A 221,500-nucleotide genomic window follows, 5' to 3' on the forward strand; every position below is an offset into this window, starting at 1 on the left:
GTGGCTCAACCTGGCCAGCGGCGAATTCCGCGTGACCGAGTGCGCCCCCGCGCAACTGGAATCCGAGCTGCATCGCATCGCCCCGGCCGAACTGATATGCGCCGAAAGCGCCGACCTGGCGCTGGCATATGAAGGTGCGCGCTCCCGCGTACCCGACTGGCATTTTGAAAGCGACGGCGCGCGTGCCCACCTGCTGGCGCACTTCAAGACCGACACGCTGGCCGGTTTCGACGTCGAAGACATGCCCGCAGCGATCTGCGCCGCCGGCGCGCTGTTGCGCTACGCGGCGCGCACACAGTCGCGCGCGCTCGCACATGTACAAAGTATCGCGGTAGACCGGCCCGGCCAGTATGTACTGATGGACCCGGTGACACGGCGCAACCTGGAACTGACGCAGACACTCAGCGGCGAAGACTCGCCCACCGTCTTCTCGCTGCTCGATGGCTGCCGCACGCCCATGGGCAGCCGCCTGCTGCGCAGGTGGCTGCACCATCCCCTGCGCGAGAACGCACCCGCGCTGGCGCGCCAGCAGGCCATTTCAGCCCTGCTGGCCGGAAGGCTCGATTCCGGCGAGCCCTTCGCTTGCGCGGATCTGCTCGACACCCTGCGCTCGGCGCTGGATGCCTTTCCCGACGTCGAGCGGATATCGTCGCGGCTGGCGCTGCGCTCGGCGCGCCCCCGCGAACTCGCCAGCCTGCGCGACGCCCTGGGCGCGCTACCCGCCTTGCGGGCCCTGGTCGAGCCGCTGCATAGCTCGTCGCGGCTGGCCGCGCTGGCGGCCCACCTTACACCCGATCCCGCCGCGGCTGCCTTGCTGCAGCGGGCCATCGCGCAGGAACCCGCCGTGGCAGTACGCGACGGCGGCGTCATCGCAGCGGGCTTTGACGCCGAACTGGACGAACTGCGCGGCCTGGCGGCCGATGGCGGTGATTACCTGCTGCAGCTCGAAACGCGCGAACGCGAACGCACGGGCATCGCCAATCTGCGCGTCGAGTTCAATCGCGTGCACGGCTTCTATATTGAAGTCACCCGAGGCCAGGCAGACAAAGTCCCCGACGACTACCGCCGCCGCCAGACGCTCAAGAATGCCGAACGCTACATCACACCCGAACTCAAGGCGTGGGAAGACAAGGTGCTGTCGGCCCAGGATCGCTCGCTCGCGCGTGAGAAGTGGCTCTACGAGCAAGTGCTGGATGCATTGGCCGAACACGTCAGCGCCCTGTCCGAATGCGCGGGCGCCCTGGCCGAGCTCGACACCCTGGCCGCGCTAGCCGAGCATGCCCGGCGACATGCCTGGGTGGCCCCCGAACTCACCGAGCAGGCCGAAATCGACATCGACGCCGGCCGCCATCCGGTCGTGGAACGCTCCATCGAACGCTTCACGCCCAACAGTTGCCGGCTCGATCCCATGCGCCGCATGCTGCTGATCACCGGCCCCAACATGGGCGGCAAGTCCACCTATATGCGCCAGGTGGCCCTGATCGCGCTGTTGGCGCGCACCGGCAGCTTCGTGCCGGCGCAGCGGGCCGCAATAGGCAGGCTCGACCGCATCTTCACGCGCATCGGCGCGGCCGACGATCTGGCGGGAGGGCGTTCCACATTCATGATGGAAATGACCGAGGCGGCGGCCATTCTTGCCGCCAGCACGCCGAACAGTCTGGTGCTGATGGACGAGATCGGCCGGGGTACTTCTACCTATGATGGGCTGGCGCTTGCCTGGGCAATCGCCTTGCGGCTGGTTACCCACAACCGCGCCCTGACGCTGTTCGCCACGCATTATTTCGAGCTCACGCGCCTGCCGGCCGAACAGCCCACCGCGGCCAACGTGCACCTGGCGGCCGCCGAATCGGCGGGCGGCATCGTGTTTCTGCATGAAGTGCGCGACGGCCCTGCCAGCCGCAGCTACGGCATCCAGGTCGCGCAGCGCGCCGGCGTGCCGGCTGCCGTCATCCGGCACGCCACGCGTGAGCTCGAACGCCTTGAAGCGCAGGGCGCGCCCACGCCGCAGCTGGGCCTGTTTGCCGCTGCCATCGAAGCGGACGCGCAAGCCGGCGCCGCGAGCGACCAATCCGACGAGTCGCTTGCCCTGCTAGCGCTGCGCGACGAACTCGCGCAGATCGACCCCGACAGCCTGACGCCGCGCGAAGCGCTGGACGCGCTGTACCGACTGAAGGCCTGCCTGCCATGAACACCCAACTACCGCTGACCCTGCTGGGCGGCCTGAGCCCCGACGATTTCATGCGCCGCTATTGGCAGCGCAAGCCATTCCTGATCCGCCAGGCGATCCCCGGCTTCAAGCCGCCGGTAAGCATCGCCGCGCTGAAAAAGCTGGCGCGCAGAGACGATGTGGAATCGCGCCTGATCTGGCGCGAGGCAGGTCAATGGCAAATGGAAGAAGGCCCGTTCGCCCGCCTGCCCCGCAAAGACGAGCCCGACTGGACGCTTCTGGTGCAAAGCGTAGACCTGCACAGCGACGCCGCCTCGTCTCTGCTGCAGCAGTTCCGCTTCATTCCCGACGCCAGGCTCGACGACATCATGATCAGCGTCGCGTCCGACGGTGGCGGCGTCGGCCCGCATTTCGACAGCTACGACGTTTTTCTGCTGCAGGCCAGCGGGCGCCGCCGCTGGCGCTACGGCCGCCAGAAAGACCTGTCGCTGCAGCCCGGCCTGCCGCTGAAGATACTGCAGCAGTTCACGCCCGAGCACGACGTCGTGCTCGAGCCCGGCGACATGCTGTACTTGCCGCCCCAGGCGGCGCACGACGGCATCGCACTGGGTGACGATTGCATGACCATCTCTGTCGGCTTTCGCGCCCCCACGCAGGCGGCGCTGGCGCGCGGACTTCTCGAGGCGGCGGCCGACCAGGCCATGGCGCGTATCGGGCTCCTGGGCGGGCCCTATGGCGAACCACCGTTGCCCGGGCCTCGCCTGGACGCTCTGTACCGCGATCCCGGCCAGCCAGCCGTGCAGACCCCTGCCGCACTGCCGGATTCCCTGGTGCAGGCCACGCTCGACACCCTGACGAAAATCCGCTTCGACGATGCGCTGGCGTCGCGCTTTCTGGGCTGCTGGCTGACCGAACCCAGCAATCTGGCCGTATTCGAGCCCGAGCCGCCACCCGGCGTGGACCTGGCCAGCCAATGGCCCGAAAGCGGCACATTGCGGCTGGACCGCCGCACCCGCATGCTATACCGAGGCCGCCAGTTGTTCATCAACGGCGAAACCGCTCCCGTACCGGCCGATGGCGCGTTGCGCATACTGGCCGACGAACGTCGGCTGGACTGTGCCAGCCCGAAATGCGCGCGCCTTACGGACGCGGCTCGCGAATGCCTGGCCGACTGGCTCGATGCAGGCTGGTTGCACTACCAACCGTAGCGCGTGGCCGCGATAGTTGTGGCATGGCCGCGACAGCGGCTGTTGCCATAAAGCCTCGCCCGGGGCGTGCGCCGTACCATCCGGAAACCATGCAGTTTCCAGCCGGTACAGAACGCTAAGGAGTGCACGTCGTTTGAAACATCGCGACAGGTCACACACTTATAAGTAAGGATTGTTACCTTCCGGATGCCACCGCTTTAATTTCCACACGCAAGCATGTAGCCGATTCCTGTAGCCTGAGTACTGGTTTCCCCTAATGGGATACTGGTTTCCCCCAATATGGGCCGCATGACTGTCAACTAACAGGAGTCCAACATGCTCAGCAAAACCCTCATCCTTGCTTCGGTCGTCGCCGTAGCGCTGACCGCTTGCGACAATAAGGAAGAAGCCGCGAGTCCAGCCGGCTCCGAACCGTCGACCACGATGCCGGCGCCGTCCAGCCCCGCGCCGGCCACGCCTGCGCCCACTACGCCGGCGCCCGGCAGTTCGACCACGCCTGCCCCGGGCGGCACGGGTGGCACGGGTGGCAGCACCACGCCGGCCTCGTGATAGACCCATACAGCCCATGGGCTGCATAAAAAAGGCCGCGACACTGTCGCGGCCTTTTTTTGCGCACCGGCGGTCCGTCAGATCATTTTGTCTTTCAGGACGCTGAGCAGGCGTTGCGCAGTGGGGCTGTTGTCGCGCTGGCCGGAGCTGTCGAGCACCGTGACGTTCGTCTGCGCGCCATCTTGCGACAGGTGGATGCGATATTGCGCGGCCTGGGTTTGCTTGTCGCCCGAGAACAGGCGGCTGAAGAGGCCCGGCTGATCTTGCTGCGCACCCGTGTCGGTGTCGACATAACGCACGAAATAGTCGCCCGCCGAGCGGTCACGGTCGTCAACGGCGAAGCCCCCCGAATCGAGCGCCACACCCACGCGCCGCCAGGCGCGATCGAACGATTCGTCGACCACCAGCATGGCGCCGCTGGCCCGGACATCCTGCACCTTGGGCGCCTGGGGCGAAGCCTCGGCCTGCGCCACGAGCTTGCGGGCATTGTCGACATCGGTGCCCAGGTACACCATCAGGCGGGCCAGCATGGCCGCGTTCAGGCCGGGATCTTCGCTGCCGTGTTCCCACGCTACCTGCATTTCGTCGGGGCCCACGCGTTTTTCGATCATTTGCTGATGCGAAATATAGATCTCGGTATGGCCGCTGACGCGTTCGACGCGGGTACGGAATTTTTCGCGCTCGCCGCTATCCCAGGCGGTGTCGAGCACCGCCCCCAGCACCTGGCGCAGCCAGCTTTCGGGGATCTTGGCGCGGTTTTCCGCCCAATTGGTTTCCACCAGCCCCGACTTCGGATCGTTCACCGCAACGGTAAACCCGGTGTCGGTCCAGAAGTCGACCACTTTGGGAAACACTTCTTCGGGCGGACGTTCCACTACCAGCCAGCGCAGGTCGCCGTCGCGCTCGACGCGCATGTCGGGCCGTTGCGGCAGGACATTGGTGTTTTGCGACACAGAGGCCACCTGCTGCCCCTGTTGCTGGTATTCGGAGAACGTCGTGCTGCCCGAAGTCGGCGCCCGGTAGCGCGGATCGGCGGAAGCCTGGGTCAGGTCGGGCGGAATACTGAGCGGTTCGCCGCGACGCGTGCTTTGGTAGTCGATCGATTCATCATTACCCAGCAATTGGTTGACTTCGCTGCAACCCGCCAACAACGCCAGGGCCATCAATGCCGACGCAGCGGCATGACGTTGGTTCATACGCATCCTCACTATTAGAGCAGACCCGTTTCCTGGAGCGCGCCGCGAACCAGGTCGTGGTGCTGGGCGCCCAGCTCGACCATGGGCAGGCGGTAGCCCAGCGCGGTGCGGCCCATCTGGGCAAGCGCCCATTTGACAGGAATGGGATTGGCCTCGATGAACAAGACCTTGTTAAGACGCGCCAGGCGCGCATTTAGTTCGCGCGCCTTGGGAACGTCGCCCGCCAGGGCGGCGGCACAGAGTTCACGCATCAGCCGCGGCGCCACGTTGGCCGTGACCGAGATATTGCCGCGCCCACCCAGCAGGATGAGCGCCGTGGCGGTGGGATCGTCGCCGCTGAACACCTGGAAGCCGGCCGGCGCTTCGCGCATCAACAGCGCGCCGCGGCCGATATCGCCGGTGGCATCCTTGATGCCGATGATGCCCGGCACCTGCGCCAGGCGCAGGACGGTTTCATTGGACATGTCGGCCACGGTTCGGCCCGGCACGTTATACAGTACCGTGGGCAGGTCGACCGCTTCGGCGATTGCCCGGAAATGCCGGTAAAGCCCTTCTTGCGAAGGCTTGTTGTAGTACGGAACTACCGACAAGCCCGCGTCCGCGCCGACGGCCTTGGCATGGCGCGCCAGGTGGATGGCTTCATCGGTAGAGTTGGCGCCCACCCCGGCAATGACGGGTATGCGCCCTGCGGCATGTTCAACCGCCACGCGGATGAGTTCGGCATGCTCGTCCATGGACACCGTGGGCGATTCGCCCGTGGTGCCCACCACGACCAGGCCGTCGGTGCCTTCGGCGATATGCCAATCGATCAAACTGCGATAGGCAGCGTAGTCCAGGCTGCCATCGGGCTGCATGGGGGTGACGAGCGCCACCAGGCTGCCCTGGAAAGTAACGGTTTCGGCGGGGGATGCCATGAAAAATGGGCTCCGGGCCCCGGAACGGGAGCTCCGGGCAGTGAACTGAGTCAGTCGAATCGCCGAGTTTAACGGATATTGGAATTTACAAGAACCAGGTGACGATAGCCGCCCCCAGTTGCAGGACGGGCTGCATCAGCACCCACAGCACATCGGTTACCAAAAGCAGCAACACAATGACCAGGCCGTAGGGTTCGATGCGCGAATATTGCCAGGCCATCCGGTTGGGCAACAGGCTGAACACGATGCGCCCGCCGTCCAGGGGCGGGATGGGCAGCAGGTTCAGGGCCATCAGCACCAGGTTGATATTGATGCCTGCGATGGCCATCTGGTACCAGTAGCCCTCCTGCACGCCGCCGGCCATATACAGGCGCATGGAAATCACCCACAGGATCGCCATGAACAGGTTCGCCGCAGGGCCGGCAAGCGCCACCCAGAGCATGTCTTTCTTGGGTCGGCGCAACCGGCCGAAATCCACTGGCACGGGCTTGGCCCAGCCGAACAGCAGCGCCGATCCGCCCATCAGCTTGGACATCAGCAGGATGCCCGCGGGCACCAGCAATGTGCCGACGGGATCAATGTGGCGCAGGGGGTTCAGGGTGATGCGACCGGCCTGCTCGGCGGTGGGATCGCCCAGCATGCGCGCCACATAGCCGTGCGCGGCCTCGTGCAGGGTGATGGCGAAAATGACTGGAATCGCGTAAACCGCGATGGTCTGGATGAGGTCGGACATGGCCAGCGGGATTGTACCTTCGCGCAATTGCGGCGAAAACCTGGGTCGCGCTGCGCGCGGCCGCGGCGGGGATCAGAGGCCGAGCGTCGCCGGGTCTCCGCGCCCCAGCCGCACCACGACAGGTTCCGGGCCGGTAAGGTCGACAACAGTGGTGGGCGACTGGGGGCAGGCGCCCGCATCCACCACCGCCGCCAGATCGTGGGAATAGCGCTGCAGGATGTCGTCGGCGTCATTCAGCGCGTCTTCTTCGCCCTTGGGAATAAGCGTGGTAGACAGCAGCGGCGCCCCGACCTGCTCGAGCAGCGCCAGCGTGACGGGGTGCTGCGGCACCCGGATGCCGATTGTCTTGCGCGAGGGGTGCGACACGCGGCGCGGCACTTCGCGGGTGGCCTCAAGGATGAAAGTCCATGGCCCGGGCGTGGCGGCCTTCAGCAGCCGGTACTGGCGATTGTCCACCCGCGCGAAATGGCCGATTTCGGCGAGATCGCGGCAAAGCAGCGTCAAATGATGACGTTCGTCCAGGCCACGCAGCCGCCGCAGGGCGTCGGCCGCCGCCTTGTCATCAAGATGGGCCACCACGGCATAGCTGGAATCGGTGGGCACGGCCACCAGGCCGCCGTCGCTGAGCCAATGGGCCGCCTGCTTCAGCAAGCGCGCCTGCGGGTTATCTGGATGAATAGAGAAATGGATCGCCATGGGTTTATCCTAGCATTGTTGGCGCCACCAAGGAGAAACAACATGCGCATGGGCAATTCCCGGGAAAGCCGGAACATCGAAGACCGCCGTTCCGGCGGCCCGCGGCTGGGCGGCCGCGGTTCGATCGGGATAGGCACCATCGTGCTGGCCCTGGTGGCCATCTATTTCGGCGTGGACCCGGCGGTAGTGCTGCAAATGGCCGAAGGCCCCGCCCCCATGCAACAGCAGGCGCCGTCGCAGCCGCCCGCCAACGATCCGCAAACACGCTTCGTCGCCCAGGTGCTGGGCGAAACCGAAGACACCTGGGCCGCCATCTTCGAGCAGAACCTGAACCGCCCGTACCAGCCGCCTCGCCTGGTGCTGTTCCGGGGCGCCACGCCCACCGCGTGCGGCACCGGCCAGGCGGCCATGGGCCCGTTCTACTGCCCCGCCGACAGCAAGGTGTATATCGATCTGAGCTTTTTCGACGAGATGCAACGCCGCCTGAACGCGCCGGGCGATTTCGCGCAGGCCTACGTCATCGCCCATGAAGTGGGCCACCACGTGCAACACCTGCTGGGCATCGCCGGGCAGGTCGACCGCCTGCGCCAGCGCAATCCGGGCCAGGCCAATGCGCTGTCGGTGCGCATGGAACTGCAAGCCGACTGTTTCGCCGGCCTGTGGGCCCGCCGCGCAGACCAGGCGCGCAATATCCTCGAGCCTGGCGACATCGAAGAAGGCCTGGCCGCGGCCAGCGCCATCGGAGACGACACGCTGCAAAAGCAAAGCCAGGGGTACGTGGTGCCCGATGCCTTCACCCACGGCTCGTCGGCGCAACGCGTGCGCTGGTTCAAGCGCGGCCTGGACAGCGGCGACCTGCGGCAATGCGACACCTTCTCCACCGACACGCTTTGAAACCGCAAGGGCGGCGGCAGGCCGCCGGGTTCTTGTAAGATTACGGCCCTTTGCGACGCCTGCGCTTTTTATGCAAGCCCCATTGATCAGCCCGTCCGAAGTCCGCGACATTCTGGCCGCGCCCAAGGAAACCGTAAAACCCGTCGCCTGGACGGCGCGCCCGGCGGCCGGCCAGGCGCAATGGATGGAATATGCCTCGGCGTGCCGCCTGCGCGGCGAAGCGCGCGACGACATCATTTTCCGTGCGGTGTACCGGCCGGCGGGCACGGCCGTGCACGGGCTGGCCGTCATCGCGCTGCCCGAAACCTGCTCGGCCAGCCTGTTCGTGGGCCCGCACCGTGTATTGGGCGTCGACACCACAGATACCTTCCACACCAGCCTGGTCGGCGCCGGCCGCCCGCATCATGGCGTGGTGCTGCAAGGCCGCACTCATTTGCACACCTGGCATGACGATGGCGAAGGCTACGCAGAACCTGTAGACCCGCCGCTGAACGACCTGGCGGCCGTCGTTTCTTACTTCCTGCAGCAGGCCAACCTGGCCCTGGCCGGCGGTTTCGCCCACCCGCTTAAGGGCCGACAGATCGAATTGTTGGTATGACTTCGTTTTTGCAAGCCGCCGGCTGGACCGTGCTGCCCGCCGGCGATCATGCGGTGCGCGCCATCACACCCGTCGCGATGGGCCTGGACGGACAGCACGCGGCGTTTTATGTCGCAAAGCCGGACGACCAGACGTTCTACCTCACCGACGCCGGCGAGGCCGCCATGCACGCGGCCACCTACGGTATAGATATCACCGCCAAGCGGCTTGAACAGCTCAATTCAGCGCCCGGCCTGAGCATGGCCCGCTTTGACAAGACCGGCGCCATCATCGCCAGCGGCCCTGCTGCGCGCCTGCAGGAAGCCCTGTGGGAAGCCACGCGGCTCGTATCGATACTGAGCTTTCAATGCTCACAGTGGATGCCCAAGTTCAACCGCCTTCGCTTTCGCGCCGAGGTCGGCCGCACCCTGGCCGAAGCCGTGGGCGACCGGCTGGTGCAAGGCGCGCGGGCGCGAGCCAGCAGCGGGCACATGGCCGACTTCGCATACGCCGTGCGCAGCGCCGCCGGTTGCACGCTTACCTATATCGAGCCCATCGCACTCAAGACCGGCAAGAAGATGGACTGGACACAGGTCTACCAGACCAACGGCAAAATGGCCGACGTCAAGATGGCCGATGCCGCCAATGGCCGCCTGGTGATCCTGGAAGACGGCGCGTCGCCCGAGGAATTCAACAAGGCCGTGTCGATCCTGGAGCAGTCCGCCACCGTGCGACCGCTCGGAAAGGCGCGCAGCTGGGCCGAGATTTTCTCGGGTTAACGCAACACAACGCCTGTGCGATGCCCGCATCGCGTCGCGCAGCGCGACGGGCGCAGCCGACCATGCGGGGTCCAGCCTTTCAACTGACGACGCCGGTCAGCGCGTCGACAATGGCGCAGCCATGGCTGATCGCTTCGTGTACGGCTTCGCGGGGGCTGTATACAAAATTGCCCTCGGCGAAACCGGGCACCACATATTCGTCACCGTCTTCCTGGATGGCGTCGGCCTGTACGACGAATACGGATGCAGTAAAGACGGGGGAGCCGCTAGCGCTTGCCGTGCCGGGGGTGCCTCGCGTGACTTTGGCAGTCAGGCGGTACCCCTTGTAAACGAAATTATTCTGATGCACTGATGAGCCCTCTCTGGGGCCAGCATACCGCGCATTTCGTCACCGTCGTGATACATGTTGTAACGAGCGCGCGGTTATCCCGGCAAGCGGCCGTACGTTTGGCGCTTATCGCACCGGGCGCCGACCGCCCAGTGGCCCGTGTGAACGTATGCCGGCCGCGGCCATCAAGTCGGGCCACGTCCAGCCCCGCCCCAACAACACCATACGGGTATGCAGGTCCTGCAGCACGGAATCCGCAACGTCTTCCCCCAGATCGGTAAGCTCCTTGCGGGACAGATTCACGTAGCGGAATTCATATTGTCGGGCCAGCGACCGCCACAACCCGTGTGCGGCCTCCGACTGTCGCGCCCCGGTGATCAGGCACTGCCCGGCGTCGAGCGCCCAGCGGTACACCGCCGTGGCGAGCCCCTGCCGCTGATACGCGGGGTCATACTTGGAATGGGGGGCCCTGAACAACGGATCGGCGCGCCTGCCGAGTTCGACCAGGCGGTTGAAAACGGTATAGCCCGCCAGCCTGCCGCGCATCCGGTCTTCCAGGTAGACATAGAATTCCCCGTCCGCTTCGCGGTAGCGCAGCACCAGCCCGGGGATGTCGGTGCCGGACTGCGCCATGGCATGCAGGCGGTCACCCGGGCGGGTAATGCGGCTGTACAGGTTATCCAGTTCGTTATCCAGTTTCCACGAACCGGGGTCAACGTCGATGCGCAATTCCATGATGCGGGCAAGCCAGCCAGGAAATGCGCCCAGCGCCAACGTAGGCACGGCAATCTCCTTTAAGTCAGACAGGGTCGGTCAAGGGTCTTCGTAAATCGCCCCGGGGTTGAGTCGGGAGGCACAAAGAAAAGTCGTCACGCGCATGAGAAGTCTCCGGGCGTAAAAAATCGAGGGCGCGAAGGCGCCGCAAAAATGCCGACGGCCCCTCGATCGAGGAGCCGCCAAATTTGTATGTGGGGTGCAGGCACGCCGGTGCGCGCCGCAAAAATGGCAATGAGCCGGCGCGCGCGAGCGTCGGCTCATCCTATGGGCGGGGATCGTACCATAGAAAAACTTGTTTGTTTTCAACGGCCTGGATCGGGCTCCGGGCCGCAACGGGCGTCAACCCAGCCGCTTCACCACACGGGCGAGCCTGGCGACGCCTCCTGTGCCGCTCGCTGCCCGGCCGATCAGCGCCGTACCCACGGCGGTCAATACCGCGCGCCGCACGACCCCGCCGCCGCGGATACCCGCCAGCATCAGCAGGGCCCCCACGCCAAACACGATGAGATGTTCGCCCGGAAAGTCGGGACGGGTTTCATCGTAGCGCTTGAGCTGCGCCAGCACGGATCGGGGCCGATGCTTGTCCGGGCCAAGGTCATCGGCGTGCGCAGGCGGCAAACTGGCGCCCGCAGCGGGCTGGGAGGGAAAATCGTTCGGCATGGCGGGCCTCCGTCGGTGTCTGTCCGCCTGCAAGCAAGCCGCATGCCGCACCTGTCCGGACGCTTATTTCGGAATCAACGGGCCTATATCCGGCAGCTGCCCGTCGTACACAACGATGCGCTTGATGAACGGAACCATGTGGTTCTTCATGGCCACGTGCGCGGCGCTGACCTGGTAGGCGTCGTGGCTGGCGGCATCGGAAAACAGCGAACTGGTCGCATGTGTATAGCCTTGCGACCGGTCGGCCACGTTCTCGCCGAAATGATAGAGCACCAGGCCGGCGCATTCCTGGCGCACTCGCTCTGCCAGCGCTTCGACCTTACCGAAAAAATTGGCGTCGACACGTTCGTCGAACTCCATCATCACCACGTGCAGGAACATTCCGCTTCTACCCTTGAATCAATTCACATGTGGGCGAGCAGGCCGCCGTCGATGGCCAGCACATGCCCATTTACAAAACGGCCGGCTTGCGATGCCAGATAGATAACCGCCGGCGCGATCTCATCGGCTTCGGCCCAGCGCCCAAGGGGCACCTGGGCGCGCAGAAACGTGTTGAACTCGTCACGTTCCTGCAAAGCAACTGTAAAGCCTGTACGCACGAAGCCGGGCGCCAGCGCATTGCAGGTTACGCCCTTGCCGCCGTACTCAACCGCCAGCGCCCGCGTAAAGGCTGCCAATGCGCCCTTGGCAGTTGCGTAAGCCGCGATTCCGGGCATGCAAGCCATGGCCGCGACGGACGAGGTGATGATGATGCGGCCATAGCCATTGGCCACCATGCCGGGCAGTACGGCTCGCGCGCAGTTGAACGCGCCATTGACATGGACGTTGAGGATCGACTGCCACACTGAAGGGTCTTGCTCGACGACCGGCGCGCGGTTCTGGTTCCCGGCATTGCTGACCAGTACGTCGGGTGCCCAGCCGGCTTCGGACAGGCCGTCTGCGCCATCCTGCACAGCGCCCGGGTCGGATACGTCGAACACGACGCCGCGGGCATCGATGCCCTGGGACTGCAACGCGGCGACGGCTTCCTTGCAGGGTTCGGGCCGCACGTCGTTGACGATGATGCGAGCGCCGGCTCTGCCTGCCTGCGTTGCCATACAAAGGCCAAGCCCGGAAGCGCCGCCCGTAATAAGCACTGTCCGGCCTTCCAGGCCGAACGTAGAAGCCAAGAATTGCTGGTCCATGACCGTCTCCTTTGATTCTGGCTATTCAACGCAAGGTCTGCACGCCTGCGCAGATATTCATGTTTTGCCCGGTGATACTGCGGCCGGGGCTCGACGCCAGGAAAAGCGCAGTGCTGGCGATGTCGGCCATGGGCACTGTCCGGTGCAAAGCCACGTGCTGCAATACTTCGGCGCGCATATCCGCGTCAGGGATCCCGCGCAACCTGGCCTTGGCCCCGACCACTTGGTTCACTCTTTCGCTTTCGACGATGCCCGGCAATATCGCGTTGACCGTGATGTCATGCTCGCCCAGTTCGATAGCAAGGCTTTGGGTCAGCCCGATGACCGCCCACTTCGACGCCGCATAGGGCGTGCGCATGGGATAGCCCAAGCGTCCCGCGACCGAGCTGATATTGATGATGGTCGCTCGGCTGGACTGTCGCAAAGGCTCGACAGCGCGGCGTACGCACAAAAACTGGCTGCGTACATTGACCGCCATGGTGCGATCCCATTCGGCCACGTCCAGGTCCTGCAGCGCAGACGTAGGCCCGGCGATGCCGGCATTGTTGACCAGCACATCCAGGCCACCGAGCTGCGCCAGCGCGTGCGCAAACCAGGCTTCTACATCCGCCTCCGAAGCCGCATCTGCGCGAAACAAGCCTGCGCCGGGCAACTCGGACCGGGCCGCTTCCAGAGCCTCGGAGGAGATATCGCAAACCTGGACGCTCGCGCCCTGCTGATGAAACGCGCGGGCGATCGCCAGGCCTATACCCGAGGCGCCGGCCGAGATCATGACGCGGCAGCCAGTCAGGTGGTCACTCAACTGCATGTTCAATGCTCCTGTGAGGTGAAAGAACCGGATGGCATCAGTCCATAATCCAGCGGTAAGGCGTCAGCACCAACTGTGGAAAAAGGATCAGCAGCAGCAAAGTCACACATTGCGCCAACAGGAATGGCCAGACGCCCTTGATGAGGTCCATCATGCGCGCGCCGGTCACTCCGGCCACTACGTTGAGTACAGCGCCAACCGGCGGAGTCACCAGGCCGATGGCGCAACTCAGCATGAAGACGACGCCGAAATACACTGGATCGATTCCGGCCGCCGTCACGGCTGGCATCAGTACAGGGACGAGAATCAGCACAATTGGAATCATGTCCATGGCCATGCCTATCACCAGAACCAGACCCATGATTACCAGCATCAGCACGGTGGGGCTGTCATTGAAGGGGCTAACCAGCTGCATAACTTGCTGTGGCAGCCCTGCAATCGTGATCATCCAGCCCGAGACCAGAGCCCCTGCGACCAGGAACATCACCATGGCGGTCATTTTGGCCGACTGCAGAAACGCTGTGTAAAGCTGCTTGAGCGAAAGTTCGCGGTATACGCAGGTCGCCACAAAAATGGCGTAAACGGCAGCGACAACCCCCGCTTCCGTGGGCGTGAACACGCCAAACCGCAAGCCCACGATAATGATGACGGGCAACAACAGCGCCCAGAAGCTGCGCACAAGCGTGGTCAACACGATCTTCCGCTCGACCTTGGGCATCGGCTCCACTGCCTCTTTGCGCGACAACAGCCACCATGCCGCGCACAAGGATAGCCCCATCATGATCCCTGGAGCGATCCCGGCCATGAACAACCCCGTAATGCTGACATTGCCCGTGACGCCTATTAGCACGAGGCCGATAGAGGGAGGAATGACCAGGGCGATGATCCCGGACGAAGCCACCAGGCCGCCCGAACGGGCGCGGCTGTGCCCGGCCTTCATCATCATGGGCACCAGCAGCGCCGACAGAGCCGCAGCGTCAGCAGCTGCAGAGCCGGACAAGCTGGCCAATATGCACGCCGCCAGGATCGTCACATAGCCCAGGCCTCCCTTGATATGCCCTACCAGCGTCAATGCCAGGTCTACGATGCGAGCCGACAGGCCGCCCGCGTTCATGACGGAACCGGCCAGCATGAAGAACGGTACCGCCATCAGCGGAAAGCTGTCGGCGCCGTTCAGGAGGTTCTGCGCTACGATCTGCGCGTCATAGAAGTCTAGGTGGTACATCAACGCCACGCCCGTAAGAATAAGCGCGTACGCGACGGGCAGGCCGATGGCCAGCCCGACCAATAACACAGACACGAATATTGCCAGCGTCATTATTCAGCCCCCGCGTCATGAGCATTGATAAAGCGGTCGATCTGCGCAGCTGGCAGCGTAAGCAGTTGGTACAGCTGATAAATCAAGATCAGCCCGGTCGTGGCGGCAAACACCACGCCAACGCCGAAGAACCAGGCCTGCGACAAGCCGCTGGCGGGCGCGCTGGCGCCGACATTCAACATGGTCTGTTCGATACTGCCCTGAAGAATCAACCAGGTTGCATACATCATTAATAAGTTAGAAACCACCAGGCAGGACCTGCGTGCCCGCGGCCCAAGCGCCTGCAGCACCACGTCCACGCCCAGGTGCGAGCGTTCATTCAACACCAGGATGGCGCCCAGGAAAGTGAGCCACACAAAGCACCACCGGGACAGTTCTTCAGAAACAGGAATCCCTGTGTTGAACATGAAGCGCATCACCACATTTGAGAAAACCATCACCACCATGGCCGCCAGGCACATGACGATTATGGATTTCAGCAACGTGAAATAGGCGTGTACGATCTTTGACATCGCCGTCGTTCCTAGAAGGTTGCAGTGGCGGCCGCAGACTGGCCGCCACTTGCTTGTGGGGCGTCCTCTTACTGGCGAACTTGCTTGATCGACTCGATAGCGCTGTCGACCAGGTCATTGCCAAGCTCGGCTCTATATTTTTCTGTGACCGCAGCGGTCGCCTGCACCATGCGCGATTTTTCGGCGGGGTCGACCTTGTTGATAGCCATCCCAGCGGCGTTAAGGTCAGTAACTACCTTCTGCTCCTGTTCCCGACTGACCTGGCGGAAATACACGACCGACTCGTCGCACGCCTGCTGGATCAACGACTGCTCATCTTTGCTCAGCCGATCCCAGAAGCGCTTGCTCGCCATGACCACCGCCGGCAGGAACACGTGGTTGGTTTCGGTCATGTACTTCTGGATTTCCTGATAGCCACTGCTCTTGGTTACCAGGAAGCTGCTCTCCTGCCCGTCGATCGCCTTGCTTTCCAGGGCGGGATAGGTTTCGGGGTACGGCAGAGGCAAGGGGTTTGCGCCCAGGGCCTTGAAGGTGTCGATATAGATGCGATTCTGCAGCACACGCAGCTTCAGGCCGTGGAAATCTTCGAGCTTGGCGATCGGATGCTTGCTGTTGGACACCTGGCGGAAGCCGAAATCCCAGTAGCACAGGCCCACGAGGTTCTTATCGGAAAACTTCTTCAGCAAGCTCTTGCCCACCGGACCATCCACGACCGCATCGGCTTCCTCGACCGACTGGAACATGAACGGCAGGTCAAAGATGCCCAACTCCTTCACGTTATTGGCCGCGCCTGCCGTGGATACCACTGTCAGCTCGATGATGCCCCCCTGGGCCGACGACATGGCCTGCAATTCGTTGCCCAGCTGCGCGTCCGGATAGCCGGTGACCTTGATCTTGCCGTTGGACTTCTGATCAACCAGTTCAATGAACTTGTCTGTCGCCATGCCAACCGGATTGGTCTTGCTGACCGGGTGCGCGAATTTGACGCGGCGCTCCTGTATCTCCGCCGCGCCGGCCGGCGCAGTCAACCCGGCAACAATAGTCGCGGCCAGAACACCTGGAAGCAAACCGTACTGGAACTTTTTCAACCCCTGGAATCTCATGTGTGTCTCCCGTGTTGTGCTGAGAAAATGTAGTTTGTTACTTAAGCTCTTTGCCGGCCAGATCGCCTTCCAAGAACTTGTTCGGCTTCAAGAAAAACGAAAGCACCAGGGCCCCGTTCGGCGAACGCGCAATGTGCCGGTTGCCCTTGGGACGCCACACATAATTGCCCTCGCGGACTTCGCCTTCGTCATCCACAATGCTGCCGCTGAGCACGTACGTCTGTTCAATTTCGACATGCTCGTGCAACGGCAGCGACGTTCCCGGCGCCCAGCGGAACAGTGCGGTCAGCAGGCCCGTTTCAGGCACGTCCAGCAGGATCTTCATATCGATGCCCGGTGTCGGGGTTGGCTTCCAGGGCAACTCGTCTACATTCACATAGCGCGACGCAAGCTCGCCGCTGGCGTAGGGTTTCAAGGCATCAGGCATAGTCATGGTGAGTCTCCTCCAAGCGGGGCGCGGCCGGACCGCAGCCCAGAATCAATCGACAATATGATTGGTCAATGTGCCAATGTGCTCGACAGTGGCCGATACAACGTCACCTACTTGCAGGCACCGCGGCGGATTCAACGCAAACCCGACGCCCTTGGGCGTGCCGGTTGCAATGACGTCGCCAGGCTGCAACGTAAGCCCCGCCGACAACTGTTCAATAACAGCGGCCACATCGAAGATCATGTCGCGGGTGTTATCCTGCTGTCGCAGCTCGCCATTGACGGTCAGCGATATCGCAAGATTATTGGCATCGGCAATCGCCGAGCGATGCACCACGACGGGGCCCATCGGGCATGTCGTGTCCAGACTCTTGCCCTTGAACCACTGCCCGTGGCGCGCCTGCAGGTTGCGGGCGGTAATATCGTTGACGATGGTGTACCCAAACACGTGCTCCAACGCCTGTTCACGGGGGATATTGACGCCTGCCCGCCCTATCACGATGGCCAGCTCAACCTCATAGTCCAGGCTGTCGGTCAGGTGCGCGTGGCGCTGCACCGCCGCGCCATGCCCCACCACCGTCGTAGGGGCCTTCGTGAAGAACTCGATCGCTTCAGGGAAAGCATTCGCGGGCCGGCCGCGCGCCAGGTTGCCTTCGATGATGTGTTCGCGGTAATTGCGCCCGACGCAGAAGACATTCCGCTTCATTTCTACAGGCGGCAGCACATGCAAGGTATCCAGCGCCGGCAACGCTGCGACATCGACACCTTTCAGCAGGACGGGGTCGCTTGCCAGCCGAATGCCTTCGTCCCCCAAGGCGATAAGGTCGCTTACCGTGCACGTCGGGCCTGCCACCCCGTGGTCGGCCAGCGCGCGGGTCAAATCCAGGACGCGGTTCTCACCGCACAGCATGCCGAGCCGAGGCTGGCCCTGCTCAGAAAACGTCAGAAACTTCATATCGGGCTCAAGTGGACAGGGAAGCAAAGTCGTGATTGCGCAGGCTCATGCGGTGCTGCCGGATCGCAGCGCCTTGATGAATGCGTCGTATAGCGTGCGCACGTGCTGCCGGGCCAGCTTCTCGGCCAGTTCGGCGTCACGCCGCTCGATCGCATCGATGATTGCCAAGTGCTCCCGCAAAGATGTGCCGAACCTATGCAATCGCTTGATCGTCTGGCGGCGGTAAGTGGTTTGCCGGTGACCGAAAGCAGCCCATACACGTTCCAGCAAGCGGTTGTTCGCCAGCGCAATGATTTCTTTGTGAAACGCCACGTTCGCCTGGCCGTAGGGAATCGGCGCGAAAGCGTCCTCGTCCAGCCCGATAAACGGGGCAAACAGCGCGCGCAAGCGCTCCACGTCCCGTTGCGAGGCATTGAGCGCGGCTTCGCGAGTGGCAAACCCCTCAAGCTGCTCTCGCAGCTGCAACCATTCGATGTATTCCTCGTCGGTGACGGGACTAAGCAATGCTCCCCGGCCCGGACGCAGTCTTACCAGCCCCGTGCTTTCCAGGCGGATCAGCGCTTCGCGCACGGGCGTGCGGCTTACGCCCAATTGATTCGCCAGATCCTCTTCGCGGACCCGGACCGGCTCGGTAATGTCCGCCACCATGTCCCGCAGAAGGGCGCTGACGTCGTCGTACACGGACTGCGCCGAGGTCTTTTTCTGTATTCCAGACATGTTTTTGTATACAAGACTTGATCTAGTACGCAATTTATATGCGTCGTGCACAACTTTATATTGGGGTATACGCGTATATGTCCGGCCCTCCCGGTGCCGCCATGCAGTCCAACTGCTGCAACAATCTGGCCGCGCAGCCATCGCGTCGGCGTAGGTGCGGTCACAAAAGAAAAACGCCGCTCAGAAGCGGCGTGATCATTTGTCTTTAAACAGCTAAAGGCGTACTGGCGGGAGACCCATCAGCCCCGACGCGTGCACCCATGCGCGCTGAAACGCCCGTGCGACGAGCTAGCGCTCAGTCCGTGCGGTGCTCGCGAAAGCGAGATTTCGCAGACCTGCGCCAATATCTTGCGGTAATGCGCGGAAAGTGGAGTTGCGAATGCGTCGAGCCAGCCGGGCAGGCTCGCGACACGCCGCGGCCTGGTCGAAAGGAAACCGGGGGCGGGGAGCAGATCGGGATGGTGCCGAGGTATGTGCGTCTGGCGCCAACTATTTGGCGGCGCACGCCGAGACGGTCAATTTTTGGCCAATCTCGAACAGCAAGAAAAAACGCCGCGGGTGAGCGCGGCGTAAATTCTTGATTTGCAAGCAGTTTAGTGGGGTGGCTGATGGGACTCGAACCCACGACAACCGGAATCACAATCCCACGGCCACGAAATAGAAGAAAGGGAAAGCGCAGTTGAATCAATGACTTGCAGCGATAGCCTACCCTCAATCGGCTGCGCTTTCACCCCTTTTTTCAGCGTTTTTCAAGCATTGTGGTCACGTTCTGGTCAAGCTGGCCAACGCCAAAATGTACGGGCATGGATCGATGCCGGGCATATCTACTTGAATAACTGAGCTATCCGAGCTTTGACCACCGATTCATCAAAAGTCCGCTGGACTAACTCCCGGTTAAGCACCTTCTGTCGCGCGTCGTCCGGAAGCTCGTCCCACAAGCTGAGAACGGACGCACCCAAGAACGCAAGAATGCGCCGATCCGCCTCCTCCAGCTTCTCCATCGCGAGAGACCTCTCAAGCTCAGCGAGTTGCGATCCACCTTCCTCATCCCACCGTTCATTGTCGGATTGTTGTGTCGAGTTGATCATGATGTTCTCCGGAGATCTGCCCTCAGTGTATAGCCCATCCCATTTTTAACTGTTTCAATTCATCGCTAGGGGATTCTGCAGCAATGGCGCACCGTGAAGAAGTGGCATCCAGCCACAACAACATAAGAGGTACCATCATGACATTCCCTACCCGCTTCGCTGCTTCTGCCACTCCGAATGAGCCCGGCCAAAAGCAACCCCCAAGCAAATCTGAAGAAAACCAAACGCAGCAGCAAAAAGAGGATGCTGCGCGCAAGCAAGCACAAGACGATCCGAATAAACAACGTACCCCCCAGTAATTCCGCGACCGAACGCGGCGATTCACTGCGAGGCTGCATACAACAATCTCAGGCCATAACGGCGTTGTGATCTAAGAATTCGGTTCGGACGTGACATGCACGACAACGCAGTGGCTGGCTCATCGAACAAACTCGGTGGCCAGCAACCGAGCGTGCACCCAACACTTGACATGCCCAGTCTGAAGCCATTAGGCGGCCTGCAGATCCAACACAGACATTCACGCTCTTTCAAGGAGCGCTCAATGAATAACGCAAACGACATAGGTTCCAGGCTAAAGCCGGGGATCGACGAAGCTCACTCCACCGATAAACCGGCCGTCCTTTCGCCAGACAACGGGACGCTAATCAACGGCGGCGATGGTTGGCTTTCCTCAGTACGCGACGCGACCAAACATAATCTGGAATCTGCCGCGGAATCATCCACAGATTTCGCCCGCAACAACCCCTGGAAAATGATGGGCATCTGCCTTGCCGCGGGCGTGACACTTGGCATCCTGATCGGCCTACGGTAACGCACCCTTCAGCGGTTGCATGGGTCTCCGCACCGAACGAAGTACAAAACCCTAGCAAGGCAGCGTTGGCCAGCTATGACAGCTGCACCAGATGCGCTGCCTGCTGGACGACGAACCCGCGGTGGTGGATTGGCAGGCTAAGGCTCGGCGCGGATCGCCCTGATATACCCCTGCAGGCCATTCACCTTGTCAGCCAGCCTTCCAGCTTCTGCGCCCATTCGCTCATATTCCGCGACACACTGGCCGAATATTCCGATCCAGTCTTCTCCGGGCTCATCAGGTCGGCTGCCGGCTCGGGCAACTTGGGGACGACGGCGTAGTTGGTCGAGCAGCCCGTCAATGCGCTTGCGCTGGTCAGCAACAAGACGATCAGCAGCCTGGCGGGCCAGGACGGCCCCACGGTATTCAGCATCTGCACGGTCTTTCTCCGCTTGCAAACCGCGTTCGATGGCGGCGTTAAGTGCTTGGGCCTCGGCTTGGGCGGCGGCATAGCCCGCGTCATGCCCCGACGACCAGCGCCAGTGCCACGCCCCGACCATGGCGGCGATCAGGGCGGCACCCGCCGCCGCTGCCGCCGCGTAAGCCTTCCAGCCCGACAAAGCGCCAAACATTTTGCCGATCATGGGCCGTCCAGCCATTGAGGGGCATCTTTAGGCGGCTGAGGCTCAAGCGCCGCGCCAAGGTCATCGGCGGCTGCCCTGGCTGTGGTTGCCGCAGCCTTCGCGGTGGTGGCCGCAGTGCGCGCAGTTCGACCCGCCGACCCGGCCTTAATCGCCGCTTCGTTCGCCGTATCCGCCGCCGCTTTGGCGACCTCCGCAGCACCGCTTGCCGTCTCCGCAATCGCTGGCAAGCGTTGCTCGATGAGAGGAACCTGAACGCACTTTCGAGGAAGGGGCGGTCCGGTTCCTGCAGGAAAGCTATGGCCAGCGCGACTATGAAACCAAAGTTCGGCATGTCGCATGGTGGCGCGAGCAGTTTGCCGGCCGGGCATTACGCTCTTTAACCGCAGATGAGATCGTCGCGGCGCTGCCCACGCACCGCCGGCACAAGTACGGCAAGCCGACGCTCCTGGCCCCAGCGACGAAGAATCGCTACTTGGCGACCATCCGCACGCTGCTGAATAGCTGCCTGGACAAGCCCCCGAAGCTTACGCAGTACGCAGAGCCGAGGGTGCGCATACGATGGGAGCCGCCCCAAGTAATTGCCGCCGTCATCCAGGGCATCACTCTGCCATGGCTGCGCGACGCGGCAGTGGTAGCCGTAGCCACCGGCATGCGGGAATCAGAACTGTTTGGACTGACGCCATCCAGCGTGAACCTTGCGGGCCGCAGTGCCTGGGTGTCTCATGATGAGGCCAAGTCTGCCAGGGCCCGTGCCGTCCCGCTCAACGATGACGCCATGGCCGTGATCCAGCGGCGCTTGGCGACAGCCTCCCGGTATGTGTTCACCCGGGACGATGGGGACGGCAGGCGGGTGGGCAAACACGACCGACGGGCGTTCCAGCGTGCATGCGCGGGGGCCGGGGTAGCCCACTTCAAGTGGCACGACCTGCGGCACACTTGGGCCAGCTGGCATGTTCAGCGCGGCACGCCCCTGCTTGTACTGAAGGAACTGGGCGGCTGGGAGCGGATCGAGATGGTGCAGAAGTATGCCCACCTGGCGCCCAGCCATCTGGCGGCCCACGCCGAGACGGTCAATTTTTGGTCAATCTCGAACGGGCAAGAAAAAACGCCGCTGGTCAGAGCGGCGTAAGTTCTTGATTTCTAAGCAGTTTAGTGGGGTGGCTGATGGGACTCGAACCCACGACAACCGGAATCACAATCCGGGCAGCTTTCTAGGATTTATGCGGCTCTCCGCCGAATTTCTTCTAATATCGAGACGAATTGAGCCACGCAAATATGCGGCTCTGCGCCAAGATATTAGAAAGGAATTCGCCTATGTGTTCCCACTACCAGGGCATCAAAAAGCGCGAGCAGCTGGAGAAATACTTTCGCAGTCGGGGCATTCCACTGCCGCCGAACTGGGACATGTGGCCGCGCCGCCTTGGGGAGTTCGTCAGAAGACCGCCTGAGTGGGATTCAGGGGATGAGGCCGTCCCTGAGCGGGAGGTTGAGATTGGGCGATGGGGGCTGATCTCTGCCATGACCCGGGCCGATGGCCTGGCAAAGGCGGAGAAGTTGTCGACGTTCAATGCCCGGTCGGAAACCGCGCACAAGTCCTTCACCTTCGGCAATGCATGGCGCAAGGGGCAGCGGTGCATCGTGCCCGCCGAGGCAGTCTACGAACCTGACTGGCGATCAGGGAAGGCCTTGGCCACCCGCTTTACCCGCGCTGATGGCGCCCCGCTAGGCATCGCAGGCCTGTGGGATCAGTACAAGGACGCCGACGGCAACTGGCGGCTGTCGTACACCATGCTGACGATCAACGCCGACCACCACCCGCTGTTTCGTGAGTACCACCGGCCCGACGACGAGAAGCGCATGGTCGTGATCCTGCCGGATGGCGCCTACGATGACTGGCTGACGGGCGCGGGCGACACGCGCGACTTCCTGCAGCCCTTCCCTGCCGACGCCCTGGTGGCCACACCGGAGCCGAAATAGGGGACGCTATTGGCCGGGCTGGCTTGGATATACTGTACAACCATACAGTAGATTGCCATGCCAAACTGCACCATTAAACGCACACATCGCCTGGGCCGCCCGTTGGAAGACCGAGATTGGGAGGCTGTGCCCGGCCCCGTCATGATGTACTCCATCTTCCGCGAGGACATGAAGCGCTACGTCCAATGCTTCAAGGTCATGCGGCGGGATGCCGGGGCGACTTTGCCCTCTCCTATTCCCGACTTGATGGACGTGGAGCTCCTAACCTTTTCAACTGATCGGGCCATGATGGCACGCGGGTTCGAGGAGGTGCGCGGCACCCGGTATTACCAGGGCTGGTATATCGAGTGGATCAGGTGATGGGCGAAGACAACGGAATCCTGGCCCACGTGGGCGGCGGTTACCACGCGGCTGCCATTCAGAAGCTACCGCCGGCCGCCGAGGCCGAGGAACGGTCCTACGATGTCGTCATCGAAGCCGGTCACGCGGGCTGGGTCAGGATCTACTTTCAGCGCATGCGTGCGCGCCACCACAAACACAGCCATTGGTTCTGGCAGGCTTACCGCGCCGAACCGGTCAACCCGCCCGACGACGAACTCGCCCCTCAGTAACTACGTATAGACCATGCGAAAGGTCGTGGGCACACTCAAGCCCATGACCGAATTGGAACACTGGGAAGCGCGGGCGACTGAGTTCGGCCTGCTGTTGCATGAGCGTCAGGCCGTGCTGGCTGCGGCTGGCATGCTGTCGGGCGCTGTGGCCTGCTGCATTGACGTGCTGGAGCGGCCCACAGAGACGGCAGTGTTGGCCGTATTTGCGGAGGCGTGTCGGCGGGCGAATGCGCCTGGCGAGATGCCTGTTAGGGGTTAGCCTGCTGTACCGCCCTGATGTACCCCTGCAGGCCGTTCACCTGATCCGCCCAGCGGGCAGCGTCTATGGCCAGCTCCCCATACTCCGCGTAGCACGCTGCAAAACCTCCGATCCAGTCGGGGCCGGAATCATCAGGTCTGCTGCCGGCTCGGGCAGCCGAGGGGTCACGGCCATTGGCGAGCAGCAGCCGGTCAAGACGAGTACGGGCAGCAGCCAGGTCACGCTGCGCAGCTTCGCGCGCCAGAACGGCGCCGCGGTGGATTGCATCTGCACGGTCTTTCTCCGCTTGAATGCCGCGCTCGATAGCGGCGGTAAGGGCTTGGGCCTCAGTCTTGGCTGCCGCCTCCCCTGCCAGGTAGCCAGATGACCAGCGCCATTCCCACGCGAGAGCAGCCCCAATTACCAGCGCCACCACCGCGAGCGGCTTCCAATACTTCACAAGCCAGATAGGCATATCTGCCGCTCCGCTTCCCGCCTGCGCTCCAATCCCCGCAATTTCTTGCCTCCGGCATATACCCAGCGCGGCAACTGGTTGCACGCGCCCCGTACATCGCCCGCCCTCAGCATCCGCAACAGGGTCGAGCCGCCATAGGCGCCGGGCCCGACGTTGTAGACGAAGCTGGTAAGCGCGACCCTCACCCCATCAGGCAAAGGCCGGCTTACCGACTTGTCCACCACCGCCAGGGCTTTCACGACTTCCTGCCGGGTCAGATCGTCGCACTGCTCAGGCGTAGCCACATCACCCATCTTCACGCCGTGCGTGTACCCCTCGCAGATCGTGGGAATGGATACCGGGTCAAGATAGGCCACCAGCGAACGACCCTCATATGCCGCCACCAGCGATACGGCTGCGGTGATTACGCCGCCTGCGATCTTGCTTGCTGCCTTCACTTCCCCATCCCCTTCCAGGCCGAGTAGGCGGTAATGACCGCGGTGACCAAGCCAACGATGTAGGCCAGCGGCTTCGCCAGCCTACCGAGCCCCTGCAATACCTTGAACCCCCCGGCGAGCGCCTGGAATGTTTCGACGATGTCCCGCGTGTTCTTCTCTACCCGGTCGATGGATTCCGTGTTGCGCTGTGTGGCCTGTTTGAATTCGGCCAGATCGCTACGGCACTCCGCCAGGTCATCTTTCATTTGGACGACCTGGCCATGAAGCGACTTGATGAATGCCTCGGAGTAGTACTGATCGGGCGGAGGGTTGTCGATCTTCATATCAGCCGTAAACTTTGATGTAGTGCAGGGATGCGCCGGTAAACAAACGCTCCGCGTCCTGCTGCTGACCGCATCGGAGCTTGCTGTACGTCGAGGTTCCATATGCGGATTCAATGCTGCTTCCGCCGTTCAATGATGCATAGCCAGTGAACGACTTGCACCACATGTAGATGCGGGCTTCCGTTTCGGAATTGCGCCAAACGACCAGCTCGGTGTTCCCGAGCGGGTACCGGCCAGCGTCGGTGACATCTGTACGGCGCGGGTACAGAATCTCGTTGAAGCAAGCCTTGTCGGCAGTCGCGTTGTACAACTGTGACAGCTCCATCCCGAGATAGACCGTGCGGCTGCGCATCGTCCCCTGGATGTCGCAGATGAATTCCGCCGACCCGTCACCGAAGCGATAGTCGCTGTAAGTCGTCAACTTTCCAGATATCTGTGTACTTTGCTTAAGGAGAATCCCCCGCTTGCACGCAACGGGGACGCCCTTGGGAAACAATTCCACAGCTTGGCCATCGATTACCCACTTTGGTGGAATCAGAGCTTCCTCACGACCGTGGTAAGAGCCGGTGAACGACGGCGGCTCGGCGTCGTTGTCATAGATGGCGTATTCATGGGCGCCCGCGTTGGTCACGTAATGGCGGTACGAAGGGAGCTGGAAAGTGGCGTAGTTGTCATACGCAACCTCCCGGCGCAGCTCGTCGGGCCTGTCAGCATTGACCGCCACCAACACCATATAGCGCGAAGATGTGCCCGAATCCTTCTGCGTAACCGTAATCGGGATCGCTGCCAGGGATCGTGTTTGTAGTATCACCGTGTGCAGGGAGGGCCCCGAGGCAGAGGCGTCCTCCAAGGAAATCGTCTCGGTCACAGCTCCCCCCACGCCGAGGTAGCTGATTTCAACCGAGCGAGACATGGACGCGCTCTTCAGAAAGGTGAGCTTTATCTGCCCGTTCTTGTCCGGCTTGACCGAGAAGCTGACGCTATCGTCGACGGTGGCGGTACGCCGACAAGCAATGGCTGTGCTCGGTGTGCCCGCCGTGCTGCCAGACTCCATACCGATAACCGCTGGAGTTACCGAGTAATTGGCCCATCCGGAGCCGGAGTAAACCGCGCCTAAGGGGGCCGCTTCGGCCACAGACTGATAGGCCAACGCCTCACCCAGCGCAAACACGGATTGGATCCGCTGCAACTCCCAAGGGCCTGTATCGGCTGCTGCTGACGCACGGACCCGAATTGAGACGTACTCTTCACGGTGAGCGTTCTTCGTCACCACATAAAAGCCGTCGTCGCCCTCATCTTCTGCCGATCGGTACCGCACCACGAACCCGCCTGAGAACTTCAGCTGTGGCATCGTCTCCCGCACGGACTCTGCGCTGACGGCGCCCCCGACGATCACCCCGCCTCCGATTCGCCCCACATTGATCGGCGTACCACTCAAGGTAGCGGTACCTTCACACCACACATCAACACTGTTGAAGTCGACCGAATCGAAGGCGTAGGTCTTCCCCGGCAACAGGCGGATGCTGTTTGCTCCAGACGACGCGGCCCGAGCGAGTGCGGGTCCGTCGTCGTCATCATCCACATGCGCAAAATCTTCTGGCGTTACCCACTCTCTACTCTTCTCCAGCATCCGCCGAGACGCTGCCAGAGTTCCGTTCTGCTTGAACGCCACCATCCCAGCGCCGCTGTTTTCGGTCGACGCATCCGCCAAATCGGCACGGATCGAGTTAACCCCGTTCCCTGCCAGCTCCGCATAGGACTCAGCAGAAAGCGCAGCCGACTCAGCCGCTTCTTTGGCTGCCAGGGCTTCCGGGGTTACGTCCCCCCTATCCCCCTTCGGGCCCTTAGCCTGAATCTCCACGACGGTAACCCCGCCGCTATCGACTTCCTGAACAATCATCGCGTCACCTCACGACTGATGAACCAGCGGCCCTGGAGCAGGCGCACAATGTCCCCGCCCTGATAGACGATCTCCAAGTCGTAGGCGCCAGTCAGTTGCGTCAGCGGAGCGGTGCGCTCCGGTTCAAGTTTCAGCTCGACCGTTCCAGCTGTCCCACCGAGAACAATGTCCCCGTCCCCTGTGGACAGCGACAGAACCAGGTCGTCCGGATGGATGTATCTCATCTGCATGCGTGCTTCGCATCCGCTGAGATCTACCGGCTCCCCTTCGCTGTCTTTCCAAGTGAACAGAAGCCTAAAAGTGGCGCCCTGATCTATGTGAAGGTCGTAATACCCGGCGTTCATGGCTACCCCACTAACGCAAAAAAACCCGCGGCTCGGCGGGCTTTGTGCTTGTTGAATTTTCGGCTACGCCTCGATCAACGCAGCCGCCTCAAATAGGTCGTCCATCTGCTCGCTACTGATCCCTGCCTTGTCAGCCAGGTAGGCCAGCGCGGGACTCGTTCGACTCCAAGCGGTTGCCCGCTCCCATGCCCAGCGGACTTCAGCGGGCGTTTCAGGATCGTCTACTGCAGCCTGTACGGCGGGCATGAGGCCGGCGTTGATGAGGGCGATTCCGCCCTGTGCTGCGGTGACCTCTTGCGGAGCAGGAGGGGCCGGCTCTACCCAGCTGCCGTCCGCCGCCGCCACGTAATGGTCGTATGGGCGCTGGGCCTGCATGACGATCGAGCCAGCCGGTTGGTCGCCGCCAACGTACTGAAAGTTTTCGCCAACAAACGCATACACCGGGTCCATTAGATCGCTCCTTTGACTTTCCAAACCTTGACGCGGCACGGCGCTGGCCCACTTATGGCGCTGGCATTCCCATGCGCTCCGCCGCCCTCCACGGAGGGCCCCATCAAGAACTGTGACCCGGTTTGAACGGCGATACTCCCGTCGTTGTATTGGTGGGCCGAAACGCCACGACTAGTGGCCGCGTAATACCAACCGGTGGCCCCCCAAGCACCACCAGATTGAATTTCAGCCAAACAGAAGACCCGGTAACCGGGAAATGGGTTTGTGACCATATACCGTGTATTGGTGGAAACATTCGCAGGCGATGACTCGCTCCCACCGTTTGGATACACGATCGCAAAGTCCACCGAGTCATCGAGGGCCGTAAGTCTGGTGTCCAGTTCGCCGCGTACCGCATATGCACTAAGCCCAGCATCCCACTCCATAGCGCCCACGCCTATGACATAGATGGGTCCTTCGTCCGTGCTGGGAATATCGGCTTCTTCGACGTACCTCACCACGTCAGGCGCACCTGCTATGGGAACGTATTCTTCGCTGTCGACATCCCACTCCATCGGCCCAATGCCAACCGCATATATCGGGCCAACGTTCGAAGTCGGGATGCTCTGGTAGACAGGCAACCCGGCGTTGGTCTGCGCCTGCTCCGCGTAGTGCTTGGCGGAGAACTCGCCGCCAGCGACAGGGCCATCGGTCTTGGTTGCCCAGGCCTCGGCGAGCGCTGCGCTATCGGAGGCGTCCGATGCCGCGCTGCTTGCAGTCGAGGCAGAGGACGAAGCCGCACTGGCCGCGGACGTCGCGGTATTGCTGGCCTCGATGACCGCCTGCACGTCCTCATCGGTCAGAGGCTGCGGGTCGGAATAAACCCAAGCACCGTCCACCAGGTCGTAAAAGCCGCGAAGCTCTTCATCCGGGTCAGCGTAGACCTGCGCCAGAGTGCCCTCCGGCTGGGGTAGCGCGGCGGCCATATCGGCGTAGGTCTCGTACCTTTGGACTGCGCCGTATAGTTGCCCGACCAGGACATCGCGCCAGTCGATAGCGGGCTCCAGAGACTGAATCCGGTACAGGCCGTCGGTGGCGTAGAAATACGCGTACCCGTTCTCATCTGCCACCACCGTGCCGCTGGGGTACGGATCTGTACCGTCCCTGTCACGGTAAACCGGCGCGAGTGCTTGGTTGGACTCACGACGAATGTACAGCACCGCTCCCGGCGCGATGTCTCCGTGCTGGTCAACGATCGTGGATTGCCAACGAATCAGCATTGATTCACCCAATAAGAAAAGCCCGCCGAAGCGGGCTGTGCGCAAAAAGAAACCCGCGCTAGGCGGGTTCGTAGGGCTGGATGTTTCCGGCTGCGAGGATCTGGTCGTAGAGCTGGCGCCCGTATTCCTCCGGGTCATCCGGGGAAGCCGTAAAGGGCAACCACCCGAACTGAGGGTGATTGATCTCGCAGTCGATTGAGCCCAAGGCGTTGAACTTCGGATTCCTGTATTCCATGCTATGCCACCCTTTTCCAGACTGCCGGGACGCCCGTCTGCGCTCCGCATAGCATCCAAGTGCCAGAAGGCCCACCGTTCTCGGTGCTATTGTTGTCGGTATAGCGCAGGTCTCCACCCGACCTGGTAGCCCCAGGGCCACCGGCCCCACCTGACACGGCCTTCAGCATCGCGTAAGTGCCGTTAGCGCCAACACTGAGAGCGGCCGTCCTGGCGCCTACCCAGTTGCTTTCAGCCGACCCATTAGCCAACTTGGCCGCCGTCACGTTGCTATTGACAATCTTGTCCGTCGACACCGAGTTAGAAGCCAGTGCGGCCTGCTCAATCCTCGGCGCTCCCGCCGCCCCTTCGGCCATTGCGATGGGGTTGTCCCGCAATGCAATGCCGTCTACGGAGCGTATGGGTTTGCCAGGCTCCAGTACCGCGTCTGAAATATCAGTCCAGTTCGCCATATCTACGTCCAGTTATATCCAGGGTTACCATCGACTTGCCCATCGTTTTCAGCCCACCAAGCGCCTGTGGCGCGTTCTACTTCGGTTGCTTCCGCGAAGTCCGGTGCGTCGTCGTCCATCCACAAGCCAATCCGGAAGCTGATCGAGTACTCGTAAACCTCAAGTCTGTATTCGACCGAGTGGCCAGGCGCAGTTTCCTCTGCGCTCAGTATCTGGTACCGAGTCTCCAAAGGCGCGCCGGTTTCGTCTACAACGCCGCGATGCAACATATCCACCACGTCGCCGGTCCACATTTCCCGGTCCTTGGCGTCCACACTGATCGTGGCGTACCGAGGATTGTTCCGGTAGCGGCTCAGAAGTCGAGCCGTCACGTTTACCGCCTGGGCATCGCTTTGCAGCCATCGCGAGTAAATCTTCCGGATGCGCTGCTCACCGTATTGCTGGCTGCCCTCGGCCTCTAGATCTGCCCGGATGCGCACCTTCCGGTAATTCGCTTCCTTATCCAGATTCTCGGTCGGGTCGCGCTGCCCCCAGAACACCCATACCTGCGATACTCGGGCCTTCGGGTCCTGGGACAACTCCGCGCTGTCAGCAATAATGTTCGCGTAGTCGTTGATCTTGGGCACCGCCTGAAAGATCGGCGGCTTGATCGCCTGCAGTTTGACCTTCTGCTCCCGCTCATCCCACCAGATGAAAAACAAACACTGCTCGGTGATCTCCGAAAGCAGATCGGTGACCCCGGTCGGTTCGGTAATCAAACCGGTGAGTTCGAACTGCTGGAGCCACAGGGACGTTTCCTCCTGCCATTCTGGAAAGTCGATCCACGCCGCGGGAACCTCGCCGTACTCGGTGAGCCATTCATAAGCCAGGTCATCGACCCGCTTGTTGGTGTAACGCAGGCAAATCTGCACCCGGTCGCCGGCCTCATGACTATCCCGCTTGCTGCCATCGGTAGCCCGCGTGATGCCCGTCAGCCGGATCTCGGTGTCGCTGATGGTCGACACGCCCGTGTAGCGCATGAGCTCGTCGTTGACCCGGACCGTCCCGGGCGCAGGGTACTCGGACGCCAATGCCCGCGTCACCCTCAGGAACGAGATCGAATCGTCCTCCCCGTAGTCGATCAAAAGCTCACCAGCGCTGGGCCGCGGCGCCTGCGCCTTGTCGTTGTCCGCCAGCTTCAGTACGTCCTTGGCGGTGATCTGTACCTTGCCTCGCGAATCCGGGCCGTCGATCTTGTCGATCAGGTAGGTCCGCGTCACCATGTCCTCGAGCGCCTGGCCAACATAGCCCTCACGCACTCGCAATACCCGGTTGTTGTAGTACGGATTGCGAGCCAGCCATTTGGACCAGAACGTGCCCCGCTCCGTCGGGTCGTAGTCGCGCTCTGAAACATAGGGGTCGACAACGTTGTCCGAGTGGGGGTGATCCTTGAACGACACGCGAATCGAGGCGCGCTTGCCCAGCGGGCCGCTGTTCTTGTTGCCGCCACCCGGGTTAATTTCGGTCGGCGCCGTCGACACCGACTGGACGCTCGGGATGCAGTACACATCCGGCAGGCGCTCCCCAGGTTTACAGAAGTGCAACACCAGTGGCTGCGGCGAGTAGTTCTCCGGATCCTGGCAGGTCGCCAGCGTGTTGAAGCACTTGCGCTGCCCCGTCACCCCGATGGCCGCTGCGCAAGGCGCCACGCCATACCGGTGCTGGCAGAAATCCTGCTCGACCTCGACGACCGTCTGAAGCTCACGCCCTACGGTTTCCTCGTTCATGCTATGGCCTCGACCGAGAAACCGACTGACATCAGGTCGCGCACGCCCTGATTCCGCGGGCGGATGTCGTCATTGCACCAGGCGTACAACACCTCCGATGGGTACTTCAGCGGGTACCATGCGATGAAGAACGGGTACTTACGGGCCGACTCCACAAACGGATCGAACCACTGGCGATACCAGCCAGCGGTCAGGTTGTCCCACTCGTAAGAAGTGGCATACCCTTCGCGGATGATCGATCGTCCCAGGAACTGCCCGCCGTCGCTCTTGTTCGGCATGATCTCAGTTTGGCGCGCCAGGTTCCCGGGAGTGTGCCCCCCGTACAACCCTCGCTGCATTTCCAGCACCCGACCGATATAGACAACGCCAACGGAGGCCACCGCCTCAGTCACAGACAAGCGCCAGTAGCGCGCCGTGATAGGTTCGAACAGCAGCATGATCGCCAGGTCATCAGCGGCCTCTGCCGTCTCCACGGTCGTCCAGTCTGTGCCGTTGACGCTGTACTCCAGAGCGAAAGTCGCGCCAGCCGTCCCGAGGTTGTGACTGGCAATGCCCAAGTAGTCAACCTCGACCGCCTCCCCAGCGTCATATGCCACCCACGCCGGGACAGCCGCGGGCCTCCACCGTTCATACGTCATCGGGTTGGCCGTGGCGGACGCCGGGAAGGCCGGCGCTTCGCTGCTGGCAGTCACGACGGCATTTCGGGTCAAGGTTTGATACCCAATCCGCGCATGGTTCAGCGGATAGCCGCGCCCGTCGGCATGATCGCCCTGCTCCACCAGGCTCGGGCTAACTACGATTACGCTCATGCGACCCTCAAACGGGCGCCATCGCCCACCGCTTCGTTAATCTGATCTATGAGGTCACGAACCGATTTCTGGTCGAACCTGTCGCCCTGCAAGTTGATGGTCACTGCCGCCGGGGATGGCGATCCAGCCCCCGCCGAGGACGAGGGGGCCGACGAATTGCCACCAATCGACCCGCTCGCTCCGCCCTTCATATTTCCGCCACCGCCGCCGCCCAGAGCACCCGCCGCTTGCGCGAGCCCGGTGGCTGCGATTAGCCCGACTTTCGCAGCGCCCAATGCCTCGATTGAGGCTGCCACCGGAGGCCCAGCGATAGGCCCAAGCTCGGCCAATGCGCGCATTGCGGCCGCCTGAGTCCAGATGATCGTCTCAGCAATCGCCAGACCCTTGCTAAGAGCAATCGCCGCGATCGCAGCTGCCTTGGACTTTCCCGCGAACTGATCCAGCAGCGCAATCCCCTGCCTAACGACATCGCCGCGCATCTGTAGCTCGGTTTGAGCCCACTTTTGGATGTTGCGGTTCCGCTCCTCTTCGCCCTTCGCTGCGATGGCGGTCAAATCCTCCTGGTGCTTCTGCTCGAGTTCCAGTGCAAGCGCCTTGCGTTCCTCTTCTGTAACTAGACCTTCCTCGTAGATCTCGCGCAGCTGCTCTTGGCGATCGAGGTAGCCTTTGATTTCCAATTCAGTTTCAGATGCAACGTGCTCGCGCAATAGCTCAAGTCGGTCTTGAAGCTGCTGCAGGTATCGCTCCCGCTCCTTCTCCGCCTCATCATCGCCACGCTCACCTAGACCGCCGCCCGAGCTTCGGCCAAATACGGTCGTTGGCGGCAGATCTACAGGGCTGTTGAACGCGTTCTGCCAAGCTTCCTCAAAGCGATTGCCTTTGTAGTTCCACAGGTCAGCCCACTTTGCATTGGCTTCCTCGAGGGTCTTGTTGCGCTCATTCAGGACAGATTCGAGTTCCTTCCGGCGCTTCTCCGCCTCTTCTGGGTTGATCCAGTCGGATATTCCGGATTTGTCTTCGGCAAAACTTCCCAACAGCGACTGGATGTCGGCGGCAACGACCTTGAAGCTGCTGTGGACCGCCCCGATTGTCTTGCCTATCCCAACAAGCGCATCAGCGAGGCGGGCAATTCCAACTCCAACCGTGTACACCCAATCCTGAAGCTCAGTGCTCGTGCCCAGATCGATAGCCGCACCTGACACATCATCGATCGCGCTTTCGCCCTTACGCACCTCGATGACGAAGTTCAGGAAGCGGCCGGCGACTTGGGTAAGCGCTGGTGCCAGCGACCCCGCCAACTGGTTCTTTAGCCCGTCTATGGTTCCGCCAATGGCTGACATGGCCTGGTCAAACTGCAACAAATTCTGGCGCTGGACGTCGTCCATCACGACACCCAGCGCTTCAGCCTGCTCCGCCAGTCGCCGAAAGCCTTCCCCTCCATTCTCAAGCAAAGGAATCAGAGCGGTCGCATCCGACGCCATCGCCTCCATGTAGAAGGTGAGATCGTCCTGCGCTGCCCCTGCCTTCACAAGCGAATCGTAGTAAAGCTGCAAAGCCTGCGGGCCGGACAGATTCCTGAATGCTTCTGCAGTAATCCCGACCTTTGGCGCGATCTGCTCGAAAAAATCGAGCATCGGCCCGCCGCCAGTCGAGCGGAAATCGCCAATGCGATCATTGACATCTTTCAGAATGTCGGCGAACTTTTCTTGCTCGATGCCTACAGACTTGGCGGCGAACGCCAGACCCTGAAAGTCTTTTGCCGAAGTATTGGCGACCTGCGCTAGGGAGGTTATCTCCCTGGCGCTTTTTGCCGCCGACGACACCATGGCCGTCATGGCCACCCCCGCCGCCGCAGCGCCCGCCGCAAAACCAGCCATCGCGGTGACGGCTGCGCGTGCCGCGGGCGCTATTCCGGACAACGAGCCTTTGGCGCGAGCGATTCCCTGCTCGAGCCCGGTGGTATCCGCACCTATGCGGACGTACAACGAGCTAAGCTGGCTTCCTGTTGCCATTGTTCATCATCCGTTCTAGTCGCTCAACGTCGGCCTGTTTAAGGCTTCCCGCGTAATCCATATTCGGGTCCTTTGGCCGCTTCAGGTGATATATCCGCCACCACTCCTGCGGGGTCATCTGCCAGAAGTCCCCCAGCGATATGCCCCAGGACACCGCGAAGTCGAAGAAGAGGCCCCAGTCTAAGTTCGGCGCTTCCGTGCCGATTTCGGGGCCGGGTCGTTTCCCCCGGCCTGCACCTTCTGGGCGGGGAAGGCAGCCAGAACAATCGCAGAAGCGATTGCTTGGGTCTGTTCTTGACCCCCGTGCATGATCTCTTGATAGACCTCTTCTTCGGTCACCGCCACCCCTGCGTGCTGCAGGAACAGCGCCACAGCCGTAGCTAGGTGCGTAAGGCGCGGGTGGCCAGTGGCGAGGCTATGAGCGAGCGCCGACAGGGACACCCGCTGTTCCACCGTGTTCAGCAGGCGCATCGTCGGGGTGATCCGGTACTCACGGCCACCCCACCCCAGCACGACATCCTGAAAGATCGCGCTCATTAGATCGAAGCCTCCGGCGTGAACGTCCAGGCGCCGCTCGACTGCACGGTCGCGGTAAACGTGACCGACTCGTTGTAGGGCGCACCCAGTTCGAAGCTGCCGATAAAGAAGTCGCCAGTGATCGCACCAACGCCCGGGATGACCAGGGTGTACTGCTCCAGGAAGTTGGTCGTGCTGGGGTCCAGAGCCAGCAGCAGCCAGTCGTCCTGGCGAATGATGCCCTCGACGGACATGTCCATGGAGCGGCTGGCGGGGACGCTCAGCAGCGTGCGGAAGGCCCCGTCGCAGTCCTGCGTGACATCGATAGACTCGCCGCCGATAGTGATGGTTTTGGTCCGGGCGCAGATCCGGGGGCCGGAGTCATCCGCGCCCACGTAAAAGGCAACGTCGCGCCCGGCGATAGCTTGCAAATCAGCCATGGTGAAAAACTCCGTTAAGAGTGAGTAGTAAGAAGACGGAACCTGATCACGCCGTGGCGAGTTAGCCCGTCAGGGTCAAGTAAAGTGTTCTGGTATTCAGCGTCCAGCAGGACCGTGTGCGCTCCCGTCACCGCCAGGGGGTAACGGCTCAAAGCGTCATAGATCAGCTGCAAGATCTCCTTGGCTTCCTTCCGACCTTCGTGGCGGGACCACACATGCAGCGTCAGATCGGTGTCCGCTCCCAGGTTCACGTCGTCGTCGTAGGCGGTGCTGTCATCCTCGCCAATCACGACATAAGGGAACTCAGTGTTCTGCGGCACGGCGTCATAGATACGGCCGCCAACGCGCCCAGCCAGAGGCGTGTAACCGCTCAGCCGGGCGAAAATCGCCTCTTGGATGCTCCATTGGTTCATTTCCGCGCCCTCTTGCCCTTACGGCCTATCTTCACGCCAGCTTCTTTGGCAATTTCTTTCAGTCGCTTGAACCAAACGAACCGGCGCCGCTTTAGGGCAGGAGCGAGAAACGGACGGGCTGGCATGTTTTGCGTACCGAATTCCAGCCAGGGCGCGTAGAACAGATCAGTCCCCACATCCGCATAGAACCCGTTGTTGACGACCATCAAGCTTTTCAGCAGATCGCCGCTGTCTGTGTTCGGGGCGTCCCCAGGTTTGGACACATAGCGCTTGCCCACTTTCTCACCGCGAGACTTGCGGTTGATCGAGCGCTGCGCCAGCTCCAGGACCTCCCCTGCCGTTTTGTCCACCGCCCATTTGAGCTGGTCGTCCATGTCCTTGCCGTACTGGTTTAAGGCGTCGAGGGTGGCTTGCATGCCCACGAGACCCGCCTGTCGAGCGCCGCGTCGCGTTGCCATCAGGTGGCCACCCCTTCCTCGACCTGGAGCTCCATCTTGTCGTTGAGCTCGTTGACGTTAACAACCGCTCGGATCTGATAGGCCTTGCCCTTGTACAGAATCCGATGCTTGGGCGTGATGTCGTCCCGGCACCGGACTTCCAACCTGTGGACCACCCCGGATTGCAGCTGCATGGCCTGCAGGCGTTCGTACATGCTCTGGTGCTTCCAGTGCGCCCAAATAGAGAAAACTGTCTGCCAGGTCTTGACGAATCCGCCTCCGCCGTCAGGCGTCGTGATTTCCTCCTGAATCGCAATTCGGGAGTTCATGGGGCCCGCTCGCATCACACACCCATCTTCACGCGGTGGGGCATCAGCAGGTACTCGGCGCCAACCGGAATCTTGGCAAACGACACGCCGGCTGCCACGTCCTCACGGTTGGCGTACAGGTGCCCAACAGTCAGTAGGATTGCGGCGCGGATCAGGTCATTGACCACCATCGGATCGTCGCCAGCCGTACCTGCATTCACTGCGGCATCGAGTTCGGCCTGATCGGTGTACACATTCCGACCGAGGAAAGACTGCGCCGACAGCTCCGCGGCGTTGATCCAGAGCGCAATGAGGCTGTCTTCCTCAGTCTCATCCACGCGCAGATGCAACCGCGCCTGCTCCAATGTCACCAGCGCCATTACCGCCTCCGGAAGGCGTAAGAGCCTATGCCCTCACGCCCAATCTCTGTTTCAACCGTATTGCTTTCGATGCAGTCGAACCCCTGGGCTGCCATCCATCGGATGATGCCGTCATGGGTCCAGTACCAAATGTGTTCGTTCTTACGAAAGTGCTTGCTCCGCAGGCAGTGATCCGCACCATCAAATATCGGGAGGGATACAAACACCCATTCCCGCGCCTGCCGTACTGCCGCGCCCGGGTCCTGGATGTGTTCCAGGCTGTCCCAAAAGGACAGTGCGGCACATGTCCCGGCATACAGATCCTGGTACCAGCCTCGATCACGCAGCCACGCCACCCCGGCGGGGTTCACGTCGTACCCGAAGGTTTGGGGCCGCGCCTCCACAAACTGCCCACAACCGATTCCGACATCGAGCAAGAAGCCCGTGTAGTGCCTGGCCACCAGATCCATCCGAGCCTGAGTCAGCGCGCGCCCTATCCCGGTGTCAGCGTTCTCCCGGTACTTAGCGAAGTACTCCGCGTCGTAGGGCATGTCCTCCGGCCTCACCGGGTAGTAGCCCATCCCGTACTCGGGGAGCCACACCAGCCCGATGCTTGCCTGTTCCGAAAAGGCCTTGTCCATCCAGCCAGGCGCGGAAACCTTCGTCAAATCCATGAATTTCCTTGTTGCAGCGGTGGAGCATGTTGGTGCACATGCACATCTTCATTGGCTCCGCCCAGCCCACCTTCGATAGATCCATCCACGGAGCCGTCAGCTTGGATCGATGGTTGTGCCCACCTTGCCCACCGTGGATAACATAGAGAGGCGTTCCCGCCGCGATACATGCAGGTACGATCCAGCCAACCCCTCCAACAACCACGTCTGCCGCTTGAATCGCGCCCAGCAGTTGAGTCACATCCCACTGCCCTCTGTGCAGCACCAGGTCCGCCTTCGGCTCCGGCCCTACCAGCCATTCCTTCCCCGGCTCTAGGTCAGCCACAGACACGATGTAGTACCCGCGCCGCCTCAACTCAGCTATGGCCGCGTGCACATACTTCGGATCTGGACTCCGCGCCTTGTTATGCCATTCGGCCCGCTCGGTCACCGGCCTAACGATTGCCGTCGGCTTTCCCGGCCGCAACGGTGACCCGAATCGCGGCAAATCCATCACCCCCGGCTTCACCCCAGACTGCCGTCGCATCGCGTCTAAGATCGATCCAATCGCCAGTTCGCGCGGCCCATATGCGACCCGAACTCTCCTGGCCCCTGCGGGAGGGTTCACCCAGCGGGCCCGCGAGCGCTCAGCGTTCTTGGCTTGCGTCCTTAGCTTCGTATTCGGCTTGACCATCTGAAGGTCGAGATCCGAGTACAGTTCCGGCCAGGGAGTGACCACATAGGCACCGGGCATATTCTTCAGAAAAGCCCGTTGGTAGATCGAATCCCCCAATCCCTGCATTCCGTCGACGACGACATCGCCTTTCGACGAGCGAGGGCGAACCCCGCCCCGCCGTGCGCCAAGCGCTTCCTTCAATGGGATCCGCTCAAAGCAAGTCAGAGCGGTGTCCCGCGTGCAATTCACAATCGCCACATCTCTAAGACGCGAGGCGAGCTGCGTGAACTGCGCGGGCCAGTCTTTCACCCCCCCGGCATTTCCGAGCCCTTTGGGGTGGTCTTCATGCCAGTGCGCCCGACCACCTGTCAGTTGGCAGTCGTACCCGAGAAGAATGATCTTCCTGGCGCCCCAATGCGCGGCCAGCGATATCGCCCCAACCCCGGAGTTCTTCCCCCGGTTAAATATCTCTCGCCGAACGCCTGGATAGCGCAGCGGCGACCACCTCTCTCCAGTAAACGTCTTTTCGGCCTCTTCGCCGTACTGATCCCACCATACCTTGTCCATGGCGTACAAGACGTCCGCCCATGGCACCATCCGGAACGTGGTGTTCGTTACGATTACTCCGCGGCCTTTTTCCGCCTTCCGCCACGCTTTGACGGCTGCGCAATCGTCTGCGGTAAGACTTGGGCCGCTGGCGATGCAGACAACGGTGTGCCAGCGGCCTGCAGAGGGACATCGCCTTCCGTAAGCATGGCGAGCCCGCGCCGCACAAGCTCTTTTGCCTGAATCTCGCTGACTTCGAACTCGTCTCCTGAACGCCTTACTCCGCCATGCATGAACGACGATCGAGCAGTGACCATCACCATTGAGGTTCTCCGATAAAGGCGGGGCCGAAGCCCCGCCCACGCCTTAGGCCGAAACCGGCAAACCGTCGAAGTCGCCCTTGACGAACGACTCAGGACGGTACACCGACAAGCCCACGCGCTCTTCGCACAGGATGGTGACCATGTTCTTGACGAAGTTGTCACGGTCTTCGGTCGAAACCGTCACCGAAACGTCTTCGCGGTCCCAGCCCTGCGCGCCCTGCTGGAACGCACCGACCAGGAAGTCGCCGGCATCCATCGCCTTGGTCGGAACGACCGGGCGGCCCCACAAGCCAGGGGTAGCCAGGCCGGTAGGAGTGGCGAACAGGTAGGCGTTGTCCGTGGTCTTGGTCAGCTCGATAGCCGCCCAATCGATCGGGCTGAGCACGATGCCGTCGGCGTCGAATTCGGCCAGAGTCACCTGCAGCAGAGCCAGGCGGAGACGGTCAATCGCGGTTTCGGCTTGAACCGTCACGCCCGGGTTGACGTAAGTCGTCGCCTGCGTATAGATGCCGTTCAGGTTCAGGCCAACGCCCGAGCCCTTCAGAAGCTGCGCTTCCTCCTTCAGCTTCAGGCCATAGCGCAGGCGCCCGTCGATGTAGCTGGCAAGCATGGCAGCATCCGACAGGACTTGACGCGAGGCGCGCACCCAGTGGGCGATCGTGGCAACCGGATCGGTGTCCAGTTCAAACGTCAGGTCCGATTCCGGCTTCGGGTTGGCCGGGTTTTCCGAAACGACGTCGGCGTTGTTGGTGAAGCCGGACTCTCGAACGTACTCAATGCTGTTGGAAGTCGTGCGACCCCACGACAGCAAGTCACGGATGAACAGACGCTGCTGAACCGGCTGGATAAGGCCAACTCGGGTAGGCTGAATCAGTTCACCTGCCGAGGTGTCCAGGCTGGTGACCGCCGCCTTCACCGGGACAGAGAAGCTGCCCTTAGCGCCACCGGCAGCCTTGGCCGCGAACGCATCGAAGCCGTCAGCTGCGATGAACTCTTCGCCCATCGACTTGGGCCGACCGGCTCCGCCGCCGCCCTCCATCTTGACGATCAGCTGCTCCGCAGCTTGCAGGCGAGCTTGCAGTTCGCCTTGCTGCACCAGCAGTTTGTCGACAGAGGCCTTGGTTTCTTCGGAGAGCTTGGCGTGGGCCTTGATCTCCTGCTGCGACTGCTCGGCGTAACGCTTCAGGTCGTCGCCAACCTGCTTGAGATCTGCTTGGACCTGCTTGTATTCCTGTTCAATTGCGCTCATCGCAATTACTCCTATATCCGTGGAACTTCGAACTTTGTTCGGGGCATGGGCCCCACCGATGCAACTACGGCTGAATCGCTCAGGCCGTGTTCGGTGGAATCGCGCCCACCGCTGCCAGCCGAATCCCTCAGGCTGGACTTAAATTCGTAGATCAGGCGCTGCGCCTCGCTACGGGGCATGCCCGAGCTGCGTAGGGCCGCCTCCAGCCTGCGCACGGCTGCAGCGCTCGCTTTGGCTTCGCCTTGGGATACTTGATCGGACGGCAGAAGCTCGTCAGCGAACCCGCCGTCAATTGCTGCGCTGCCGCCTATCCAGGACTCGGCGTCCATCAGCTTCTGCATCTCAACCACCGGTCGCCCGGTCCGCGCGGCATAGATGTCCGCCATCGCCGCGTCAAACGGCGCCAACGTGTCAGCGGTGGCCTGCAGGTCGTGGCGATTCCCAACAGCCATAACCCAGCAGTTGTGGATCATCAGGAACCCGGCGCGTGCAATCTGCACTGTGTCCCCCGCCATAGCGATGACAGACGCAGCCGAGGCCGCAAGGCCAAGTACCTTCACCGTCACCTCGCCGTCGTGTTCGCGAAGCAGGTTGTAGATGGCCATGCCCTCGAACATGTCGCCGCCCGGCGAATTGATGTTCACCGTCACCGGGCCCGCGCCAATGCTGCGCAATGCCCCGGCAACCCGCTTGGCCGTCACTCCTTCGCCGGTCCACCAGTCTGTGCCGATGACGTCAAAAACGCTGATGCTGCGATCGTCGCCGTCCGCTGCCGCTTGGATGCCGGTGTTCCAGCGGTCCAACGCCCGGGGCAGCAGCTGGCCCGCCACGCCCGCGCAGGGGCTTCCCGACGGAGCAGTCGGCAAAGTTTTCAAAGACATATGCTTACCCTTCCTGGGATTGGTTCACGCCCAGTTGATTGATGGGCACGAGTGCCGTCTGAACGGTCAGGACATCAGCGTTGCCACCCATCGGCGGCAGGTTTTCGAGACGACGCACTTCATCGCGCGTCATGATCCCGTTGTTGACCATCGTGGATTCGTACTGAGCCCGAGCCGCACTATCCGCGCGCAGAAGACCCTCAACACTGAATTCAGCGTAGTAACGGGTCTGGTCGTATGGGGCGAGCAGATCCTTGTTGATGGCCTGCTCTATGCGAGTCAGCCAGGGGCGCAGCGTGAACGTCAGAAAGCCGATCATCTGCTGCTCAATGCCAGTTCCCCAGCTGGTCGAGTTGCTCGTGTGCCCGACCATGTGAGGCGGAACCCTGAACCAACGGCAGAGTTCCTCCACGCCAAACTGCCGGGACTCGATCAGCTGGGCATCCTTCGGATTGATGCCAATCGTCTTGGCGTCAATTCCGCCCTCAAGAACCGGCGACTTGCCTGCATTGATCGCCCCGCTGATGAGCTCGATCGATTTCCGGAAGTCGTCCCGTTGCTCCGGCTTGAGCACCCGGTCGACGGTGAACGCCACGGTCGGCGCCAGGCCCTTTTCGAAGGTGCTATTCGCAGCCGACGAAGCAGCCAGGGCCGAGCCGAAAACGCTCGATCCGTACTCGATGACGCTCACCCCCCAGTCCCCGTCTAGGGTGAAGCCTGGGATCCGAAAGATCCTGCTTTCTGGAATCTCCCTTTGCTCGCCGTCGCGCTCCGTATAACGGAACCGCCTGTTTCCCTTGATGTCGCGAGAAATGGCCAGCCGACCGGGCACTAGGAACTCCAGCGCCACCAGCCGAGTGCCGATGTACTTCTTCTCTGCGAAGCCATTGCCGCGCAGCAGCATCGAGGCGATCACCGCCTCCCAGAACACAGCCGCGGTCGAATCCGTGTTTGGACGGGAATGGATAATCGTGTAGATCGGGTGCCCTTCCGCGCTCACGCGCCCGCCCCCCGACCGCAAGTACAACCCCAACGGCAACGTTGAAATCGTTTCAGATATCAAGCGCGTGCAGGCCCAGACGGTAGACAGCTGCAGGGCGGTCTTCTCGTTGACCTGCTGCCCGGCAGCGGAGACCCCGAATTGCGACCAGAAGTCAGCGTCAGTCAGGCCTATGGGCACCCCAAGCCAGTCCAACAGCGCGGCCCTGATGCGACCGGGCTTTGTCTTGGTTTTCATACGATGATGGGATCCCTGAGAAAGTCGGTGAAGTCGTCCTCGGCCTCAACGTCGACTGGCATGGCGCCCACCGCCATGGCGAGCGCCACCATGCCGTCAATGCGGCCTGACACCTTCGATTTCGTGAATTTCCTGTTGCCGGCTGGGTCCGACACCGCCACCGCATTGGCCGCGCACATCGTCAGTACCGGGTGATTGCCGTGGCGCAGCTTCTTCGCCAGCAGCTTGCTTTCCAGCTCGCGCAGCGCTGGGCTCATGGACACAAAGCCCTGGCCGAACTCCACGAACCGCTCCAGCTCTTCTTCGTCAAACCCGACGCGCTCGAGCCAGGGCCTGAGAAACCGCATGTTGTAGCGGTCAAACGCAAGCGCCCGAACTTCGTAGGTATCGAACACCTCGCGTAGGTGATGGGCAATGAACTCGTACTCGATTGCCCGACCGGGCGTCGTAAGCAGCAGACCGTCACCAGCCCACACGTCATACGGCACCCGGTCATTCCGGGACTTCTCTTCCAGTCCTTCCTCCGGCAACCAGAAGGTCGGGTAGACGTCACCCGCTTCCGATACCAAAACCAGCGCCGTCAGGTCAGACACGCTCGACAAGTCCAGCCCGCCGTAAACCGTCTGTCCCCGGCAAGGCTCGGGCTGCGCCCCGTTCTCCAGCCAGATCGCCCTGGCGATGAACGGATTGCTTGCCTCTACCCGCTGATTCAGGATCAGGTTCCGGTACGACGCCTCCCGGCTCGGAAGGCGCTTGGCATCGGCTGCCTGGCGCCTGACCTCCTCCTTATTCATGAAGTCGTCGTAGTGCGGGTTAGCCGCCCGGATCGCTCCTTCCGAGAAGGGATCCAGATCGAGCGGCGCCGAGTGCAGCACCACCTTCTGCCTCGGGTCAGCGCCGGTCAATGCATCGTCGATCAGCAGGCTCAGCAGGTCCGCATCGGTCGGCGCCTGCGTGCTGATCACGATCGACAACGGCGACTCCTGAGCCGCACTTGCTGTTTCCAGCGCCTCGTACAGTTCGAACCTGGGCCCGCGTACCTGGCCCAGCTCATCGTGGATCGTCAGTACCGGGCTCAGGCCGTAGGCGGTACTTGCCTCCGCCGACAGCGCCCTGTACAGGGTTCCCATTTCAGGACAGAACAGCTGCTTGGCCGTGTCTCTGATCACCACGTACTGCGACAGATCCGGCGACATCCGCACGATCTTCGCCGCCAGAGCGAACAGAATTGCTGCTTGCTCGCGCGACTGCGCTGCGCTGTAAAGCTGGCTGTTCGGCTTCGCCTCCGGCCCGCACAGGTGCAGCAATAGCAGGAAGGCCGACAGCGCCGTCTTGGCGTTCTTCCGAGCCATGCTCAAGATGAACAGCCGCGTCGGCGTGTCGTATATCTGCTTGATCCACTTCCGCTGATGCTTCGTCAGCTTGACCGGCTTGCCTACCAGCTTTCCTTCCGGGATCCGGCAGTACTGCTCGATCCACTGGATGTTGCGGTCGCCACGCGTCAAACGTCGATCGGCGCTTCCCACGGCTTCCTTGCCCGCGCCTGACGAGCGTTTGCCCGTCCCGCGGTAATCGGGTGATCCACCGCCTGCCGGGTGATGCGCAGCCTGGTAGCTAGCGACGACGCCGCTCGCCCTTCCCGCTCTTGCATTGCCAGCAGTCGGTCATACCGCTTCAGGCCGTCGTCATCCGCCAGCCAGGCGCGGTCAAAGTTCATGATCTCTTCGGCCAGGATCCGGGACTGCACGATATGACGGCAGTACTGCTCCAGAAGTGGGCCATGTGTCGGAGTGAAGGCTGAGGCCGGCTGATCGTTGACGACCTCCAGCCATACCGCGCGCTCCGCATCCGTCAGGTGCACCGGCGCCGGCAGACGGTCGGAGCTGGCAACAGGCGCAACTTGGGCAACGACAGTCATTTCCGCTGTCGATTTACGGCCCCGAGTGCCCATTCCCTGTGTCCTTCGCTAACTTTTCGCTGAATCGTTTTCAGCTTTTTTCTTCACGTTTATGAAGAAAGTGTCCCCCGCGCGGTTTCCGGCCCCCCAACGCTCAACTTTTGACCCACCCCTCCCCCGATTTCTTTCTCGGGTCGGCCGGCCATCCATCGAGCCCGATGCGGGATCGATACCGCCTACCCAGGTCATCTGCCGTCTTGGCCTCATGGCATTCGTGGCACAGCACCTGAAGGTTCTCGTCCTCATTGCTCCCGCCCTTGTGGACTGGGGCAATGTGATCCAGTTCGAACCCGCTTGGGTAATCAGTCAGCGTCCTGCACCTGGCGCAGCGTGGGTCGTGTGCCCATATCCTCAGCCTGGTCTGCTGGAGCTTCCTGCCCCTTAGCCGATCCTCGCTTGGTTCGCTCACGCCTTTCTCTTTCCTTGCGCTGGAGCTTGCGCCATTGGGCTACTAGCCACTCCCTGCGCTTCTGGCATCCAGTGCATTGCATGTCTCTGTGCCCTGCCGCAATTAGGATGCGGGCCACATACCTGGAGATAAGGGACTAAGCCCACCGATTGCGGCTGCGGCCTTAACCCTCGACCATCTTGCTCGATACCCGAACGCGGCCTACTTCGCCGTGCTGCTTCGAGTACGTGATTACCTGGGCGTCCCTTCCGCTCATCCAGCCCAACCGGCTGGAATAGGCGTCCTGGGCTGCCAATGTCCTGTGCTGCTCCACGACCATCAGGTTGGTTTCCTTGATGTCAATGTGGTGCAGGTGGCCCATGTGGGCGTATGCGTGTTTGGTGCGCCCGAAGACCTCGCGAAACTTGGCAGCAAACACCGTATCCACATCAGCCGGCTTGCGCTTGTGGCCGTGGTGGAAGAACAGTGCGGTCTTGCCATGCTCAACGCAGTAGTACGGGTCCGGCGACACCTCTACCGTTACCCGTGGCTCGTCCTCGTACAGCGCCGCCAGGAACTCACGCAGCCAGACCGAGCTAGCCAGGTCGTGATTCCCTTCAGCCATCAGCACATGCACCCGGTCATGCTTAGCAAGCAGCATGGCGATGATGCGCCGGATCGCCCGGATCACCACCCTGACCAGCTTCTGAAACCGCGAGTCAGCGTCCAACAGGTGCCCGGACGTGGGCGTTACCGCCTCCATTCCGTCCCGGTGCAGGAAGTCGCCCAACTGGGCGAATATCCCCAACTCGGCATCAGGCGCCTGGGCAATCGCCGCAGCGAACCAGTTGACCAGCGTGTCCTCGGCAATCTGCAGATCCCACGCTGCCCCCGTTTCCTCCGGCCAGCTCAGCTGCCCGAAGTGGTAGTCAGTGACTACGTAGCAATTAGCCAGGTCGGCAATCGTGGCCTTGGGCGGCTTGGCGGGCTTCTCACGGGGGATGGCCTCGCACATTGCCGCCAGTGCAGCCCGTTGCTTCTCCAACTCAGCCTCAGCGTCTGCCGAAGCCTTCACCCATTGCATTACCGCCTCGCCCGTCCGCAAATCGGTCAGGGTCGACGTGGCTCGAACAACCATGCCCTCGTCCGCCTTGGCCAGGGCAAAATGCTCTCTCGCTTGCGCCAGCCGACGGCGAAACGTCGTGTCGGGAATGCCTAATGCGGCGGAAGCCTTGCGGATGGACCCGTACTGCCTGACTGCCTTTTCGTAGTCAATCATTCAGGTTGGGGCTCCATTCGCCGCACCACTCGTCCGGCTTGATCGCTGGGAACACAAATACAACATCACCCTCGTCCATGATGGCGACGGGAGGGTATCTGCGGCACTCGTCCCATGTAGCCGTCTCATTGAAATGCCGGCAGTCCTTGCACGACCTTTCGATGGGTGGCTTGGACTGTTTCATGGGACGGGAATGCAAAAAGCCCGCGAACCTTTCGGCTAGCGGGCTGATTTTGGACGCAACTTGGCGCACTTCAATTTTGCGCCCCCTCGCCGTCGCGGTCAATACGACGCCGTAATGACGTCGCGCTTTCGCAACATTGGAAGCAAAGTAGCTTTTGCTGCCTGGTAGGCAACGTGATGCTGCTCGGCAGTCATGCGCGGGTTGCGGAACACGGCATTGCCGACGTACTTGTTCCGAGCGTGGACGTCTACCGCAATGCGCTGCTCGGATGGCAACGTACTGAGGCAGACGTCTACTTGTTCAGCGATGTAGTGGTTGATGCGCTCATCCGCAGCCTCTGCTGCGTCCTGCTCGTCAAAATACACATCCGTCGATGTGCAGTGCTTAAACCCGGGAGATACTGGGCTATGCCCCAAGTTCTCCTTCTCCGCCTTGGAGATCCTGTACCAGATCAGCAGAACATCCTCAAACTGCGCGCTTTCGTCCTTCGTCACTGTGGCCTCACTGAAAAGGTCATTGATTGTCATGGCCGGGGCCTGCTGCCTCCGGGCTTGGTTGTTCCGCCACGCCTCTTGCTGCTCGCAGACGATGGCGGGGTCTTGGTACATGAACCAGGGCAACGCGCGGGTCACGGCGAAGGCCTCATGTCGCCGAGCCCACACATGGACATCATCGGCGGCTGGCAGGCTCTGGCGCGCTCGGCGATTTGTTGGAACGCTCTGGTAAAGCGCAGCGGCTTGACCGGGGCGGAAACACCGGGCGTAGTCGGCTGCAGTCCCAAATAAGCACGTAGGATCGACATCGGGTTTGTCGTCCGCCCAAACTTCGGCTCAATCGAACGAATAGCATCCGCTATGCCCTGGGGGTTCTGGCGGAACTTGTGGACCACCACCCCTGCTTCGCGCAGCCTTTCTACACACGCACGGCGGATCAGCTTTTCGGAATCTTCAATGTTTCGTGGATGTACCATGTCGTTCACCTTAAATTGCCTCGCCGCCCAATCGCTTTTCCACCAGGGCTGAATAGCCGGCGATATCTCGCCAAGAGTCGTCGTAGTTCGGGTCCCCGTTAAGAATCCGGCCGATCTTGTGTGCGACCATTTCCAACGCCTCCATCTGGTCTACCTCCAGTCGATCCCAGCCCGGGTGATCACGCATAACTTTCTTCAAGTCCTGGGTGATTTGCGCGTGGTCAAGGAACTTTCCGTACCGGGCGCCACGTTCCTGCAATGTCGAATCAATGCTCATGAACAACCTCCGATGAGTAAATTGCCACGGCCAACGCGGACATCGCGTGGCTTGAAACCCCGTACAACGGCCCGGGTTGCTTCTTCGTCCCAACTTGTGGGGTCTTGCCGCCGCCCGTCGAGCTGAACCTATCCAGCACGGCTTGGCGCACGTGTGAGTCCCTCGCCTTTAGACTTCGGCAAAGGTGCAGCTTTACGTCCTGGCGGTAGACCAGCCGGACGGCATCCGGGTCATACCAAGCCTGCTGGAACCGCCCAATCCAGCGCACGGTCTCGAAGACTTCCCGACCCACAGGCATTCCGTAGCTGGCCACCATCTCGATGGACAGTGCATATCCGTTCACCTGCCAGTGATCGCGCTGCAGGTAGCTCAATACGTCCGTATTTCTTCGGATGCCGGCTATGTCCACCGCACCGCCCATCAACACGCAGTACCCGGACTCGGTAGTGCCTGGGTCAATCGCAAGGATCGGAAATCGGCCGCGGCTCATGCCGTTACCGCCCGTCGATAGCTAGGCCAGTCGAAGATGACCATCCGGCCGCCGCCCTCTCGCATACGGTCGACTACGCGCTCCCCCAGGTATTCGGTCAACGGCTGTTTGGCCAGGTTGCTAATCAGGATCGTCGGGCGCAGATTCTCGTAGCGCCCGTTGATGATCTCGAACAGGATCATCTTTTCAGTCTCGCTACCAAACTGGATGCCAACCTCATCCAACACCAGAAGATGTGGCTCGATCAGGGCGTCTATGGCCTGCTGCTCGGTCCGCTCCGCGCCCTTGCTGTAGGTTTCCTTCACCGACCGAATGGCGCCCAATACCGTCGTGAAGACCGCCACCCGATTTTGAGCAATCACTTCGTGGCAAATCCCCACGGCCAAGTGCGTTTTCCCCGCCCCTACGCCGCCGCAGAAAATGAGGCTCCGGCCCGACTTCAGGGCATCATCGAACTCGCGAGCGAAATCTTTGGCGATCTGCAAGGCTCCCGCGGGGCCGCCAGAATGAGCAACATAATTGGACAAGCGTCGGTCGGCAAACCTGGGGGGAATGGCGGCACGGCCAAGAAGGTACTCGGCACGACGAGCGCGATACTCAGCCTCGGCAGCAGCTGCCTCCTGTGCGCGACGTGCGGCGATGTTTTCCTCGGCGCATGTTGGGCAGAACGGCGCGCGGCCGCCAAACACGATGCTTTCGAACTCGCCGTGCTTGTCGCAGTGGCCGGCCGCCTTGTTCAGGCTAGAAGCTGCCATCCGCCTCAACCCCGGCTCGGTAGTCCTGTTCTGCAAAGTTTCCATGTCGTGTCGCTCCTGTCGTTGCCCCGTTAGCCTTTACCCAATCCGCCTCAAACCCTTGCCACCCTCGCTCGATGCACTTTCGCAACGTCTGGTCGAGCGTCCAGCCCGCTTTCTCGGCCTCCCGTCGGACGCCTGCAAGGGCCACCTCCGTGAGTGGGGCGCGCTTTCTGGCTCGCAGGGCCAAGAACTCAGTCGCCACGTCGGCAGGAACTCCCAGGGATTCCAGGTCGGCAGCCGTGACGGCAGGCGCAGAATTCGACCTCCCCCGCTTGCGGGGGGTAGGGGGGTGTTCTTTATTTGTTTCTTGGTTATTGGTTATTGGTTCTTGGTTAGCATTGCCTTCGCTATGCGTTCGCATTGCGTTCGCACTACCATCGCACTCCGTTGGCTTTGCCTTGGCATTTCCAGCCCAGCGCTTCGCTGCAGAATCTGCCGCCTTGGCGCTTTTCGCCTGGTATGCGGCAATCTCTTCGTCGGCCCGTTTGTTGTGCCAGAACCCGTCCTTCAGCACGAAGAACTCCGCCAGCACCACGGGCACCGCCTCCCTTTCCTCCTGAGTCCTGGCGCCGACCCAACGACACACTTGCTGGATGTCGTCAACGATGGGTTGCTCTTCCGAGTAGTACCGGCGCAGCAGTCGGCTGTAGATTGCGTCCTCGATCAGGCTCAAGTGCATCGTGGCCTGGGCGTAGTCGCCTATGTTGTGGCTGTAGTAGTTCATGCCGGCACCTTCAGCCCTGCGGCTTGCATAGCGCCTTCAGGTACCTCGAAATCGTGGGCGAGCAACCATTCGATGCAGGCAACCAGCAATGTGCGCTGGCGGCCGTATTCGGCTTCGAATCGGGCTTTGTAGGGATGAACGGCGATCATCCACTTGCCGCCCGTGCCATCTTGGTGGTGACCGGCGCAGAGCGGCAGGACGAGCCAATGTGCTTCCGGCTTGGTGCGGCCGTCGATGTGGTGGATCGAAGTCCAGGTGTTGTAGAGCCCCTCTTTGCGGCAAGCGATGCAGCCCACGTGCTGACAGAGCATGTCGTGGAAACGCTTCTGTTCGCGGGAGACGGTGCGGCCCTTAATCATTGCTTCACCCACCCCGGCACATCGACCGGATCAGAGAAGACGACGCCGTTTTCGGCGCCCCAGGCATAGATTGATTCGATCAGGCTGGCCATGCCGCGCACGCCCATGGAGCGAGTCTGTGCGCCCAGGGTGACGACGCCCTGCCCATCCAGGGAGGGAACGACTCGGGCAGCGTGGCCGCCTTCCTGGCGCGCCCAGGCATCCACTAGCAAGCGTTTCCAGTCATCGATGCTCAGTTGCTGGCCCATCCACTTCTGCTGACGGGATATGTCGCCCAGCATCGCGTGGAGCTTGGCGTTCTGTTCCACGTTGCGCGTCGGTTCCTTTGGGGGCTGGAAGACGTAGCCATCCGGGGCGTCGATCACGGCCTGAATCGCCATGCGCCGGGTATGGGGGGTCAGGCGGAGCTGCTTCATTCCGACATCCCCTGCATGCGCTGCGACACCCCCTCAGCTGCCGTCTGCAGGACACGCTTGGCCTGGTTGATCGCTTCAATTTCCTGGGGGTCAACTTTCCCGTCAGCGAGAGCCGCGTGGATAGTCTGCATGAACTGGCCTTGGGCGACGCTGGTTTCGACCACGGCCTCCAGCACCGACATATCGCTATCGGAGCGATCGCCCTCGGGCGCCTTGATAAGTAGAAGCCCGCGCGAGTGCGCCCAGGCACGCAGCATCCGCTCGTCGTCGGTCATGGCTACCAAGCGCTGAGCCTCGGCAAACGATAGATGGTGCGTGTCATTATTCGGGTTCACCTTGTTGCGCAGCACCGCCGGGGATATCCCGACGCGGGGCCCCAGAGATTCGCTGCCGCCCGGGTAGTCATGGACCGTGTGGTATGCCGCGTCTGTGGTGTTCATGTCTCGTATCTCCGAACGTATTAATTGCTGTGGTGGTGGTGCAAACTGCTGGTCATGGAAAACAACGAAGAGCCAAAACCTACAAAGGGAATCCGCCTTACTGCTCGTATTGGCACCACCCCCTATTCGCCTGCTCCAAAGCCTGATCAAGATGTTGTTGGTGAACTACAGGTGGATGTGCGGGAGGATCCTAGACAGGACCGGGATGCGCATTAGCCTGTTTTTCTCCAGCCAGTTCCGGCCAAATCCGCTCCCAGTCGTCCGGGCACAGATCACGGCGCGTGACCGCACCGTTGGTGGCACGCTCGATGTCGGCGCAGCGTTCAAGGGGCACTGGTCTACGGCCGGACGCCCAATCGCTCATATTCGAAATCGGCGCGCCGATAGCGCGTGCCAGTGCCGACAAGCGGCCCCGCTCTTGAGTCAGGTAATCGGACAGTTTCATGCGCCTAATTTAGCGAAACGCGAAACGTTAGTCAATAGCGTTACGCGCATATCGGTCTTTCGCGTTTTGCTATCAAATTCGGCGCATGAGAGACATTGACGAGATAAGGCGAGCCAACCTGCGCCGCCTCGAAGCCGAATTCATGGGGCCTGCCGCCACCGCGAAAGCGCTTGGCATGTCGCCTGCCCAATTCACAAATCTTCGTGATGGAGCAAAAGACTCCAAGACCGGCAAGCCCAGAGGCATGCGCAAGGAAACCGCATGGCGAATCGAGGACGCTGCCGGAAAGCCGCGGGGCTGGTTAGACACTGTTCACTCTGACGAGGAGGCCGCTAACCCCACCGGGATAACCCTACTTCCCACGTCTGCGACACGATCCGTTACCATCAGTCAATATGACACGGGGGGCAGGATGGGAGCGGCTGGGGTGGAACTGAAGGATCAGCCGGGCGTAATCGAGAGCTGGAGAGTCAGCCGCGAATGGCTGGAGAAGAACGTGCGCGGCTACTCCCAGGTAAACAGCCTTTGCATAGTGACCGGGTTCGGCGATTCCATGCGCCCAATGTTTAACCCCGGCGATCCGCTGATCATCGATTCCAGCGTACGGTCGGTCGAGTTCGACGCCGTGTACTTTTTCAGGGTCGGCAACGAGGGTTTCATCAAGCGCCTTCAACGGGTGCCTGGCAAGGGTTTACTGGCGATCTCAGAAAACCCGGCGTATCGGGATTGGGTGATAGACCCAACCATGGACCTGGAAGTGTTCGGCCGTGTGCTCAAGGTTTGGCGCAGCGAGGACTTTTAATTGTGTCTACTCCCCTCTCCCAGGCTTCTATCGTAGCCCCGCTTCTCGTGATGGCGCTTTCAGGGTGCATGGCACCCTACGAGTCCATGAAGAATAACCAGTACAGCCAGGTCGAACCGCAGGCTACTCCAGACGAATTGGCGGGGACCTGGACGGGCACTAGCGGCCCATACCTTATGACGATCAAGCTTGGCGCAGAAGGGCGGGGCATGTCCTGCGCCAGCTGGCAGGCTAACGAGTCCGTCAACAATGTGAAGTATTCCGGTGGCCGCCTCTATTTCCCCGATGGGATGCAGATGACGGTGGGCGCAGAAGGTGGGCAGTTAGTGGCCGTCTACGACCAGAAAGGCATGGAGCCGATCAGGCTCAACCCCGACACCGAGCTAGTCGAAGCGTCACCGTACTGTAGGGACAAGTTGCGCTAGCCCCAACGAAGAAGCCGCCCGAGGGCGGCTAGGGGAGACGGCACTCCATCGCGGGGACGGCCCGCGCTCCTTAACTCGGCCTGCGTAGAACCAATCGACCTGCACATCTATCGTCGACCTGCTCAAAACCAGTCAACCTGCATTTTTTTTGACGACCTGCAGTTTTTCGAGTAACCTGCACCTTCCTAAACTCACCGGGTGAACAGATGACTACGGGCCTTGCACGAATTATTGCCAATCATGACCGCTCGCTTGAAGAATCGCCTGAAGGTCCGATCCAGCTGCGCAGGCGGTCCTACGCGGTTACGAATTTGCGAGGCGGCATAGGAAAATCCACGTTGTCTTTCAATCTGGCGTGGATGTTCACGCGCCACCACTCGACGTTAATCGCGGATTTATGCCCACAACGGAATCTGACCGAATCGATCATGCGCGGGCAGAAGCCAGAGGTAACTATCAGCCACGCACTCAACCCAAAAGTCTTGGGACCAGCTTTTGGCGAAGTGCCGCAAGATATTTCCTATCGCGCCAGCTCTTTGAACGATCACTTCAAAGGTGGCAAATCGGGGTTTCTGGTGCCTGGCGACGGATCGCTATTTGCTTTTCCCTCGGCGCTGTATCAACAACTGCAGCAAGCTATGGCGGCCGGAAACAAAAAAGCCGTTTCCAACATCCTATTCAGCCTGCGAGATGTCCTGTCGGAAGAGGCCTTGGAAAAGAAATGTTCGCGAATCTTGATGGACTGCAGCCCGTTTTATGGCGGGGGAACTCATCTATCTTGGTGCGCATCGGACGCCCTCATCATTCCAGTCCGTGTAGACGAACATTCAATTGAATCGCTTGACATCACGCTTGGAATGCTCGCCAACCCTGACAGCGACTTCAACGTATGGGGCGCTCGCGCGGGTGGTCTCAAGCCTCCAAAGGTTGCAGCTATTGTCATGACGATGGTGGGCGCGCGCAGCCCCAAAAAGGGCGTTAAGGACCGAGCTTCGCAAATGTACGTTGAGCGTGCATACGCGACCGCCGCCAAATACCCGGAATTGTTCGACGTAGATGACCCGGCGGATGCATTCGCAATAACGGATGACTTCATGTCGGCCGGCAGAATTAGCGGCGCGGAAGGCATCCCTATACCCAAGCTGAAGGTAGGGCAATTCCACACGGTGAATGGCAGCAGGCTGCAGGTCAATCAATCTCAAACCAAGTACCGAAAGGAACTGGAATACCTGCTAAGCATTCTCTGATATTGGTGCTCCCCCCGGCCTCCCCCGGGAAGCTCACAAGGCTGGTAATTTGTAACAACCGCCCTCCCCGGGCGGTTTTCTTTTGGGCTAACGGGACAGGCAGGTGTTGATGGACTCAGCCAGGCGCTCAAGCTCCTGGACCACCTCCAGGCCGTCAGATCCAGACCAGGCGCCAATGGGGATGAATCCCATCTGAGCCGACCCTTCCAGTCGCTGATCAAGCTTGTCGAAGACATAGGCGCGCTCGCCATCCGCTATCGACGCGTCTAGCGTATATCTCACGGTTGTCGTCTGCGGCGTCATCAACGTCACTTGTGTGAACCGTGTGGCCCCTTCGGCCACTGCGCGCCGCCTGTCTTCAGCCATGAATCGAACCACGTCGACCCCTACCGGCAGGGCGTCCACGTTCTTGGCAATACACAGCGGGAGCGCGTCACGGCTCTTCGGCGGCTTGCCTGGAAACTGAAACCTGGCGCTAGTGATGTACTCCTGGCCATACGAGTTCTTCGCGAAACTCAACCCGTCGTACCGCGACAACGCGGGATCCTTACCTACGGCGCACCCGCTCAATACCAGAACCCCCATCGCGGCAACGGCTTTCTTCATTTCCTTCCCCTGGTAACGGCCTGAGTCTGAATCGTACAGCAGCCTGCCGACCCCAACATATTTTGCGTTTCGCTATTGACAAGTCATTTCGCGTTTCGCTAATATTCACCCAACGCAGCAAAGAACGGTTCACCGCCAAGCGGGGCCAAGTAGGGCTGCAAGCAGTACCCGCTCTTTAACACGACGAAGCACAAACGTTCCGCGCCCGCAGTGATGCGACGCGACAGGGGAGATATCGGACGCCCTGGACAGAAAGATGCCGAAAAACGCCCGCGCAAGGTGGCTGGACTGACTAAGGCTGGCCAGGTGCAGAGCCTGGCGGCGTGGGCGCGATCCAGTAGGACGCCAAGAATCGATCGATGGCGAGTAATCGATCGATGACCACCGGGAGCAGTCCGGGAACCACTGACCATTGCGAGCCGGGATAACCGGGAGTTGCGCAACTGGCAGTGACGGGCGGGGCGGCGCTGAGGCTATGTCTCGCGCTGCCCTGCCCCGGAATCATCCGCCTGCCCTGTGACAGAGGGCATACGGATGGGAAACGCGAGCCTGACCGCGCACAGGCCCATGGGGGACATGGTTAAAGCCCCAATCCGAAGCGCCATTCGATGAGTGCTGCGCTCTGTATGGACAAGGAGACAGACATGGAATTGCCGATCAAGCGTAAGCCTGGGCGTCCGCGAAAACCGGGCGGACCATTTAAGCGGCTCTCGATCAGCATGCCTACTGATGTGAAAGGGGGGCTTGATTATGCCGCGGCCCTAACTGGGATGGGCACAAGTGACCTCGTGACCGCCTGCGTGCGCATAGGACTTCGCCAAGCCATTCTCGACGCAATGCAAACGAAGATCGAAAGCCTTGGCGCGAGAGGCTCCCCTCTGACCGCAGCCGACATCCTTCGGGTTTATGGCTTGCCGGAAGATCTATTTGGATGATTCGCGCCCTACAGCGTAATGGAGAGAGATATGGAAACGCCTCCCAAACGAAAGTTAGGGCGCCCGAGAAAACCGGGCGGTCCCGATCAGCAGTTCTCAATTCGAATGCCTGAGCATGAGCGGCTGAAATTGTTATGCGCCTCTAAGGCAACCGGAAAAAGCAAGAGTCAACTGATCGCCCGGTGCGTCAACCTATCGCTTAATCAGGTTTGCATCGAGGTTCTTGACGAGCAAGCGCGACGGCTGAGGGAGTTGATCAACCCCACTCCCCTCCCTGACGAAGCAATGGCAGGTGAGCAGGAAATCGACTAGGAGAAAGAAATGTTTGAAATCGAGAAAAACGTCCCGATGTCGCATGGAAACGCCATATACCCGTTTGAAAAGATGGATGTAGGCGATTCGTTTGTGGTGCCCGCCAGTTTTGTCGCCAAGGTACGAGCCGCAGCCAGTTTTCATGGCAAGCGTCACGGTCGGAAGTTCTCGGTTCGCCACGTCGGTGACGACCAATGCCGCTGTTGGCGGGTTGAATAATGGGGAAGCCATGCCGATAGCGGTATGCCTTGTAACCCTTGTTGTGCTGGTAGTGGTTGCCGCTTTCGTTGCTACAGCAGACGCCATCCGCCGCCAGGATGAGGACGAACATTACTAGGAGGTCGCCATGACCAGATATGCCGCAACCCTATACACCGCGCTCGGGCTGGCAGTAGGAACGCTAGGCGGCGGTACGGTGATGCACTACCAGAAGCCCGACAAAGTAACGCTGTACATGCCTGACTGGACTTGTACGGTGAACGTCGCTACCGACCGGCTGCAGTGTGAGCGTAAGACGGCTGGGACGTTGTAAGCGTTTTGCTGGCCGTGCCGCGAGTATGCCGGGATTGCCTCACCCGGAAGTGACTGGGACCACCACACCCAGCCGCTAGACACCCCGGAAAGACGGGGGCCTTCCGTGCTGAGCCCTGTTCTAACCCCGCATGGCAAGTCCGTTACCCTGGCCTCAACCCAGGGGCAGGGTTCAGCACGGAGGGCAATCCTCCCAGAGTCTCCTCAGGTGCTGGATAGTCCCCCAGCCGGCTGGCCCACGAAACGGGCCGTCCTCAAGAGTGGCGGCTGAGCGTCGATCAAGCAAGCCGAGTGCCCCGTCGATACTAGGGGCTACCTGCAGGGCTCGGGACTGCTCGGGCAGCCGCCACCCTTGAGGACTCCATCACTTTCAACTTTCCAACCGTGCAGGGTTGGCGGAGTTCCTCACCCTTCAATGGGGGAAAGCAGATGCCGATGCCCGCCGTTACTAGGGCCGATCAATCGGTGCAGCGAGTACCCCTCCCCCTTAAGGCGCCACCCCACGACCCGCCAATACTGCCGAGTGCGCACGACGCATGAGGGCGGTTAGTGCAGGAGCGCCGCCCTTTTCACTGGAGCCAATCATGAACCTCATGGCATGGCCTGAACCCGACCTGAACCCGCCCGAGCCGCCGCCGCTGACCGCATCGCCCCATTCCGTGCTGGAAGTGCTGCAGAACCCGACGGCATGGGATGTGGACGGTCACGATGCGATCTGGTGGACGGAGCGCCTGGAAGAACGGGGACTTTTCGAGAACCTGACCCGCGGCGACAGGGCTGTGATGCTTATGGCCGTGTTGTCGACCACCAACACTTGGGCGAACCGCCTGAAGGTGGAGATCCTGAGCGCAGTCAAAGTCGAACTATCGGAGTGAGCCATGAGCGAGGAACTTCAGGACATTCTGGAGCAGTACCGGGCGATGAGGGTGGCGCTCGAAAAGCTGCTTGAGCTCCCTTATGCCAAGGAACAACTGCGATTTCTCGACGGGGGAATCGGCACGAAGACACGCAACGCAGTATGGCTGGAAGCCCGCCACGCTCTCGCCACGCCCAAGGGAGAACCGCCATGCACCGCCTGATCAACTTCCTTCGCCGCATCGACATGCACCAATGGGTAGCCATCTACGCCGTGATCTGCGCCATCGTAGGCGTCTACGGGTCGGTGCAGCAGATGGATGAGGAAGCGCGGCTTGTTGAGATTGCGAACCGGCAATGAAACCCGAAGACCATTACCTACCCGGCGTCGCAGATGAGTTCCTGCGCGCCCAACGCGGCCGCATCGTAGCCGCCATCAATCAGCCCGAGTCGCACGAATTACAGGAGTTAAGCCATGTCCATCGCCGTAATGATTCTGGGCCCGTCTGGGTCCGGGAAGTCGTTCAGCCTTGCCAACCTGAATCCCGATGAAGTCACCCTGATTCAGCCGATCAAGAAGCCTCTCCCATTCAAGTCGGGCGAGTGGAAGCTCCGCACACCAGAGGACAAGTCCGGGGCCATCTATCGCACAGACGACGCTGCCAAGATCGAAACTGCGATACGGCGAACTGACCGAGACATCATCATCGTTGATGACTACCAAGCAGTACTGACCAACGAACTGATGCGGCGCAGCACCGAGAATGGCTTCCAGAAATTCGCGGACATTGGCCGGGGTGCTTGGAACATCTTTACGGCGGCCGGCGACCTGGAAGAACACAAGCGCGTCTACATCCTAGCCCATACCCAAACCGATGACTTCGGGAACATCCGAATGAAGACGGTTGGCAAGATGGTGGACGAGAAGGTTGTCCCTGAAGGTTACTTCACTATCGTCCTGCGGGCCGAAATGATCAACGGCCAACACGTTTTCGCCACGCAAAGCAACGGCCAGGACTGCTGCAAATCCCCCCCCGGCATGTTTGACGGCATGCACATCCCTAACGACCTCGCGGCCGTCGATGCTGCCATCTGCGAGTTCTATGGACTTACTCAACCCGCCTGAGAAATGACAATGCGAAACTACGAGTTCAATGAAGAATCCGCCCGCCAAGCCGGCGCGAGCAATTACATCGACGCCTCCGGGAAGTACAAGGGCGCCTTCACCCTCGCCAAGCAAGTAATCAGCCGCAAGGGAACCGAGGGCATCGAATTCAGCTTCGAGGCAGACGACGGTCGGACCGCGAACTTTCTCCAGCTGTGGACGTTCGACGCTGACGGGAAGCCCCTGTACGGCAAAAAGGTTCTGGATGCCCTGCTCTGCTGCGCCCGCCTCAAAACGCTGACGGCCAAAGAAGAAACGATTCAGGGAAAGAACGGGCCCGAAAAGGCCATCGTTTTCCCAGGTCTGGTCGGACGCAAGATTGGCCTGCTCCTTCAGAAGGAGGGCTATATCAAGAGCAACGGCGACCCTGGCTACAAGTTCAACATCTATGCCTCCTTTCATGCCGACACGGAGTTGATGGCCGTTGAGCTGCTGGACGGCAAGACGGCTCCCGAAATGCTCCCCAAAGTCCTGGAAGGCATGGCCGACAAGCCGGCGCCCACTGCTCGGCAAACCACATCCCAAACTACGGCCATGAGCGAGAATCCGGCCGACGACTGGTAAGGAACCGCCATGAGCAACGTCACCCTCTACAGCCTCGCGGCTGAATACCGTGCGGACCTCGAGAAGCTGGCCGATTTGGATCTTCCGGATGACGCCATGCAGGACACTCTCGAAAGCCTGGGCGGCGAACTGGAAGTCAAGGCGCAAAACGTCGTGGCCTTTTCCCGCCACCTTGAGAAGCTGGCAGAGAACATGAAGGATGCCGAGGCTGAAATGGCGAAGCGGCGCAAGGCCGTCGAAGCGAAGTCCGCTCGACTGAAGGCCTACGTTCTGGACTGCATGCAGCAGAACGGCATCCAGAAGATCGACTGCCCCTGGTTCTCACTGAGCATTGCCAAGAACCCGCCAGCGGTGGAAATCGAGGACGAACGGCAGATTCCGCAGGACTACTTCACCAGCCCCCCGCCGCCACCGCCTCAGATCGACAAGACCCTGATCAAGAAGGCGCTGCAAGACGGCTTCGATGTTCCCGGTGCCCGCCTGCGTCAAGGTTTCCGGCTCGCCATCCGGTAACTCCCCGGCAGCTCACCTTAACCAAATGGAGGCCCACTTCGGTGGGCTGCTTTCTTATTGCCTGGAGAAATGGCATGACCCCCGCACCGAACCCGCAGGACGATGGCGGCCCGGCTTTCCCAATCCCCATCGCCGGGTGCACCGACGGAGGCGTATACAACGCCCTTGAGCAGAGCGCTGGCCAACTTGGCGGCATGTCCCTGCGCGACTACTTCGCTGCCAAGGCGATGCAGGGGATGATCAACAGCCAATCCTACGAGGATGGCGACTGGGAGCAGAGCGAAATCGCCAAGCAAGCGTATGACATGGCCAGCGCCATGCTCCGCGCCCGCCAGGAGTCCAGCCATGGCAGTTAACGCGCAAGAGCTGTGGGATTTGCTCAATGACTTCGGCAATGCAGCTCAGGGGCGAGACTGGGAGACAGACGCGCAAGCCGCGGCCCAAAATTACTCCAACAAAGCGGCGAACCTGTGGCGAGGAATTATCGCCCTTCTCGACGAGAACGAGGCGCTGAGCAAGCAGGTGGAAGAGTTGCGCGAGGAGGGGGCCGCAGCCGTCCGTTGGGCGCCTAGTTCAGCGCATTGGTCTTGCGAGCTGAAGCGGCTGTTTGGCGACGACGCACGGCAAGGGATTGATGCCCTGGAGAAGCGACTGCGGTATGCCCAAGCCGAGAACCACGCCCTGCGCGGAGAACGCGATGTGCTGGCCGACATCCTGCGCGATGCACTTGGCCCTCTGCAAGTCGACCTGTTGAATGCCGAGGCTGACGGCGATTGCGAGGACAGCCGAGATTTGCGAGCCATCATCGACCGAGCCGAAGCCGCATTGAATCCGCCCGCCCCGCCCCAAGGAGATGGAGCATGACCAGCAGGTCGCCGTATTTCATCGAGGGGCCCGCGGTTATCCAGTTCAGTGGCGGCCGAACCAGCGGGTTCATGCTACGCCAGATTCTGGATGCGCACGGCGGAACGCTACCGGCCGACGTTCAAGTTTCGTTCCAGAACACAGGCAAGGAACGCGAGGAAACGCTGGCGTTTATCGAGGAGTGCAGCCAGCGCTGGGCGGTGCCGATCACGTGGCTGGAATGGGACGGGTTCGAAAACGGAAGCCGTTCGCGGTGCCTATACCGTGTTGTGGACTTCCATTCAGCCAGCCGGAAGGGCGAGCCTTTCGCGGCCATGATCGACGCGCTGGGGCTGCTGCCGAACCCTGTGGCCCGAACCTGCACGGCGAATCTGAAGATTAAGACCAGTCGCGCATGGATGTTGGCCCATGGCTACAGCGAGTGGGATTCCGTCATGGGTATCCGCGCCGATGAGCCGCGACGGGTTGCCCGATTGAACGCTCCTGGCCGGGATAACAGCGCGGGAACGCCCTATCTGCCCCTCGCCAGAGCCGGCGTGCGCAAAGCCGACGTTCTGGCCTTCTGGCGCGCACAGCCTTTTGACCTTCGTCTCGATCCGCGCGGCGATCTTGGGAACTGCGATCTATGTTTTCTTAAATCCCGGCTCAAGCTCGTGAGTGCCATTCGCCGCGAACCGGCGAGACACATCTGGTGGGCTCGGCAAGAAGATCGCCCCATTGGTGCGACATTTCGGTCGGACCGGCCTCGGTACACCGAGCTTGCTCGGGAGGCCGAATTCCACGCCCGACAGGGCACCCTGCCCAACGTGGAGACCGAGGATGACGCCTTGGTCGATTGCATGTGCGGAGATTGACATGAACCAGCCTGTCACAGCACCCGAAGCCCCGCAAGAAGACCCGGACGTGATGACCCCGACCGAGGAAGACGAATGGAAGATTCTGGATCAACAGCGAGCCTCACGCCAGTCGCAGTGATTGAGTACTGGGCGGACATGCTCGAGCGCACCGCAAAGCACACAATGGCCGTCTACATCCTGCGCGAGTACGCCAGGGTTAGGAAGGCTTGGGACGAAAGGAAAGGGAATGACTAATACAGCGCATGAAGATCAGTTCTTGCCGCATCCGGATGATGTGGCCCAGGCCAGCGCCGAGGCGATGAATGGCGCGGCGCGGCAGATCGCCGCCCTGGCCGCGCAGCCTGCCGCGAGCGCGCACCCTATACCGCAGCCGCTGCGCGACACATTCAGCGCCATCGAGGATTCTGCGCCGTCCGCCAACGGCATGCAGGTTTTTACCCAGATGCGGACTGCCGTGCAGTCATTTTTCCAAGCCCAACCTGCCGCGAGCGCGGAGCCGGGCGACGAGGAAGCCGTGAAGGCGCACATGGCCCTGGTAAGTGACTACGGCAGCGCAAAGAATCTGCAAGGCGAATATTTGGAATCCGGCGACCACGATTCTTTCGTGAGGATTACAGAGGATGCTGTCGCCCGGTATTGCGCTATCCAATCCAGCGCCCGCGCCCTTCTATCCCGCTACGGCAGGCCCGCAGGGGATGCGCAGCACTATGAAGCTGCCCTGCGCCAGATCGGCGATTACGCCCACGACCACAGCACAGGGCCGGCTGTTCCCGATGCGCTGTGGGCCGTCCGAAGCCTGGCGTATGACGCACTTAGCGACGCACCAGTGGCCGCGCAGAAGGCGGACGATGGGGAGGCGTGATGGCTGAGCTACCGAAGTTACAGGTGTCATTCTCGGGTGGCCGATCCTCTGCGCTGATGGCATACCTTGTGAAGAAGCACTGGTCGAACTTGTATGAACTGCGCTTTGTCTTCTGCAACACATCATTCGAGGATCCGCGCACGCTTGATTTCGTTGACGCCGTTGACCGCGAATTCGGGCTGAACTTGGTATGGCTGGAAGCAGTGGCCAACCACGACGAGCGAAAGTCGAGTGGTCACCGCGTGGTGACCTACCAAACGGCGGCTCGCAACGGCGAGGTATTCCGCGATATCGTAGCCAAGTACGGCCTGCCCAATCGCACCTTCAAGCTATGCAACCGTGAGCTGAAGCTGAACGCGATGAAGTCGTACATGCGCTCGATAGGCTGGACCGGCTACTACAGCGCTGTGGGCATACGAGCCGACGAGCCGCGCCGCGTGTCGCCCTCAGCCGATTCCGCACGAATCCTTTATCCGCTGGTTCATACGTGGCCTGTCGATAAACAGGACGTTCTGGAATTCTTCGAGCAGTTCGATTGGGATCTGGCGATTCCGGAACATCTCGGCAACTGTCGGGCATGCTTCCAAAAGTCCGATAGGAAGCTGGCAGCCGTCTACCGTGACGATCCGGCCGCCTTCGATTTCGTCGGCCAGCTTGAGCGCGACTTTGAGCATGTCGGGCCCAACAATCGACCAGGGCCAAGGCGCTGGTTTCGGCTGGAAAGGACGAGTGCCGACATGCGCAGTTCGTTCGACCTGGCAGACGGGAACATCCTGCCATACGACGACACTTCCGGCTCATGCAGCGAATCCTGCGAAGCCTTCCAGACCGAATTGGCGCTGGAGTTCATATGAAGCGCCGCTATAGCATCACCGTCCACCCGCGCTTCGACGTGTCCTTCACCGATACGCCGGAGCGCGTCGAGCTTATGCGAAAGGCGGGTTTGGAAATCGACGAGCTCTGCAACACCGTGCCCTCCTGGCTCCCGCACTGGCTGGTACGCATCTGGTGCCGGGTGCAGGATGGGTGGCAGTGGCTGAAACTGTTTTGAGGAAATCACATGGACAAATCTAACTTGGGCGTCATCGCCCTCATCGCCTGGGTGGCGCTCTCCTGGCTGACCCATGTGGTCGTCTGCCTGAAAACCGCGTCCTGGGGCTTTCTGGTCGCAGGTTCGATCTTCTTCCCGGTGGCCGTGATCCACGGTACCGGGCTTTGGTTTGGGATGTTCTAGGCGTGACAGACGCTATCGAGCGGGTCATTGCGACCACGCGCACGAACTGGATGCCCGACTAGTGCGGGCTTTGTTTTGGAGGCGATATGGAAACGTTTCTATCCCCCGAGGAACTTACCCGCCTGACGGGTTATAAGTCCTCCGCTTGGCAGCGCCGCTGGCTGAAATCCAACCGGTGGCGATTTGACCAGGATCGGCTCGGAAGACCTATCGTCGCCCGGGCCTATTACCTCAAGCACCTCGGCATCACGGCCCCCGATGCGAGCAGTGCAGAACCAAATTGGGAGGCAGTAGGGGTTGCCTGATGGGCAGGAAGCGACTTACGAATACCCACCTAAGCCTGCGGGTGTATGTCAAGCATGGCCGTTACCGGGACACTTACTACACGATCATCGCCGGGAAGTACCATGGCCTTGGCAATGACCGGGCCCACGCAGAGCGCAAGGCCCGCGAGCTTCACGGCGGCGCATACGTCCGGGGAACCATCGCCGACATGTGCCTGAGCTTCATAGCATTCCAGCGGGACTTGATCGCCTCTGGGGACCCATCCGCCCTGGCTCCCCGGACGGTCGACGACTACGAGTCGGCCTTCATGGTGCACATCATCCCGAAGTTCGGCCACATGAAGCCGTCAGAATTCCGGCCATCGCACAAGGGCAAGTACCTGGATCTGATGCGGGCAAAGGGCCGGGGCGTTAGGGCCAACCGGGAAATGGCCGCACTCGGGTCGGCGTTCAACTACGGGATTCGGCGTGGCATGGCCGAGGTCAACCCCTGCCACGGCGTCAGCCGAAACCCCGAGCGGCCCAGGTCGCGGCGCCCGGAGAAGGTCGAGGTCAACGCATTCCTGCAGATCGCACAGAAGCGCGGTGAGGGCAGCTACATGACGGCCCTGATCGGCCTGATGGTCGGCATAACCGGGCGGCGGCGGGCGGAAGTCCTGGAGTTGCAGAAGTCAGCCATCACCGAGGGCCATGTGCGCGTGGTAGCCGCCAAGCGCAAGGCCGGGGAAGCTGAGCGGGTCTATGAGATTCAGTGGACGCCGCTGCTGCGCCAACTGCTGGGCGAGGCCCTGCGGATGTCGCAAAAGCACGACAACGACTATGTGTTTACGTCGAGATCGGGAGCGCCCTACACCGACTCAGGTTTCAAGGCCAACTGGTCAAAGATCATGCATGCCTACGTGCTGGCTGGCGGCGAGCGCTTCACGGCGCACGACCTGCGGGCCATGTACGTCACGGAAATGATCGAGCAGGGGAGGAACCCAGAGACGCACAAAAACCCTGCCACGACGCGCCGTGTTTACGACCGTCGCCGCAAGGTCAAAGTGCAGCCCTTGGCGTGAAATATTAGAAAGCGCCCGAACAATTAGAAAATGTTAGTGGGCGCTATCGCCAGGAGGCTTTAATTTGGGGTGGCTGATGGGACTCGAACCCACGACAACCGGAATCACAATCCGGGACTCTACCAACTGAGCTACAGCCACCATTGCTACTGCAAAGAGGCCGCATTCTAGCATATATTTCCGGCGTGCACCGTGGCGGCCAATCCCGCGGGGGGATTGTTCTTGCTATTCTGTGGCGCTTGGCCGGAACGGACATCCGGCGCACTGGCGCGACTTCCTTTTCAGGCTACTTATGGATCGCTTCGACGAGCTGTTACGCGAATATTGGCCGCATCTGGTGTTTGCAGTCAGCGTGCTGGCTGGCACCGGGGCCGCGGTGCATGCTGCGATGACCAAGCAGGACGTGCGCGCCGCCATCGGCTGGGTGGGCGTTACGCTGTTCTCGCCGTTGTTCGGGGCGCTGTTTTATTTTGTGGCGGGCGTCAATCGCATTCACCATACGCGGGTTTCGCAGCAGCGCGACGAAGCCATGCTGGCCTACGCCGGGCATGCGCAATCGCCCGTGAGCGACGTCGTGCCATTTTCCGCGCCGCAGTTTGCATCGCTGAAGATCCTGGGCGACAAGGTCAGCCACTTTTCGCTGCTGGGCGGCAATTCCGTGCGCCCGCTGGGCGGCGGCGACGAAGCCTATCCGGCCATGATGCAGGCCATACGCAAGGCCGAGCATTGCATCGCCTTGCAAAGCTATATCTTCGACAGCGACGCCATAGGCATAGAAATGGCCCAGGCGCTGATCGAGGCTCACGAACGCGGCGTGCAGGTGCGCGTGCTGATCGATGCGATCGGCAGCCGGTATTCGCACCCGCCCATCGTGCGCCGCCTGCAGCGCGGCGGCGTGCGCACGGCGCGTTTCATGACCAACCCGCTGGGCGTGCTGCGCATGCCTTATGCCAACCTGCGCAGCCACCGCAAGATCCTGGTGGTGGATGGCCGCATCGGCTTTACCGGCGGTATGAACGTGCGGGCGGCATTCGTGCGGGCGATCGCGGGCGACGCCACCAATGAAGACGTGCATTTCGAACTCAACGGCCCCATTGTTGCGCAGCTGATGTCGGTGTTCGCGCACGACTGGAACTTCACCACGCACGAAACCCTGGACAGCGCACCGTGGTTCCCGCCGCCCAGCGGCCCGCTGCCCGGCACGGTGCCCATGCGCTGCGTACCTTCGGGGCCCGACCGAGCGGTGGTCAGCACCCGCAACATGTTGCTGGGGGCCCTGGCGGTGGCGCAGAAGCACATCCGCATACAGTCGCCCTATTTCCTGCCGGACCAGCCGCTCATCGGCGCGCTGGCGACCGCGGCGCGGCGCGGCATCACGGTCGATATCGTGATTCCCGGCCGCAACAACCTGCGCCTGGTCAATTACGCCATGACCGCGCAACTGGACCAGATCGTTCGCACCGGCTGCCGGGTCTGGCGCTCGTCCGGCCCGTTCGATCATTCCAAACTGATGACGGTGGATGGCGCGTGGTCGTATATCGGGTCGTCCAACCTGGACCCGCGCAGCCTGCGCCTGAATTTCGAGCTGGACACCGAGATCTACGACCGCGACCTGGCGTCGTGGATCGCCGCGCGTATCGACAGCCGCATCGCCAATGCGCGCCAGGTGACGCTGGAAAGCCTGTATGGCGAGCCGTTCTTGAAGCGGTTGCGCAACAAGGTGATCTGGCTGGCGTCGCCGTATCTGTAGGCTAGCCACCAGTCGCGGCCAGGGGGCGGCGGCCGCGTTTGCAATCGCCCGGCACGGGCACGGATGCGTCGCGGACAGGAATCGAACCCGTAACCTGCGGCTTAGAAGGCCGCTGCTCTATCCAATTGAGCTACCGCGACATGGAGATGAACAGCTTGGGCTGTTCGGCAGCGCGGCAATTGTACCGTGTTGCACGCGGCGTCAGCCATCGCCGCCGTCGGGCTCGCCGCCGGTGGATATCCACAGCACCATGGCGTCTTCGGGGCTCAGGCTGATCACGCGGTGGCCCATCCGGCTGTCGATGTAAAAGCTGTCGCCGGCGGCCAGCCGGGCCGGCTGGTAGAACTCGGTGTGCAGCTCGATTTCGCCGCTGAGCACGTATACGAACTCTTCGCCGCTGTGCCGGCTCCAGTCGCTGAATTCGCCGAACGAGCGCGCTTTCACCCGGGTATGGAACGGCATCATGCGCTTGTGCGACAGGGCGGTGCACAACAGCCGGTGATCGTAGTATGGCGTTTCGTATGAACGGCCCTCGCCCCGCTGGCTGATTGTGCTGCGGCCCGTGCCCATGTGCTCTTGAGGCGGCGTGAACAGTTCGGCCACGTCCAGCTGCAGGCCCGCCGCAATCTTCAGCAAGTTGTCATACGTGGGCGAAAGCAGCCCGTTTTCTATTTTGGACAGCGTGGACGCCGATACCCCGGTGGCCTGGGCGGCCTGTTTCAGGGTCCAGTCGCGCGCGCGGCGCAAATCGCGCAGCCGTTGGGCCAGGGCATTCTGCTTGGAGCCGGGCATGATGCATACCTTCAGGATCGCGAACGGCGCTCGCGCAGACGGTCACGCAATTGATACGACCAGTATGTCAATTGCACGGCTGCCTTGCCGAACGGGCCGCCGTTCCATTCCAGGCCGAAAGGCTCGAACTCGCGATAGCGTTCGCTGTCGCCGCATATGCCCTCCGCCACCACCCTGCCCCCGATGGACGTGGTGTTCATGCCGTGCCCCCCGAACGATGTGCAGTACCAGACGCCCGGCTGAAGGCGCCCGATCTGCGGCATCAGGTGGCGCGCATAAGCCATGCTGCCCGACCACGCCACTTCGACCCGCACGTCGGCCAATTGCGGATAGACCGACAGCAGCTCGGCGCGCAGCGATGCGGCCAGGTCGGGCGGGTCGCTGACGCGAGTGGTGATATGGCTGCCCCAGCTGATGCGCCCCCCTTCGACCACGCGGTAGTAATTGCCCGCGCGGCGCGTATCGCCAATGGCCGCGTCAGTGCGTATGGCCTCGCGCACCCGTTCGCCCAGAGGTTCGGTCAACATGATGTACGTGGCAATGGGCAGCATCGCGCGGCGCAGCGCCGGCACCAGGCCGTCGGTATAGCCGCCGGTGGCAAACACCACGGTCTGGGCGTCAAGCTTGCCGCCGGGCGTCGCCAGGCGCTTGACAGGCCCCGCAAGGTCGGCCGAATGCACCGGCGAGTCTTCGTGGATCTGAACGCCAAGCCGCGCGCATTCTTGGGCGAGCGCGCGCGCATAGTTCAGCGGATGAAAATGGAACGAATCGGGGTCGTAGATGCCCTGAAAGTAAACATCGCTGCGCAGCAGTTCGCGCACTTCGTCGGTCTGCAGCAGACGCACCTGCCGGCCATGGCGGCTCTGCTCTTCGCAATAGGCCCGCATCGCCGCCACGTCGTCGTGGCGCAGCACGCGCAGGCGGCCATCCACCTTGCGGGCATCGGCGATGGCCAGGTCACGTATGTTGTTGCGGATAATGTCCACGCCCTCGATGGACAGGCGATACAACCTGTCGTAGGCCGGCTGGCCCACGCGATGCCGGATCAGGTCTGCGCCGGCCGAATATGCCGGCGACACGGACCCGCCGTTGCGGCCCGATGCGCCCCACGCTACCCGGCGTGCTTCCAGCAGCGTGACCTGCCGTCCGCGGCGCGCCAGTTCAAGCGCCGTGGTCAAGCCGGCCAGCCCGCCTCCGATGATGCAGATATCGGTGCTGGCCGCTCCGGCCAGCGCGCTGTACCGAGTGTGCGCATCGCCCAGGGTGCGCCGGTAGAAAGTGTCGATGTACTCAGAGGCCATGATGGCTATATGGTCGAGGGATACGCTACGCCAGCGATGTGGGCCCCAGGGCGCCTACCGCGCGTTTTTCGATCCAGTTGGCCATCCGCAGCAAGGGGTAGCAATACAGGAAATAGATCAGTGCGATCAGCGCGTAGATGAAGAGCGACTTGCTGGGATAGGTGATCATGAACACTTCTCCCTGACGCGTCAGTTCGGTGATGCCCACGACCGACAGGATGGCCGTGCTCTTGATCAGCATGACATATACGCCGCTCATCGGCTGCACGATCAGCCGCATTGCCTGCGGCAGCACCACCAGCCGCAGTATCTGCAGGGGCCGCAACCCCAGGGTCATGGCGCCTTCGGTCTGGCCGCGCGGCACCGCCTGGATGGCGCCCATGACGATCTCGGCCACGTAGCTCGACGTATACAGCGACAGCGACATGAAGGCGGCCATGCCGGAATCCCACTCCAGCCACCAGATGCCGGTGCTGGGCAGCACGAAGTAGCAGATATACAACTGCACCAGGAAAGGCGTGCCGCGCAAAAGGTGGATATACAGCCCGAGCAGCTGATGCAGGCCGCGCAGCCGGTAGCTGCGCACCACGCCGATGACAAAACCCAGTGTGGACCCCGCGATAATCGCCAGGAAAGAGATCTTGAGCGTTTCCAGGAAGCCCTTCAGCAGAAAGGGCATCACCGTCACCATGGTGGACCAATATTCTTGCAGCATGGCTACCTCGCATTCCAGGCGGGCCCGGCCAGCCACAGGCTGACCAGCCGCGACAGACCCAGCATGCAGGCGTAAATAAGCAGATAGCCCGCGGCGATGGTCAGGAAGCTTTCGTTGGGCACGATGCGCTCGCTGTTCATGAGCACGCCGGCGGCCACCAGTTCGAACACTGCTATCAACGACAACAGCGATGTGTCTTTGATGAGCACCGCGGTCTGGCCCAGTATGGGCGGCAGGATATTGGCGAATGCCTGGGGCAGCACCACGTATCGCAGCCGCTGGCGGAAGTCCATGCCCACGGCCAGGGCGCCTTCGACCTGGCCGCGCGGCACCGACTGTATGCCCACTCGCACGATCTCGCTCATGTAGGCGGCATGGTGCAAGGTGAGCGCCACGATGCCCAGGATCAGTTCGCTCCAGGCCTTGGCCGCGGGTACGAAGAACGGCAATGCGTAGTACACCAGGTAGATCTGGACCAGCAGCGGCGTGGCCCGGATGAACTGGATGTACGCAGCGGCCGGGCGCCATATCGTGCCGCGGCCGGCCATGCGCGCCAGCGCCAGCAGTACGCCCAGTATGACGGAGCACACCAGGCTTACCCCGGCGGCGATCAGCGTATTGGCCAGGCCGTCGCCGAACTGGTCCAGGTACTGGCCGACGATACGCCAGTTGTAGTAGTCGATCAGCCAGTTCATGGAATCAGGCCATTATCAATGGTCTTTTTTCCAGTCGGTGGAATACCAATACTTCACGGCTTCCGGCAGCGAACCGTCGGCCGTACGCAGCTCGCGCCAGTTGTCCAGCCAGAACTTCAGGCGGACCGAATCGGGCGCCACGGCAAACGACAGGGGTTCGCGCACCATGACGCCATCGAGCACTCGCAAGGTGCCGAAGTCGGCCACGAACTGGTTGGCCGTACTCAGCGCCATGATGCCGGCATCCAGGCGGCCGCTGGACAGGGCCTGCCCCACCGGCGCGCTGCCGCCGGAGAACTCTTTCAGGTTGGCCTCAGGCAGCAGTTTGCGCGCGACCTCGGCGTACGTGCTGGCGCCCAGCGCCCCCACGGTCACGTCGGCCTTGTTGAGATCGGTATAGCTTTTATAGGGCGAATCCTTGGGCACTACCGCAACGGTCTCGGCGTAGAACATCGGCATCGAGAACAGTATTTGCGCAGCGCGCTGCGGCGTGGGCGTCATGTCCGCGGCGATCATGTCGGCCTTGCCCGAAAGCAGCGCGGGAATCAGGCCCTTCCATTCGTAATCCTGCAACACCAGCTTCACGCCCAGGTCGTCGGCCATGCGGCGCGCCAATTCAACCGCCAGCCCGGTGCGCTTGCCCGACTTGTCCATGAAGCTCATGAGCGGGCCCGAGGTTTGTACGGCAACGCGGAATTCGCCGCGCTTGAGTATGTCGGCCAGGGCGTCCGCGCGGGCGGCCGATGTGACGCAGGCAGCCGTCACGGCCAGTGTGGCAATGCCCAGCCATTGTTTGATTTTCTGCATGTCGAGTACCCTCTTAACGATGTGAAGCCATCCAGGCCGAGCGGCGCCGGACGGTACTACCCGTACCACTACAACAACTGCAGGCCGCGCAACACAGCGGTGCGCGGCATTACAAAATCTTGTCCAGGAACGCCTGTGTGCGCGCGTGGCTGGGATTCCGGAACAGAACGTCGGGGCTGCCTTCTTCGATGATGCGTCCGCCATCCATGAACAGGGCTCGATCGGCAACGTCTCGTGCAAACCCCATTTCGTGGGTCACCACTGCCATGGTCATGCCATCATGGGCAAGCTGGCGCATCAGATCCAGAATGCCGCCCACGGTTTCGGGGTCGAGCGCCGACGTGGCTTCGTCAAACAACATCAGCTTCGGATCCATGGCCAAGGCGCGCGCGATGGCCACGCGCTGCTGCTGGCCGCCCGAAAGCTGGCTGGGATAGCGCTGCGCGAAATCTTCCATGCCCACCCGCTGCAACAGCTCGCGCGCATAGCGCACGGCCTCGGCCCGGCTGCGCTTGCGCACGACACATTGCGGCAACGCGACGTTGTCCAGGGCCGTACGATGCTGGAACAGGTTGAAGTGCTGGAACACCATGCCCACTTCGGTGCGCCACCGGTTCAGGTTGGTGCCGGGCGCACGAATGGAAACGCCATCGATGCGGATATCGCCCGTGTCAATGGCTTCCAGACCATTCAACGTGCGCAGCAGCGTGCTCTTGCCCGAGCCGGACGGCCCCACGATCACCAGTACGTCGCCGCGCTCGATGCGGCAATGCACATCAACCAGCGCCGCATGCGGAGCCGCACCTTCGCGATGAAAGGTCTTGTGCACACCTTGAACGACAACCAGCGGCTCGGGCATGGCTCAGACTCGAAAGATTTCGCATTTGGCGTTAGAGTTTCGTATAGTAAATTTTTCCGCAGGAATTCCATCTAGGCTTTTCCCTAACGCCTGCGTGACGTGCCCGCTGTCCGCCCCAAGGAGAGTATCGATGACGACCCCCCAAGACATTCTGCGCGCACTCGGCCTGGATGAGGCCGCTTTGCAAGGCGGCACATTGGCCGCACACAGCCCCATCGATGGGGCTAGGCTTGCGATGGTGGCCGAGCACAGTGCGGCGCAGGCACATGCGGCCATTACGCGGGCGCGCCAGGCCAGCCTGGCGTGGCGCCTGGTTCCGGCGCCGCGGCGCGGAGAACTCGTGCGGCTGTTTGGCGAAACGCTGCGCAGGCACAAGCAGGCGCTGGGCCGCCTGGTGTCGCTCGAAGCGGGCAAGATCCTTGCCGAGGGCGAAGGCGAAGTCCAGGAAATGATCGACATCTGCGACTTCGCCGTAGGCCTGTCGCGCCAGTTGTACGGGCTTACCATCGCATCGGAACGGCCGGGCCACCGCATGATGGAAACCTGGCATCCGCTGGGCGTGGTGGGCGTCATCAGCGCCTTTAACTTTCCCGTGGCGGTGTGGTCATGGAACGCCGCGCTGGCGCTGGTATGCGGCAATGCCGTGGTCTGGAAGCCTTCCGAAAAATCGCCCCTGACTGCGCTGGCCTGCCAGGCGCTGTTTGCGCAGGCGGCACAGCAATTCGGCGACACCCCGGCAGGCCTGCTGGAAGTCCTGATAGGCGGGCGCGCCATAGGCGAGGCGCTGGTGGACTCGCATGAGGTCGCGCTGGTGTCGGCGACGGGCTCGACGCGCATGGGCCGCCAAGTGGGGCCGCGCGTGGCGCAGCGCTTCGGGCGCGTGCTGCTGGAACTGGGCGGCAACAATGCGATCATCGTGGCGCCCAGCGCCGACCTGGACATGGCCGCGCGCGCCATCGTCTTCGGCGCCATCGGCACGGCGGGGCAACGCTGCACCACCACGCGCCGGCTGATCGTGCACGAACGCATCGCCGACGATCTGATAGCGCGCCTGCGCAACGCGTACGCCAGCGCCCGCATCGGCAATCCGCTGGATGCCGGCACGTTGGTCGGGCCGCTGATCGACCAGGCCGCCTACGATGCCATGCAACAGGCCCTGCAGGCCGCGCGCGAGCAAGGCGGCACGGTAACGGGCGGCGAGCGCGTGTTGCAGGATATCTATCCCGACGCCTGGTATGTGCGTCCGGCCATTGTCGAAATGCCCGACCAGACGGACGTGGTGCGGCACGAAACCTTCGCGCCGGTGCTGTATGTAATGCGCTATACCGATTTCGCCCAGGCCATCGCCATGCAGAACGCCGTGCCGCAAGGGTTGTCGTCGGCGGTCTTTACCAACGACCTGCGCGAGGCAGAAACCTTTCTGTCGGCCGCAGGGTCGGATTGCGGCATTGCCAATGTGAACATCGGCACATCCGGCGCGGAAATCGGCGGCGCTTTTGGCGGTGAAAAAGAAACCGGCGGCGGCCGCGAGTCGGGGTCGGATGCGTGGAAGAACTACATGCGCCGGGCCACCAACACAATCAACTACTCGCGCGAACTGCCGTTGGCGCAGGGAATCAAGTTCGGGGAATAAAGGCGCACCATGCGATGGTGTCTGACACCCTTCGGGAGTCAGACACATCCTTGCCAATTGGTGTCTGACTCCCGAAGGGTGTTAGACACATCCTTGCCTATTGGTGTCTGACTCCCGAAGGGTGTCAGACACCAACCGCCCTGCACACACCCAGCCCCCCGCCACCCCACATCCCGCCAGGTGTCTGACTCCCGAAGGGTGTCAGACACCAACCGCCCTCCACACACCCAGCCCCCCGCCACCCACGTCCCGCCAGGTGTCTGACTCCCGAAGGGTGTCAGACACCAACAAGCCCGGTCCGCCCTTGATTCCCCTGTCGCTTGCAGCGCGGTCCGACACCTTCTTACATGCGGTTGCAGTCCGGGCCCGTGTCGGTGCTACATTGCCTCGGTCGTATTTCTAGCAATCGCGATATGTTCTTGTACCGAACCTACCTGAGCGCGTTTGCGCGGCCCGCGCTGGCGGCCGCGCTGCTGGCCGCCGGGGCGCCGGCGGTGGCCGGGGTCACCTACCAGCTCGGGCGCCCGAGCGCCGCACCGGGCGAAACCGTCCAGATCCAGGCCGTGTTCTTCAACGACGGCGACGCGGTCGCACGCTGGGAACCCGCCGATCAACTGGTTGTACAGTGGCGCGGCGCCGATGGCGCCATCATCCGCAGCCTGGCTACGCTGGCCGACGGCGGGGCGCCGTTGAGCATACCGGTGAACAACTTCGCACGCGTCGCGTGGAGCACGGTGGTGCCCTACCAGGCCAGCGGCCTGCAGGCGCTGGCCATCGAAGGCGAGCCCACCATGATGGCGCTGGACGTCACCGGCCGGGAAACCGGCACGCTGGCCAGTGTGCCCGCCGAAGGCCCGGTCATCGACCCGCAGACCGGCGAGCCCGTGCCGGTGGCGGCGGTTACCGCGGCGGGCGCGCAGCCCGACGTGGGCCCCGCCCCCACCGACGCAGCCCAGGCCGAGCACCGGGCCCAGCCTACGGCATTCGACCATTTCCGCAGTGCGCTTTCCGAATACCAGCCCATGTACTTTGCCGTCGGCACACGCGGGCGGACCACGGCGCGCTTTCAGATCAGCGCCAAATACCGCCTGTTCACGCCTACTGGCGGGCGGCCGGCCACCTTCGGCGAAAACTTCTACCTAGGCTACACGCAGACGTCGCTGTGGGATCTGCAGGGCGACTCGATGCCGTTTGTCGACACCACCTTCAACCCCAGCGTATTCTGGCTGTCCGACAAACTGTGGACATCGTCCGGACAGAACTGGCGACTGGGGCTCAATACCGGCGTCGAGCATATGTCCAACGGCAAAAGCGGTGATGAATCCCGGTCGCTCAACGACGCCTATGTCGCGCCCGCGCTGCATTACCGTTTCGATAGCGGCAGCACGCTGACCTTCTCGCCCAAGATAAAAGCGTACTTCGATGTCGAAGACGAAAACCCCGACTATTCCGACTACGCCGGCCATGTAGACTGGCAATTGCGCTGGGCCCAGGACAACGGCGCGGTGGTGTCAGCCCTGTACCGGCAGGGCGCCAGCAGCCGCCGCACGACCCAGCTGGATTTCGCCTGGCCCTTGCGGCGCACCTGGCTCAACATGAACGGCTACCTGCATCTGCAATACTTCAACGGCTACGGCGAAACCCTGTTGGGCTATAACCGGCGCAACGAATCCCAGTTCCGCGTGGGCCTTTCGATAGTGCCCTGACCTTACACGACCAACCAGCCATGTACTTCGACTTCGCGGCGCTCGACGGGCGCAACACCTATAAATTGATGACTGCCACCATCGTGCCGCGCCCGATAGCGTGGGTGGTCAGCCAGGACGAACAGGGGCGCAACAATGCCGCGCCGTTTTCTTTTTTTGGCGCGATGTCCGGCGAGCCGCCGGTCGTGTGCCTGGGCGTGGGCTCGCGTACCGAGGGCCCTAAAGATACCGGCGCGAACCTGCGCACAGGCGCCGGCTTTGTCATCAACATGGTGTCGGCCGAACTGCTGCAGCGCATGAACGTGACGGCGATCGATTTCGCCCCCGGCGTCGACGAAATGCAGGCCGCCGGCCTGACCGTGGCGCCATCCCGCAAAGTGGCGCCGCCCCGCATTGCCGAAAGCCCGGTGGCCATGGAATGCCAGGTGCGCCAGGTCATCGACGTGGCAGAGCATCGCCACATCATCGTGGCCGACGTGCTGGCCATTCATGTGCATGACGAGGCGGTGCTGGATGTCGAGCGCTGCTACATCGATACACCTCGCCTGAATCTGGTGGGGCGCATGCACGGCCGCGGCTGGTACGCCATCCAGGACAACCTGCTGGAATTGCCCCGGCTGACCGAAGCCCAATGGCGGGCCGACGCGCCGCAGGGCAGCTGATCGCCTGCACCCGCCACCCGCACGCCCATGGCCGTCCGCCTCGACCTGTACAGCCTGCAATTGTTCCTGGCCGTACTTGAAGAAGGCAGCATTGCTGCGGCCGCCGAGCGCGAGCACATTGCCGCCTCGGCGCTGAGCAAACGCCTGGCCGAACTGGAACGCATGCTGGACGTCGCGCTGTTCCAGCGCCATGCCCGCGGGGTGCAACCCACTCTGGCGGCGCAAGCCCTGGCCCGACGCGCGCGGGCCCTGTTGCACCAGACCGAAGAACTGGCCGAAGAAATCCGGGATTTTTCCACCGGCGTGCGCGGCCATGTGCGCATCGCGGCCAACCTGTCGGCCATCACCCAGTTCATCCCTGCCGAACTGCGCCAGTTCTTGCTGCGGCATCCCAATGTGCGCATCGACCTCGAAGAGCGGGTCAGCCAGGCCGTGACACGCGCCGTGCTCGACAATGCCGCGGACATTGGCGTCTATACGCAGTCGGACAACGAACAGGGGCTGGATATCCTGCCCTACCACCGCGACGTGATGGTGGTCGTGACCAGCGCATCGCACCCGCTCGCCGGGCGCGACAAGGTGCGCTTTGCCGACACCCTGGACTACGACCATGTGGGCATGCATCGGGGCAGCGCGGCCAACTACCTGCACATGCGCGAGGCCGCGGCCCTGAACCGCAGCTTGCGGCTGCGCTTCCAGGTCACGTCGTACGATGCGCTGATCTCGATGGTGCGCGCCGATCTCGGGCTGGGCATCGTGCCCGCGCGCGCGCTGGAAAGCTACACCATGCAGGGCCTGCGCACCATCGCGCTGGCCGATGCCTGGGCGCACCGGCAGCTCAAGCTGTGTGTGCGCAGCAACACGGAATTGTCCGGCGCCACGCGCCTGCTGCTGGAACACCTGGCTGCCTGCGCCGCCGGGGTCGCCTGGCGGGCCTGAGCAGCGTCCCGCCAGCCATCGCCGATCGCGATGGCTGCTCGAATATTCGCGAATTGTCGCCGGCCGCGCAATTGCGCAAGATTAGGCCACCCGCCGGGCCGCCGGCCCGCCCAGCCAGGAGACAAGCGTGAGTTTTCCGGACCATGTAGACGTGGTCGAAGTAGGCCTGCGCGATGGGTTGCAGGCCGAACCCGAGTTCGTGCCCACTTCGGTGAAAGTGCAGTTGCTGAATCACCTGATCGATGCAGGGGTGCGGCATTTTGAAGCAACGTCGTTCGTGTCGCCGCGCGCCGTGCCGCAACTGCGTGATGCGGCCGAGCTGCTCGATCAGGTCGGCGGCCGGCCGGGTGTAAGGCTGGGCGCACTGGCGCCGAACCGGCGCGGGGTCGAACGGGCCCTGGACTCCAAAGCCGACGAAGTGATTGTTTTTCTGTCGGCCAGCGAGACTCACAACCTCAAGAACCTGAACCGCCCCGTCGAACAATCGCTGCGCGACGTCGAAGACATCGCCGACCTGCTGCAGGGGCAGCCCATCGGCCGCAAGGGCGCCATCGCCGTGGCTTTTGGCTGTCCGTTCGAGGGAGACATAGACACGGGTGCATTGAAGGCCATCGTCGCGCAATTCCATCGCCTGAAATTCGACAGCGTCACCCTGGGCGACACGACCGGCATGGCAACCCCGCGGCTGGTGCGCAAGACAGTGGACGCGCTGCGCTCGGAGTTTCCCGACATGCCGCTTGCCCTGCACTTTCACAATACCCGCGGCATCGGATTGGTCAACGTGATGGAAGGCCTGCACGCGGGCATCACCACGTATGAATCGTCGCTCGGCGGGCTGGGCGGCTGCCCCTTTGCCCCCGGCGCCACCGGCAACATCTGCACCGAGGACCTGGTGTACCTGCTGCACGACCTCGGCATCCACACCGGCATCGAGCTTCCCGCCCTGATCGGCGTGGCCCGGGAAATGCAGGAAGTCATGGGCCGGCCCCTGCCGGGGCAAGTCATGAAGGCGGGCCCGCGCCTTGCCCTGCACGACGTCGGCGGCACTGCCGTCGCCGTAGGCTAGGAGAGCCCGCAACATGCCATTGACCGGTATCCGCGTGCTGGACCTGACGCGCATTATCTCGGGCCCGTACTGCACCATGATTCTGGCGGACCTGGGCGCCGAGGTCATCAAGATCGAAGCTCCGGGCGAAGGCGATCCCGTGCGTCACCAGGGCGTCGTGCGCGACGGGCTCAGCTGGTATTTTGCGAATTACAACCGCAACAAGAAATCCGTCACGCTCGACCTGTATACCGCCCAGGGCAAAGAGGTGCTGGCCGACCTGATCGCCAGCAGCCACGTCCTGGTCGATAACTACCGACCGGGCGTGCTGCAGAAAATGGGGTTCGGCGATGAACGCCTGAAAGCGCTGCGCCCCGACCTGGTTCGTTGCAGCATCACCGGCTTCGGACCCAGCGGCCCGTACCGCGACCGGCCCGCCTTTGACTTCATCGCGCAGGCCATGAGCGGCTTCATGAGCCTGAACGGCGGCGAAGACGACCCTCCCATGCGCGTGGGCCCGCCCATCAGCGACCTGGTGGCCGGGGTGAACGCCGCGTTGGGCGTGGTGGCGTCCTTGCTGAGACGCGAACGCACCGGGCAAGGAGACACGCTGGACGTCAGCCTGCTGGGCAGCATGGTGGGGTTGTTGAGTTTTCACGCCTCTAATTTCTTTGCCAGCGGATCGGTGCCATCGCGCACGGGCAACGACCATGGGCTTGTTGCGCCTTATGGGTTGTTTGCAACCGCAGACGGGCAGGTGGCGATTGCACCCAGCAACGACGCGATGTACCAGAAGTTCATCGACGCGCTGGGCTTGCCCATGCTGCGCGAACACCCGGACTTCGAAACCAACGCAAAGCGCATGCGGAACCGACCCGCCTTGAAGGCCCTGATCGAAGAGCGCACCCGCCAGCACGACAGCGCATACTGGATCACCCGGCTCAATCAATATGGCGTTCCGTGCGGCCCGGTGCTGAGCCTGAAAGAAGTATTTGAAGATCCGCATGTGCAGTCGCAGCAGTTGGCCATGGATGTGCCCCACGGGGCGCACGGTCCGGTACGCATGCTGGATCTTCCCATCCGTTTCGAGCAGGCGTGCCGCGGTTCGCCGCGCGCCGCACCCGCGCTGGGCGCCGACACAGAAGAAGTACTGAAGCAATTGGGCAAGACCGTGCCCGACATAGAAGCGCTGCGGTCGCAGGGCGTGATCTGATTCACCCCTGCCCGCAGCGCCACAACAATGGAGACAACACCATGCGATTTCGCTTTCTCGTAGCGACGTGCGCGCTGGCCGCGACCCTTCCCGGGCCCGCCCGGGCCGACTATCCCGACCAGCCCATCCGCCTGATCGTGCCATTTACGCCGGGCGGCGGCACCGACTTCCTGTCCCGCACGGTGGCGACCAAGCTGGGCGAGTCGGAACAATGGACGGTGGTGGCCGAGAACCGTCCGGGCGCGGGCGGCACGATCGGCATCTCGGCCGCCGCCCGGGCCAACCCCGACGGCTATGAGATCGTGATGGGCCAGGTGGACAATCTGGCGGTCGCGCCCTCGATGTACCGCAAACTGTCGTATGACCCGCTGAAAGACTTCGCCCCCATAGGCATCGTCGGCGAAGCGCCGCTGGTGATCGTGGCGCGCAAAGATGGCCCCTACCAGTCGCTGAAGGCCTTGCTCGATGCCGCGCAGGGCAAGCCCGAAGCCATCAACTACGGGTCGCCGGGCGCGGGCACCATCACGCATCTGGCGGCAGAGCTGCTGCAGCAGCAGGCGGGCATCAAGCTCGTGCACGTTCCCTACAAAGGGTCGGGCCCGGCCATGGCGGACCTGCTGGGTGGGCAGGTTCCCGTGATTTTCACGTCGATTCCGTCGGCAGCCCCCCAGATCAAGGCGGGCAACGCCATCCCCCTGGCGGTGACCTCGGCCAAGCGCAGTCCGGCCATGCCCGATGTGCCTACCGTGGCCGAACTCGGCTATCCCGACTTTGATGTGCGTGTCTGGTACGGCCTGTTGGCTCCCGCCAAGACACCCGCGTCTGTCATCACCACGCTTAACGGCGCGCTGAACAAGGTGCTGGCGACCTCCAGCATGCAGGAAGCGCTGGCGGCCCAGGGCGCGCAGGCGATGCCCACGACCCCGGACGCGTTCAAGGCAACCATTGAGAAAGACTACAAGAAATGGAAGCCCGTGATCGAGAACGCAAATCTGCAGCTGAACTGAAAACGGCACCCAAAGCCGCCGCGGCCACGCCGCTGCGGCGGCTTGCCGGAACGGCCGCCCCGCCGGCCCAGGGGATCGCCTAGTTGCCCGCGGCGATATCCCCGTAGTCGAAGAACAGGTCGCGGATATCGGCCGGCCGGTGCTTCAACGAGCCGATCTCGTTCATGAAGTTCGCGTACTTCATTACGTTTTCGGGGGTAGTCGTGTACTTGGTGGCCGGATCGTCCAGAATGGCCACCATGTCATCCACGCTGAAAGTCTTGCCGCCGCCCATCGATTCGATCAGCACTTCGGCAGCGGCCCGCTTGTCGGCCTTGATCATTTCTTGCGCCTGTTTCAGCGCTGCCACGAACGCGGCGTACACCTTCGGGTTCTCGCTGGCGAAGCGTGTCGTGGTGGACACCATGGTAAACGTCGTGGACCCGCCCATCACATCGTCCGAATTCATGATGGTGCGTATGCCTTCGTTGCGCAGTTCCACCTGGGCCAGCGGCGCCGAGGCGTAGTGTGCGTTGATGCTGCCGCTACCCGAGATGAGCGCGGCCGCCGCATCGGCATGCCCCATCGTCACCGTGTAGGGATCAAAGCGGAACGCCTGGTCTTTGCCGTACTTCTGCACGGCGTACATCTGCATGATGATCGACGGAATCGACGACTTCACCGACGTGACGGCGATCTTGTCGCCCAGCTTCAGGTCATCGATGGACTTGAGATGGGCGGCGCGGGTGTTCAGGTACATGGGCATGGAACTCATCGCCGCCACGCCCTTGACGTCGGTGCTGCCTTTGGTGCGATCCCACAGAATCAGGAACGATGGCGGACCGGCCGATACAAAATGCGCCGAGCCCGACAACAACGCATCTATCATGGCGGCCGGGCCGCCCAGCCTTGCCCAGTCGACCGTGACCTTGATGCCCGCCTTCTCCGCCTGCTGCTCTATCAGTTTGTGCTTTTGCATCATATGCAGCGGCAAAAACCCGAAGCCGCCCGCGCCCAACGGAATGCGCAACTCGCTGACTTCTGCGCGCGCGGCAAGCGGACAGGCCGCCGCCACGGCCAATAACAGTATGGCTGTGATAGCTCTCATGGTTTTCTCCTTGGAGGTGGCGCTGCACGGGCGCTAGGCCGGACCGGGAACTGCCAGGTCCACCAGCCGGCGTACGTCGGCCTGGCGATCCAGCTGCCAGCAAGCCGCGATCAGGGCGTCGACCTGCGCCGCCGGCAACATGGTGGCCTGATCCCGGAATTTCTCTTCGAGCTGCGCGTCGCTCAAGGGGCGACGAAGATTTCCCAGCGCATGCTCCAGCGCCAGGCTGTGCGATTTGCCATCGCGCATCCGGACTTCAACATGCACGCTGTCTTCGGCTATGGACGCATCCGCTTCGGCGACGACGCACTCGCGCACCTGCCGGACCAGCGGATCGTTTACGGCTTCGTCGGTGAACTCTGCCAGGCCTGCCTTGCCGCGCGCCAGGCCGATGGCCGCAGCATGATAGACAGAGAACTTCCCTTGCAGACCTTTGCTGATGTCGCGCTGGTCGCACAGATCGCGAACCAGCGGCGCCACGCGCAAACGCACTGCGGCGACATGGCGCGCGTCGATCTGGTGCGAGCGGCGCAACTGGATGCAGGCGTCTATGGTGGGATGGATGACAATGCCGCACGGAAACGGCTTGTAGGTGTTCTGGTGAAAGTGATACTGGCGCCCCAGACCATCGCTGATGACGCGCAGGTCATAGGCGGCGGACTCGACTGCGGCGAACCCCCGGGGCCCTTCCAGCGCGTGCTCGCCCGCGGTAAAGCCGCGCTGCGCCAGCAACGCCGCAGTATAGCCGCCCTGGGCGGCGCGCCCCGGATGGAACGATTTCGCCATCGAACCGAACATCTCGCGCAGGCCCGCCGACTGGGTGGCGGCCAGCCCTATCGCCCATACCATCTGGCGTTCATCAAGGCGCAACAGTTTACCGATGGCCACCGCTGCCCCGAACACCCCCACCGATCCGGTGCTGTGCCACCCCGCCTGGTAATGCGCGGGGTACGTGGCGTCGCCAATGCGGGTAACGACTTCATACCCGAGCGCATAGGCAAGCAGCAGATCCGCCCCCGTGACCGGGTTCATGCTCGCATACGAGAACAGCGCCGACGCCACCGGCGAAGTGGGATGGATATAGTTGCTGGGCGTCGTGTCGTCGTAGTCGTGGACGTGCGAACTGATTCCGTTGAGCAGCGCGGCCAGCAGGGGATCGGTTTGCCCGGCGCGGCCCAGCACCCGGGCAGTGGGCGGGCCGGCGTACGGCGCGAGCGCTTCCCATGTGATGGCCATGGCGCGATGGCCGCTGCCGCCCAGCGCACAGCCCATATAGTTCAACAGCGCGCGCCGCGCTTCGTGCAGGGCGTCGGCCGGAATGTCATCGAGCCTTGCGGCGACCACATAGTCGGCCACTTGCCGCGTCAGGTCGCGGGTGTCGGTATCGCCCATGGCGGTTTGTCTCCGGGTCCGGCCGGTCTGGCGCCGGCCGTATCTAGCAAGGGCGGCAGCTCGCCCATGCTGCCGATCATAAGGATCTGGCCGTCAATGTGTCAATATGATTGTATGATGATTAGATGAATTTCTGCCCGGCCGGCTTGCCTGCGGCGGCCTTCGCGGCATCGGCGGCGCGGCGAGTGTTCGCCTAACGGACAAGCGCGAGCACGGCCCACCGAAATCATCGACAATCTGGCCTGCACACAGGCCACATGGTGGCCAATACCATCCGGAGACAACGTTGGGCGCGGTAAGAACAAGCTGGTATTTTGGTTGGAACATTGTGGCCGCGGCCACGCTGCTGACGCTGCTGACTGTAGGCATGCGCATGGGGGTGGGGCCCTTGTTCCTGCCCATGGCCGAAGACCTGGGGTTCACCCGCAGCCTGCTGTCGGCGATCGTGGCCATCGGCATGCTTTGCTATGGCCTTGCCATGCCCGTGGCCGGCATGCTGGTGGCGCGCCACGGCACCCGGTTCGTGTTGCTGCTGGGCACGGCCATCGTCGTGGCATCTACGTTCTGGACAGTCAATGCAAGCGGGCCGGTCAGCTTCTTCCTGGCTTTTGGCGTGCTGCTGTCGGTAGGCCTGGGCTTTACCAGTCCGGTTGCCCTGACGCCGGTGCTTACCCGCTGGTTCACGCGGCGGCGGGGCATGGCGCTGTTCTTCCTGTCCACCGGGTCCATGGCGGGCATCGCAGTCATGACGCCGGCCCTGGCCTATGCAGTTCAGGCCACCGACTGGCGCACGACCCTCGTGGGCTTTGCCGGGGTCTTTACGGTATTGGTCGTGCCGGTGGCACTGTTTGTAATGCGCGACCAGGCGCCGGCCAACACCGACCTGACGCCCGAGCAGATCGCCGCCCGCCCCACCCCTCGCCGCGGCGATCCCGTGCCCGAAAGCCTGAGTTTTCGCGCCGCGACGCGTACGGCGCCCTTCTGGAAAATCACCCTGGGGCTGTTTGCCTGCGGCTACAGCATGAACCTGCTGGGCACTCATGGCATGCCCATGCTCATGGACCACGGCTTTGACGCCACCACCAGTTCGCTGGGCATCGGCATGATCGGGCTGGTGGCGATCTTCAGCACGCTGGTGCTCGGGCGCCTGTCGGACGTGCTGCCGCGCCGCAAGATCCTCGCCGCCATCTACCTGATCCGAGGCCTGGGTTTTTTTGCCCTGCTGGTCGTGGGCACGCACTGGGAACTGTACATGGCCGCCGCCATCGGGGGCATCGTATGGGCGGGCAGCATCGCCGTTTCGTCGGCCATCCTGGCCGATATCTACGGCGTTCGCCTGGTGGGCGTGCTGTATGGCTGCGCGTATCTGGGCCACCAGGTCGGCGGCATGATCAGCTCGTGGCTGGGAGGCTGGGGGTACGAAACATTCGGAACCCACTGGGTGGCCTTCAGCAGCGCGGGCCTGCTGCTGATGCTGGCCGCATGGATTTCGATGCGCCTGCCGTCCCAGGGTTTCACCCTGATGGCGCCTGCCCGCATGGCGCATTGATGCGCGCGGGCTTCAGCCTTGCGGTGAATTCACCCATCGCCACAAGGTGGCGCGGCTGATCCCCAGCTCGCTTGCCGCCGCCTGGCGGCTGCCGCCGCACCGCCGCAGCGCCTGCAAGGCCAGATCCCGCCGCGACATCGGGTGGCCATCGCGGCCATCGGCGGCCGCGTACAGTTCGGGGCAATCGTGGCGCAGGGCGTCATGGTCCAGGTCGGCGGCGTCGGGGTATTGCATCAGAAACACCGCGATGCGCTCGCACATGTTTTCGAGTTCGCGCACATTGCCGGGCCAGGCATAGCGCCGCAGCCGCGGCACCCAGGGCGCGATAAGCCCGGCCGCGTCGCGCGGCTCGCCCAGGCGGCCAAGGCAGCGCTCTACCAGTACCTCCGCCAGGCGCGCAATGTCGTCGCGGCGATCGCGCAGGGCAGGCACCTCGAGCCGCAGCGTATTGATGCGGTAATACAGGTCCTGGCGGAACTGGCGCCGCGCCACCATGTCGTGCAGGGGCTGGTGGGTCGCCGCGATGATGCGTACGTCCACCGGTATGGCTGCCGTCGCCCCCAGGCGGGTCACCTCGCGTTCCTGCAGCACCCTCAGCAGGCGGCTTTGCAGCGGCAGGGGCATGTCGCCGACCTCGTCCAGGAAAAGGGTTCCGGTGTGAGCGGCCTCGAACAGGCCCGGCTTGCCGCCGCGGCGCGAGCCGGTAAAAGCGCCCTCTTCGTAGCCGAACAACTCGCTTTCCAGCAGCGATTCGGGAAACGCCGCACAGTTGACCGCCACGAACGGCCGGTCGGCGCGCCGGCTTTCGTTATGGATAGCCTGCGCGAACAGTTCCTTGCCCACGCCGCTTTCGCCGCTGACCAGCACGGTCAGGTCGGTTTGCGCGTAGCGGCGCGCGGTCTCGATGGCGCGCAGAAAGCGGGGGCTCTGGCCGATGAGTTCGTGGAACCGGTACTTGGCGATGTTCTGCCTGCGGCGCTGCTGCACCCGCAGGCTGGTGTCCGCTTCGTGGATGCGTCCCGCGTCGTACAGCGTCAATGCCGCGCCCACCACCGCGCCGCGTTCGCGTATGGGGCTGCGGTTGGCCACCCAGTCGCGGCCGCCCAGCCTGAGCAGGCGCGCGCTTTCACCCTGGCCGGTTTCAAGCGTGGCGCGCAGGGTCAGGCCCCGGCCCAGCTGCTCCAGCGGCTGGCCCAGCATTGCGCCGTTGTCCAGGTCGAGCAGCCGCTGCATCGAAGGGTTGACCGCAATGATGCGATGGTCGCGGTCTACCGCAAGCACGGCGTCCTGCAAGCTGTGCAGCACGCCGTTGAGTTGTTCGTATCGCCCGGCTTCCAGCCGCGCCACGCGCGCCAGTTCCAGCGCGTCTTCGAACCCTTTTCGCACGCTGGCCAGCGAATATGCCAGCAGGCCATGCAGGCCGGCCTGTTCAGCCAGCTCGACCACCAGGCTGGACCCGACGATCACCTGGAAGTCGTCGCGCCGCAGTTGCTCGAAGCGCTGTCGCGCGTCGTCGGGCGTCTGGTAAGCATGCTGGGCAATCTCGATGTTGAGCAGGTCTTTCACGGCGTCAAGCTCGGGAATGGTGCGCCCATACATCACGACGCCCACGCGGTCCGCAATGCGCCGCGCCTTGATCAGCGCCTGCAGAATATCGAAACCGCCCAGCTGTATGGTGGCCACGGGCGCCTGCAGGCCGGCGCGCAGGATGCTGGCGTTCGAGCCCGCGCTGACAAAAGCATCGGCCAGCCCGCGGCGTATCCGGTCCTGTGCTATGGCCAGCGCGCCGCCGAACGTGCCGTCCACCACTTCGATATGGGCACGGCCCGTGTATTCGGCCACAACAGGCATGGCGAGCTCGCGTATCTGCTTGTAGCTCAGGAAGCACAGGCGCGGCAGGTCGGTACGGGCCGCGGACTCGGTATAGGGCATGGGCGCTGTATCAATGAAACATACATGTGTTTCATCAATGTCTCATGAAACACGTGTTATGGCCAGAACCAGAAAAAATTCCGCCAAATCAAGATCTTAAAGAGCGCTGTGAATTGGCACGAACCTTGCTTTGCCCAGGCATCCACCCGCCACGCAACACGCAGGAGATCGATTTGGCGCTTGAACACATCACCGTACTGGACCTGACCCACATGCTGTCCGGCCCCTACGGCACCATGCTGCTTGCCGACCTGGGCGCGCGTACCATCAAGGTCGAGCCGCCCGGCCACGGAGAAGGGACGCGCCGGCTGCTGGAAAGCGATCCCGACTATTCCCGCGACGGCATGGGCGCGTACTACCTGACGCTGAACCGGAACAAGCACAGCGTGTGCATCGACCTGAAAAGCGAAGCGGGCCTGGCCGTGTTCAAAGACCTGGTACGCAGCGCCGACGTGGTTTTCGACAATTTCAGTGTGGGCGTCACCCAGCGTCTAGGCATCGATTACGCATCGCTGAGCGCGATCAACCCGCGCATCATCACCTGCTCGGTGACCGGGTTCGGCAGCACCGGGCCCGATACGCAGCGTCCCGCGTTCGACCAGGTGGTACAGGCGATGGGAGGCGGCATGTCCATCACGGGCACACCCGAGCAAGGCCCCACCCGCAGCGGCATACCGATAGGCGACCTGGGTGGCGGCTTGTTCGGCGCCATCGGCGTGCTGGCCGCCATCGCCGAGCGCGAGCGCACCGGGCGCGGCCAGCATGTGGATGTGTCGATGCTGGACGCGCAGATCTCGTTGCTGAACTACATGGCCACCATGCACCTGATGTCCGGCATCGTGCCCGCCGGCATAGGCAACGGCCACTTCGTGCACGTGCCATACAACAGCTACCCGACCGCGGATGGCCACATCATCGTGGCATGCATCGGCGATGCCTTCTGGCAGCGGTTCCTGGACTGCATCGACCTTCCCGCCCTGCGCAAGCCCGAATACGACAGGCAACCCGGACGCTATGCGGCCAAGGCCGAGATCGACGCCATTGTCAGCGCGGAACTGCGCACGCGGCCCACCGCCTACTGGCTGGAAAAACTGTCTGCGGCGCGCATCCCGTGCGGCCCGGTCAATAATTTTCAGCAAGCGTTGGCCGACACGCAGGTGCGCGCGCGCGGCATGGTAGTGGATGTGACATTGAAATCGGGCACGACGATCCAGATGCCCGGCAACCCGGTGAAGTTGTCTGCCGCCGCACAGGAATCGTTTGCCGCGCCCCCGCAACTGGGCGAACACACCGATACCGTGTTGGGCGCGCTGCCCGGCTATGGCCGCGAACGGCTTGCGGCGTTGCGCGCGGCCGGCGCCATCGAATAAGGCCAGGTATGAGCATGAATCCGGATACGCTGATCATTACCGATGTCGCGCCGCGCGACGGTTTGCAGAACCAGCAGGTGGCCGTGCCCACCGAGGCCAAGCTCGAACTGATCCGGCTGCTGCATGCCGCCGGCGTGGCCAGCGTGGAAGCCACCAGTTTCGTCTCGCCCAAGGCGGTTCCCCAGATGGCCGATGCGGCCGAACTCATGGAGCATGTGCATCGCGAGTTGCCCGGCCTGCGCGCATCCGCCCTGGTGCCGAACCTGAAGGGGCTGCAGCGCGCCCAAGCCGCAGGCGTGCGCGAGGTGGCGGTGGTGCTTTCCGCCACCGAAACCATGAACCTGAAGAACATCAACATGGGGCTCGCGCAGGCTACCGAAGTGTGTGAAGAAACCCTGCTGGCGGCACGCAAGATGGGATTGCGCACGCGTGCCTACGTCGCCGTCGCTTTCGACTGCCCGTTCGAAGGCCCCACCGCGCCGGACACCGTATTGCGCCTTGCGGCCGCCATGCACCGGGCCGGCGCCGACGAAATCGTGATCGCCGACACCATCGGCTCGGCTGCGCCCGGCAGGGTCAAGACGCACTTCGAGGCCTTGCGGCAGGCGGTGCCGGTGGATCAGCTTGCCGCGCATTTCCACGACACACGCGGCCTGGCGGCCGCCAATGCATGGGCCGCGATCGAGGCCGGCGTGCGGCGCCTGGACGCCAGCGTCGGCGGCATAGGCGGCTGCCCGTTCGCCCCGGGCGCTGCCGGCAACGCCGCCACCGAAGATCTGGTCCTGATGGCCGAAGGCAGCGGCCTGGCCACACAAATTTCATTGCCCGGCCTGCTGCAGGCGGTAGCCTATGCCGAAGCAAGACTGGGCATGAACCTTGGCGGACGCAGCATCAAATGGCTGCGCCGCCGGTACGCCGGCCCCGAAGCCGCGCCGGCGCGGACATAAGCCGCACACGATTCGCGACTTGCTCAAACGACAACAACCAGGAGACTCCCTTATGCAAGCAACCCGCCTTTTTCACCGCCGCGCCATTCTGCGGGGCGCACTGGCGCCCCTGTGCGCCCTGCTGACCGTGGGCGCACCGGCAGCGCATGCGACGGAAACTGCGCAACAGTATCCGTCGCGCGCCATACGCCTGATCGTGCCGTTCGCGCCCGGCGGCGTGACCGATACCGGCGCGCGCCTGGTGGCCGACAAGCTGGGCCAGCGCCTGGGGCAGCAAGTCATCGTGGACAACAAGCCGGGCGCCTCGGGCAATATCGGCACCCAGATGGCGGCGCAGGCCACACCCGACGGATATACCCTGGTGGTGGGTTTTGACGGCACGCTGGTCATCAACCCGCACGTACACCGCAATATCCCCTTCGATACGCTCAAAGACCTGGCCCCGGTCAGCAAAATCGGCGATGCCGCCCTGATCATCGTGGCCAACCCGTCGCTTCCGGCCAACAACCTGCAAGAGTTGATCGCGTACTCTAAATCGCATTCCAACGGCGTGTCGTATGGCAGCGCGGGCGTCGGCAGTACGCCGCACCTTGCCGGCGAGCTCCTGCGCCAGCGCACGGGAGCCAAGCTGGTGCACATCCCGTACAAGGGCGGCGGCCAGGCCATGGCCGACGTGGTAGGAGGCTCGCTTCCGCTGTTGTATACGGCCGTGGCCGGCGCGTATCCTTATGTCGAGCGCAAGCAGATCAAGGCCATCGCCGTCAGCACCGATAAACGCCTTGCGTCTTTGCCGGATGTTCCTACTGTGCAGGAATCCGGCGTGCCGGACTTTATCGCCAACTCGTGGATCGGCATCCTTGCGCCGGCCGGAACTCCTGATGACATCGTGGCCAAGCTGCAAGGCGAAATCCGTGCGGTCGTGAATGCGCCCGATATCCGGGAGCGGCTGGCCGGACTGGGCATCACCGCATCGGGCAATACGCCTGCCGAGTTCCGCAAGCAGATCGCCAGCGACCTGGCCATGTACGAGGACATCGTCAAGAAAGCGCAGATCCGCGCCGATTGACGCCAGCGCCGCCGCAGGCCGGGCGTCACGCCACGCCGGCCAGCGGCAGCGAGCGCGGGCCATGGGGGGTCTGGATGTCTGCGGACAGCCGCAGCGCCTGGCCTGCCGGCAGGCCATGCACGCAGACCGGGCCGTCAAAGGCCAGCGCATCCAGCAGCCGACGCACCCGTGAGGGTTCGGGATGATAGACATCGAGCCGCCGCAATGTACACCCCAGGTCATCGAGCATGCTGGCCGGATGCGGCGCGCTATCCCATTGGATCAGCGCCGGGGCAGCGCCGCCTTCAGGCAGCGCGCCGTCAACCGGAATAGTGATGCGCCAGGCCAGCGCGCCGCGCGTCATCGGTTCGATCTCGCCGGGCACCGCGCCGCAGGCGGCTCGGGCGGCAACAATATCGTCGGTGCGGGCCACCCAGGCAGCCAGCCGCGGCGCAGTATCCGGGCCGATGGTATCCAGGGCAAACCACCGCGCGCGCCCCGGAGGCTGGGCGTCGGGGTCGGGCGCGATGACTTCCAGGTAGACGTTCTCGCCCAGCCGCATCAAGAGATTGTGCGTGCCCATGCGAGGATGCGCGCCGCCCGGCTGCGGACGCACGCCCAATGCGCGCTCGACATAATCCGCCCCGCTTGCCAGGTCGGGCGCAACAACAGCAATGTGATCCAGGAACGTTTTCATGGCAATACCCGATGATCCCGCCCGCGACGCGTCAGTCCGCGAACGATACTTGAGATGATGGCCGTGCGACTAGCGACTATCTGCAAATCTTTGCGGTCGATGTCTGACACCACGGTGTCAGACACCCCAAGGCGCCGCGCAAGATACCCCAGCACAGCTCGCGATCGTTGTCTGACACCTCGGTGTCAGACACCCCCAGGCTCAACATCCCCGGCTCCTCCGCAGGAAGTCCCCGAGGACACCGATTGGTGTCTGACACCTCGGTGTCAGACACCCCTGGCGCCGCGCACGATACCCCAGCACAGCTCGCGATCGGTGTCTGACACCTTGGTGTCAGACACCCCATGGCGCCGCACACGATACCCCAGCACAGCTCGCGATCGGTGTCTGACACCTTGGTGTCAGACACCCCTGGCGCCGCACACGATACCCCAGCACAGCTCGCGATCGGTGTCTGACACCGCGGTGTCAGACACCCCAAGGCGCCGCACACGATACCCCAGCACGGCTCGCGATCGGTGTCTGACACCTCGGTGTCAGACACCCCTGGCGCCGCGCAAGATACCCCAGCACAGCTCGCGGTCGGTGTCTGACACCCCCAGGCTCAACATCCCCGGCTCCTCCGCAGGAAGTCCCTGAGGACACGGCCGGTGTCAGTCCGCCGGCTACTGGTCAGATGTGCAGCGCCTGCCCCAGCGCCCGCAGTGCGGCTTCCTGCACGGCTTCGCCCAGTGTGGGGTGGGCGTGGATCGTGCCGGCTACGTCTTCCAGGCGTGCGCTCATTTCCAATGACTGGCCGAACGCGGCGGCCAGTTCGGATACGCCGCGCCCTACCGCCTGCCAGCCGACAATCAGGTGATTGTCGCGCCGGGCCACCACGCGCACGAAGCCATCGGTGCTTTCCAATGTCATGGCGCGGCCGTTGGCAGCGAACGGAAAGATTGCGCTGGTGCAGTCCAGGCCTGCCTGCTGCGCCTGCGACGGCGCGAGGCCCGCGGTCACGATCTCGGGGTCGGTAAAACACACCGCCGGAATCGCGGCGGGGGCGAATCGCCGGCGTTGGCCCGCCACCAATTCGGCCACCATTTCGCCCTGCGCCATTGCGCGATGCGCAAGCATGGGCTCGCCAGCAATGTCGCCTATCGCCCAGACGTTGCGCATCGATGTGCGGCACTGGTCGTCGATGCGCAACGCATTGCCGGCGCGATCCAATTGCAGGTTTTCGAGCCCCCAGCCCTGGGTGCGGGGACGACGCCCGATAGCCAGCAGAACCTGGTCGGCGGGCAAGGCGGTTTCGGCGCCCGTTGCGTCCTGCACGCGCACCGCGTCGCCCGCCGCGTTCAGGCCCATTACCTTGCGGCCCAGGCACAGTTCGATGCCCATGCGTTCAAGCGCGCCGGCCACCGGTTTGGTGAGCTCGGCATCGTAGGTGGGCAGGATGCGGTCCTGCGCTTCGACCACCGTGACCTGCGCACCGAGCTTGCGATACACCGTGCCCAGTTCAAGCCCGATGTAGCCGGCGCCCACCACGACAAGGCGGCGCGGGATGGAAGCAGGCGACAGCGCCTCGGTGGACGAGATCACCTTGTCGCCGAATGGCATGGACGGCAGCGGCATGGGTTCCGATCCGGCCGCCAGCAACAAGTGCTCGCACTGGATGCGCACCGGCCCTTCGCCGGTGTCGACCTCGACCGTCTTGCCATCGAGCACGCGCGCCCAGCCGCGCACCAGTTGCACACCGCTCTTCTTGAGCAGGGCCTGCACGCCGCCCGTCAATCGCCGCACGATACCGTCCTTCCAGGCCACCGTACGGGCAATATCAATGGCGGGCGCCTGCACGGTAATGCCCAGCGGCGAATCTTGCGCGTATTCGCGGGCGCGCTCGAATTCCTGTGCGGCGTGAATCAACGCCTTGGACGGTATGCAGCCGATGTTCAGGCAAGTGCCGCCCGGATGCAGGCCTTCGACCAGGGTAACCGGCACGCCGAGCTGCCCCGCGCGGATGGCCGCCACATAGCCGCCCGGCCCGCCGCCGATAATCAACAATGTCGTACTGCGGGTGTCGCTCATGGCGCCTCCACGAAGAGCAATGCCGGACGCTCCAGCAGTTCGCGCATAGCCTGAATGAACTGCGCAGCGTCCATGCCGTCTACCACGCGGTGATCGAACGACGACGACAGGTTCATCAATTTGCGAGCCACGACGGCCCCCTGGCGCAATGCGGGCCGCTCGACAATGCGATTCACGCCCACAATGCCCACTTCGGGGTGGTTGATGACCGGCGTGCTGACGATGCCGCCCAGCGGCCCCAGGCTGCTGATGGTGATGGTGGACCCGCTCAACTCGTCGCGTTCGGCCTTGCCGCTGCGCACCGCCTGCGCCAGGCGGGTGATTTCCGCGCCGATGGACCAGATGTCGCGTGCTTCCGCATGCCGCAGCACGGGCACGATCAACCCCGCATCGGTCTGAGTGGCTACACCCAGGTGCACCGCGCCATAGCGCGTGACGACGCCGGCTTCATCGTCGTAGCGCGCATTGATCTGCGGAAAATCCCGCAAGGCGATCACCATCGCGCGCGCGAGCAGCGGCAGCAGTGTCAGCTTGCCACGCGTATCCGCATACTTGCGGTTGAGCTGCACGCGCAGATCTTCCAGGTCGGTAACGTCGCATTCCTCGACATAACTGAAATGAGGAATGCGGCGCTTGGATTCCTGCATTTTCTGGGCGATCTTGCGCCGCAGCCCCACCACCGGCACCTGTTGCTCGTCGCGGCGTTCACGGTAGCCGGGCCCGGCCTGCCGGATGACGGCGCCCTGCCCTTGCAGATATGCGTCCAGGTCTTCGTGCAGGATGCGGCCTGCCGGCCCGGTGCCGTGCACAAAGCGCAATTCCACACCCAGGTCCCAGGCGCGCTTGCGCACGGCCGGCGAGGCCAGGGGCCGCTCGCCTTGCTGCCGTGCGGGCGCAGGGGCCGCCGCGCGAGTGCCTGTGCCGGGCATTGCCGCCCCCTGCGCCGAAGGTGCGCCGGCTTCGATGTCTTGGGCAAGCTGGCCCGCAATGCCCCCTGGCTTGGATGCGGTGTCGACGGCCGGCGGGGTTACGGGTTGCGCGGCAGGCGCCCGGGTCGGCGCAGGCACGTCGTCGCGCGCCGGCGCTGGCGCCGGCGGCGCGTCGTCGGGCCGGGCGTTGCCGGCGCCTTCGATTTCCAGCCGGATCAGCTCGCTGCCCACGGCCATGACATCGCCGACGCTGCCGCCCAGCGCCACCACTTTGCCCACGACGGGCGATGGAATCTCGACGGTTGCCTTATCGGTCATGACGTCGGCCAGCGGCTGGTCTTCGGCTACCGTATCGCCCACCTGCACGTGCCAGCCCACCAGTTCGACTTCGGCGATCCCTTCGCCGATGTCGGGCATCTTGATGATATGGATTCCCATGTCATGCCTCCATCACGCGTTGGAACGCCGCGCCCACACGGGCCGGCCCCGGGAAGTAAGCCCATTCTTGCGCGTGCGGATAGGGGGTATCCCATCCCGTCACACGCTCGATGGGCGCCTCCAGGTGATGGAAGCAGTGTTCTTGCACCAGCGCGATCAGTTCGGCCCCGAAGCCGCATGTGCGGGTGGCCTCGTGCACCACCACGCAACGTCCGGTCTTGCGCACCGAATTCACGATGGTGTCCAGGTCCAGCGGCCACAGGCTGCGCAGGTCGATGATCTCGGCATCCAGCCCGGTTTCCTCGGCCGCCGCCATGGACACATATACCGTCGTGCCGTAGGTCAGCACGGTCAAGGCCTGCCCCGGGCGCACAATGCTGGCCGATTCCAGCGGTACGGTGTAATACCCGGTGGGAACCTGGCTGGCGGGATGCTTGCTCCAGGGCGTCACCGGCCTGTCGTGGTGCCCGTCGAAGGGGCCGTTGTAAAGACGCTTGGGCTCAAGGAAGATGACCGGGTCGTCGTTTTCGATCGCGGCAATCAGCAACCCCTTGGCATCGTACGGATTAGACGGCAGCACCGTGCGCAGCCCGCACACTTGCGTGAACATGGCTTCGGGGCTCTGACTGTGCGTCTGCCCGCCATAGATGCCGCCGCCGCAAGGCATGCGGATGGTAAGCGGCGCAATGAACTCGCCGGCCGACCGATAGCGCAGCCGCGCCGCCTCGGACACGATCTGGTCCGAGGCCGGATAGAAGTAATCTGCGAACTGGATCTCGCACACGGGCCGCAGCCCGTAGGCGCCCATGCCCACCGCCACACCCACGATGCCGCCTTCCGAAATGGGCGTGTCGAATACCCGCGACTGGCCGTACTTGGCCTGCAGACCCTCGGTGCAGCGGAAAACGCCGCCGAAGTAGCCCACGTCCTGGCCGAACACGACGACGTTGCTGTCGCGCTCCAGCATGACGTCCATGGCCGAGCGCAACGCCTGGATCATGGTCATCGACACCGAGTCCTGACCATTGTGTTGATTGTCAGCCATGATCAGACCCCCAGCTCTTGGCGTTGCCGGCGCAAATGCGCAGGCATGTCTTTATAGACGTCTTCGAAAATGCTGGCTGCGCTGGGCACGTGCCCGTCGACCAGCGTGCCGTGGCTTTCGGCTTCTTTCAGCGCCGCCAGCACTTCGGCCTCGAGCTCGGCCTTGAGTTCGTCGTGCTGCGCATCGGACCAGATGCCCAGGCCGATCAGGTGCTTCTTGAAACGCGCGATGGGGTCGCCCAGCGGAAAGTGGCTCCAGTCGTCGCCGGGGCGGTATTTTGACGGGTCGTCAGAGGTGGAATGGGGGCCGGCGCGGTAGGTCACCCACTCGATCAGCGTTGGGCCCAGGTTGCGCCGCGCGCGCTCGGCGGCCCATGCCGACGCTGCGTATACGGCCAGGAAATCGTTGCCGTCGACCCGCAGCGACGCAATGCCGCAGCCCACGCCGCGCCCGGCAAACGTGGCGCCCTCGCCGCCCGCAATGGCCTGGAAGGTGGAAATCGCCCACTGGTTATTCACCACGTTCAGGATCACGGGCGCGCGGTAAACATGCGCGAAGGTCAGCGCGGTATGAAAATCGGCCTCGGCCGTGGCGCCGTCGCCGATCCAGGCGGACGCGATGCGGGTATCGCCCTTGATCGCCGACGCCATGCCCCAACCCACCGCCTGGATGAACTGGGTGGCCAGGTTGCCCGATATGCTGAAGAAACCCGCCTCGCGCTTGGAATACATCACCGGCAGCTGCCGCCCCTTGAGCGGATCGCGCTCGTTGGACATCAGCTGGCACATCATCTCGACCAGCGGCACATCGCGCGCCAGCAAAATGCTTTGCTGCCGGTACGTGGGAAAGCACATGTCGCCCGGCTCCAGGGCCAGCGCATGCGCCGAGCCGATGGCCTCTTCGCCCAGGCTCTGCATATAGAAAGAAATTTTCTTCTGCCGCTGCGCGGTCAGCATGCGCGCATCGAAGATGCGCGTCTTGAGCATTACCCGCATCCCTGTGCGCAACGTATCGGCGGTCAGCTGCGGCGCCCAGGGCCCCACCGCCCGGCCCTCGTCGTCCAGCACACGCACGAGCTCGTAAGCCAGGGGGCCGGTATCGACCGCGGCAACGTCAATGTCAGGTTTGGGAACTTCGCCGGCCGGCGAAAGATGCAGATAGGAAAAGTCGGTCTTGCAGCCTGGACGCCCCGTAGGTTCGGGGACGTGCAGTTTCAGTGGGCCATATTGGCTCATGGGAATGTCTCCACGCTTGATTTTGTCTTGCGTTCTTGCGTTGCAATGGCCTGGTGCTGGAGGTAACCGCGCAGTCGGCCGCTACCGGGGCGCGCGCGGGGTAGTGCGTCGCGTCCGGTTGCAAAAAGATTAGCACAAGGCTTCGCCGTCGCGGTGGTGCGGCAATGCATGAGCGCCGCCGCGGTTGCGCATCGTGAAAAACAGGGGATCTCCCCTGGCCACGCAGGCCGGAAAGGTGCGCGCGCCCGCCCACCCGCCATACGCCGGGGGCCCGCCATAACCGCTAGAATCGACGTCATGGCAGACAAGATGCGACTGGATAAGTGGCTTTGGGCGGCGCGCTTCTATAAGACGCGTAGCCTGGCCGTTCAGGAAATCAACAAAGGCCGCGTGCTGGTCAATGATCAGCCCGCCAAGCCGGCTCGCGACATCGCCGTCAACGACCTGATAACCGTACGCAAAGAAGACCCGCCCATGCACGTGCAGGTGCGGGCGCTGTCTTCGGTGCGCGGGCCTGCGCCCGCCGCACGGCTGCTTTATGAAGAAACCCCCGAAAGCATTTTTTCCCGCGAGCGCGCCGCAGAAATGCGCCGCCTGGCGCCCGAGCCGTCGCAGGACATCAAGGATGGCCGGCCGACCAAGCGCGACCGCAGGCTGATCAGCCTGCTGCGCGGCAAGTAAGGCAGCCCTAGCCCTCGGCTTTGCCGCGGGCCTCGATGCGGCGTTCTACCCGCCGCAGCACCGCCAGCACAAACAGCGCAATCAGCGTGCTGACCACCGCCGTGGCCTCGCGTCCCATGCCGGCCGACACACCGATCGCAGCCGTCATCCAGATACTGGCGGACGTTGTCAGGCCATGGATCTCGCCTTCGCCGCTGAGCTTGATGATGGCGCCCGCTCCCAGAAAGCCGATGCCCGCGATCACACCCTGCAGCACCCGGCTGAGATCGCCGACTTCCATGCCGCCCTGCAGCGGCACCAGCACGAACAGCGCGGCTCCCAGGGCCACCAGAATATGGGTGCGCAGGCCGGCGGCCTTGCCGCTGCGTTCGCGCTCGTAGCCCAGCAGGCCGCCCAGCACGAAGGCCATGCCCAGCCGCAGCACGATGCGCGTGAGCTCGCCCACATCGGGAATATCGCTGAATTCACTATAGATAGTGGCCCAGATCTCTTGCCAGACGGTCATGGATGGGGTCTCCCTAGGCGCGATTGGCTTGCCATGCCCGCCCGAGCGCGAGCATGCACGCCATCATATCGGTTTGCCGTCGGGCGCTTGTATCAGAATTTGGCGCCCCCACCGGCCAGCCTTCCGGACGGCGCCCCGCGCCTGGGGTACAATGCCTCCCCGCTGCTGGTCACAGCCAGCGGCACGTCGGGGCGTAGCGCAGCCTGGTAGCGCATCTGCTTTGGGAGCAGAGGGTCGCGAGTTCGAATCCCGCCGCCCCGACCAATAGAATCAGCGGTTTCGCGATAGCGGCCACTAACAATAAATACCCGCGGGAACAAGAGGTATCGTGGCCTTCCCCCTATAAGGGCAGCTAAATCTACTATGACGTTGCTAGCGAAAATGCCGCAACAACGCGCGGCCGTCGTTGTATAGTTATGGGTACCCGTACGAACGGGCGGAGATTCACATGGCTCAAATGAAAGTGTCTCAAGGTGGGAAGCTGTACGGCTACAAACTGACCGAACGCGCAAAGATCAAGCCGGTGCCTGCGACGACAAATAAGCAACGTGTGGTTACCGATGCCAAGGCGGTGATTAAGACTCACCGTGATGTACTTGTAGCTCTCAGGGATCGCTAATTGCTTGACCCCCAGTTCGTCATCGCTGTACATGACGAAATCATCGCCGAACTGGGAGGCTTGCCCGGTCTGGCTGGCGGTGGTGCCGGCGCAGTAGAAGCTGCGTTGTTTCGCGTCGAGATGCACGCGCAATACGCTGAGTTAAATGACGTGTTTGGTATTGCCGGCCTATATGCCGAGGCAATCGCCCGAGGCCACGTCTTTAATGATGCGAACAAGAGAACCGCTCTTACCTGCGCGCTCACCTATCTATATGGGCAGGGCATTGAGGTACCGCGATCGCCAGAATTAGAAGAAGTAATGGTGCATCTTGCCGCAGGCAATCTGTCAGGCGAAGATGTAGCAGATTTTCTGTACGCAGTGTGGATCGACCACGGACAGCCAGCCGTAGGTAATGCCGCCAATTAAATAAACTGGCTGATTCGCCCCATTTTTCCCGCTCGGAAAGGTGCGGTGTCACAATATAAGCACCGCCACCAAACCCTCGTTATTCAACGTCACAGACGTATCGCTGATGGCTCGCAGCAGATCATTGGTTAGCGGGGCAAGCCCTTAGCCATTCGGTGCGATAACGGACCCAAGTACCTGGGCGCGGCAATTATCGAGTGGGCCGAAGCTGGGAGCGTAAAGCTCCAATATATGCACCGGGCGAGCGGCAACAGAATGCCTACGTCGAACGGTTCAACAGGATCGTGCGTTACAAATGGCCGTCCCAATCTTACTGGGACAATCTGGATCACTTACAGCCCCTCGCGTAGCGATCCTACTTCTGGAATCGCTAAGAGTGGGCATTACCGTCAGCCGCAACATGCGGCTGACCCTTTTCTTTTTTGCGGTCACCGTCGCCAGGCGCGACCCGGCCCCGTCCTGCGGAATTTATGCGCACTCGTGCCAAGGCACCGCACATAGTGATTAAGAGAAGCATTCAAAGCGTGCAATCGTAGCGGGCGCTTGAAGCATCCGGCTACTGGGACACGGAAAATGATCTGCTCTGCAAACGCTCGTTATCACATACTTATCGTGGACGATAATCCGGACGAATTAAAGCTCCTGGTTGAATTGCTGCGGGGGGAGAACTTCCGCATCACGTTGGCGTTCGACGGCAACCAGGGGTACAAGCGTGCGGTGGCAGTGGCGCCCGACCTGATCATCATGGATCTGCGCATGCCGCACACCGACGGATTCACCGCGTGCAGGCTGCTGCAGCACAACCCGGCCACCGCGCAGATTCCCATATTCTTTCTGTCGGCCGCGCGCAGCATGGACGAACGCCTGAGCGGCTTGCGCAACGGGGGCGTGGACTTCGTGTTGAAGCCCTTCGATCCCTCGGAAGTGCTGGCACGCATCCATATCCACCTCAAGCGCGCCCGCCCCCGCGCGATGCCGCCAGCCGCTGCGGCTGCGTCGGCGGCAGACGGGCCGGCCGCTCCGGCGGCACGCCCCAGACTCAGCGCCGAGCAGGTCATCGTCCATGCGGCGACCAGCTATCTGGCGCATTGCCTGGCGGCGCCCCCGCACCTGCCCGATCTTGCGCGAAAGGTCGGCACCTACGAAAAGCGGTTGTCCCAGGCCTTCAGGAAAGTGCTAGGCAAGACCGTCTACGAGTATCTGCGCGACGAGCGCCTGAGGATGGCGCAGGTGCTGCTGGATGACACCACCCTGAGCATCACCGACATCGCCGCCGAAACCGGGTTTTCGAGTCCGGCCAACTTCGCCACGGCCTTTCGCAAGAAAACCGGCGCTACCCCTACGGAGTACCGGCGCAGGCTTGCGCAGCGTATCGACAGCGCCGACCCGATGCCGCCCGGCCCGCTGCACACCCGCTCCCGGACCGAAACGTCATGAGCCGGGGCTACCCGGCCGGCCCGGCAAACACAGCGCAGATTGCGCTGGACAGCACCACACCGGCCTCGGCCCAGGCAGCGGGCTCGGTGGAAACGCTGCACGCACTGGTGATGGCGCACGGCATATTGACGGGCGCGTTCCTGACGCTGGCGTGCCTGGCCGGCGTGCGCGCGGTCCTGTACCGGGCTCGCACATATGCCTGGCTGACATTGGCCGCCGGGGCGGCGCTGTTCCTGCAGTTCACTTTGGCGCACCCCGCCGTTGCAGGCCGGCTGCCAGTGCGCTGGCTGCTGGCGCCAGCCGCCGAGACGCTGGCTGGCGTCGCCCTGGCGACAGCCGCCACCGGACTGATATGCAGCGTGGCCGCGCGCAACCCGGCGCTGCACGCCAATGCGCGCGTCGCCGCGGTGGTGGCCATGGGCATCATCGCGTTGAACGCCTGCGCGTTATGGTTGCCCCACACCGCCACCCAGCTGGCCTTGCTGCTTGCGGCGGGCGCGTGCGCCAGCCTCGCCCTGTTCAGCCTGAGACTACGCGACGTGACGCCGCTGGCCACGCCTCTGGGCTTTACGGCACTGGCGGCATGCGCGCAACTGCTGCTGCGCCTGGATGGCGTCGCCATGCTCCTGCCGCAACCGGCCGCTGCGCAATGGCCGCATTCCAAAGTGGAACCCGAATACCTGGCCAGCGCCCTGGCCAACCTGGGCGCGCTGGGCTTATGGCTGCGGTACCTGGGCGGCGAGCGACCGTCCCTGCCTTCCCCGGATCCCGAGCCAGCCGCAACGCATGCGACGCCGCCCTACGACCCGGCGGCCGAAACCGGGGCCGAAACGGCGCCTGCCCGCGATCCGGAGCAAGAACGCCTCAAGGACCAGGCCAGCCGCACGATCGAAAGCCTGGGTTATCTCGCCCACGACCTGCGGGCTCCGCTGGCCACCATCATGGGGTATGTACGCCTGATGCGCGGCAACAAGGCCCCGGCCCGGCCAGACTATCTGGATGCCATCGAACGCTCTGTCGATTACCAGCTTTCATTGATCGATGACGTACTCGATTACACCAAGGCAGAACTCGCGCCCTTGTATTTGCAACCCCGGGACACCGACCTGCCGGCCCTGCTGGACGCCATAGCTTCCTATGCCCGCGCGCTGGTTCATTCCGGGCGCCACCAGTTCGCGCTCGAGGCCCCGGAACTGCTGCCGGCGCGCGTCGAGGTTGACGGCAAGCGGCTGCAACAGGTGCTGTTGAATCTGCTTTCCAATGCCGTGAAATACTCGTCCCAAGGCACTGTGCGCCTGCTCGTGCAGGCGGAAAAAATTCCCGACATGCCGCGTTGGCGCATGCGGTTCGGCGTCAGGGACGAAGGCATCGGCATCGAGCCCGCCGACCAGGACAGGATATTCGACGCATTCACGCAGCTTGAGCAGACCCAAGGCGGCGCGGGACTGGGGCTGCTCATATCCGAGCGGATCGTGGAAAGCATGGGCGGCACGCTGGCGGTGGACAGCGCGCCGGGAAAAGGCAGCGAATTCAGCTTCGCAATCGAACTGCGAGAAACAGACGGCACGCTCGTGGCGTCCATTGCCGGCACGGGCCCACTCGACGATAGCGACGCATCGCTTGCGCGCATCAGCCTCCCCCCGGTGGCGGCGCGGCTGGAACTCGCGATGCTGGTGCGCGACGGGCGGCTTACCGACATTGAAGAATGGCTGTCGCAAGCCGAGCGGGCACAGCCCGACTATAGCCACTACTACGGCGAAATCCGGGCGGCCCTGCAAGCGCTGGACCTGGCGCGCCTGGAAAGGCTGGCCCTGGGGGAACCCAGGGACGAGCCGCCTGCGCAGCCACAAGACGGCAACGCCTGAAAAAGTGCGCGCAAGCAAAGGAATTTCTCTTCCGGAAAAAGTCCGCGCCTAGGCGTGGACCCACACTACCTACTCGCCGAACCCGGCCGGCAGCACGCGGCCCGGCGCGCCTGCCCACGCTGCGGGACAGCATCCGACGCGGCGCCCTCAATCGCTCTACACGCTGCAGGGACACCATGAACCATCAACCGCGACACGAACCTTTCCTGTTTTCACCGCAGACCGCCCTGCTTGCGGCCGGCGACATGCCGCGGGCCGCCGGACCGCGCGGACACTTGACCGCCGGCGCGGCCGCTGCGGGCGATGCGTCCAGCGCCGCGATGCTGGCCCGCATCCGGCAGCTCGAGTCCCAGAACCGCCGGCTGCAGCGCCTGAGCATCACCGACGAGCTGACTTGCGTATACAACCGGCGCCACTTCTCGGCGAGCTTCGCGGCGCTGGTGCACACGCCGCCATCACCGCTGCCGCGCGCGGCGGCGGTGGCGCTGTGCCTGTTCGATATCGATCATTTCAAGGCCTATAACGACGCGTTCGGCCATCCGATGGGCGATGCCGCGCTGCGCGCCGCGGGAACGGCCGTCAAGGCGCTGTTGCGACGCGAGTCGGACCGGCTGTTCCGTTTCGGCGGGGACGAGTTCGGCGCCCTGTTGCGGGCGGCCACGCCGGCCCATGCCGAGGAATTTGCGCTGAAATGCCAGGCGGCCATCAGCGCGATGAAGATACCGCATCCCGGTACGCCGGGTTCGCTGTTGAGCGCCACCTTTGGCGTGGCATGGCACCCGGCGCCCGCGCGCTGCGGCATAACGGCGCAGCAACTGTACTCGGCGGCCGACAACACGCTTTACGCCGCCAAACAGGCCGGCCGCAATCGCGTGCTGATGCGCATCATGCAAGACCCCGAGCGTGCATGACTCGGCAGTCGAGCAAGCCCCGGATGCCGTGCGTCTATGCGCTTCGACTTCAAGACCGGAACGTTCACCCACATGCGGCATGCCGCCGGCCTGACCGCGGTGGCCAGCCCGAACGGGGCCCTGAGCTGGCAGTCGCTGCGCGCGGCCACCTGGGACTGGATGCGGCGCGCGCGCAGTGCCGGCGTGCGCGCCGACAAGTCCCTGGCGATACTGGGCTGCGACCAGCCATCGTTTGTCACCGCGGTACTGGGCTGCGTGGCGCTGGGCATCCCGTACGTGCCGCTGGACTGCCGCGACAGCGTGTACTGGATCCGCCATCGGATCGACATCGCCCGTTCGTCGCTGATCTACGACCCCCTGGAAGACCGGTTCATTGTCGGGCTGACCGAGACCGCGCCGTTGCGGGAAGCGGGCCTGGCCAGCATCTTGTTCACCACGCCAGCCGGCGGCGACCCACTGGGCGTGCAGATCGGGCGCGAAGGCATGGCACTGTTGGCCAACTGGCTGCGTCACGGGGCAGGCTTCGCGCGCTCGCCGGTGTTCATGGCGTGCCTGCCCTGCGACCATAGCTTTTCACTGATGACGCTGGTGGGCGCGATGGAGCTGGGCGGCACGCATGTAACGTCGCCATCGGGGCAGGACGCCACAGGCGCGGGGCTGGCGCATTATCTGCAGACGCATGGCGTGACGGTGCTCGGCGCCACCCCGGCATTTCTGTGCGGCCAACTGGCGTATCCAGAAATCAGCGGCGACCGGCTGCCCGGGCTCGATACGCTGGTCCTGGCCTGCGAGCCGGCAAGCTGGCGCCAGTTCGCCGAACTGCGGCTGCGGTTTCCCCGCGCACGCATCATCAATACGTTCGGATGCGCCGAACTGGCCGGCCTGGCGACCTGGGGGCCGCTGGACGATGGGCTGCCTGCGCAGCGCGCCGGCCTCTGTCCGCTGGGCAGCGGATTGCGCGACACGCACGTGTTCGTGCAGGACGACGAAGTCTGCTTCGGCGGCAACCACGTCATGCGCGGCTACATCAACGCCGGGCAACTGACGCGCGACCGCCTGTTCACCTACAAAGGCAAGCGGGCCTACCGCACCGGCCTGCGCGGCGCCGTCGATGACGACGGCGTGCTGCACTGGCTCAGCGCGGCGTGAGCGGGCGGCTGCCCGCTAGGCGGCGTCGGATACCAGCACCAGCCGCGCGCCGGGCGCCTCGACGGCGCTGACCAGCCCGTCCGGGTCATGGTGCACGATGCCCAGCGGACACTCCTGCAGTTGCTTCAATTGCGCAGGCGAGGCGCAGAAGGCAAGCAGGCAGTGCCAGTCATGCAGCTCGCCGCCGGCGGCGCGGCGGCACAGTCTGCCGTAACGCATGCGGTTATAGCGCGCCCAGCCAACCAGCACGGCGCTGGCGACCAGCGCACCGGCCACATAGGCCAGCAGCGTATCCAGGGTGGGCAGCAGCCTGGCCCAGGCTTCGGACGGCCCTGCATCGGGGCCTTCGAGCAGCACGGCGGCCACTCCTCCGGCAATCAGGTAGCAGAATCCTATCCAGGCAAGGATGGTCAATGTGCGGTCGACGCACAGGGCAAGGAATGAACGTTGGGTGCGTAGGATCATGATGTAGGTGCCTTGATGCCGCGATCCGGGCTCACCCATCGCGCGCGGCGACGCCGGATCATCAGCATGACTTTGGGGAAGCTCACAACGGTAGTGAACAGGTTGATCATCCAGAAGATGAACGGGTACCAGATCACCCAGAACAGCTCGCGCGGCAAGCCGGGTTCGTAGCGCCTGTCTACCAGCAGGCTGATGACAAACTGCAGCAGGCATACGATGGCCAGCACCATCCCCGTGAAAGCGGGCGGCATGAAACTTGCCACTGCCAGCGCCTGCGGCATCGGCAGCCACAACCCCAGCAGGCCGATGACGGTAAAAAAAGCAAACGCGAATGCCCAGAACGTGGACAGGCAGTACTCGGCCATCATTGCCCACATGCGACGGTTCTCCCAGCGCCAGATGCCCGTGACATTCTTGAGAAACACTTCGGCGCCCCCGCGCGCCCAGCGCAGGCGCTGCTTCCAGAGGCCGGCCAGCGTCTCGGGCATGAGAATCCAGCACAGCGCCCGGGGTTCGTAAAACACCGACCAGTGGTCGCGCTGCAGTTTCCAGCTGATATCGATGTCTTCGGTGACCATGTCCAGGCTCCAGTACCCTACCCTGTCCAGAGCCGACCGCCGGAACGCGGCCACCGCGCCGGACACCGTGAACACCTGGCCGTACACGCGCTGCGCCCGCTTGATCAGGCCGATGATGGAAGAGAACTCGCCCACCTGTATCCGGCCGATCAGCGTCGAGCGCGTGCGCACCCTTGGATTGCCGGTTACCGCACCCACGCGCGGATAGCGAACCAATGGAGCGACCAGATACGCCACCGCATCGGGGTCGAGCAGGGCATCGCCGTCTATGCACACCAGGTATTCGCCGCGCGCGCTCAGCGCCCCCACGCGCAGCGCCATCGCCTTGCCCTGGTTGGCGGCCAGGTGAATGACGCGCAACCGGTCGTGCTCCAGCGCCAGCGCATTGAGCATCGCGCCCGTGGCGTCACTGGATCCATCGTTGATGGCAATGACCTCGATCTTGCGATACCGCTGGTTCAGCACGGCCAGCAACGTCTGTGCGCCATGGTCGGCTTCGTTGAAACACGGCACCAGCACCGATACCAGCGGCTGGCCGGGCAGCTCCGGAGGCGGGGTGCCCGGCCCCCAGGGCCAGTGTCGCTCCCATTGCAGCCAGAAATAGATGCCACCGGTCATCCACACGATGGACATGAAAAGGGGATACAGGAAGATGAATTCCAGCAGCACTTCGCTGGTCAGGGCCAGTGCGAATCCCACCGGCAACCCGGTGACCAGGCACAGGGCCAGAAAGGCTATCAGTCGTTCTATCATCGCAATGGGTACCAGGAGTCAGAGATGGCGGGCCGGATCTCTTCCAGCACCGGGTGGTTCTGCACGAAATCGTCGGGGTAGTAGCCGAAGTTGCGCGCGCCCCGAAGCTGCAGGCGCCGCATCCATTGCGCCAGCACTTCAGTGTCCACCGGCGTGCTTTCGGCCCCATCGGGCGCCCTGCGCCAGTCGCGGGCCTGCAGCTCGAACACGGTGCGCCGCAGCGCGCCGGGCCGCAGGGCGACGGTATCGACTACGCGATCCAGCCACGCCAGTTCCTGGCCTTCGGGCACGTCTTCCATCAGCGGCATGGCCATGGGCGCGGTCCAGTCGTAAGCGGCCAGGAAGTCGTCCAGGTTCTGCGCAAACCATGCCTCGCTGCCGGGGTCGACGATAGGCCCGGCAAACAGGTTGCGGGCGGTCAGGATATGCGGCCCGCGGATGGCTTTCACCTCTTGGGCCAGTTCAAGTGTGAAATCGACCAGATGGCGGCTCTTGAATCGCGTCCATCGCTGCATGGCGTCCGGGTCGGCGCGGATCTCGGCGATGCTGGCCGGCAGGCCGGCGGCCTGGTAGGCCGCCAGCGCGTCGGGGCCGGCGTCTTCGAAATCTGTCAGCAAGGCATCGTCATGGAACAGGATGCCGTCGAACACGGCCTGGCGCGACAAGTCCTGGTAGATCTCGATGATGCGCTGGCGCGCCGTCGCGTCAAACGGCGACAGACGCCGGTATTGCTCGGGGTCGGGCGCTACGGAGCCGGTCTGCGCGTCCCATCGCGTCACGCGCGGCAGGTCGGGATCCAGGTCGAAGCTCAGCACCGGCAGCCAGGCGTACACCTGCACGTGCGCGCGGTTGCGCAGCTGCCATGCCACGCGATTGAACATGTCCGCCCTGACCGGCAGCCACCGGTTCGGAAAGTACAGCTCGCGCGCCAGCCCGTCGCCCTGCGGGTCCGCGAACGCCTGCAGGAATACGGTATTGATCTGCATATCGCGTATGCGCTGCACCAGCTCGCCCAGGTTGCGGTCCGCCTGTTCCGGATCCGGGTCATATACATAATCAATATCGACGTGGGCCACCCGCATCAACGGATACGCTTCGATGCCGACCACGGAATTGGCGAACGACGATGTAATCGGGTCGCTGGCGATCAGCAGGCGGGGGGTGGACATCAGGCCCTGTACATGCGCCGGCCCGTCTTCCAGCGTCATGCCCATCTGATAGCCATGCTCGCTGGCGATGCTGAGCCCCGTGCCGCTTTCCGCACCGTACGGCCATACCCAGGCGCGGGGCGGCGTGCCCGCGGCGCGATTGATCTTGCGGGTGACCGCCGCGATATCGCGGTCCAGTCGGGCGCGATGGGCGGTCTCGGATTCATAGGTCTGCGTATCCGCGTCATACAGGCGGATGGCGGCGGCAGGCTCGGTATTGCCCTGCGGATTGGCCAGCGCGCCGAAATGCAGATCGTTAGTGTGGGCGGCGATCTCGACCAGCCCCGATCTGGACAGCTCGGTCACATCGCTCCAGTTCAGGAAGCGCTCGCGTTCCACCGGCTGGCCGCCGAAATCGACGGGCTGACCCTGCGGGGTGTCCATCCATTTGCCCACGGGCGCCACCACGGCCGGCCAGTTGAACGCGCGCAATATCGGCAGCACGCGTGTCAGCGAACTGCGATACCCATCGTCAAACGTCAACAGCACGGCATTCTCCGGCAAAGGGGCTCCGCCGTCGCGCGCAGTCATGATCTGCGCCAGCGACACGGGCTGGTAGCCGTTTTCGCGCAGCCAGGTGAATTGCTGCACCAGCCGGTCCGTGCGCACGCTGAGAAACCGCTGGTCCGGGTCGCTGTCCTCGACGTCGTGATACCCCAGCACGACAAACTGATTGGTCGGCCATGGCTGGTCGGCGCGAGAGACGGGCCGGTCGTCGGGCGGCACAAACACCGGTATGTCGCGCGCGCAGGCGCACAGCGCGCTCATTGCCAGGAACACCGCCCACCATCGCAAATAATGGAATCGCATGATTGCCCCGCTAGAACCGGAAGGAAAGGTCGAAGACGAGGCGCACTTCGCGTTCGCGGTCGCCGTCATACGGACGGCTGATGCCCGTGGCCGTGGCTCCCAGCGCCAACGCATCGTTCACCTGCCAGCGCTGGCCGTAGCTCAGCGCCACAATGCCCCCGGTGCCGTGGTCGCGCTGGGAATAAAGTCCCACGCCCAGGCCGGCCGTCTGGGTCCAGGCGGACTCGTAGCGGCGGTGCAGCAGGTGTGTCACCTGCAAGCTGGGCAGTACCGTCAGGTCGGCGCGCGGGTTGAAGTACGGCGTGTCGCTGCGCGTATTGCGCGACACCGACACGTCCATGCCCAGGTCCACCGCCAGTTTGGGGGCGGTGTACAGGCGCTCGCGGCCCAGCACGCCGATACTGAACCGGTCATTGCCGTCACTGAAATGCATGCCCGTCGCCGACAGGGTCCATTCGCGCTGTTCGTCGGCGCGCCAGCGGACAAACGCTTCCACGCTGTTGGCTGAAATGTTGTTGGTCAATGCCCGCAAGGGGGTGGCGCGCGATCGCCAGTCGACACCTGCGCCCACTTGCCAGCTGTCATCCAGGTCCAGCGCGCCTTCCAGGCGCAGGCCCGGCTTGGTGCCGAAGCCATAGTTGTTGGCCGAGGCCTCGGCCTGCACCGTCACGTCACGCACTCGCCACTGCACGCCGCTGCGCGCCCAGCGGTACCGGCCTGTGCCTTCTTCGAACTTGCCCGTGGCATAGCCGGCGCCGACGAAGGCCCGCCAGTCTTCCGAAATGGGCGGCGAGTACAGCACCGTTTCTATGGCGGTTTCTCCGTCTCCGGCCACCGCGCTGTCATTTGCGATGCCGCGCGCGCCCGACACCAGCAGCTCGGCCTTATCGTGCACCTCGATGGCGCGGGCCAGTTGCCGCACCGCGGCGTTATCGGGAAACCGGGCCGTGACGTCCGCGCTGAGCAGGCGGGCCTGGCGCCATTCCTGCAACTCCAGCGCCGTGTAGGCCTGCCCCACCTCTACTGAAAGATTGCGCGGCGCCAGGGTTTCGGCAAGTTTCAATTCCACTTCGGCTTCGCGAGGCCGCTGCCGGGCCAGCAGCGCGTCGGCGCGCGCCGCGCGCAGCCCGGCGTTGTTGGGCGCGAGCCTGACCATCTCGTCGTAGGTTTCCTGCGCCTGCCGGGTGTCGCCCGCCATCAGACGCCCTTGTGCGCCGACCCGCAAGGCTTCAAGATGCAGATCGTTGGGCATGCGCTCTTCCTGGCCCTTGTAATACAGCCACGGCGCATTGTCGGTCTGGGCCTGCTCGATGATGGCCTGCGCCTCGTCCCGGCGTTCGGCCTCGGCCAGCGAATAAAACAGGCCCGTGTGGCTGGCCAGCCAATCCCCTGGTTCATCTGAGGCGACCTCGGGATCTTCCATCGCGCCGGCAAACAGCGTCGCCGCAGCCTCCGGCTGGCGCAGGTACAGGTAGGCGTTGCCCACGTCGTTGAGCACGTAGCGGGGCACGGGCACCTGCTCGGCCTGCAGGCGTTCGTACTCGTCCACAATATCCTGCATGCGTTCGCTGATGTACAACGCGCGCAGGCGGTCGATGCGCGCGCGCTGCACGTCGCCCCTGGCTTCGTCGCCAAGCGCCGTCCATGCCTCGATCTGCGCATCCAGCAACGCCACCGCCCGGTGGGCAACGTCCAGGCGCGCCGCTTCGCCCCGCGCGTTCAAGCCCGCAATGCGCACGAGTTCAGCCGCGTAATCGCCCTCCAGGCGGCGCATCTGGGCCGGCGTGAACAAGTCTGCCCGGCCGCGCGCCACCCGCAATGCCGCCTCGGCCATGCGCGCGCGCTGCAACGCAAACACATAGGCCCGCACTACGTAGGCGCGCTGGGGCGCGAGCTGATAGGCGCGGTCTACCTGTTCCAGTGCTGCGAAATGCTGCTGGCCTCTCGCATAGGCATAGCCCAGCGCGAGCCTGCGGTCTACATTGCGTGGAGCCTGCGCCACAAGCTTGCGACCCAGCTCGATGGCCTCGGCAATTTCGCCGGCGTCGGCCAGCACCATCGTCTCGCCCAGCACGAATGCATCGTCTTCAGGATAGGGGCGCGCGCCCTTGCGGAACACCAGCAGCGCCTGGTTCCACTGTTTCTCGTCGCGATAGGCGCGCGCAACGGTGGCCAGCGCCTCGGCCGGCAGCGGGCGCGCCAGCGCAAGAGATTCATAGACTTCAATGACTTCGGCGCTGCGCCCTGCCCGCCCGGCGATCACGATCAAGTCGACGATGGCGCGCAAGTCCTGCGGGTTCAGGCTGACGCGCTGGCGCAGCATGGCCAGCGCGGGGTCGTAGATGCCCTGGCGCGCCTGGATGATCAGCGCGTCGTATTCCTCGTCGACTTTGGCGGCGGATGCCGGAGCCCATGCCAGCGCGCAAGCCGCGAGCCCATGAACCAATGCCGCTGCCGGGGCCGCCAGGCCGCGATGGATACCAACCCGTATTGAAGCCATACCAGTGTCTTTGCGCAGTCATGGACAACGTTGAGGGGGCAAAACGAGGGCTCAGTATGGGTAGCGTCGAACCGCGGGACGTTTGCGCCACCGGCAATAGGCATTGATCGAACGGAAAACGTTTGGGCGAGCATCCCGGCGCGATTAGCGTCACCGGGGGAACGATCCGTTCCGCGCCTGGCGTCGTTTCAGGGGTACTCGCAGCGGCGCATGGCAGTTAGAATCAAATTCATCTATCTACTGGAAGGAAGATTTTTATGACTAACGCTTTTCTCGACGCCCTGAAGCAACGCCGCACGCAATACGCCCTGGGCCGTAACGTATCGGCCAGCAAAGAAGAACTGCTGCGCCTTATTCAAGAAGCCATCAAGCACAGCCCTTCGTCGTTCAACTCGCAAAGTTCGCGTGCGCTGGTGCTGTTCGGCGCCGAAAGCGAAAAGCTGTGGCGCATCGCGGTGGACGAGGTGCGCAAGGTCGCACCCGCCGAAGGATTCGAGAAAACCGAGGCGAAGCTTGCCAGCTTCGCGGCGGGCGTGGGCACCGTCCTGTTCTTTGAAGACCACGACGTGGTGCGCAGCCTGCAAGAGCAGTTCCCGCTATATGCCGACAACTTCCCGGTCTGGTCCGAACAGTCCGGCGGCATGGCGCAAATGGCAGTGTGGGCCACCCTGGCAAACGCCGGCGTGGGCGCAAGCCTGCAGCACTACAACCCGCTGATCGACGATGCCGTGGCGCGCGAATGGAGCATTCCGGCTTCATGGAAGCTGCGCGCGCAGATGCCGTTCGGCTCGAACGAAGCGGGCTTTGGCGAAAAAGCCTTCATGGACGACGCCGAACGGTTCCGCGTCGCCGGCTGAAACCCTGCATGAACGGCGCAGGCACATCTGCCGATGTGCCTGCGCCGTTCAGCCGGCGGCCTCGCCCGGCGGCGTGGCCACGGCCACCACGCCCGATTCGATCAGCGCGCCGATTTCCCGGGCGCTATAGCCGAATTCCCCCAGGATCGACACGGTGTCCTCGCCCAACTGCGGCGCGGCGCGATGATACTGGGCGGGAGTCGCCGACAGCTTGACGGGCATGCCGACCGTGCGCACTTTGCCCGCCACCGGATGCTCCTGTTCGACCACCATGCCGCGCGCCAGAGTTTGCGGGTGCGACAGGGCCTGGGCCACGGAATGTACCGGGCCGGCGGGCACGCCGGCATCGTCGAAGATTTCCAGCCATTCTTGCGCGCTGCGGGTCTGCAGGATGGCAGACATGCATTGCACCAGTTCGTCGCGATTGTTCATGCGGTCGCGGTTGCGTGCAAAGCGCGGGTCCTCCGCCCATTCCGGCTTGCCCAGCGCGGCTGCGATGCGCTGCCAGTTTTTCTCGTTGGCCCCGCCGATGATGATCCATTCCGTGGCGGTGGGAAACGCCTGGTAGGGCGCGCTGAGCACGTGAGCCGACCCGGTGGGACCGGGGGACACGCCGCTGCCGAAGTAGATCGCCGCGTGCCAGTACAGCTGCTGCAGGCTGGCTTCCAGCAGCGAAGTTTCCACCATCTGGCCTTCGCCCGTGCGCAGCTTGTGCTGGTAGGCGGCCAGCACGCCAAAAGCCGCCAGCAGACCTGCGTTGATATCGGCTACCGAGTTTCCGGTGCGCAACGGCGGTCCGCCCGGTTCGCCGGTAATGGCCATGAGCCCCGAAAACCCTTGCGCCACCAGATCGAAGCCGCCCTTGTCGGCATATGGCCCGGTCAGTCCGTAGCCGGACACCGCGCAGTAGATCAGGCCAGGGTTTTCTTTGCGCAGCGCGTCGTAGCCAAGTCCGAGCTTGTCCATCGTGCCCTTGCGGAAGTTCTCGGTCACGACGTCGGCGTCGCGGATCATGCGCAACAGAATCTTCTTGCCTTCCGGGTGCTTCAGGTCCAGCGCAATGGCGCGCTTGTTGCGGTTGAGCATCAGGAAAGGGGCCGAGACGCCATTGATCAGGGGGTCGCGATACTGGCGCGAATCGTCGCCGCCGTTGATCTTTTCGACCTTGATCACGTCCGCGCCCATGTCGGCCAGCATCATGCCGCAGGTGGGTCCGGCCATGATCTGCGCCAGTTCGATGACGCGCATTCCCGCCAGCGCGCCCTTGGCGTTGCCGGGAGAAGTTCCAGTGGATGATTGCATTGCATGGGCTCCTGGTCGGGTATCAGCGTCCTTGGAAGCGGGGCTTTTCCTTGGACAGGAAAGCGCGGTAGCCGCTGCGGAAGTCTTCGGTGTCAAAGCAGTCGAACGCCTCGTCGCGGTCTTCGTCGGCAAGCGCCTTGCCGCTGACCAGGTTGCCGACGAATTTCTTGTGCCAGCGGGCCACGAGCGGGGCCCCTTCGGCGATCCGGCGCGCCGTGGCCTGCGCCTCGGCCGCGACGTCGTCGTCGGACGCCACCCGCGTCACGACGCCCAATCGCAGCGCTTCGGATGCATCGAAAATGGTGCCCTCCAGCAAGACCTGCAGCGCCACTGATGGGCCCACCAACCGCACCAGCGGCCCGAGTTCCGAGTACGACATCACCAGGCCCAGGTTCTTGATGGGCACACCGAAGCGTGAGCTTGCGCCGCAGATGCGGATGTCGGCCAGGCAGGCGATCTCCAGGCCTCCCCCGACGCAGATGCCATGGATCTGCGCCACGATGGGGTGCGGGCAATCTTGCAGGGCCTCGATTGTGCGGCGCATGACGGCCCCGTATATCCGCGCCTGTTGTTTGTTGCTGCGGCTGGTTTCGAATTCGCCGATGTCATTGCCGGGAGAAAACGCCTTTTCTCCGGCTCCGCGCAGGATGATGCAGCGCACGCTGTCGTCCGCGCCCAGCTCAAGAAACGTGTCGCCCAGCAGTCGCCATCCGTCGATGGTGAAGGCATTGAGCTTTTCGGGGCGGTTCAGCACGACAGTAACGATACCGTCATCGCGCTGTACAAGGACCAGCGGCTCGCCGGCCGCGTTGGTGCAAGCGTTCGTGTTCATGGAGCTTCCTTTGTGAGCAGGATCGGGGCCTGGCGGCCCCGGTGGAGCCAATGGGCTATTGCGGAGTCAGCCCCAGGCTCTTGGTGATCTTGGCGTACTTCTGCCATTCGTCTTGCAAGTAGCTCGCAAACGCGGCGGGCGAATCCGGGCCGCCGCCCAGGTCCATGCCCTGATCCGCCAGCTTGCCGGCGACTTCGGCGTCGGCAAGCGTGGTGGACAGGGCATCGTCGAGCTTTTCCAGTATGGGTGCAGGCAGCTTGGCCGGAGCCAGCACCGCATACCACTGCAAGATGTCCATGCCCTTGACGCCGGCCTCTTCCAGTGTGGGCACGTCGGGCAAGCGCTTGGCGCGCTGCGCGCTGGTGACGGCCAACGGCCGCAGCTTGCCGGCCTGGATCTGGCCGATGGCGCCGGGCAGCGTGTCGAAATTCATGTCGACCACGCCCCCCAGCAGATCCGTCATGGCCTGGCCGCTACCTTTGTAGGGAACGTGTTCCATCTGTACGCCGGCAATCTGCGAAAACCTTTCCGCGCTCAGGTGCTGCGGGCCGCCCAGGCCCGACGACGCATACACCAGCTGCTTGGGCTTTGCGCGGGCATCGTTCACCAGCTCCTGCACCGACGCGTAGTTGCGCTTGGCGGGATTGACGATCAACACGTTCGGCACCGAGCCGATATATCGCACCGGCGTGAAGTGGTCGATGGAATCGATGTTTCCCTTGATGACCTGGGGCGCGGCGACAGTGCTCTGCATGTTGGCCAGCAGCAGCGTGTAGCCATCGGGGTCGGACTTTGCCACATAGTCGGCGGCGATCAGCCCCGAGGCGCCAGGCTTGTTTTCGACCACGACCTGCTGCCCCAACACGTCGGACAGCTTGGCGGCCACGATGCGGGCCGATACATCGGTGCCGCCGCCGGGCACGAAACCCACTACCAGGCGCACCGGCCTTTGTGGCCAGTTGGCGTCCTGGGACAGGGCGGGTGCGGCCAATGCGGCCAGGGTTACGGTGGCCAGGGCGCGAGCCCAGGCACGAACTGGGGTATACATAGATAGTCTCCTCGTGGGGCCCCCCGTCGGCATTGGCATGCTCTATGATGGGGCGAACTGGTATACCACTGGTATTTGGTATACCAGATACCAAATTAATCGATTCAGGACGATTGAGCAACCCCATGGCTATCGCTGATGCAATTTCCGTCGCGCCCTCGCCGGGCGGCCTGTCGATCAACCACCCCACCCTGGCGGCCGTCGTGGCTGAGCGGCTGCGGCAGCTGATCATCGATGGCACCCTCAAGCCCGGCACCTGGCTGAACGAGCGGGATCTGTGTGAAAAACTGAAGATTTCGCGTACGCCACTGCGCGAGGCCTACCGGATGCTGGCCTCCGACGGCTTGCTGGCCCTGCAGCCCAAGCGCGGCGCGATGGTGGTGGAACTATCGGCCTACGATGTCGAAAATATTTTCGATGTGCTGGGCGTACTCGAAGGCCTGGCCGCGCGCAGCGCCGCCGAACGGGCCAGTGACGAAGAGCTCGCGCATATTGCGCACCTTCATGAACAGACCCGCGTGTTCTACGAGCAGCGGGATATCCGCGCCTATTACGCCAACAGCATGGGCACGCATATTGCCATCAACCGTGCGGCCCATAATCCGTCGCTGTCACATACGTACGACCGCCTGAATCTGCAGGTGCAGGCGCTGCGGTACCGGTCGAATTTCGACGAGGCCGAATGGACCAGGGCGATGAACGACCACGATGCTTTCGTGGGCGCCCTGCTGCGGCGAGACGGCGAAGAAGCCGAAAAACTCATACGCGCGCACCTTGCGGGGCGCAAGACATATCATTTGCGGGTTGCGGAACAATCGGTGCCGGTGTGACGGGGTGGCGCCATTCGGCCGGTGTCTGACACCTTCGGAGTCAGACACCACAGGCACAGCGGCTGGTGTCTGCCCCCCGCAGGGTGCCTGCACAGCGCTTGGTGTCTGACTCCCGCAGGGTGTCTGACACCGTCTACATCGCTCGGTGTCTGACTCCCGCAGGGTGTCTGACACCGTCTACATGGCTGCGCCCGTCAGCCGAAGCGCCCGGTGATGTAGTCTTCGGTTTCTTTGCGGCTGGGCTTGACGAAGATCTGGTCGGTGGCGCCGTACTCCATCAGCTCGCCCAGGTACATATAGGCGGTGTAGTCGGAACAACGAGCGGCCTGCTGCATATTGTGGGTGACGATGACGACGGTGTAGTCGTTCTTCAGTTCGGCGATCAGTTCTTCGATCTTGGCGGTTGAGATCGGATCCAGCGCCGAGCACGGCTCGTCCAGCAGCAGGACTTCGGGCTTGATGGCAACGCCGCGCGCGATGCACAGGCGTTGCTGCTGCCCGCCCGACAGGCTGTTGCCGCTCTGGTGCAGCTTGTCTTTGACTTCGCCCCACAGCGCCGCCTTGGTCAGCGCCCATTCGACGCGCTCGTCCATCTCGCCCTTGGAAAGGCGCTCGAAAAGGCGCACCCCGAAAGCGATGTTGTCATAGATGCTCATGGGAAACGGCGTGGGCTTCTGGAACACCATGCCGATCTTGGCGCGGATGAGCGAGATATCGGTCTTGGAGGTGAGCAGGTTCTCGCCATCGAGCAGAATCTCGCCCTCGGCGCGTTGCCCCGGGTAGAGCTCGAACATGCGATTGAACGTGCGCAGCAGCGTCGATTTTCCGCAGCCCGACGGGCCGATGAACGCCGTGACCTTGTTCTCGGGGATAGACAGGTTCACGTTGCGGATCGCGTGGAATTTGCCATAGTAGAAGTTCAGGTTCTTGACTTCGAGCTTGGCTTTGGCGGCGTTGGCGGTGTTTTCCATTGACTTTCCCGAGTCCGGCGCGCGGGCGCGCCGGTGTGCGATCACGATTTGCGGAACAGGTTGCGGGCCAGGATGTTGATGCCCAGCACCAGCAGGGTAATAAGGGTGGCGCCGGCCCAGGCCAGGTCGTTCCAGTCCTGGAACGGGCTGGCCGCGTATTGATAGATGACCACCGGAAGGTTGGCCATGGGCTGGTTCATGTTCAGCGACATGAACTGGTTCGACAGCGCGGTAAAGAGCAGCGGCGCGGTTTCGCCCGAAATGCGCGCGATGGCAAGCAGAATGCCGGTGATGATGCCCGTCTTGGCGGCGCGATAGCACACCATGGTGATCATGCGCCACTTGGGGCAGCCCAGCGCCGCGGCGGCTTCGCGCAGGCTGTTGGGCACCAGCATCAGCATGTTGTCGGTGGTGCGCACCACTACCGGTATCACCAGGATCGACAGCGCCAGCGCACCCGCCCAGCCCGAATAGTGGCCCACCTGCGCCACATACACGGCGTAGATGAACAGGCCGATGATGATCGAAGGCGCCGACAGCAGCACGTCGTTCAGGAAGCGGGTGGCCGGCGCGAGCCAGCCGCGCTGCCCGTACTCGGCCAGGTAGGTGCCGGCCAGGATGCCCACCGGCGTACCCACCAAGGTGCCTACGCCGGCCATCAGCAGGCTGCCCACGATGGCGTTGATCAGCCCGCCCTGTTGCCCGGGCGGCGGCGTGATTTCGGTGAACAGCGTCAGCGACAAGGCGGGCGCGCCCTTGAACACCAGCGTAAGAATGATCCAGAACAGCCAGAACAACCCGAACAGCAATGCCGCCAGCGAGATGGTCAGCATCACGCGGTTGACCAGCCGCCGGCGGCGGTAGATGCCGTTGTTCATGTTGAGCACAGATTCAGCCATGATGATTCCGGGTATGGGGTCAGGTTTTCAGGCCTTCCGCCTTGGAAAGACGGACGAGCAGGACCTTGGAGAAGGCCAGCACCACGGTGGTGATCAGGAACAGGATCAGGCCCAGTTCGAGCAGCGCCGATTTCTGCATGCCCCCGGCTTCGTTGAATTCATTGGCCAGCGCCGACGCGATGGAGTTGCCCGGCGAGAACAGCGAATCGGGCCAGCGGAACGCGTTGCCGATGACGAAGGTGACCGCCATGGTTTCGCCCAATGCCCGGCCCAGGCCCAGCATAATGCCGCCGATCACGCCCGATTTGGTATACGGCAGCACCACGCGCCACATGACTTCCCAGGTCGAGCTGCCCAGCCCGTATGCGGACTCTTTGAGCATGGCGGGTACCAGTTCGAACACGTCGCGCATTACCGCGGCGATGAACGGAATGATCATGATCGACAGGATCAGCCCTGCGGTGAATATCCCGATGCCGAACGGCGGCCCGGCGAAAATGCCGCCGATAAGCGGCAGGCTGCCCAGCGTGGCGATAAGCCCGGGCTGCACGTACTGCTGGAAAATCGGCACGAACACGAACAGCCCCCACATCCCGTAGATGATCGACGGGATGGCGGCCAGCATTTCGATGGCGGTGCCCAGCGGGCGGCGCAGCCACGCGGGCGACAGTTCGGTCAGGAAGATGGCGATGCCGAATGACACCGGCACGGCGATGACCAGCGCAATGAACGAGGTCAGCAGCGTACCGACGATGGGCACGACGGCCCCGAAGTTCTGCTGCACGGGATCCCAGTCGTTGGTCCAGAGAAACGCCAGCCCGTATTCGGACAGGGTTTCGCGGCTACCGTAGATCAACGACAACATGATGGCCGCCAGCAGAATGAACACCAGGAAGGCGAACAGGCGGGTCAGGTTCTTGAACAGCGCATCCATTAGCGCGTTTTTGCTTTGCTTCATAGGCGAAGGCGTGCCGGTGGTGACGGTTTCCGACCCGGGGGCCGGCTGCAGCACCGTATTATCCAATACCGCGCTCATGGATGGGTTTTCCTTGGGAAGAGTCCGGAAACCGCGCCGCCCGGCCGGGCGGCGCGGCGCGCGCAGCCGCCGCGGCCCGCGCGCCCGAAGATGGCAGACCGATTATTGCCAGACCGGCTTGCCGTCGGCGCTCTTGATTTCGCCCCAGGCGGCGCGAATTTCGGCGGTAACCGAGTCAGGCAGCGGCACGTAGTCCAGCGCCGCGGCAGATTCCTTGCCGTTCTTGAAGGCCCAGTCAAAAAACTCGAGCACCGCGCGGCCCTGTTCGGGCTTGTCCTGCACCTTGTGCACCAGGATGAACGTGGCGGCGGTGACAGGCCACGATTCGGCGCCGGGCTCGTTGGTCAGCACCACGCCCATGCCGGGAGCGCCCTTCCAGTCGGCGTTGGCGGCCGCGGCAGCGAATGCCGACTGCTCGGGCTGCACGAACTTGCCGTCGCGGTTCTGCAACTGGGTCCACGACAGTTTGTTCTGCTTGGCGTAGGCGTACTCGACGTAGCCGATCGAGTTCTTCAGTTGGCCCACATAGGCCGCCACGCCTTCATTACCCTTGCCGCCCTGACCGGTGGGCCACTTCACTGCCTTGCCCTCGCCTACCTTCTCTTTCCACTCGGGCGAGACTTTCGACAGGTAGTTGGTCCAGCCAAAGGTGGTGCCCGAGCCGTCCGAGCGGTGTACCACGATGATGTCGGACGACGGCAGCTTCAGATCCGGGTTCAGCGCCTTGATGGCGGCGTCGTCCCATTTCTTGACCTTGCCCAGGAAGATATCGGCCAGCACGGGGCCCGACAGCTTCAGCTGGCCGGGTTGGATACCGTTGATATTGACTACCGGCACGGTGCCGCCGATAACGGCGGGAAACTGCAGCAGACCGCTTTTTTCCAGGTCTTCGGCCTTGAGGGGATCGTCCGAAGCGCCGAAATCGACCGTCTTGGCCTTGATCTGCTGCTGCCCGCCGCCCGAGCCGATCGACTGGTAGTTCACGGCATTGTCGGTAGCCGCCTTGTAGTCGGACGCCCACTTGGCGTAGATCGGGTACGGAAACGACGCTCCGGCGCCGGTGATATTGGCAGCCTGCACCGCAAAGACGGCGCCGGCAAGCACGGCGCCCAGGGAAATCTGCTTGAAAACACGGTTGAACATGCGGGTTCCTTCTGTGCTCGTTGAGGAAGTCGCGGCGGGCTGGCGGCCCGTCTGATCATCGACGTAACGAATGTTAGAAGGCCAACATGACAAGACCGTGACAGTCACATACGCTTCAAGCAGGCAATTATTAGGGACACTACCCTAGCCGGGTAGCCAGGAATTCGTGCAGATTCAGAGGCGCCCGGCGGTTGCGCACACGCAGATAGGTGCCGTCGGGCTGCTGCTGCCACGACAGCTGGTTGTCGCGCAGGGCAAAGGTGAACGCTTCGTCGATGACACGCTTCTTGAGCGCCTTGTCATAAATCGGGAAGGCGACCTCTACCCGGCGGAAGAAATTGCGGTCCATCCAGTCGGCCGACGACAGGTAGACCAGTTCCTGCCCATCGGCATAAAAGTAGAACACGCGCGAGTGTTCGAGAAAGCGCCCCACGATGGACCGCACCCTGATGTTGTCGGAAAGCCCGGGTACGCCGGCCCGCAAGGCGCACACGCCCCGCACGACAAGGTCGATCTTGACGCCGGCCTGGCTGGCCAGGTACAGCTCGGCGATGATCTGCTCTTCGAGCAGCGAGTTCATCTTGGCGAGAATGCGCGCCTTGCGGCCCGCCTTGGCAGCCCGGATCTCGGCGCGGATATGCGCGAGCATGCCATCGTGCAGGGTAAAGGGCGACTGCAGCAGCGCCTTCAGGCTGCGGCGCGCGCCCAGGCCCGTAAGCTGGGTGAAGACCTGGTCCATGTCTTCGCAGATGCGCGGGTCGGCAGTAAGCAGGCCGAAGTCGGTATACAGGCGCGCGGTACGCGGGTGGTAGTTGCCCGTGCCCAGATGGGCGTACCGGCGCAGGCGGCCTTTTTCCCGGCGCAGCACCAGCGCCATCTTGGCATGGGTCTTGTGCGCCACCACGCCGTACACCACGTGCGCGCCGACTTCTTCAAGGCGGGCCGCCCAGTTGATGTTGGTCTGCTCGTCGAAGCGGGCCATGAGCTCCACCACCACGGTGACTTCCTTGCCGGCGCGCGCGGCCGCCAGCAGGATCTGCATCAGTTCGGAATCTTCGCCGGTGCGGTAGATCGTCTGCTTGATGGCCATGACATCGGGATCGAGCGCGGCCGCCGTCAGGAAGTCGATGACAGGCTGGAACGACTGGTACGGATGGTGCAACAGGCGGTCGGCCTCGGCCACCGCCGCGAAAAGCTCGGCCGGCTTGCCCGCCACCATGTCGAACGGCGCCGGCACCGAACCGTGGTGCGGCGGGAACAGCAGATCGGGCCGGCTGTCGGAATTGCACAGCTGCATCAGGCGCGACAGGTTGACCGGGCCGTTGACCCGGTAAGTATCCTCGGCCACAAGCGAGAATTCACGCTGCAGGTAGGCTTCGAGGTCGGGCGGCGTCAGGCGGTCGATTTCAAGCCGCACGGCGGCCCCGAAATTGCGCTGCGACAGTTCGCCCTGCAGGGCATGGCGCAGGTTGGTGACTTCTTCTTCGTCGACGAACAGGTCGCTGTTGCGCGTGACCCGCCACTGATAGCAGCCCAGCATTTCCAGGCCCGGGAACAGCTCGCCCACAAAGGCGCGCATCAGCGACGTAAGCAGGACATGGCCATCGGGCTTGCCCGAAATCTCGGGCGGCATCTTGATCAGCCGGGGCAGCGCGCGCGGGGCCTGCACCACGGCAATGGACGCCTGCCGGCCAAAAGCGTCGGCGCCCGACAAGGCCACGATGAAATTCAGGCTTTTGTTATAGACGCGCGGAAACGGATGGGCGGGGTCGAGCCCGATGGGCGTGAGCAGCGGCATGACATCGCGCTTGAACACGTCGTGCGCCCACCGCTGCTGCGCTTCGTTCCATTCGGAGGCGTGATGCAGGGCGATGCCCTCGGCATCGAGGCTGGGCAGGATGTTGTGGTTGAGCAGGTCGTACTGGCGGGCCACCAGGGCATGGACCTTTTGCTGCACGCGCTGGAAGACCTCGGCCGGGGTACGGCCGTCGGGGCCCGTAAGCCCGGGATTCTGGCGCTGCTGTTCTTTCAGGCTGGATATGCGTATTTCGAAGAATTCGTCGAGATTGGAACTGACGATGCACACATAGCGCAGGCGTTCGAGCAGCGGCACCTGCGGGTTTTCCGCCATCGCCAGTACCCGCTCGTTGAACTTCAATAAAGAAAGCTCGCGGTTCAGGAACGGACGTTCAACAGACGGACGAGTCGACATACGAGATTCCAAGCAGACGGACAAGACCCTGGTTTTACTGCAGTTTCGTGACGCTTCCATGACGGCGTCGCGCAACCTCAGAGCGTACGACAAATCGGCCGGTTGCGGTGCGCTGCGCAGGGGCTGTCATATCGGTTCTCTATAATCGGTCCACTGACAGCCCTACCCACATGCCCGCATGAATCATCTACTGGCCGCCGTAGACCTCGGCTCAAACAGCTTTCGCCTTTCCATCGGGCGAGTCGTCGAGCAAGGCGGCGCACAGACCATCTACCAGATCGACCGCCTCAAGGAAACCGTGCGGCTGGCTGCCGGGCTGGATGGCGATAAACGCCTGGGAGAGCCGGCCGTGGAACGGGCCGTGGCCGTGCTGGAACGCTTTGGCGAACGCCTGCACAGCTTTCACCCCAGCCGGGTTCGCGCAGTGGCCACCAACACATTCCGGGTCGCCCGCAACACGGCCGAATTCCTCCCGCGCGCCCAGGCTGCCCTGGGCTTTCCCATCGAGGTCATCGCGGGGCGCGAAGAGGCCCGCCTGATTTTCTCGGGCGTGGTGCACACGCTGCCGCCGTCGCTGAACCGGCGCCTGGTCATCGACATCGGCGGCGGCTCGACTGAAGTCATTATCGGCAAAGGCTTCGAGCCGGGGCTGATGTCGTCGCTGTACATGGGCTGCGTCACGTACAGCAGGCAGTTTTTCCCCGACGGCACGGTGGATGCCCACCAGATGAAGCTGGCAGAGCTGGCCGCGCGGCGCGAAATCGAAGTCATCGCCAAGCAATACCGCAAGGCCGGCTGGAAAGAAGCATACGGTTCCTCGGGCACCGCCAAGGCCCTGTACGCCATTCTTACCGAATGCGGCTTCTCAGACCGGGGCATCACCCGCGCGGGCCTGAAACGCCTGAAAGAACGCATCATCCGTTCGGGCCGGGTCATTCCCCAGGAACTGCCGGGCATCAAGCTGGAACGCGCCGACGTGTTGCCGGGCGGCCTGGCCATCATGAGCGCCCTGTTCGACGAACTGGGTATCGAGGTAATGCACACCGGCGACGGGGCGCTGCGGCTGGGCGTGCTGTACGACCTGCTGGGACGCGACGCCGAACACGACAAGCGCGACGAAACGGTGCGCCAGTTCATGAAGCGCTACCACGTGGATGCCAACCAGGCGCTACGCGTGCGCAAGGCGGCGCTGGCGTTCTTCGATTCCATCTGCCCGCCCGAGGAAGGCCGCACCGAGCTGCGCCAGGCGTTGGGCTGGGCCTGCGACCTGCATGAAGTGGGCTTGTCCATTGCGCACAACGGCTATCACAAGCACACGGCCTACGTGCTGGACAACGCCGACATGCCCGGTTTCTCGCGCGTCGACCAGCAATTGCTGGCGCTGCTGGCCCTGGGGCACCACGGCAAGCTCTCCAAAGTTGAACCGCTGGTGCACGACCGCAACGAATGGGCGGCCATCCTGTGCCTGCGGATCGCGGTGTTGCTGCTGCGCCGGCGCACGGATATCGCCCAGTTGCCCCTGACGGTGTCCATACGCGACAACTCCATTGTCGTGCGCATCGACCGCGCCTGGCTGGCCAAGCATCCCCTGAGCGACTTCACACTGCGCTCCGAAGAGTCAGAATGGCGAAAGGTGGGCTTCTCTTTCGAGTTGCTTGAGTTCTAGGCGCAATGGCCGGGTGGCGCGGCAAAGCAGCCGCATGCGCCACCGCCTGAGCGCGCGGCGCATGGTCAGGCGATGGCCGGCGCCGCAACGTCCAGACCGAAATGCCGGCGGTAGCGGTCGTCCATTTGCTCCATGTCGAGCAAGACCGGAAAGTCGGCCGTATTGAAATCCGGATCCCAGGCGGGCTCGCCGCAAATGCGGGCGCCCAGTTTCAGGTAGCCCTTGATGAGCGGCGGCACGCGCGCCGGCAACGGGCTGTCCAGGCGTTCGACCGGGTAACGATGCAAGGGCGTGACGCGCGGCGCGCCAGGTATCTGCGCTTGGCCGGCCACGTTGCGCCAGACCTCGGCGGCCGTCACGCCGTCATCGCGCAGGCTGACGCTTGCACAGCCCAGCATGTAGCGGTATGCGCCGCGTCTCATGAATTCGGCCAGCCCGGACCACAACAGCATAATGGCCGCGCCGCTGCGATGGTCGGCGTGCGTGCAGGACCGCCCGACCTCTACCATGTTGTTGCGCAAGGCGGCGAGACCGGAAAGGTCGAATTCGGACTCGGAGTAATAGCCGCCCGCCTGGCGGGCTTTGTCGGGCGTCATGATGCGATAAGTGCCCACCACGCGGCCCGTATCAAGCTCACGCACCATCAAGTGTTCGCACCAGGGATCGTAGCGGTCGCGCTCTATGCCGTCTTGCGCATCGGGAAACACCGCGCCCATGTCTTCCGTGAACACCGTGTACCGAAGGCGCTGCACTTCTTCGATTTCTTCGGGGGTACACGCCAGCCCCACTACCAGAATCCGCGACTGTGAGCCTGCCCACGGCTGCGGTTTGGCTGGCCTGGGATCGATACGTGCTAATTCGAGCATTACGCGGAACTCCTGAAGTATGGCGACAGTGTGGAGACCGGATGTGTCAGCTATTTGAAGAAAATGTTACATGACCATGAAGTTTACGCCTATCGCCGCAAGGCGACGAGGTGCGGCCGGCCAGGTGCCGCCGGCCAGGGGCAGCCGCCTAGGGACGGCCGGGCGCATCCAGACTGAGCAGCAACTCGGATAAGCGCATGTCCAGCTCGGCAAGCGCCGCAGCCGGCAGAGCGGACAAAATCTGGCGCTCGTTGGCGATGTGCGCCTCGACTACGCGGTCGATAAGCGTGCGGCCCTTGCGGGTCAGTTGAACGAGCATGCTGCGCGCATCCTGGGCGTTAGGCACGCGCTCGATCCATCCTTTGGCTTCCAGGCTCTTGAGCCGATGGGTCATCGTGCCCGAAGTCACCATCAAGGTGGAGAACAGCTCGGTCGGACTCAGGCGACACGGCTCGCCGGCGCGCCGCAGCGCGGCCAGCATGTCGAACTCCCAGAGGCTCAAATCGAATTCAGCGAAGCACGATTCAAGACGCTGTTCCAGCAGGGCGGCGCATCGCTTGATGCGACCGATCGGCCCCATCGGACTGGCGTCCAGATCGGGCCGCGCTCGCGCCCACTGGTCGAGGATCGCGTCTACCGCATCGGGCAGGCGTTGGCTGGTTTTCTTCATATATCTTGACTTCAAGATAAGTGGCGAACACAATGGCGCCAATATATCTTGAATTAAAGATAATCACCATGCCCGCTAACCCTTCCACCAATTACTGGCGCGATGTGCTGCTCAGCGCGCTCGCGCCCGTGATCTGGGGTTCGACCTACATCGTCGCCTCGGAGCTACTGCCGCCGGATCGTCCATTTACCGCTGCTCTCATCCGCGCCCTGCCCGCCGGCCTGCTGTTGCTCGCGTATACGCGCCGAATGCCCGCACGCCGGGATTGGTGGCGTTTGCTGGTGCTGGGCGCACTGAATATCGGCATCTTCCAGGCCTTGCTGTTTGTGGCGGCCTATCGTCTGCCGGGCGGGTTGGCAGCGGTACTCGGCTCGGTGCAGCCGCTGGTCGTGATGGCCCTGGCCTGGGTGGCCGACCGGCGATCACCAGCACAGGCCACGCTGTGGTCGGCTGTCACGGGTATAGCGGGAATGGCCGTGCTGCTGTTGTCGCCGCAAACCGTGTTTGAGCCCGTGGGCGTTGCGGCGGCGCTGCTGGGCGCGGTGTGCATGGCAACCGGTATGTGGCTGACCCAACGCTGGCGGCTGGATTTGCCGGTATTGGCACTTACCGGCTGGCAGCTGGTAATTGGCGGCCTGATGCTCGCGCCCGTTGCCTGGCTGGCAGATCCCCCCTTGCCGCCGCTGTCGTCATCGCAATGGCTGGCCTATGCCTACTTGAGCCTGGCGGGCGCGGTGCTGGCTTATGTACTGTTTTTCCGGGGCCTCGTGCGGTTGCCGGCGGTGGCCGTCGCATCGCTGGGCTTGCTCAGTCCGCTCACTGCCGTGGTGCTGGGGTGGGCGCTGCTGTCGCAGTCGATCAAGGGCATGCCGCTGGCAGGGCTGGTGGTCGTACTCGCCAGCGTCTTCGCCGTGCAATGGACGTCGGCGCGTACCCGGCATCACGTTTTTATTTCACCCAAGCAGCTATTGCCATGAACCATTCCATACAGAACGTCATTGAAACCAGAACGTCCGTCAATCACTTCCAGCCCGGCCGGCCGCTGGAGGATGGCGTCATCGAATTCCTTATCAGCCAGGCGACCAAGGCGCCTTCCGCGTACAACCTGCAAAACTGGCGATTCATCGCCGTGCGCACGCCCGATGCGAAGTCCCGCCTGAAATCCGCAGCCTACGGGCAGCAGAAGATCGTGGATGCGTCGGTGGCCTTCATCATCTGCGGCACGCTGGAAGCCTATTCGCAATTGGCTTGCGCGCTTCAACCCAGCATGGATGCGCAAATCATGGAGCCGCGCATGGTCGATGGCTGGGTAACCCAGGCGACTGCAACGCACCAAGGCAATCTCGTCCTGCAGCGCGACGAAGCTGTCCGTTCGGCCTCGCTGGCCGCAATGACACTGATGTTGGCGGCACAAGGCATGGGACTGGGATCGTGCGCGATGAGTGGCTTCGATGCACAGCAGGTGAGCCGGACGTTTGATCTGGATGCAACCGAGCTTCCAGTGATGATCGTCACGGTGGGCTATGCCGCCGATGACAATTGGCCACAGAAGCCACGCCGGGCGTTGACAGAAGTTCTTTCCATCGTGTGAGGAAATGCCGATAAGCCTGCCGTATCCGGTCCTGGCGCGTACCAGCGAAATGCGGCACTGGTGTCATGGCGAAATGAAAAAAGGCCGGCCCCTGTGCGGGACGCGGCCTTCGTGGCACGGCACCGGCGTTCAGGCCAGGCTGGCGGCCAGCTTTTCTGCGCAGGATGCCGCCAGTGCGGCCTCTTCGGCTTCGACCATGAGCCGCAGCTTGGGTTCGGTACCCGATGCGCGGATCAATACGCGGCCGCGGCCGGCCAGTTCGGCCTCGACGGCCTGCCGGGCGGCAGCCAGCCCGGCGTGCGATGACCAGTCGGTTCCGGGCGCCAGCGGCACGTTGATCATCTTCTGCGGATACATGCGCAGGTCGCCCACCCAGTCGGCCAGGGTGACGTCGTGGCGCCGCAGAGCCGTAAGCACCTGCAGCGCGGCGATGATACCGTCGCCAGTGGTGTGGCAATCGAGGCAGATCAAGTGGCCCGAGCTTTCGCCGCCATAGAGCCAGCCCCGGGCCTGCATCTGTTCGAGCACATAGCGGTCGCCCACCTTGGCGCGCTCGAACCCCACCCCCAGGCGCTGCATCTGCAGTTCGAATCCGTAGTTGGTCATGAGCGTGCCCACGACGCCGGCCACCGGGCCGCGCGTCATGCGCTCGCGTACGACGGCATACAACAACTCGTCGCCGTCGTAGATGCGGCCGTCGCCGTCGACCATCTGCAGGCGATCGGCATCGCCGTCCAGGGCGATGCCCAGGTGGGCGCCGCGCTCGCGCACGGCTTGCGCCAGCGATGCCGGATGCAAGGCGCCGACGCCGTCGTTGATGTTCAGGCCATCGGGCGACACGCCTATGGCGTGCACTTCGGCGCCCAGTTCCTGGAACACGTGAGGCGCCACGTTGTAGGCCGCGCCATGCGCGGCGTCTACCACGAGCTTCAGGCCATTGAGGTCCAGATCGTTGGGAAACGTGCTTTTGCAGAACTCGATATACCGCCCCTGGGAGTCCTGCATGCGGCGCGCGCGCCCCAGCGCCTCGGACTTCACGCAGCCCAGCGGCTCGTCCAGGGCCGCCTCGATCTCGGCCTCGATCTCGTCGGGCAGCTTCATGCCGCTGGCCGAGAAGAATTTGATGCCGTTGTCCTGGTAGGGATTGTGCGAGGCGCTGATGACAATGCCGGCCACCAGCCGCAGGGCGCGGGTCAGGTAGGCCACGGCCGGCGTGGGCACGGGGCCCGCCAACAGCACGTCGATGCCCGCAGCCGACAGGCCCGCCTCGAGCGCGGATTCGAGCATGTAGCCCGAAACGCGCGTGTCTTTGCCGATGACAACCTGCGGGCTGCCGCCGCGACTGCCATGCTGGCGGGCCAGGACACGGCCCGCCGCGTAGCCCAGGCGCAGGGCGAAGGCTGCGTTGATGACTTCGCCGCCCACTTCGCCCCGGACACCATCGGTGCCGAAATACTTGCGTTGCGTCATGCTCGTATAGCTCCTTGTTCGGCCGCCTGCCAGACCTTCAGGGCGTCTATGGTGGCCGCCACGTCGTGCACGCGCACGATGGAGGCGCCGCGCGCGACGCACGCCAGCGCACCGGCAATGCTGCCGGCCAGGCGATCGGATACCGGCCTGCCGGTGGCTTCGCCGATCATGGATTTGCGCGACAACCCGGTCAAGAGGGGATAGCTGGACACACGCAGGCTGGACAACCTGCGCAACAGTTGAAAATTGTGTTCGGCCGTCTTGCCGAACCCGAAACCCGGGTCCAGCACGATGCGGCGAGGGTCTACCCAGGCGGCGCGCAGCCGTTGCGCCCGCGCGCCCAGGAACACGCCGATCTCGCCCAGCAGGTCGGTGTATTCGGGCGCCTGTTGCATGGTGCCCGGTTCGCCTTTCATGTGCATCACGCACAAACCGCAGCGCGTGGGCGCCACGGCTTCGATGGCGCCGGGCTGGCGGAACCCGTAGATGTCGTTGATCATGTCGGCGCCCGCATCCAGCACGGCGCGCATGACGTCGGGCTTGAAGGTATCGACCGACAAAGGCACGCCACAATCGCGCAAGGCCTCGATCACGGGCAGCAGGCGGGCCAGTTCTTCCGAAGCCGGCACCGGCGCGGCCCCCGGCCGGGTGGACTCGCCGCCCAGGTCCAGGATATGCGCGCCCTCGACGATCAGGGCGCGGGCGTGCGCAATGGCCGCATCGGCATCGGCATGCTGGCCGCCGTCGGAAAAGGAATCGGGCGTGATGTTGACGATGCCCATCACGAGCGGGCGCTCGAGATCAAACTCGTAGCGCCCGCACAAAAAGGTGTTGGCCATGAAGGACGACCGGCGTGATCAGACCGCCGCGGGAGTGCCGCTGCCGCCCGTGGCCAGGCCGGTGGGCGGGGTATCGGGCGAGTCGGGGGTGCTTTCGGGCGTCTTGGGAGGACGCGGCGGGCGGCCCGACGTGATGTCGTTGATCTGGTCGGCGTCGATGGTTTCCCATTCGAGCAGTGCACGCGTCATGGCTTCGACCATTTCGCGGTTTTCCTCGAGGATCTTGCGTGCCACCATGTATTGCTCGTCGATGATGCGCCGGATTTCGGCGTCGACCTTCTGCATGGTCGCCTCGGACATATGCGTGGTCTTGGTGACGCTGCGCCCCAGGAAGACTTCGCCTTCGTTCTCGGCGTACACCATGGGGCCAAGATCGCTCATGCCGTAGCGGGTGACGATGTCGCGCGCGATGGCCGTGGCGCGTTCGAAGTCGTTCGAGGCGCCGGTGGTCATCTGGTTCATGAATATCTCTTCGGCGATACGGCCGCCGAACAGCACCGCGATGGTGTTGAGCAGACGCTCTTTGTCCATGCTGTAGCGGTCGTTCTCGGGCAACTGCATGGTCACCCCCAGCGCGCGGCCGCGCGGGATGATGGTGACCTTGTGCACCGGGTCGGTCTTGGGCAGCATCTTGGCCACGATCGCGTGCCCGGACTCGTGGTAGGCCGTGTTCTTGCGCTCTTCTTCGGGCATGACGATCGAGCGGCGCTCGGCGCCCATGATGATCTTGTCCTTGGCCTTTTCGAAGTCGGACATGTCGACGGTGCGCCCGTTGCGGCGCGCGGCGAACAGCGCCGCCTCGTTGACCAGGTTGGCGAGGTCGGCGCCCGAGAAGCCGGGGCAGCCGCGCGCCAGGATGGTGGCATCGACGTTGGGCGACAACGGCACCTTGCGCATGTGCACGCGCAGAATCTGTTCGCGCCCGCGGATGTCGGGCAACGGCACCACGACCTGGCGGTCGAAGCGGCCCGGGCGCAGCAGCGCCGGGTCGAGCACGTCGGGGCGGTTGGTGGCGGCGATGACGATAACGCCCTGGCCGGATTCAAAACCGTCCATCTCGACCAGCATCTGGTTCAGGGTCTGTTCGCGTTCGTCGTTGCCGCCGCCCAGCCCGGCGCCACGCTGGCGGCCCACGGCGTCGATTTCATCGATGAAGATGATGCACGGGGCGTGCTTCTTGGCGTTTTCGAACATGTCGCGCACGCGGGCCGCACCCACGCCCACGAACATTTCAACAAAGTCCGAACCGGAAATGCTGAAGAACGGCACCTTGGCCTCGCCCGCGATGGCCTTGGCCAGCAGCGTCTTGCCGGTACCGGGCGAGCCCACCATCAGCACGCCGCGCGGAATGCGGCCGCCGAGCTTCTGGAACTTGCTGGGGTCGCGCAGAAAATCGACCAGTTCCTGGACGTCTTCCTTGGCTTCATCGCAGCCGGCCACATCGGCGAAGGTTACCTGGTTGGTGTTTTCGTCGAGCATGCGCGCGCGCGACTTGCCGAAGCTGAACGCACCGCCGCGTCCGCCGCCCTGCATCTGGCGCATGAAGAACACCCACACGCCGATCAGCAGCAGCATGGGGAACCACGAAACGAAGATGCTCATGAGCAGCGACGGCTCTTCGCGCGCCTTGCCCGAGACGTCCACGCCGTACTTGAGCAGATCCGAAACCATCCAGAGGTCGCCCGGCGAGGTCAGCGTATAGGCGCGGCCGGTGTCAGGCGTGACATAAAGCACGTCGCCCTGCACGTCGACCTTGCGGATGCGCCCTGCCTTGGCGTCATCCATGAACTGGGTGTAGCTGACGCCGTCCTGCGTCTGGGCCCGCCCGTCAAACTGTTTGAACACCGTAAACAGGACGAGCGCGATCACCATCCAGACCGCGACTTTGGAAAATGAATTATTCAAGGTCGATCTCCTGCTTTCGATTCCGACCGGCGACCGCCCCGCTCATATGGCACAGTCACAAGTATGTCAATAGCTCATTCTACCCTGTCGGGACCGGTTCCGTCTGGCGCCAGGAGCGGCGCTGATACATGTTGGAACCTTGACGCGCGCCGTGCCTGACAGGGGCGAATTCGGGTATGCCGGGCGGCGAAGCCCGGCGTGGCTGGCCGCCTACTTCAAATCGCGCGCGACCAGGAAGGTTTCGGAAGATTTATCCCGCGACGCCTTGGGCTTGCGCTCGACGACGCGCTTGAAGCGCTGCTTGTAGGCCTGCACGATCTGGGAGAACCCGCTGCCGTGGAAGGCTTTGACAATCAGCGCCCCGTCGGGCTTGAGGTGGTTGCAGGCAAACTCCAGGGCCAGTTCGCATACATGCTGGATACGAGCAGAATCCGCGACGCCCACGCCCGATAAGTTGGGGGCCATGTCCGAAATGACAAGGTCGACCGCCTGGTCGCCCACCAATTCTTGCAACTGTTGCAAAACCGCGTCATCGCGGAAGTCGCCCTGGATGAATTCCACCCCGGCCACCGGCTCCATGGGCAGCAGGTCCAGGGCGATGATGCGCCCATCCACCACGCCGCCGGGGCCGGCCAGGCGTTCGCGCGCCACTTGCGACCAGCTGCCTGGGGCCGAGCCCAGGTCGACCACGACATCGCCGCGGCGCAGCAGTTTTTCGGTGTCGACGATCTCGATCAGCTTGAACGCGGCGCGGGCGCGATAGCCCTTCTGTTGCGCCATCTTCACATAGGGATCGTTGATGTGCTGGTTGATCCAGTCTTTAGAGAATTTCTTTTTGGCCATTACCGTACAATTCCGAGCATGCCTATATTAGAACTCACCTCTCGCGAGCGCAGCGATTTGCGCTCGGCCGCCCATCCGTTGCGCCCGGTCGTCCTGATCGGCGACAACGGGCTGACCGACGCGGTCTTGAAAGAAATCGACCGCGCCCTGACGTCACACGGGCTGATCAAGGTACGCGCCGGCGGCAACGACCGCGACGAGCGCGACGCCATGCTGGCGAATATCTGCGACACCCTGTCGTGCGCCCCGGTGCATCACCTGGGCAAAATCCTGATCCTGTTCCGCCCGTTGCCGGGCAACGTGGCCCCTCAGGCAGAAAGCACGCCGGCGCGCCGCAAGCCGTCCGAGCCATACACGCCCAAGAAAATGGCCGCCGAAGGCAAGAGCCTGGCCAAGAAACCCCGCCCGGCCGCCGCGCGCAAGGCGGCAGCCGAGCCGGCCAAGCCTGCCCGGGTTGCCCTGAACCAGGCAGGCCGCCCCGAGCGTCCCAGCACCCGCAAAACCACGCCAGCGGCGCACGGCATCCCGCGACGCGCCGGCAGCGCCCTGAGCCTGCGCGCCGGTGCGCGCACCGGTCGGGCCGCCGCCACGGGGCGCCGGGCTGGCAAGACTACCAAAAGATAAAAAAGCGTGGGCCAGGCTGCGCCGCTAGACCGCGGCAGCGGCAGCCATGACTTGCGCACTGCAACGGCCCATGCGCGGCCGTGCGGCGCCCGAAGCGCCAGACGCACACTGCCCCTGGCATGCGCCCACCGGCCCATCCGGCACGGTGCGGCGCCCGGGGGCCACCATCGCCCGGCCATGCGCCAGGCGGTGAAGAATGATAAATACCGCGCCCCCCAGCCCGTACGAGACGAGCGCCCGGAACAGCAAGGCAACGACCCTGGCCGCATTGGCGGCTTGCATCGCGCAAGACAAGGCCGGCGCGCACAGCGCGCCGATGCTGCGCAGCGGACCGCACCGCAAGGCCGTGGTCGGGCGGACCAGGACAGGGGGCAGGCGTAGCGGCATCGTTGGTTCCCGGGGGGCGACGGCGTCGGTTCAGATGTAACGGACGCCCAGGACTTCGTACTCGCGCACGCCGGACGGCGCCTTGACTTCGACGACGTCGCCCACGGATTTACCGATCAGGGCGCGAGCCACCGGGCTGGAGACCGAGATCAGGTTCGACTTGATGTCGGCTTCGACGTCGCCCACGATCTGGTATGACAGGCGGTCGCCCGAATCCAGGTCTTCGATTTCGACCGTGGCACCGAACACGGCGCGGCCTTCGGCATCCAGGGAAGCCGGATCGATGATGTGCGCGTTGGAAAGCGTGCCCTCGAGCTCGGCAATGCGCCCCTCGATGAAGCCCTGGCGTTCGCGGGCGGCATCGTATTCGGCGTTTTCCGACAGATCGCCCTGGGCACGAGCCTCGGCGATGGCGTTGATCACTGCGGGACGCTCGACGGTTTTCAGCCGATGCAATTCGGCTTGCAAGCGCTCGGCCCCACGCGCGGTCAAAGGAATGGCAGACATGTCGTTTCCCAAACAAAAAGTAGAAAACGCCCCGAATGGAGCGTTTCGGTAAAAGGTCGCAGTTGTGATGCTTGCGCTGCCCGGATGGGGGCAAGCCGGTGTTACGTGCTTAGGGTCGAACAGGCGGGAACGAAGCCGGACCCGATATCCGTGGTTCCCGACCATCCGCTCTGATCGGCCTGTGCCCGTGCACCGGCAAGGCTGCGACCAAAACAAAACCCCGGCTCGGGTCAGAACCGGGGCAAACAAGCTTCATTGTGGTCAAAATTCGCAGGAATTGCAAGCCATCCGGAAAACGCCACGTTGATCGCAGTTAAATGCAGTACGGCGCAAGTTGGCAGCGCCGTCGTTTTCGGATTGGCTTTCAGATGACCCGGCGGCCACTACGCTGCAGCAGGGCGTACAGGATAATGGCGCCGAAGGTGGCCGTGCCGATGCCGGCCAGCATGAAGTCGCCCAGCTTGAGCGTGAAATCGCCCGCGCCCAGCACCAGCGTGACGGCGGCAACAATAAGGTTGCGGTTGTCGCTGAAGTCCACCTGGTTGACCACCCAGATGCGCGCGCCGGCCACGGCGATAAGACCGAACACCACCACCGACATGCCGCCCAGCACGGGGCCGGGTATCGTCTGGATCAGGGCGCCGAACTTGGGCGAGAACCCCAGCACAATGGCGATGAGCGCCGCCACCACGAAGACCAGCGTGGAGTAGATGCGCGTGACGGCCATGACGCCGATGTTCTCGGCATAGGTGGTGACGCCGGTGCCGCCCACGGCGCCGGACACCATGGTGGCCACCCCGTCGCCCACGAAGGCGCGGCCCAGGTAGCGGTCGAGGTTCTGGCCGGTCATGGCGCTGACCGCGCGGATGTGCCCAAGGTTCTCGGCCACCAGGATGACGGCCACCGGCACGATCAGGCCCATGGCATCGAGCCGGAACTCGGGGGCAGTGAACTGCGGCAGGCCCACCCAGGGCGCTGCGGCCACGGCCGAGAAATCGATCGGCTTGCCGAGCCCCAGGCCGTTGGCGCAGATGGCATAGATGACGCAGGCCAGCAACAGGCCCACCAGAATGAGCAGGCGCTGCACCGTGCCGCGCGTGTAGACGGCCACGCCGCCCACGCACAGGATGGTGACGATGGCCATGGTGGCGTCGAAGGTGGACCCGCCCATGGCGCCCTTGGCCGCAATGGGCGCCAGGTTCAGGCCGATGACGGCGACCACGGCGCCGGTGACCACCGGCGGCATCAGGGCTTCGATCCAGTCGGCGCCGCCGCCGGACCGCGAGTTGGCGATCCAGACCAGCACGCCGATAAGGGTATAGGCCAGGCCGCAGGCAATGATGGCGCCCAGCGCGACGCCCATGTTCAGGTTGGGGCCGGAGCCGGCATACCCTGTAACGGCCACGACCCCGCCGATGAAGGCGAAACTCGACCCCAGGTAGCTGGGCACGCGGCCGCCGACGAACAGAAAGAAAATCAGCGTGCCGATGCCGGACATCAGGATGGCGACGTTGGGATCGAAGCCCATGATGAGGGGCGCCAGGACGGTGGAGCCGAACATGGCCACGACGTGCTGTGCGCCCATGGCGATGCTCTTGGGCCCCGACAGGCGTTCGTCGGGCGCGATGATGGCGCCGGGTGTCGAATCGTCGACCAGCTTCCAGCGCGGGAAATAGGAGTTGGGCATAGGATCTCTTGTGTATCCAGGAATGATTGATGGGCGGGGCGAAGTGTAGGGGGCGGCGAGGCTGGCCGCAATACGGTGATGCCCGGGCGGGTTGAACAGGTGGGCGCGTGCGGGAAATCAAGCTGCCGTTTTACTAGCGGTATATGCGGTAGTCGGGCGGTTGCTGGTTCTTGAGCGCCTCTGTCCGAGGGGCAAGCCGGGGGCGTCCAAGTCGTTCGGCTCGGGTGCATACAGGCACCCTCGGCCTGCTTCGCAGGCTGCCCTCTCTTCAAATGGCCGCCCCCGGCTAGCCCCTCGGACAAAGGCTCGCCGCAGTTCGGCTGCCGCCATGTCCGGCCAGGATCAGTCCAGACCGGGAACGGACCAGGCAATTACCGCCGCGGCTTGCGGGGAGCGTTGCGCGCGGCGCGGTCGTAGACCGCGTTGGGCAGCAGCCGCATCAGGCGCGCCACGACCCCCATTTGCCACGGAATCACGGTATACGAAACGCCGCGTTCGATGGCTGTCCGGGCGCGAGCGGCGAACTTGTCAGCGTCCATCAGGAAAGGCATGGAATACGGGTTCTGCGCCGTCATTGCCGTCTTGATATAGCCCGGCGCGATCGTCACCACCTTGACTCCGGCGCCGGCCAGTTCCACGCGCAGACTTTCGCAGTAGGTGGCCACCGCCGACTTGGACGCGCTGTAGGCGCCCGCACCGGGCAGGCCGCGGACCCCGGCTACGCTGGCGATGCCCACCAGGCGCCCTGCTCCCGCCCGCCGCATGGGCTCGACGAAAGGCTCGAACGTGGCAACCGTGGCCAACAGATTGGTGTCGACGATGGCCTTGAACACGTCGAAGTCTTCGGCGTGCTCGGTAAGTGTGCCCGCGCTGATGCCGGCGCTGGCGATGACCACGTCTACCCTGCCCTGGCTACGGGCCAGGAAATCCGCGGCGGCGGCATGCAGGGCGGCGCGGTCTCGCACATCCAGCGCATAGCAATGGTGCTGCCCCGGCAAGGAGGCGGCCAGCTGGCCCAGCAATTCACCGCGGCGCGCCACCAGGCCCAGCCGCGCGCCGGCGTGGGCGTAGCGTTCGGCCAGGGCGCGGCCCAGGCCGCTGGAAGCACCGGTAATAAAAACAGAGGTCATGGCAGCAGGTAGCGGCGCGGCGTATGCGGGACTTGCATGATAGGGACTCGGGTGGCGCGCGTCTACGCGATCGGCAAGGTGGCCGGCCATGAAAACGGGCCCCGAAGGGCCCGTTTACGGCAAGCGCCAGGCAGGCGGGATGCTTATTGCTGCGCGAGACTGGCGTGCAGTTCTTGCAGCGGGTACACCTGCAGGCCCAGGCCCTGGCGCAGGTATTGCATGCCCTCGACCGCGGCGCACGCGCCGGCGATGGTCGTGAAGAACGTGACGCGGTTGGCCAGCGCCTGCGTACGGATCGTGCGCGAATCGGCGATGGCGTTGCGGCGCTCTTCGACGGTGTTGACCACCAGCGAGATCTCGCCGTTCTTGACCATGTCAACGATGTGCGGGCGGCCTTCGGTGACTTTGTTCACCACTTGCACGGGGATGCCGGCTGCCTCGATCTGGCCCGCGGTGCCGCGCGTGGCCACCAGCTTGAAGCCCAGGTTGTGCAGACCGCGCGCCACGCCGACGGCACGGGCCTTGTCCTGGTCTTTGACGCTGATGAAGGCGGTGCCGTTCTCGGGCAGGCTCACGCCCGCGGCCAGCTGCGACTTGACGAAGGCTTCGCCGAAGCTCGTGCCCACGCCCATGACTTCGCCGGTGGACTTCATTTCGGGACCGAGGATAGTGTCGACGCCCGGGAACTTCACGAACGGGAACACGGCTTCTTTGACCGAGAAGTAAGGCGGCACCACTTCACGCGTGATGCCCTGGTCGGCCAGGGTGCGGCCTGCCATTACGCGCGCGGCGATCTTGGCCAGCTGCAGGCCCGTGGCCTTGGACACGTAAGGCACGGTACGCGAGGCGCGCGGATTGACCTCCAGCACATAGACTTCGCCATCCTGGATGGCGAACTGCACGTTCATCAGGCCGCTGACGTTGAGCGCGCGGGCCATCATGGTGGTCTGGCGCTTGATCTCGGCGATGACTTCGTCGGACAGCGAGTACGGCGGCAGGCTGCAGGCGGAGTCGCCCGAGTGCACGCCGGCCTGCTCGATGTGTTCCATGACGCCGCCGATGAACACCGTTGTGCCGTCGGCCAGGCAATCGACGTCGACCTCGGTGGCGTTGTTCAGGAAGCGGTCGAGCAGCACGGGGGAATCGTTGCTGACCTTGACGGCCTCGCGCATGTAGCGTTCGAGGTCTTGCGGCTCGTGCACGATTTCCATGGCGCGCCCGCCCAGCACATAGCTGGGGCGCACCACCAGCGGATAGCCGATGTCGGCGGCGTGCGACATGGCTTCGGCCTCGGTGCGCGCCGTGCGATTGGGCGGCTGGCGCAGGCCCAGCTTGTTGAGCAGCTTCTGGAAGCGCTCGCGGTCTTCGGCCACGTCGATGGATTCGGGGCTGGTGCCGATGATGGGCACGCCGTTGGCTTCGAGCGCGCGTGCCAGTTTCAGCGGGGTCTGGCCGCCGTACTGGACGATCATGCCCACGGGGTTTTCTTTGTGGACGATTTCGAGCACGTCTTCGAGCGTGAGCGGCTCGAAGTACAGGCGATCGGAAGTGTCGTAGTCGGTGGAGACGGTTTCCGGGTTGCAGTTGACCATGATGGTCTCGTACCCGTCGTCGCGCAGGGCCAAGGCGGCGTGCACGCAGCAATAGTCGAACTCGATGCCCTGGCCGATACGGTTTGGGCCGCCGCCGAGCACGATGATTTTCTTGCGGTCGGTAGGCTGCGCCTCGCACTCGTCTTCGTACGTGGAATACATGTACGCGGTACGGGTGGCGAACTCGGCCGCGCAAGTATCGACGCGCTTGTACACGGGACGCACGTTGAGCTGGTGGCGCAGCTTGCGGATCTCGGATTCGGAGGAATCCAGCAGGAACGCCAGGCGGCGATCGGAGAAGCCCATTCGCTTGAGCTGCCACAGCGTGGCGTAGTCAAGGTCGGCCAGCGTCTTCTGTTCGAGCGCGAGTTCGATGTCGACGATTTCTTTGATCTGCGCCAGGAACCAGGGGTCGATGCGGGTGATGTTGTGGACTTCGTCGAGCGTGAACCCCTGAGCGAAGGCGTCGCCCACGTACCAGATGCGCTCGGGGCCGGGTTCGCCCAGCTCGACCTGGAGCTTTTCGCGGTCGGTGGTTTTCTGGTTCAGGCCGTCGACACCGACTTCAAGACCGCGCAGGGCTTTCTGGAACGATTCTTTGAAAGTGCGGCCGATGGCCATGACTTCGCCCACCGACTTCATCTGGGTGGTAAGGCGGGAATCGGCCTGGGGGAATTTCTCGAAGGCGAAACGCGGCACCTTGGTGACCACGTAGTCGATGGAGGGCTCGAACGAGGCCGGCGTGGCGCCGCCGGTGATCTCGTTGCGCAGCTCGTCGAGCGTGTAGCCCACGGCCAGGCGCGCGGCGACCTTGGCAATGGGGAAGCCGGTGGCCTTGGAAGCCAGGGCCGACGAGCGCGACACGCGCGGGTTCATTTCGATGACGATCATGCGGCCGTTATCGGGATTGACCGCGAACTGTACGTTTGACCCGCCGGTGTCGACGCCGATTTCACGCAGCACCGCGATAGAGGCGTTGCGCATGATCTGGTATTCCTTGTCGGTCAGCGTCTGGGCTGGCGCGACAGTGATGGAATCGCCGGTGTGCACCCCCATGGGGTCGAGGTTCTCGATGGAGCACACGATGATGCAGTTGTCGGCCTTGTCGCGCACGACTTCCATCTCGAATTCTTTCCAGCCCAGCAGCGACTCTTCGATGAGCAGTTCGCTGGTGGGCGAGGCTTCGAGGCCGCGACGGCAGATGATCTCGAATTCTTCGGCGTTGTAGGCGATGCCGCCGCCCGAGCCGCCCATGGTGAAGCTGGGCCGGATGACCGTGGGGAACCCGGAGGTGCCGGTTTCGGCCGCGATGCGGCGCTGGACTTCCCAGGCTTCGTCCATGCTGTGGGCAACACCCGACTTGGCCGATTCCAGGCCGATGTCGGTCATGGCCTGCTTGAACTTCTGGCGGTCTTCGGCCTTTTCGATGGCGTGTTCGTTCGCGCCGATGAGTTCCACGCCGTGCTTGGCCAGCACACCGTGGCGGGCGAGGTCGAGCGCGCAGTTCAGGGCGGTTTGCCCGCCCATGGTGGGCAGCAGGGCATCGGGCTTTTCGCGTTCGATGATTTTTTCGACCGCCTGCCAGGTAATGGGCTCGATGTAGGTGACATCCGCCGTTTCCGGGTCGGTCATGATCGTGGCCGGATTGCTGTTGACCAGGATGGTGCGAAACCCTTCGGCCTTGAGCGCCTTGCACGCCTGGGCGCCGGAATAGTCGAACTCGCAGGCCTGCCCGATGATGATGGGGCCGGCTCCGATGATGAGGATGCTTTTTATGTCTGTACGCTTGGGCATGGTGCGATGATTATTTCTGGCCGGCCATCAGGCTGATGAATTTGTCGAACAGCACGATGATGTCGTGCGGGCCCGGGCTGGCCTCGGGGTGGCCCTGGAAGCAGAAGGCGGGGCGGTCGGTGAGCTCGAAGCCCTGCAGCGTGCCGTCGAACAGCGACACGTGCGTGACCCGCGCGTTGGCGGGAAGGCTGGCGGCATCGACCTCGAAACTGTGGTTCTGGCTGGTGATGAACACGCGCCGGGACTGCACGTCTTGCACCGGATGATTGGCCCCGTGGTGGCCGGTTTTCATCTTGACGGTCTTGCCGCCGATGGCCAGCCCCAGGATCTGGTGACCCAGGCAGATACCGAACACGGGAAGCTTGCGTTCGAGGAACACGCGCGTGGCCGCGATGGCGTAGTCGCAAGGCTGCGGGTCGCCCGGGCCGTTGGCCAGGAATACGCCGTCGGGATTGAGCTTGAGCACTTCTTCGGCGGGCGTCTGGGCCGGCACCAGCGTGATGCGGCAGCCACGGTCGGCCATCAGGCGCAGGATGTTGTACTTGACGCCGAAGTCGTAGGCCACGACGTGAAAGCGGTCTTGCGAGGGCTGGCCATAGCCCTGCCCCAGTTGCCAGGTGCCTTCCGTCCAGTTTTGCTGCGACTTGACGGACACCACCTTGGCCAGGTCGACGCCGGACATGCCGGCGTAGCCGCGCGCCAGCTCGACGGCGCGGTCGGCGTCATCGCCCGTGAGGATGCAGGCGCCCTGCGCACCCGTCTCGCGCAGGATGCGGGTAAGCTTGCGGGTGTCGACGTCGGAGATGGCCACCACGCCCTGGGCTGCCAGGTATTCGGGCAACGACTGACGGGCGCGGAAGTTCGAAACGCGCGCGGGGCAGTCGCGCACCACCAGGCCGGAGGCCAGCACGCGCGACGTTTCGACGTCTTCGGGATTGACGCCAGTGTTGCCGATATGCGGGTAAGTAAGCGTTACGATCTGGCCGTTGTAGCTGGGATCGGTCAGAATTTCCTGGTAGCCGGTCATGGCCGTGTTGAACACTACCTCGGCGACCGTGTGCCCCGGCGCACCGATGGACACTCCCCGGAAAATGGTACCGTCCGCCAGAGCCAGAATTGCTGGAGGGAAGCGGTTGGCTCCCTCGGAAAGAAGTTGCGGCAGCACAGTAAACCCCGGTTTCAGAATCGATAATTAAACCTTGGAATTATACTCTGTAAGGCCGTTTTCCCCGGGGAACCGCGCCGAATAAGGCTGAGCGCCGAGGTTTCATGGCCGCGACCCGGGGGTTTGTAGTGATACCCTAGCCCTGTCGCCAACCCTTGCCGTTTTTGCAGCCCATGTCCAGCCAGCTTGAAGCCCTGCGTCGCCATACCACCGTTGTTGCCGATACCGGCGATTTCGAAGTGATGCGCGCGCTGCGCCCCACCGACGCGACCACGAACCCCTCGCTGATCCTGAAGGCCGTGCAGAAAGACGCCTACCGGCCCCTGCTCGAGCAAGTGGTGCGCGACCACCGCGGCGCGCCCCTGCCCGAACTGACGGACCGCCTGCTGGTGGCGTTCGGGCGCGAGATCCTGGGCATTGTGCCGGGCCGGGTGTCCACCGAGGTGGATGCGCGCCTGTCGTTCGATACGCGCGCCACGATCGAGCGCGGCCGCGGGCTGATCGCCCTGTACGAAGCCGCGGGAATACCCCGCGAACGCGTGCTGATCAAGGTGGCGTCAACGTGGGAAGGCATCCAGGCGGCGCGGATCCTGCAGGCCGACGGCATCCGCTGCAACCTGACGCTGCTGTTCTCGCTGCCGCAGGCGGTGGCATGCGCCGACGCCGGCGTGCAGCTGATCTCGCCCTTTGTCGGCCGGATCTACGACTGGTACAAGAAGGCGGCCGGAGCCGATTGGATCGAGGCCGACCACGCCGGCCCCAATGACCCCGGCGTGCGCTCGGTGACCGAGATCTTCCACTATTACAAGCGCCACGGCATCACCACCGAAATCATGGGCGCGAGCTTTCGCAATGCCGGGCAGATCCGGGCGCTGGCCGGCTGCGACCTGCTGACCATCAGCCCCGAACTGCTGGCCGAACTGGACAGCACGCCGGGCGACGTGCCTGCCAGCCTGGCGCGCCGCGACGACCTCGACGTGCCCGCGCGCCGCACCGCCGATGAAGTGTGGTTCCGCACCGAGCTCAACGCCAATGCCATGGCCACCGAAAAACTGGCCGAAGGCATCCGGCTGTTTTCCGCCGACGCGCTGAAGCTGGACGCCATGCTGGGCGGCCCCGCGGCCTGAGCGTACCGGACGCCCGGCCGGCACGGGGCCGGGCGCGGGGCGCGTCAGCGCTCGTCGTGCGAATGCACCTGCAGCGCTTCCAGGAAGCGCGAAACCATGTTGTAAGCGGCCACGGTGGCGGTCAGTTCGACCATCAGCTTGTCGGAGCCCATGGCCTGGCGGGCGGCGTCGAAGACCGGCTGGGGGACCTGCACGTGCCGTGTCATGGCGTCGGTGTAGGCCAGCACCGCGCGCTCGCGCTCGCTGAACAGATCCGAGGCTTCCCACTGCGGCAACGCATCGAGCTGAGCCTGGGTGACGCCTTCTTGCAGGGCGATGGGCGCATGCTGGTCGGCCTCGTACGGCGCGCCGTTGATGGCGGCCACGCGCATGATCACGAGTTCGCGCAGGTCGCCGGGCAGCGTGCTGAGCTGGCGGATGGACGTCAGGTAGTTCAGCCAGCCGCCCGCCACGGCCGGGCTGTGCAGCAGCATCTGGTACAGGTGCAGCACGCTGCCGCGCTCGGCGACGATGCGCTCGACCAGGGGCTTGGCTTCGGGATGGTTCAAATCGGCATAAGGCAGGCGCGCCATGCGAGGGACTCCGGAATAAAGCGCGGCCCGGTCGGGCCGCGCGGGGTTCAGATTTTTTCAGTTTCGCCCGATTTGGGCTGCCATTTCATCAATCGTTTTTCGCCCAGGCCGACGAGGTAGTCCAGCACCAGGGCAAATGCCGTCAGCACCACGATGCCGGCAAACACCGTATTGACGTCGAAGGTGCCCTCGGCCTGCAGGATCAGGTAGCCGACGCCGCTGGCCGACCCCAGGTATTCGCCCACCACGGCGCCCACGAATGCCAGGCCCACGGAAGTGTGCAGGCTGGAAAACACCCAGCTGGTGGCCGAGGGCAGGTACACGTGGCGCAGCAATTGCCGCCGCCCCGCGCCCAGCATGCGCGCATTGTCGAGCAATGTGGGGCTGACTTCGCGCACCCCCTGGTAAACGTTGAAGAAAACGATGAAGAACACCAGCGTGACGGCCAGGGCCACCTTGGACCAGATGCCCAGCCCGAACCACATGCCGAAGATCGGCGCGAGAATCACGCGCGGCATGGAATTGGCCGCCTTGATGTAGGGGTCGAGAATGGCGCTGGCGGTGGTCGACAGCCCCAGCCACAGGCCAAAACCCAGTCCGGCGATGGTGCCGATGAAAAACGCCAGCACGGTCTCCGAGAGGGTCACCCAGAGGTGGCGGTAGATATCGCCGTTGGTGACGAACCACGCCCAGATGCGGCCCCAGACTTCGAGCGGCTGACCGAAGAAGAAGGCGATTTTCGGGTCCAGGGTGACCACATGCCAGATGACCAGGATGACCACCAGCAACAGTACCTGCCAGAATCGCAGGCTGGCCGAACCAGTTTTGATCTTCATATCTGTATTCCATTGCGGCGCGCCCGACCCCGGGCACGCGTCACCGCCACATCAGGCACGCTTCTGCTGGGCATAGCCCTTGAGCACTTCTTCGCGCAGCACCGCCCATATGGCCGCATGCAGTTCCACGAAGCGCGGATGGGTGCGCACTTCGGCCACATCGCGGGGGCGCGGCAAGTCGATGGCGAACTCGCCGATAGGATGGGTGGCGGGCCCGGCCGACAGCACCACCACGCGGTCGCTCATGGCGATGGCCTCGTCCAGGTCGTGCGTAATGAACAGCACCGCCTTGCGCTTGGCCATCCAGAGTTCGAGCACTTCGTTTTCCATCAGCTGGCGCGTCTGGATATCGAGCGCAGAAAAAGGCTCATCCATGAGGATGATGTCGGGGTCGCGGATGAGCGTCTGCGCAAGCATGGTGCGCTTGCGCATGCCGCCGGACATCTGGTGGGGGTAGCGGTCTTCGAAGCCGCCCAGGCCTACCCGCCGCATCCATTCGCGGCCGCGCTCGATCGATTCGGCGCGCGGCTGCCCCGCGAACTGCAGGCCGGCAATGACGTTTTCGAGAGCGCTGCGCCAGGGCAGCAGCGCTTCGCCCTGGAACATATAGCCCGCGCGGGAATTGATCCCCGCCAGCGGCTGGCCAAACACCTTGACCTGGCCGGACGAGGGCGCCAACAGGCCGGCCCCCACGTTGAGCAACGTGGATTTGCCGCAACCCGTGGGCCCCACGACCGACACGAATTCGCCGGGGGCGATGGCCAGGCTGGTGTCCTGGACGGCGGTGTAGCGGCCGCCGCCGTCGCGGGACACAAAGGTACACGTGATGCGGTCGAGCGCGAGCGCGGCTTCAGCCATTGGGATACTTCTCGTTGGCACGGCGCGTGAACTCGTTGGTCCACGCCTTGGATGGGTCGATCTTGGACGCGTCGAAGCCCTTTACATAGGCCGCGAGCGCTCGCGTGGCCGTGGCGGCGCCGTCTTCGGGGAAGACCCCGTCGGGCGACAGGCCCTCCATGCTCTTTTCGAGCGCGGCCTTGTATACAGCGGGCTCGCCCAGCAGGTACTGGGTGGGCACAGTCTTGGCGATTTCTTCGGCGCCGGCCTGCTGGATCCACTTGTCGGCGCGCACGATGGCATTGGTAAGCGCCTGCACGGTGTTGGGATTGGCGTCGATAAAGGCCTGCGGCGCATACAGGCTGCCCGCCGGCATGTTGCCGCCGAAGATTTCCTTCGTGTCTTTCAGGGTGCGCGTGTCGACGATGACCTGGATGTCGCCCGGCATTTCCAGCATGGAAACCACGGGGTCGGTATTCGAGATGGCGTCGATCTGGCCGCTGCGCAGCGCCGTGACCGCGCCGGCGCCCGCGCCCACGCCGATGATCGAGACGTCGCTGTCTTTGAGGCCATGCTTGGCAAGGAAGAAGCTGACCACCATGTTGGTGGACGAGCCCGGCGCGGTGACGCCGATTTTCTTGCCCTTGAGATCGGCCGGCCCCTTGTAGTCGGGCATGTTTTTCTTGGACACGCCGAAGCCGATCATGGGCGCGCGGCCCTGCAGCACGAACGAGCGGTACATCTGGCCCTTGGATTGCATGTGCAGCGTGTGCTCGAAGGCGCCGGACACCACGTCGGCGCTGCCGCCCACGACAGCCTGCAATGCCTTGGAGCCCCCGGCGAAGTCGGCGATGCGGACATCCAGCCCCTCGTCCTTGAAGTAGCCCTTGATCTCGGCGATGGTAAGCGGCAGGTAATAGATGAGCGGCTTGCCGCCCACGGCGATCTGCACACTTTTCTTTTCCAGCTGCTGCGCCCGCACGATGGCCGGCGCCACGCCCAGGGCGCCGGCGGCTCCGGCCAGCTTGAGCAAATCACGACGAGTGACTGACATTGGGGGTCTCCTTTGCCGCTCGGGCGGCCTGTTTATGTGGTGCGGCCAGGCAGGCCGTCTTGTGGCTGGCGGCAAGCGCCGGCCGGCGAAGCTGGCTGCGGGGGCAGGCCTATGGCGCCGGCCTGGGCCAGTTCAACGATTGCCGCTGCATCATACTCCAGCGATTTCAGGACTTCTTCAGTATGTTCCCCTAGGCGCGGGCCCAGCCAGCGCGTGCCTCCCGGCGTCTCGGACAGCCGTGGCACGACGGCCGGCAGCTTGACCGGGCTGCCGTCGGGAAAGCGATGCTGCTCTATCATGCCCCGGGCGATGAACTGCGGGTCGGCGAACATGTCGGCGACGCTGTAGATCTTGCCCACCGGCACATCGGCCGCGCGCATGACCTCGAGCGCCTGGTCGATGGTACGGGTGCCGCACCAGGCCTGGATGGCGCCATCGATTTCTTCGACCCGGCGGGCGCGGCCGTCGTTGCGCGCCAATTGCGGGTCGTTGGCCAGGTCGTCGCGGCCGATGGCGCGCATCAGGCGGTTGAAGATGGCGTCGCCATTGCCCGCGATGACCACGTTCTGGCCGTCGCGCGTAGTGTAGGTATTGGATGGCACGATGCCGGGCAGCGCCCCGCCGGTGCGTTCGCGCACGACGCCGGCCACGTCGTACTCGGGCACCAGGCTTTCCATCAGGTTGAATACCGACTCGTACAACGCCACATCCACCATCTGGCCCTGCCCCGCCACGCTGTCGGGGCCCGGCTTGCCGTTCCAGCGGCCGCCGGTGGCGTCGCGATGGCGCAGGGCCATCATGGCGCCGATGACCGCATGCAGCGCGGCGATGGAGTCGCCTACCGAGATGCCTACCCGCACCGGGGGGCGGTCGGGGTGGCCCGAAACGTAGCGCAGGCCGCCCATGGATTCGGCAATGGCGCCGAATCCCGGCGCGTCGCGCATGGGGCCCGTCTGCCCGTAGCCCGACAGGCGCACCATGATGAGCGCGGGATTGACCTGGCGCAGCTGTTCGTACCCCAGCCCCCACTTTTCAAGCACGCCGGGACGATAGTTCTCGATCACGATGTCCGCATCGAGCGCGAGGCGACGGGCGATCTCGCGGCCCCGCGGGTCTTTCAGGTTCAGCGCGATGGACTTCTTGTTGCGCGCCTGCACCGTCCACCAAAGCGAGTTGCCTTCGTGCAGGTGGCGCCAGCTGCGGATGGGGTCGCCTCCGCCCGTGCCATCGGGGCCGTGCGGGGTTTCGACCTTGATGACTTCGGCGCCGAATTCGCCCAGCATGCGGGCCGCGAAGGGCCCGGCGATCAGCGTGCCGAGTTCGAGGACTTTGATGCCCTTGAGCGCGGACATGGGAGTCTCCTTGGTGGGCGGCTACGTGGTTCTGCGTTCCATCAGGGCCCAGGCGATGGTGCCGGCGTCGACGTACTCGAGCTCGCCGCCGGCCGGCACGCCGCGCGCCAGGCGGGTGATTTTCAGCCCTTTGCCGGCAAGCACTTCACCCAGGAAGTGCGCGGTGGTTTCGCCTTCGGCGGTGAAGTTGGTGGCCAGGATGACCTCTTGCACCACGCCATCGCAGGCGCGCTGGATGAGCCGCTCGAAGTCGAGCTCGCGCGGGCCGATGCCCTCGAGCGGAGCCACCCGGCCCATCAGCACGTAGTACAGGCCACGATAGCCATGGCTGGCTTCGATCATGTTCTGGTCGGCCGGCGTCTCGACGATGCACAGCAACGTGGCGTCGCGCTTGGGGTTGGCGCAGGTGGCGCAGATGGGGTCTTCGGTGAAGCTGTTGCAGCGCGCGCAATGACGCAGGTTCTGCACCGCGCCCGCCAGCGCGCGCCCCAGCATGTCTGCGCCTTGCAGATCGTGCTGCAGCAAGTGATACGCCATGCGCCGGGCCGAGCGCACGCCCACGCCGGGCAGGCGCCGCAGCGCCTCGATCAGCGTGGTCAGCGGTTCGGGTTCGGGCAGTTGCGGTTCCATTGCGGTGCGGCCGGCGCCTTAGAACGGCAGCTTCATGCCCGGGGGCAGCGGCATGCCGGCGGTGACGCCGGCCATTTTTTCCTGCGCGGTGGCTTCCGCCTTGCGCAGGGCGTCGTTGAACGCGGCAGCGACCAGGTCTTCGAGCATGTCTTTGTCGTCGGCCAGCAGGCTGGGATCGATGGACACGCGCTTGACGTCGTGACGGCAGCTCATGGACACCTTGACCAGCCCGCCGCCGGACTCGCCATCGACGAGAATCTCGGCCAGGGAATCCTGGACCTTTTTCATGTTTTCCTGCATCTGCTGCGCCTGGCGCATCAGACCGGCAAGTTGTCCTTTCATCATGATGAGAGTTCCTTGGAGAAGGGGAATTTCCGAAAAACCGGCTGCGGCGGCGCGGCCGCTCACGCCGGTGGATGAACTGCGCGTACCGAACCCGGCACCACCCGGCCGCCAAAATCGGCCTGCAGTGCCAGGACAAAGGGATCGGCCGCCGCGGCGGCTTCGGCGGCCTGCTGGCGCGCCGCGCGCTCGGCCTGCGCCACCGCATGCGCGGTGGCATCGCCCGTGGCGCCGACTTCGACTTCCAGCCGCAGGCCTTGCCCGAAATGTTCGCACAGCACGGTTTGCAGGCGTATGCGGCTTTCGCTTTCTGCCAGCGTCTTGACGGCGACGCGCAGCACGATCGCGTCGCCCTGCACGCCTACCCATTCGCTCTGGCGCGACAGTTCGGCAGCCAGGCCCGTGACGGGAAGACGTGCAGCCAATGCCGGCCAGTCGGCCGCGGTAATACTGTTCAGTTTGGCCGGCGCCTGCCTAGCGCGGCGCGCGGGCGGGCGCTGCCGGGGCTGCGGCACGGCGGCGATTTCGGCCGGCTCTGCGCCGGTGGCGAGCGTTTCGAATTCGTCGTCCGGGTCGGCGGTGAATTCGTCTGTGGGCACATAGCCGGCCTGGGCGTCGTCGGGGATGTCTTCGTCCACCCAGGACGGCGGGCCGTCGACGGCCGCAGGCGCCGGCTTGCTGTGCGTGGCGGGCGGTGTAACGGCCAGCGCGGCAGCGGGCGGCCGGGCCGGCGCAGGCTCGGGCTGTGCGGCCGGTTCCGCAGGCAGGTCTTCCCATGGCGGTGTGTCGGCGGCCTGCTCGGCGGCCGGCGGCGGCGTACTCGCCGAAACGTCGGTCGGCGCAGGATCCGCCGCCTGAGGCCGCGAGCCCGTGCCTTGCGGATCGGGCGTCGCCCGGGCGGCGGCGCCGGCCGCCTTGGCCGTGTCAGCGGCATCGGGCGCGGGCGCTGCGGGCGCGCGGGCTTGCGGGGCGGGGGCCGCGGCAGCCGCGACAGGCGGGGCCGCCGCAGGCGCGCCGGCCGGCTGCGCAGGCGAGGCGCCTGCGGCAACCGGCGCCGGCGGCCGGGCCTCGGTGACCGGGCCGGCCTGCCCGCAGAGCGCGAGCATGCGCAGGCAGGCCATGACGAAGCCCGCGTATTCGTCGGGCGCGAGCGACAGTTCGCCGCGACTGTGCACCGCCACCGAATAGAACAACTGTACGGCGTCTGGGTGCAGCATGCCCGCCAGGCGCGAGATGTCGGCCGCCAGCGGATCGTCCGACGGCGTGGCGCCGGGCACGCGCTGTTCGATGGCCACGCGCGAAAGCAGCACCGCAAGGTCGGCCAGCGCCCCCGCATACGACAACCCGCGCGTGGCGAGTTCGTCGGCCACGGCCAGCACGCCGGCGGCATCGCCTTTGGGCAAGGCGTCGAGCAGGCGCACCAGATGGCGCTGGTCGATGGTGCCCAGCATGCCGCGCACCGCTTCTTCGGTGAGGTTGCCGGCGCTGTAGGCAATGGCCTGGTCGGTAAGCGACAGGGCATCGCGCATGGACCCGCTCGCCGCCTGTGCGATCAGGCGCAGGGCCGGCGTTTCGCACGCGACGCTTTCATCGGCCAGCACGGCCTGCAGGTGGCCCACGATGGCGTCCGGCGGCATCTGCTTCAGGTTGAACTGCAGGCAGCGCGACAGGACCGTGACGGGAATTTTCTGCGGATCGGTCGTGGCCAGGATGAACTTCACATGCGGGGGCGGCTCTTCGAGCGTCTTGAGCATGGCGTTGAACGCATGGCCGGTCAGCATGTGGACTTCGTCGATCATGTAGACCTTGTACCGCCCTGCTCCGGGCGCATACACGGCCTGCTCGAGCAGCTGGGTCATTTCGTCCACGCCGCGGTTCGAGGCGGCGTCGAGCTCCAGGTAATCGACAAAACGGCCCGAATCGATTTCGGTGCAGGCCCGGCATTGGCCGCAAGGCCTGGAGGTGATGCCGGTTTCGCAGTTGAGCGACTTGGCCAGGATGCGCGACAGAGTGGTCTTGCCCACCCCGCGCGTGCCCGTGAACAGCCAGGCATGGTGCAGGCGCTGCGAATCTAGCGCGTGCGTGAGCGCACGCACGACGTGGTCCTGGCCTACCAGGGTATCGAACGAGCGCGGCCGCCACTTGCGGGCCAGTACCAGATAAGTCATGGGCGGATTGTAGAGCCAGTTGCGCGCGGCCGGCGCGCCGGAAATACAAAGGGGCGCCGCAACCAGGGCGCGAACTGCCAGACACCACGACAGTTCGTTCCGATTACGGCGCCCCTTTGGGGAAACCGGTAGGCGAGCCTTACTCCGGCACTGATCCTAAACGACTATGGCTGCTTCGTTCCCGACCTGACCAGGTTCACCGCCGAACCATGCGAAGGGGCCCGCCAACCCGAATTCTAACAGAGCGGGCACGACGCCGCTGGCGCCCTGGGCCAAGGCGTGCGACAGGCCGCCCGCCTGCCGCAGGCGCGCTAGATATCGATCCACAGGCGGGCGCGCGGAAAGTACAGCGCGGCGCGGGCCGGGCGCTGGTCCAGCGCCGTGACCTGCGCGCAATAGCGCGCCAACTGCTCGGCATGGCGCTCGCGCATGCGCGATGCAAACTGCTCGGGCAATTCGTCGGGATGCGGCCGCGCGGTTTTGTAGTCGACGATGAGCCAGCCGTCTTCGGTACTGAGCGCCAGGTCGATTACCGACACGCGCCCGGTGGCGTCGATCAGCGGCCATTCACGCCGTGCCGCCGATTGCGACAGCAGCCAGCGCCCGCGCTCGTGCGCCAGCGTGGCCAGCAGGGTGTCCAGCACCGCCAGCGCGGCATCGGGCGCCTGCGCCGCCGGCAATCCCGCGCGGGTGAGCTGTTTTTGCATCACCGGCAGATAGCGGCGCAAGGCCTCGGCGGGCCAGGCGTCCACGCCGTCCTGGCCGATGCGGGCCAGCCACGCGTGGGCGAGTGTGCCGATTGCGGCATCGTGCGCGGTGTCGAGCTGCCATGACGGATGTTCACCGCCTTGCGCCGGCGCCCCTATCGCGAAACCGGGATTGCCCGTTGCATGGCGTTGCTGATCCAGCGCCACGATGGCTTCACTGGCCAGGCGCCGCAAGGGCTCGCCCATTGACGCTGCTGCGGCATCGGCGGCGGGCGCGTCGTCCTGCCAGCCCGGCGGCGGGGACTTTTTGTCGGCCGGCAGCCATTCCCACAGGCGCCCCAGGAGGCTGGCGGGCGGCGGCGGCTTGGCCTGGCCCGTGGCGCGATCAACCACAACGTTGCCCACCAGGTGCAGGCGGTGGCGCGCGCGCGTGGCCGCAACGTAGAGCAGCCGGTCGGTCTCGTAGGCGGCGCGGCGTTTTTCGCGCAGGCCCAGATAACGTGAGACGGGATCGGCGTCTTTGTCGGCGCGAGGCTTTACCGGCCCGAACAGCACCCTTTCGCCCGTCTGCTCGAAGCTGACCAGCGGCGGGCGCTCGGCGCGAGGCGCTTTGTGCAGCCCGTAAAGAATGACCGTGTCGAACTGCAGCCCCTTGGATTTGTGCATGGTCATGATCTCGACCACGCCCGCATCATCGTCTGCCGCTTCGGGCGCGGCATACAGGCGCGCCAGCGCGGCATCCAGGCGCGCGGGGTCCAGGCCGCCATGCGGCGCCAGGCGTTCGACCAGCCGGAACAGGCTTTCGGCATCTTCGGCGGCGCTGGGACTGGCATACAGCGCCGGGCCGCCCAGCCTGCGCCAGAGCGATTCCAGCCATGCCGCAAGCGGCATGGCGCCGCTGGCGTTGGACGAGTCGAGCAGAATGGGCGCCACATGGCGCACCCGCGCGTACTCATCGGCCGCCAGCACCTGCCGGGCGCGGCAGGGCTGCACTTGCGGGGCATCCCACAGCGGCAGGCCCTGCCCCGCATTCACGGGCTGGGCGGCCGGCTGCGGCGCGCGCAGCGCATCGGCGAGCAACACCGGTACGGGCGTGGCCGGGTCGTGGCCGAACAGCGCATGCAACGAATGCAAGGTCAGCCCGCACCACGGCGCGCGCAGCACCGACAGCCAGGCCATGCGGTCCGCCGGGTGCGCCAGGGCGCGCAGCAATTGCACCAGATCCGACACCACATGGCGCTGGGCCAGTGGCACCAGGTCGACCGCCCGACAGCGAATGCCCGCCTGCGTCAGCTTGCGCACCAACTGGCCCAGGTGGCCGCGCGCCCGCACCAGAATGGCCACCGGATGGCGGCTTGCCGGGTCGCGCTCGTCCAGCGCGCGGCGCACCAGCTGAACGGTGAGCGCCTGGGCCGCGGCGTCGGCGCCGGCGGGCCCGTCGGCACTGAACGCAGGATGGAAACACACGGGCTCGCCGGGCAGCTGCTCATTGAAAGCCGCCGAATCGGTATACGCGATCGCGCCAGCCGCTGCGTCGTTGCGCGCGGGCAGCAGGCCCCGGAAGGTGGCGTTGACCCATTCCACCACGCCCGCCTGCGACCGGAAGTTATCGGTCAGTTGCAGGAAGGCGGGAGTGATTTCGCCCACCCCCTGCTCGGCCGCCTGCAGGAACAGCCCGACTTCCGCCTTGCGGAAGCGGTAGATCGACTGCATGGGGTCGCCCACCAGGAACAGCGTACGCCCGTCGTCCGGCTGCCAGCCGGCGGTCAGGGTGGCCAGCAGGTGGATCTGGGTAAGGCTGGTGTCCTGGAATTCGTCGATGAGCAAATGCCGGATCGACGCATCGAGCTTGAGCAGCAGTTCGCCGGGGTCATCGGCGCTGCCCAGCGCGTGCACGGCGCGTTGGGCAATTTCGATGAAATCGACTTCGCGCGTCTCGGCAAAGCGCAGGTGCAATTGCGCCACCGCGAGCTTCAAGGTCATCAGCTGCGCGCCGAGCACGCGCCATTGCGTATCGGTGAACTCGGCCGGCGGCACCGTGTCTACCGCATCCAGCATCCAGATCCAGGCCGCCTGCGGATCTGCGGCATCGAGCCACTGAGTAAGCGCCGTTTTGTGTGCGCACTTGGGCGGGAAGCCAAGATTCTTGTTGAGCGCGCGGCGCAGCTTGCCTTCGCCCGTAAGCAGCAGGCATCGCACGGCTTTCCATTTATCGAGTGCGGCGGCATGCGGCTCGAGCGGCTCGCTCCAGTCGCGCAAGGCGTCCAGCACATGCCCGGGCCCCGACTCGTCCAGTACCGCGGCGGCCATGCGGGCGGGCCCGCGCAGGGCGTCTTGCCAGCCCAGGGGCATGGCGCTGGCAAGCGCCCGCAGGTCTTCGCCGATGGCTTCGGCCAGGGCGCCCTGCAACGCCTCGCGGTCGCTGCCGCGCGAAAGCAGCGGCAGCCATTGGTCGCGCTGGCCCAGCATGGCGGCGATGGCTTCGACGGCGGCCTGGGTGTCGACGTCCAGGTGTGCAAGCAGGATGCGCACCGCTTCGAAGTCGTCGGCCAAGGCCACCGTGGCCCGTGCGGCGGCTTCGTAGTGCGCCTGCGCGTCGTCGGCAATGTCGGGCATGCCGCCAAGCTCGGACAGCCACGGCATGCCGCGCACCAGCCCGGCGCAGAACGAATCGATGGTGCGGATGGCCAGGCGGGCCGGGTGTTGCAGCAGCTTCCAGCCGAGTTCGTCATTGCGTTGCAACGCCGCGCGCGCCAGTTGCCAGCTGCGGCGGCCGTGCTCGGTGTCGGGCATGGGGCCGCCGCCGTCGCGCAGCTTGCCCAGCACCCGGGCGTGCATTTCCGATGCCGCCTTGCGGGTGAAGGTGATGGCCACGATTTCCTCGGGCCGGTTCACGGTGGCCAGCAATGCCAGGATGCGGTCGGTAAGCAGTTCGGTCTTGCCGGAACCGGCCGGCGCCTGCACCAGGAAGGAGGCGGACGGGTCCAGGGCGCGTGCGCGCGCCGCGTGGTCGGAAGGCTGGCGGGCGGATACCGTCATTCCGCGTCCTCGTCGTCTTCAAGATGCAGCCGCAGGAACGGCATGGCGTCGCAGTATTTCAGGTCGTTGGGGCTATAGACCACGTTGGCCGCGTATCCCGATGCGTATTCGTCGGCCAGGTTTTCGACGGCGGTGCGCCAGCGCAGCAGGATGTCGCGCCATTGCTGGCCCTCGAAACCCTTGCTGGCGTCGGCCATGCGCACGCCCTGCAGGCCCAGGTCGGCATCGGCCAGCCCCACGGCGGCAACCTGGCGCGCGTGCACCTGCGCCAGCACCAGCGCCGCCACGTCGGCGTCCGGCGTGTCGCCCGACAGCACCGAGGCGTAGAACGGCAATTGCAGGTTCACCGGCCGCGCACGCGCCCAGTCGGATTCCGGGTTGCCCGGCGCCATGCCTGTTTTGTAGTCGAGGATCACCGCGCGGCCATCGGTCAGCCGGTCCAGCCGGTCCAGGCGGACGGTAAGGGTGAGCGGGCCGCGCGACCATTGGTGGGTTTCTTCTACCTGCGCAACCTCGAAAGGCACCCGCCGGGCCTCCAGGTCGAACCAGTTCCACAGCACCGTGCCGGCGCGCTCGCACTCCAGTTCACGCAGGGCGGGCGGATAGGCCTGCAGCTCTTCTTCGGCGGCCTGCTCTACCGCCTGCGCAAGCAGGGCCTGCAGCCGGCCTTGCCGCAGGGCTTCGTGCAGAGGGTCTTGCCCGGGCAGCATGCGCCATACAAGTTCCAGGGCGCGGTGCAGGAATTGCCCGCGCACATTCTGATTGGCGGCATCGGCATAATCGGCCAGGGCGCGGGCGCCGAGACGGTGGCGCACAAACGCCCACAGCGGGTTGCGCGCCTGGGTGTCGAGCACATCCAGCCCGCCCCTGGCGCCGGCGTGCGCCGCATCCGGCGCGACCGGGGCCAGCGCGGGGCCGCGCTCGTCGTCGAGCACCTGCTGCGGCAGCGGCGCCGCGGCCGGCGGGGCCGGCGCCTGCCATGCCATGGCCGGCACATCGGCGATCAATGGCGACGGGCGCAACTCGCGCTCTCCGTCCAGGTGGGCATGGCTGACGACGACTTCCGGGGCGCAACGGCACAACGCGGCGTACAGCGCCTCGGCCCACTGCCGTTCGCGCTCGGGCGTGGCGCGGGGCGCCCCCGCCTGACGCAGCACGTTCAGGGGCAGCAGCGGATTGGGCTGGGGCGTGGCGGGCAGCACATCGTCGGTAAGCCCGAGGATCCAGATGCCATCCCAGTGCCCGCCTTCGGCTTCGAGCAGCCCCAGTACGTCGAGCCGGGCCAGCGGATCGCGCTGGGGCTGGAATGCCGACGCGGCCGCCGCATTGGCGAGCAGGCGCACGGCGGCCCGGCCGTCCAGCGGCCCGGCGGCGGGAGCCAGCGCCGCATAGCGCCCCAGCAGTTCGCCAAAGGCCCCCATGACCTGGTAACCCACGCTATCCAGGGCGCGTTCGCCGGGGAACCCCAGCGCCACCAGCGCCGCGCGGATGACGGGCATCCAGAGGTCGGCCGTGGCGGCATCGCCCGCCTGCTGCCAGATCTGCATGGCATGCGGCCACGCCGCGGCCAGCGCGGTGTCATCGGCCAGGTCGCGCTGCCAGCGCGCCGCGTCGATGCGGGCGCGGGCCTGCCGGCGCCAGCGGGCGTCGATGGCGGCCAGCCGCGCCAGATCCCGCCGGTCGCCGGCGCAATGGCCCGCGAGCAAAGCCGCGCCCAGCACCGGGGCGTCGGCCTCGCCCGCGTATGCCATGTCGGCCAGCGCGCGCAGCCACGCGAGGGCGGCGCGCACGGCCGGCCATTCGGTCAGCGGCCGCCCCACCGCCACGTTGAATGCATGCCCGCCGGGCGCCAGGGCCTGGCCCACCACGCGCCGCGCGAACGGCGATTCGTCCTGAAGTTGGGCCGACACGATGGCGTAACGTCCGGTGGGCTGGCCAGCCAGCCGCTCGGCGGCCCAGGCAGCGGCGGCCCGCCATTCGGCGCCCCGGTCGGCCGCGCCGTAGCGCAGTGGCCGCGACGGCTCGCCCGCGGCTTCGCCCAGCCAGGCCAGGGCGGCGCCACCCCGTTCGAATGCCTGCAACAGCGTGGAAAACCGCGGCGAAATATCCGTAAATCCCGCCAGCACCAGATGGCCGGGCGCGGCCAGCGAGCCCTGTTGCAGGGCCTGCACGACGCGCGCGTAAGCCAGGTTGGCGTCCTCGGCGTCGATGTCGGCGAGCCGCGCACGATAGCGGCGGCGCCAACGCGTAAAGCCCCGGTATTCGTCGGTGTCGGAACCCGGCGGCACCTGCAGGCGCCATTCGTCCATGAGTGAATCGGCATCCATCGCCAGCGCGGCGGCCTGCGCGGTATCGAGCAGCACGCGGCCGGCTTCTTCGGCGCCGATGGCATCGGCCCACACCATCTGCGCCGCGAAGGTATCCAGGCGATAGGCCGACAAGCCCGCGCCCGGCGTGAACGCCAGCGCGTCGGCCGATTCGGCGATCCAGGCGGCCAGCGGCAATACGCGCGGCAGTTCGCTGACCTGGCGCTCCCGGCGCAGTTGCGCGGCGAGATCCAGTGTCAGGCGCCGCGCGAGCCGGTTGTTCACGGTGAGCACGAGCGTATGCGCGGCCGGCAATTGGCCGGCCTGCTCCAGCGAAATCAGCGTGCGGGATGCCGGGGGGTAAGACATGTCGGGCATGGAGTTGGCACAGAGCGCCAAGGATAACCGGACGGTACGGCGGTCAGAAGCCGCACATGGCGGCCAGCGTCTCCCAATTGAGGCGCAGGCCGGGCATGGTGTAACCCAGGAAGCCCAGCGCAAGCACGGCAACCAGGGCGATACCGCCCAGAATCCGCCAAGTCTTGCGCGCCATGGCTCAGGCCGCCTGGGGCACCCGCGGCGCGAGCGGCTGCTCGCGCACGGGCAGGCACAACAGCGCCGCCACAACGGCCAGCGCCACGCCTATCCACCACATCAGATCGTAATTGCCCGTGCTGGCGTATATGTAGCCGCCCAGCCAGACCCCGATGAAGCTGCCCACCTGGTGGCCCAGGAAGGCAATGCCCGAGAGCGTGGCGGCATAGCGCAGCCCGTAGATCTGCGCAATGAGCCCCTGGGTGAGCGGCACAGTGCCCAGCCAGAACAGGCCCATCCAGGCCGCGAACACGTACAGTACCCAGGGCGCCAGCGGCACCGCCAGCAGCAACAGCATGCCGAACGCGCGCAACCCGTACACACCGGCCAGCAGCAGTTTCTTGCTGTGGTGGCCGCCCAGCTTGCCGGCATAGAAAGAACCCACCACGTTGAACAAGCCGATCAGCGCGATGGCCGTGGCCCCGTGGCTGGCATTGAGCCCGCCATCGGTCACGTAGGCCGGCAGGTGCAGCGTGATGAAAGCCGTGTGGAAACCGCAGACAAAATAGCTGCCATAGAGAAAGTGGAAGGACGGATGCTGCATGGCCTGCCGCACCGCTGCCGACAAAGACTGCCCGCCGGCGTGCGCCCCCGGCTTGCCGCGCAGGAAATAAGCCAGCGGCATGCCCGCGGCCACCAGCAGCGACAGCGCCCACAGTGCGCCCGTCCAGTCGAGGCCGCCGATCAGCAGCTGGCCGGCCGGCACCACCAGGAACTGCCCCATCGAACCGCCCGCGCTGGCAATGCCCATGGCCGTGCTGCGGTAGGCGGCCGGGACAGAACGCGCCACCACGGGCAGGATGACAGGGAAAGTGGTGCCGGCCTGACCCAGCCCCACCAGTACGCCGGCCGTCATGTACAGGCTGAATTCGTCGGTCGCGAAGCGCGTGCCTATCATGCCGGCCGCATACAGCAAGGCCCCCAGTGTCACGGTGCGGCCCGATCCGTAGCGGTCGGCGAGCATGCCCATCAGGATGCTGGCCCCGCCCCACACAAGATTCTGCAGGGCGAACGCCATGGAAAAGACATCGCGCCCCCAACCCTGGGCCAGCCCCATGGGTTGCATGAACAGGCCGAAAGTGGCGCGCACGCCCATGGCGAGCAGCACGACCAGCGTCCCCAGCAGCACGGTACGCAACGATATGGATTCGGGGTGGGACATCTGGCCTGCCTGGGAGTGGTTCGACATGCGGAAGACCCCGCACGGCGGGGATCGGCATCCGTGATGATATACAAGTCTGGCTCTTGTGGATGCCCCGCGGGCCCGCGCAACGCCGTACAGCGGCATAAGCCGATGCTAGAATTCCGATCTTGCCCGCAGCCTGCGCACGGCTGCCGATCGCCTGGCAACTCGCCGTAGTTAAATGGATATAACCGGCCCCTCCTAAGGGTCAATTGGTGGTTCGATTCCACCCGGCGAGGCCATCCCCACCCCCGTGTTGCGCCCCGGCTATCGCGCCCACCCGCCCCACAGTTAAAAAAACTGTTTAAATCTGGCGCGTAACCCTATAATTCAACTGGATTTTTCCCGGCTCCGCTCAAGCCGCCCCCTCTTTCGCCATTTTCCCTGGTAGTGCTATGGTTTTTCGTTGGAAGCGCGTCTTCGCGGCCGCATTGGTACCGCTGACATTGGCACTGTCCGGGCTGTTGCCGGAAACGGCGCTGGCAGCCAAGGCCGGCGACCCCTGCAAGGCCAATGCGAAATCGGCCGCCTGCAAGGCGGCCCGGGCCAAGACGTCAGTTTCCGGCACGGCCGCCAAGGCCGCGCCCAAGAAGGCCGCCGCCAGGCAAGGCGCCAACGCGAAAGCCACGGCCAAGAAAGCCACTGCCAAAAAGGCCACTGCGAAGAAAACCGCTACCAATAAGGCCGCTGCCAAAAAAGCCACTGCCAAGAAAACGTCCGGCACAAAGGCGGTAGCCAGCAAAGGCGCTTCCAGGAAAGGCGCCACCAAATCCAGGGCGACCAAGAAAACCAGCGTCGCCGCAAAATCCAAAACCGCCAAGACCGCCACTGCGCGCCAGCGTGCCAGCGTGGTGGCGGCTGTCGCCGCGTCGTCGGCGGCATCGGTGCGAGCCGACATCGAAGCGCTGCGGTCCAGCACCGCCTACGTGCAAGACCTGGAAACCTCTACGGTGCTGTTCGCCAAGAACGACAACGTGGTGCGCCCCATTGCATCGATATCCAAGCTGATGACGGCCCTGGTGGTGGTGGACGCCCATCAGCCCATGGACGAAATGCTGGAAGTCACCGAAGAAGACATCGACACGCTCAAGCACACGTCGTCGCGCCTGACGGTGGGCACGCGGCTGAGCCGCGGCGATATGCTGCATCTTGCGCTGATGTCTTCGGAAAATCGCGCCGCCAATGCGCTGGGCCGCCATTACCCCGGCGGGCTGCCGGCGTTTGTGGAAGCCATGAACAGCAAGGCGCGCGCACTGGGCATGACCAGTACCCGCTTCACCGAGCCCACGGGCCTGTCCAGCCGCAATGTCTCGTCTCCGCGCGACCTGGCGCGCCTGCTGCGCGCCGCGTCGCAGCGTCCGCTGATACACCGCTATTCCACCGACGACCAGTACGAGGTCGACATCGGCAATCGCACGCAGGTGTTCCGCAACACCAACCTGCTGGTGCGCAAGTCCGACTGGGATATCAAGGTATCGAAAACCGGTTATATCAACGAGGCCGGCGAATGCCTGGTCATGCTGGCCCGCATCAACGGCCGCGACGTGGCCATGGTGCTGCTGGATTCACAAGGCAAGTTGTCGCGCATCGGCGATGCCGTGCGCCTGCGCCGCATTCTGCAAAGCGACGTGGCAATGCTGTAGGGCCTGGGCGCCCCGGCGCGATCAGGCAGCCACGCGCCGCGGCGGCGGGGTTTCCGGCAAGGCGTCGGGCAGCCCGGCCAGCACGGCGCGAGCATCCAGCGTGCGGATCGGCACCGCCACATCGACGGGAATGCGCCCGTCGGCCTGCAGTATCTCGTAGCGCAGGCAGCATACCCGCAAGAACGACGTGAAATTCGCCGCCTCGCCGCGATACTGGATCAGCTCGTCATAGAGCCGTTCGATCAGTTGGTTGACCCGCATGCCATCGCGCGTGGCGATTTCTTCCAGCACCGCCCAGAACAGCCGCTCGAGGCGCACGCTGGTGGCCACGCCGTGCAGGCGCAGCGAACGGGTTTCCGGCGCATATGAGTCGGGATGGGCACGAACGAAAATCTCGCACATGGCGCGGGCCTTTCATCAGTGGGCAGGACCCCACTGTACGATTGCGCGAGCTCTCGGTGCAAGCCGGCCGCGCGCGGCGGCGCACGCCCGAGCGCCGCGCGCAAGGGCATCAGTGGGTGATGGTCGTGCCCAGCACGGCGAGAAACTGCGCCAGCCATGCCGGGTGGGCCGGCCAGGCAGGCGCGGTGACCAGGTTGCCGTCGGTGTGCGCCTGGTCGATGGCGATTTCCGCGTAGGTGCCGCCTGCTGCCCGGACTTCGGGCGCGCACGCCGGGTAAGCCGAACATGTGCGCCCCGTCAGGATGCCTGCCGCCGCGAGTATCTGCGCACCGTGGCATACGGCCGCGATGGGCTTGCCGGCCTGGTCGAACTGCCGCACGATCTGCAAGACACGGTCGTTCAGGCGCAGGTATTCCGGCGCCCGGCCCCCGGGGATGACGAGCCCGTCGTACGCATCGGCATCGGCCTGCTCGAAATCGTAGTTCAGCGCGAAATTGTGCCCGCGCTTTTCGCTGTAGGTTTGCGCGCCTTCGAAATCGTGGATGGCGGTAGCGACGCTGTCGCCCGCCTTTTTGCCGGGGCACACGGCGTGCACGGTGTGCCCCACCGCCTGCAGCGCCTGGAAGGGCACCATGGTTTCGTAGTCTTCGGCGTAATCGCCCACCAGCATCAGCAGCTTCTTGCCCATATCCGTCTCCTGGTTGCGGGGCGGTGGCCGACTGCCGTGGCGACATCGCGCGACGCCCCTTGTGTTTACGTTGCAAGCCATATGCCCGCCAAGGCAGCACGGCTGCAAGTCTGGTACCGATCGGGCCATTGTGCGGCAATCGCTGCCGCGCGGGGTAGTAACGGAATACCGCAGACGCGGCTTATTCCAGCGCCACCGATACCGGCCTGGCCTGCAGCAGGTCGACCAGCGCCTGCGGCGCGATGCCGACCAGATAGCCGCGCCGCCCGCCGTTTATATAGATGAGAGGATATTCGAGCACCTGCGCTTGCACCCATACCGGCATGCGCTTGCGCGTGCCGAAGGGCGATGTGCCGCCGATCTGGTATCCGGAATGGCGCTGCGCGACCTCGGGATGGCAGGGCGCGACCTTTTTCAGCCCCGCCTGGCGCGCCAGGTTCTTGGTGGAGACTTCGCGGTCGCCGTGCATGATGACCACGAGCGGGCGGGCCGCTTCGTCTTCCATGATGAGCGTCTTGGCCACCAAATGCGGATCCAGGCCCAGCTGGCGCGCGGCCTCCTGCGCGCCGCCATGGTCGACGTAATCGTAGACGTGCTCGGTAAAGGGCACGTTGTGCCGCTTCAACATCTGCGTGGCGGGCGTTTCGGAAACGTGGCGGGCTTTGCTCATGGCGCGGGCCTGGCGCGTCGCGGCGGGTAGAGGAGCCCGTAGTGTAGGCATGCGCCACCCCACCGCGCAACGCTACGCGCGCGGATGGTGCGCGGCATGCAGGGCCTTGAGCCGTTCCCGGGCCACGTGCGTATAGATCTGCGTGGTGGAAATATCGGCGTGCCCCAGCAGCATCTGCACCACACGCAGATCGGCCCCGTGATTGAGCAGGTGCGTCGCGAACGCGTGGCGCAGCACGTGCGGCGACAGGGGCGCGCGCACGCCTGAAATCACCGCGTACTTCTTGATCAGTTGCCAGAAGGCCTGGCGCGTCATGGGCTCGGCGCGCGCGGTCAGGAACAGGGCATCGCTGGCCCGCCCGCCGGCCAGTTCGGGCCGCGCCTCGCGCAGGTACCGGTCGATCCAGTGCGCGGCCTCGGCGCCCAGCGGCACCAGGCGGTCTTTACCGCCCTTGCCCATCACCACCCTCACCACGCCTTCGTTCAGGCTGACCTCGAGCACCTTGATGTTGACCAGCTCGGACACCCGAAGCCCGGTTGCGTACAGCGTCTCGAGCATGGCCCGGTCGCGCAGGCCCCGCGCGCGGTTCAGGTCGGGCGCGCGCAACAGCGCCTCGACCTGCGCCTCGGTCAGCGTCTTGGGCATGCGCGGGGGCTGCCTGGCCGCGCTGAGCGTCAGGCAGGGGTCGCTCTGGCAGCGGTGCTCGCGCAACGCCCAGGCGTAAAAGCGCCGCAATGCCGCGAGCCGGCGATTGGCGGTGGTGGCGCGGCTGTCGGCATGGCGCGCGGCAAACCAGGCCTGGATATCGGCGGTGGTTGCGTCGCGCAGTTGGCCCGCAGCGGCCGCGCCCAGGTGCTCGGCCGGCGTTTCCAGCCATTGCGCGAAGGCGGTCAGGTCGCGGCGGTAAGCGGCCAGGGTATTGGCCGCCAGCCCGTCTTCGAGCCACACGGCATCGATGAAGGCGTCGATATCGGCTTGCGAAGCCAGCGGAACATCTGTGTGGTGCGGCACAGGCATGGATTCTACGGATCAGGCCGTGGACTTCAACCAGGTCTCGAAAACGCGCAGCGCGTCGGGCCGGTCGTCGCTTTGCGGATAACCGAAGTAATAACCCTGCCCCACCGATAGCACCTGGGCGACGGGCTGCACCAGCACGCCCGCCTGCAGCGCCGGCTGCGCAAGAAAGTGCGGCACCAGCCCCACCCCCAGGCCCGCCTGGGCGGCCGCCAGCACCATGGTGAACAACTCATAGCGCGGCCCGCCGGCCGCCTGGGGCCCGTAGGCCAGGCCCTGCGCGTTGTACCACTGGCGCCAGGCCTCGGGACGCGAACTCAAGTGCAGGTGGGTCAGGCCGGCCAGGCCATCGTCGGGCTGGCGCGGCAACGATGGCGCGCATACCGGCACCAGCTCTTTCTCGGGAAACAGCAACACCCCCTGGGTGCCGGGCCAGATCCCGCTGGCGTGATACAGGGCGCCATCGAACGGCTGGTCCTTGAACTGAAACGGCAGCGTGCGCACCGACAGGCTGACCGTAATGTCCGGATGTAGGCGATGGAAATCCGCCAGACGCGGTATCAGCCAGGTAGTGGCCAGGGTGGGCACGACGGCAATGTGGATGCTGCGTCCCATGCCGGTGCGGCTGACCAGGCCGAATGTGTCTTTTTCGATCTGTTCCAGGTGATGCCGTATGCGGCCCGCGTACTCGGCCCCGTGGTCCGTGAGCACGATGCGCCGCCGCACGCGGGTGAACAGCTGCACGCCCAGGCGCTCTTCCAGGCTGGCCACCTGCCGGTACACCGCGCTGTGCGTCAGCGCCAGCTCTTCGGCGGCTCGCGAAAAGCTGCCCAGCCGGGCCGATGCCTCGAAAGCCTGCAATGCGCTAAGGTTGGGAATGCCGTTTCTCATGTCATGGGAAGATAGCTGCGCGGCGCCAGGCCGACGGCCGGCCGCGCGGAAACACGCGGCTTGCGGGCGACGTGCCCGCAGGTCACTATATTGTGCAATTTTATCAATTGCCTTGTGCAGGCAAGGAACATTATGCTCGACAGCTTGCATTCCGCCCACCGTGGCGGAATTTCGCGGCTGACCAAGGCTTGTATTACCGGTTCATTATGACGAATCCCTCTTCACCTCCCCGCGCGCCCCGGCTGGGCGGACACATTCTGGTCGACCAACTGGCCGCCCACGGCGTCAAGCATGTTTTCTGCGTGCCCGGCGAAAGCTACCTGGCCGTACTGGACGGCCTGCATGACGCCAGCATCGAAGTCACGGTGTGCCGCCAGGAAGGCGGCGCGGCCATGATGGCCGACGCCCATGGCAAGCTGACCGGCGAGCCCGGCATCTGCATGGTGACGCGCGGCCCGGGCGCGGCCAACGCACTGGCAGGCGTGCACATCGCCAAGCAGGACTCCGCGCCGATGATCCTGTTCGTGGGCCAGATCGAACGAGGTATGCGCGAGCGCGAAGCGTTCCAGGAAATGGACTACCGCGCCGTGTTCGGCACGCAGGCCAAGTGGGTCACCGAAATCGACCAGATCGAACGCATTCCCGAACTTATCTCGCGCGCCTTCCATGTCGCGACGTCGGGCCGCCCCGGTCCGGTGGTGATTGCGCTGCCCGAAGACATGCTCACCGAGACGGCCAGCGTGCCCGACGCGCCGCGCTACGAAGTGATCGACGCCGCGCCCGCAGCGGGCCAGCTCGACGAACTGCAGCAATTGCTCGCGCAGGCGCAGGCCCCCGTGGCCATCCTGGGCGGCACGCGCTGGAACGCGCAGTCCGTGGCTCAGTTTGCCGATTTCGCGCAGCGGCTGTCCTTGCCCACGGCGGTGTCGTTCCGCCGCCAGATGCTGTTTCCGGCCGACCACCCCTGCTTTATCGGCGACGTCGGCCTGGGCATCAACCCTGCCCTGGCCAAGCGGGTGGCCGATGCCGACCTGATCCTGCTCGTGGGCGGACGCATGTCCGAAAACCCCAGCCAGGCTTACACCCTGCTCGACATCCCGGTGCCGCGCCAGAAGCTGGTGCACGTACACCCCGACAGCGCCGAACTGGGCCGCGTATACCGTCCCACCCTGGCGATCAACACCTCGCCGGCCGCCTTCGCGGCGGCGCTGGCGGGCGTGCAAGGTCCGGCGCAGCCCGCCTGGGCCGCCGGCACGCCGGCCATGCGGCAGTCTTACCTGGACTGGAGCGATCCCGCCAAAGTGCGCACGCCGGGCGCCCTGCAAATGGGCGAAGTCATGGCATACCTGGAACGCACCCTGCCGGCCGACGCCATCATGACCAACGGCGCGGGCAACTACGCCACCTGGCTGCACCGCTTCCACCGCTTTACGCGTTACGGCACACAACTGGCGCCTACGTCGGGCTCGATGGGCTACGGCCTGCCGGCGGCCGTCGGCGCCAAGCGCGTGCAACCGGATAAAACCGTGGTTTGCTTCGCCGGCGACGGCTGCTTCATGATGCATGGCCAGGAATTTGCCACGGCGGTGCAGTACCAGTTGCCCATCATCGTGGTGCTGGTCGACAACGGCATGTACGGCACCATCCGCATGCACCAGGAAAAACACTATCCCGGCCGTGTATCGGCCACCGCGCTGCAGAACCCCGATTTCGCCGCCTACGCCCAGGCCTTTGGCGGCTACGGCGAGCGCGTCGAGACCACCGAGCAGTTCGGCCCCGCCTTCGAGCGCGCCGTGGCCAGCGGCAAGCCCGCCATCCTGCATTGCCTGATCGACCCGGAAACCATCACCCCGTCGACCACGCTGGAAAAAATTCGCGAATCGGCGCTGCAAGCCCGCAAATAAGCGGCCGCAGCGCCCACCCCTACCCTTACATACCGGAGACCTTCATGTCGTCGAACCCCACCTTCCATTGGCAAGACCCGCTGCTGCTGGACCAGCAGCTTACCGACGAAGAGCGCATGGTGCGCGACGCGGCCGTGGCCTATGCGCAAGACAAACTGGCGCCGCGCGTGCTCAACGCCTTCCGCAACGAACAGACCGATCCCGAGATCTTCGCCGAAATGGGCGAACTGGGCCTGCTGGGCGCCACCATTCCGTCCGAATACGGCGGCGCCGGCCTGAACTACGTCAGCTACGGCTTGATCGCCCGTGAAGTCGAGCGCGTGGATTCCGGTTATCGCTCGATGATGAGCGTGCAGTCGTCGCTGGTGATGGTGCCCATCAACGAATTCGGCAGCGAAGCCCAGAAGCAGAAATACCTGCCCAAGCTCGCCCGCGGCGAATGGATCGGCTGCTTCGGCCTGACCGAACCCAACCACGGCTCCGACCCCAACGGCATGGAAACCCGCGCCGTGCAGGTCGACGGCGGCTACAAGCTGTCGGGCAACAAAATGTGGATCACCAACTCCCCCATCGCCGACGTCTTCGTCGTATGGGCCAAATGCGTGGGCGGCGAATTCGACGGCAAGATCCGCGGCTTCATCCTGGAAAAAGGCATGAAGGGCCTGTCCGCCCCCGCCATCCACGGCAAGGTCGGCCTGCGCGCCTCGATCACCGGTGAAATCGTCATGGATGAAGTCGAAGTTTCGGCCGACCAGATGCTGCCCAACGTCACCGGCCTGCGCGGCCCCTTCACCTGCCTGAACTCGGCCCGCTACGGCATCGCCTGGGGCGCCCTGGGCGCCGCCGAAGCCTGCTGGCACACCGCGCGCCAGTACACCCTGGACCGCAAGCAATTCGGCCGCCCCCTGGCCGCCAACCAGCTCATCCAGAAAAAGCTGGCCGACATGCAGACCGAAATCACGCTGGGGCTGCAAGGCTGCCTGCGCCTGGGCCGCATGAAAGACGAAGGCAGCGCCGCGGTCGAAATCACGTCCATCATGAAGCGCAATTCGTGCGGCAAGGCGCTGGACATCGCCCGCATGGCCCGCGACATGCTGGGCGGCAACGGCATCTCCGACGAATTCGGCGTCGCCCGCCACCTGGTCAACCTGGAAGTCGTCAACACCTACGAAGGCACCCACGACGTGCACGCCCTCATCCTGGGCCGCGCCCAGACCGGCATCCAGGCCTTCTACTAAACCGGCCGCCGCCTTGTAAAAACCGGGTCCTGTAGTGGGGCCCGGTTCTTTTTGGACATGCGGCATACCAGGACGTTAGACGGAGCGAGTGGGAGGCATCTCGGTGTCAGACACCCTTCGGGAGTCAGACACCTGGCGAATAGCGCAGGGGGGTGCCGGCAGCGGGGGGCATCTCGGTGTCTGACACCCTTTGGGAGTCAGACACCTGGCGAATAGCGCTGGGGGGCTTGCCGGCAGCGGGGGCATCTCGGTGTCAGACACCCTTTGGGTGTCTGACACCTGGCCAAGTCTGCAGATCCACGTCTCTGTCTTGAACCCGGCAGCAGAACACCGATCCGACGCTAGAATCGCACCGCTTCGAGGCCTGCCTGACACAGTCCCGCGCCGTGTGGGCTTGCGGGGCGGCGCGTTGGGCGGCGGGGCAGCCGGCGCAGCCGGCCGAGGGCGCCTGCATGCGCCCGAGCCCGGCGCACGTGCGGCGCCCTGCAAGCCCGCACGGCGCGGGACGGCGCCAGAACCGAACAACGTCCGGGGTTACTGCTGATGTCTCGGTGTCAGACACCCTTCGGGCGTCAGACACCTGGCGGCGACGCCGGAACCGAACAACGTCCCGGGATACTGCCGATGCCCCGGTGTCAGACACCCTTCGGGAGTCAGACACCTGACGGCGATCCGAACAACGGCCTGGGGCGATCAGCTCAAATCGAACAAACTCGTGGCGTCCAGCTCCAGCACCGCTTCATCATGCTGGTTGATCACCACCCACGCCCACGAAATAATCCCCAGGTCATCGCGCGTCGTAGAGCGGCGCACCCCTTGCACACGGGCCCGCAACCGCAGCGTATCGCCCGGCCGCACCGGCACGCGCCAGCGCACCTGCCCCAGCCCCGGCGAGCCGAAAGACTCGGAATCATGCAGCGCCGCTTCCACAGCCAGCCGCATCGCCAGCGCACAGGTATGCCAGCCACTGGCAATCAACCCGCCCCAGCGGCCTTGCTTCGCGCGCTCTACATCAGTATGGAACCATTGCGGATCGTACTGGCGTGCAAACGTCAGAATCTCGGCCTCGGTCACCACCACAGGGCCGCCGTGAATGATCATCCCTTCCTTGAATTCCGCGAACTTCATGATGAACTTCTCAAAAAAGAACGGCGTGCCTTGGCACGCCTGAACGTCACAGGGTAGCCGGGCGCCGGGCCGCGCCCTACGGGGCTAATACGTCTCGAAGTGCAGCCGCCCTTCGCGGCGCAACACATCATGCAGGATAGTCCAATCCTGCCCGCCTTGCACCACCACATCCCGCAACGCCTCCAGCACCCCCGCTTCCATGCCCTTCAACCCGCATACATAAATGCAAGTATCCGGGTCGGCCAGCAAATCGCGGACATCGCCGGCGCGCTCACGGATAAGATCCTGCACATAGCGGCGCGGCTGCCGCGGCTCGCGCGACAGCGCCAGATTGATATCGATAAAGTCACGCGGCAACTTCATCAACGGCCCGAAATACGGCAGCTCGCGCTGCGTGCGCGCCCCGAAAAACAGCATCAGGCGCCCGTTGGTGCCACGCGCGATCCGGCGCCGATAGCGTTCCGTCATCGCCCGCATCGGCGCCGAACCCGTGCCCGTACAGATCATCATCAGGTTCGCACCGGCATGATTGGGCATCAAAAACGTATGCCCGAAAGGCCCGATCACCCGCACCGTATCGTTGCGGGCGAGGTCGCACAGATAGTTCGAGCATACGCCATGCACCGGCTGTCCGGCATGATCATGCGTTACGCGCTTTACCGTCAGCGACAGGTTGTTGTAGCCCGCGCGTTCGCCGTCGCGCGGACTGGCCAGCGAATACTGGCGAGCGTGATGCGCGCGGCCCTGCGCATCGGTTCCCGGCGGCAGGATCCCGATCGACTGGCCTTCCAGCACGGGAAACGGCACATTGCCTAAATCCAGCACAATATGGTGAATGTCGCTGTCCGTGTCCTCGTCCGTCACGCGATAATTGCCCACCACCGTGGCGACGGCTGGCGTCTTGTGCGTGTACAGGTTTACATACGGGTGCGCGGCCGACCAGGGCGGCACCGCAGCCCCCGCTGCGGGCGCCGCCACCACGGCCTCGGCAACGTCCCCGTCTGCAATCGCCCCTACCTGCGCGGGCTCGCCCGCCGCGTCCGCCGGCAGCGGCTTCTCTGCGGGCAGCTCATCCCAGCCGAACTGCTCCTGCAAACTGTACGCCTGCGCGCGCGGCACCAGCCGCCAATTGTCGATCGACCCGGTGGGGCAAGGCGGCACGCAGGCCATGCAGCCATTGCAGATATCCGGGTCGACCACATAGTTGTTGCCATCGTGGGTAATGGCATCAATAGGGCAAGTTTCCTCGCACGTATTGCAGCGGATGCAGACCTCGGGGTCGATGAGATGCTGCCTGAGCACTTCGGGCGGCAAGCGCGCATTCATGGCCGGGCTCCTATCGTGACGCGCATGCGCTAGTTAAAACGCACATACTCGAAATTCACCGGCTGGCGGTTCACCCCCATTACCGGCGGCGCGATCCAATTGGCGAACTTGCCCGGCTCTGCCACCCGCCCCATCAGCGAAGCCACGAAAGCCCTGTCTTGCGCGGTGGGCAGCCACTTGTGGCTGTTTGCCTGCCATTGCTCTTCGGAAAGCACATCGCCTTCGGGCGACACGCGTATGCCTGCCAGCGTGCCGATCTGGCGGTTGAACGCCTTGTGCGGCACCGTCAGCCGGAACGGCAACCCGCTCTTCTCGATAACCTTGTTCCAGCGCCCCACGCCCGCGTTCGAATCGCGGATGAAGTCATCGCGCAGCACCTCGTTCAACGCGTTGAGCATGGGCACCTCCACTTCGCGCAGCCGCCCGCCGTCCACAGTCAGCACGCGGTAGGTGTCGTTCTTGAGCTGGTGGTCGTCATTGCGCTTGCTTTCCTCGTAGCGGCCTTTCAGGCCCGAGCTGTAGAAAATGGCTGCGTTGGAAGACTGGTCGGCGCCGAACAGATCGATGGTGACGCTGTAGTGAAAATTCAAATAGCGCTGGATGGTCGGCAGGTCGATCACTCCGGCGGCGCGCACGGTGGCAGGATCGTCGGTCTTGAGCTGCTTCATCACTTCGCAGGTGCGCTGGATGATGCGCGACACGCCCGACTCGCCCACAAACATGTGGTGCGCTTCTTCCGTCAGCATGAACTTGGTTGTGCGCGCCAGCGGGTCAAAGCCGGATTCGGCCAGCGCACACAGCTGGAACTTGCCGTCCCGGTCGGTAAAGTACGTGAACATATAGAACGCCAGCCAGTCGGGCGTTCTCTCGTTGAACGCCCCCAGGATGCGCGGGTTGTCGGCGTCGCCCGAACTGCGCTCGAGCAGCGCGTCGGCCTCTTCGCGCCCGTCGCGGCCGAAGTACCGGTGCAGCAGATAAACCATGGCCCACAGGTGCCTGCCCTCTTCCACATTGATCTGGAAAAGATTGCGCAGGTCATACTGCGACGGCGCCGTCATGCCCAGGTGGCGCTGCTGCTCGATGGACGCGGGCTCGGTGTCGCCTTGCGTCACGATGATGCGGCGCAGGTTGGCGCGATGCTCGCCAGGCACGTCCTGCCATACGTCCCGACCCAGGTTCTCGCCAAAGTGGATCTTGCGCTGCCCATCCTGCGGGGCCAGGAAGATGCCCCAGCGGTAGTCGGGCATCTTGACGTAATCAAAGTGCGCCCAGCCGTCGGGCTCGACGCTGACCGCCGTGCGCAGATAGACATCAAAATCGTGCGAGCCGTCCGGGCCCATGTCCTGCCACCATTGCAGGTAGTTGGGTTGCCAGTGCTCCAGCGCGCGTTGCAGCGCGCGGTCGCCCGACAGGTTGACGTTGTTGGGGATTTTGTCCGTGTAGTTGATGCCTGACATGTCTGCTCTCTCTCCTTGGTGGGGCGGCCCCTGCGGCCCGCCCGGGCGGTTCCGGAAACACCAGCCGGCGCTAGACGCGGTTCCAGTCGAACGCGGCCTGCTCGCCTTTGCCGTATAGCTTCAAAGCGCCTTTTTCGCCGGCCGCATTGGGACGGTTGAAAATCCAGTTCTGCCATGCCGTCAGACGGCCGAAAATGCGCGTTTCCATGCTTTCGCGTCCGCCGAAGCGCAGGTTGGCCTCCAGGCCGGTCAGGGCGTCCGGCGACAGGGCGCGCCGTTCTTCCAGGGCCAGACGCACTTCGTCATCCCAATCGATGCTGTCGGGCGCGAAGGTCACCAGGCCCAGTTCGAGCGCGCGCGCAGCGGGCAGCGGCTGTCCGGCTGCCGCGCGCACGGCTTCCAGCGGCAGTGTTTCTTCATAAAACCGCCGCTGCAGGCGGGTCTGGCCGTTCAACAGCGGATACGCGCCGAAGTTGCGGTCGCTGACGACGATCTGCGCGGGCGCGTCGGCGTCTTCATCGTCCAGCATGTAGATGCGGTCGGCGGCCAGCGCCAGTTCGAACAAGGTGCCGGCAAAGCACGAGCCCGGTTCGATCAGCGCGAAGATCGACCGCGACGTCACGTCCAGCCGCGCCAGCGTGCGCCGCAACAGCCCGGCAGTCTCGCGCACGAACCAGTGGTCGGCGTGCTGCTGCAGCGCGGCGTCGGCGTCCAGCACTCGCGCAATATCGCCTTCGGTCTTGAACACCCACGTTCCCAGGTCCGGTTCGTTGGCGCGCAGGTTCAGGATCGCGTCATCCAGTTCGCGCGCCATCTGCAGGGGCCACCACGCCGCGCCGGCTTCAACAATGGCATCGATGTCCTGCTCTACCTCGCTTTGCGGGCCGCGTATTGTCCAGGTGGCCAGCCGGCGCGACCGGTCCAGCGTCACCTGTACATGCTGGTACGACAACCGGTCATCGGCAATGGTGCGCGACAGCGGCGTCAGGCTGACGCCGCGCGCGTGCGCCGGGCGATCGCTCTCTTCGGCAAGCGCGGCGGCGCGCGCGCGCACCGCCGCATCGAACTGGGCAGGCTTGACCACATGGTCCACCAGGCGCCAATCCTTGGCGCGCTGGCCGCGCACGCCTTCGACCAGCGTGCAGAAAATGTCGGCCAGGTCGTGCCGCACGCGGCGCTTGTCGGTAACGCGGGTCAGTCCGCCGGTGCCGGGCAACACGCCCAGCAGCGGAACCTCGGGCAAAGCCACCGCCGAAGAACGGTCATCCACCAGGAAGATCTCGTCGCAAGCCAGCGCCAGCTCGTAGCCGCCGCCCGCGCAGGCGCCATTGAGCGCCGCAACGAATTTCAGGCCGCTGTGCCGGCTCGAATCTTCGATGCCGTTGCGCGTTTCGTTGGTGAACTTGCAGAAGTTCACTTTCCAGGCATGCGACGACAGCCCCAGCATGAAGATGTTGGCGCCCGAGCAGAACACGCGGTCTTTCAGGCTGGTGATCACTACGGTGCGAACTTCGGGATGCTCGAAGCGGATGCGCTGCAGCGCATCGTGCAGCTCAATGTCCACACCCAGGTCGTAAGAGTTCAGCTTCAGCTTGTAGCCGGGCCGCAGCCCGCCGTTTTCATCCACGTCCATCGCCAGTGTGGCGATTGCGCCATCAAAACTCAGCTTCCAGTGCCGGTAGCGGCTGGGGTCCGTCTGGAAATCCACGCGGGGGGCGGGGCTGCTCATGCTTGTCTCCTGCATATGAACAATACTGCAGTTAATGAATTAAAGTGCAGATTAGTGCACAAAAAAACGCCCGTCAAGCGGGCGATGCATAAAAATGCAGATCAGAGCGGCAGGCCGCAAGCCTTGCGCACACTGGTACGCAGGCCGCCGAAGCTTTCCTGCAAGCTGATATTGCTGGTGTCCCAGGTAAGGTCGGCCTTGGCGTAGAAGGCTTCGCGTCCGGCCAGGATACGCTTGAGATCGGCCATGGCTTCGTTGTTACCCGACATGGGCCGGAAATCGCCCTGCGCCATGACGCGCGACATATGCTCGTCGGGCGTCGCGCGCAGCCACACGGTGTAGCAATGCGTCAGCAGCAGGTTCAGGGTGGCCGGTTCGGATACCAGGCCGCCCGGCGTTGCCAGCACCATTTCGGGATAGATCTGCACCGCCTCTTCGAGCGCGCGCCGTTCGTAGCGCCGGTAGGCATTGGGCCCATACAGCGCGTGGATTTCAAGGATGCTGCAGCCGGCCACTCTTTCGATTTCACGGTTGAGCTCGACGAACGGATAGCCCAGGTCATCGGCCAGCATCTGGCCCAGCGTGGACTTGCCGGCGCCGCGCAGGCCGATCAGCGCGACGCGCTGGAAGCGGTTGGGCCGCTGGGCGCCGCCGCCCACGCCGAACAATTGCACCAGGGCTTCGCGCGCGCGTTGCAAGTCCGACTCGGTGCGCCCGCTGAGCAGTTCGCGGATCAGCAGCCAGTCGGGCGATTCGGTGGTGACGTCGCCCACCAGTTCGGCCAGGGCGCAGTTGAATGCGCGGGCGATCTGCAGCAACACCAGTATCGAAGCATTGCCGACGCCATGTTCCAGATTGGCAAGATGCCGCTCGGACACCCCCGTGGCCTGCGACAGGCTCTTGCGCGTCATGCCGCGAATGGCGCGCAGGCGCCGGACCCGTTCGCCCAGAGCCACCAGAAACGGCTCGCGGCGGGTTTCTGGCGATTCCTTGTCTAGCGCTTGGATCATGCTGTTTGAACTCCGAGGAAACCCTGACTTTCGCAGTTTTATGCACTATAGTGCTTGACGCTTAGGCTGTGAAGCACTATTTTTCTGTTCAGGCGGCCCGTAATACGCGAGCGCCATCATAGATAAGCATTGCATTGCATGCGCCGTACCAGGCGCGGCGGACAGTGTAAAGGACGAGACAAACATGAGTACGCCCGCATCTTTTGTGCAGTTGATGCGCGACATCACTGCTCCGATTGCCGGCCTGCCCCTGGACGACGCCCTACAGGCCCGGCTGAATCGCGACATCGGCCCGGACAGCGCGCTGTACCGCGACGTATTCGACGCCTGCCGGCAGGGCGTGGCCGATGGATGGATGTGTGCGCGCGAAGGCGCGGGCATCCGCTACGGGCGGGTCATCAAGGCCGATGAAAGTCTGCACGGGTTCTCGGTGGACGTGGTGGACATGGACAGCCTGGCCGGCCCCCATCACAGCCACCCCCATGGCGAAATCGATCTGATCATGCCGCTGTCGGACGGCGCCCGCTTTGACGGGCACGGCGCGGGCTGGCTGGTGTATGGGCCCGGCAGCGCCCACAGCCCCACGGTGACGGGCGGGCAGGCGCTGGTGCTGTACCTGCTGCCCGGCGGCGCGATTGAATTCACGCGCCCCTGACGCGCGCACAGGACACCGGCATGCTTGAACTTGAAAATTTCCTGGCCGGCCAGTGGGCGGCAGGCAATGGCCCGGGCGCCACGCTGCGCGATCCGCTGTCGGGCGCCGCCCTGGCGCGCGCGGACAGCGCCGGGCTGGACCTGGCCGCCGGCTTCGAATGGGCGCGCCGCCATGGCGGCCAGGCGCTGCGCGCGCTGACATACGCCGACCGCGCCGCCCTGCTGGCGCGCGTGGCCGAAGTGCTGCAAGCCAATCGCGACAAGTACTTCGACATCGCTATGCGCAATTCGGGCACGGTGCGACAGGATTCCTCGATAGACATCGATGGCGGCATCTACACCCTGTCGTACTACGCCCGGCTCGGCGCGCGCCTGTCCGGGCAGGCGATGATGGCCGACGGTGAGCCCGTGGCGCTGGCGCGTGACAATGCCTACGCCGTGCAGCACATCAGCACGCCGGCGCGCGGCCTGGCCCTGCTGATCAACGCGTTCAATTTTCCATCGTGGGGCCTGTGGGAAAAAGCAGCGCCGGCGCTGCTTTCCGGCGTGCCCATTGTTGTGAAGCCGGCCACGGCGACGGCCTGGCTTGCGCACGAAATGGTGGCCGACGTACTGGCCGCCGCGATATTGCCGCAGGGCGCGCTCAGCCTGGTGTGCGCAAGCCATCCCGGGTTGCTGGACGCGCTGGCGCCCGGCGACCTGCTGTCGTTCACCGGCTCGTCGGATACCGCTGCATTGCTGCGCGCCCACCGGCGCGTCACGCACGATGGCGTGCGCATGAACGCCGAAACCGACAGCCTGAACTGCGCATTGCTCGGCCCCGATGCCGCCTCGGGCGGACCGGCCTTCGATGCGATGGTGCGCGAGGTGGTGCGTGAAATCACCATCAAGTCGGGCCAGAAGTGCACCGCCATCCGGCGCATTCTCGTGCCGCAGGAGGCATATGAGCGGGCGGCGCAGGCCATCGCGGCGGAACTGGCCGCCGTCACGGTGGGGGATCCGCGCCACCCGGACGTGCGCATGGGCTCGTTGGTGAGCAGGCGGCAGCATGACGACGTGCAGTCCGGCATCCAGGCCCTGCGCGCGCACAGCCAGGTGTTGTTCAATGGCGACGCGGTCCGGCTGATCGACGCCGATCCGAAGGTGGCCGCATGCGTGGCGCCCTGGCTGCTGGGCGCCCCGGAGCCCGACACCCACCCTTTGGCGCACCAGCTCGAGGTCTTCGGCCCGGTGGCCACGCTGATGCCCTACCGCGACGCCGAGCATGCCCTTGACCTGGCGCGGCGCGGCCAGGGTTCGCTCGTGGCATCGATATACAGCGACGATTCCGCCTTCTTTGCGCGCAGCGCACACGAGCTGGCCGACAGCCATGGACGACTGCACTGGGTCAGCCCCGAAGCCGCAAAGACCCATACCGGCCATGGCAATGTCATGCCGCAATCGCTGCACGGCGGCCCCGGCCGCGCCGGAGGCGGAGAAGAACTGGGCGGCTTGCGCGCCTTGTCGTTCTATCACCGCCGCACCGCCGTGCAGGCAGCGCCCGAACGCCTGCAGGCCCTGGCCGGCCCGATGGGCCAGGCTTCCTAGCCGACCCGGACGACACCAAGAGAACATACGGGAGACAAGACATGCCACCCTGCCCCCTTGAACTGAACTTCGCCAGCCACCTGGCCGCGCTCAATGCGCCACGCGCATCCAAGCCGGCCTACATCGACGACATCCGCACCCTGACATACGGCGAACTGGCCGAGCGCGCGGCGCGTTTTGCCGGCGCGCTGCGCCAGCTGGGCCTGCGGCGCGAAGAGCGCGTGCTGCTGTTGATGCACGACAGCGTGGACTGGCCGGTGGCGTTCCTGGGCGCCCTGCACGCCGGCGTGGTGCCCGTGGCGGTGAACACGCTGCTGACGGCGGACGACTATGCCTACATTGCCGACCATTGCCGGGCGCGCGCCGCGATCGTGTCGGGAGCGCTGCTGGATACGCTGCATGCCGCAATGGCCAAGGGCCCGCACGAAATCGAACACATGATCGTGGCGCGGCCGGCCGGCGAATTGCCGGCGCACGCGCACGAATTCGAAAACCTGCTGGCCGCCGCGCCGCTGGCCCCGGCCGTACGCACGCTGGCTGACGAGATTGCCTTCTGGCTGTATTCGTCCGGGTCCACCGGCAAGCCCAAGGGCGTGGTGCACACGCACGGCAACCTGTGGCACACCGTGGAACTCTACGCCAAGCCGGTACTGGGCATCCGCGAAGATGACGTGGTGTTCTCGGCGGCCAAGCTGTTTTTCGCGTACGGCCTTGGCAATGGATTGAGCTTTCCGCTGTCGGTCGGCGCCACAGTGGTCGTGATGGGCGAACGGCCCACGCCGCAAGCGGTATTCCAGCGCCTGGTGCAACACCGCCCCACCGTCTTCTACGGCGTGCCCACCCTGTATGCGAGCATGCTGGCCAGCCCCGACCTGCCTTCGCGCGAACAGGTGGCGCTGCGCGTCTGTACGTCCGCCGGCGAGGCGCTGCCCCGCGACATCGGCGAACGCTTCAAGCGTCATTTCGGTTGCGACATCCTCGACGGCATCGGATCTACCGAAATGCTGCATATCTTCCTGTCGAACCAGCCCGGCCAATTGCGCTATGGCACCACCGGCAAGCCGGTGCCGGGATACGAAGTGCAGCTGCGCGACGAGGACGGCCGGCCGGTGCCCGCGGATGTGATCGGCGACCTGTACATCAAGGGCCCCAGCGCGGCGCTGATGTACTGGAACAATCGCGACAAATCGCGCCAGTGCTTCCAGGGCGAATGGCTCAAGAGCGGCGACAAGTACGTATGCGACGCCGACGGCTACTACACCTATGCCGGACGCAGCGACGACATGATCAAGGTCAGCGGCCAGTATGTGTCGCCGGTAGAGGTCGAGAACGTGCTGATCCAGCACGAAGCCGTGCTGGAGGCCGCGGTGATCGGCGTGCCCGACCACGACGGCCTGGTCAAGACCAAGGCCTATGTCGTGCTGCGGCCCGGCTATACGCCCAGCGATGACACCGGCGCCGCCTTGCAGCAGTATGTGAAGCAGCACCTGGCGCCATTCAAGTATCCGCGCCAGATCAACTTCACGGAAGAGCTGCCCAAGACCGCCACGGGCAAGATCCAGCGGTTCCGGCTGCGGCAGATGGAGGCGGCCTCGCTATGACGACCGCCTTGCTTGCCGATGCGCCCGCCTGGGCGGAACTGCGCGCGCTGGGCCGCAGCCTGCGCCTGGAATACCGGTGGATCGCGCCCGAACGCCGCCAGGCTCCCTTGCTTGTTTTCCTGCATGAGGGGCTGGGCTCGGCAAGCATGTGGAAAGACTGGCCCCAACGCGCGTGCGAGGCGGCGGGCTGCCGCGGCCTGGTGTTTTCGCGCTACGGCTACGGTCAGTCGACGCCACGCGCCGCAGGCGAGAAGTGGCCCGTGAGCTTCATGCACGACCAGGCGCGCGAGGTGCTGCCGGCGCTGTTCGACGCGCTGGGCATCGATGCGGCGCGCGACCGGCCGGTGCTTTATGGCCACAGCGACGGCGGCTCTATCGCCCTGCTGTACGCGGCGATGCACCCCGACAACGTGTGCGGCGTGATTGCCGCGGCGCCGCATATCTTCGTGGAAGACATCAGCATCGCAAGCATTGAACTGGCCCGGCGCGCCTACCTGGAGTCCGGTCTGCGCGCGCGGCTGGCCCGCTACCACGCAGATGTGGATTCGGCCTTCTGGGGGTGGAACGACATCTGGCTGGATCCAGCGTTCCGCGCCTGGGATATACGCACGGATCTGCCCCGCATCCGCTGCCCGGTGCTGGCGCTGCAGGGGCTGGACGACGAATACGGCACGCTGGAGCAAATACGCGGCATCAAGCGCGCGCTGCCCCACGCGCAGCTGATGGAATTGGGCGACTGCGGACATTCGCCGCACAAAGACCAGCCCGACCAGGTGATCACGGCCGTCGCCGGCTTCGTCGACAGCCTGAACCGACCCGGCTGAGCCCACGGCCAGCCAACATAACGAGGAGACAGACCATGCACAATGCCCTGAACCGCGCCCTGCTCGCCGGCGCCCTGGCCCTGGCCGCCGGCGGCGCCGCGGCGGCCGACAAGATCAAGGTCGGATTCATGCTGCCCTACAGCGGCACGTATGCCGCTCTGGGCAACGCCATCGAGAACGGCTTCAAGCTGTACGTGGCCGAGCAAGGCGGCAAGCTGGGCGGCCGGGAACTGGAATACTTCAAGGTCGATGATGAATCCAACCCCGCCAAGGCGTCGGAAAACGCCAATCGGCTGATCAAGCGCGACCAGGTGGACGTGCTGGTGGGCACCGTGCATTCGGGCGTGGCGATGGCGCTGGCCAAGGCGGCCAAGGCCAGCAACACCACCCTGCTGGTCACGAACGCGGGCGCCGACGCCATCACGGGGCCCATGTGCGGGCCGGGCATCTTCCGCACGTCGTTCTCGAACTGGCAGCCCGGCTATGCCATGGGCCCGGTAGCGGCGACCAAGGGGCACAAGACCGCCGTCACCATCACGTGGAAATATGCGGCGGGCGAAGAACAGATGAACGGCTTTCGCGAAGGATTCGAGAAGGCCGGCGGCAAGATCGTCAAAGACCTGACGCTGCCATTTCCCAATGTTGAGTTCCAGCCGCTGCTGACCGAGATCGCGTCCATCAAGCCGGATATGGTGTTTGCGTTCTTTGCCGGCGGCGGGGCGGTGAAGTTCGTGCAGGACTACCACGCGTCCGGCCTGGGCAAGAGCATTCCACTGTACGGCACCGGCTTTCTTACCGACGGCACGCTCAAGGCGCAGGGCGACGCCGCGCAGGGCCTGCTTACGACGCTGCACTACGCCGATGGGTTGGGGTCCCCGCGCGACACCGCCTTCCGCGAGGCGTATACCAAGGCCTACGACAACCTGCCGCCCGATGTATATGCGGTGCAGGGCTACGATGCTGCGCAATTGCTGCAGGCCGGCCTGCAGGCGGTTCAGGGCGATGTGTCGGACAAAGACAAGCTGCACGCGGCCATGCGCGGCGCCACCATCGACAGCCCGCGCGGCACGTTCACCCTGTCGCGCGCCGGCAACCCGGTGCAGAATATTTACCTGCGCCAGGTGGCCGGGCTGGAAAACAAGATGGTGGACATCGCGGTGCCCGAACTGGCCGACCCCGCTCGGGGCTGCAAGCTCTGACGCCTGCGCGAGGCCGACATGGACGCCAGCATTTTCCTCATCCAGTGCCTGAACGCATTGCAGCACGGCTTGCTGCTGTTCCTGGTGGCCAGCGGCCTTACGCTGATATTCGGCATCATGGGCATCATCAACCTGGCCCACGGCAGCTTCTACATGATAGGGGCATACATGGCGTTCGGCCTGTCGCCCCTGGTCGACCGCTGGCTGGGCGGCGGCTTCATCGCAACCCTGGCGCTGTGCGTGCTGCTCGCGGCGGTGTTGGGCTACTTGCTGGAAGCAGCGTTCTTCAGCTATCTGTACCGTCGCGACCACCTGCAGCAGGTGCTGATGACCTACGGGCTGATACTGGTGTTTGAAGAAGTGCGCAGCCTGCTGGTGGGCAATGACGTGCACGGCGTGCCGATGCCGTCCTGGCTGTCGGGCACGGTATCGCTGGGCGGGGTCATGACCTATCCGGTCTACCGGCTGTTCATCTCTGCGGTGGGCATCGTCGTCGCCCTGCTGCTGTATTGGGTGATCACGCGTACGCGCCTGGGCATGATGGTGCGGGCGGGCGCCAGTAACCGAGAGATGATCGGTTCGCTGGGCATCGATATCAACCGCCTGTACCGCATCGTGTTCGCCGCCGGCGTGGCCCTGGCCGCGCTGGCCGGCAGCATCGCAGCCCCGGTGTCGTCGGTTTATCCCGGCATGGGCCACAGCGTGCTGATCGTCTGCTTCGTGGTGGTCGTGATCGGCGGCATTGGCTCCATCCGCGGCGCGTTCCTGGCCGCCATGCTGGTAGGCACGGTAGAAACATTCGGGCAGGTGCTGTTTCCGGCCGCGGCCGGCGTGCTGGTGTACCTGCTGATGGCGGTGATATTGCTGTGCAAGCCCGAAGGGCTGTTCAAACAGGGCTAGGCAATGAGCAAGCTGCGCAAACTGATTCCCATCGCCGTACTGGCCGCGCTCGCGGTGTTTCCGCTGCTGGGCTTCGACTACTACACGGGGCTGGCGGTAAAGATCATGATCTACGCCATCTTCGCGCTCAGCCTGCAGCTGCTGGTGGGCGGCGCGGGACTCGTCAGCCTGGGGCATGCCGCGTTCTTCGGCATCGGCGCCTACGCCGCGGCGCTATTGTCGCCCGAAGGCGAAGCCGCCGGCCTGTTGTGGCTGCTGGGCGCCGCAGTGCTCGGCGCCGCGCTCTACGCGCTGCTGACGGGCGCGCTGGCGCTGCGCACGCGCGGCGTGTATTTCATCATGGTGACGCTGGCCTTCGCGCAGATGGCGTATTACGTGTTCCACGACACCGACGTAGGCGGCGGCAGCGACGGCATCTATCTGTACTTCCGTCCACAACTCAGCCTGGGCGGGGTCAGCCCCTTCGACCTGGATGAACCGCCTGTCTACTACCTGTTCGTCCTGTGCTGCCTGGCTGCGACATGGGCCTTCCTGGCCATGCTGCAACGCTCACCCTTTGGCGCCGCGCTGGCCGGCATACGGATCAACGAACAGCGCATGCGGGCGGCGGGCTATTCCACCTACCCTTACAAACTTGCCGCCTATGTCGTGGGCGCATCGCTGGCGGGGCTGGCGGGGTTCCTGTACGCCCTGAAAGACGGTTTCGTGACCCCCGAGCTGCTGGCCTGGGAACAATCGGGCCTGGTGCTGCTGATGGTCATTCTCGGCGGCATGGGCCGGCTGGGCGGCGCGGTGCTGGGCGCGGCCGCACTGATACTGCTGCAGGAACTGTTCCAGTCGCAAGTGCTGTTTGGCGATTACGCGCAGCACTGGCACTTGTCGCTGGGGCTGTCCATCATCGCCCTGGTGGCGCTGCTGCCCGACGGGCTGGCCGGCATGCCCGGCCAATGGCGGGCAAGGCGCGACGCCCGCCGCAACGCCGCGGCCGCGCCCCCTTTGCAGGCCGAAGATGCGCCATCGTCCCTGCCCTTGTCCGGAGAGCCGCATGCCTGACGCCATGTTGTTCGCACGCGGCATCACGCGCCGCTTCGGCGGCCTGGTCGCCGTCAATGACGTATCGCTGGAACTGCGACGCGGCGAGGTGCATGCAGTGATCGGCACCAACGGCGCAGGCAAATCCACACTGATCAACATCCTGTCGGGCGAGCTGCACGCCAGCGCCGGCCAGGTGTGGCTGCAAGGCCACGACGTCACCGCATGGACGCAGCCCCAGCGCGCGCGGGGCGGCCTGGGCCGCAGCTATCAGCGCTCGACCATATTTCCCACGCTGACGGTGTATGAGAACTGTCGCCTGGCCGCGCAGGCGGCACGCCAACGCTTCTGGCATTGGTGGCGGCGCGCCGCCGACTGCGCGCAAAGCGCCGAGGCCGCCCGGCACGCCCTGCACCGCACCGGGCTGGAGGCCAGCGCGCAGGTACAGGCGGGCCTGCTGCCGCATGGGCACAAGCGCCAGCTCGAGATCGCCATGTGCCTGGCAGGCAGGCCGCAAGTACTGTTGCTGGACGAGCCCCTGGCGGGCATGGGGGCCGAGGAAACCGAGCGCATGCTGTCGCTGCTGCAGTCGCTGAAATCCGAGCATGCCATCCTGCTGGTCGAGCACGACATGGACGCCGTGTTCGGCAATGCCGACCTGATCACCGTCATGGTCAACGGCGCCGCCATCGCTTGCGGCACGCCTGCGCAAATCCGCGCGAACCCGCAAGTGCAGCAAGCCTACCTGGGGGACGAAGCATGCACGCACTGATCGATGCCAGCGGCCTGCACAGCTACTATGGGGCCAGCCACGTGCTGCGCGGCGTCGACCTGCGCATCGCCCGCGGCGAATCGGTGGGCCTGGTCGGCCGCAACGGCATGGGCAAGACCACACTGATCCGCACGCTGATGGGCCACGTGCGCAGCCGCCACGGCCGGCTCACGGTGGGCGGGCGCGACTGCACGCGCGCGCAGCCGCACGCCATCGCCCAACTGGGCGTGGCCTATGTGCCCGAAGGGCGCGGCATATTTCCCAACCTCAGCGTGCGCGAGAATCTGCAGGTCGCCGCGCGCCCCGGCAGGCGCGGCCAGTGCGACTGGACATACGACCGGGTGCTGGAAACGTTCCCGCGCCTGGCAGAGCGCCTGGATCACGGCGGGCAACAGCTTTCGGGCGGCGAACAGCAGATGCTGGCCATCGGCCGCGCGCTGACGACCAACCCCGACGTGCTGATACTGGACGAGGCCACCGAGGGACTGGCCCCGCTCATCGTTGCCGAGATATGGCGCATCGTTGCGTCGATACGCGAGTCGGGCATATCGACACTGATTGTGGACCGCAATTACCGCGCCGTGCTGTCCCATACCGACCGATGCCTGGTCATGGAAAAAGGCCGCATCGTGCACCAGGGCGCCAGCCCCGCCCTGGCCGCGGATACGGGGCAGCTGGCGCGGTATCTGGGGGTGTAAGGCAAGCGCCGCGCGGTGAGCTGGCGCCTGGTCATACCGTTCACCTCGGTGTCTGACACCCTTCGGGAGTCAGACACCCCCGATAGACACAGCCCTCCACCCCAAACCCACACACCACGCCACCACGCCACCTTCGGTGTCTGACTCCCGAAGGGTGTCAGACACCACCCGCAGCGTCCGGCTTGCCCGCTTATCTAGATCAGGGCCTCGATCAGGAACGGGCCCTTGCGCGCCAGGCCGGCCTGCAGCGCCTTGGTGTAGCCTTCGACCGTATCGACACGCACGGCCTCTACGCCCATGCCGTTGGCCAGGTTCACCCAGTCCAGGCAAGGCTCATGCAGGTCGAGCATGCGCTTGGCGTTGCGGCCCGGCTGTTCGACGCCCACGTTCTTCATTTCGCCGTGCAAGGTGGCATACGAGCGGTTGGCAAAGATGATGGTCAGGCAGTCGAGCTGTTCGCGCGCTTGCGTCCAGAGCGCCTGCACCGTGTACATGCCGCTGCCGTCCGCCTGCAGCGTGATGACCTTGCGATCGGGGCAGGCCACTGCCGCGCCCGTGGCCAGCGGCAGGCCGATGCCGATCGCGCCGCCCGTGAGCTGCAACCAGTCGTGCGGGGCAGATGTGGCGCTGATCAGCGGAAACTCGCGCCCCTGCGTAATCGATTCGTCGCACACGATGGCGTTCTCGGGCAGCAGGCAGGCGGTGATGATATTGACGGCAGAACCCGTCAGCGCGCCGGACCGGGGCATGTCCACGGCCGACGCCACGGGCGTCAGGCCCGGCGCGTCGGCCGCAATGCCGAGTTCGTCCGCCAGCCATTGCAGCGCATGCAGCAGATCATGCTCGGGTGCCGCCAGCTCGATGGGCGCGTTGTCCTGCGGAGCCACCAGGCTGGGCTTGCCGGGGTAGGCAAAGAACGCCACCGGCTCGACGCCGCCCACCAGAATCAGCTGCCTGACATCTTTCAGCATGGCCACGGCCTGGTCTACCGGATACGGTACGCGCGTGACCGGCGTACGGTTGATGCCGCGTTCCGTGCGCCCGTTGGACGTGGCCGACAGCAGGCGCACGCCGGTTGCGCGGGCGATGCGCCCGGCCACTTTCAGTGCGGGCTCGCGCAGCGCCATGCCGCCCAGCATGAGCGCAACGCCCTCGCCTGCGCGGATGGCCTGCGCCGCGGCGCGCACCGCATCGTGCGTCGTCTGCGGCGGCGCGGTCAGCGGCACGACGGGCGAGGCCGGCGCGCCGGCCGGCAATTCGCCCCAAGCCGCGTCGGCGGGAAGAATGAGCGTAGCGATATTGCCCGGGGCCTGGCGTGCCACCCGCACCGCCTCGGCCGCGTCGGCGGCCAGGTCGGCCGCGGCATGGGTGCGGCGCACCCAGTGCGACATGGGAGCCGCCACCCCCTCGACATCACTGGACAACGGGGCATCGTATTGCGCGTGATATGTCGCGTGGTCGCCCACTACGTTGATCATCGGGGTGCGCGCTTTCTTGGCGTTGTGCAGATTGGCCAGGCCATTGCCCAGGCCGGGGCCCAGGTGCAGCAGCGTCGCCGCGGGCTTGTCGGCCATGCGGGCATAACCGTCGGCCGCCCCCGTCACGACGCCTTCAAACAGCCCCAGCACGCACCGCATGCGCGGCTTGCGATCCAGCGCCGCCACGAAATGCATCTCGGACGTGCCGGGATTGGCAAAACAGACGTCTACATCGTTGGCCAACAGGGTGTCGCAAAGGCTATCAGCGCCGTTCATGGTGATTCCGTAAAGCGGGTTGCACAGAAAAACGCGGCCGCCGGCCGCGCGTCGGTAAGGCATCATAGGAAAGCGGATCGTTCCGGGGTAGGTCCACTCCCACACGCGGCAATAGAACCATTGCCCCGCAACCCCGCCGGCGGCGCGGGCAATGGCATGACCGCCCCTTGCTGGCGTAGTTCGGTGATCGAACACAAAAACACCCCGCCCCATCGTAGGGACGAACCAAACCGCGCATACTTTTCGCGGCGACGTTGTTCGCTGAACAAAACCAACCGGCAGGTCCGGTTCCGCGCACGGCGCGGCGGCGGGCCACTGCCCATAGGCGGAGACAAATCCATGCGTGTTACCCCTGCCCCGACCCGCGCCCGACCGGCCCGGCGCACCGCCCTGCAAACCTTGCTGGCCGCCACGATCCTGGCCGCCACGACCATGGCCGCCCCATCATCGGCCGCGTCCACGGACAGCGCGGCGGCAGCCCCGGCCTGGCCCGACAGGCCGATCAAAGTCATCGTGCCCTATACCCCGGGCGGCGCCACCGACACCGTGACGCGCATTGTCATGGACAAACTGGCAGCCCGGCTGGGGCAGAACATCGTGATCGAGAACAAGCCCGGCGCAAACAGCACCCTGGGCGCGGCCATCGCGGCCAAGGCCGAGCCGGACGGCTATACCTTCCTGAGCATCCTGCCCGCCTACGTCATCAACACCCACCTGTACAAGCTGTCTTATTCGCCGTCGGAACTCGAACCGGTCGTGCACATGGCCGACCTGCCGTTGTTCCTGTTTGTCAGCAAAGACGTCCCCGCGAACTCGCTGCAGGAGCTGGTCGCCCATGGCCGCAAACATCCCGACACGCTGACCTATGCTTCCAGCGGCACCGGGTCCAGCGCGCACCTGACCGGCGCGGATTTCGCGCTGCAGAGCGGGCTGAAAATGACGCACGTGGCCTATAAGGGCAGCGCCCCTATCCTGGCCGACCTGTTGGCGGGACGCGTATCCATGGTGTTCGACCCGGTGCTGGTGCCCATGCAGTACGTCAGGCAGGACAAGCTGAAAGTGCTGGCTTTCACGGGCAAGCAACGCTGGCCGGACGCGGCAGACGTACCAACCATGGAAGAAGGCGGCTTTCCCGGTTTTGTCACCGGCTCATGGGTAGGCCTGCTGGCGCCGACCGGCACGCCGCGGCCGGTCATCGAACGCATGGCCAAGGAAATCAGCGCCATCGTGCAGGAGCCGGATGTCACGCAGAAGTTCATCGCCGCCGGCTTCCTTCCCACTGGCAGCACGCCTGCGGAGTTCACGGAATTGATGCGCAAAGACTCCGACCGCTATGCCAAGATCATCGAAGAAGCCGGTATCACCGTGAACTGAACGGGGCCGCCGGCATCATGATCGACAAATTCGTCGCCTCGCTCGCCGACGCCGTCCGGGACGTTCATGATGGCGCCACCGTGCTGGTCAGCGGCTTTGGCGGCGCGGGCATGCCCACCGACTTGCTGCATGCCCTGATCGACCAGGGCGCGCGCGAACTGACCGTGGTCAACAACAACGCCGGCAATCACGAAACGGGCCTGGCCGCCCTGATCAAGGCGGGCCGCGTGCGCAAGATGATCTGCTCGTTTCCGCGCGCTTCGCATTCCTGGGTGTTCAACGACCTGTACCGCCGCGGAAAAATCGAGCTGGAATGCGTGCCGCAGGGTACGATCGCCGAACGCCTGCGCGCCGCCGGCGCGGGCCTGGGCGGTTTCTACACCCGCACTGCATACGGCACCGACCTGGCGGCGGGCAAAGAAACGCGCGAGATCAACGGCCTGCATTACGTCTTTGAAACGCCTTTGCATGGCGACTTCGCTCTGGTGCTGGCCGACCGCGCCGACCGGTGGGGCAACCTGACCTACCGCAAGAGCGCCCGCAACTTCGGACCCGTGATGTGCACCGCGGCCGCCACCACCATCGTGCAAGTGCGCCGGCGCGTCGGGCTGGGCGAGCTGGAGCCCGAGGCCATCGTAACGCCGGGCATCTTCGTCAATCGCCTGGTCGTCGTGCCAGATCCCGGTTTTTCGAGCTGACCTGTGGCCGAGCAACCCTCCTTCCGACCCCTCGCCCGCCCGGAACTGGCACGCCGGGTGGCGCAGGACATCCCCGACGGCAGCTACGTCAACCTGGGCATCGGCATGCCGGTGCTGATCGCCGCATGCCTGCCGCCCGACCGCGAAATCGTGCTGCACAGCGAAAATGGCATATTGGGCATGGGGCCGCCCCCCTCACCCGAAGCGGCCGACACTGACCTGATCAACGCCGGCAAGCAGCCGGTGACGTTGCTGCCCGGCGGCGCATACTTCCATCACGCGGATTCCTTTGCGATGATGCGCGGCGGCCATCTGGATATCTGCGTCATGGGCGCCATGCAGGTTTCGGCGCGGGGCGACCTGGCGAACTGGTCATTGGGCCGGGCCGGCGAACCGCCGGCAGTGGGCGGGGCCATGGACCTGGCCGTGGGCGCGCGACAGGTGTACATCATGATGGACCACAACGCCAAAAACGGCGCGCCCAAGATTGTGCAACAGTGCACCCTGCCGCTGACAGGCATGGGAGTGGTCAACCGCATCTATACCGATCTGGCGGTGCTGGACGTAACGCCCGACGGCCTGGTGGTACGCGATATGATCGATGGCCTTACCCTGCAAACCCTGCAGTCGCGTACCGACGCGCCATTGCTTGCCGCCTGATGCGTATTCCGCCGCCTCCGCCCGACTACGCCGCGCCCCTGCCCGCCGAAGAACACCCCGATCGCTTTCGCGGCGATCCGGACTTCATGCTGACGCTGTCTCGCGGCTTGCGCGTAATACGCGCGTTCGGCGAACGTCGCTACCCGCAGACGGCGGCCGACCTGGCCAGGCGGGCCGGGCTGCCGCGCGCCGTCACGCAGCGCTGCCTGCACACGCTGATCCGCCTGGGCTTCGCCGAACGGCACGGCCGGCACTACGTGCTCACCCCGCTGATCCTGAGCCTGGGCCATGCGTACTTTTCGTCTACGCCGTTCGTGTCGCTGGCCCAGCCGGTGCTCGACGAATTAAGCGCCATGGTGGGCGAAACGTGCGCCCTGGCCATCATGGAAGGCAATGAAGTGCTGTACCTGGCGCGGTCGGAAGTGCATCGCATCCTGGCGACGTCGCTGGGTCTGGGCAGCCGCCTGCCGGCCTATTGCACCACCATCGGACGCGTCATGCTCGCGCAGTTGCCGGCCCAGGCGCTGGAGCGTTATTTCGAAACGGTGGAACTTGCCCATTACACCGAATTCACCGAGACCTCGCCCGCGCGGCTGCGGGAAATCATCGCCGGCGTGCGCGACCAGGGCTACGCCGTCGTAGACCAGGAACTCGGCCTGAACGTGCGGGCCATCGGCGTGCCGGTACGCGCGGCCAGCGGGCGCACGTGCGCCGGACTGAACGTCAGCGTGAAATCGCCGCGCATCCCCCTGGCGCGGTTCAGCAGCGAATTCCTGGCGCCCATGCAGGCGGCCGCAGAAAAACTGGGCCAATTCCTGGTGCTGTGAAAAACGCGCCGCGGCGCGTGCCGCCGCGTGCTCAGGTGGCCTGCAGGCCGCTGGTGTCGAGCGTGAATGCGGCCGCCGCACGGCCAATGCGATCGTTGACCGCGCGCCACGCATCGTCGGCGGGCGGCGCCTGCACCAGGATGCGGGCATATCCGCCGGCATCGAGTTCGCGCAGCATGGCATACAGCGCCTGCGCATAGCGGACGGGATCGTCCGGAACCTGGCGCCAGGCCACGCGCGCATGCGCGCCTGCGGGAGCCGGCCCGAACGCCACGACGGCCACCGGCCCGGCAGGCTGGCCCTGGCCGCCGATGGCCGCCAGCAAGGCAGCCTGGGACACTAGCTCGAGCGGCGTCCGGGGCGCGTAGTGCGCCTTCAGCGTGCCTGATGCGCGCGGGGCGGCGGCGTCCGGCAGGCCCAACGGCACGCCAAGCACCGCCTGGATCTGCGCGGGCGTGACATGGCCGGGCCGCAGCAGCACGGGGCCCACGCCCTGCCCCAGCCGGGACAGATCGACAATGGTGGATTCAATGCCTACCTGCGCCGGGCCGCCATCCAGCACGATCATGCCCTGCGCCACTTCGTCCGGGAACTCGCCGGCTACGTGTTCGGCCAGCGTGGGCGAGACATGGCCGAACTTATTGGCCGATGGCGCCGCCACGCCTGCATGACCGCCGGGCTTGCCCGCCGCGAAGGCGCGCAGCAAGGCCTGCGCCACGGGATGCGACGGGCAACGCAGCCCGATACTGTCCTGCCCGCCGCTTACCGCCGCGCCCGCGTGCGACGCACGCGGCAGAATGAGGGTCAGCGGCCCGGGCCAGAAGGCATCGATAAGCTGCCGGGCCGGCGTCGGGATGCTGCTGGCCCAGTAATTCAGGTCGGCCCCAGGCGCGACGTGCACGATTATCGGGTGGTTCGACGGCCGCCCCTTGGCCGCATAAATGCGCGCCACGGCGTCGGGGTTCTGGGCGTCGGCGCCCAGGCCGTATACGGTTTCGGTGGGAAACGCCACCAAGTCGCCCGCGAGCAGGCGTTGCGCGGCCAGCTCGATAGCGACGGCGTCGGACGACGCTTGAGTGGACGTGGCCATAGCAGTGTCAGTCCGGCGCCGCCATGCCAAGCGCGGATGCGACCCGGGCTGCATCGGCTCGAGCCTGGTCAAGCGTGGCGGCCACCACGGTTACATGGCCCATCTTGCGGCCCGGCCGGGCTTCGCGCTTGCCGTACAGGTGCAGCTTGGCGGTGGGCACGGCCAGCACGCCGGCCCAGTCGGGTTCGCGCGGCGCCGTGGCGCCGGGCGAAAACCAGACGTCGCCCAGGATATTCAGCATGATGGCCGGGGCAAGCAGGGTCGTGCCGCCCAGGGGCAGCCCCGCCATGGCGCGCGCCTGCTGCTCGAACTGGCTGGTGACACAGGCATCGATGGTGTAATGCCCGCTGTTGTGGGGCCGGGGCGCGATTTCGTTGACGACCAGGCTGCCGTCCGTGAGCACGAAGAACTCCACGCACAACACCCCGTGGTAATCCAGGCCTCTGGCAATGGCCCGGGCCGCCTCGGTGGCCTGCGCCTGGCGACGCGCATGCGCGGGGTCGCCGTCGTTTGCAACGACAGTGGACACCGCAAGAATGCCATCGCGGTGCAGGTTGCGCGCCACCGGAAACACCACGTCGGCGCCATCGAAGCCGCGCGCCAGCACGACGGAAATCTCGTAGTCGAGCGGCATCAGGGCCTCGAGCACGCAAGGCACGCCGCCGAAGTCCGCGTACGCCGACAGGGCCGCTTCGCGCGACGCGATGCGCGCCTGCCCCTTGCCGTCGTAGCCCAGGCGGGCCACCTTCAGAATGCCGGGAAACAGCGCGTCGGGCGCGTCGCGCAGATCTTGCTCGCTGCGTATGGCGGCATGCGGCGCAACGGCAATGCCCTGCGCCGCGATAAACGATTTTTCGGCGATGCGGTCCTGCACAATGGCGACTGCGTCGGCCGCCGGGCTGACGCGGCATTGCGAGGCCAGTGCGCGCAGGCTGTCGGCCGGCACATTCTCGAATTCGGTGGTGACGGCGCGGCACAGCCGGGCCAGTTCCGCCAGGCCGGCCGGGTCATCATAGGCTGCGTGGATATGGCGGTCGGCCACCATGGCCGCCGGGCCATCGGCGGCCGGGTCGAGCACGGCGACGCGAAAGCCCAGGCTTTGTGCGGCGTGACAGAACATGCGGCCCAGCTGGCCGCCGCCCAGCAGGCCCAGCCAGCCGCCGGGCGCGATCGAGAAAGTATCAGTCGAGGATGTCATACGGAAAAACGCGCCCGGTCAGGGCGCGTGGCAAGGTCAGGGCTGCGGGGGCACCACCATGTTGCGGGCCGCTTCGGTCTGGCGGGCACGAAAGGCCACCAACTGGCGATGCAGCGCATCGTCGGTGGCGGCCAGCGTGGCAATGACATGCAGCGCCGCGTTGGCGGCGCCGGCCTCGCCGATGGCGAAGGTAGCCACCGGCACGCCCTTGGGCATCTGCACGATGGACAACAGCGAATCTTCGCCGCGCAGGTAGCGCGACGGAACCGGCACGCCGAACACCGGCACTTCGGTCAGCGCGGCCATCATGCCGGGCAGGTGCGCGGCGCCGCCTGCGCCGGCGATAATGCCGCGCAGGCCGCGTGCGCGCGCTGCCGCGCCATAATCGGCCATGTCCTGCGGCATGCGATGCGCCGAGATCACACGGGTTTCGTGGGGCACGCCAAAAGCCTCGAGCATGGCCACGGCATGTTGCATGATGTCCCAGTCGCTGGAAGAACCCATGATCACGCCCACCACGGGCGTGGCGGGCGCGGCGGCTACAGAGGCAGAAGTCGTCATGGCAGAATCGGCAGGCTGAGAAGGCGGGCGCGGCGCCCAGGTCAGGGCGCCGCCAGCGGGAAACCCGGTATTTTACCCGGCCCGGCCGCAAGGCCGTGCCGGACAGCTCAAACGCCGCCGCCGGACGGCGCTGGCGCGCCGGGCGCAATGCCGCTTACGGGCCCGCATTCGCCCAGCCCGCACTGCAGCGACGTCGCGGCAACATTGACCAGGATGGCCAGCAGAAACAGGCCCATGACGATCAACGCGGGCAGCGCCACCGGCTTTTTCAGGGCGTTATCTCCCCATTTCCGGTCGGCCGCCAGCATCAGCACGCAGAACACCAGCAAGGTGCAAAATGCCAGGAAAGTCCACGAATGCACCGACATCCCCAGCAGCGGCGGACCGGCGCGCGGCGGCCCTGCCGGGGCCAGCAACAGGTTGCCCGCGGCCACCAGTCCGCCCAGCGCCGCGGCCAGAATCATCGCGTAATGCAGCGGAGACGGCCCCAGGCGGATGTTCAGCACCATGCCCACACCGGCCATGACGAAGGCGGCGCGCTGCAGCAGGCACAAGGGGCAAGGCTCGCTGCCGAACAGCAGTTGCCACGCGAACGCGCCATACAGCAGCGCGCTGATGCCAAGCAAGGCCAGGGTATTGATAACGCGCGAACCGCGGGCCGGATTCAGCGAAAAAAGCAGGCTCATCAGGCCCGCGCTACAGGGCAAGCACAAAAGGTCGGGCCAGATGAGGCCCCGCGCCCGCCACAAAAATCAGCAATGTGGCCAGCCACAACGTGAAGCAGGGGCGGCGCTTGCCAAGCATGCCGTACCACACTGCCAGCGCGCTGGTAAGAAAGAGCAATATCATGATCATGCGGCGATCTCCCGAGGTCGATCGTTACGATACGAAATATTGCGTTGCGCTGGCGGGCAAATAAGGCCGGCAAATTCCCGCTTTTTCGGCATTTGACCCGGCGCTGCGCGGCCGGGCCGCCGGGTTCAGGCGATCAGGCGATCCAGGGCTTCGCGGTACTTGGCCGCGGTTTTCTGCAGCACGTCCTGAGGCAGGCGCGGCGCGGGCGGGGTCTTGTCCCAGGTTTGCGTCTCGAGCCAGTCGCGCACGAACTGCTTGTCGAACGACGGCGGGCTGATGCCGACGCGCCATCCGTCGGCGGGCCAGAAGCGCGACGAGTCCGGCGTGAGCACTTCATCCATCAGGTGCAGCGTGCCGTCGTCGTCCAGCCCGAACTCGAACTTGGTATCGGCGATGATGATGCCCTTGGTGGCCGCGAACTGGGCCGCTTCGGCGTACAGGCGCAGGGTCACATCACGGATGCGCTCGGCCATTTCCTGGCCGACTTCGTTGACAACGTGGGCGAAGTCGACGTTTTCGTCGTGCAGGCCGAATTCGGCCTTGGCCGCCGGCGTGAAAATGGGTTGAGGCAGCTGGCTGGCCTGCTGCAGCCCCGCAGGCAGCGCAATGCCGCAGACCGAGCCCGTGGCCTGGTAGTCTTTCCAGCCCGATCCGATGAGGTAACCGCGCGCCACGGCCTCGACCAGAATCGGCTTCAGCCGCTTGACCACCACGGCGCGGCCGCGCACCTGCTCGAGCTCATCGGGCGCCACGACATCTTCGGGCCGGATGCCGGTGGAATGGTTGGGCAGGATGTGCGCCAGCTTGTGCAGCCAGAAATCGGTCAGTTCGGTCAGGACCTGGCCCTTGCCGGGGATGGGGTCGTCAAGAATGACGTCAAAGGCGGAGATGCGGTCGGAGGCGACGATCAGCAGTTTGTCGTCGCCCACCGCGTACATGTCGCGCACTTTGCCGCGACCCAGTAGCGGCAAGGACTTGATGCTGGATTGATGCAGGGCGGAAGTCACGAATCGGCCTATGGGAAAAATGAGCATAGATTACTGCAAATGCCCAGGCGGCGTCGCCGGGCCGGGGATCACGTTCGAGACTCGGGCGTCCGCTGCCGCTTGGGGCAATGGGGACGGCGCACGTGCGTCGGGCTCGGGCGCATACAGGCGCCCGATGCCTGCTGCGCAGGCCGCCCCGCCGCCCAACGCGCCGCCCCCATTGCCCCAAGCGGCAGCGCAAGTCCGGGACCAGCGTACTGGCCAGCCCGGGGCGCATCTTTTAAGCTTGCGCGTACATCAAAGGAGAACCTATGTCACAGCAAGCCGATTCCGCCACGTTCACGGGCGGTTGCCACTGCGGCGCGGTACGGTACGAGGTCGTGGGCGACACGCTCACGGCCGCCACCTGTCATTGCCGGGACTGCCAGTACGCCAGCGGCGGCGCGCCTGCGCATGCGCTGTTGTTCGCGCCACAGGCCCTGCGCGTCGTGCAGGGGCAGGCGCAGGAATACACATACCAGGGGGATTCGGGCAATACCGTGGTGCGCAGCTTCTGCCCGGCGTGCGGTACGCCCTTGTTCGGGCACACCGCAGGCCAGGACTATGTCATCGTGAAGGTCGGCTCGCTGGACGATCCCGGCCGGTTCCGCTCGCAGATGACGCTATGGGCCGGCTCGGCGCCTGCCTGGCACCACATCGACCGTAGCGTGCCGACCTACGAAGGCAAGGCCGCAGGCTGACCGCCGGCGCGGCGCACAAACAAATACGCCGCCCCTGAAGGCGGCGTACGTGCCGAAAAACGGCCTGCGGCTTATTGCACGACTTGCTTCAAGTCGCCCGACGCATAACGCTGCGCCATTTCCGACAACGGCACGGGCTTGATCTTGCTGGCGTTGCCGGCGGTGCCGAACTGGGTGTAGCGCTGCACGCAGATGGCCTTGGCAGCCGCGCGCGCGGGCTTCAGGTATTCGCGCGGGTCGAACTTGCTGGGGTTCTCGGCAAAGAAGCGGCGTATGGCGCCGGTCATGGCCAGGCGGATATCGGTGTCGATATTGACCTTGCGCACGCCGTACTTGATGGCTTCCTGAATTTCTTCCACGGGCACGCCGTAGGTTTCCTTCATGTCGCCGCCGAACTCGCGGATTTCGGCCAGCAAGTCCTGAGGCACGCTGGAGCTGCCGTGCATCACCAGGTGCGTGTTGGGCAGGCGGGCGTGGATTTCCTTGATGCGCGAGATCGACAGGATATCGCCGGTGGGCTTGCGCGTGAACTTGTAGGCGCCATGGCTGGTGCCGATGGCGATGGCCAGCGCATCGAGCTGGGTGCGGCGCACGAAGTCGGCCGCCTGCTCGGGGTCGGTGAGCAGCTGCTCGCGCGTCATGGTGCCTTCGGCGCCGTGGCCGTCTTCCTTGTCGCCCTTCATGGTTTCAAGCGAACCCAGGCAGCCCAGTTCGCCTTCGACCGTAACACCCAGCTTGTGGGCGATGTCGACCACCTTCTTGGTGACGTCGACGTTGTATTCGTAGTCGGCGATGGTCTTGCCGTCTTCTTCGAGCGAGCCGTCCATCATGACGCTGGAGAAGCCCAGGTCGATGGCGCCCTGACAAACCTTGGGCGACTGCCCGTGGTCCTGGTGCATGACGACGGGGATATGGGGATACGACTCGACGGCGGCCTGGATGAGATATTTCAGGAAGCCTTCGCCCGCATACTTGCGCGCGCCGGCCGACGCCTGCATGATGACCGGGCTGTCGGTTTCAGCGGCGGCTTCCATGATGGCCTGGACCTGTTCCAGGTTGTTGACGTTGAACGCGGGGATGCCGTAACCATGCTCGGCGGCATGGTCAAGCAACTGGCGCATGGAAACTAGGGCCATGGGGTGGTCCTCCTGAATGGCAAGGGAATGATAGGTTGGAAGCCTGCTGAACACGGCGATTTTAGCCGGGATTGCCCAGGGCTTCCCGAAGGAATGTCACGGAAGGTGTCAGGCTTTGCCGCAGCGTTGCGCTGCAGCGCAACACGCGCCGGTCAATCGCTTACCGAGCAGCCCACAGGCTGGCCGCTGTCGAACTCGACATCGTAAGTGTGCCGGTCGTCCCAGGGCACGGTGAACCACAGTTCGTAGTCCTCTGCCGACTCGTCAAACAGCCAGATCGCGCGCAACGTGGCGCAGCCGGCCATGGCTTCGGCGTCTTCGGCGCGCAGCCAGCGCGACGGGTCGATGCCCCGCTTCAGCCACGCCTCGGGCTGGTAGTGATCCAGCAGGAAATCGGCCGCCGCCAGCACCTGTTCGTCCAGGCTGGCCAGCAAGCCCCGCACCGCGCGCGAGGCATCGGGGCCCGGCTCGTCGCCGTCGGTCTGCACCATGACATGGATGGGCGGCCGGCCCGGGCCGGCCTCGACGTTTGCCGCCGTCCACAATTCGGGCGTTTCGGGGTCCTGGATGAAATTGAGCGTCGCCACGATGGTCTCCGCCAGCCGCATATGCCGCTGTTGCGGGCCCGCCCGGGACGGGCCGGCCCATGCCCCATTTAACCAGACCCCGGCCGCGCGTGCCGAGGAATATACCCGCCCGGTCCTGCAATCACGCCGCCGCCTTCGCCAGCAAGGGCTCGCGCACTTCGGGGTAATGTGCCGAGAACACCAGCCGCCCCGCTGTCCAGGTGCGGCTGACCAGCGGCTGCTGCCCCACTACGGTCGCGGCGACCAGGTCGGCGCGCGCGCCCACGGCGATGCGCCCGCGGTCTGCCAGGCCGCATGCGTCGGCCGGGTTGGCCGTGACCAGGGCCATGGCCTGCGGCAGCGTCAGGTCGCTTTGCGCGGCCACTGCGAATGCGGCGGCGATCAGGGTGGACGGCTGGTAGTCCGAACACAGGCAGCTCGCGACCCCTGCGCGCACGGCGTCGATGGCGCGCATCGAGCCGCTCTGGCTGCGTCCGCGCAGGACATTCGGGGCGCCCAATATCGTCGGCAGGCCGCAGGATACCGCCGCCGTCGCCGTATCCAGGTTGATCGGGAACTCGCTCATCGAGATGCCCAGGTTGCGCATCGTGGCCACGCGTTGCACCGAGTCGTCGTCGTGGCTGGCGGTGGGTACGCCCAGGCGCCGCGCGTGTCCCACCAGGGTTTCGACGCGCGACACCGCCCCTTCGCGCGCCTGCAGTTTCGTGCGCGCCGCTTCTTCGGCCTCGCCGCGGCTCATGGCGTGGTTGCCCATCATGTACTGCAGATAGGCTTCCAGCGTCTTGAACTGGCCCTGGCCGGGCGAATGGTCCATGACCGACAGCAGGTCCACCACGCCTTCTTCCAGCAACGCCTGCAAGACCGGCATGGCGGTCGGGTCGGTGACCTCGTAGCGGCAATGCACACGGTTGTCCACCAGGCCCTGCCTGCGGAACGCGTGCACGGCACGGGCCACGCCGGCCGCGACGTCATTGTTGCGCACGCCCCATTCGTTGTTGGCAAAAGACAATGCGTGAAACGGCGTGGTGATGCCCGCCGCCGCATTGCGACGGTCAACCTGCGCCACCGCGAAATCCAGCGGAAACAGCACGCGGGATCGCGGCTCGGCCTCTTTTTCTATGGCGTCGCAATGCAGATCGATCAGCCCGGGCAGCAGAGCCTGCCCTTGCAGGTCGACCTCGCAGGCACCCGCCGCGCCGGCGGGCTCGATAGCGGCGATGACGCCGTCTTCGACCAGCAAGGCGCTGTCCTCGAGCACGCTGTCGGGCAGCACGATGCGGGCATGGGTGATGTATACGGCGGACATAATCACTCCTGGTCGCCGACAAGCACGGCGGGTTGGATGGGCAGGATGCGCGTGGCGACCTCGTCGCGCACGGCTTCGTCGTGGAAAATCCCGATCAGGCATCGTCCGGCGGCAGCGGCCTCGCGTATCAGCGCCACCACCACGGCGCGGTTGTCGGCATCCAGCGATGCAGTAGGCTCGTCGAGCAGCAGCAGCGGATGGGCGCCGATGAAGCCGCGCGCGATATTGACGCGCTGCTGCTCGCCGCCCGAAAACGTGGCGGGGGGCAGGCTCCATAGGCGTGCCGGCACATTCAGCCGTTCGAGCATCGCGGCGGCCTTGGCGCGCGCCGCCTCGGCGTCGTGCCCCGCCGTGCGCAGCGGCTCGGCAACGACGTCCAGCGCGCTTACCCGCGGTATTACCCGCAGGAACTGGCTGACATAGCCGATCACGTCGCGCCGCAGGCGCAGCACGCGCTGCTCGGCGGCATGAGTCAGTTCCACCCATTCGTTTCCGTCGCGCACGCATATGCTGCCGGCCGTGGCCAGATAATTGCCGTACAGACAGCGCAGCAACGTGCTCTTGCCGGTGCCCGACGGGCCGGCGAGCACCAGGCAGTCGCCCGGCCCGGCATCGAAACTGATGTTGTCCAGCACGGGCAGGCGGATGCCGCCCTGGCTGTGCAGGGTGAACATCTTGCCCAGGCCGCGCACCTGGATCAGGGAAGTCGTGGCGTTCATAAGGGTTCAGTTCTGCAAAATGGAAGACACCAGCAGCTGCGTGTAGGGATGCTGGGGATCGTCCAGGATTTGATCGGTAAGGCCGCTTTCGACCACGTGGCCGCCACGCATGACCAAGGTGCGATGCGCGAGCAATCGCGCGACGGCCAGGTCGTGCGTCACGACGATCGCGGCCAGGCCCAGGTCGGCCACCAGCTGGCGCAGCAGATCCAGCAACCGGGCCTGCACCGATACATCCAGGGCGGCCGTAGGCTCGTCCATGAACACCATGCGCGGATGCGTGACAAGGTTGCGGGCGATCTGCAGCCGTTGCTGCATGCCGCCCGAGAATGCCGCGGGCGCGTCATCGAGCCGGCCGGCGTCGATTTCCATTTTCTGCAGCCAGCCGCATGCCTCCTGGCGCAGCGCGCCATAGTGGCGCCGGCCCACGGCCATCAGGCGTTCGGCGATATTGGCGCCCGCGCTGACCTGCATGCGCAGCCCGTCGCGCGGGTTCTGGCGCACGAAGCCCCAGTCGGTGCGCGCAAGCAGCCGCAAGTGCGCGGACGAAAGCGAAGCCAGGTCGACAAAGCCCCGGTCGCGCGTGTCGTACCAGACGCTGCCCGAATCCGGCGGCAGCTGCCGCGACACGGCTTGCAGCAGCGTGCTCTTGCCCGACCCGGATTCTCCTACGACACACAGCACTTCGCCCGGATGCAGGTCGAAGCTGATGTCGCGGCAGCCATGCACGCCGTCCCAGGTGCTCGTCAGGCCGCGCACGGAAAGCAATGGTTGTTCGCCAGTCATGCTGCGGCCTCCTGGCGGCCGGAACAATATTCCGTGTCCGAACATACATAGCTGCGGGTCCCCTCGTCATCCAGGATGATCTCGTCCAGGAAACTCTGCGTGGACCCGCACAAGTCGCAGCACCGATCCCATTGCTCGATGCGAAAGGGATGGTCTTCGAAATCCAGGCTGCGCACCCTGGTATAGGGCGGCACGGCATAAACGCGTTTCTCGCGGCCGGCGCCGAACAGCATCAGCGCCGGGCTGCAGTCGAGCTTGGGATTGTCGAACTTCGGAATCGGCGACGGACGCATCATGTAGCGTTCGTTCACCATCACCGGATAGTCGTAGGTCGTGGCGATATGCCCGTGCTGCGCAATGTCTTCGTACAGCTTGACGTGCATGCCTCCGTACTCGGACAGCGCATGCATCGTGCGGGTTTCTGTTTCGCTGGGCTCGAGCCAGCGCAAGGGCTCGGGTATGGGCACCTGGAACACCATCACCTGCCCCTCGCGCAACGGCGTTTCGGGGATGCGGTGGCGCGTCTGCACGATGGTCGCCTCCCGCGTGGACTCGGTGGTACGCACGCCAGTCACGCGACGGAAGAACCGCCGGATGTTGATGGCATTGGTCGTATCGTCCGAACCCTGGTCGATGACTTTCAGCACATCATCCGCGCCGATGATGGCGGCAGTGACTTGAATGCCTCCGGTGCCCCAGCCGTACGGCAGCGGCATTTCGCGGCTGCCGAACGGCACCTGGTACCCGGGTATGGCCACGGCTTTCAATAGTGCGCGGCGCAGCATGCGCTTGGTGGATTCGTCCAGGTAGGCAAAGTTGTAGTTCGCATCGCGCGCCACGGGGTCGCGCGGACTTGTCGTTTCTGGCTGGTTCATGTGGGTATGGCCTCATTGGCGAGGGGCGCGCGCTCGGCGGCCGGTTCATCATCCGCCGGCCCGCAGGGGGTTGCGCCCGCGTGTTCCTGGCGCAGCCGGCGCAAGAGCTCCAGGTTGGCCTGGAAGTCGACGTAATGCGGCAGCTTCAAGTGCTGCACAAAGCCGGAGGCTTCGACGTTATCGCTGTGATAAAGCACGAACTCGTGGTCGTTGGCCGGGGCTTCGGCGGCTTCGCCCAGTTCGTCGGCCTTCAAGGCGCGATCCACCAGCGCCATCGACATGGCCTTGCGTTCGCCATAGCCGAAGGTAAGGCCGTAGCCGCGCGTGAACTTGGGCGCCTGGCGCGCGTTTCCGGAAAACTGGCTGACCATCTGGCATTCGGTGACTTCGATCTCGCCTATCGTCACCGCAAAGCCCAGTTCTTCGATCATCATGTCCACTTCCAGCGAGCCATAGCGGATCTCGGCCGCGAAAGGATGGGTGTTGCCGTAACCGCGCTGCGTGGAATAACCCATCGACAGCAGGAACCCTTCATCGGCGCGCGCCAGGTTCTGCAGGCGCGCATCGCGGCCGGCCGGGAATGCAAGCGGTTGGCGGGTCAGGTCGAAGGGAGCCGGGTCGCCGGGCGGCGGCGCTTCAGGCTCGACCAGGTCATCGTGTTGCAACAGGTCAGTGACGCGCGGCATGGACGCCGCCACGGGCTGGGCCGCCGGCGCCAGCGGCTCGGGCGAATCGCTGTCGTCTTGCAGCGAAAAGTCGAGCAGCCGCTGTGTGTAGTCGTAGGTGGGCCCCAGAATCTGGCCGCCCGGCACATCTTTGAACGTGGAAGAAATGCGCCGCGACAACCGCATGCGCGCGGTATCCACGGGTAGCGTGGCGCCGAAGCGCGGCAATGTCGTGCGAAACGCGCGCAGCAGGAACACGGCTTCGATCAGGTCGCCCGCGGCCTGCTTGATCGCCAGCGCGGCAAGCTGCGGATCATAGAGCGCCCCTTCGGCCATGACGCGCGATACCGCCAGCGGCATCTGCTGACGAATCTGCGCAAGCGTCAGTTCCGGCACGGCCGTGTCGCCCCGCCGGTACATATCGAGCATGCGATAAGAATTCAGGATGGCGCGCTCACCGCCTTTTACGGCCACGTACATGTCAGGTCTCCGCTTGAGCCGTGCGCGGCAGCCCGCACAGCCGGTTGCCCTGGACAAGGAATACGTCCACCCCCAGGGGAAACAGTTGATGATTGGCGCGCCATTGCGCCCAGAACCCTTCCGGGAGGCCGGCGATGCTGAGTTCGCGGCGCGTGGCAATGCCGGGCCCCGACAGGGTGACGCGCGGGCCGCGCCCGAACGCTTCGACCTCGATCAACAGCGTGGCCGACGTGTCCGGATAGGCGGCATCGCCCGCGTGCAGGCGCTGCAGGGCGGGCGCCGCCAGGCCGCCCGGCACGGCGGCAAAGCGGGCGCGCGCCGGGTCTTCGACCAACGGGCAGCCGCAATGGAACCGCAGGTAGCGGCGCACATCATCCGATACCCCGGCGGGCAGCCATACGGGCGCATCGGCATCGGCCAGGGTCAGCAGCATTGCCGTCATGCCAGGCGACAGGCCCGCCGGCACGCCGCACTGCGCATTGATTTCCTGGATGATTCCGGGCTGCGCCATGGCCTGCAGCGCGACGCGGAAGGTCTGTTGGGCGCGGCTTGCGCCGTCATCAAAGCCGGGAGCCGGCGGCGCGGTTGCAAGAGACAACATTCAATCTTCTCCTCGTACCAGCGTGAAAAATTCCACCTGGGTCTGTGCGGCCACGCCGGCACGGTGCCGCGCCCGCGCTTCGTGGTCTCGGGCCAGCGGCTCGATAACGTCCGCCTGTATGCGCCCGTGCCAGTCGCCGTTCTGCAGCAGCGCATCCAGCACCGCGGCGTGTTCGGCATGGCGCTGCGAGCGTCCCGGCACATAGGCCACGCCCATCGTGCCGTCTTCCAGCGCGACGGCGCAGCGGGTTATGCTCATCTCTCCCAGGTTGAACTGGGCGCCCGTTCCGCCGCTGCGCGCGCGCACCATCGTCATGCCGCTTTCAGGTGCGCGCAGGCGGGAATGCGCGGGCAACGGGCCCAGGCCCTGCACGGCACGCTCCAGCATGCCGGGGTCCGCGAGCGCCAGCACGCGCATCCAGGCACGGCGCCGCGCCACGGCAGCCGTTTCGGGAGGGGAATCAGAGTGCATAGTTCCTCTATACGTCTAGATGATTTGGCAGATTTGAAGCGGGGCTTTCTGCACGCAGTACACCATTGCGGCGTGAACTTTTCGTGACAACGCATGCATCAGGCGATGCGGCCCGTCTGTGCTGGCAAAATCATGGCCTTCTAATATGAAGCCGTCATTACCGGAACGGAATTACCATGGTTGAACGAGGCTCGGGCATTGCGATATGGCGACAGATCGGTGAACAGCTCGCCCAGGACATACGCGGCAGGCTTTATGCGCCAGGCGAGCGCTTGCCGCCCGAGCCGGAGCTGGCCGCCAAGTTCGCGGTCAACCGGCACACCATACGGCGCGCCATGTCAGAGCTCGAACAATCGGGGCTGGTGCGCATCGAGCAGGGCCGCGGAACCTTTGTGCACGAACACGCCATTGATTACACGATCGGCAAGCGCACCCGGTTTTCCGAGAACCTGCTCAGCCAGGGGATGCGCGGGCATTTCGAAGTCATGGGCGGCCAGAGCGTGCGCAGTGCCGAGATTGCGCGCCATCTCGGCCTGTCTCGCACGGCGTCCGTGCTGCGGGTACAGGCGCTGGGCAAGGCCGACAACCGCTGTATCGACGTTTCCGAACACTATCTGGACGAACGGCGCTTTCCCGGTTTTATCGAACAGCTGCGAAAGTCGCGATCGATTTCGCGCGCCTACGCGCATTACGGCGTGGCGGATTACATGCGCAAATGGTCGCGCATCACGGCGGCCTTGCCCAGCGCCGACACGGCGCGGCTGCTCGGCCAGCCCAAGACGCGCCCCATCCTGCAGGTTGAAGCGCTCAGCGTCGACAGCGCCGGCGCACCGTTGCAATACAGCGTCACGCGGTTCGCGGGCGACCTGGTGCAATTGCTGGTGTCGGACGACGCCACCTGAAGCTTTTGACACGCATGCGGTCGCGCCTTGGACGTCTAGACATCCGGGTGTCACAGTCAGCCTGTAACGTGCGCGCAAGGCTTCCCGAACAAGGTGCGCGCATGATTCCCACAGCTGGTTTTCCCCTTGCATTGGCCGGCATTGCCGGCAGGCGCCTGCTTGCCCCATCAGGTGTGGGCGGCGGCGAACTCGCGTTTCACGACGGCCGCATCGGCGCCGGCATGCCGGCCGGCGGAGCATGGCTCGACGCGGGCGATCTGCTGGTGTTGCCAGGCATTGTGGACTTGCACGGCGACGCATTCGAACGCGCGGTCATGCCGCGGCCAGGCGTCACTTTTCCCTACGACACGGCATTGCACGACGTCGACCGGCAGCTGCTGGCCCACGGGATCACTACCGAATTCCACGGCGTCACGCTGTCGTGGGAAGGCGGCCTGCGCGGCGAAGCCTATGCCGAACGCATGTTCGATTCATTGGCCCGCCTGCAAGGCGCCTTGGCGGCGCGCCACTGCGTGCACCTGCGCTTCGAGACGCACCATGTCGGCGGTGTCGGCACAGCCCAGCAATGGATGCGCGAGGGGCGGGTGCAATTCCTGGCGCTCAACGACCATCTGCCCGCCATGGCGCGACGGCTGGGCGATGATCGGAAGCTGCTGCAGTATGCCGACCGGGCCGAGTGCGGCCTGGATGCCTTTCAGGCGCGCATCCGCGATGCCATGGCCGCAAGCGGCGAGGTGGCCGCGGCCATGCGCGAGCTGACGCGCAGCGCCCGGGAAGCGGGCCTGTGCGTCGCTTCGCACGACGACCCCGACGCCGGGACGCGCCGCCATTACCACCGGCTGGGTTGCCGGGTGGCGGAATTCCCGCTGACTTCCGATGCCGCCCAATCCGCGCGCGAACTGGGCGACGCCATTGTGTTCGGCGCGCCCAATGTCGTGCGCGGCGGCAGCCACACCAATGCGCCGGATGCGACAGCGATGATACGCGCGGGGCTGTGCGACATTCTGGCTTCGGATTACTACTATCCGGCCCCGCTGACCGCCGCGCTGCAGCTGGCGCAACGCGGCGTCCTGCCGCTGGAGCAAGCCTGGAGCCTGGTCTCGCGCAATCCGGCCCGCGCAGCGGGCCTGGCCGACCGCGGCACCCTTGAACCCGGGCAGGCCGCGGATGTCATCGTCGTCGACGACAGCGTTCCGGGGCTGCCGCGGGTTTGCGCGGCCATCGTGGGCGGCGTGTTGCGTCACGCGACGCGCAGCTTCGGCATGCACGCCGCACACCGCATCGCCGCGTAGCCGCCATGCCGACGGCCTACCGATACGCCCTGTACCTGGCGCCTGCAGGGTCTTTGCGCGAAGTCGGCCAGCGCTGGCTCGGCCGCTGCGCCGACACCGGCCTGCCTCTGGCGCGCAGCGCAGGCGCCGACCCTCGCGAGGCGTCATGGACACAGGCGCCGCGCCGGTATGGGCTGCACGCCACGATCAAGGCGCCTTTCCGGCTGCGCGCCGGCGCCACCCCCGCCAGCCTGGACCAGGCCGTGCGCCGGTTTGCGCGTACCGGCAACGCATTCGGCTTGCCTTTGCAGCGCGTGCGCCTGCGTGGCTTTCTGGCATGGTGTATCGCCGACGATCGGGCGCGGCAGCGCATGAACGCGCTGGCCGGTGCGGCAGTGACCGCATTGGATGAATACCGGGCCCCGCCCTTGCCCGACGAACTGCAGCGCCGCCAGATTCACCTGCTGGAGCCCGCGCAACGAATGATGTTGCAACGCTGGGGCTACCCATACGCTTTCGACACGTACACGTTTCACATCACGCTTACCGGCCAGCTGGCCGAGGCCGACCTGACGGCTGCCGGGCGCCGCCTGGACGCACTGGATGGCTCCGCCCTTCAGGCGCCCATGCCCGTGCGCGCGGTGAGCCTGTATGTGGAGCCCGAACCCGGCGCCGACTTTGTCGTGGCGCGCCATTACGGTTTCGACGGCTCGTGTACCGACGGCTGCGGCGTCCGTTACCTGGATGGAGAATGCGCATGAGCGCCGCCGCCATGCCGCTGCACGCCGCGCCGCAGGCCTGCCTGCACGGCCGGCTGATCTACCTGATGGGCGCTTCTGGCAGCGGCAAAGACACCCTGCTGCGCCACGTGCGCCTGGCCGTGCAGCCGCAAGAACCCGTGCTGGTGGCGCATCGCTACATCACACGCCCCAGCGGGGCCGATGAAGCGTCGGTCAACCTCAGCGCGGTGGAATTCGAGCGGTGCCTGGCCATGGGCTGCTTCGCGCTGCATTGGGACAGCCACGGGCTGCGATATGGCATCGGCATCGAAATCGACAGCTGGCTGGCCAGGGGCGCGGCGGTGATCATCAATGGTTCCCGCACCCATCTTGCCCAGGCTTTCCGGCGGTATCCTGGCCTGGTCGGGGTGGAAGTGGTGGCCGACCCGGACACCCTGGCACGGCGGCTGGCCGCGCGCGGCCGCGAGACGCCCGAGCAGATTGAAGCGCGACTGCGCCAGGCGGCCCATCCCTTTGCCGTGCCGCCGGGGTGCCGGACCACCCGGCTTTGCAATAACGATACGCCCGACCATGCCGCGCAGCGCCTGCTGCGGCTGGTGCGCCTGGAACTGGCGGCGGCCGCGGCCTGACCGCAAGCGATAATCTGTTCCCGGCCTGGGCGCAGATGCACGCAGGCCGCGGCTGCGCCTGCGCAACCGCGGCCGTCATTGGCGGCTATGCGGATCAGACCAGTGCGCGCCGGATACGCGCGGACACCAGGTCGATCAAGACCACGAAAGCCACGATGATGATCATTACCGCGCAAGTCTCCGCATACTGGAAGCTGCGGATGATTTCCCACAACACCGTGCCGATGCCGCCCGCGCCCACAATGCCCACCACCGAGGCCGAGCGCACATTCGATTCGAACCGGTACAGCGAGTACGAGATCCACAATGGCAACACCTGGGGGATGACGCCGTAGACCACCTCTTCCACCGCATTGGCGCCGGTTGCCCGCACGCCTTCTACCGGCCGCGGGTCTATGGCTTCGACGGCTTCGGCAAACAGTTTGGCCAGCACGCCGGTGGTGTGCACCCACAGGGCCAGCACGCCGGCAAACGGGCCCAGCCCCACCGCGACGATGAACAACATCGCGAACACCATTTCATTGATGGCCCGGCAGGCGTCCATCAGGCGGCGCATCGGCTGATACACCCAGGCGGGCACGATATTGGCCGAACACAGCAACCCCAGCGGCACCGCCACGACGATGGCCAGGAACGTTCCCCAGATGGCGATCTGGATCGTCACCAGCATTTCGTCCAGGTACATGCGCCAGTCGCGGAAGTTAGGGGGAAAGAAGTCCGCCGCGTAGGTGGCCATATTGCTGGACTGGGACACCAGGTCCATGGGCCGCATATCCGCGCCGTTCCATGAAAGCATCAGCAATGCCAGCATCAGGCCCCAACCCAGCAACACGGGCAGGGACGATCGAGGCTCGGCAAGATGGCGGGCAGGTGTAGCGACAACGCTCATGTCGGGATTCCGTACGGAAAAAATAAGCAGGGCGCCGGCCGCGCGGGCCGGCGCGGGGTGTTACTGCGGCTTGGCGGCCAGCTTGTCCAGTTCCGACAGCTGCTGTTCGATGTCTGCAAGCTTCTGCTTCTTGTCAGCCTCGCTCAGCGTGGTGTCCGACTCGACGTTGATCTTCTGCTTGGCCAGTTCCATCTGCCGTATCGGCACCAGCTGGGCGTTGCTCGACGCGCGAAACCCCTTGTAGGTAAGTTCGGCCAGCACCGCCAGCTGATGCTGCGCATCGGGCCCCGTCCCGTAGTTGACGAAGAATTCCTGGATGCGCTTTTTCAGTTCGGGCGACAGGTCCTTGCGCAACACCATGGGGTCGGCCGGGATCAGCGGCGACTTCCACAGGATGCGCACCGACTCGTTGGCGTCCTTGCCGGTGTTGCGGCGATAGCGTTCCAGCATTTCGGTGTTGTTGATGGCCACATCCACCTGCTTGTTGATTACCGACAGCAGGTTGCTCTCGTGATTGGCCGCGCGCACCGTCTTGAAGAAGGTCTTGGGTTCGATGCCGCGCGCCGCCCACAGAAAGTAGCCCGGCACCAGCGTGCCCGACGTCGAGTTGGGATCGCCCGCGCCATAGCTGAGCTGGCTGCCGTTCTTGATCACATCATCGAGCGTACGCAGATCGCTGTCTTTGTTGACCAGCAGCACCGACCAATAGCCCGGGTTGCCGTCCTTATCGATGACAGACGCGAACACTTCGCCCTGCGCGCGGTCCACGGCCTCCATGGCCGACTTGTTGCCGAACCAGCCCAGGTGCACTTTGTTAAAGCGCATGCCTTCAATAATGCCGGCGTAGTCCGAGGCGAAGAACGGCTTGACGGGTTTGTCCAGGGCTTTGCTCAGATCGTCGATCAGCGGTTGCCAGGCCTGCTTCAGATTGGTGGACGATTCGGTGGAAATAAAGCCAATGTTCAGCGTGTCGGGGTCCTGCGCCCAGGCGGAAGAGGCCATGGCCATGACCGCGGCGAGCGCGTAGAAAGATCTGCGTAGCATGCAAGTGCTCCGTGGTGGAAAGAAGGGTAGGAAGTCAGGCCGCGGCGGCCAGCGGGGTGGGCGCCACGTCCGTAGCCAGCGGAGCAAGGCGCCCGGTGTCCCGGGGCAGCAGCTCGTTGGCGTCGGCGCCATACAGGTCGCGCAACATGGCTTCGGTCAGGCTGGCCGCCGGGCCGTCATAGACCACCCGGCCGTGGCGCAACGCCACCACACGCGGGCAGTAGCGCAACGCCACGTCTACCTGGTGCAGCGACACCACGACGGCTACTTTGCGGCTGCGATTGATATGGGCCAGCGTATCCATCACCCGGCGCGACGATTCCGGGTCGAGCGACGCAATGGGCTCGTCGGCCAGGATCACGCGGGCGTTCTGCACCAGCGTGCGCGCAATGGCGGCGCGCTGCTGCTGCCCGCCCGACAGCGTCGAGGCACGCTGAAACGCGTAGTCGTCTATACCAACCTGGGCAAGCGCTTCCAGCCCCGCCCTGACCTCGTCGCGGCGGAAACAGCGCGTCAGGCTGCGCCACAGCGGTACGCGCGGCAGCAGGCCGGTAAGCACGTTGGTGAGAACCGGCAGCCGCCCCACCAGGTTGAATTGCTGGAACACGAAGCCGATGCCTGCCCGGGCGGCGCGCACACGCGGGCTGATGCGCCCGTTGTGCTGTATGGGCCGGCCGTTGACCCACACACTGCCCCCGGTGGCCGAATCGGCCGCCACAAAACCCGCCAGGTGACGCAGCAGCGTCGATTTGCCCGAGCCCGAGGCGCCCAGCAAGGCCACCATTTCACCGGCGGCAACTGTCAGGCTCACATCGTCCAGCGCCTTGGCGCCTGCGCGGAATGTCTTGGTAAGACCGTGCACTTCGATCGCGTTGGTCATGAGGAATCCCCTTGTGGAAATCTGCAAGGGGATTCTGTGCACGCGCGGTGACAGGGTGATGACCATCATCGACGGCGCGACGCATCCTGCGGCCGCCGTCCGGATGTCGTGCAACCTGCCTGTCAGATCCGGCGCGCGGCGCGTCGCGCCGGTATATAGTCAAGTTTTAGGCGTTCCCGGAGCACGAACATGCTGAAAGGTTCTTGCCTGTGCAGCCGCGTGGCCTATGAAATTTCCGGCCCGCTCACCCAGGCTTGGCATTGCCATTGCATCATGTGCCGCAAGGCCCATGGGTCCGCCTTCCGCACGCGCGCCACGGTGCAGGCCAAAGATTTCGCCTGGACCCGCGGGGAAGGCGACGTTACGTGGTACAGCTCGTCGCCGGGCCACTACCGCGGCTTTTGCAGCGCCTGCGGCACCCCGCTGCTGTCGCGCTTCGACCATGCGCCGGAGGCCTATGGCCTGCCATTGGGAGCCCTGGACGACGACCCCGGCATCAGGGCCGCCTGCCACATGTTCGTGGCCAACAAGGCGCCCTGGTACGACATCACCGACGGCCTGCCGCAGTATCCGCAAGGTGCGCCCGGCCACGAAGAATAGGCCGTGCGCGCCGCCCGCGGGCGGCGACCTGCCTCCTTATTGAAAATCGGCTTCCTCGTACAGCGGCCGGATTTCGATTTCACTGGGCCCGGGCATGGGGTTGGGGCAGCGCTTTACCCATTGCACGGCTTCGTCCATATCCCTGGCCTGCCACAGCCAGAACCCGGCCACCAGCTCGCGGGTTTCGGCGAACGGCCCGTCGGTGACATGGCGGGCCGTTCCATCAAACGCCACGCGCTTGCCCCGGGACGACGGCTTCAGGCCGTCGGCCGCCAGCAGCACCCCCGCCTGCCGGAGCTGCTCGTTGAATTCGCCCATGGCGCGCAGCAGGTCGGGCGACGGCATCTCGCCCGCTTCGCTTTCCCGGGTGGCTTTTACCAGTACCATGACTCGCATTTGTATCTCCTTGATCGGGCAAGGGCCGGACCGGCCCTCTTATTGCCACGACGGACGAACCCGGCCGAAAACGACGTCTCGCCGCGAAAACCCGTGGAAATTGGGGAAAACCCTGGTCAAATACTCTGGTTTGCGATAATATCTTTGGTTATTCCGTGTACGAGTTGTGAACATAAGCACGGTTCGCACTATCCCGCTTCTTCCGGCGTTGCAGAACTTGCAGCGTCGCGACCAAGCCGCGACAAGCGCGCATATTGCCCCCAGCGGCGCGAGTACCGCCCGGGTTCCTACAGGTTCCCGGGTCCTGTACCCCGTACCAGCCGGGACGTTTTACGTTCCATCGCTGGCCCCAAGATCCGCTTGGGTCCCGCGCATGCCGCCTGCGGGCGGTGCGGGCGCCACGGCGCCCGCGCGCATCGACCAAGGAGAGTCATACATGGCAAAAGAAGAACTGATCGAACTTGACGGTATCGTTGATGAAGTGCTGCCCGACAGCCGCTATCGCGTCACCCTGGACAACGGCATCGAAGTGGGCGCCTACGCCTCCGGCCGCATCCGCAAACACCGCATCCGCATCCTGGCGGGCGACCGCGTCACCCTGGAAATGTCTCCCTACGACCTGACCAAGGGCCGCATCAATTTCCGCCACAAAGACGAACGCGCCCCCAGCTTCGCACGCCCGCCCCAACGCCGCCGCTGATCTGCGCACGGCCGGGCCGCACCCGCATGCCGCCTGTCTTGGATACGCTCGAATCGTCACTTGCCGCCGCGCAACGCCTTGCCGAGGCCCGGCAGGCAGTCGAGCACGGCGAGCGAGGCCTGCAGCAACTCAGGCAATCGCGCGCGGCCTTCATACAAAGCCTGCGCGCCACTGGCCTGAGCTATGCGCAGGCATGCATCAAATTCGACAACTGCCTGCAAGAGCAACTGCGCCTGCAGCAGGCCGCCATCGACCGGCTGCAGTACGCCGAACGGCGTTACGGGCAACTGCCCTCGCACCCCTTGGCCGATCCCTGATGCCGCCCGCCGGCGCGCAACGCCGGCCGTTCACGGTGCTCAGGGCCCTGTCGCCGCCCCGATGAAAATGGCGGGGTCGACGCGCGCGCCGTTCAGGCTGACGTTCCAGTGCAGGTGCGGGCCCGTCGCGCGCCCCGTACTGCCCACTTTGCCAACCACCGCGCCCCGCGGCACGTCGTCGCCCGGCTTCACGTCGATGGCCGACAGATGGCAGAACATGCTGATGAAGCCCTGCCCGTGGTCCAGGAACACGGTCTTGCCATTGAAGAAGTAATCGCCCACCAGCACCACGCGCCCGGCCGCCGGCGCCTTGACCGGGGTGCCCGTCGGCACGGCGAAATCCAGGCCCGAGTGCGGGTTGCGCTCTTGGCCGTTAAAGAAACGCCGCAGGCCAAAGGGGCTGGACAGGCGCCCGTCAACGGGCCGGTCCAGCAGCACGTTGCTGGGCACGACACCGTCGCGAAAATTGCGATAGGCCGCCATCTGCGCCTCGAGCTCGCGTTCGATGCGCTTGAGGTCGTCGGGGTTGGGCGTGACCTGCCGGCGATTTTTCAGCTTGATATGCTGGGCTGCGTATTCTTTATCGCGCACCTGAAAGGCCGCCGGCTCGCGGCCCTGTACTTGCAGCGCATGGCTTCCGGGCGCGGTGTCCAGGGCGATGCCCACGATGGCGATCCATTGCCCGTCGCTGTCGCGCACCACCATGACGCGATGTCCATCGAAACTGGCGCGCGGCGCCTGTTCGGCCGTTCCCAGCCCTACCACGGCTACCCCGCCCGGCACCGGCATATCGAGCTTGCGGCTGATATAGCCCTGCGCCTGGGCAACCGTGGCAAAGCAGGCCAGGGCCGGCAACAACCACCGGCTCAATACCCGGGCCACGCGCAGGCGCAGCGACGAACGCCCTACATGCACAGGTTGGCCGCCTCGGTAAGCGCGCTGGTGTAGCGCGGAATGCGGGTAGACAGGCTGACGTCGGTCTTGCCTCTCCAGGTAGTGGCGGTCAGCACGGCCTCGACGCCCATGGTGCCGTCTACCACCAGCTCGTGGCCGTTGTGCACGGGCTGGCGCCGCGATGGGGTGCCCGAACCCTGCCATGCCGTCTGTACGCAGGTGATGTAGTCGTCGGCCGTGCGCGCGGTAGAGCCGTAGAACACCGGATCGCGCGCACGCACATCTTTGACGTTCGCGCAGCCGGCAAGCACGGCGGCCGCGGCCAGGACGGCGAGGTATCGCAATTTCATGTGGATGTGCCCGTAATCAGACGAGTAAATCCGAAGAACTATAACGCACGAGCCTCACGCCGCAGGCTTGCGCACGGCCGATTTCGGGCGGAACGCCTTGACCACCTGGTCGTGCGTTTCGGCGTAGGGGCCGCCGATCAGGTCGATGCAATATGGCACCGCGGCAAACACGCCTTGCACCGCCACGCCGCCGCTTTCGTCGCGCAGCCCTTCCAGGGTTTCGCGGATGGCTTTGGGCTGCCCGGGCAGATTGATGATCAATGCCGCGTGGTCGGCCGTTTCGCGGATGACGGCAACCTGGCGGGACAAAATGGCGGTGGGCACGAACTTGAGGCTGACCTGCCGCATCTGCTCGCCGAAACCCGGCATTTCCTTGGTAGCCACCGCCAGCGTGGCCTCGGGCGTCACGTCGCGCCGTGCGGGCCCTGTGCCGCCGGTGGTCAGCACCAGGTCGCAATGGCAGTTGTCCACCAGGTCGATGAGCGCCGCCGAAATCGCATCGGCCTCGTCGGGCACCAGCCGCTCGACCGCCTGCCATGAAGACGACAGCGCCGTGCCCAGCCATTCCCGCAGGGCCGGCACGCCCTGGTCCTGGTAAACGCCGGATGTGGCACGGTCGGAGATGGAAACCAGCCCGACGATGAGATCGTCAGGGTGGCGGCGGATAACGGGTTGCGAGGGAGCAGGCATGGCGGTATCCAGATAAAAACCGAAAAGGCTGATGCTATCGCATTCCGCCCGGCGCACCGGTTCGGTTGCCGGGCGCCACAGAACATCGCAGAGGCATCGCTTCCCACGCCATCCCGCCCCGTGCCGCGTCACGGAATTACACCTTTCCTGACGCCAGCGGCCGTCACAAATCTGCAATAATCCCGCCTGCCGTTCCCGCAACCGCCTCCCCCACCTCCCATTCTCTCCAATGCTCCATATATTTTCCGGCCTGGACTTCTGGATAGGCGCAAGCCTGCTGCTCGCCCTGTTTTTCGTCCTGGCCTTCGAATTCATCAACGGCTTTCACGACACCGCCAACGCCGTTGCCACCGTTATCTATACCAAGGCCATGCCGCCGCACCTGGCGGTGGTGATGTCGGGCATTTTCAACTTCCTGGGCGTGCTGCTGGGCGGCGTAGGGGTCGCTTATGCCATCGTCCACCTGCTGCCCGTAGAGCTGCTGATCAACGTAGACACCGGCCAGGGCCTTGCCATGGTGTTTGCCATGCTGACCGCGGCCATCGCCTGGAACCTGGGCACGTGGTATTTCGGCATTCCGGCCTCGAGCTCCCATACGCTGATCGGCTCCATCCTGGGCGTGGGCCTGGCCAATGCCCTGTTGACCGACCTGCCGCTGCGCGACGGGGTCAACTGGAACAAGGCCATCGACATCGGCCTGTCGCTGGTGGTCTCGCCCCTGGCGGGCTGCCTGGTGGCCGGCTGCCTGCTGCTGCTTTTCAAGCGCTGGTGGCCAGTCTCGAAAATGCACAAGACGCCCGAGCAGCGCCGCGAGATCGACTCCAAGAAGCACCCTCCGTTCTGGAACCGCCTGGTACTGGTGCTGTCGGCAATGGGCGTGAGCTTCGTGCACGGCTCGAACGATGGCCAGAAAGGCATAGGCCTGATCATGCTGGTGCTCATCGGCATCGTGCCCGCGCAGTTCGTGCTCAATGAAGCCAGCACCACCTACCAGATCAACCGTACCCGCGACGCGGCCACGAACCTTGCGGCGTTCTATGAACGCAATCATGCGACGCTTGACGGCTACCTGGGCCTGTCCGCGCCGGGCTCGTCGGAACAGGTGCTGCCGGAGCATTTCCGGTGCGACCCCAAACTCACCATGCCCACCATTGCCGCGCTGGTCGATAACCTGCAAGGCGTTGTGCACTATTCCGACCTGCCGGCCGAAAATCGCATCGCCATCCGCCGCTACCTGCTGTGCCTGGACGACACCGCGAAGAAGGCCGCCAACATCGAGGGCCTGCAGGACGCCGACCGCCAGGACCTGAGCCGCCTGCGGGCCGACCTGACCGCAACCACCGAATATGCGCCGTTGTGGGTAATCGTGGCCGTGGCGCTGGCGCTGGGCCTGGGCACCATGGTGGGCTGGCGCCGCGTGGTTCTTACCGTGGGCGAGAAAATCGGCAAGCAAGGCATGACCTACGCCCAGGGCATGGCCGCGCAGCTTACCGCGGTTGGGGCCATCGGCATGGCCAACGTGTTCAGCCTGCCCGTGTCGACCACGCACGTGCTGTCGTCCGGCGTGGCGGGCACCATGATCGCCAACAAGAGCGGCCTGCACCACAGCACCGTGCGCACCATCCTGCTTGCCTGGGTGCTGACCCTGCCGGCATCGATGCTGCTTTCGGCCGCCCTCTTCTGGGTCGGCATGATGTTCGCCAAGTAAGCCTGCCCCCGGAGCGCGCCGGCGGGACAGCTTCCCACCGCCCGGCCGGCCGCCCCGGGGCGGCCGGCCGGGCCGCTACCTTGCGCTAGGCCTGCGCGCCGGCAAGGGCCAGCAACGCGCCGTACACCACCACGCCGGCTATCACCGCCAGGCCCGCGTTGCCCAGGCGACGCGCCGCGAGCGCCGTGGCCAGCAATCCGCCTGCGTAGGGCAGCCATTCGGCCCCGCCCTGCAGCGCGAGCATGTCGGGCACGATAACCGCGCCGGCAATGCCCGCCAGCAGCGCCGGACCCAGCGCGGCCATCGACGAGCCTTCGGTCAGGCGGCGCATCAGGCGGTTGCGCGACGACAGCAAAAAAGGCAGGGCACGCGTCAAATAGGTAATGGCTGCCATGGCGATTACCGCGCCCCAGAACTCCAGCTGGCCGCTCATTGCGCCTCCTTCCGGGGCCGATAGCACAGGCACCCGACGGCGGCCCCGGCCAGAATGGCCAGCGTCGTGTAGCCGGCCGCCGCGCACGCGCCGCTTACCGCCAGCGCGGCCAGCACCGGCACGCGCAGCGCGCGCGTGGCGCACTGGCACACCAGCGCAAGGAACAGGGCCGGCAATGCAAACCGCATCACCTGCGACAGCATCGGAAAATGGCGTTCCAGCCCGTCACCGGCATACACGCCTACGGCGGTGCCCGCGATCCAGGTCAGCCAGGCGCCCAGGCCCAGCACCGTCATCCAGCGGTTGCGGTGGGCCAGCGGCACCCGTTCGATGCGATTGAAACTGGTGGCGAACACCTCGTCGGTCAGCAGAAACGCGATGGTCAGGCGCGACCGCAGCCGCTGCGGCAAGAACCGCGACAGCAACGGCCCATACAGCAAATGCCGCGCGTTCAGCAGCGAACACAGCGCCACCACCCACAGCCATGGCGTGCCCGACTTGATGGACGCCAACAACAGGAACTGGCTCGCGCCCGCGTAGACCAGCACCGAAATCAAGATAATCTGTACCGGCGCCAGGCCGGTGCCCAGTCCGGCCATTCCGAAAGTCACCGCCACGGGAAAATAGCCGATCATGACGGGCACACACGCCTTCAGGCCAGCCAGGCCGGCGCCGCCTGGCACGCGCGGGCGTTTCGCCGGCGCCATCGGGGGGTTCATGCAATACTCCTGCTACAGCCAAGGCGGCAGTTTACCCAGTGGCCGGGGCGCCTGGCGCGGCATAATGACGGCCAATGCCCCACCCCGGCTGCCGCCGCAGCCTTTCATCCGGAAGCTGATCGTGCTGAACATCATCGACGCCGACTTCAACAACCCCGCCCACGGCGACATGATCGTCGCGCTGCTAGACGAATACGCCCGCGGCCCCATGGGCGGTGGCCAGCCCCTGTCCGACCGCGCGCGCGCGAATCTGGTGGCCGAGCTGGCGCGCCGCCCCACCGCCGGCGCGCTGCTGGCGCTGCACGGCGGCCAGCCGGCCGGCCTGGCGATTTACTTCGAAGGTTTTTCCACGTTTGCCTGCCAGCCCTTGCTGAATCTGCACGATTTCATGGTTTCGGAGCGCTACCAGCGCCAGGGCATCGCGCAGCGCATGCTGCAGGCGCTGGAAGCCGTCGCCGCCCGCCGCGGCTGCTGCAAGATCACGCTTGAAGTGCTGCAGGGCAACGCGCCCGCCCAGGCGCTTTACCGCAAGATCGGCTACGAAGGCTATGCCCTGGCCGACGAATCGGGCCAGGCCATGTTCTGGCAAAAAAAGCTGGCGGCATAACGGGCGCCCACGTACTGGCCACGCTTTCTGAATTTCTTTCGAGTCTTTCCATGAACCTGCACAACATCCCCTTCGGCACGACCGACTGGCAGACCATCGAGCCCACCGTCCATCCCGGCGACACCGGCCAGGCGTTGTGGCGCACCCGGCAATTCGGCGACATACGCGTGCGCATGGTGGAATATTCGCCGGGCTATCTGGCCGACCATTGGTGCAGCAAGGGCCATATCCTGTTGTGCCTGGAAGGCGAACTGCACACCGAACTCGAAGACGGCCGACGCGTCGTGCTGACGCCGGGCATGAGCTATCAGGTCGCCGACCAGGCCGAAGCCCATCGTTCGTCCACGCCCACCGGGGCGCGCCTGTTCATCGTCGACTGAGCGCGCGGCAGGAGCACGGCGGGCCGTGCCGCCGCGGCCCGATTGCGGCACCCTGTGGGCACAGGGCTTGCTGCCGCGACGGCCGCTTGCGTTACACCTGCCTGCCACGGAGACCACATTGCCTGCGCCGCTTGCCACGCCGCTTACTCTTTACGTCGATTCGCTGCTGCTCAGCCCCTACGCCATGGCGGCCTATGTCGCCCTGGCCGAAAAAGGCTTGCCCGTAGAGTTGCGGCTGGTTGACCTGAGCGCCGGCGAACAGCGGCTGAGGCCGTATGCGACGCGCGCGCCCACCTGCCGCGTTCCGGCCCTGACGCACGACGAATTCCACCTGACCGAATCCAGCGCCATCATCGAATACCTGGAAGACGTCTTCGGCCCGCCCGAGTACCCCGCCCTGTACCCGCGCGCGCCGCAGCAGCGGGCGCGCGCCCGGCAGATGCAGGCGTGGCTGCGCAGCGACCTGGCCGCGTTGCGCCAGGAACGCCCCACCGAGGTCGTGTTCTACGGCGCGCCCTGCACGCCCCTAGGCGATGCGGCACAGGCGGCCGCCGCCAAACTGCTGCGCGTGGCGCAAACTCTGTTGCCCGAGGGCCAGGCGCAGTTGTTCGACCAGTGGTGCATTGTCGACACCGAATTGGCGCTTATGCTGCGCCGCCTGTCCTGCGATGGCGACGAAATGCCCGAACCGCTGCGCGCCTATGCAGACAGCCAATGGCAACGCCCCAGCGTCCAGACCTGGCTGCAATTCAACCAGGACGCGCGCGGCTGATGCAGTTGCTTGACCACGTATCGATCACCGTGCCGGACCTGCAAGCCGCACGCCCTTTCTACGACGCCGTGATGGTCGCACTGGGCGCGGTCAAGGTGTACGACCGGGCCGACGCCCTGGGGTACGGCGAGCGCAGCGCGGCGCATGCCCCCGGCCATAGCTATTTTTCGGTGCTGCAGTCACCTGCCTGGGCCCGCGACCCCCGTCGCCATTGGTGTTTCAAGGCCCCCAGCCGGCGGGCCGTAGACGCCTTCCATCGCGCCGGCTTGGCGCATGGCGGGCACAGCGAAGGCGCCCCGGGCCTTCGGCCCGATTATCACGCGCATTACTACGCCGCGTTCCTGGCCGATCCGGCGGGCAACCGTATCGAGGCGGCTTGCCATCTGGCTGGCAGCTAGTCTTCTGCGGCTGCAGCTTCGGCATTTGCGCAGCCCTCCGCATCGCCGTGCGCGTCCGGTCACTTCACACCGGGGCACGGCAAGCAAAACGCGATAGCTATAATGTTTCATGCGCGCGATGCCACAGACCATCTCTCAATGAAGAAGTTCTTCAACCCGTTTCCCAAATACCTGCAACTGCGCGAAATTTTGCGCAAACGCATGCAATCGGGCTACGAGGTAGGCGACCGGCTGCCGACCGAAGAAGCGTTATGCAAGGAATTCGCGGTTTCGCGGGAAACGGTGCGCGAGGCCCTGCGATCGTTTGAAGAAGAAGGCATAATCGTCCGCCGCCAGGGCCAGGGTACGTTCCTTGCCCGGCGTTTCGAGCAGCGTGGCGAGCAGCGCCTGACCGGGATGAGCGAGGACTATACCGCCATGAAGCTCGACACGAGCTCGAAGCTGCTCGGCGCCGGCAACGTGCCCATGCCGGACATCGCCAAGCTTTTAGCGTCACCGTCGGACATGGTGTTCATGGTCAAGCGGGTCCGTTATTTTGAGAATAGTCCGCTGGCCCTGCACTATGCCTACTTTCCTCCCGTTATCGGCGAGCAGATCCAACATGCCGACTTTGAAGTCGTTTCCATCCTCAGCCTGATCGCCACGGAACTCAAGATTCCGCACTTCGAAGAAAAACAACAGATCGAGGCCTTGATTGCCTCGCCGGAGCTCTCCGAGCTGCTCGACATCTCTGTCGGCGCTCCGGTGCTTTATCTGTCGCGATTTTTCCGTATGGCAGACGGAGCTCCCCTGGTGCTGTTTCATTCGTACTATCGCGCGGACCGCTATTACTACAGCTTGAACATCGCCGACGTATCCCGAACGCCCGCCCGTAAATCGGTGGGCGGGGCGGCTAAGCGCGGCGCGACCGCGAGCCGGGGGGCGAGAAACGTACAGACGTAGCAGCTGGGGCCTTCGAGGCATATCAAATATTTGCCCCTAATTGTATGGTTGCCCGTACAATACGACAAATTATTAGGCCAGCCCGGCCTGACAACGTCACGTAAATGGAGACTCAGTGAGCCACCCCCAATATGGCGCGGCGCCTTCAGCCGCCGCGGATCGCTTTGGCAACCCCCTCGACCCCACCGTTTCCTATGCTCGCGGCCGGATTCTGCGTAGCAATGCCGACGAGGTGGTACGACAAAGAAAGGCACACCGCATGGCGCACGAGCGCCATGCGGCCTTGGGCGACGGGTCGCTGTTCAACCTGACCGGATTGATCCGAGGGTTCCGCTTCCGTCCCGACGACTCGCCAAAGCTGCGCTCGTACATTGATTTCGCCGCGATCGATACGAACCAGATCGTCCCCACCGCTCTGGAGTTCATGGGGGGATCGACGCCCATGCACGATGCCTTATTGTGCAATCGGGTAAGCTCGGCCGCCCTGGCGACCATGCTGGCGCTCATTAAGCCAGGGCAGATGGTTCATTCGGTGGTCGCGGCAGACCGATGCCACCCTTCGATAAAGAACTCCGTTGCAGCAGCGGGAGGGCAGTTTGTCGAATACATCGGCGCCCAGGCATTCGCGCAGGGCCTTCAACACGGCGGTGCCAGGCCGGCGATGGTGGTGATCACCACCATATCGCCTTCGAAGCATCACATGCCCGAGCCGGATGTCCGCGCCGCCATTGCGTCGGCCAGGGCCGCAGGGGCGATCGTTGTATTGGATGACGCCCACATGGCGGCGCGGATTTCGCTTTATGGCGAAACCCCGCCGCTTGCAATGGGCGCCGATGTGGCTTTCTGGTCGCTGGACAAGCACCTGACCGGCCCGCGCTCGGGCATGCTGGCAGGCCGGCGCGATCTGGTGGCGCAGGTCCGCACCATCGCGTTCATGTTCGGACTTGAAGCACAACTGGGCTCGATCGTGGCCGGGCTGAATGCCATGACGGACTTCAATGCCGCCCCCATCCGCGAAGCGGGGTTGTTTGCGGAAGAAGTCATGAAAGCCATACAGCCCATTGTCAAAGGCAAGGCTTATCGCGCCGGCGCTGGCGTTGCAGTGTCAGGAGAAGATCTGCTGGAGCTCGCCTTGCAGGAAAGCGGCGCGGCACGATGCGAGCTGGTTCCCATCGAGGCCACTGCGGCCGCCGCAATGGTGCTACTGCAGAGCGCAGGCGCCATCACGATTCCCGCGTCAGGCATGCCCGGCTCGGCGTGCGTGTACCGCCTGATGATGTATCCGGACGGGCTGCGCATGGGCCTGGAGGCGATCACCGAGGGAACACGGCAGGCCATCTCTACGGTCGCGAAATTGATAACGGACATCGATGCCGCGCGCGAGCTGATTCTGGGCGAGTAACTATCCGCCATATAACACCACTACTTCGACAAGGGGAACATCAAAATGCATTTTCGCAAGCTAGTGTCGGTTCTCGGCGTGACGGCCGCCTGCATCATGGCAGCCGCGCCCGTCTCATCTGCAATGGCGCAGGACGGATGGCCCGCCAAGCCCATCCGGATGGTGGTGCCGTTTGCAACGGGCGGCAGTAACGACGTAATAGGGCGGCGCATTGCGCAAGAGCTGTCCCAACGCCTGGGCCAGCCCGTTGTCGTGGAAAATCGGGGCGGGGGCGGTGGCACCATCGGCGCACAGGTCGTCGCTTCGGCTCCTGCCGATGGCTACACCTTATTGTTCATGTCCAGTTCGCTGGCGACCTCGGCAGCCGTGCAAAAGACGCCATACGATCCCGTCACCGCTTTCGACCCGGTTTCGCGCGTGGCGGCGGCCCCTTTCCTGCTGGTCACGCGCACGGATTTCCCGGCCAGAACATTTTCCGAGTTTGTCGATTATGCCAAGGCGAATCCAGAAAAGCTGAACTACGGTAGCGCCGGTCTGGGCGACAACAGCCAGCTGGCAACCGAGCTGTTGAACGATCTGGCCGGCATTCGTACCATGGCGGTGAATTACAAGGGTACGGGTCCGGCGTTGCTTGATCTGGTGGCGGGAAGAATCGACTTCACCATCACCTCTATCGCGTCCATCCGCGGCACTGTCGCAGACCAGCTTCCCAAGCTGGTATTTACCGGGGCCCAGCGCGACCCTGACTTCTCGGAGATTCCAACCATACGCGAGTCCGGGCTGGACTATGTGGTCGAACTCTGGTGGGGCGTCTTTGCACCCGCCGGCACGCCGAAGGAAGTTCGCGAGCGGCTGAATCAGGAAATCGCCGCCATCGTGCGCGAACAGGAATTTGCCACCTTCCTGAAATCCGCGGGCGCCACGCCCGCCCCTTCTTCCTCGGACGAGTTGCGGGCCGATGTCGCGCGCGATGTAGAGCGGTGGTCCAAGATTGCCGTCAAGGCGGGCTTGAAAGTGAACTGAGCATTACCCTGGTCGTTGTACGAAGTCGACGGGCGTGCCGGGGGCCACGCCCGTCTTTTGTTGCGTCGCAGCATAGATTACGTTGTAATGGGCCTGATGCTTATTGTTCGGCGCGACAACCGCTGTTGCCGCCGCCGGCCCCCACTGGATTCCCCCATCATGACCGCTTCCCCCGCCAACAGCCCTGCCACGCCCCTGAACCCCTGGGCCAGCGCTTACGAATACGCCGTGGACGCGCTGCAGCGCAGCATTCTGTATGCAGACGTGATGCGCCAGCGCGGCAACCAGTATCACAGCCACATGGCCAAGCGCGCGCCCAATGTGCTGAGCATGAAGTCCGAACTGGTGCTTGATGGCCGTGAATTCGCCCGCCCGGTGAACTACGGCCTGCTGCGCATCCTGCCGCCCGACGACGTGGCGGTAGACCCGCAGAAGCGTCCTTTCCTGGTGGTGGACCCGCGTGCCGGCCATGGCCCCGGCATCGGCGGATTCAAGCCCGAAAGCGAGATCGGCGTGGCGGTGCGCGCGGGCCACCCCTGTTATTTTGCGTCGTTCCTGCCCCAGCCCACGCCCACGCAAACGGTCGAAGACGTCATGCGCGCCGAGGCGCGCTTTCTGGAAGAAATCATCGCTCGACACCCCGAATCGGAAGGCAAGCCCGTGGTGGTGGGCAACTGCCAGGCGGGCTGGCAGATCATGATGACGGCGGCGATGCGCCCGGAATTGTTCGGGCCCATCATCGTGGCGGGCGCCCCCCTGTCTTACTGGGCGGGCTGGCGAGGCCGCAACCCCATGCGCTATACCGGCGGGCTGCTGGGCGGCAGCTGGCTGACCGAACTGGCAAGCGACCTGGGCAATGGCAGCTTCGACGGCGCCTGGCTGGTGCAGAATTTCGAGAACCTGAACCCGGCCAATACGCTGTGGAGCAAGCAGTACAACCTGTACGCAAACGTGGACACGGAAGCGTCCCGCTACCTGAGCTTCGAAAAATGGTGGGGCGGCCACGTGTTCCTGAATGCCCCCGAGATCCAGTACATCGTCGACAACCTGTTCATCGGCAATCGGCTGGCCACCGCGGGCCTGGTCACGTCCGACGGCATACGCATCGACCTGCGCAATATCCGCTCGCCCATTATTGTGTTCTGCTCCAAGGGCGACAACATCACTCCGCCGCCGCAGGCGCTGGGCTGGATTCCCGACCTGTACCAGGACGATGCCGAAGTAGTGGCGCACAACCAGACGATTGTTTACGCGGTACATGAAAGCATCGGCCACCTGGGCATTTTTGTGTCCGGAAGCGTGGCCCGCAAGGAACACCAGGAATTCACCGCCAATATCGATTTGATCGACGTGCTGCCAGCCGGCATCTACCAGGCGGAAATCGCCGACAAGACGCCCGACACCCCCAACGCCGACCTTGCGCGGGGCGACTACGTGCTGTCGTTCGCGCGGCGCAAGGTCGAGGACGTGCGCGCCATTGTGCAGCCCAACGAAGAAGACGACCGCCGCTTCGCCGCGGTAGCGCGCATTTCCGACATCAATCTCGGGCTGTACCGCAGCTTTGTGCGGCCATGGGTGCGCGCCCTGGTCACGCCGCAGTCGGCGCAATGGCTGCAGCGCATGCACCCGCTGCGCCTGCCCTACGAACTGATTTCCGATCGCAACCCCTGGGTTGCACCCGCGGCGCAGGCGGCCGCGCAGGCGCGCCTGCACCGCCAGCCCGTGTCGCCGGACAATCCTTATCTGGCGCTGGAACGCATGGCGTCCAACGCGATCGAGGCCGGGCTGGACCTGTTCAGGGAATGGCGCGACGCCGCGGGCGAGCAGCTGTTCATGAACGTGTATGGCTCGCCGCTGGTGCAGGACTGGGCCGGGCTGGGCGCGCGCAGCGGGGCGCCTCGCAAGCATCCCGGCGTGTCGCCCGAGCACCACGCATTCATGCAGGAGCGCGCCGGTGAACTGCACGCCCTGATGGACCAGGGCGGCGTACGCGAAGCCGCCATGCGGATGCTGTTGTATGTGTCCAGCGCCGAAGGCAGCTTCGACGAGCGCAGCTTCGCGATGCTGCGCAAGATGCGGGCCGATGCGGATTCTTCCCTTGCGCTGCAAGAGTTCAAGGACGTCGCGCGCGACCAGGCTCTGATGATGCGCCTGGACAGCAAGGCCGCATTGCAGGCCATGCCGACACTGCTGCAGAACGCCACCGCCGCTCAGATCCGCGATGCATTCGGCACCATGCGCCACGTGCTGCAAGCCATCGGGCCGCTCAGCGAAGGTGCGCAGGCGCACATGGAAGAAATGGAACAGATCTTCCGCGCCGCCGCAGAACGGGCGCTGGCGCGCGAAATGCCCGCCGATCAGGGCAAACCGGCGGGGCGCCGCAAGGCAACGAGGAAAACCGCAGCGAAGCCGTCGGCCAGGCCAGCGGCAAAGGCGGCGGCAGGCTCAGCAGCCAGGCCGTCTACAAAGCAACCGTCGCCGCGCAAGGCAACCACCGCACGCCGAAGCAAATGAGCGTAAGGGTATGGCGTCTCGAAGGCGTATGGTGTCTGACACCCTGCGGGAGTCAGACACCTGACCACCGCCACGCCGCAAGCCGGTGTCTGACTCCGTAGGTATCAGACACCTGAATAGCGCTACGCCGCAAGCCGGTGTCTGACTCCGTAGGTGTCGGACACCTGAATAGCGCTACGCCGCAAGCCGGTGTCTGCAGACACCTGAATAGCGCCACGCCGCAAGTCGGTGTCTGACTCCGTAGGTGTCAGACACCTGAATAGCGCCACGCCGCAAGCCGGTGTCTGACTCCGTAGGTGTCTGACACCCTTGGGGTCAAGCTGCCCGTTCTTCGAGGATGGCCACGGCGGGCAGGGACTTGCCTTCCAGGAACTCGAGGAACGCGCCGCCGCCGGTGGAGATATACCCCACTTTGTCGGCAATGCCGTACTTGGCAATGGCCGCCAGCGTGTCGCCGCCGCCCGCGATGGAAAACGCGGACGAGCCGGCGATGGCCTTGGCCACCACTTCGGTGCCCTGGGCAAACGCGTCGAACTCGAACACGCCCACGGGCCCGTTCCATACGATGGTGCCGGCAGCCTGCAGGATGCCGGCCAATTGCGCGGCGGTCTGCGGGCCGATGTCGAGGATGAGATCGTCGTCGGCGACCGCGTCGGCCGCCTTGACGGTGGCCTGCGCATCGGCGGCGAACGACTTGGCGCACACCACGTCTACAGGAATGGGAACCTCGGCGCCGCGCTTTTTCATGAGCTCGATGACGGCGCGGGCTTCGTCGACCTGGTCGGGCTCGGCCAGCGACTTGCCGATCGGCAGGCCGGCGGCCAGCATGAACGTGTTGGCGATGCCTCCGCCCACGACCAGCTGGTCGACCTTGTCGGCCAGCGACTTCAGGATGGACAGCTTGGTAGACACCTTGGAACCGCCCACGATGGCCACCAGCGGACGCCCGGGTTCATGCAGGGCGCGGCCCAAAGCCTCGAGTTCGGCTTCGAGCAGCGGGCCGGCGCAGGCTACCGGCGCAAAACGCGCGATGCCATGCGTGGTGGCCTCGGCGCGGTGCGCGGTGCCGAAGGCGTCGTTGACGTAGACGTCGCACAGGGCGGCCATCTTGCGCGACAGCGCTTCGTCGTTCTTTTTCTCGCCCGCATTGACGCGGCAGTTTTCCAACAGCACCACCTGGCCCGGATCGACATTGACGCCATCGACCCAGTTCTGCACCAGTTGCACGGGCATGCCCAGCAGCTGCGACAGGCGCTGGCCCACACGGCCGAGCGAATCGGCCTGGGTCAGCGTGCCTTCGGTGGGACGCCCCAGGTGGGACGTCACCATGACGGCGGCGCCACCGTCGAGCGCCAGGCGGATGCCCGGCACCGACGCGCGTATGCGCGTGTCTTCGGTGATATTGCCGGCGTCATCGACAGGCACGTTCAGGTCGGCGCGGATGAATACGCGCTTGCCGTGCAGCGCGCCGGCCTTGGCCAGCGCGGACAGGGTTTGGACCTTTGCCATGCTGCTTACTTGGCCGACATCAGCGCGACGGTGGTGTCGAGCATGCGGTTCGAGAAGCCCCATTCGTTGTCGTACCACGACGACACCTTGACCAGGCGGCCCGACACCTTGGTCAGCGTGGAATCGTAGGTGCTGGAGGCCGGGTTGTGGTTGAAGTCGACCGATACCAGGGGGTCGGTGTTGTAGTCGAGGATGCCCTTGAGCTCGCCTTCGGAGGCCGCCTTCAGGATGCTGTTGATTTCATCGACGGAGGTTTCGCGCTTGGCCACGAACGACAGGTCGACGATGGACACGTTGATGGTGGGCACGCGGATGGCGAAGCCGTCGAGCTTGCCGTTCAGTTCGGGCAGTACCAGGCCCACCGCGGCGGCGGCGCCGGTCTTGGTGGGGATCATGCTCATGGTGGCCGAACGCGCGCGGCGCAGGTCTTCGTGGTAGACGTCGGTAAGGACCTGGTCGTTGGTGTAGGCGTGCACGGTGGTCATCAGGCCGCTTTCGA

The 221,500-nt window shown here is 64.5% G+C and carries 234 protein-coding genes, 4 tRNA genes, 1 other RNA gene and 1 pseudogene (2 of these 240 running past the window's edge); 95 read left to right on the forward strand and 145 right to left on the reverse strand.

The features are described from left to right. The 3 genes from mutS to CAL19_RS12465 form a co-directional block, all read left to right on the forward strand. Window positions 1-2,188: the 3' portion of a DNA mismatch repair protein MutS gene (mutS, locus tag CAL19_RS12455; protein ID WP_432759164.1), read on the forward strand. It extends 494 nt beyond the left edge of the window; the window shows 2,188 of its 2,682 coding nt (coding positions 495-2,682); its start codon lies off the left edge, out of view; the stop codon is at window positions 2,186-2,188. Continuing rightward, on the forward strand, window positions 2,185-3,375 hold the full coding sequence (locus CAL19_RS12460; RefSeq protein WP_094796916.1) for a cupin domain-containing protein: 1,191 nt from the start codon (window positions 2,185-2,187) through the stop codon (window positions 3,373-3,375). The genes mutS and CAL19_RS12460 overlap by 4 nt, the downstream gene beginning before the upstream one ends. 315 nt (window positions 3,376-3,690) lie before the next feature. Then, complete coding sequence (locus CAL19_RS12465; protein WP_081745725.1) at window positions 3,691-3,924, forward strand: hypothetical protein; 234 nt, start codon at window positions 3,691-3,693, stop codon at window positions 3,922-3,924. Between the two features lie 77 nt (window positions 3,925-4,001). Here CAL19_RS12465 and bamC read toward each other — a convergent pair whose 3' ends face one another. From bamC to CAL19_RS12485, 4 genes are all read right to left on the reverse strand, one after another. After that, a complete protein-coding gene (gene bamC / locus CAL19_RS12470; protein ID WP_094796917.1) occupies window positions 4,002-5,126 on the reverse strand; it encodes an outer membrane protein assembly factor BamC in 1,125 nt (374 codons plus the stop codon). An 8-nt stretch (window positions 5,127-5,134) separates the two neighbouring features. Next, the gene (dapA, locus tag CAL19_RS12475; protein WP_026640130.1) at window positions 5,135-6,034 is read right to left on the reverse strand and encodes a 4-hydroxy-tetrahydrodipicolinate synthase; all 900 of its coding nucleotides are present in this window, start codon (window positions 6,032-6,034) and stop codon (window positions 5,135-5,137) included. Between the two features lie 85 nt (window positions 6,035-6,119). Next, the gene (locus CAL19_RS12480; RefSeq protein WP_026640129.1) at window positions 6,120-6,767 is read right to left on the reverse strand and encodes a site-2 protease family protein; all 648 of its coding nucleotides are present in this window, start codon (window positions 6,765-6,767) and stop codon (window positions 6,120-6,122) included. 72 nt (window positions 6,768-6,839) lie between these two features. Further along, window positions 6,840-7,463 (reverse strand): L-threonylcarbamoyladenylate synthase, encoded by a 624-nt coding sequence (locus tag CAL19_RS12485; protein WP_026640128.1) that lies wholly within the window; start codon window positions 7,461-7,463, stop codon window positions 6,840-6,842. Window positions 7,464-7,505: 42 nt separating this feature from the next. On the opposite strand from CAL19_RS12485, the gene ypfJ reads away from it, so the two are divergent. The 3 genes from ypfJ (at window position 7,506) to CAL19_RS12500 (ending at window position 9,713) form a co-directional block, all read left to right on the forward strand. After that, window positions 7,506-8,357: a KPN_02809 family neutral zinc metallopeptidase gene (gene ypfJ, locus CAL19_RS12490; protein WP_170941525.1), complete on the forward strand. Its 852-nt coding sequence runs from the start codon at window positions 7,506-7,508 to the stop codon at window positions 8,355-8,357. A gap of 70 nt (window positions 8,358-8,427) precedes the next feature. Beyond that, entirely contained in the window at window positions 8,428-8,955 is a 528-nt protein-coding gene (locus tag CAL19_RS12495; RefSeq protein ID WP_094796918.1) for a hypothetical protein, read from the forward strand. Then, window positions 8,952-9,713 (forward strand): DUF1828 domain-containing protein, encoded by a 762-nt coding sequence (locus tag CAL19_RS12500; protein WP_094796919.1) that lies wholly within the window; start codon window positions 8,952-8,954, stop codon window positions 9,711-9,713. The genes CAL19_RS12495 and CAL19_RS12500 overlap by 4 nt, the downstream gene beginning before the upstream one ends. 79 nt (window positions 9,714-9,792) lie before the next feature. Here the strand turns inward: CAL19_RS12500 and CAL19_RS12505 are convergent, their stop codons facing one another. From CAL19_RS12505 to CAL19_RS12565, 13 genes are all read right to left on the reverse strand, one after another. Then, window positions 9,793-10,062: a hypothetical protein gene (locus CAL19_RS12505; RefSeq protein WP_094796920.1), complete on the reverse strand. Its 270-nt coding sequence runs from the start codon at window positions 10,060-10,062 to the stop codon at window positions 9,793-9,795. Window positions 10,063-10,167: 105 nt separating this feature from the next. Continuing rightward, complete coding sequence (locus CAL19_RS12510; RefSeq protein ID WP_094796921.1) at window positions 10,168-10,824, reverse strand: N-acetyltransferase; 657 nt, start codon at window positions 10,822-10,824, stop codon at window positions 10,168-10,170. Window positions 10,825-11,157: 333 nt separating this feature from the next. Further along, on the reverse strand, window positions 11,158-11,478 hold the full coding sequence (locus tag CAL19_RS12515; protein ID WP_249276303.1) for a hypothetical protein: 321 nt from the start codon (window positions 11,476-11,478) through the stop codon (window positions 11,158-11,160). Window positions 11,479-11,541: 63 nt separating this feature from the next. Next, the gene (locus tag CAL19_RS12520) at window positions 11,542-11,859 is read right to left on the reverse strand and encodes a Dabb family protein (protein ID WP_094796922.1); all 318 of its coding nucleotides are present in this window, start codon (window positions 11,857-11,859) and stop codon (window positions 11,542-11,544) included. Between the two features lie 23 nt (window positions 11,860-11,882). Further along, on the reverse strand, window positions 11,883-12,662 hold the full coding sequence (locus CAL19_RS12525) for an SDR family NAD(P)-dependent oxidoreductase (RefSeq protein ID WP_094796923.1): 780 nt from the start codon (window positions 12,660-12,662) through the stop codon (window positions 11,883-11,885). A gap of 25 nt (window positions 12,663-12,687) precedes the next feature. Further along, complete coding sequence (locus CAL19_RS12530; RefSeq protein ID WP_094796924.1) at window positions 12,688-13,470, reverse strand: SDR family oxidoreductase; 783 nt, start codon at window positions 13,468-13,470, stop codon at window positions 12,688-12,690. Window positions 13,471-13,507: 37 nt separating this feature from the next. Beyond that, window positions 13,508-14,788, reverse strand: a complete 1,281-nt coding sequence (locus tag CAL19_RS12535) for a TRAP transporter large permease (RefSeq protein ID WP_094796925.1) — start codon at window positions 14,786-14,788, stop codon at window positions 13,508-13,510. After that, on the reverse strand, window positions 14,788-15,300 hold the full coding sequence (locus tag CAL19_RS12540; RefSeq protein WP_094796926.1) for a TRAP transporter small permease: 513 nt from the start codon (window positions 15,298-15,300) through the stop codon (window positions 14,788-14,790). Before CAL19_RS12540 ends, CAL19_RS12535 begins: the two co-directional genes overlap by 1 nt. Window positions 15,301-15,368: 68 nt before the next feature. Then, complete coding sequence (locus CAL19_RS12545) at window positions 15,369-16,403, reverse strand: TRAP transporter substrate-binding protein (protein WP_094796927.1); 1,035 nt, start codon at window positions 16,401-16,403, stop codon at window positions 15,369-15,371. Between the two features lie 37 nt (window positions 16,404-16,440). Continuing rightward, window positions 16,441-16,836, reverse strand: coding sequence for a cupin domain-containing protein (locus CAL19_RS12550; protein ID WP_094796928.1), 396 nt, complete (start codon window positions 16,834-16,836; stop codon window positions 16,441-16,443). Between the two features lie 45 nt (window positions 16,837-16,881). Further along, window positions 16,882-17,787 (reverse strand): fumarylacetoacetate hydrolase family protein, encoded by a 906-nt coding sequence (locus tag CAL19_RS12555; protein WP_094796929.1) that lies wholly within the window; start codon window positions 17,785-17,787, stop codon window positions 16,882-16,884. 45 nt (window positions 17,788-17,832) lie between these two features. Then, the gene (locus CAL19_RS12560; protein ID WP_094796930.1) at window positions 17,833-18,504 is read right to left on the reverse strand and encodes a GntR family transcriptional regulator; all 672 of its coding nucleotides are present in this window, start codon (window positions 18,502-18,504) and stop codon (window positions 17,833-17,835) included. An 824-nt stretch (window positions 18,505-19,328) separates the two neighbouring features. Next, a complete protein-coding gene (locus CAL19_RS12565) occupies window positions 19,329-19,592 on the reverse strand; it encodes a hypothetical protein (protein WP_094796931.1) in 264 nt (87 codons plus the stop codon). A gap of 137 nt (window positions 19,593-19,729) precedes the next feature. Between CAL19_RS12565 and CAL19_RS19700 the strand changes: the two genes are divergently transcribed. Beyond that, a complete protein-coding gene (locus CAL19_RS19700; RefSeq protein ID WP_170941526.1) occupies window positions 19,730-19,891 on the forward strand; it encodes a hypothetical protein in 162 nt (53 codons plus the stop codon). 242 nt (window positions 19,892-20,133) lie between these two features. Continuing rightward, window positions 20,134-20,403, forward strand: a complete 270-nt coding sequence (locus CAL19_RS19625; RefSeq protein ID WP_141214381.1) for a hypothetical protein — start codon at window positions 20,134-20,136, stop codon at window positions 20,401-20,403. A 137-nt stretch (window positions 20,404-20,540) separates the two neighbouring features. Here CAL19_RS19625 and CAL19_RS12575 read toward each other — a convergent pair whose 3' ends face one another. Then, entirely contained in the window at window positions 20,541-21,026 is a 486-nt protein-coding gene (locus tag CAL19_RS12575) for a hypothetical protein (RefSeq protein ID WP_249276304.1), read from the reverse strand. A gap of 472 nt (window positions 21,027-21,498) precedes the next feature. Between CAL19_RS12575 and CAL19_RS12580 the strand changes: the two genes are divergently transcribed. The 4 genes from CAL19_RS12580 (at window position 21,499) to CAL19_RS12595 (ending at window position 23,614) form a co-directional block, all read left to right on the forward strand. After that, window positions 21,499-22,155 (forward strand): site-specific integrase, encoded by a 657-nt coding sequence (locus tag CAL19_RS12580; RefSeq protein WP_249276305.1) that lies wholly within the window; start codon window positions 21,499-21,501, stop codon window positions 22,153-22,155. Between the two features lie 185 nt (window positions 22,156-22,340). Continuing rightward, window positions 22,341-23,003, forward strand: a complete 663-nt coding sequence (locus CAL19_RS12585; protein ID WP_094796934.1) for an SOS response-associated peptidase — start codon at window positions 22,341-22,343, stop codon at window positions 23,001-23,003. A 57-nt stretch (window positions 23,004-23,060) separates the two neighbouring features. Beyond that, the gene (locus tag CAL19_RS12590; RefSeq protein ID WP_141214382.1) at window positions 23,061-23,363 is read left to right on the forward strand and encodes a hypothetical protein; all 303 of its coding nucleotides are present in this window, start codon (window positions 23,061-23,063) and stop codon (window positions 23,361-23,363) included. After that, window positions 23,363-23,614: a hypothetical protein gene (locus CAL19_RS12595; protein ID WP_094796936.1), complete on the forward strand. Its 252-nt coding sequence runs from the start codon at window positions 23,363-23,365 to the stop codon at window positions 23,612-23,614. Before CAL19_RS12590 ends, CAL19_RS12595 begins: the two co-directional genes overlap by 1 nt. A gap of 248 nt (window positions 23,615-23,862) precedes the next feature. Here the strand turns inward: CAL19_RS12595 and CAL19_RS12605 are convergent, their stop codons facing one another. The 35 genes from CAL19_RS12605 to CAL19_RS12790 form a co-directional block, all read right to left on the reverse strand. Then, window positions 23,863-24,327, reverse strand: a complete 465-nt coding sequence (locus CAL19_RS12605; RefSeq protein ID WP_094796938.1) for a hypothetical protein — start codon at window positions 24,325-24,327, stop codon at window positions 23,863-23,865. After that, entirely contained in the window at window positions 24,309-24,764 is a 456-nt protein-coding gene (locus CAL19_RS12610) for a lysozyme (protein WP_094796939.1), read from the reverse strand. Before CAL19_RS12610 ends, CAL19_RS12605 begins: the two co-directional genes overlap by 19 nt. Beyond that, the gene (locus tag CAL19_RS12615) at window positions 24,761-25,087 is read right to left on the reverse strand and encodes a hypothetical protein (protein WP_094796940.1); all 327 of its coding nucleotides are present in this window, start codon (window positions 25,085-25,087) and stop codon (window positions 24,761-24,763) included. Before CAL19_RS12615 ends, CAL19_RS12610 begins: the two co-directional genes overlap by 4 nt. Window position 25,088: 1 nt before the next feature. Beyond that, window positions 25,089-26,987 (reverse strand): hypothetical protein, encoded by a 1,899-nt coding sequence (locus CAL19_RS12620; protein ID WP_094796941.1) that lies wholly within the window; start codon window positions 26,985-26,987, stop codon window positions 25,089-25,091. Then, window positions 26,984-27,331 (reverse strand): hypothetical protein, encoded by a 348-nt coding sequence (locus tag CAL19_RS12625; protein ID WP_094796942.1) that lies wholly within the window; start codon window positions 27,329-27,331, stop codon window positions 26,984-26,986. Before CAL19_RS12625 ends, CAL19_RS12620 begins: the two co-directional genes overlap by 4 nt. Before the next feature lie 63 nt (window positions 27,332-27,394). Then, a complete protein-coding gene (locus CAL19_RS12630) occupies window positions 27,395-27,781 on the reverse strand; it encodes a hypothetical protein (RefSeq protein ID WP_094796943.1) in 387 nt (128 codons plus the stop codon). Continuing rightward, window positions 27,781-29,040, reverse strand: a complete 1,260-nt coding sequence (locus CAL19_RS12635) for a hypothetical protein (RefSeq protein ID WP_094796944.1) — start codon at window positions 29,038-29,040, stop codon at window positions 27,781-27,783. Before CAL19_RS12635 ends, CAL19_RS12630 begins: the two co-directional genes overlap by 1 nt. Window positions 29,041-29,098: 58 nt before the next feature. Then, a complete protein-coding gene (locus CAL19_RS19705) occupies window positions 29,099-29,275 on the reverse strand; it encodes a hypothetical protein (protein ID WP_170941527.1) in 177 nt (58 codons plus the stop codon). A gap of 453 nt (window positions 29,276-29,728) precedes the next feature. Beyond that, entirely contained in the window at window positions 29,729-31,492 is a 1,764-nt protein-coding gene (locus CAL19_RS12645) for a hypothetical protein (RefSeq protein ID WP_094796946.1), read from the reverse strand. Continuing rightward, window positions 31,489-32,301 carry a discoidin domain-containing protein gene (locus CAL19_RS12650; RefSeq protein WP_094796947.1) on the reverse strand — a complete coding sequence of 271 codons (813 nt, stop codon included), beginning with the start codon at window positions 32,299-32,301 and terminating at the stop codon, window positions 31,489-31,491. Before CAL19_RS12650 ends, CAL19_RS12645 begins: the two co-directional genes overlap by 4 nt. Continuing rightward, window positions 32,298-34,313: a hypothetical protein gene (locus CAL19_RS12655; RefSeq protein WP_094796948.1), complete on the reverse strand. Its 2,016-nt coding sequence runs from the start codon at window positions 34,311-34,313 to the stop codon at window positions 32,298-32,300. The genes CAL19_RS12650 and CAL19_RS12655 overlap by 4 nt, the downstream gene beginning before the upstream one ends. Window positions 34,314-34,493: 180 nt before the next feature. After that, window positions 34,494-34,850: a GTA-gp10 family protein gene (locus CAL19_RS12660; protein WP_094796949.1), complete on the reverse strand. Its 357-nt coding sequence runs from the start codon at window positions 34,848-34,850 to the stop codon at window positions 34,494-34,496. Beyond that, window positions 34,850-35,269: a phage tail tube protein gene (locus tag CAL19_RS12665; RefSeq protein ID WP_094796950.1), complete on the reverse strand. Its 420-nt coding sequence runs from the start codon at window positions 35,267-35,269 to the stop codon at window positions 34,850-34,852. The genes CAL19_RS12660 and CAL19_RS12665 overlap by 1 nt, the downstream gene beginning before the upstream one ends. Window positions 35,270-35,283: 14 nt before the next feature. Beyond that, window positions 35,284-35,682 (reverse strand): DUF3168 domain-containing protein, encoded by a 399-nt coding sequence (locus tag CAL19_RS12670; RefSeq protein WP_094796951.1) that lies wholly within the window; start codon window positions 35,680-35,682, stop codon window positions 35,284-35,286. After that, entirely contained in the window at window positions 35,679-36,098 is a 420-nt protein-coding gene (locus CAL19_RS12675; RefSeq protein ID WP_170941528.1) for an HK97-gp10 family putative phage morphogenesis protein, read from the reverse strand. Before CAL19_RS12675 ends, CAL19_RS12670 begins: the two co-directional genes overlap by 4 nt. A 41-nt stretch (window positions 36,099-36,139) precedes the next feature. Continuing rightward, window positions 36,140-36,463: a phage head closure protein gene (locus CAL19_RS12680; protein WP_094796953.1), complete on the reverse strand. Its 324-nt coding sequence runs from the start codon at window positions 36,461-36,463 to the stop codon at window positions 36,140-36,142. Further along, window positions 36,463-36,807 carry a head-tail connector protein gene (locus tag CAL19_RS12685; protein WP_094796954.1) on the reverse strand — a complete coding sequence of 115 codons (345 nt, stop codon included), beginning with the start codon at window positions 36,805-36,807 and terminating at the stop codon, window positions 36,463-36,465. The genes CAL19_RS12680 and CAL19_RS12685 overlap by 1 nt, the downstream gene beginning before the upstream one ends. Beyond that, window positions 36,807-37,460, reverse strand: coding sequence for a methyltransferase domain-containing protein (locus CAL19_RS12690; RefSeq protein WP_249276306.1), 654 nt, complete (start codon window positions 37,458-37,460; stop codon window positions 36,807-36,809). Before CAL19_RS12690 ends, CAL19_RS12685 begins: the two co-directional genes overlap by 1 nt. 1,567 nt (window positions 37,461-39,027) lie before the next feature. Next, window positions 39,028-40,233 carry a phage major capsid protein gene (locus CAL19_RS12710; protein ID WP_094796957.1) on the reverse strand — a complete coding sequence of 402 codons (1,206 nt, stop codon included), beginning with the start codon at window positions 40,231-40,233 and terminating at the stop codon, window positions 39,028-39,030. 11 nt (window positions 40,234-40,244) lie between these two features. After that, entirely contained in the window at window positions 40,245-41,114 is an 870-nt protein-coding gene (locus tag CAL19_RS12715) for a head maturation protease, ClpP-related (protein ID WP_094796958.1), read from the reverse strand. 4 nt (window positions 41,115-41,118) lie between these two features. Further along, entirely contained in the window at window positions 41,119-42,351 is a 1,233-nt protein-coding gene (locus CAL19_RS12720) for a phage portal protein (RefSeq protein WP_094796959.1), read from the reverse strand. Beyond that, window positions 42,348-43,877 (reverse strand): terminase large subunit, encoded by a 1,530-nt coding sequence (locus tag CAL19_RS12725; protein ID WP_094796960.1) that lies wholly within the window; start codon window positions 43,875-43,877, stop codon window positions 42,348-42,350. Before CAL19_RS12725 ends, CAL19_RS12720 begins: the two co-directional genes overlap by 4 nt. Continuing rightward, window positions 43,853-44,269 (reverse strand): hypothetical protein, encoded by a 417-nt coding sequence (locus CAL19_RS12730; RefSeq protein ID WP_249276307.1) that lies wholly within the window; start codon window positions 44,267-44,269, stop codon window positions 43,853-43,855. The genes CAL19_RS12725 and CAL19_RS12730 overlap by 25 nt, the downstream gene beginning before the upstream one ends. A gap of 133 nt (window positions 44,270-44,402) precedes the next feature. After that, the gene (locus CAL19_RS12735; protein ID WP_094796962.1) at window positions 44,403-44,717 is read right to left on the reverse strand and encodes an HNH endonuclease; all 315 of its coding nucleotides are present in this window, start codon (window positions 44,715-44,717) and stop codon (window positions 44,403-44,405) included. Between the two features lie 163 nt (window positions 44,718-44,880). Further along, on the reverse strand, window positions 44,881-45,975 hold the full coding sequence (locus CAL19_RS12740) for a winged helix-turn-helix domain-containing protein (RefSeq protein WP_094796963.1): 1,095 nt from the start codon (window positions 45,973-45,975) through the stop codon (window positions 44,881-44,883). Window positions 45,976-46,257: 282 nt separating this feature from the next. Then, the gene (locus tag CAL19_RS12745) at window positions 46,258-46,791 is read right to left on the reverse strand and encodes a hypothetical protein (RefSeq protein WP_094796964.1); all 534 of its coding nucleotides are present in this window, start codon (window positions 46,789-46,791) and stop codon (window positions 46,258-46,260) included. Beyond that, a complete protein-coding gene (locus CAL19_RS12750; RefSeq protein ID WP_094796965.1) occupies window positions 46,788-47,138 on the reverse strand; it encodes a hypothetical protein in 351 nt (116 codons plus the stop codon). Before CAL19_RS12750 ends, CAL19_RS12745 begins: the two co-directional genes overlap by 4 nt. Before the next feature lies 1 nt (window position 47,139). Beyond that, window positions 47,140-47,406, reverse strand: a complete 267-nt coding sequence (locus tag CAL19_RS12755) for a DUF6378 domain-containing protein (RefSeq protein ID WP_094796966.1) — start codon at window positions 47,404-47,406, stop codon at window positions 47,140-47,142. Next, window positions 47,396-47,896: a hypothetical protein gene (locus CAL19_RS12760; protein WP_094796967.1), complete on the reverse strand. Its 501-nt coding sequence runs from the start codon at window positions 47,894-47,896 to the stop codon at window positions 47,396-47,398. Before CAL19_RS12760 ends, CAL19_RS12755 begins: the two co-directional genes overlap by 11 nt. After that, window positions 47,893-48,696: an ATP-binding protein gene (locus tag CAL19_RS12765; protein WP_249276308.1), complete on the reverse strand. Its 804-nt coding sequence runs from the start codon at window positions 48,694-48,696 to the stop codon at window positions 47,893-47,895. Before CAL19_RS12765 ends, CAL19_RS12760 begins: the two co-directional genes overlap by 4 nt. Continuing rightward, window positions 48,638-49,417, reverse strand: a complete 780-nt coding sequence (locus CAL19_RS19835; RefSeq protein WP_249276309.1) for a YdaU family protein — start codon at window positions 49,415-49,417, stop codon at window positions 48,638-48,640. The genes CAL19_RS12765 and CAL19_RS19835 overlap by 59 nt, the downstream gene beginning before the upstream one ends. Further along, window positions 49,414-49,776: a Ref family recombination enhancement nuclease gene (locus CAL19_RS12775; RefSeq protein ID WP_249276310.1), complete on the reverse strand. Its 363-nt coding sequence runs from the start codon at window positions 49,774-49,776 to the stop codon at window positions 49,414-49,416. Before CAL19_RS12775 ends, CAL19_RS19835 begins: the two co-directional genes overlap by 4 nt. Further along, on the reverse strand, window positions 49,773-50,192 hold the full coding sequence (locus CAL19_RS12780) for a recombination protein NinB (RefSeq protein ID WP_094796969.1): 420 nt from the start codon (window positions 50,190-50,192) through the stop codon (window positions 49,773-49,775). The genes CAL19_RS12775 and CAL19_RS12780 overlap by 4 nt, the downstream gene beginning before the upstream one ends. Further along, window positions 50,189-50,632, reverse strand: a complete 444-nt coding sequence (locus CAL19_RS12785; protein ID WP_094796970.1) for a phage regulatory CII family protein — start codon at window positions 50,630-50,632, stop codon at window positions 50,189-50,191. Before CAL19_RS12785 ends, CAL19_RS12780 begins: the two co-directional genes overlap by 4 nt. 190 nt (window positions 50,633-50,822) lie before the next feature. Further along, on the reverse strand, window positions 50,823-51,077 hold the full coding sequence (locus CAL19_RS12790) for a transcriptional regulator (RefSeq protein WP_094796971.1): 255 nt from the start codon (window positions 51,075-51,077) through the stop codon (window positions 50,823-50,825). An 85-nt stretch (window positions 51,078-51,162) separates the two neighbouring features. On the opposite strand from CAL19_RS12790, the gene CAL19_RS12795 reads away from it, so the two are divergent. From CAL19_RS12795 to CAL19_RS12805, 3 genes are all read left to right on the forward strand, one after another. Beyond that, on the forward strand, window positions 51,163-51,879 hold the full coding sequence (locus tag CAL19_RS12795; RefSeq protein WP_094796972.1) for a S24 family peptidase: 717 nt from the start codon (window positions 51,163-51,165) through the stop codon (window positions 51,877-51,879). Window positions 51,880-51,881: 2 nt separating this feature from the next. After that, a complete protein-coding gene (locus CAL19_RS19905) occupies window positions 51,882-52,304 on the forward strand; it encodes a J517_1871 family lipoprotein (protein ID WP_349290307.1) in 423 nt (140 codons plus the stop codon). Window positions 52,305-52,510: 206 nt separating this feature from the next. Beyond that, entirely contained in the window at window positions 52,511-53,551 is a 1,041-nt protein-coding gene (locus tag CAL19_RS12805; RefSeq protein ID WP_094796974.1) for a ParA family protein, read from the forward strand. Window positions 53,552-53,638: 87 nt separating this feature from the next. On the opposite strand, the gene CAL19_RS12810 is transcribed toward CAL19_RS12805, so the two are convergent. Beyond that, the gene (locus CAL19_RS12810; protein ID WP_094796975.1) at window positions 53,639-54,157 is read right to left on the reverse strand and encodes a hypothetical protein; all 519 of its coding nucleotides are present in this window, start codon (window positions 54,155-54,157) and stop codon (window positions 53,639-53,641) included. Between the two features lie 644 nt (window positions 54,158-54,801). Here CAL19_RS12810 and CAL19_RS12815 point away from each other — a divergent pair. The 18 genes from CAL19_RS12815 (at window position 54,802) to CAL19_RS12895 (ending at window position 64,194) form a co-directional block, all read left to right on the forward strand. Then, entirely contained in the window at window positions 54,802-55,092 is a 291-nt protein-coding gene (locus CAL19_RS12815; protein ID WP_141214384.1) for a hypothetical protein, read from the forward strand. Between the two features lie 30 nt (window positions 55,093-55,122). After that, a complete protein-coding gene (locus tag CAL19_RS12820) occupies window positions 55,123-55,404 on the forward strand; it encodes a hypothetical protein (protein ID WP_141214385.1) in 282 nt (93 codons plus the stop codon). A 9-nt stretch (window positions 55,405-55,413) separates the two neighbouring features. After that, window positions 55,414-55,623: a hypothetical protein gene (locus CAL19_RS12825; protein ID WP_094796978.1), complete on the forward strand. Its 210-nt coding sequence runs from the start codon at window positions 55,414-55,416 to the stop codon at window positions 55,621-55,623. A gap of 896 nt (window positions 55,624-56,519) precedes the next feature. Beyond that, a complete protein-coding gene (locus tag CAL19_RS12835) occupies window positions 56,520-56,810 on the forward strand; it encodes a hypothetical protein (RefSeq protein ID WP_094796980.1) in 291 nt (96 codons plus the stop codon). A 3-nt stretch (window positions 56,811-56,813) separates the two neighbouring features. Further along, window positions 56,814-57,014 carry a hypothetical protein gene (locus CAL19_RS12840; protein WP_094796981.1) on the forward strand — a complete coding sequence of 67 codons (201 nt, stop codon included), beginning with the start codon at window positions 56,814-56,816 and terminating at the stop codon, window positions 57,012-57,014. Continuing rightward, complete coding sequence (locus CAL19_RS19710) at window positions 57,002-57,151, forward strand: hypothetical protein (RefSeq protein WP_170941530.1); 150 nt, start codon at window positions 57,002-57,004, stop codon at window positions 57,149-57,151. Before CAL19_RS12840 ends, CAL19_RS19710 begins: the two co-directional genes overlap by 13 nt. A gap of 114 nt (window positions 57,152-57,265) precedes the next feature. Further along, window positions 57,266-57,916, forward strand: coding sequence for an ATP-binding protein (locus CAL19_RS12845; RefSeq protein ID WP_094796982.1), 651 nt, complete (start codon window positions 57,266-57,268; stop codon window positions 57,914-57,916). 9 nt (window positions 57,917-57,925) lie between these two features. Then, a complete protein-coding gene (locus CAL19_RS12850) occupies window positions 57,926-58,519 on the forward strand; it encodes a hypothetical protein (protein ID WP_094796983.1) in 594 nt (197 codons plus the stop codon). 9 nt (window positions 58,520-58,528) lie between these two features. Then, window positions 58,529-59,032 carry a siphovirus Gp157 family protein gene (locus tag CAL19_RS12855; protein WP_094796984.1) on the forward strand — a complete coding sequence of 168 codons (504 nt, stop codon included), beginning with the start codon at window positions 58,529-58,531 and terminating at the stop codon, window positions 59,030-59,032. 74 nt (window positions 59,033-59,106) lie between these two features. Continuing rightward, entirely contained in the window at window positions 59,107-59,388 is a 282-nt protein-coding gene (locus CAL19_RS12860) for a hypothetical protein (protein WP_094796985.1), read from the forward strand. Beyond that, window positions 59,378-59,896, forward strand: coding sequence for a hypothetical protein (locus CAL19_RS12865; protein ID WP_094796986.1), 519 nt, complete (start codon window positions 59,378-59,380; stop codon window positions 59,894-59,896). The genes CAL19_RS12860 and CAL19_RS12865 overlap by 11 nt, the downstream gene beginning before the upstream one ends. Continuing rightward, window positions 59,893-60,750, forward strand: a complete 858-nt coding sequence (locus tag CAL19_RS12870) for a hypothetical protein (protein ID WP_094796987.1) — start codon at window positions 59,893-59,895, stop codon at window positions 60,748-60,750. The genes CAL19_RS12865 and CAL19_RS12870 overlap by 4 nt, the downstream gene beginning before the upstream one ends. Window positions 60,751-60,979: 229 nt before the next feature. After that, window positions 60,980-61,615: a hypothetical protein gene (locus CAL19_RS12875; RefSeq protein ID WP_094796988.1), complete on the forward strand. Its 636-nt coding sequence runs from the start codon at window positions 60,980-60,982 to the stop codon at window positions 61,613-61,615. Next, window positions 61,615-62,469, forward strand: coding sequence for a phosphoadenosine phosphosulfate reductase family protein (locus tag CAL19_RS12880; protein WP_094796989.1), 855 nt, complete (start codon window positions 61,615-61,617; stop codon window positions 62,467-62,469). The genes CAL19_RS12875 and CAL19_RS12880 overlap by 1 nt, the downstream gene beginning before the upstream one ends. Further along, window positions 62,466-62,666: a hypothetical protein gene (locus tag CAL19_RS12885; RefSeq protein ID WP_094796990.1), complete on the forward strand. Its 201-nt coding sequence runs from the start codon at window positions 62,466-62,468 to the stop codon at window positions 62,664-62,666. Before CAL19_RS12880 ends, CAL19_RS12885 begins: the two co-directional genes overlap by 4 nt. Window positions 62,667-62,675: 9 nt before the next feature. Beyond that, window positions 62,676-62,849, forward strand: coding sequence for a hypothetical protein (locus CAL19_RS19715; RefSeq protein WP_170941531.1), 174 nt, complete (start codon window positions 62,676-62,678; stop codon window positions 62,847-62,849). 86 nt (window positions 62,850-62,935) lie between these two features. Then, window positions 62,936-63,154: a DUF4224 domain-containing protein gene (locus CAL19_RS19955; protein ID WP_094796991.1), complete on the forward strand. Its 219-nt coding sequence runs from the start codon at window positions 62,936-62,938 to the stop codon at window positions 63,152-63,154. Continuing rightward, window positions 63,154-64,194, forward strand: coding sequence for a tyrosine-type recombinase/integrase (locus CAL19_RS12895; protein ID WP_094796992.1), 1,041 nt, complete (start codon window positions 63,154-63,156; stop codon window positions 64,192-64,194). Before CAL19_RS19955 ends, CAL19_RS12895 begins: the two co-directional genes overlap by 1 nt. Window positions 64,195-64,259: 65 nt before the next feature. Here the strand turns inward: CAL19_RS12895 and CAL19_RS12900 are convergent. Continuing rightward, window positions 64,260-64,335, reverse strand: a tRNA-His gene (locus CAL19_RS12900). 151 nt (window positions 64,336-64,486) lie between these two features. On the opposite strand from CAL19_RS12900, the gene CAL19_RS12905 reads away from it, so the two are divergent. Continuing rightward, a complete protein-coding gene (locus CAL19_RS12905) occupies window positions 64,487-65,944 on the forward strand; it encodes a phospholipase D-like domain-containing protein (RefSeq protein WP_026640118.1) in 1,458 nt (485 codons plus the stop codon). 66 nt (window positions 65,945-66,010) lie between these two features. On the opposite strand, the gene CAL19_RS12910 is transcribed toward CAL19_RS12905, so the two are convergent. From CAL19_RS12910 to CAL19_RS12940, 7 genes are all read right to left on the reverse strand, one after another. Then, window positions 66,011-66,084 (reverse strand) — tRNA-Arg (locus CAL19_RS12910). Window positions 66,085-66,145: 61 nt separating this feature from the next. Beyond that, window positions 66,146-66,736, reverse strand: coding sequence for a helix-turn-helix domain-containing protein (locus CAL19_RS12915; protein WP_026640117.1), 591 nt, complete (start codon window positions 66,734-66,736; stop codon window positions 66,146-66,148). 11 nt (window positions 66,737-66,747) lie between these two features. After that, complete coding sequence (locus CAL19_RS12920; RefSeq protein ID WP_094796993.1) at window positions 66,748-68,037, reverse strand: NAD(P)/FAD-dependent oxidoreductase; 1,290 nt, start codon at window positions 68,035-68,037, stop codon at window positions 66,748-66,750. Window positions 68,038-68,062: 25 nt separating this feature from the next. Then, window positions 68,063-68,752 carry an amino acid ABC transporter permease gene (locus tag CAL19_RS12925; RefSeq protein ID WP_026640115.1) on the reverse strand — a complete coding sequence of 230 codons (690 nt, stop codon included), beginning with the start codon at window positions 68,750-68,752 and terminating at the stop codon, window positions 68,063-68,065. 2 nt (window positions 68,753-68,754) lie between these two features. After that, a complete protein-coding gene (locus CAL19_RS12930; protein ID WP_026640114.1) occupies window positions 68,755-69,447 on the reverse strand; it encodes an amino acid ABC transporter permease in 693 nt (230 codons plus the stop codon). A 15-nt stretch (window positions 69,448-69,462) separates the two neighbouring features. After that, window positions 69,463-70,254, reverse strand: coding sequence for an ABC transporter substrate-binding protein (locus tag CAL19_RS12935; RefSeq protein WP_026640113.1), 792 nt, complete (start codon window positions 70,252-70,254; stop codon window positions 69,463-69,465). Window positions 70,255-70,363: 109 nt separating this feature from the next. Beyond that, window positions 70,364-71,113: an amino acid ABC transporter ATP-binding protein gene (locus CAL19_RS12940; protein WP_094796994.1), complete on the reverse strand. Its 750-nt coding sequence runs from the start codon at window positions 71,111-71,113 to the stop codon at window positions 70,364-70,366. Between the two features lie 130 nt (window positions 71,114-71,243). Here CAL19_RS12940 and amaB point away from each other — a divergent pair, with 130 nt between their 5' ends. From amaB to CAL19_RS12975, 7 genes are all read left to right on the forward strand, one after another. Further along, window positions 71,244-72,746, forward strand: coding sequence for an L-piperidine-6-carboxylate dehydrogenase (amaB, locus tag CAL19_RS12945; protein WP_094796995.1), 1,503 nt, complete (start codon window positions 71,244-71,246; stop codon window positions 72,744-72,746). Between the two features lie 413 nt (window positions 72,747-73,159). Further along, window positions 73,160-74,452 (forward strand): phospholipase A, encoded by a 1,293-nt coding sequence (locus CAL19_RS12950; protein ID WP_249276312.1) that lies wholly within the window; start codon window positions 73,160-73,162, stop codon window positions 74,450-74,452. A gap of 20 nt (window positions 74,453-74,472) precedes the next feature. Then, window positions 74,473-75,114, forward strand: a complete 642-nt coding sequence (locus CAL19_RS12955; protein ID WP_026640109.1) for a flavin reductase family protein — start codon at window positions 74,473-74,475, stop codon at window positions 75,112-75,114. 27 nt (window positions 75,115-75,141) lie between these two features. Then, window positions 75,142-76,053 (forward strand): LysR family transcriptional regulator, encoded by a 912-nt coding sequence (locus tag CAL19_RS12960; RefSeq protein ID WP_026640108.1) that lies wholly within the window; start codon window positions 75,142-75,144, stop codon window positions 76,051-76,053. A gap of 127 nt (window positions 76,054-76,180) precedes the next feature. Further along, window positions 76,181-77,119, forward strand: a complete 939-nt coding sequence (locus CAL19_RS12965) for a hydroxymethylglutaryl-CoA lyase (RefSeq protein WP_094796997.1) — start codon at window positions 76,181-76,183, stop codon at window positions 77,117-77,119. A gap of 13 nt (window positions 77,120-77,132) precedes the next feature. Next, window positions 77,133-78,311, forward strand: a complete 1,179-nt coding sequence (locus tag CAL19_RS12970; protein ID WP_026640106.1) for a CaiB/BaiF CoA transferase family protein — start codon at window positions 77,133-77,135, stop codon at window positions 78,309-78,311. A 41-nt stretch (window positions 78,312-78,352) separates the two neighbouring features. Then, window positions 78,353-79,318: a Bug family tripartite tricarboxylate transporter substrate binding protein gene (locus tag CAL19_RS12975; RefSeq protein WP_094796998.1), complete on the forward strand. Its 966-nt coding sequence runs from the start codon at window positions 78,353-78,355 to the stop codon at window positions 79,316-79,318. A 79-nt stretch (window positions 79,319-79,397) separates the two neighbouring features. On the opposite strand, the gene CAL19_RS12980 is transcribed toward CAL19_RS12975, so the two are convergent. Beyond that, window positions 79,398-80,405 carry an ABC transporter substrate-binding protein gene (locus tag CAL19_RS12980; protein WP_094796999.1) on the reverse strand — a complete coding sequence of 336 codons (1,008 nt, stop codon included), beginning with the start codon at window positions 80,403-80,405 and terminating at the stop codon, window positions 79,398-79,400. A 33-nt stretch (window positions 80,406-80,438) separates the two neighbouring features. Next, complete coding sequence (locus CAL19_RS12985) at window positions 80,439-81,797, reverse strand: MmgE/PrpD family protein (protein WP_026640104.1); 1,359 nt, start codon at window positions 81,795-81,797, stop codon at window positions 80,439-80,441. A 286-nt stretch (window positions 81,798-82,083) separates the two neighbouring features. On the opposite strand from CAL19_RS12985, the gene CAL19_RS12990 reads away from it, so the two are divergent. After that, window positions 82,084-83,346 (forward strand): MFS transporter, encoded by a 1,263-nt coding sequence (locus CAL19_RS12990; RefSeq protein ID WP_026640103.1) that lies wholly within the window; start codon window positions 82,084-82,086, stop codon window positions 83,344-83,346. Between the two features lie 12 nt (window positions 83,347-83,358). Here CAL19_RS12990 and prpR read toward each other — a convergent pair whose 3' ends face one another. After that, window positions 83,359-85,278 (reverse strand): propionate catabolism operon regulatory protein PrpR, encoded by a 1,920-nt coding sequence (prpR, locus tag CAL19_RS12995; RefSeq protein WP_094797000.1) that lies wholly within the window; start codon window positions 85,276-85,278, stop codon window positions 83,359-83,361. Between the two features lie 173 nt (window positions 85,279-85,451). Between prpR and CAL19_RS13000 the strand changes: the two genes are divergently transcribed. From CAL19_RS13000 to CAL19_RS13010, 3 genes are read left to right on the forward strand one after another with little or no spacing between them, the layout of a single operon-like run. After that, the gene (locus CAL19_RS13000) at window positions 85,452-86,648 is read left to right on the forward strand and encodes a CaiB/BaiF CoA transferase family protein (RefSeq protein ID WP_094797001.1); all 1,197 of its coding nucleotides are present in this window, start codon (window positions 85,452-85,454) and stop codon (window positions 86,646-86,648) included. Between the two features lie 8 nt (window positions 86,649-86,656). Continuing rightward, window positions 86,657-87,595, forward strand: a complete 939-nt coding sequence (locus CAL19_RS13005; protein WP_094797002.1) for a hydroxymethylglutaryl-CoA lyase — start codon at window positions 86,657-86,659, stop codon at window positions 87,593-87,595. A gap of 52 nt (window positions 87,596-87,647) precedes the next feature. Then, window positions 87,648-88,661: a Bug family tripartite tricarboxylate transporter substrate binding protein gene (locus CAL19_RS13010; RefSeq protein WP_094797003.1), complete on the forward strand. Its 1,014-nt coding sequence runs from the start codon at window positions 87,648-87,650 to the stop codon at window positions 88,659-88,661. Window positions 88,662-88,686: 25 nt separating this feature from the next. Here the strand turns inward: CAL19_RS13010 and CAL19_RS13015 are convergent, their stop codons facing one another. From CAL19_RS13015 to CAL19_RS13035, 5 genes are all read right to left on the reverse strand, one after another. Further along, window positions 88,687-89,337 carry a VOC family protein gene (locus CAL19_RS13015; protein ID WP_026640098.1) on the reverse strand — a complete coding sequence of 217 codons (651 nt, stop codon included), beginning with the start codon at window positions 89,335-89,337 and terminating at the stop codon, window positions 88,687-88,689. A gap of 672 nt (window positions 89,338-90,009) precedes the next feature. After that, a complete protein-coding gene (lpdA, locus tag CAL19_RS13020) occupies window positions 90,010-91,407 on the reverse strand; it encodes a dihydrolipoyl dehydrogenase (protein ID WP_094797004.1) in 1,398 nt (465 codons plus the stop codon). Further along, the gene (locus tag CAL19_RS13025; protein WP_094797005.1) at window positions 91,404-92,774 is read right to left on the reverse strand and encodes a dihydrolipoamide acetyltransferase family protein; all 1,371 of its coding nucleotides are present in this window, start codon (window positions 92,772-92,774) and stop codon (window positions 91,404-91,406) included. Before CAL19_RS13025 ends, lpdA begins: the two co-directional genes overlap by 4 nt. A gap of 1 nt (window position 92,775) precedes the next feature. Beyond that, on the reverse strand, window positions 92,776-93,819 hold the full coding sequence (locus CAL19_RS13030) for an alpha-ketoacid dehydrogenase subunit beta (RefSeq protein ID WP_094797006.1): 1,044 nt from the start codon (window positions 93,817-93,819) through the stop codon (window positions 92,776-92,778). A gap of 2 nt (window positions 93,820-93,821) precedes the next feature. Further along, window positions 93,822-95,054 carry a 3-methyl-2-oxobutanoate dehydrogenase (2-methylpropanoyl-transferring) subunit alpha gene (locus tag CAL19_RS13035; protein ID WP_026640094.1) on the reverse strand — a complete coding sequence of 411 codons (1,233 nt, stop codon included), beginning with the start codon at window positions 95,052-95,054 and terminating at the stop codon, window positions 93,822-93,824. A gap of 297 nt (window positions 95,055-95,351) precedes the next feature. Here CAL19_RS13035 and CAL19_RS13040 point away from each other — a divergent pair, with 297 nt between their 5' ends. Further along, complete coding sequence (locus tag CAL19_RS13040) at window positions 95,352-95,735, forward strand: RNA-binding S4 domain-containing protein (protein WP_094797007.1); 384 nt, start codon at window positions 95,352-95,354, stop codon at window positions 95,733-95,735. A 7-nt stretch (window positions 95,736-95,742) separates the two neighbouring features. On the opposite strand, the gene CAL19_RS13045 is transcribed toward CAL19_RS13040, so the two are convergent. Then, on the reverse strand, window positions 95,743-96,240 hold the full coding sequence (locus tag CAL19_RS13045) for an MgtC/SapB family protein (protein WP_026640092.1): 498 nt from the start codon (window positions 96,238-96,240) through the stop codon (window positions 95,743-95,745). Window positions 96,241-96,427: 187 nt separating this feature from the next. Here CAL19_RS13045 and CAL19_RS13050 point away from each other — a divergent pair. From CAL19_RS13050 to CAL19_RS13080, 8 genes are all read left to right on the forward strand, one after another. After that, window positions 96,428-96,504 (forward strand) — tRNA-Pro (locus CAL19_RS13050). 184 nt (window positions 96,505-96,688) lie between these two features. Next, window positions 96,689-96,859 (forward strand): hypothetical protein, encoded by a 171-nt coding sequence (locus CAL19_RS19720; protein WP_170940346.1) that lies wholly within the window; start codon window positions 96,689-96,691, stop codon window positions 96,857-96,859. Then, a complete protein-coding gene (locus CAL19_RS13055; RefSeq protein WP_094797008.1) occupies window positions 96,860-97,267 on the forward strand; it encodes a type II toxin-antitoxin system death-on-curing family toxin in 408 nt (135 codons plus the stop codon). A gap of 197 nt (window positions 97,268-97,464) precedes the next feature. Beyond that, window positions 97,465-97,617 carry an integrase core domain-containing protein gene (locus CAL19_RS19960; protein WP_094797009.1) on the forward strand — a complete coding sequence of 51 codons (153 nt, stop codon included), beginning with the start codon at window positions 97,465-97,467 and terminating at the stop codon, window positions 97,615-97,617. A 223-nt stretch (window positions 97,618-97,840) separates the two neighbouring features. Beyond that, window positions 97,841-98,704 carry a response regulator transcription factor gene (locus tag CAL19_RS13065; RefSeq protein ID WP_051423800.1) on the forward strand — a complete coding sequence of 288 codons (864 nt, stop codon included), beginning with the start codon at window positions 97,841-97,843 and terminating at the stop codon, window positions 98,702-98,704. Then, complete coding sequence (locus tag CAL19_RS13070; protein WP_094797010.1) at window positions 98,701-100,569, forward strand: sensor histidine kinase; 1,869 nt, start codon at window positions 98,701-98,703, stop codon at window positions 100,567-100,569. Before CAL19_RS13065 ends, CAL19_RS13070 begins: the two co-directional genes overlap by 4 nt. Before the next feature lie 176 nt (window positions 100,570-100,745). Continuing rightward, window positions 100,746-101,480 (forward strand): GGDEF domain-containing protein, encoded by a 735-nt coding sequence (locus CAL19_RS13075; RefSeq protein WP_094797011.1) that lies wholly within the window; start codon window positions 100,746-100,748, stop codon window positions 101,478-101,480. Between the two features lie 36 nt (window positions 101,481-101,516). Continuing rightward, a complete protein-coding gene (locus tag CAL19_RS13080) occupies window positions 101,517-102,629 on the forward strand; it encodes an AMP-binding protein (RefSeq protein ID WP_094797012.1) in 1,113 nt (370 codons plus the stop codon). A gap of 15 nt (window positions 102,630-102,644) precedes the next feature. On the opposite strand, the gene pgaD is transcribed toward CAL19_RS13080, so the two are convergent. From pgaD to pgaA, 4 genes are read right to left on the reverse strand one after another with little or no spacing between them, the layout of a single operon-like run. Beyond that, window positions 102,645-103,094 (reverse strand): poly-beta-1,6-N-acetyl-D-glucosamine biosynthesis protein PgaD, encoded by a 450-nt coding sequence (gene pgaD, locus CAL19_RS13085; protein WP_170941532.1) that lies wholly within the window; start codon window positions 103,092-103,094, stop codon window positions 102,645-102,647. Then, entirely contained in the window at window positions 103,091-104,425 is a 1,335-nt protein-coding gene (pgaC, locus tag CAL19_RS13090; RefSeq protein WP_026640089.1) for a poly-beta-1,6-N-acetyl-D-glucosamine synthase, read from the reverse strand. Before pgaC ends, pgaD begins: the two co-directional genes overlap by 4 nt. Next, window positions 104,422-106,443 (reverse strand): poly-beta-1,6-N-acetyl-D-glucosamine N-deacetylase PgaB, encoded by a 2,022-nt coding sequence (pgaB, locus tag CAL19_RS13095; protein WP_212589898.1) that lies wholly within the window; start codon window positions 106,441-106,443, stop codon window positions 104,422-104,424. The genes pgaC and pgaB overlap by 4 nt, the downstream gene beginning before the upstream one ends. Before the next feature lie 10 nt (window positions 106,444-106,453). Continuing rightward, window positions 106,454-108,943 (reverse strand): poly-beta-1,6 N-acetyl-D-glucosamine export porin PgaA, encoded by a 2,490-nt coding sequence (pgaA, locus tag CAL19_RS13100; protein WP_038852399.1) that lies wholly within the window; start codon window positions 108,941-108,943, stop codon window positions 106,454-106,456. A 257-nt stretch (window positions 108,944-109,200) separates the two neighbouring features. Here pgaA and CAL19_RS13105 point away from each other — a divergent pair, with 257 nt between their 5' ends. Then, a complete protein-coding gene (locus CAL19_RS13105; RefSeq protein ID WP_094797014.1) occupies window positions 109,201-109,800 on the forward strand; it encodes a nitroreductase family protein in 600 nt (199 codons plus the stop codon). 48 nt (window positions 109,801-109,848) lie between these two features. On the opposite strand, the gene CAL19_RS13110 is transcribed toward CAL19_RS13105, so the two are convergent. Genes CAL19_RS13110 through CAL19_RS13120 form a run of 3 tightly spaced genes read right to left on the reverse strand, consistent with a single transcriptional unit; the run spans window position 109,849 to window position 112,982 of the window. Then, on the reverse strand, window positions 109,849-111,102 hold the full coding sequence (locus CAL19_RS13110; protein WP_094797015.1) for a CaiB/BaiF CoA transferase family protein: 1,254 nt from the start codon (window positions 111,100-111,102) through the stop codon (window positions 109,849-109,851). 22 nt (window positions 111,103-111,124) lie between these two features. Further along, on the reverse strand, window positions 111,125-111,934 hold the full coding sequence (locus tag CAL19_RS13115; protein WP_051423795.1) for an enoyl-CoA hydratase/isomerase family protein: 810 nt from the start codon (window positions 111,932-111,934) through the stop codon (window positions 111,125-111,127). 55 nt (window positions 111,935-111,989) lie between these two features. Continuing rightward, the gene (locus tag CAL19_RS13120; RefSeq protein WP_026640084.1) at window positions 111,990-112,982 is read right to left on the reverse strand and encodes a Bug family tripartite tricarboxylate transporter substrate binding protein; all 993 of its coding nucleotides are present in this window, start codon (window positions 112,980-112,982) and stop codon (window positions 111,990-111,992) included. A 125-nt stretch (window positions 112,983-113,107) separates the two neighbouring features. Here CAL19_RS13120 and CAL19_RS13125 point away from each other — a divergent pair, with 125 nt between their 5' ends. Then, the gene (locus tag CAL19_RS13125; RefSeq protein WP_094797016.1) at window positions 113,108-113,812 is read left to right on the forward strand and encodes a GntR family transcriptional regulator; all 705 of its coding nucleotides are present in this window, start codon (window positions 113,108-113,110) and stop codon (window positions 113,810-113,812) included. A gap of 194 nt (window positions 113,813-114,006) precedes the next feature. Here CAL19_RS13125 and pstB read toward each other — a convergent pair whose 3' ends face one another. From pstB to ppk1, 5 genes are all read right to left on the reverse strand, one after another. Beyond that, on the reverse strand, window positions 114,007-114,783 hold the full coding sequence (gene pstB / locus CAL19_RS13130) for a phosphate ABC transporter ATP-binding protein PstB (protein ID WP_094797017.1): 777 nt from the start codon (window positions 114,781-114,783) through the stop codon (window positions 114,007-114,009). Window positions 114,784-114,824: 41 nt separating this feature from the next. Beyond that, window positions 114,825-115,682 (reverse strand): phosphate ABC transporter permease PstA, encoded by an 858-nt coding sequence (gene pstA / locus CAL19_RS13135; RefSeq protein WP_026640081.1) that lies wholly within the window; start codon window positions 115,680-115,682, stop codon window positions 114,825-114,827. 19 nt (window positions 115,683-115,701) lie between these two features. Further along, entirely contained in the window at window positions 115,702-116,718 is a 1,017-nt protein-coding gene (pstC, locus tag CAL19_RS13140; protein WP_026640080.1) for a phosphate ABC transporter permease subunit PstC, read from the reverse strand. A gap of 102 nt (window positions 116,719-116,820) precedes the next feature. Continuing rightward, the gene (pstS, locus tag CAL19_RS13145) at window positions 116,821-117,861 is read right to left on the reverse strand and encodes a phosphate ABC transporter substrate-binding protein PstS (protein WP_026640079.1); all 1,041 of its coding nucleotides are present in this window, start codon (window positions 117,859-117,861) and stop codon (window positions 116,821-116,823) included. Window positions 117,862-118,000: 139 nt separating this feature from the next. Continuing rightward, the gene (gene ppk1 / locus CAL19_RS13150; protein WP_026640078.1) at window positions 118,001-120,073 is read right to left on the reverse strand and encodes a polyphosphate kinase 1; all 2,073 of its coding nucleotides are present in this window, start codon (window positions 120,071-120,073) and stop codon (window positions 118,001-118,003) included. A gap of 178 nt (window positions 120,074-120,251) precedes the next feature. Between ppk1 and ppx the strand changes: the two genes are divergently transcribed. After that, window positions 120,252-121,739 (forward strand): exopolyphosphatase, encoded by a 1,488-nt coding sequence (gene ppx / locus CAL19_RS13155; protein ID WP_094797018.1) that lies wholly within the window; start codon window positions 120,252-120,254, stop codon window positions 121,737-121,739. A 65-nt stretch (window positions 121,740-121,804) separates the two neighbouring features. Here the strand turns inward: ppx and CAL19_RS13160 are convergent, their stop codons facing one another. Then, window positions 121,805-122,605, reverse strand: a complete 801-nt coding sequence (locus tag CAL19_RS13160) for a GNAT family N-acetyltransferase (protein WP_026640076.1) — start codon at window positions 122,603-122,605, stop codon at window positions 121,805-121,807. A 148-nt stretch (window positions 122,606-122,753) separates the two neighbouring features. Next, entirely contained in the window at window positions 122,754-123,275 is a 522-nt protein-coding gene (locus CAL19_RS13165) for a MarR family winged helix-turn-helix transcriptional regulator (RefSeq protein ID WP_026640075.1), read from the reverse strand. 68 nt (window positions 123,276-123,343) lie between these two features. Here CAL19_RS13165 and CAL19_RS13170 point away from each other — a divergent pair, with 68 nt between their 5' ends. Both CAL19_RS13170 and CAL19_RS13175 read left to right on the forward strand, forming a co-directional pair. Next, on the forward strand, window positions 123,344-124,252 hold the full coding sequence (locus tag CAL19_RS13170) for an EamA family transporter (protein ID WP_094797173.1): 909 nt from the start codon (window positions 123,344-123,346) through the stop codon (window positions 124,250-124,252). Continuing rightward, window positions 124,249-124,866: a nitroreductase family protein gene (locus CAL19_RS13175; RefSeq protein ID WP_094797019.1), complete on the forward strand. Its 618-nt coding sequence runs from the start codon at window positions 124,249-124,251 to the stop codon at window positions 124,864-124,866. Before CAL19_RS13170 ends, CAL19_RS13175 begins: the two co-directional genes overlap by 4 nt. A gap of 129 nt (window positions 124,867-124,995) precedes the next feature. Here CAL19_RS13175 and glmM read toward each other — a convergent pair whose 3' ends face one another. The 4 genes from glmM to CAL19_RS13195 all read right to left on the reverse strand — a co-directional run bounded on the left by glmM (window position 124,996) and on the right by CAL19_RS13195 (window position 129,923). Then, window positions 124,996-126,336 carry a phosphoglucosamine mutase gene (gene glmM / locus CAL19_RS13180; RefSeq protein ID WP_026640073.1) on the reverse strand — a complete coding sequence of 447 codons (1,341 nt, stop codon included), beginning with the start codon at window positions 126,334-126,336 and terminating at the stop codon, window positions 124,996-124,998. Next, window positions 126,333-127,175, reverse strand: coding sequence for a dihydropteroate synthase (gene folP, locus CAL19_RS13185; RefSeq protein WP_094797020.1), 843 nt, complete (start codon window positions 127,173-127,175; stop codon window positions 126,333-126,335). The genes glmM and folP overlap by 4 nt, the downstream gene beginning before the upstream one ends. A gap of 18 nt (window positions 127,176-127,193) precedes the next feature. Next, window positions 127,194-129,080, reverse strand: coding sequence for an ATP-dependent zinc metalloprotease FtsH (gene ftsH, locus CAL19_RS13190; protein ID WP_094797021.1), 1,887 nt, complete (start codon window positions 129,078-129,080; stop codon window positions 127,194-127,196). Between the two features lie 210 nt (window positions 129,081-129,290). Then, window positions 129,291-129,923 carry an RlmE family RNA methyltransferase gene (locus CAL19_RS13195; RefSeq protein WP_026640070.1) on the reverse strand — a complete coding sequence of 211 codons (633 nt, stop codon included), beginning with the start codon at window positions 129,921-129,923 and terminating at the stop codon, window positions 129,291-129,293. Between the two features lie 18 nt (window positions 129,924-129,941). On the opposite strand from CAL19_RS13195, the gene CAL19_RS13200 reads away from it, so the two are divergent. Continuing rightward, a complete protein-coding gene (locus tag CAL19_RS13200; protein ID WP_094797022.1) occupies window positions 129,942-130,547 on the forward strand; it encodes a YhbY family RNA-binding protein in 606 nt (201 codons plus the stop codon). A gap of 24 nt (window positions 130,548-130,571) precedes the next feature. Here CAL19_RS13200 and CAL19_RS13205 read toward each other — a convergent pair whose 3' ends face one another. The 6 genes from CAL19_RS13205 to carA form a co-directional block, all read right to left on the reverse strand. Further along, the gene (locus tag CAL19_RS13205) at window positions 130,572-130,934 is read right to left on the reverse strand and encodes a hypothetical protein (protein WP_094797023.1); all 363 of its coding nucleotides are present in this window, start codon (window positions 130,932-130,934) and stop codon (window positions 130,572-130,574) included. A gap of 30 nt (window positions 130,935-130,964) precedes the next feature. Next, window positions 130,965-131,441 (reverse strand): transcription elongation factor GreA, encoded by a 477-nt coding sequence (gene greA, locus CAL19_RS13210; RefSeq protein ID WP_026640067.1) that lies wholly within the window; start codon window positions 131,439-131,441, stop codon window positions 130,965-130,967. A gap of 364 nt (window positions 131,442-131,805) precedes the next feature. Next, window positions 131,806-133,128 carry a solute carrier family 23 protein gene (locus CAL19_RS13215; RefSeq protein WP_094797024.1) on the reverse strand — a complete coding sequence of 441 codons (1,323 nt, stop codon included), beginning with the start codon at window positions 133,126-133,128 and terminating at the stop codon, window positions 131,806-131,808. Between the two features lie 371 nt (window positions 133,129-133,499). Continuing rightward, window positions 133,500-134,258 carry an SDR family oxidoreductase gene (locus CAL19_RS13220; RefSeq protein ID WP_094797025.1) on the reverse strand — a complete coding sequence of 253 codons (759 nt, stop codon included), beginning with the start codon at window positions 134,256-134,258 and terminating at the stop codon, window positions 133,500-133,502. Window positions 134,259-134,401: 143 nt separating this feature from the next. Next, a complete protein-coding gene (gene carB / locus CAL19_RS13225; RefSeq protein ID WP_094797026.1) occupies window positions 134,402-137,644 on the reverse strand; it encodes a carbamoyl-phosphate synthase large subunit in 3,243 nt (1,080 codons plus the stop codon). A gap of 10 nt (window positions 137,645-137,654) precedes the next feature. Next, complete coding sequence (carA, locus tag CAL19_RS13230; protein ID WP_038852396.1) at window positions 137,655-138,809, reverse strand: glutamine-hydrolyzing carbamoyl-phosphate synthase small subunit; 1,155 nt, start codon at window positions 138,807-138,809, stop codon at window positions 137,655-137,657. Between the two features lie 173 nt (window positions 138,810-138,982). On the opposite strand from carA, the gene tal reads away from it, so the two are divergent. Beyond that, window positions 138,983-139,936 carry a transaldolase gene (gene tal / locus CAL19_RS13235; protein WP_094797027.1) on the forward strand — a complete coding sequence of 318 codons (954 nt, stop codon included), beginning with the start codon at window positions 138,983-138,985 and terminating at the stop codon, window positions 139,934-139,936. Between the two features lie 44 nt (window positions 139,937-139,980). On the opposite strand, the gene CAL19_RS13240 is transcribed toward tal, so the two are convergent. The 13 genes from CAL19_RS13240 to CAL19_RS13295 form a co-directional block, all read right to left on the reverse strand. After that, window positions 139,981-140,508 (reverse strand): carboxymuconolactone decarboxylase family protein, encoded by a 528-nt coding sequence (locus CAL19_RS13240; RefSeq protein WP_026640061.1) that lies wholly within the window; start codon window positions 140,506-140,508, stop codon window positions 139,981-139,983. A gap of 47 nt (window positions 140,509-140,555) precedes the next feature. Beyond that, a complete protein-coding gene (locus tag CAL19_RS13245; protein WP_026640060.1) occupies window positions 140,556-141,344 on the reverse strand; it encodes an ABC transporter permease in 789 nt (262 codons plus the stop codon). A 51-nt stretch (window positions 141,345-141,395) separates the two neighbouring features. Continuing rightward, window positions 141,396-142,202 (reverse strand): ABC transporter ATP-binding protein, encoded by an 807-nt coding sequence (locus CAL19_RS13250; protein WP_026640059.1) that lies wholly within the window; start codon window positions 142,200-142,202, stop codon window positions 141,396-141,398. After that, on the reverse strand, window positions 142,195-143,235 hold the full coding sequence (locus tag CAL19_RS13255; protein ID WP_026640058.1) for an ABC transporter substrate-binding protein: 1,041 nt from the start codon (window positions 143,233-143,235) through the stop codon (window positions 142,195-142,197). The genes CAL19_RS13250 and CAL19_RS13255 overlap by 8 nt, the downstream gene beginning before the upstream one ends. Window positions 143,236-143,267: 32 nt before the next feature. Continuing rightward, window positions 143,268-144,587, reverse strand: coding sequence for a CaiB/BaiF CoA transferase family protein (locus CAL19_RS13260; protein WP_094797028.1), 1,320 nt, complete (start codon window positions 144,585-144,587; stop codon window positions 143,268-143,270). 21 nt (window positions 144,588-144,608) lie between these two features. Then, window positions 144,609-145,217 (reverse strand): recombination mediator RecR, encoded by a 609-nt coding sequence (recR, locus tag CAL19_RS13265; protein ID WP_026640057.1) that lies wholly within the window; start codon window positions 145,215-145,217, stop codon window positions 144,609-144,611. 18 nt (window positions 145,218-145,235) lie between these two features. Beyond that, window positions 145,236-145,562 carry a YbaB/EbfC family nucleoid-associated protein gene (locus tag CAL19_RS13270; RefSeq protein WP_026640056.1) on the reverse strand — a complete coding sequence of 109 codons (327 nt, stop codon included), beginning with the start codon at window positions 145,560-145,562 and terminating at the stop codon, window positions 145,236-145,238. A gap of 59 nt (window positions 145,563-145,621) precedes the next feature. Further along, a complete protein-coding gene (locus CAL19_RS13275; RefSeq protein WP_094797029.1) occupies window positions 145,622-147,727 on the reverse strand; it encodes a DNA polymerase III subunit gamma/tau in 2,106 nt (701 codons plus the stop codon). Window positions 147,728-147,855: 128 nt separating this feature from the next. Then, an RNA gene (gene ffs / locus CAL19_RS13280) (signal recognition particle sRNA small type) lies at window positions 147,856-147,953 on the reverse strand. 85 nt (window positions 147,954-148,038) lie between these two features. Further along, window positions 148,039-151,473, reverse strand: coding sequence for a UvrD-helicase domain-containing protein (locus CAL19_RS13285; protein ID WP_094797030.1), 3,435 nt, complete (start codon window positions 151,471-151,473; stop codon window positions 148,039-148,041). Next, window positions 151,470-154,148, reverse strand: a complete 2,679-nt coding sequence (locus tag CAL19_RS13290; RefSeq protein ID WP_094797174.1) for a PD-(D/E)XK nuclease family protein — start codon at window positions 154,146-154,148, stop codon at window positions 151,470-151,472. The genes CAL19_RS13285 and CAL19_RS13290 overlap by 4 nt, the downstream gene beginning before the upstream one ends. Before the next feature lie 52 nt (window positions 154,149-154,200). Next, on the reverse strand, window positions 154,201-154,332 hold the full coding sequence (locus CAL19_RS19895) for a hypothetical protein (RefSeq protein ID WP_269320888.1): 132 nt from the start codon (window positions 154,330-154,332) through the stop codon (window positions 154,201-154,203). Between the two features lie 3 nt (window positions 154,333-154,335). Then, the gene (locus tag CAL19_RS13295) at window positions 154,336-155,535 is read right to left on the reverse strand and encodes an MFS transporter (RefSeq protein ID WP_026640052.1); all 1,200 of its coding nucleotides are present in this window, start codon (window positions 155,533-155,535) and stop codon (window positions 154,336-154,338) included. Window positions 155,536-155,723: 188 nt separating this feature from the next. Between CAL19_RS13295 and CAL19_RS13300 the strand changes: the two genes are divergently transcribed. Together CAL19_RS13300 and pbpG are read left to right on the forward strand one after the other, a co-directional pair. Beyond that, a tRNA-Arg gene (locus CAL19_RS13300) sits at window positions 155,724-155,798 on the forward strand. A 153-nt stretch (window positions 155,799-155,951) separates the two neighbouring features. Continuing rightward, complete coding sequence (gene pbpG, locus CAL19_RS19965; RefSeq protein WP_249276313.1) at window positions 155,952-157,199, forward strand: D-alanyl-D-alanine endopeptidase; 1,248 nt, start codon at window positions 155,952-155,954, stop codon at window positions 157,197-157,199. A 21-nt stretch (window positions 157,200-157,220) separates the two neighbouring features. On the opposite strand, the gene CAL19_RS13310 is transcribed toward pbpG, so the two are convergent. The 5 genes from CAL19_RS13310 to CAL19_RS13330 all read right to left on the reverse strand — a co-directional run bounded on the left by CAL19_RS13310 (window position 157,221) and on the right by CAL19_RS13330 (window position 160,864). Beyond that, complete coding sequence (locus tag CAL19_RS13310) at window positions 157,221-157,601, reverse strand: ribbon-helix-helix domain-containing protein (RefSeq protein WP_026640050.1); 381 nt, start codon at window positions 157,599-157,601, stop codon at window positions 157,221-157,223. Window positions 157,602-157,710: 109 nt separating this feature from the next. Then, entirely contained in the window at window positions 157,711-158,289 is a 579-nt protein-coding gene (locus CAL19_RS13315; protein WP_094797031.1) for a DJ-1/PfpI family protein, read from the reverse strand. Between the two features lie 181 nt (window positions 158,290-158,470). Then, a complete protein-coding gene (gene ybaK, locus CAL19_RS13320) occupies window positions 158,471-158,959 on the reverse strand; it encodes a Cys-tRNA(Pro) deacylase (protein ID WP_094797032.1) in 489 nt (162 codons plus the stop codon). 72 nt (window positions 158,960-159,031) lie between these two features. After that, window positions 159,032-159,976 carry a site-specific tyrosine recombinase XerD gene (xerD, locus tag CAL19_RS13325; protein ID WP_026640047.1) on the reverse strand — a complete coding sequence of 315 codons (945 nt, stop codon included), beginning with the start codon at window positions 159,974-159,976 and terminating at the stop codon, window positions 159,032-159,034. A gap of 12 nt (window positions 159,977-159,988) precedes the next feature. Further along, window positions 159,989-160,864 (reverse strand): LysR substrate-binding domain-containing protein, encoded by an 876-nt coding sequence (locus CAL19_RS13330; RefSeq protein ID WP_026640046.1) that lies wholly within the window; start codon window positions 160,862-160,864, stop codon window positions 159,989-159,991. Between the two features lie 206 nt (window positions 160,865-161,070). Between CAL19_RS13330 and CAL19_RS13335 the strand changes: the two genes are divergently transcribed. After that, window positions 161,071-162,768 (forward strand): thiamine pyrophosphate-binding protein, encoded by a 1,698-nt coding sequence (locus CAL19_RS13335; protein ID WP_094797176.1) that lies wholly within the window; start codon window positions 161,071-161,073, stop codon window positions 162,766-162,768. Window positions 162,769-162,812: 44 nt separating this feature from the next. Next, window positions 162,813-164,006: an acyl-CoA dehydrogenase gene (locus CAL19_RS13340; protein WP_026640044.1), complete on the forward strand. Its 1,194-nt coding sequence runs from the start codon at window positions 162,813-162,815 to the stop codon at window positions 164,004-164,006. 693 nt (window positions 164,007-164,699) lie between these two features. On the opposite strand, the gene CAL19_RS13345 is transcribed toward CAL19_RS13340, so the two are convergent. From CAL19_RS13345 to CAL19_RS13365, 5 genes are all read right to left on the reverse strand, one after another. Continuing rightward, window positions 164,700-165,134, reverse strand: coding sequence for a MaoC family dehydratase (locus CAL19_RS13345; protein ID WP_026640043.1), 435 nt, complete (start codon window positions 165,132-165,134; stop codon window positions 164,700-164,702). 84 nt (window positions 165,135-165,218) lie between these two features. Continuing rightward, window positions 165,219-166,460 (reverse strand): benzoyl-CoA 2,3-epoxidase subunit BoxA, encoded by a 1,242-nt coding sequence (gene boxA, locus CAL19_RS13350; RefSeq protein ID WP_094797033.1) that lies wholly within the window; start codon window positions 166,458-166,460, stop codon window positions 165,219-165,221. A 29-nt stretch (window positions 166,461-166,489) separates the two neighbouring features. Next, a complete protein-coding gene (gene boxB / locus CAL19_RS13355; protein ID WP_026640041.1) occupies window positions 166,490-167,917 on the reverse strand; it encodes a benzoyl-CoA 2,3-epoxidase subunit BoxB in 1,428 nt (475 codons plus the stop codon). Window positions 167,918-167,987: 70 nt separating this feature from the next. Continuing rightward, window positions 167,988-169,646 (reverse strand): 2,3-epoxybenzoyl-CoA dihydrolase, encoded by a 1,659-nt coding sequence (gene boxC, locus CAL19_RS13360; RefSeq protein WP_094797034.1) that lies wholly within the window; start codon window positions 169,644-169,646, stop codon window positions 167,988-167,990. A 101-nt stretch (window positions 169,647-169,747) separates the two neighbouring features. Then, a complete protein-coding gene (locus CAL19_RS13365) occupies window positions 169,748-170,656 on the reverse strand; it encodes a helix-turn-helix transcriptional regulator (protein WP_026640039.1) in 909 nt (302 codons plus the stop codon). A 184-nt stretch (window positions 170,657-170,840) separates the two neighbouring features. Between CAL19_RS13365 and CAL19_RS13370 the strand changes: the two genes are divergently transcribed. The 9 genes from CAL19_RS13370 to CAL19_RS13410 are packed head-to-tail and all read left to right on the forward strand — an operon-like array spanning window position 170,841 to window position 179,923. Beyond that, window positions 170,841-171,311, forward strand: coding sequence for a DUF4863 family protein (locus CAL19_RS13370; protein WP_026640038.1), 471 nt, complete (start codon window positions 170,841-170,843; stop codon window positions 171,309-171,311). Window positions 171,312-171,331: 20 nt separating this feature from the next. Next, window positions 171,332-172,897 carry a 3,4-dehydroadipyl-CoA semialdehyde dehydrogenase gene (locus CAL19_RS13375; protein WP_026640037.1) on the forward strand — a complete coding sequence of 522 codons (1,566 nt, stop codon included), beginning with the start codon at window positions 171,332-171,334 and terminating at the stop codon, window positions 172,895-172,897. 41 nt (window positions 172,898-172,938) lie between these two features. Then, a complete protein-coding gene (locus CAL19_RS13380) occupies window positions 172,939-174,498 on the forward strand; it encodes a benzoate-CoA ligase family protein (protein ID WP_026640036.1) in 1,560 nt (519 codons plus the stop codon). Further along, the gene (locus CAL19_RS13385; RefSeq protein WP_026640035.1) at window positions 174,495-175,322 is read left to right on the forward strand and encodes an alpha/beta fold hydrolase; all 828 of its coding nucleotides are present in this window, start codon (window positions 174,495-174,497) and stop codon (window positions 175,320-175,322) included. Before CAL19_RS13380 ends, CAL19_RS13385 begins: the two co-directional genes overlap by 4 nt. Before the next feature lie 35 nt (window positions 175,323-175,357). After that, a complete protein-coding gene (locus CAL19_RS13390; protein ID WP_026640034.1) occupies window positions 175,358-176,521 on the forward strand; it encodes an ABC transporter substrate-binding protein in 1,164 nt (387 codons plus the stop codon). An 18-nt stretch (window positions 176,522-176,539) separates the two neighbouring features. Then, complete coding sequence (locus CAL19_RS13395; RefSeq protein ID WP_026640033.1) at window positions 176,540-177,421, forward strand: branched-chain amino acid ABC transporter permease; 882 nt, start codon at window positions 176,540-176,542, stop codon at window positions 177,419-177,421. A 3-nt stretch (window positions 177,422-177,424) separates the two neighbouring features. Continuing rightward, on the forward strand, window positions 177,425-178,474 hold the full coding sequence (locus tag CAL19_RS13400) for a branched-chain amino acid ABC transporter permease (protein ID WP_170941533.1): 1,050 nt from the start codon (window positions 177,425-177,427) through the stop codon (window positions 178,472-178,474). Then, the gene (locus tag CAL19_RS13405; protein ID WP_094797035.1) at window positions 178,467-179,225 is read left to right on the forward strand and encodes an ABC transporter ATP-binding protein; all 759 of its coding nucleotides are present in this window, start codon (window positions 178,467-178,469) and stop codon (window positions 179,223-179,225) included. The genes CAL19_RS13400 and CAL19_RS13405 overlap by 8 nt, the downstream gene beginning before the upstream one ends. After that, entirely contained in the window at window positions 179,213-179,923 is a 711-nt protein-coding gene (locus CAL19_RS13410; protein ID WP_094797036.1) for an ABC transporter ATP-binding protein, read from the forward strand. Before CAL19_RS13405 ends, CAL19_RS13410 begins: the two co-directional genes overlap by 13 nt. Window positions 179,924-180,117: 194 nt before the next feature. On the opposite strand, the gene CAL19_RS13415 is transcribed toward CAL19_RS13410, so the two are convergent. Continuing rightward, window positions 180,118-181,677, reverse strand: a complete 1,560-nt coding sequence (locus CAL19_RS13415) for an acetolactate synthase large subunit (protein ID WP_094797178.1) — start codon at window positions 181,675-181,677, stop codon at window positions 180,118-180,120. A 339-nt stretch (window positions 181,678-182,016) separates the two neighbouring features. Between CAL19_RS13415 and CAL19_RS13420 the strand changes: the two genes are divergently transcribed. The 4 genes from CAL19_RS13420 to CAL19_RS13435 are packed head-to-tail and all read left to right on the forward strand — an operon-like array spanning window position 182,017 to window position 185,236. Beyond that, entirely contained in the window at window positions 182,017-183,051 is a 1,035-nt protein-coding gene (locus CAL19_RS13420; RefSeq protein WP_094797037.1) for a Bug family tripartite tricarboxylate transporter substrate binding protein, read from the forward strand. Between the two features lie 17 nt (window positions 183,052-183,068). Next, window positions 183,069-183,749 carry a 3-oxoacid CoA-transferase subunit A gene (locus tag CAL19_RS13425; protein WP_094797038.1) on the forward strand — a complete coding sequence of 227 codons (681 nt, stop codon included), beginning with the start codon at window positions 183,069-183,071 and terminating at the stop codon, window positions 183,747-183,749. Window positions 183,750-183,752: 3 nt separating this feature from the next. Beyond that, window positions 183,753-184,409, forward strand: a complete 657-nt coding sequence (locus tag CAL19_RS13430; protein ID WP_094797039.1) for a 3-oxoacid CoA-transferase subunit B — start codon at window positions 183,753-183,755, stop codon at window positions 184,407-184,409. Further along, a complete protein-coding gene (locus CAL19_RS13435) occupies window positions 184,409-185,236 on the forward strand; it encodes an IclR family transcriptional regulator domain-containing protein (protein ID WP_094797040.1) in 828 nt (275 codons plus the stop codon). Before CAL19_RS13430 ends, CAL19_RS13435 begins: the two co-directional genes overlap by 1 nt. Before the next feature lie 31 nt (window positions 185,237-185,267). Here CAL19_RS13435 and CAL19_RS13440 read toward each other — a convergent pair whose 3' ends face one another. The 6 genes from CAL19_RS13440 to CAL19_RS13460 all read right to left on the reverse strand — a co-directional run bounded on the left by CAL19_RS13440 (window position 185,268) and on the right by CAL19_RS13460 (window position 189,947). Continuing rightward, window positions 185,268-186,326: an L-threonylcarbamoyladenylate synthase gene (locus CAL19_RS13440; RefSeq protein ID WP_094797041.1), complete on the reverse strand. Its 1,059-nt coding sequence runs from the start codon at window positions 186,324-186,326 to the stop codon at window positions 185,268-185,270. 7 nt (window positions 186,327-186,333) lie between these two features. Next, entirely contained in the window at window positions 186,334-187,524 is a 1,191-nt protein-coding gene (locus CAL19_RS13445; RefSeq protein ID WP_026640023.1) for a 5-(carboxyamino)imidazole ribonucleotide synthase, read from the reverse strand. Between the two features lie 36 nt (window positions 187,525-187,560). Then, complete coding sequence (gene purE, locus CAL19_RS13450) at window positions 187,561-188,085, reverse strand: 5-(carboxyamino)imidazole ribonucleotide mutase (protein WP_038852392.1); 525 nt, start codon at window positions 188,083-188,085, stop codon at window positions 187,561-187,563. A 107-nt stretch (window positions 188,086-188,192) separates the two neighbouring features. Beyond that, window positions 188,193-188,765, reverse strand: a complete 573-nt coding sequence (locus tag CAL19_RS13455; RefSeq protein WP_170940351.1) for a disulfide bond formation protein B — start codon at window positions 188,763-188,765, stop codon at window positions 188,193-188,195. A gap of 16 nt (window positions 188,766-188,781) precedes the next feature. Then, entirely contained in the window at window positions 188,782-188,940 is a 159-nt protein-coding gene (locus tag CAL19_RS19725; RefSeq protein WP_170941534.1) for a hypothetical protein, read from the reverse strand. A gap of 125 nt (window positions 188,941-189,065) precedes the next feature. Continuing rightward, complete coding sequence (locus CAL19_RS13460; RefSeq protein WP_094797179.1) at window positions 189,066-189,947, reverse strand: phosphoribosylaminoimidazolesuccinocarboxamide synthase; 882 nt, start codon at window positions 189,945-189,947, stop codon at window positions 189,066-189,068. A 290-nt stretch (window positions 189,948-190,237) separates the two neighbouring features. Between CAL19_RS13460 and CAL19_RS13465 the strand changes: the two genes are divergently transcribed. Then, window positions 190,238-190,666, forward strand: a complete 429-nt coding sequence (locus tag CAL19_RS13465) for a GFA family protein (RefSeq protein WP_026640019.1) — start codon at window positions 190,238-190,240, stop codon at window positions 190,664-190,666. A gap of 71 nt (window positions 190,667-190,737) precedes the next feature. Here the strand turns inward: CAL19_RS13465 and fba are convergent, their stop codons facing one another. The 9 genes from fba to phnG form a co-directional block, all read right to left on the reverse strand. Then, on the reverse strand, window positions 190,738-191,802 hold the full coding sequence (gene fba, locus CAL19_RS13470) for a class II fructose-bisphosphate aldolase (protein WP_026640018.1): 1,065 nt from the start codon (window positions 191,800-191,802) through the stop codon (window positions 190,738-190,740). A gap of 152 nt (window positions 191,803-191,954) precedes the next feature. After that, entirely contained in the window at window positions 191,955-192,389 is a 435-nt protein-coding gene (locus CAL19_RS13475) for a hypothetical protein (RefSeq protein WP_094797180.1), read from the reverse strand. A 121-nt stretch (window positions 192,390-192,510) separates the two neighbouring features. Then, window positions 192,511-193,695 carry an alpha-D-ribose 1-methylphosphonate 5-triphosphate diphosphatase gene (locus tag CAL19_RS13480; protein WP_094797043.1) on the reverse strand — a complete coding sequence of 395 codons (1,185 nt, stop codon included), beginning with the start codon at window positions 193,693-193,695 and terminating at the stop codon, window positions 192,511-192,513. A gap of 2 nt (window positions 193,696-193,697) precedes the next feature. Continuing rightward, window positions 193,698-194,414, reverse strand: coding sequence for a phosphonate C-P lyase system protein PhnL (gene phnL / locus CAL19_RS13485; RefSeq protein WP_094797044.1), 717 nt, complete (start codon window positions 194,412-194,414; stop codon window positions 193,698-193,700). A 6-nt stretch (window positions 194,415-194,420) separates the two neighbouring features. Next, window positions 194,421-195,200 carry a phosphonate C-P lyase system protein PhnK gene (gene phnK / locus CAL19_RS13490; protein ID WP_026640007.1) on the reverse strand — a complete coding sequence of 260 codons (780 nt, stop codon included), beginning with the start codon at window positions 195,198-195,200 and terminating at the stop codon, window positions 194,421-194,423. Next, on the reverse strand, window positions 195,197-196,075 hold the full coding sequence (locus CAL19_RS13495) for an alpha-D-ribose 1-methylphosphonate 5-phosphate C-P-lyase PhnJ (RefSeq protein ID WP_094797045.1): 879 nt from the start codon (window positions 196,073-196,075) through the stop codon (window positions 195,197-195,199). Before CAL19_RS13495 ends, phnK begins: the two co-directional genes overlap by 4 nt. Then, complete coding sequence (locus tag CAL19_RS13500; RefSeq protein WP_094797046.1) at window positions 196,072-197,220, reverse strand: carbon-phosphorus lyase complex subunit PhnI; 1,149 nt, start codon at window positions 197,218-197,220, stop codon at window positions 196,072-196,074. The genes CAL19_RS13495 and CAL19_RS13500 overlap by 4 nt, the downstream gene beginning before the upstream one ends. Before the next feature lies 1 nt (window position 197,221). Then, a complete protein-coding gene (gene phnH, locus CAL19_RS13505; protein WP_094797047.1) occupies window positions 197,222-197,821 on the reverse strand; it encodes a phosphonate C-P lyase system protein PhnH in 600 nt (199 codons plus the stop codon). Next, window positions 197,822-198,292 (reverse strand): phosphonate C-P lyase system protein PhnG, encoded by a 471-nt coding sequence (phnG, locus tag CAL19_RS13510; RefSeq protein ID WP_094797048.1) that lies wholly within the window; start codon window positions 198,290-198,292, stop codon window positions 197,822-197,824. Between the two features lie 176 nt (window positions 198,293-198,468). Here phnG and phnF point away from each other — a divergent pair, with 176 nt between their 5' ends. The 4 genes from phnF (at window position 198,469) to phnN (ending at window position 201,834) form a co-directional block, all read left to right on the forward strand. Continuing rightward, window positions 198,469-199,194, forward strand: a complete 726-nt coding sequence (phnF, locus tag CAL19_RS13515; protein WP_026640002.1) for a phosphonate metabolism transcriptional regulator PhnF — start codon at window positions 198,469-198,471, stop codon at window positions 199,192-199,194. A gap of 101 nt (window positions 199,195-199,295) precedes the next feature. Continuing rightward, on the forward strand, window positions 199,296-200,486 hold the full coding sequence (locus CAL19_RS13520) for an alpha-D-ribose 1-methylphosphonate 5-triphosphate diphosphatase (RefSeq protein ID WP_094797049.1): 1,191 nt from the start codon (window positions 199,296-199,298) through the stop codon (window positions 200,484-200,486). A gap of 5 nt (window positions 200,487-200,491) precedes the next feature. Beyond that, entirely contained in the window at window positions 200,492-201,226 is a 735-nt protein-coding gene (locus CAL19_RS13525) for a DUF1045 domain-containing protein (RefSeq protein ID WP_094797050.1), read from the forward strand. Further along, entirely contained in the window at window positions 201,223-201,834 is a 612-nt protein-coding gene (gene phnN, locus CAL19_RS13530) for a phosphonate metabolism protein/1,5-bisphosphokinase (PRPP-forming) PhnN (protein ID WP_249276314.1), read from the forward strand. Before CAL19_RS13525 ends, phnN begins: the two co-directional genes overlap by 4 nt. 94 nt (window positions 201,835-201,928) lie before the next feature. Here phnN and phnE read toward each other — a convergent pair whose 3' ends face one another. Genes phnE through phnC form a run of 3 tightly spaced genes read right to left on the reverse strand, consistent with a single transcriptional unit; the run spans window position 201,929 to window position 204,647 of the window. After that, window positions 201,929-202,723 (reverse strand): phosphonate ABC transporter, permease protein PhnE, encoded by a 795-nt coding sequence (phnE, locus tag CAL19_RS13535; RefSeq protein ID WP_026639998.1) that lies wholly within the window; start codon window positions 202,721-202,723, stop codon window positions 201,929-201,931. Between the two features lie 60 nt (window positions 202,724-202,783). Next, entirely contained in the window at window positions 202,784-203,767 is a 984-nt protein-coding gene (gene phnD / locus CAL19_RS13540; RefSeq protein ID WP_094797051.1) for a phosphonate ABC transporter substrate-binding protein, read from the reverse strand. A gap of 34 nt (window positions 203,768-203,801) precedes the next feature. Beyond that, window positions 203,802-204,647 (reverse strand): phosphonate ABC transporter ATP-binding protein, encoded by an 846-nt coding sequence (gene phnC, locus CAL19_RS13545; RefSeq protein ID WP_094797052.1) that lies wholly within the window; start codon window positions 204,645-204,647, stop codon window positions 203,802-203,804. A 189-nt stretch (window positions 204,648-204,836) separates the two neighbouring features. Between phnC and CAL19_RS13550 the strand changes: the two genes are divergently transcribed. After that, window positions 204,837-205,247, forward strand: coding sequence for a GFA family protein (locus CAL19_RS13550; protein WP_026639995.1), 411 nt, complete (start codon window positions 204,837-204,839; stop codon window positions 205,245-205,247). A 42-nt stretch (window positions 205,248-205,289) separates the two neighbouring features. Here CAL19_RS13550 and CAL19_RS13555 read toward each other — a convergent pair. Then, window positions 205,290-205,643, reverse strand: a pseudogene (locus tag CAL19_RS13555) (YciI family protein); the annotation flags it as partial. Between the two features lie 436 nt (window positions 205,644-206,079). Here CAL19_RS13555 and infA point away from each other — a divergent pair. Both infA and CAL19_RS13565 read left to right on the forward strand, forming a co-directional pair. Beyond that, the gene (infA, locus tag CAL19_RS13560; protein WP_026639994.1) at window positions 206,080-206,343 is read left to right on the forward strand and encodes a translation initiation factor IF-1; all 264 of its coding nucleotides are present in this window, start codon (window positions 206,080-206,082) and stop codon (window positions 206,341-206,343) included. A gap of 26 nt (window positions 206,344-206,369) precedes the next feature. Beyond that, entirely contained in the window at window positions 206,370-206,660 is a 291-nt protein-coding gene (locus CAL19_RS13565; RefSeq protein WP_094797054.1) for a hypothetical protein, read from the forward strand. A 39-nt stretch (window positions 206,661-206,699) separates the two neighbouring features. Here CAL19_RS13565 and CAL19_RS13570 read toward each other — a convergent pair whose 3' ends face one another. Genes CAL19_RS13570 through mog form a run of 3 tightly spaced genes read right to left on the reverse strand, consistent with a single transcriptional unit; the run spans window position 206,700 to window position 208,594 of the window. Further along, window positions 206,700-207,575, reverse strand: coding sequence for a peptidoglycan DD-metalloendopeptidase family protein (locus CAL19_RS13570; RefSeq protein ID WP_432759165.1), 876 nt, complete (start codon window positions 207,573-207,575; stop codon window positions 206,700-206,702). After that, on the reverse strand, window positions 207,566-207,904 hold the full coding sequence (locus CAL19_RS13575) for a hypothetical protein (RefSeq protein ID WP_026639991.1): 339 nt from the start codon (window positions 207,902-207,904) through the stop codon (window positions 207,566-207,568). The genes CAL19_RS13570 and CAL19_RS13575 overlap by 10 nt, the downstream gene beginning before the upstream one ends. Before the next feature lie 54 nt (window positions 207,905-207,958). Further along, complete coding sequence (gene mog / locus CAL19_RS13580) at window positions 207,959-208,594, reverse strand: molybdopterin adenylyltransferase (RefSeq protein ID WP_094797183.1); 636 nt, start codon at window positions 208,592-208,594, stop codon at window positions 207,959-207,961. 229 nt (window positions 208,595-208,823) lie between these two features. On the opposite strand from mog, the gene CAL19_RS13585 reads away from it, so the two are divergent. Further along, window positions 208,824-210,302, forward strand: coding sequence for an inorganic phosphate transporter (locus CAL19_RS13585; protein WP_026639989.1), 1,479 nt, complete (start codon window positions 208,824-208,826; stop codon window positions 210,300-210,302). Window positions 210,303-210,387: 85 nt separating this feature from the next. Here CAL19_RS13585 and CAL19_RS13590 read toward each other — a convergent pair whose 3' ends face one another. Both CAL19_RS13590 and CAL19_RS13595 read right to left on the reverse strand, forming a co-directional pair. Then, entirely contained in the window at window positions 210,388-210,735 is a 348-nt protein-coding gene (locus CAL19_RS13590) for an AzlD domain-containing protein (RefSeq protein WP_026639988.1), read from the reverse strand. After that, window positions 210,732-211,454 carry an AzlC family ABC transporter permease gene (locus tag CAL19_RS13595; protein WP_231494582.1) on the reverse strand — a complete coding sequence of 241 codons (723 nt, stop codon included), beginning with the start codon at window positions 211,452-211,454 and terminating at the stop codon, window positions 210,732-210,734. Before CAL19_RS13595 ends, CAL19_RS13590 begins: the two co-directional genes overlap by 4 nt. A gap of 121 nt (window positions 211,455-211,575) precedes the next feature. On the opposite strand from CAL19_RS13595, the gene CAL19_RS13600 reads away from it, so the two are divergent. The 8 genes from CAL19_RS13600 (at window position 211,576) to CAL19_RS13635 (ending at window position 219,492) form a co-directional block, all read left to right on the forward strand. Continuing rightward, entirely contained in the window at window positions 211,576-212,061 is a 486-nt protein-coding gene (locus tag CAL19_RS13600; protein ID WP_094797184.1) for a GNAT family N-acetyltransferase, read from the forward strand. Between the two features lie 50 nt (window positions 212,062-212,111). Then, window positions 212,112-212,441 (forward strand): DHCW motif cupin fold protein, encoded by a 330-nt coding sequence (locus CAL19_RS13605; protein ID WP_026639985.1) that lies wholly within the window; start codon window positions 212,112-212,114, stop codon window positions 212,439-212,441. Window positions 212,442-212,559: 118 nt separating this feature from the next. After that, entirely contained in the window at window positions 212,560-213,213 is a 654-nt protein-coding gene (yfcF, locus tag CAL19_RS13610; protein WP_094797055.1) for a glutathione transferase, read from the forward strand. Then, window positions 213,213-213,611 carry a VOC family protein gene (locus CAL19_RS13615; protein WP_026639983.1) on the forward strand — a complete coding sequence of 133 codons (399 nt, stop codon included), beginning with the start codon at window positions 213,213-213,215 and terminating at the stop codon, window positions 213,609-213,611. Before yfcF ends, CAL19_RS13615 begins: the two co-directional genes overlap by 1 nt. A gap of 138 nt (window positions 213,612-213,749) precedes the next feature. Next, window positions 213,750-214,553, forward strand: coding sequence for a GntR family transcriptional regulator (locus tag CAL19_RS13620; protein ID WP_038852388.1), 804 nt, complete (start codon window positions 213,750-213,752; stop codon window positions 214,551-214,553). 115 nt (window positions 214,554-214,668) lie between these two features. After that, a complete protein-coding gene (locus CAL19_RS13625; protein ID WP_141214387.1) occupies window positions 214,669-215,955 on the forward strand; it encodes a PLP-dependent transferase in 1,287 nt (428 codons plus the stop codon). A gap of 45 nt (window positions 215,956-216,000) precedes the next feature. Next, on the forward strand, window positions 216,001-216,978 hold the full coding sequence (locus CAL19_RS13630) for a Bug family tripartite tricarboxylate transporter substrate binding protein (protein WP_038852387.1): 978 nt from the start codon (window positions 216,001-216,003) through the stop codon (window positions 216,976-216,978). Between the two features lie 159 nt (window positions 216,979-217,137). Continuing rightward, window positions 217,138-219,492: a DUF3141 domain-containing protein gene (locus CAL19_RS13635; protein WP_026639979.1), complete on the forward strand. Its 2,355-nt coding sequence runs from the start codon at window positions 217,138-217,140 to the stop codon at window positions 219,490-219,492. A gap of 315 nt (window positions 219,493-219,807) precedes the next feature. On the opposite strand, the gene CAL19_RS13640 is transcribed toward CAL19_RS13635, so the two are convergent. Together CAL19_RS13640 and gap are read right to left on the reverse strand one after the other, a co-directional pair. Continuing rightward, entirely contained in the window at window positions 219,808-221,001 is a 1,194-nt protein-coding gene (locus tag CAL19_RS13640) for a phosphoglycerate kinase (RefSeq protein WP_051423787.1), read from the reverse strand. Between the two features lie 5 nt (window positions 221,002-221,006). Next, a protein-coding gene (gene gap / locus CAL19_RS13645; protein WP_026639977.1) for a type I glyceraldehyde-3-phosphate dehydrogenase crosses the window boundary here: on the reverse strand, window positions 221,007-221,500 show its 3' end. It continues 517 nt past the right edge of the window; only the last 494 of its 1,011 coding nucleotides appear in the window; its start codon lies off the right edge, out of view; its stop codon occupies window positions 221,007-221,009.

This window comes from Bordetella genomosp. 7, from assembly GCF_002261265.1.
In the GTDB taxonomy this organism is placed as follows: domain Bacteria; phylum Pseudomonadota; class Gammaproteobacteria; order Burkholderiales; family Burkholderiaceae_B; genus Bordetella_A.

What these genes read in the sequence shown, in the direction of transcription:
- CAL19_RS13585 (WP_026639989.1), top strand. Translation starts at nt 208,824, where the DNA reads ATGCTCCATATATTTTCCGGCCTGGACTTCTGGATAGGCGCAAGCCTG.
- CAL19_RS13170 (WP_094797173.1), top strand. Translation starts at nt 123,344, where the DNA reads ATGCCCGCTAACCCTTCCACCAATTACTGGCGCGATGTGCTGCTCAGC.
- boxB (WP_026640041.1), bottom strand. Translation starts at nt 167,917, where the DNA reads ATGTCAGGCATCAACTACACGGACAAAATCCCCAACAACGTCAACCTG.
- CAL19_RS12840 (WP_094796981.1), top strand. Translation starts at nt 56,814, where the DNA reads ATGAGCGAGGAACTTCAGGACATTCTGGAGCAGTACCGGGCGATGAGG.
- ypfJ (WP_170941525.1), top strand. Translation starts at nt 7,506, where the DNA reads ATGCGCATGGGCAATTCCCGGGAAAGCCGGAACATCGAAGACCGCCGT.
- CAL19_RS12605 (WP_094796938.1), bottom strand. Translation starts at nt 24,327, where the DNA reads ATGCCTATCTGGCTTGTGAAGTATTGGAAGCCGCTCGCGGTGGTGGCG.
- CAL19_RS12665 (WP_094796950.1), bottom strand. Translation starts at nt 35,269, where the DNA reads ATGGCTGATTTGCAAGCTATCGCCGGGCGCGACGTTGCCTTTTACGTG.
- CAL19_RS12530 (WP_094796924.1), bottom strand. Translation starts at nt 13,470, where the DNA reads ATGCAGTTGAGTGACCACCTGACTGGCTGCCGCGTCATGATCTCGGCC.
- CAL19_RS13435 (WP_094797040.1), top strand. Translation starts at nt 184,409, where the DNA reads ATGCGTATTCCGCCGCCTCCGCCCGACTACGCCGCGCCCCTGCCCGCC.
- CAL19_RS13590 (WP_026639988.1), bottom strand. Translation starts at nt 210,735, where the DNA reads ATGAGCGGCCAGCTGGAGTTCTGGGGCGCGGTAATCGCCATGGCAGCC.
- CAL19_RS12775 (WP_249276310.1), bottom strand. Translation starts at nt 49,776, where the DNA reads ATGATTAAGGGCCGCACCGTCTCCCGCGAACAGAAGCGTTTCCACGAC.
- lpdA (WP_094797004.1), bottom strand. Translation starts at nt 91,407, where the DNA reads ATGAGCGACACCCGCAGTACGACATTGTTGATTATCGGCGGCGGGCCG.
- pgaD (WP_170941532.1), bottom strand. Translation starts at nt 103,094, where the DNA reads ATGATCCTACGCACCCAACGTTCATTCCTTGCCCTGTGCGTCGACCGC.
- CAL19_RS12975 (WP_094796998.1), top strand. Translation starts at nt 78,353, where the DNA reads ATGCGATTTCGCTTTCTCGTAGCGACGTGCGCGCTGGCCGCGACCCTT.
- CAL19_RS12535 (WP_094796925.1), bottom strand. Translation starts at nt 14,788, where the DNA reads ATGACGCTGGCAATATTCGTGTCTGTGTTATTGGTCGGGCTGGCCATC.
- CAL19_RS13380 (WP_026640036.1), top strand. Translation starts at nt 172,939, where the DNA reads ATGCCACCCTGCCCCCTTGAACTGAACTTCGCCAGCCACCTGGCCGCG.
- CAL19_RS12485 (WP_026640128.1), bottom strand. Translation starts at nt 7,463, where the DNA reads ATGGCGATCCATTTCTCTATTCATCCAGATAACCCGCAGGCGCGCTTG.
- CAL19_RS12845 (WP_094796982.1), top strand. Translation starts at nt 57,266, where the DNA reads ATGTCCATCGCCGTAATGATTCTGGGCCCGTCTGGGTCCGGGAAGTCG.
- xerD (WP_026640047.1), bottom strand. Translation starts at nt 159,976, where the DNA reads ATGCCTGTGCCGCACCACACAGATGTTCCGCTGGCTTCGCAAGCCGAT.
- CAL19_RS12740 (WP_094796963.1), bottom strand. Translation starts at nt 45,975, where the DNA reads ATGATTGACTACGAAAAGGCAGTCAGGCAGTACGGGTCCATCCGCAAG.
- CAL19_RS12915 (WP_026640117.1), bottom strand. Translation starts at nt 66,736, where the DNA reads ATGCCCGGCTCCAAGCAGAATGCCCTGGCCCAACGGCTGCGCGATTTG.
- CAL19_RS12835 (WP_094796980.1), top strand. Translation starts at nt 56,520, where the DNA reads ATGAACCTCATGGCATGGCCTGAACCCGACCTGAACCCGCCCGAGCCG.
- CAL19_RS13375 (WP_026640037.1), top strand. Translation starts at nt 171,332, where the DNA reads ATGCTTGAACTTGAAAATTTCCTGGCCGGCCAGTGGGCGGCAGGCAAT.
- CAL19_RS12960 (WP_026640108.1), top strand. Translation starts at nt 75,142, where the DNA reads ATGGCCGTCCGCCTCGACCTGTACAGCCTGCAATTGTTCCTGGCCGTA.
- phnL (WP_094797044.1), bottom strand. Translation starts at nt 194,414, where the DNA reads ATGAACGCCACGACTTCCCTGATCCAGGTGCGCGGCCTGGGCAAGATG.
- CAL19_RS12595 (WP_094796936.1), top strand. Translation starts at nt 23,363, where the DNA reads ATGGGCGAAGACAACGGAATCCTGGCCCACGTGGGCGGCGGTTACCAC.
- CAL19_RS12645 (WP_094796946.1), bottom strand. Translation starts at nt 31,492, where the DNA reads ATGAACGAGGAAACCGTAGGGCGTGAGCTTCAGACGGTCGTCGAGGTC.
- CAL19_RS13205 (WP_094797023.1), bottom strand. Translation starts at nt 130,934, where the DNA reads ATGCCGCTACGCCTGCCCCCTGTCCTGGTCCGCCCGACCACGGCCTTG.
- dapA (WP_026640130.1), bottom strand. Translation starts at nt 6,034, where the DNA reads ATGGCATCCCCCGCCGAAACCGTTACTTTCCAGGGCAGCCTGGTGGCG.
- CAL19_RS19955 (WP_094796991.1), top strand. Translation starts at nt 62,936, where the DNA reads ATGGAAACGTTTCTATCCCCCGAGGAACTTACCCGCCTGACGGGTTAT.
- CAL19_RS13035 (WP_026640094.1), bottom strand. Translation starts at nt 95,054, where the DNA reads ATGAGCCAATATGGCCCACTGAAACTGCACGTCCCCGAACCTACGGGG.
- CAL19_RS13400 (WP_170941533.1), top strand. Translation starts at nt 177,425, where the DNA reads ATGAGCAAGCTGCGCAAACTGATTCCCATCGCCGTACTGGCCGCGCTC.
- CAL19_RS12555 (WP_094796929.1), bottom strand. Translation starts at nt 17,787, where the DNA reads ATGAAGTTTCTGACGTTTTCTGAGCAGGGCCAGCCTCGGCTCGGCATG.
- pgaA (WP_038852399.1), bottom strand. Translation starts at nt 108,943, where the DNA reads ATGGCTTCAATACGGGTTGGTATCCATCGCGGCCTGGCGGCCCCGGCA.
- CAL19_RS13045 (WP_026640092.1), bottom strand. Translation starts at nt 96,240, where the DNA reads ATGACCGTCTGGCAAGAGATCTGGGCCACTATCTATAGTGAATTCAGC.
- phnN (WP_249276314.1), top strand. Translation starts at nt 201,223, where the DNA reads ATGAGCGCCGCCGCCATGCCGCTGCACGCCGCGCCGCAGGCCTGCCTG.
- CAL19_RS12930 (WP_026640114.1), bottom strand. Translation starts at nt 69,447, where the DNA reads ATGAACTGGCTGATCGACTACTACAACTGGCGTATCGTCGGCCAGTAC.
- CAL19_RS12620 (WP_094796941.1), bottom strand. Translation starts at nt 26,987, where the DNA reads ATGATTGTTCAGGAAGTCGATAGCGGCGGGGTTACCGTCGTGGAGATT.
- CAL19_RS13495 (WP_094797045.1), bottom strand. Translation starts at nt 196,075, where the DNA reads ATGAACCAGCCAGAAACGACAAGTCCGCGCGACCCCGTGGCGCGCGAT.
- CAL19_RS12615 (WP_094796940.1), bottom strand. Translation starts at nt 25,087, where the DNA reads ATGAAGATCGACAACCCTCCGCCCGATCAGTACTACTCCGAGGCATTC.
- carB (WP_094797026.1), bottom strand. Translation starts at nt 137,644, where the DNA reads ATGCCCAAGCGTACAGACATAAAAAGCATCCTCATCATCGGAGCCGGC.
- CAL19_RS12635 (WP_094796944.1), bottom strand. Translation starts at nt 29,040, where the DNA reads ATGCTGATTCGTTGGCAATCCACGATCGTTGACCAGCACGGAGACATC.
- CAL19_RS13520 (WP_094797049.1), top strand. Translation starts at nt 199,296, where the DNA reads ATGATTCCCACAGCTGGTTTTCCCCTTGCATTGGCCGGCATTGCCGGC.
- CAL19_RS13335 (WP_094797176.1), top strand. Translation starts at nt 161,071, where the DNA reads ATGACGAATCCCTCTTCACCTCCCCGCGCGCCCCGGCTGGGCGGACAC.
- CAL19_RS12585 (WP_094796934.1), top strand. Translation starts at nt 22,341, where the DNA reads ATGTGTTCCCACTACCAGGGCATCAAAAAGCGCGAGCAGCTGGAGAAA.
- CAL19_RS13635 (WP_026639979.1), top strand. Translation starts at nt 217,138, where the DNA reads ATGACCGCTTCCCCCGCCAACAGCCCTGCCACGCCCCTGAACCCCTGG.
- CAL19_RS12940 (WP_094796994.1), bottom strand. Translation starts at nt 71,113, where the DNA reads ATGCCCGAGCCGCTGGTTGTCGTTCAAGGTGTGCACAAGACCTTTCAT.
- CAL19_RS12820 (WP_141214385.1), top strand. Translation starts at nt 55,123, where the DNA reads ATGGAAACGCCTCCCAAACGAAAGTTAGGGCGCCCGAGAAAACCGGGC.
- CAL19_RS13565 (WP_094797054.1), top strand. Translation starts at nt 206,370, where the DNA reads ATGCCGCCTGTCTTGGATACGCTCGAATCGTCACTTGCCGCCGCGCAA.
- CAL19_RS13385 (WP_026640035.1), top strand. Translation starts at nt 174,495, where the DNA reads ATGACGACCGCCTTGCTTGCCGATGCGCCCGCCTGGGCGGAACTGCGC.
- CAL19_RS19725 (WP_170941534.1), bottom strand. Translation starts at nt 188,940, where the DNA reads ATGATCATGATATTGCTCTTTCTTACCAGCGCGCTGGCAGTGTGGTAC.
- CAL19_RS12565 (WP_094796931.1), bottom strand. Translation starts at nt 19,592, where the DNA reads ATGATCAACTCGACACAACAATCCGACAATGAACGGTGGGATGAGGAA.
- CAL19_RS12950 (WP_249276312.1), top strand. Translation starts at nt 73,160, where the DNA reads ATGTTCTTGTACCGAACCTACCTGAGCGCGTTTGCGCGGCCCGCGCTG.
- CAL19_RS13605 (WP_026639985.1), top strand. Translation starts at nt 212,112, where the DNA reads ATGAACCTGCACAACATCCCCTTCGGCACGACCGACTGGCAGACCATC.
- CAL19_RS13110 (WP_094797015.1), bottom strand. Translation starts at nt 111,102, where the DNA reads ATGCAATCATCCACTGGAACTTCTCCCGGCAACGCCAAGGGCGCGCTG.
- CAL19_RS13405 (WP_094797035.1), top strand. Translation starts at nt 178,467, where the DNA reads ATGCCTGACGCCATGTTGTTCGCACGCGGCATCACGCGCCGCTTCGGC.
- infA (WP_026639994.1), top strand. Translation starts at nt 206,080, where the DNA reads ATGGCAAAAGAAGAACTGATCGAACTTGACGGTATCGTTGATGAAGTG.
- CAL19_RS12715 (WP_094796958.1), bottom strand. Translation starts at nt 41,114, where the DNA reads ATGTCTTTGAAAACTTTGCCGACTGCTCCGTCGGGAAGCCCCTGCGCG.
- CAL19_RS13525 (WP_094797050.1), top strand. Translation starts at nt 200,492, where the DNA reads ATGCCGACGGCCTACCGATACGCCCTGTACCTGGCGCCTGCAGGGTCT.
- CAL19_RS13425 (WP_094797038.1), top strand. Translation starts at nt 183,069, where the DNA reads ATGATCGACAAATTCGTCGCCTCGCTCGCCGACGCCGTCCGGGACGTT.
- CAL19_RS12970 (WP_026640106.1), top strand. Translation starts at nt 77,133, where the DNA reads ATGCCATTGACCGGTATCCGCGTGCTGGACCTGACGCGCATTATCTCG.
- CAL19_RS12815 (WP_141214384.1), top strand. Translation starts at nt 54,802, where the DNA reads ATGGAATTGCCGATCAAGCGTAAGCCTGGGCGTCCGCGAAAACCGGGC.
- CAL19_RS12545 (WP_094796927.1), bottom strand. Translation starts at nt 16,403, where the DNA reads ATGAGATTCCAGGGGTTGAAAAAGTTCCAGTACGGTTTGCTTCCAGGT.
- CAL19_RS12855 (WP_094796984.1), top strand. Translation starts at nt 58,529, where the DNA reads ATGAGCAACGTCACCCTCTACAGCCTCGCGGCTGAATACCGTGCGGAC.
- CAL19_RS12655 (WP_094796948.1), bottom strand. Translation starts at nt 34,313, where the DNA reads ATGGCAACAGGAAGCCAGCTTAGCTCGTTGTACGTCCGCATAGGTGCG.
- fba (WP_026640018.1), bottom strand. Translation starts at nt 191,802, where the DNA reads ATGGCCCTAGTTTCCATGCGCCAGTTGCTTGACCATGCCGCCGAGCAT.
- CAL19_RS12660 (WP_094796949.1), bottom strand. Translation starts at nt 34,850, where the DNA reads ATGAGCGCGATCTTTCAGGATGTCGTGCTGGGGTGGGGTGGCCGTGAG.
- CAL19_RS13115 (WP_051423795.1), bottom strand. Translation starts at nt 111,934, where the DNA reads ATGAACACGAACGCTTGCACCAACGCGGCCGGCGAGCCGCTGGTCCTT.
- CAL19_RS13445 (WP_026640023.1), bottom strand. Translation starts at nt 187,524, where the DNA reads ATGACATCCTCGACTGATACTTTCTCGATCGCGCCCGGCGGCTGGCTG.
- pgaB (WP_212589898.1), bottom strand. Translation starts at nt 106,443, where the DNA reads ATGCGATTCCATTATTTGCGATGGTGGGCGGTGTTCCTGGCAATGAGC.
- CAL19_RS13395 (WP_026640033.1), top strand. Translation starts at nt 176,540, where the DNA reads ATGGACGCCAGCATTTTCCTCATCCAGTGCCTGAACGCATTGCAGCAC.
- CAL19_RS12755 (WP_094796966.1), bottom strand. Translation starts at nt 47,406, where the DNA reads ATGAGCATTGATTCGACATTGCAGGAACGTGGCGCCCGGTACGGAAAG.
- tal (WP_094797027.1), top strand. Translation starts at nt 138,983, where the DNA reads ATGTCCAGCCAGCTTGAAGCCCTGCGTCGCCATACCACCGTTGTTGCC.
- folP (WP_094797020.1), bottom strand. Translation starts at nt 127,175, where the DNA reads ATGGCCAACACCTTTTTGTGCGGGCGCTACGAGTTTGATCTCGAGCGC.
- ppx (WP_094797018.1), top strand. Translation starts at nt 120,252, where the DNA reads ATGAATCATCTACTGGCCGCCGTAGACCTCGGCTCAAACAGCTTTCGC.
- CAL19_RS13595 (WP_231494582.1), bottom strand. Translation starts at nt 211,454, where the DNA reads ATGAACCCCCCGATGGCGCCGGCGAAACGCCCGCGCGTGCCAGGCGGC.
- CAL19_RS13025 (WP_094797005.1), bottom strand. Translation starts at nt 92,774, where the DNA reads ATGGGAATCCATATCATCAAGATGCCCGACATCGGCGAAGGGATCGCC.
- CAL19_RS12810 (WP_094796975.1), bottom strand. Translation starts at nt 54,157, where the DNA reads ATGAAGAAAGCCGTTGCCGCGATGGGGGTTCTGGTATTGAGCGGGTGC.
- CAL19_RS12540 (WP_094796926.1), bottom strand. Translation starts at nt 15,300, where the DNA reads ATGTCAAAGATCGTACACGCCTATTTCACGTTGCTGAAATCCATAATC.
- CAL19_RS12550 (WP_094796928.1), bottom strand. Translation starts at nt 16,836, where the DNA reads ATGACTATGCCTGATGCCTTGAAACCCTACGCCAGCGGCGAGCTTGCG.
- CAL19_RS13010 (WP_094797003.1), top strand. Translation starts at nt 87,648, where the DNA reads ATGCAAGCAACCCGCCTTTTTCACCGCCGCGCCATTCTGCGGGGCGCA.
- CAL19_RS13420 (WP_094797037.1), top strand. Translation starts at nt 182,017, where the DNA reads ATGCGTGTTACCCCTGCCCCGACCCGCGCCCGACCGGCCCGGCGCACC.
- CAL19_RS13105 (WP_094797014.1), top strand. Translation starts at nt 109,201, where the DNA reads ATGACTAACGCTTTTCTCGACGCCCTGAAGCAACGCCGCACGCAATAC.
- CAL19_RS13640 (WP_051423787.1), bottom strand. Translation starts at nt 221,001, where the DNA reads ATGGCAAAGGTCCAAACCCTGTCCGCGCTGGCCAAGGCCGGCGCGCTG.
- CAL19_RS13575 (WP_026639991.1), bottom strand. Translation starts at nt 207,904, where the DNA reads ATGAAATTGCGATACCTCGCCGTCCTGGCCGCGGCCGCCGTGCTTGCC.
- ppk1 (WP_026640078.1), bottom strand. Translation starts at nt 120,073, where the DNA reads ATGTCGACTCGTCCGTCTGTTGAACGTCCGTTCCTGAACCGCGAGCTT.
- CAL19_RS12675 (WP_170941528.1), bottom strand. Translation starts at nt 36,098, where the DNA reads ATGCAAGCCACCCTCGACGCCTTAAACCAGTACGGCAAGGACATGGAC.
- CAL19_RS12710 (WP_094796957.1), bottom strand. Translation starts at nt 40,233, where the DNA reads ATGAGCGCAATTGAACAGGAATACAAGCAGGTCCAAGCAGATCTCAAG.
- CAL19_RS13015 (WP_026640098.1), bottom strand. Translation starts at nt 89,337, where the DNA reads ATGAAAACGTTCCTGGATCACATTGCTGTTGTTGCGCCCGACCTGGCA.
- CAL19_RS13255 (WP_026640058.1), bottom strand. Translation starts at nt 143,235, where the DNA reads ATGTCAGTCACTCGTCGTGATTTGCTCAAGCTGGCCGGAGCCGCCGGC.
- recR (WP_026640057.1), bottom strand. Translation starts at nt 145,217, where the DNA reads ATGGAACCGCAACTGCCCGAACCCGAACCGCTGACCACGCTGATCGAG.
- CAL19_RS12870 (WP_094796987.1), top strand. Translation starts at nt 59,893, where the DNA reads ATGACCAGCAGGTCGCCGTATTTCATCGAGGGGCCCGCGGTTATCCAG.
- pstC (WP_026640080.1), bottom strand. Translation starts at nt 116,718, where the DNA reads ATGAGCGCGGTATTGGATAATACGGTGCTGCAGCCGGCCCCCGGGTCG.
- CAL19_RS12920 (WP_094796993.1), bottom strand. Translation starts at nt 68,037, where the DNA reads ATGGCCTCTGAGTACATCGACACTTTCTACCGGCGCACCCTGGGCGAT.
- CAL19_RS12560 (WP_094796930.1), bottom strand. Translation starts at nt 18,504, where the DNA reads ATGTCTGGAATACAGAAAAAGACCTCGGCGCAGTCCGTGTACGACGAC.
- CAL19_RS13295 (WP_026640052.1), bottom strand. Translation starts at nt 155,535, where the DNA reads ATGTCCCACCCCGAATCCATATCGTTGCGTACCGTGCTGCTGGGGACG.
- mog (WP_094797183.1), bottom strand. Translation starts at nt 208,594, where the DNA reads ATGCCTGCTCCCTCGCAACCCGTTATCCGCCGCCACCCTGACGATCTC.
- CAL19_RS12875 (WP_094796988.1), top strand. Translation starts at nt 60,980, where the DNA reads ATGACTAATACAGCGCATGAAGATCAGTTCTTGCCGCATCCGGATGAT.
- CAL19_RS13630 (WP_038852387.1), top strand. Translation starts at nt 216,001, where the DNA reads ATGCATTTTCGCAAGCTAGTGTCGGTTCTCGGCGTGACGGCCGCCTGC.
- CAL19_RS19895 (WP_269320888.1), bottom strand. Translation starts at nt 154,332, where the DNA reads ATGGCGCGCAAGACTTGGCGGATTCTGGGCGGTATCGCCCTGGTTGCC.
- CAL19_RS12780 (WP_094796969.1), bottom strand. Translation starts at nt 50,192, where the DNA reads ATGAAGCAGCTCCGCCTGACCCCCCATACCCGGCGCATGGCGATTCAG.
- purE (WP_038852392.1), bottom strand. Translation starts at nt 188,085, where the DNA reads ATGACGACTTCTGCCTCTGTAGCCGCCGCGCCCGCCACGCCCGTGGTG.
- CAL19_RS12730 (WP_249276307.1), bottom strand. Translation starts at nt 44,269, where the DNA reads ATGACTGTCGTTGCCCAAGTTGCGCCTGTTGCCAGCTCCGACCGTCTG.
- CAL19_RS12805 (WP_094796974.1), top strand. Translation starts at nt 52,511, where the DNA reads ATGACTACGGGCCTTGCACGAATTATTGCCAATCATGACCGCTCGCTT.
- CAL19_RS19705 (WP_170941527.1), bottom strand. Translation starts at nt 29,275, where the DNA reads ATGGAATACAGGAATCCGAAGTTCAACGCCTTGGGCTCAATCGACTGC.
- CAL19_RS13125 (WP_094797016.1), top strand. Translation starts at nt 113,108, where the DNA reads ATGGCTATCGCTGATGCAATTTCCGTCGCGCCCTCGCCGGGCGGCCTG.
- CAL19_RS12690 (WP_249276306.1), bottom strand. Translation starts at nt 37,460, where the DNA reads ATGGATTTGACGAAGGTTTCCGCGCCTGGCTGGATGGACAAGGCCTTT.
- CAL19_RS12925 (WP_026640115.1), bottom strand. Translation starts at nt 68,752, where the DNA reads ATGCTGCAAGAATATTGGTCCACCATGGTGACGGTGATGCCCTTTCTG.
- CAL19_RS19700 (WP_170941526.1), top strand. Translation starts at nt 19,730, where the DNA reads ATGACATTCCCTACCCGCTTCGCTGCTTCTGCCACTCCGAATGAGCCC.
- CAL19_RS13005 (WP_094797002.1), top strand. Translation starts at nt 86,657, where the DNA reads ATGAGCATGAATCCGGATACGCTGATCATTACCGATGTCGCGCCGCGC.
- pstB (WP_094797017.1), bottom strand. Translation starts at nt 114,783, where the DNA reads ATGGAAAACACCGCCAACGCCGCCAAAGCCAAGCTCGAAGTCAAGAAC.
- CAL19_RS12980 (WP_094796999.1), bottom strand. Translation starts at nt 80,405, where the DNA reads ATGAGAGCTATCACAGCCATACTGTTATTGGCCGTGGCGGCGGCCTGT.
- CAL19_RS12785 (WP_094796970.1), bottom strand. Translation starts at nt 50,632, where the DNA reads ATGAACACCACAGACGCGGCATACCACACGGTCCATGACTACCCGGGC.
- CAL19_RS19625 (WP_141214381.1), top strand. Translation starts at nt 20,134, where the DNA reads ATGAATAACGCAAACGACATAGGTTCCAGGCTAAAGCCGGGGATCGAC.
- CAL19_RS13165 (WP_026640075.1), bottom strand. Translation starts at nt 123,275, where the DNA reads ATGAAGAAAACCAGCCAACGCCTGCCCGATGCGGTAGACGCGATCCTC.
- phnC (WP_094797052.1), bottom strand. Translation starts at nt 204,647, where the DNA reads ATGACCAACGCGATCGAAGTGCACGGTCTTACCAAGACATTCCGCGCA.
- CAL19_RS13390 (WP_026640034.1), top strand. Translation starts at nt 175,358, where the DNA reads ATGCACAATGCCCTGAACCGCGCCCTGCTCGCCGGCGCCCTGGCCCTG.
- prpR (WP_094797000.1), bottom strand. Translation starts at nt 85,278, where the DNA reads ATGCCCTATACCGAGTCCGCGGCCCGTACCGACCTGCCGCGCCTGTGC.
- phnH (WP_094797047.1), bottom strand. Translation starts at nt 197,821, where the DNA reads ATGTTGTCTCTTGCAACCGCGCCGCCGGCTCCCGGCTTTGATGACGGC.
- CAL19_RS12765 (WP_249276308.1), bottom strand. Translation starts at nt 48,696, where the DNA reads ATGGAAACTTTGCAGAACAGGACTACCGAGCCGGGGTTGAGGCGGATG.
- CAL19_RS13200 (WP_094797022.1), top strand. Translation starts at nt 129,942, where the DNA reads ATGCCTATATTAGAACTCACCTCTCGCGAGCGCAGCGATTTGCGCTCG.
- greA (WP_026640067.1), bottom strand. Translation starts at nt 131,441, where the DNA reads ATGTCTGCCATTCCTTTGACCGCGCGTGGGGCCGAGCGCTTGCAAGCC.
- CAL19_RS13465 (WP_026640019.1), top strand. Translation starts at nt 190,238, where the DNA reads ATGTCACAGCAAGCCGATTCCGCCACGTTCACGGGCGGTTGCCACTGC.
- CAL19_RS12905 (WP_026640118.1), top strand. Translation starts at nt 64,487, where the DNA reads ATGGATCGCTTCGACGAGCTGTTACGCGAATATTGGCCGCATCTGGTG.
- CAL19_RS12955 (WP_026640109.1), top strand. Translation starts at nt 74,473, where the DNA reads ATGTACTTCGACTTCGCGGCGCTCGACGGGCGCAACACCTATAAATTG.
- ybaK (WP_094797032.1), bottom strand. Translation starts at nt 158,959, where the DNA reads ATGAGCAAAGCCCGCCACGTTTCCGAAACGCCCGCCACGCAGATGTTG.
- phnK (WP_026640007.1), bottom strand. Translation starts at nt 195,200, where the DNA reads ATGACTGGCGAACAACCATTGCTTTCCGTGCGCGGCCTGACGAGCACC.
- CAL19_RS13240 (WP_026640061.1), bottom strand. Translation starts at nt 140,508, where the DNA reads ATGGCGCGCCTGCCTTATGCCGATTTGAACCATCCCGAAGCCAAGCCC.
- CAL19_RS13175 (WP_094797019.1), top strand. Translation starts at nt 124,249, where the DNA reads ATGAACCATTCCATACAGAACGTCATTGAAACCAGAACGTCCGTCAAT.
- boxC (WP_094797034.1), bottom strand. Translation starts at nt 169,646, where the DNA reads ATGAGCAGCCCCGCCCCCCGCGTGGATTTCCAGACGGACCCCAGCCGC.
- CAL19_RS12685 (WP_094796954.1), bottom strand. Translation starts at nt 36,807, where the DNA reads ATGGCGCTGGTGACATTGGAGCAGGCGCGGTTGCATCTGCGCGTGGAT.
- CAL19_RS19710 (WP_170941530.1), top strand. Translation starts at nt 57,002, where the DNA reads ATGCACCGCCTGATCAACTTCCTTCGCCGCATCGACATGCACCAATGG.
- pgaC (WP_026640089.1), bottom strand. Translation starts at nt 104,425, where the DNA reads ATGATAGAACGACTGATAGCCTTTCTGGCCCTGTGCCTGGTCACCGGG.
- CAL19_RS12790 (WP_094796971.1), bottom strand. Translation starts at nt 51,077, where the DNA reads ATGAAACTGTCCGATTACCTGACTCAAGAGCGGGGCCGCTTGTCGGCA.
- CAL19_RS13340 (WP_026640044.1), top strand. Translation starts at nt 162,813, where the DNA reads ATGTCGTCGAACCCCACCTTCCATTGGCAAGACCCGCTGCTGCTGGAC.
- CAL19_RS12630 (WP_094796943.1), bottom strand. Translation starts at nt 27,781, where the DNA reads ATGGACCCGGTGTATGCGTTTGTTGGCGAAAACTTTCAGTACGTTGGC.
- CAL19_RS13500 (WP_094797046.1), bottom strand. Translation starts at nt 197,220, where the DNA reads ATGTACGTGGCCGTAAAAGGCGGTGAGCGCGCCATCCTGAATTCTTAT.
- phnD (WP_094797051.1), bottom strand. Translation starts at nt 203,767, where the DNA reads ATGCTACGCAGATCTTTCTACGCGCTCGCCGCGGTCATGGCCATGGCC.
- CAL19_RS12575 (WP_249276304.1), bottom strand. Translation starts at nt 21,026, where the DNA reads ATGATCGGCAAAATGTTTGGCGCTTTGTCGGGCTGGAAGGCTTACGCG.
- boxA (WP_094797033.1), bottom strand. Translation starts at nt 166,460, where the DNA reads ATGAATGCGCGCTTGCCGCCCGAAGTGCTCAGGCAGCATCTCATCGAC.
- CAL19_RS12670 (WP_094796951.1), bottom strand. Translation starts at nt 35,682, where the DNA reads ATGAACCAATGGAGCATCCAAGAGGCGATTTTCGCCCGGCTGAGCGGT.
- CAL19_RS12795 (WP_094796972.1), top strand. Translation starts at nt 51,163, where the DNA reads ATGAGAGACATTGACGAGATAAGGCGAGCCAACCTGCGCCGCCTCGAA.
- CAL19_RS13040 (WP_094797007.1), top strand. Translation starts at nt 95,352, where the DNA reads ATGGCAGACAAGATGCGACTGGATAAGTGGCTTTGGGCGGCGCGCTTC.
- CAL19_RS13195 (WP_026640070.1), bottom strand. Translation starts at nt 129,923, where the DNA reads ATGGCCAAAAAGAAATTCTCTAAAGACTGGATCAACCAGCACATCAAC.
- CAL19_RS19720 (WP_170940346.1), top strand. Translation starts at nt 96,689, where the DNA reads ATGGCTCAAATGAAAGTGTCTCAAGGTGGGAAGCTGTACGGCTACAAA.
- CAL19_RS12480 (WP_026640129.1), bottom strand. Translation starts at nt 6,767, where the DNA reads ATGTCCGACCTCATCCAGACCATCGCGGTTTACGCGATTCCAGTCATT.
- CAL19_RS13215 (WP_094797024.1), bottom strand. Translation starts at nt 133,128, where the DNA reads ATGCCCAACTCCTATTTCCCGCGCTGGAAGCTGGTCGACGATTCGACA.
- CAL19_RS12495 (WP_094796918.1), top strand. Translation starts at nt 8,428, where the DNA reads ATGCAAGCCCCATTGATCAGCCCGTCCGAAGTCCGCGACATTCTGGCC.
- CAL19_RS13345 (WP_026640043.1), bottom strand. Translation starts at nt 165,134, where the DNA reads ATGAAGTTCGCGGAATTCAAGGAAGGGATGATCATTCACGGCGGCCCT.
- CAL19_RS12760 (WP_094796967.1), bottom strand. Translation starts at nt 47,896, where the DNA reads ATGAGCCGCGGCCGATTTCCGATCCTTGCGATTGACCCAGGCACTACC.
- CAL19_RS13030 (WP_094797006.1), bottom strand. Translation starts at nt 93,819, where the DNA reads ATGGCTGACAATCAACACAATGGTCAGGACTCGGTGTCGATGACCATG.
- CAL19_RS12850 (WP_094796983.1), top strand. Translation starts at nt 57,926, where the DNA reads ATGCGAAACTACGAGTTCAATGAAGAATCCGCCCGCCAAGCCGGCGCG.
- CAL19_RS12650 (WP_094796947.1), bottom strand. Translation starts at nt 32,301, where the DNA reads ATGAGCGTAATCGTAGTTAGCCCGAGCCTGGTGGAGCAGGGCGATCAT.
- glmM (WP_026640073.1), bottom strand. Translation starts at nt 126,336, where the DNA reads ATGACGCAACGCAAGTATTTCGGCACCGATGGTGTCCGGGGCGAAGTG.
- CAL19_RS12885 (WP_094796990.1), top strand. Translation starts at nt 62,466, where the DNA reads ATGAAGCGCCGCTATAGCATCACCGTCCACCCGCGCTTCGACGTGTCC.
- CAL19_RS19715 (WP_170941531.1), top strand. Translation starts at nt 62,676, where the DNA reads ATGGACAAATCTAACTTGGGCGTCATCGCCCTCATCGCCTGGGTGGCG.
- CAL19_RS12520 (WP_094796922.1), bottom strand. Translation starts at nt 11,859, where the DNA reads ATGTTCCTGCACGTGGTGATGATGGAGTTCGACGAACGTGTCGACGCC.
- CAL19_RS13620 (WP_038852388.1), top strand. Translation starts at nt 213,750, where the DNA reads ATGAAGAAGTTCTTCAACCCGTTTCCCAAATACCTGCAACTGCGCGAA.
- CAL19_RS13290 (WP_094797174.1), bottom strand. Translation starts at nt 154,148, where the DNA reads ATGTCTTACCCCCCGGCATCCCGCACGCTGATTTCGCTGGAGCAGGCC.
- CAL19_RS12825 (WP_094796978.1), top strand. Translation starts at nt 55,414, where the DNA reads ATGTTTGAAATCGAGAAAAACGTCCCGATGTCGCATGGAAACGCCATA.
- phnE (WP_026639998.1), bottom strand. Translation starts at nt 202,723, where the DNA reads ATGAGCGTTGTCGCTACACCTGCCCGCCATCTTGCCGAGCCTCGATCG.
- CAL19_RS19835 (WP_249276309.1), bottom strand. Translation starts at nt 49,417, where the DNA reads ATGAACTACTACAGCCACAACATAGGCGACTACGCCCAGGCCACGATG.
- CAL19_RS13270 (WP_026640056.1), bottom strand. Translation starts at nt 145,562, where the DNA reads ATGATGAAAGGACAACTTGCCGGTCTGATGCGCCAGGCGCAGCAGATG.
- CAL19_RS13370 (WP_026640038.1), top strand. Translation starts at nt 170,841, where the DNA reads ATGAGTACGCCCGCATCTTTTGTGCAGTTGATGCGCGACATCACTGCT.
- CAL19_RS13075 (WP_094797011.1), top strand. Translation starts at nt 100,746, where the DNA reads ATGAACCATCAACCGCGACACGAACCTTTCCTGTTTTCACCGCAGACC.
- CAL19_RS13120 (WP_026640084.1), bottom strand. Translation starts at nt 112,982, where the DNA reads ATGTATACCCCAGTTCGTGCCTGGGCTCGCGCCCTGGCCACCGTAACC.
- pstS (WP_026640079.1), bottom strand. Translation starts at nt 117,861, where the DNA reads ATGTTCAACCGTGTTTTCAAGCAGATTTCCCTGGGCGCCGTGCTTGCC.
- CAL19_RS13275 (WP_094797029.1), bottom strand. Translation starts at nt 147,727, where the DNA reads ATGACTTATCTGGTACTGGCCCGCAAGTGGCGGCCGCGCTCGTTCGAT.
- CAL19_RS13330 (WP_026640046.1), bottom strand. Translation starts at nt 160,864, where the DNA reads ATGAGAAACGGCATTCCCAACCTTAGCGCATTGCAGGCTTTCGAGGCA.
- CAL19_RS12465 (WP_081745725.1), top strand. Translation starts at nt 3,691, where the DNA reads ATGCTCAGCAAAACCCTCATCCTTGCTTCGGTCGTCGCCGTAGCGCTG.
- CAL19_RS12500 (WP_094796919.1), top strand. Translation starts at nt 8,952, where the DNA reads ATGACTTCGTTTTTGCAAGCCGCCGGCTGGACCGTGCTGCCCGCCGGC.
- CAL19_RS12860 (WP_094796985.1), top strand. Translation starts at nt 59,107, where the DNA reads ATGACCCCCGCACCGAACCCGCAGGACGATGGCGGCCCGGCTTTCCCA.
- CAL19_RS13480 (WP_094797043.1), bottom strand. Translation starts at nt 193,695, where the DNA reads ATGTCCGCCGTATACATCACCCATGCCCGCATCGTGCTGCCCGACAGC.
- CAL19_RS12525 (WP_094796923.1), bottom strand. Translation starts at nt 12,662, where the DNA reads ATGGACCAGCAATTCTTGGCTTCTACGTTCGGCCTGGAAGGCCGGACA.
- CAL19_RS13080 (WP_094797012.1), top strand. Translation starts at nt 101,517, where the DNA reads ATGCGCTTCGACTTCAAGACCGGAACGTTCACCCACATGCGGCATGCC.
- CAL19_RS13285 (WP_094797030.1), bottom strand. Translation starts at nt 151,473, where the DNA reads ATGACGGTATCCGCCCGCCAGCCTTCCGACCACGCGGCGCGCGCACGC.
- CAL19_RS12985 (WP_026640104.1), bottom strand. Translation starts at nt 81,797, where the DNA reads ATGGGCGATACCGACACCCGCGACCTGACGCGGCAAGTGGCCGACTAT.
- phnF (WP_026640002.1), top strand. Translation starts at nt 198,469, where the DNA reads ATGGTTGAACGAGGCTCGGGCATTGCGATATGGCGACAGATCGGTGAA.
- CAL19_RS13160 (WP_026640076.1), bottom strand. Translation starts at nt 122,605, where the DNA reads ATGCTCGAATTAGCACGTATCGATCCCAGGCCAGCCAAACCGCAGCCG.
- CAL19_RS12590 (WP_141214382.1), top strand. Translation starts at nt 23,061, where the DNA reads ATGCCAAACTGCACCATTAAACGCACACATCGCCTGGGCCGCCCGTTG.
- CAL19_RS12680 (WP_094796953.1), bottom strand. Translation starts at nt 36,463, where the DNA reads ATGCGAGCGGGCCCCATGAACTCCCGAATTGCGATTCAGGAGGAAATC.
- CAL19_RS13070 (WP_094797010.1), top strand. Translation starts at nt 98,701, where the DNA reads ATGAGCCGGGGCTACCCGGCCGGCCCGGCAAACACAGCGCAGATTGCG.
- bamC (WP_094796917.1), bottom strand. Translation starts at nt 5,126, where the DNA reads ATGCGTATGAACCAACGTCATGCCGCTGCGTCGGCATTGATGGCCCTG.
- amaB (WP_094796995.1), top strand. Translation starts at nt 71,244, where the DNA reads ATGACGACCCCCCAAGACATTCTGCGCGCACTCGGCCTGGATGAGGCC.
- CAL19_RS12720 (WP_094796959.1), bottom strand. Translation starts at nt 42,351, where the DNA reads ATGAAAACCAAGACAAAGCCCGGTCGCATCAGGGCCGCGCTGTTGGAC.
- CAL19_RS13440 (WP_094797041.1), bottom strand. Translation starts at nt 186,326, where the DNA reads ATGGCCACGTCCACTCAAGCGTCGTCCGACGCCGTCGCTATCGAGCTG.
- CAL19_RS12515 (WP_249276303.1), bottom strand. Translation starts at nt 11,478, where the DNA reads ATGCCGAACGATTTTCCCTCCCAGCCCGCTGCGGGCGCCAGTTTGCCG.
- CAL19_RS13410 (WP_094797036.1), top strand. Translation starts at nt 179,213, where the DNA reads ATGCACGCACTGATCGATGCCAGCGGCCTGCACAGCTACTATGGGGCC.
- CAL19_RS12895 (WP_094796992.1), top strand. Translation starts at nt 63,154, where the DNA reads ATGGGCAGGAAGCGACTTACGAATACCCACCTAAGCCTGCGGGTGTAT.
- CAL19_RS13250 (WP_026640059.1), bottom strand. Translation starts at nt 142,202, where the DNA reads ATGGCTGAAGCCGCGCTCGCGCTCGACCGCATCACGTGTACCTTTGTG.
- CAL19_RS12935 (WP_026640113.1), bottom strand. Translation starts at nt 70,254, where the DNA reads ATGCAGAAAATCAAACAATGGCTGGGCATTGCCACACTGGCCGTGACG.
- CAL19_RS13315 (WP_094797031.1), bottom strand. Translation starts at nt 158,289, where the DNA reads ATGGGCAAGAAGCTGCTGATGCTGGTGGGCGATTACGCCGAAGACTAC.
- phnG (WP_094797048.1), bottom strand. Translation starts at nt 198,292, where the DNA reads ATGCACTCTGATTCCCCTCCCGAAACGGCTGCCGTGGCGCGGCGCCGT.
- CAL19_RS13615 (WP_026639983.1), top strand. Translation starts at nt 213,213, where the DNA reads ATGCAGTTGCTTGACCACGTATCGATCACCGTGCCGGACCTGCAAGCC.
- CAL19_RS12460 (WP_094796916.1), top strand. Translation starts at nt 2,185, where the DNA reads ATGAACACCCAACTACCGCTGACCCTGCTGGGCGGCCTGAGCCCCGAC.
- pstA (WP_026640081.1), bottom strand. Translation starts at nt 115,682, where the DNA reads ATGGCTGAATCTGTGCTCAACATGAACAACGGCATCTACCGCCGCCGG.
- CAL19_RS13310 (WP_026640050.1), bottom strand. Translation starts at nt 157,601, where the DNA reads ATGTGCGAGATTTTCGTTCGTGCCCATCCCGACTCATATGCGCCGGAA.
- CAL19_RS12625 (WP_094796942.1), bottom strand. Translation starts at nt 27,331, where the DNA reads ATGAACGCCGGGTATTACGACCTTCACATAGATCAGGGCGCCACTTTT.
- CAL19_RS12865 (WP_094796986.1), top strand. Translation starts at nt 59,378, where the DNA reads ATGGCAGTTAACGCGCAAGAGCTGTGGGATTTGCTCAATGACTTCGGC.
- CAL19_RS13365 (WP_026640039.1), bottom strand. Translation starts at nt 170,656, where the DNA reads ATGATCCAAGCGCTAGACAAGGAATCGCCAGAAACCCGCCGCGAGCCG.
- CAL19_RS13260 (WP_094797028.1), bottom strand. Translation starts at nt 144,587, where the DNA reads ATGTCCGCGCTCAAGGGCATCAAAGTCCTCGAACTCGGCACGCTGATC.
- CAL19_RS13550 (WP_026639995.1), top strand. Translation starts at nt 204,837, where the DNA reads ATGCTGAAAGGTTCTTGCCTGTGCAGCCGCGTGGCCTATGAAATTTCC.
- CAL19_RS13245 (WP_026640060.1), bottom strand. Translation starts at nt 141,344, where the DNA reads ATGAAGATCAAAACTGGTTCGGCCAGCCTGCGATTCTGGCAGGTACTG.
- CAL19_RS13065 (WP_051423800.1), top strand. Translation starts at nt 97,841, where the DNA reads ATGATCTGCTCTGCAAACGCTCGTTATCACATACTTATCGTGGACGAT.
- CAL19_RS12880 (WP_094796989.1), top strand. Translation starts at nt 61,615, where the DNA reads ATGGCTGAGCTACCGAAGTTACAGGTGTCATTCTCGGGTGGCCGATCC.
- pbpG (WP_249276313.1), top strand. Translation starts at nt 155,952, where the DNA reads ATGGTTTTTCGTTGGAAGCGCGTCTTCGCGGCCGCATTGGTACCGCTG.
- CAL19_RS13415 (WP_094797178.1), bottom strand. Translation starts at nt 181,677, where the DNA reads ATGAACGGCGCTGATAGCCTTTGCGACACCCTGTTGGCCAACGATGTA.
- CAL19_RS13220 (WP_094797025.1), bottom strand. Translation starts at nt 134,258, where the DNA reads ATGACCTCTGTTTTTATTACCGGTGCTTCCAGCGGCCTGGGCCGCGCC.